At 56.2% G+C, this 227,917-nt stretch carries 207 protein-coding genes, 2 tRNA genes, 3 pseudogenes and 2 riboswitches (1 of these 214 cut by a window edge); of the genes and pseudogenes, 124 read left to right on the top strand and 88 right to left on the bottom strand.

Annotation, left to right across the window (positions count from 1 at the left end; genetic code table 11):
• Positions 1 to 650, bottom strand: the 5' portion of a protein-coding gene (gene artP / locus E3U32_RS14080) for an arginine ABC transporter ATP-binding protein ArtP (RefSeq protein ID WP_134349283.1). Its footprint begins 79 nt before the window's first position; the window shows 650 of its 729 coding nt (coding positions 1–650); it begins with the start codon at positions 648 to 650; its stop codon lies beyond the left edge, outside the window.
• A 226-nt stretch (positions 651 to 876) separates the two neighbouring features.
• Positions 877 to 1,395 carry a lipoprotein gene (locus E3U32_RS14075; protein ID WP_045908429.1) on the bottom strand — a complete coding sequence of 173 codons (519 nt, stop codon included), beginning with the start codon at positions 1,393 to 1,395 and terminating at the stop codon, positions 877 to 879.
• 97 nt (positions 1,396 to 1,492) lie between these two features.
• Here E3U32_RS14075 and E3U32_RS14070 point away from each other — a divergent pair, with 97 nt between their 5' ends.
• From E3U32_RS14070 to E3U32_RS14060, 3 genes are all read left to right on the top strand, one after another.
• Positions 1,493 to 1,816 (top strand): heavy metal-binding domain-containing protein, encoded by a 324-nt coding sequence (locus E3U32_RS14070; protein WP_023310944.1) that lies wholly within the window; start codon positions 1,493 to 1,495, stop codon positions 1,814 to 1,816.
• Entirely contained in the window at positions 1,813 to 2,643 is an 831-nt protein-coding gene (locus E3U32_RS14065) for an N-acetylmuramoyl-L-alanine amidase (RefSeq protein WP_134349282.1), read from the top strand. Before E3U32_RS14070 ends, E3U32_RS14065 begins: the two co-directional genes overlap by 4 nt.
• Positions 2,644 to 2,905: 262 nt before the next feature.
• A complete protein-coding gene (locus E3U32_RS14060) occupies positions 2,906 to 3,529 on the top strand; it encodes a helix-turn-helix domain-containing protein (RefSeq protein ID WP_134349281.1) in 624 nt (207 codons plus the stop codon).
• Here the strand turns inward: E3U32_RS14060 and E3U32_RS14055 are convergent.
• Positions 3,526 to 4,134, bottom strand: a complete 609-nt coding sequence (locus tag E3U32_RS14055) for a hypothetical protein (protein ID WP_134349280.1) — start codon at positions 4,132 to 4,134, stop codon at positions 3,526 to 3,528. The two genes, E3U32_RS14060 and E3U32_RS14055, sit on opposite strands and share 4 nt — an antisense overlap.
• Positions 4,134 to 5,687: an ExeA family protein gene (locus tag E3U32_RS14050; protein WP_134349279.1), complete on the bottom strand. Its 1,554-nt coding sequence runs from the start codon at positions 5,685 to 5,687 to the stop codon at positions 4,134 to 4,136. Before E3U32_RS14050 ends, E3U32_RS14055 begins: the two co-directional genes overlap by 1 nt.
• A gap of 299 nt (positions 5,688 to 5,986) precedes the next feature.
• Between E3U32_RS14050 and gspC the strand changes: the two genes are divergently transcribed.
• From gspC to E3U32_RS13975, 15 genes are all read left to right on the top strand, one after another.
• Positions 5,987 to 6,718, top strand: coding sequence for a type II secretion system protein GspC (gspC, locus tag E3U32_RS14045; RefSeq protein ID WP_134349278.1), 732 nt, complete (start codon positions 5,987 to 5,989; stop codon positions 6,716 to 6,718).
• A gap of 12 nt (positions 6,719 to 6,730) precedes the next feature.
• The gene (gene gspD, locus E3U32_RS14040) at positions 6,731 to 8,659 is read left to right on the top strand and encodes a type II secretion system secretin GspD (protein WP_134349277.1); all 1,929 of its coding nucleotides are present in this window, start codon (positions 6,731 to 6,733) and stop codon (positions 8,657 to 8,659) included.
• 13 nt (positions 8,660 to 8,672) lie between these two features.
• Positions 8,673 to 10,151, top strand: coding sequence for a type II secretion system ATPase GspE (gene gspE / locus E3U32_RS14035; protein WP_134349276.1), 1,479 nt, complete (start codon positions 8,673 to 8,675; stop codon positions 10,149 to 10,151).
• A complete protein-coding gene (gene gspF / locus E3U32_RS14030; RefSeq protein ID WP_134349275.1) occupies positions 10,151 to 11,359 on the top strand; it encodes a type II secretion system inner membrane protein GspF in 1,209 nt (402 codons plus the stop codon). Before gspE ends, gspF begins: the two co-directional genes overlap by 1 nt.
• A 2-nt stretch (positions 11,360 to 11,361) precedes the next feature.
• Positions 11,362 to 11,811, top strand: a complete 450-nt coding sequence (gspG, locus tag E3U32_RS14025) for a type II secretion system major pseudopilin GspG (RefSeq protein ID WP_042716894.1) — start codon at positions 11,362 to 11,364, stop codon at positions 11,809 to 11,811.
• Positions 11,811 to 12,296: a type II secretion system minor pseudopilin GspH gene (gene gspH, locus E3U32_RS14020; protein ID WP_134349274.1), complete on the top strand. Its 486-nt coding sequence runs from the start codon at positions 11,811 to 11,813 to the stop codon at positions 12,294 to 12,296. The genes gspG and gspH overlap by 1 nt, the downstream gene beginning before the upstream one ends.
• Entirely contained in the window at positions 12,289 to 12,663 is a 375-nt protein-coding gene (gene gspI / locus E3U32_RS14015) for a type II secretion system minor pseudopilin GspI (protein WP_134349273.1), read from the top strand. Before gspH ends, gspI begins: the two co-directional genes overlap by 8 nt.
• Entirely contained in the window at positions 12,660 to 13,280 is a 621-nt protein-coding gene (gene gspJ / locus E3U32_RS14010; protein ID WP_134349272.1) for a type II secretion system minor pseudopilin GspJ, read from the top strand. The genes gspI and gspJ overlap by 4 nt, the downstream gene beginning before the upstream one ends.
• Positions 13,277 to 14,293, top strand: a complete 1,017-nt coding sequence (gspK, locus tag E3U32_RS14005; protein ID WP_134349271.1) for a type II secretion system minor pseudopilin GspK — start codon at positions 13,277 to 13,279, stop codon at positions 14,291 to 14,293. The genes gspJ and gspK overlap by 4 nt, the downstream gene beginning before the upstream one ends.
• 15 nt (positions 14,294 to 14,308) lie before the next feature.
• Positions 14,309 to 15,439 carry a type II secretion system protein GspL gene (gspL, locus tag E3U32_RS14000; RefSeq protein ID WP_134349270.1) on the top strand — a complete coding sequence of 377 codons (1,131 nt, stop codon included), beginning with the start codon at positions 14,309 to 14,311 and terminating at the stop codon, positions 15,437 to 15,439.
• Positions 15,436 to 15,921, top strand: a complete 486-nt coding sequence (locus tag E3U32_RS13995) for a type II secretion system protein M (protein ID WP_134349269.1) — start codon at positions 15,436 to 15,438, stop codon at positions 15,919 to 15,921. The genes gspL and E3U32_RS13995 overlap by 4 nt, the downstream gene beginning before the upstream one ends.
• Positions 15,918 to 16,715 carry a prepilin peptidase gene (locus E3U32_RS13990; protein WP_134349268.1) on the top strand — a complete coding sequence of 266 codons (798 nt, stop codon included), beginning with the start codon at positions 15,918 to 15,920 and terminating at the stop codon, positions 16,713 to 16,715. Before E3U32_RS13995 ends, E3U32_RS13990 begins: the two co-directional genes overlap by 4 nt.
• A gap of 262 nt (positions 16,716 to 16,977) precedes the next feature.
• The gene (locus E3U32_RS13985; RefSeq protein ID WP_134349267.1) at positions 16,978 to 19,701 is read left to right on the top strand and encodes a glycosyl hydrolase family 18 protein; all 2,724 of its coding nucleotides are present in this window, start codon (positions 16,978 to 16,980) and stop codon (positions 19,699 to 19,701) included.
• 136 nt (positions 19,702 to 19,837) lie between these two features.
• Positions 19,838 to 20,290, top strand: coding sequence for a type III secretion system invasion protein IagB (gene iagB, locus E3U32_RS13980; RefSeq protein ID WP_134349395.1), 453 nt, complete (start codon positions 19,838 to 19,840; stop codon positions 20,288 to 20,290).
• 136 nt (positions 20,291 to 20,426) lie between these two features.
• Positions 20,427 to 22,259, top strand: coding sequence for a glycoside hydrolase family 19 protein (locus E3U32_RS13975; protein WP_134349266.1), 1,833 nt, complete (start codon positions 20,427 to 20,429; stop codon positions 22,257 to 22,259).
• A gap of 145 nt (positions 22,260 to 22,404) precedes the next feature.
• Here E3U32_RS13975 and E3U32_RS13970 read toward each other — a convergent pair whose 3' ends face one another.
• The 4 genes from E3U32_RS13970 to poxB form a co-directional block, all read right to left on the bottom strand.
• A complete protein-coding gene (locus E3U32_RS13970) occupies positions 22,405 to 23,418 on the bottom strand; it encodes an NAD-dependent epimerase/dehydratase family protein (RefSeq protein ID WP_134349265.1) in 1,014 nt (337 codons plus the stop codon).
• A 92-nt stretch (positions 23,419 to 23,510) separates the two neighbouring features.
• The gene (locus E3U32_RS13965) at positions 23,511 to 24,947 is read right to left on the bottom strand and encodes an SDR family oxidoreductase (RefSeq protein WP_134349264.1); all 1,437 of its coding nucleotides are present in this window, start codon (positions 24,945 to 24,947) and stop codon (positions 23,511 to 23,513) included.
• A gap of 10 nt (positions 24,948 to 24,957) precedes the next feature.
• Positions 24,958 to 25,959 carry a low-specificity L-threonine aldolase gene (ltaE, locus tag E3U32_RS13960; RefSeq protein WP_134349263.1) on the bottom strand — a complete coding sequence of 334 codons (1,002 nt, stop codon included), beginning with the start codon at positions 25,957 to 25,959 and terminating at the stop codon, positions 24,958 to 24,960.
• Positions 25,960 to 25,997: 38 nt separating this feature from the next.
• Entirely contained in the window at positions 25,998 to 27,716 is a 1,719-nt protein-coding gene (gene poxB / locus E3U32_RS13955; protein ID WP_134349262.1) for a ubiquinone-dependent pyruvate dehydrogenase, read from the bottom strand.
• Positions 27,717 to 27,867: 151 nt separating this feature from the next.
• On the opposite strand from poxB, the gene E3U32_RS13950 reads away from it, so the two are divergent.
• Entirely contained in the window at positions 27,868 to 28,302 is a 435-nt protein-coding gene (locus E3U32_RS13950; RefSeq protein WP_134349261.1) for a DoxX family protein, read from the top strand.
• 91 nt (positions 28,303 to 28,393) lie between these two features.
• On the opposite strand, the gene hcr is transcribed toward E3U32_RS13950, so the two are convergent.
• The 4 genes from hcr to aqpZ form a co-directional block, all read right to left on the bottom strand.
• Complete coding sequence (gene hcr / locus E3U32_RS13945) at positions 28,394 to 29,362, bottom strand: NADH oxidoreductase (RefSeq protein WP_134349260.1); 969 nt, start codon at positions 29,360 to 29,362, stop codon at positions 28,394 to 28,396.
• A 10-nt stretch (positions 29,363 to 29,372) separates the two neighbouring features.
• A complete protein-coding gene (hcp, locus tag E3U32_RS13940; RefSeq protein WP_134349259.1) occupies positions 29,373 to 31,025 on the bottom strand; it encodes a hydroxylamine reductase in 1,653 nt (550 codons plus the stop codon).
• 144 nt (positions 31,026 to 31,169) lie between these two features.
• Positions 31,170 to 32,069: a lysine exporter LysO family protein gene (locus E3U32_RS13935; RefSeq protein WP_134349258.1), complete on the bottom strand. Its 900-nt coding sequence runs from the start codon at positions 32,067 to 32,069 to the stop codon at positions 31,170 to 31,172.
• Between the two features lie 177 nt (positions 32,070 to 32,246).
• Complete coding sequence (aqpZ, locus tag E3U32_RS13930; RefSeq protein WP_134349257.1) at positions 32,247 to 32,942, bottom strand: aquaporin Z; 696 nt, start codon at positions 32,940 to 32,942, stop codon at positions 32,247 to 32,249.
• Between the two features lie 290 nt (positions 32,943 to 33,232).
• On the opposite strand from aqpZ, the gene E3U32_RS13925 reads away from it, so the two are divergent.
• Positions 33,233 to 34,891 (top strand): ATP-dependent endonuclease, encoded by a 1,659-nt coding sequence (locus E3U32_RS13925; protein WP_134349256.1) that lies wholly within the window; start codon positions 33,233 to 33,235, stop codon positions 34,889 to 34,891.
• Here E3U32_RS13925 and E3U32_RS13920 read toward each other — a convergent pair.
• Positions 34,888 to 35,844 carry a VirK/YbjX family protein gene (locus E3U32_RS13920; RefSeq protein ID WP_134349255.1) on the bottom strand — a complete coding sequence of 319 codons (957 nt, stop codon included), beginning with the start codon at positions 35,842 to 35,844 and terminating at the stop codon, positions 34,888 to 34,890. The genes E3U32_RS13925 and E3U32_RS13920 overlap by 4 nt on opposite strands.
• Before the next feature lie 159 nt (positions 35,845 to 36,003).
• Here E3U32_RS13920 and macA point away from each other — a divergent pair, with 159 nt between their 5' ends.
• Both macA and macB read left to right on the top strand, forming a co-directional pair.
• Positions 36,004 to 37,119, top strand: a complete 1,116-nt coding sequence (gene macA / locus E3U32_RS13915; protein WP_134349254.1) for a macrolide transporter subunit MacA — start codon at positions 36,004 to 36,006, stop codon at positions 37,117 to 37,119.
• Positions 37,116 to 39,056 carry a macrolide ABC transporter ATP-binding protein/permease MacB gene (macB, locus tag E3U32_RS13910; protein ID WP_134349253.1) on the top strand — a complete coding sequence of 647 codons (1,941 nt, stop codon included), beginning with the start codon at positions 37,116 to 37,118 and terminating at the stop codon, positions 39,054 to 39,056. The genes macA and macB overlap by 4 nt, the downstream gene beginning before the upstream one ends.
• 70 nt (positions 39,057 to 39,126) lie before the next feature.
• Here macB and cspD read toward each other — a convergent pair whose 3' ends face one another.
• Complete coding sequence (cspD, locus tag E3U32_RS13905) at positions 39,127 to 39,348, bottom strand: cold shock-like protein CspD (RefSeq protein ID WP_008499993.1); 222 nt, start codon at positions 39,346 to 39,348, stop codon at positions 39,127 to 39,129.
• Positions 39,349 to 39,615: 267 nt separating this feature from the next.
• Between cspD and clpS the strand changes: the two genes are divergently transcribed.
• Together clpS and clpA are read left to right on the top strand one after the other, a co-directional pair.
• Positions 39,616 to 39,936, top strand: coding sequence for an ATP-dependent Clp protease adapter ClpS (gene clpS / locus E3U32_RS13900; protein ID WP_006174393.1), 321 nt, complete (start codon positions 39,616 to 39,618; stop codon positions 39,934 to 39,936).
• Positions 39,937 to 39,963: 27 nt separating this feature from the next.
• Positions 39,964 to 42,243 carry an ATP-dependent Clp protease ATP-binding subunit ClpA gene (gene clpA, locus E3U32_RS13895; RefSeq protein ID WP_023335109.1) on the top strand — a complete coding sequence of 760 codons (2,280 nt, stop codon included), beginning with the start codon at positions 39,964 to 39,966 and terminating at the stop codon, positions 42,241 to 42,243.
• Between the two features lie 205 nt (positions 42,244 to 42,448).
• Here the strand turns inward: clpA and infA are convergent, their stop codons facing one another.
• From infA to trxB, 5 genes are all read right to left on the bottom strand, one after another.
• Positions 42,449 to 42,667, bottom strand: coding sequence for a translation initiation factor IF-1 (infA, locus tag E3U32_RS13890; RefSeq protein WP_002211347.1), 219 nt, complete (start codon positions 42,665 to 42,667; stop codon positions 42,449 to 42,451).
• Positions 42,668 to 42,951: 284 nt separating this feature from the next.
• Positions 42,952 to 43,656 (bottom strand): leucyl/phenylalanyl-tRNA--protein transferase, encoded by a 705-nt coding sequence (gene aat, locus E3U32_RS13885; RefSeq protein WP_134349252.1) that lies wholly within the window; start codon positions 43,654 to 43,656, stop codon positions 42,952 to 42,954.
• Between the two features lie 45 nt (positions 43,657 to 43,701).
• Positions 43,702 to 45,423, bottom strand: coding sequence for a heme ABC transporter ATP-binding protein/permease CydC (gene cydC, locus E3U32_RS13880; protein ID WP_134349251.1), 1,722 nt, complete (start codon positions 45,421 to 45,423; stop codon positions 43,702 to 43,704).
• Complete coding sequence (gene cydD, locus E3U32_RS13875; RefSeq protein ID WP_134349250.1) at positions 45,423 to 47,189, bottom strand: heme ABC transporter permease/ATP-binding protein CydD; 1,767 nt, start codon at positions 47,187 to 47,189, stop codon at positions 45,423 to 45,425. The genes cydC and cydD overlap by 1 nt, the downstream gene beginning before the upstream one ends.
• Positions 47,190 to 47,303: 114 nt before the next feature.
• Positions 47,304 to 48,272 carry a thioredoxin-disulfide reductase gene (gene trxB / locus E3U32_RS13870; protein WP_134349249.1) on the bottom strand — a complete coding sequence of 323 codons (969 nt, stop codon included), beginning with the start codon at positions 48,270 to 48,272 and terminating at the stop codon, positions 47,304 to 47,306.
• 544 nt (positions 48,273 to 48,816) lie between these two features.
• Here trxB and lrp point away from each other — a divergent pair.
• From lrp to E3U32_RS13810, 10 genes are all read left to right on the top strand, one after another.
• Positions 48,817 to 49,311, top strand: a complete 495-nt coding sequence (gene lrp / locus E3U32_RS13860) for a leucine-responsive transcriptional regulator Lrp (RefSeq protein ID WP_002439523.1) — start codon at positions 48,817 to 48,819, stop codon at positions 49,309 to 49,311.
• A 135-nt stretch (positions 49,312 to 49,446) separates the two neighbouring features.
• Complete coding sequence (locus E3U32_RS13855; RefSeq protein WP_134349247.1) at positions 49,447 to 53,145, top strand: DNA translocase FtsK 4TM domain-containing protein; 3,699 nt, start codon at positions 49,447 to 49,449, stop codon at positions 53,143 to 53,145.
• A gap of 128 nt (positions 53,146 to 53,273) precedes the next feature.
• Positions 53,274 to 53,885 (top strand): outer membrane lipoprotein chaperone LolA, encoded by a 612-nt coding sequence (gene lolA / locus E3U32_RS13850; protein WP_134349246.1) that lies wholly within the window; start codon positions 53,274 to 53,276, stop codon positions 53,883 to 53,885.
• 9 nt (positions 53,886 to 53,894) lie between these two features.
• A complete protein-coding gene (gene rarA, locus E3U32_RS13845; protein ID WP_134349245.1) occupies positions 53,895 to 55,238 on the top strand; it encodes a replication-associated recombination protein RarA in 1,344 nt (447 codons plus the stop codon).
• 92 nt (positions 55,239 to 55,330) lie between these two features.
• A complete protein-coding gene (gene serS, locus E3U32_RS13840) occupies positions 55,331 to 56,623 on the top strand; it encodes a serine--tRNA ligase (protein ID WP_134349244.1) in 1,293 nt (430 codons plus the stop codon).
• A gap of 211 nt (positions 56,624 to 56,834) precedes the next feature.
• Positions 56,835 to 59,279, top strand: a complete 2,445-nt coding sequence (gene dmsA, locus E3U32_RS13835; RefSeq protein ID WP_134349243.1) for a dimethylsulfoxide reductase subunit A — start codon at positions 56,835 to 56,837, stop codon at positions 59,277 to 59,279.
• A 10-nt stretch (positions 59,280 to 59,289) separates the two neighbouring features.
• On the top strand, positions 59,290 to 59,907 hold the full coding sequence (locus E3U32_RS13830; protein WP_021240882.1) for a DMSO/selenate family reductase complex B subunit: 618 nt from the start codon (positions 59,290 to 59,292) through the stop codon (positions 59,905 to 59,907).
• A 1-nt stretch (position 59,908) separates the two neighbouring features.
• The gene (locus E3U32_RS13825; RefSeq protein WP_134349242.1) at positions 59,909 to 60,772 is read left to right on the top strand and encodes a dimethyl sulfoxide reductase anchor subunit family protein; all 864 of its coding nucleotides are present in this window, start codon (positions 59,909 to 59,911) and stop codon (positions 60,770 to 60,772) included.
• Positions 60,773 to 61,048: 276 nt separating this feature from the next.
• Positions 61,049 to 62,197 carry an MFS transporter gene (locus E3U32_RS13815; RefSeq protein ID WP_134349240.1) on the top strand — a complete coding sequence of 383 codons (1,149 nt, stop codon included), beginning with the start codon at positions 61,049 to 61,051 and terminating at the stop codon, positions 62,195 to 62,197.
• Positions 62,198 to 62,319: 122 nt separating this feature from the next.
• Positions 62,320 to 62,844 (top strand): anti-virulence regulator CigR family protein, encoded by a 525-nt coding sequence (locus E3U32_RS13810; protein ID WP_134349239.1) that lies wholly within the window; start codon positions 62,320 to 62,322, stop codon positions 62,842 to 62,844.
• Positions 62,845 to 62,879: 35 nt separating this feature from the next.
• Here E3U32_RS13810 and pflA read toward each other — a convergent pair whose 3' ends face one another.
• From pflA to ycaO, 4 genes are all read right to left on the bottom strand, one after another.
• Positions 62,880 to 63,620: a pyruvate formate lyase 1-activating protein gene (pflA, locus tag E3U32_RS13805; protein ID WP_134349238.1), complete on the bottom strand. Its 741-nt coding sequence runs from the start codon at positions 63,618 to 63,620 to the stop codon at positions 62,880 to 62,882.
• 204 nt (positions 63,621 to 63,824) lie between these two features.
• Positions 63,825 to 66,107: a formate C-acetyltransferase gene (gene pflB, locus E3U32_RS13800; protein WP_134349237.1), complete on the bottom strand. Its 2,283-nt coding sequence runs from the start codon at positions 66,105 to 66,107 to the stop codon at positions 63,825 to 63,827.
• Between the two features lie 51 nt (positions 66,108 to 66,158).
• Positions 66,159 to 67,016, bottom strand: coding sequence for a formate transporter FocA (focA, locus tag E3U32_RS13795; RefSeq protein WP_134349236.1), 858 nt, complete (start codon positions 67,014 to 67,016; stop codon positions 66,159 to 66,161).
• A 406-nt stretch (positions 67,017 to 67,422) separates the two neighbouring features.
• On the bottom strand, positions 67,423 to 69,183 hold the full coding sequence (gene ycaO / locus E3U32_RS13790; protein WP_134349235.1) for a 30S ribosomal protein S12 methylthiotransferase accessory factor YcaO: 1,761 nt from the start codon (positions 69,181 to 69,183) through the stop codon (positions 67,423 to 67,425).
• Between the two features lie 127 nt (positions 69,184 to 69,310).
• Between ycaO and E3U32_RS13785 the strand changes: the two genes are divergently transcribed.
• The 13 genes from E3U32_RS13785 (at position 69,311) to E3U32_RS13725 (ending at position 84,238) form a co-directional block, all read left to right on the top strand.
• Complete coding sequence (locus E3U32_RS13785; RefSeq protein WP_134349234.1) at positions 69,311 to 70,003, top strand: DUF421 domain-containing protein; 693 nt, start codon at positions 69,311 to 69,313, stop codon at positions 70,001 to 70,003.
• A 162-nt stretch (positions 70,004 to 70,165) separates the two neighbouring features.
• Complete coding sequence (gene serC / locus E3U32_RS13780) at positions 70,166 to 71,254, top strand: 3-phosphoserine/phosphohydroxythreonine transaminase (protein WP_134349233.1); 1,089 nt, start codon at positions 70,166 to 70,168, stop codon at positions 71,252 to 71,254.
• A 68-nt stretch (positions 71,255 to 71,322) separates the two neighbouring features.
• The gene (gene aroA / locus E3U32_RS13775) at positions 71,323 to 72,606 is read left to right on the top strand and encodes a 3-phosphoshikimate 1-carboxyvinyltransferase (RefSeq protein WP_134349232.1); all 1,284 of its coding nucleotides are present in this window, start codon (positions 71,323 to 71,325) and stop codon (positions 72,604 to 72,606) included.
• 185 nt (positions 72,607 to 72,791) lie between these two features.
• Positions 72,792 to 73,475, top strand: coding sequence for a (d)CMP kinase (cmk, locus tag E3U32_RS13770; RefSeq protein ID WP_134349231.1), 684 nt, complete (start codon positions 72,792 to 72,794; stop codon positions 73,473 to 73,475).
• Positions 73,476 to 73,585: 110 nt separating this feature from the next.
• Positions 73,586 to 75,259, top strand: a complete 1,674-nt coding sequence (gene rpsA / locus E3U32_RS13765; protein ID WP_014169387.1) for a 30S ribosomal protein S1 — start codon at positions 73,586 to 73,588, stop codon at positions 75,257 to 75,259.
• Between the two features lie 170 nt (positions 75,260 to 75,429).
• Positions 75,430 to 75,717, top strand: a complete 288-nt coding sequence (gene ihfB, locus E3U32_RS13760) for an integration host factor subunit beta (RefSeq protein WP_008499965.1) — start codon at positions 75,430 to 75,432, stop codon at positions 75,715 to 75,717.
• A gap of 215 nt (positions 75,718 to 75,932) precedes the next feature.
• The gene (locus tag E3U32_RS13755) at positions 75,933 to 78,197 is read left to right on the top strand and encodes a ComEC family protein (protein WP_134349230.1); all 2,265 of its coding nucleotides are present in this window, start codon (positions 75,933 to 75,935) and stop codon (positions 78,195 to 78,197) included.
• 36 nt (positions 78,198 to 78,233) lie between these two features.
• Positions 78,234 to 79,985 carry a lipid A ABC transporter ATP-binding protein/permease MsbA gene (msbA, locus tag E3U32_RS13750; RefSeq protein ID WP_134349229.1) on the top strand — a complete coding sequence of 584 codons (1,752 nt, stop codon included), beginning with the start codon at positions 78,234 to 78,236 and terminating at the stop codon, positions 79,983 to 79,985.
• Positions 79,982 to 80,959 (top strand): tetraacyldisaccharide 4'-kinase, encoded by a 978-nt coding sequence (gene lpxK / locus E3U32_RS13745; RefSeq protein ID WP_134349228.1) that lies wholly within the window; start codon positions 79,982 to 79,984, stop codon positions 80,957 to 80,959. Before msbA ends, lpxK begins: the two co-directional genes overlap by 4 nt.
• A gap of 44 nt (positions 80,960 to 81,003) precedes the next feature.
• Positions 81,004 to 82,233 (top strand): winged helix-turn-helix domain-containing protein, encoded by a 1,230-nt coding sequence (locus tag E3U32_RS13740; protein ID WP_134349227.1) that lies wholly within the window; start codon positions 81,004 to 81,006, stop codon positions 82,231 to 82,233.
• A gap of 45 nt (positions 82,234 to 82,278) precedes the next feature.
• On the top strand, positions 82,279 to 82,461 hold the full coding sequence (gene ycaR, locus E3U32_RS13735) for a protein YcaR (RefSeq protein ID WP_006174474.1): 183 nt from the start codon (positions 82,279 to 82,281) through the stop codon (positions 82,459 to 82,461).
• Entirely contained in the window at positions 82,458 to 83,204 is a 747-nt protein-coding gene (kdsB, locus tag E3U32_RS13730) for a 3-deoxy-manno-octulosonate cytidylyltransferase (RefSeq protein ID WP_134349226.1), read from the top strand. The genes ycaR and kdsB overlap by 4 nt, the downstream gene beginning before the upstream one ends.
• Positions 83,205 to 83,344: 140 nt before the next feature.
• The gene (locus E3U32_RS13725; protein WP_134349225.1) at positions 83,345 to 84,238 is read left to right on the top strand and encodes a YcbJ family phosphotransferase; all 894 of its coding nucleotides are present in this window, start codon (positions 83,345 to 83,347) and stop codon (positions 84,236 to 84,238) included.
• On the opposite strand, the gene elyC is transcribed toward E3U32_RS13725, so the two are convergent.
• A complete protein-coding gene (elyC, locus tag E3U32_RS13720; protein ID WP_134349224.1) occupies positions 84,215 to 84,994 on the bottom strand; it encodes an envelope biogenesis factor ElyC in 780 nt (259 codons plus the stop codon). The genes E3U32_RS13725 and elyC overlap by 24 nt on opposite strands.
• A 124-nt stretch (positions 84,995 to 85,118) precedes the next feature.
• On the opposite strand from elyC, the gene cmoM reads away from it, so the two are divergent.
• The 7 genes from cmoM to E3U32_RS13685 all read left to right on the top strand — a co-directional run bounded on the left by cmoM (position 85,119) and on the right by E3U32_RS13685 (position 95,755).
• On the top strand, positions 85,119 to 85,898 hold the full coding sequence (gene cmoM, locus E3U32_RS13715; protein ID WP_134349223.1) for a tRNA uridine 5-oxyacetic acid(34) methyltransferase CmoM: 780 nt from the start codon (positions 85,119 to 85,121) through the stop codon (positions 85,896 to 85,898).
• A gap of 3 nt (positions 85,899 to 85,901) precedes the next feature.
• A complete protein-coding gene (mukF, locus tag E3U32_RS13710; protein ID WP_134349222.1) occupies positions 85,902 to 87,224 on the top strand; it encodes a chromosome partition protein MukF in 1,323 nt (440 codons plus the stop codon).
• The gene (gene mukE, locus E3U32_RS13705) at positions 87,205 to 87,909 is read left to right on the top strand and encodes a chromosome partition protein MukE (protein ID WP_134349221.1); all 705 of its coding nucleotides are present in this window, start codon (positions 87,205 to 87,207) and stop codon (positions 87,907 to 87,909) included. Before mukF ends, mukE begins: the two co-directional genes overlap by 20 nt.
• Positions 87,909 to 92,360: a chromosome partition protein MukB gene (mukB, locus tag E3U32_RS13700; RefSeq protein ID WP_134349220.1), complete on the top strand. Its 4,452-nt coding sequence runs from the start codon at positions 87,909 to 87,911 to the stop codon at positions 92,358 to 92,360. Before mukE ends, mukB begins: the two co-directional genes overlap by 1 nt.
• A 177-nt stretch (positions 92,361 to 92,537) precedes the next feature.
• Positions 92,538 to 94,361: a L,D-transpeptidase gene (gene ldtD, locus E3U32_RS13695; protein ID WP_134349219.1), complete on the top strand. Its 1,824-nt coding sequence runs from the start codon at positions 92,538 to 92,540 to the stop codon at positions 94,359 to 94,361.
• A gap of 174 nt (positions 94,362 to 94,535) precedes the next feature.
• On the top strand, positions 94,536 to 95,087 hold the full coding sequence (locus tag E3U32_RS13690; protein ID WP_023335137.1) for a YcbK family protein: 552 nt from the start codon (positions 94,536 to 94,538) through the stop codon (positions 95,085 to 95,087).
• 20 nt (positions 95,088 to 95,107) lie between these two features.
• The gene (locus E3U32_RS13685; protein ID WP_134349218.1) at positions 95,108 to 95,755 is read left to right on the top strand and encodes an MBL fold metallo-hydrolase; all 648 of its coding nucleotides are present in this window, start codon (positions 95,108 to 95,110) and stop codon (positions 95,753 to 95,755) included.
• 49 nt (positions 95,756 to 95,804) lie between these two features.
• On the opposite strand, the gene aspC is transcribed toward E3U32_RS13685, so the two are convergent.
• The 4 genes from aspC to pncB all read right to left on the bottom strand — a co-directional run bounded on the left by aspC (position 95,805) and on the right by pncB (position 101,643).
• A complete protein-coding gene (aspC, locus tag E3U32_RS13680) occupies positions 95,805 to 96,995 on the bottom strand; it encodes an aspartate transaminase (protein WP_134349217.1) in 1,191 nt (396 codons plus the stop codon).
• 184 nt (positions 96,996 to 97,179) lie between these two features.
• Positions 97,180 to 98,268: a porin gene (locus tag E3U32_RS13675; RefSeq protein ID WP_134349216.1), complete on the bottom strand. Its 1,089-nt coding sequence runs from the start codon at positions 98,266 to 98,268 to the stop codon at positions 97,180 to 97,182.
• A gap of 605 nt (positions 98,269 to 98,873) precedes the next feature.
• Positions 98,874 to 100,274 (bottom strand): asparagine--tRNA ligase, encoded by a 1,401-nt coding sequence (gene asnS / locus E3U32_RS13670; RefSeq protein ID WP_134349215.1) that lies wholly within the window; start codon positions 100,272 to 100,274, stop codon positions 98,874 to 98,876.
• A 166-nt stretch (positions 100,275 to 100,440) separates the two neighbouring features.
• Positions 100,441 to 101,643: a nicotinate phosphoribosyltransferase gene (pncB, locus tag E3U32_RS13665; RefSeq protein WP_134349214.1), complete on the bottom strand. Its 1,203-nt coding sequence runs from the start codon at positions 101,641 to 101,643 to the stop codon at positions 100,441 to 100,443.
• A gap of 254 nt (positions 101,644 to 101,897) precedes the next feature.
• On the opposite strand from pncB, the gene pepN reads away from it, so the two are divergent.
• Positions 101,898 to 104,510 (top strand): aminopeptidase N, encoded by a 2,613-nt coding sequence (gene pepN, locus E3U32_RS13660; RefSeq protein WP_134349213.1) that lies wholly within the window; start codon positions 101,898 to 101,900, stop codon positions 104,508 to 104,510.
• A 101-nt stretch (positions 104,511 to 104,611) separates the two neighbouring features.
• Here the strand turns inward: pepN and ssuB are convergent, their stop codons facing one another.
• The 5 genes from ssuB to ssuE are packed head-to-tail and all read right to left on the bottom strand — an operon-like array spanning position 104,612 to position 108,852.
• On the bottom strand, positions 104,612 to 105,382 hold the full coding sequence (gene ssuB / locus E3U32_RS13655) for an aliphatic sulfonates ABC transporter ATP-binding protein (protein ID WP_134349212.1): 771 nt from the start codon (positions 105,380 to 105,382) through the stop codon (positions 104,612 to 104,614).
• The gene (ssuC, locus tag E3U32_RS13650; RefSeq protein ID WP_134349211.1) at positions 105,379 to 106,170 is read right to left on the bottom strand and encodes an aliphatic sulfonate ABC transporter permease SsuC; all 792 of its coding nucleotides are present in this window, start codon (positions 106,168 to 106,170) and stop codon (positions 105,379 to 105,381) included. The genes ssuB and ssuC overlap by 4 nt, the downstream gene beginning before the upstream one ends.
• 9 nt (positions 106,171 to 106,179) lie before the next feature.
• Positions 106,180 to 107,325, bottom strand: coding sequence for an FMNH2-dependent alkanesulfonate monooxygenase (gene ssuD, locus E3U32_RS13645; RefSeq protein WP_063955689.1), 1,146 nt, complete (start codon positions 107,323 to 107,325; stop codon positions 106,180 to 106,182).
• A complete protein-coding gene (locus tag E3U32_RS13640) occupies positions 107,322 to 108,284 on the bottom strand; it encodes a sulfonate ABC transporter substrate-binding protein (RefSeq protein ID WP_134349210.1) in 963 nt (320 codons plus the stop codon). Before E3U32_RS13640 ends, ssuD begins: the two co-directional genes overlap by 4 nt.
• On the bottom strand, positions 108,277 to 108,852 hold the full coding sequence (gene ssuE, locus E3U32_RS13635; RefSeq protein WP_134349209.1) for an NADPH-dependent FMN reductase: 576 nt from the start codon (positions 108,850 to 108,852) through the stop codon (positions 108,277 to 108,279). Before ssuE ends, E3U32_RS13640 begins: the two co-directional genes overlap by 8 nt.
• Before the next feature lie 248 nt (positions 108,853 to 109,100).
• Here ssuE and pyrD point away from each other — a divergent pair, with 248 nt between their 5' ends.
• On the top strand, positions 109,101 to 110,111 hold the full coding sequence (pyrD, locus tag E3U32_RS13625; protein WP_134349208.1) for a quinone-dependent dihydroorotate dehydrogenase: 1,011 nt from the start codon (positions 109,101 to 109,103) through the stop codon (positions 110,109 to 110,111).
• Positions 110,112 to 110,276: 165 nt separating this feature from the next.
• Complete coding sequence (gene zapC / locus E3U32_RS13620; RefSeq protein WP_134349207.1) at positions 110,277 to 110,819, top strand: cell division protein ZapC; 543 nt, start codon at positions 110,277 to 110,279, stop codon at positions 110,817 to 110,819.
• Here the strand turns inward: zapC and E3U32_RS13615 are convergent.
• On the bottom strand, positions 110,816 to 111,925 hold the full coding sequence (locus E3U32_RS13615) for a YcbX family protein (RefSeq protein ID WP_134349206.1): 1,110 nt from the start codon (positions 111,923 to 111,925) through the stop codon (positions 110,816 to 110,818). The two genes, zapC and E3U32_RS13615, sit on opposite strands and share 4 nt — an antisense overlap.
• Before the next feature lie 98 nt (positions 111,926 to 112,023).
• On the opposite strand from E3U32_RS13615, the gene rlmKL reads away from it, so the two are divergent.
• The 6 genes from rlmKL (at position 112,024) to rmf (ending at position 119,951) form a co-directional block, all read left to right on the top strand.
• Positions 112,024 to 114,132 (top strand): bifunctional 23S rRNA (guanine(2069)-N(7))-methyltransferase RlmK/23S rRNA (guanine(2445)-N(2))-methyltransferase RlmL, encoded by a 2,109-nt coding sequence (gene rlmKL / locus E3U32_RS13610; RefSeq protein WP_134349205.1) that lies wholly within the window; start codon positions 112,024 to 112,026, stop codon positions 114,130 to 114,132.
• Positions 114,133 to 114,144: 12 nt separating this feature from the next.
• Positions 114,145 to 116,052 carry an ABC transporter ATP-binding protein gene (locus E3U32_RS13605; RefSeq protein ID WP_134349204.1) on the top strand — a complete coding sequence of 636 codons (1,908 nt, stop codon included), beginning with the start codon at positions 114,145 to 114,147 and terminating at the stop codon, positions 116,050 to 116,052.
• A 13-nt stretch (positions 116,053 to 116,065) separates the two neighbouring features.
• A complete protein-coding gene (pqiA, locus tag E3U32_RS13600) occupies positions 116,066 to 117,319 on the top strand; it encodes a membrane integrity-associated transporter subunit PqiA (RefSeq protein WP_134349203.1) in 1,254 nt (417 codons plus the stop codon).
• Positions 117,320 to 117,323: 4 nt separating this feature from the next.
• Positions 117,324 to 118,964, top strand: a complete 1,641-nt coding sequence (pqiB, locus tag E3U32_RS13595; RefSeq protein WP_134349202.1) for an intermembrane transport protein PqiB — start codon at positions 117,324 to 117,326, stop codon at positions 118,962 to 118,964.
• Positions 118,961 to 119,527: a membrane integrity-associated transporter subunit PqiC gene (gene pqiC / locus E3U32_RS13590; protein ID WP_134349201.1), complete on the top strand. Its 567-nt coding sequence runs from the start codon at positions 118,961 to 118,963 to the stop codon at positions 119,525 to 119,527. Before pqiB ends, pqiC begins: the two co-directional genes overlap by 4 nt.
• A 256-nt stretch (positions 119,528 to 119,783) precedes the next feature.
• Complete coding sequence (gene rmf, locus E3U32_RS13585) at positions 119,784 to 119,951, top strand: ribosome modulation factor (protein ID WP_010429337.1); 168 nt, start codon at positions 119,784 to 119,786, stop codon at positions 119,949 to 119,951.
• A gap of 70 nt (positions 119,952 to 120,021) precedes the next feature.
• Here the strand turns inward: rmf and fabA are convergent, their stop codons facing one another.
• Positions 120,022 to 120,540, bottom strand: a complete 519-nt coding sequence (fabA, locus tag E3U32_RS13580; protein ID WP_047347377.1) for a 3-hydroxyacyl-[acyl-carrier-protein] dehydratase FabA — start codon at positions 120,538 to 120,540, stop codon at positions 120,022 to 120,024.
• Positions 120,541 to 120,608: 68 nt separating this feature from the next.
• Positions 120,609 to 122,369 (bottom strand): AAA family ATPase, encoded by a 1,761-nt coding sequence (locus E3U32_RS13575; RefSeq protein WP_134349200.1) that lies wholly within the window; start codon positions 122,367 to 122,369, stop codon positions 120,609 to 120,611.
• Between the two features lie 186 nt (positions 122,370 to 122,555).
• Between E3U32_RS13575 and matP the strand changes: the two genes are divergently transcribed.
• Positions 122,556 to 123,008 (top strand): macrodomain Ter protein MatP, encoded by a 453-nt coding sequence (matP, locus tag E3U32_RS13570; RefSeq protein WP_008499929.1) that lies wholly within the window; start codon positions 122,556 to 122,558, stop codon positions 123,006 to 123,008.
• 63 nt (positions 123,009 to 123,071) lie between these two features.
• On the opposite strand, the gene ompA is transcribed toward matP, so the two are convergent.
• Positions 123,072 to 124,127: a porin OmpA gene (gene ompA / locus E3U32_RS13565; protein ID WP_134349199.1), complete on the bottom strand. Its 1,056-nt coding sequence runs from the start codon at positions 124,125 to 124,127 to the stop codon at positions 123,072 to 123,074.
• 354 nt (positions 124,128 to 124,481) lie between these two features.
• On the bottom strand, positions 124,482 to 124,991 hold the full coding sequence (gene sulA / locus E3U32_RS13560) for an SOS-induced cell division inhibitor SulA (protein ID WP_134349394.1): 510 nt from the start codon (positions 124,989 to 124,991) through the stop codon (positions 124,482 to 124,484).
• 217 nt (positions 124,992 to 125,208) lie between these two features.
• Between sulA and E3U32_RS13555 the strand changes: the two genes are divergently transcribed.
• Positions 125,209 to 125,835: a TfoX/Sxy family DNA transformation protein gene (locus E3U32_RS13555; RefSeq protein WP_134349198.1), complete on the top strand. Its 627-nt coding sequence runs from the start codon at positions 125,209 to 125,211 to the stop codon at positions 125,833 to 125,835.
• Here the strand turns inward: E3U32_RS13555 and yccS are convergent.
• Both yccS and E3U32_RS13545 read right to left on the bottom strand, forming a co-directional pair.
• The gene (gene yccS, locus E3U32_RS13550; protein WP_134349197.1) at positions 125,792 to 127,954 is read right to left on the bottom strand and encodes a YccS family putative transporter; all 2,163 of its coding nucleotides are present in this window, start codon (positions 127,952 to 127,954) and stop codon (positions 125,792 to 125,794) included. The two genes, E3U32_RS13555 and yccS, sit on opposite strands and share 44 nt — an antisense overlap.
• Before the next feature lie 19 nt (positions 127,955 to 127,973).
• Entirely contained in the window at positions 127,974 to 128,420 is a 447-nt protein-coding gene (locus E3U32_RS13545) for a YccF domain-containing protein (RefSeq protein WP_134349196.1), read from the bottom strand.
• 123 nt (positions 128,421 to 128,543) lie between these two features.
• Between E3U32_RS13545 and helD the strand changes: the two genes are divergently transcribed.
• Positions 128,544 to 130,598 carry a DNA helicase IV gene (helD, locus tag E3U32_RS13540; protein ID WP_134349195.1) on the top strand — a complete coding sequence of 685 codons (2,055 nt, stop codon included), beginning with the start codon at positions 128,544 to 128,546 and terminating at the stop codon, positions 130,596 to 130,598.
• 83 nt (positions 130,599 to 130,681) lie between these two features.
• On the opposite strand, the gene mgsA is transcribed toward helD, so the two are convergent.
• Entirely contained in the window at positions 130,682 to 131,140 is a 459-nt protein-coding gene (gene mgsA / locus E3U32_RS13535; protein ID WP_134349194.1) for a methylglyoxal synthase, read from the bottom strand.
• 80 nt (positions 131,141 to 131,220) lie between these two features.
• A complete protein-coding gene (gene csgI / locus E3U32_RS13530; protein WP_134349193.1) occupies positions 131,221 to 131,883 on the bottom strand; it encodes a curli synthesis inhibitor in 663 nt (220 codons plus the stop codon).
• 173 nt (positions 131,884 to 132,056) lie between these two features.
• On the opposite strand from csgI, the gene E3U32_RS13525 reads away from it, so the two are divergent.
• Entirely contained in the window at positions 132,057 to 132,470 is a 414-nt protein-coding gene (locus E3U32_RS13525) for a CoA-binding protein (protein ID WP_134349192.1), read from the top strand.
• A gap of 36 nt (positions 132,471 to 132,506) precedes the next feature.
• On the opposite strand, the gene hspQ is transcribed toward E3U32_RS13525, so the two are convergent.
• Together hspQ and rlmI are read right to left on the bottom strand one after the other, a co-directional pair.
• Positions 132,507 to 132,824: a heat shock protein HspQ gene (gene hspQ / locus E3U32_RS13520; RefSeq protein ID WP_008499919.1), complete on the bottom strand. Its 318-nt coding sequence runs from the start codon at positions 132,822 to 132,824 to the stop codon at positions 132,507 to 132,509.
• Positions 132,825 to 132,884: 60 nt separating this feature from the next.
• The gene (gene rlmI / locus E3U32_RS13515; protein ID WP_134349191.1) at positions 132,885 to 134,075 is read right to left on the bottom strand and encodes a 23S rRNA (cytosine(1962)-C(5))-methyltransferase RlmI; all 1,191 of its coding nucleotides are present in this window, start codon (positions 134,073 to 134,075) and stop codon (positions 132,885 to 132,887) included.
• A gap of 172 nt (positions 134,076 to 134,247) precedes the next feature.
• Between rlmI and E3U32_RS13510 the strand changes: the two genes are divergently transcribed.
• Genes E3U32_RS13510 through yccX form a run of 3 tightly spaced genes read left to right on the top strand, consistent with a single transcriptional unit; the run spans position 134,248 to position 135,897 of the window.
• Positions 134,248 to 134,805, top strand: a complete 558-nt coding sequence (locus E3U32_RS13510; protein WP_134349190.1) for a kinase inhibitor — start codon at positions 134,248 to 134,250, stop codon at positions 134,803 to 134,805.
• 10 nt (positions 134,806 to 134,815) lie between these two features.
• Complete coding sequence (locus tag E3U32_RS13505; RefSeq protein WP_134349189.1) at positions 134,816 to 135,604, top strand: AraC family transcriptional regulator; 789 nt, start codon at positions 134,816 to 134,818, stop codon at positions 135,602 to 135,604.
• An 11-nt stretch (positions 135,605 to 135,615) separates the two neighbouring features.
• Complete coding sequence (gene yccX, locus E3U32_RS13500; RefSeq protein WP_059310384.1) at positions 135,616 to 135,897, top strand: acylphosphatase; 282 nt, start codon at positions 135,616 to 135,618, stop codon at positions 135,895 to 135,897.
• On the opposite strand, the gene tusE is transcribed toward yccX, so the two are convergent.
• On the bottom strand, positions 135,894 to 136,223 hold the full coding sequence (gene tusE, locus E3U32_RS13495) for a sulfurtransferase TusE (protein ID WP_134349188.1): 330 nt from the start codon (positions 136,221 to 136,223) through the stop codon (positions 135,894 to 135,896). The genes yccX and tusE overlap by 4 nt on opposite strands.
• A gap of 87 nt (positions 136,224 to 136,310) precedes the next feature.
• Positions 136,311 to 136,970: an FtsH protease modulator YccA gene (yccA, locus tag E3U32_RS13490; protein ID WP_023335168.1), complete on the bottom strand. Its 660-nt coding sequence runs from the start codon at positions 136,968 to 136,970 to the stop codon at positions 136,311 to 136,313.
• A gap of 269 nt (positions 136,971 to 137,239) precedes the next feature.
• Between yccA and E3U32_RS13485 the strand changes: the two genes are divergently transcribed.
• The 3 genes from E3U32_RS13485 to E3U32_RS13475 all read left to right on the top strand — a co-directional run bounded on the left by E3U32_RS13485 (position 137,240) and on the right by E3U32_RS13475 (position 139,634).
• Positions 137,240 to 138,868 (top strand): ABC transporter substrate-binding protein, encoded by a 1,629-nt coding sequence (locus E3U32_RS13485; protein ID WP_134349187.1) that lies wholly within the window; start codon positions 137,240 to 137,242, stop codon positions 138,866 to 138,868.
• A gap of 130 nt (positions 138,869 to 138,998) precedes the next feature.
• Positions 138,999 to 139,086, top strand: a tRNA-Ser gene (locus tag E3U32_RS13480).
• A gap of 290 nt (positions 139,087 to 139,376) precedes the next feature.
• Entirely contained in the window at positions 139,377 to 139,634 is a 258-nt protein-coding gene (locus E3U32_RS13475) for a YjhX family toxin (RefSeq protein WP_032674491.1), read from the top strand.
• A gap of 44 nt (positions 139,635 to 139,678) precedes the next feature.
• On the opposite strand, the gene E3U32_RS13470 is transcribed toward E3U32_RS13475, so the two are convergent.
• The 5 genes from E3U32_RS13470 to E3U32_RS13450 all read right to left on the bottom strand — a co-directional run bounded on the left by E3U32_RS13470 (position 139,679) and on the right by E3U32_RS13450 (position 144,797).
• Positions 139,679 to 140,515, bottom strand: a complete 837-nt coding sequence (locus tag E3U32_RS13470; RefSeq protein WP_134349186.1) for an alpha/beta fold hydrolase — start codon at positions 140,513 to 140,515, stop codon at positions 139,679 to 139,681.
• 232 nt (positions 140,516 to 140,747) lie between these two features.
• On the bottom strand, positions 140,748 to 140,966 hold the full coding sequence (locus E3U32_RS13465) for an acyl carrier protein (RefSeq protein ID WP_008499867.1): 219 nt from the start codon (positions 140,964 to 140,966) through the stop codon (positions 140,748 to 140,750).
• Between the two features lie 17 nt (positions 140,967 to 140,983).
• Entirely contained in the window at positions 140,984 to 142,417 is a 1,434-nt protein-coding gene (locus E3U32_RS13460; RefSeq protein WP_134349185.1) for an AMP-binding protein, read from the bottom strand.
• Positions 142,414 to 143,532, bottom strand: a complete 1,119-nt coding sequence (locus E3U32_RS13455) for an MBOAT family O-acyltransferase (protein WP_134349393.1) — start codon at positions 143,530 to 143,532, stop codon at positions 142,414 to 142,416. Before E3U32_RS13455 ends, E3U32_RS13460 begins: the two co-directional genes overlap by 4 nt.
• A gap of 128 nt (positions 143,533 to 143,660) precedes the next feature.
• Positions 143,661 to 144,797, bottom strand: coding sequence for a D-alanyl-lipoteichoic acid biosynthesis protein DltD (locus E3U32_RS13450; RefSeq protein WP_134349392.1), 1,137 nt, complete (start codon positions 144,795 to 144,797; stop codon positions 143,661 to 143,663).
• A 278-nt stretch (positions 144,798 to 145,075) separates the two neighbouring features.
• On the opposite strand from E3U32_RS13450, the gene E3U32_RS13445 reads away from it, so the two are divergent.
• Together E3U32_RS13445 and E3U32_RS13440 are read left to right on the top strand one after the other, a co-directional pair.
• Positions 145,076 to 145,163 (top strand) — tRNA-Ser (locus tag E3U32_RS13445).
• Between the two features lie 459 nt (positions 145,164 to 145,622).
• Entirely contained in the window at positions 145,623 to 146,528 is a 906-nt protein-coding gene (locus tag E3U32_RS13440; RefSeq protein WP_134349391.1) for a LysR substrate-binding domain-containing protein, read from the top strand.
• A gap of 47 nt (positions 146,529 to 146,575) precedes the next feature.
• Here E3U32_RS13440 and cobO read toward each other — a convergent pair whose 3' ends face one another.
• From cobO to glmS, 10 genes are all read right to left on the bottom strand, one after another.
• Positions 146,576 to 147,178, bottom strand: a complete 603-nt coding sequence (gene cobO, locus E3U32_RS13435; protein WP_134349184.1) for a cob(I)yrinic acid a,c-diamide adenosyltransferase — start codon at positions 147,176 to 147,178, stop codon at positions 146,576 to 146,578.
• 9 nt (positions 147,179 to 147,187) lie between these two features.
• Positions 147,188 to 148,840: a class I fumarate hydratase gene (locus E3U32_RS13430; protein ID WP_134349183.1), complete on the bottom strand. Its 1,653-nt coding sequence runs from the start codon at positions 148,838 to 148,840 to the stop codon at positions 147,188 to 147,190.
• An 82-nt stretch (positions 148,841 to 148,922) separates the two neighbouring features.
• Positions 148,923 to 149,924, bottom strand: coding sequence for a glutaminase A (glsA, locus tag E3U32_RS13425; RefSeq protein ID WP_134349182.1), 1,002 nt, complete (start codon positions 149,922 to 149,924; stop codon positions 148,923 to 148,925).
• 54 nt (positions 149,925 to 149,978) lie between these two features.
• Positions 149,979 to 151,271, bottom strand: coding sequence for a dicarboxylate/amino acid:cation symporter (locus E3U32_RS13420; RefSeq protein WP_134349181.1), 1,293 nt, complete (start codon positions 151,269 to 151,271; stop codon positions 149,979 to 149,981).
• A 165-nt stretch (positions 151,272 to 151,436) separates the two neighbouring features.
• Positions 151,437 to 151,754, bottom strand: coding sequence for a DUF4387 domain-containing protein (locus tag E3U32_RS13415; RefSeq protein WP_134349180.1), 318 nt, complete (start codon positions 151,752 to 151,754; stop codon positions 151,437 to 151,439).
• Positions 151,751 to 153,121 (bottom strand): acyclic terpene utilization AtuA family protein, encoded by a 1,371-nt coding sequence (locus E3U32_RS13410; protein ID WP_134349179.1) that lies wholly within the window; start codon positions 153,119 to 153,121, stop codon positions 151,751 to 151,753. The genes E3U32_RS13415 and E3U32_RS13410 overlap by 4 nt, the downstream gene beginning before the upstream one ends.
• Positions 153,122 to 153,124: 3 nt before the next feature.
• Positions 153,125 to 154,366, bottom strand: a complete 1,242-nt coding sequence (locus E3U32_RS13405) for a methylaspartate ammonia-lyase (protein ID WP_024907735.1) — start codon at positions 154,364 to 154,366, stop codon at positions 153,125 to 153,127.
• Positions 154,366 to 155,811 (bottom strand): methylaspartate mutase subunit E, encoded by a 1,446-nt coding sequence (locus tag E3U32_RS13400; RefSeq protein WP_134349178.1) that lies wholly within the window; start codon positions 155,809 to 155,811, stop codon positions 154,366 to 154,368. The genes E3U32_RS13405 and E3U32_RS13400 overlap by 1 nt, the downstream gene beginning before the upstream one ends.
• Positions 155,812 to 155,829: 18 nt before the next feature.
• The gene (glmL, locus tag E3U32_RS13395; protein ID WP_134349177.1) at positions 155,830 to 157,218 is read right to left on the bottom strand and encodes a methylaspartate mutase accessory protein GlmL; all 1,389 of its coding nucleotides are present in this window, start codon (positions 157,216 to 157,218) and stop codon (positions 155,830 to 155,832) included.
• Positions 157,218 to 157,667 carry a methylaspartate mutase subunit S gene (gene glmS, locus E3U32_RS13390; protein ID WP_134349176.1) on the bottom strand — a complete coding sequence of 150 codons (450 nt, stop codon included), beginning with the start codon at positions 157,665 to 157,667 and terminating at the stop codon, positions 157,218 to 157,220. Before glmS ends, glmL begins: the two co-directional genes overlap by 1 nt.
• Positions 157,668 to 158,186: 519 nt before the next feature.
• Between glmS and cobA the strand changes: the two genes are divergently transcribed.
• The 3 genes from cobA to E3U32_RS13375 are packed head-to-tail and all read left to right on the top strand — an operon-like array spanning position 158,187 to position 160,718.
• Positions 158,187 to 158,957 carry a uroporphyrinogen-III C-methyltransferase gene (gene cobA / locus E3U32_RS13385; RefSeq protein ID WP_134349175.1) on the top strand — a complete coding sequence of 257 codons (771 nt, stop codon included), beginning with the start codon at positions 158,187 to 158,189 and terminating at the stop codon, positions 158,955 to 158,957.
• Between the two features lie 38 nt (positions 158,958 to 158,995).
• Complete coding sequence (gene cobD, locus E3U32_RS13380; protein WP_134349174.1) at positions 158,996 to 160,066, top strand: threonine-phosphate decarboxylase CobD; 1,071 nt, start codon at positions 158,996 to 158,998, stop codon at positions 160,064 to 160,066.
• A gap of 4 nt (positions 160,067 to 160,070) precedes the next feature.
• Entirely contained in the window at positions 160,071 to 160,718 is a 648-nt protein-coding gene (locus E3U32_RS13375) for a precorrin-2 dehydrogenase/sirohydrochlorin ferrochelatase family protein (protein WP_134349173.1), read from the top strand.
• On the opposite strand, the gene E3U32_RS13370 is transcribed toward E3U32_RS13375, so the two are convergent.
• Positions 160,710 to 161,576, bottom strand: a complete 867-nt coding sequence (locus tag E3U32_RS13370) for an L-threonine kinase (protein ID WP_134349172.1) — start codon at positions 161,574 to 161,576, stop codon at positions 160,710 to 160,712. The genes E3U32_RS13375 and E3U32_RS13370 overlap by 9 nt on opposite strands.
• A 453-nt stretch (positions 161,577 to 162,029) precedes the next feature.
• A riboswitch (cobalamin riboswitch) is annotated at positions 162,030 to 162,204 on the top strand.
• Positions 162,205 to 162,304: 100 nt separating this feature from the next.
• Between E3U32_RS13370 and E3U32_RS13365 the strand changes: the two genes are divergently transcribed.
• From E3U32_RS13365 to cobT, 21 genes are read left to right on the top strand one after another with little or no spacing between them, the layout of a single operon-like run.
• Positions 162,305 to 163,684, top strand: a complete 1,380-nt coding sequence (locus E3U32_RS13365; RefSeq protein ID WP_134349171.1) for a cobyrinate a,c-diamide synthase — start codon at positions 162,305 to 162,307, stop codon at positions 163,682 to 163,684.
• On the top strand, positions 163,681 to 164,640 hold the full coding sequence (gene cbiB / locus E3U32_RS13360) for an adenosylcobinamide-phosphate synthase CbiB (RefSeq protein ID WP_134349170.1): 960 nt from the start codon (positions 163,681 to 163,683) through the stop codon (positions 164,638 to 164,640). The genes E3U32_RS13365 and cbiB overlap by 4 nt, the downstream gene beginning before the upstream one ends.
• Positions 164,641 to 164,652: 12 nt before the next feature.
• Positions 164,653 to 165,285: a cobalt-precorrin-8 methylmutase gene (locus tag E3U32_RS13355; protein WP_049008368.1), complete on the top strand. Its 633-nt coding sequence runs from the start codon at positions 164,653 to 164,655 to the stop codon at positions 165,283 to 165,285.
• Positions 165,282 to 166,421 (top strand): cobalt-precorrin-5B (C(1))-methyltransferase CbiD, encoded by a 1,140-nt coding sequence (gene cbiD, locus E3U32_RS13350; RefSeq protein ID WP_134349169.1) that lies wholly within the window; start codon positions 165,282 to 165,284, stop codon positions 166,419 to 166,421. Before E3U32_RS13355 ends, cbiD begins: the two co-directional genes overlap by 4 nt.
• A complete protein-coding gene (locus E3U32_RS13345; RefSeq protein WP_134349168.1) occupies positions 166,415 to 167,020 on the top strand; it encodes a cobalt-precorrin-7 (C(5))-methyltransferase in 606 nt (201 codons plus the stop codon). Before cbiD ends, E3U32_RS13345 begins: the two co-directional genes overlap by 7 nt.
• Positions 167,010 to 167,579: a decarboxylating cobalt-precorrin-6B (C(15))-methyltransferase gene (locus tag E3U32_RS13340; RefSeq protein WP_134349167.1), complete on the top strand. Its 570-nt coding sequence runs from the start codon at positions 167,010 to 167,012 to the stop codon at positions 167,577 to 167,579. Before E3U32_RS13345 ends, E3U32_RS13340 begins: the two co-directional genes overlap by 11 nt.
• A complete protein-coding gene (locus tag E3U32_RS13335; RefSeq protein ID WP_134349166.1) occupies positions 167,572 to 168,345 on the top strand; it encodes a cobalt-precorrin-4 methyltransferase in 774 nt (257 codons plus the stop codon). The genes E3U32_RS13340 and E3U32_RS13335 overlap by 8 nt, the downstream gene beginning before the upstream one ends.
• Positions 168,326 to 169,381, top strand: coding sequence for a cobalt-precorrin 5A hydrolase (gene cbiG / locus E3U32_RS13330; protein ID WP_134349165.1), 1,056 nt, complete (start codon positions 168,326 to 168,328; stop codon positions 169,379 to 169,381). The genes E3U32_RS13335 and cbiG overlap by 20 nt, the downstream gene beginning before the upstream one ends.
• Positions 169,381 to 170,106: a precorrin-3B C(17)-methyltransferase gene (locus E3U32_RS13325; protein WP_134349164.1), complete on the top strand. Its 726-nt coding sequence runs from the start codon at positions 169,381 to 169,383 to the stop codon at positions 170,104 to 170,106. The genes cbiG and E3U32_RS13325 overlap by 1 nt, the downstream gene beginning before the upstream one ends.
• Positions 170,103 to 170,888 (top strand): cobalt-precorrin-6A reductase, encoded by a 786-nt coding sequence (locus E3U32_RS13320; RefSeq protein ID WP_134349163.1) that lies wholly within the window; start codon positions 170,103 to 170,105, stop codon positions 170,886 to 170,888. The genes E3U32_RS13325 and E3U32_RS13320 overlap by 4 nt, the downstream gene beginning before the upstream one ends.
• Before the next feature lie 10 nt (positions 170,889 to 170,898).
• Positions 170,899 to 171,693, top strand: a complete 795-nt coding sequence (gene cbiK, locus E3U32_RS13315; protein WP_134349162.1) for a sirohydrochlorin cobaltochelatase — start codon at positions 170,899 to 170,901, stop codon at positions 171,691 to 171,693.
• Positions 171,690 to 172,400 (top strand): cobalt-factor II C(20)-methyltransferase, encoded by a 711-nt coding sequence (locus E3U32_RS13310; protein WP_134349161.1) that lies wholly within the window; start codon positions 171,690 to 171,692, stop codon positions 172,398 to 172,400. The genes cbiK and E3U32_RS13310 overlap by 4 nt, the downstream gene beginning before the upstream one ends.
• Positions 172,400 to 173,137, top strand: a complete 738-nt coding sequence (cbiM, locus tag E3U32_RS13305) for a cobalt ECF transporter S component CbiM (protein ID WP_134349160.1) — start codon at positions 172,400 to 172,402, stop codon at positions 173,135 to 173,137. Before E3U32_RS13310 ends, cbiM begins: the two co-directional genes overlap by 1 nt.
• A 1-nt stretch (position 173,138) precedes the next feature.
• A complete protein-coding gene (locus E3U32_RS13300) occupies positions 173,139 to 173,420 on the top strand; it encodes an energy-coupling factor ABC transporter substrate-binding protein (RefSeq protein ID WP_024908226.1) in 282 nt (93 codons plus the stop codon).
• Positions 173,407 to 174,084 carry an energy-coupling factor ABC transporter transmembrane protein gene (locus E3U32_RS13295; protein ID WP_134349390.1) on the top strand — a complete coding sequence of 226 codons (678 nt, stop codon included), beginning with the start codon at positions 173,407 to 173,409 and terminating at the stop codon, positions 174,082 to 174,084. The genes E3U32_RS13300 and E3U32_RS13295 overlap by 14 nt, the downstream gene beginning before the upstream one ends.
• Before the next feature lie 11 nt (positions 174,085 to 174,095).
• Complete coding sequence (locus E3U32_RS13290; RefSeq protein WP_134349159.1) at positions 174,096 to 174,914, top strand: energy-coupling factor ABC transporter ATP-binding protein; 819 nt, start codon at positions 174,096 to 174,098, stop codon at positions 174,912 to 174,914.
• Entirely contained in the window at positions 174,911 to 176,434 is a 1,524-nt protein-coding gene (locus tag E3U32_RS13285; RefSeq protein ID WP_134349158.1) for a cobyric acid synthase, read from the top strand. The genes E3U32_RS13290 and E3U32_RS13285 overlap by 4 nt, the downstream gene beginning before the upstream one ends.
• Positions 176,431 to 176,982, top strand: coding sequence for a bifunctional adenosylcobinamide kinase/adenosylcobinamide-phosphate guanylyltransferase (gene cobU / locus E3U32_RS13280; protein ID WP_134349157.1), 552 nt, complete (start codon positions 176,431 to 176,433; stop codon positions 176,980 to 176,982). The genes E3U32_RS13285 and cobU overlap by 4 nt, the downstream gene beginning before the upstream one ends.
• Complete coding sequence (gene cobS / locus E3U32_RS13275) at positions 176,973 to 177,731, top strand: adenosylcobinamide-GDP ribazoletransferase (RefSeq protein ID WP_134349156.1); 759 nt, start codon at positions 176,973 to 176,975, stop codon at positions 177,729 to 177,731. Before cobU ends, cobS begins: the two co-directional genes overlap by 10 nt.
• 3 nt (positions 177,732 to 177,734) lie before the next feature.
• On the top strand, positions 177,735 to 178,343 hold the full coding sequence (locus E3U32_RS13270; protein WP_134349155.1) for an adenosylcobalamin/alpha-ribazole phosphatase: 609 nt from the start codon (positions 177,735 to 177,737) through the stop codon (positions 178,341 to 178,343).
• 11 nt (positions 178,344 to 178,354) lie between these two features.
• Entirely contained in the window at positions 178,355 to 179,410 is a 1,056-nt protein-coding gene (gene cobT / locus E3U32_RS13265; RefSeq protein WP_134349154.1) for a nicotinate-nucleotide--dimethylbenzimidazole phosphoribosyltransferase, read from the top strand.
• A gap of 111 nt (positions 179,411 to 179,521) precedes the next feature.
• Here the strand turns inward: cobT and E3U32_RS13260 are convergent.
• Positions 179,522 to 179,740: pseudogene (locus tag E3U32_RS13260) on the bottom strand (helix-turn-helix domain-containing protein); the annotation flags it as partial.
• Here E3U32_RS13260 and E3U32_RS13255 point away from each other — a divergent pair.
• Positions 179,738 to 179,911, top strand: a pseudogene (locus E3U32_RS13255) (glycoside hydrolase family 88 protein); the annotation flags it as partial. The pseudogenes E3U32_RS13260 and E3U32_RS13255 sit on opposite strands and share 3 nt — an antisense overlap.
• Positions 179,912 to 180,115: 204 nt before the next feature.
• Here E3U32_RS13255 and E3U32_RS13250 read toward each other — a convergent pair.
• From E3U32_RS13250 to hpxO, 3 genes are read right to left on the bottom strand one after another with little or no spacing between them, the layout of a single operon-like run.
• Positions 180,116 to 181,051, bottom strand: a complete 936-nt coding sequence (locus E3U32_RS13250; RefSeq protein ID WP_134349153.1) for a PDR/VanB family oxidoreductase — start codon at positions 181,049 to 181,051, stop codon at positions 180,116 to 180,118.
• Between the two features lie 11 nt (positions 181,052 to 181,062).
• Positions 181,063 to 182,097, bottom strand: a complete 1,035-nt coding sequence (hpxD, locus tag E3U32_RS13245; RefSeq protein ID WP_134349152.1) for a molybdenum cofactor-independent xanthine hydroxylase subunit HpxD — start codon at positions 182,095 to 182,097, stop codon at positions 181,063 to 181,065.
• 17 nt (positions 182,098 to 182,114) lie between these two features.
• Positions 182,115 to 183,269, bottom strand: a complete 1,155-nt coding sequence (gene hpxO, locus E3U32_RS13240; protein ID WP_134349151.1) for an FAD-dependent urate hydroxylase HpxO — start codon at positions 183,267 to 183,269, stop codon at positions 182,115 to 182,117.
• Positions 183,270 to 183,508: 239 nt separating this feature from the next.
• On the opposite strand from hpxO, the gene uraD reads away from it, so the two are divergent.
• Both uraD and uraH read left to right on the top strand, forming a co-directional pair.
• The gene (gene uraD / locus E3U32_RS13235) at positions 183,509 to 184,009 is read left to right on the top strand and encodes a 2-oxo-4-hydroxy-4-carboxy-5-ureidoimidazoline decarboxylase (protein ID WP_134349150.1); all 501 of its coding nucleotides are present in this window, start codon (positions 183,509 to 183,511) and stop codon (positions 184,007 to 184,009) included.
• Positions 184,006 to 184,329, top strand: coding sequence for a hydroxyisourate hydrolase (gene uraH / locus E3U32_RS13230; RefSeq protein ID WP_134349149.1), 324 nt, complete (start codon positions 184,006 to 184,008; stop codon positions 184,327 to 184,329). The genes uraD and uraH overlap by 4 nt, the downstream gene beginning before the upstream one ends.
• Here uraH and guaD read toward each other — a convergent pair.
• Positions 184,309 to 185,625 carry a guanine deaminase gene (guaD, locus tag E3U32_RS13225; protein ID WP_134349389.1) on the bottom strand — a complete coding sequence of 439 codons (1,317 nt, stop codon included), beginning with the start codon at positions 185,623 to 185,625 and terminating at the stop codon, positions 184,309 to 184,311. The two genes, uraH and guaD, sit on opposite strands and share 21 nt — an antisense overlap.
• A 104-nt stretch (positions 185,626 to 185,729) precedes the next feature.
• Positions 185,730 to 187,226: an NCS1 family nucleobase:cation symporter-1 gene (locus E3U32_RS13220; protein WP_029741848.1), complete on the bottom strand. Its 1,497-nt coding sequence runs from the start codon at positions 187,224 to 187,226 to the stop codon at positions 185,730 to 185,732.
• Between the two features lie 144 nt (positions 187,227 to 187,370).
• Between E3U32_RS13220 and E3U32_RS13215 the strand changes: the two genes are divergently transcribed.
• The 3 genes and pseudogenes from E3U32_RS13215 (at position 187,371) to puuE (ending at position 189,777) form a co-directional block, all read left to right on the top strand.
• Positions 187,371 to 188,087 (top strand): GntR family transcriptional regulator, encoded by a 717-nt coding sequence (locus E3U32_RS13215; protein WP_134349148.1) that lies wholly within the window; start codon positions 187,371 to 187,373, stop codon positions 188,085 to 188,087.
• A pseudogene (gene hpxA / locus E3U32_RS13210) lies at positions 188,087 to 188,960 on the top strand (allantoin racemase). The gene E3U32_RS13215 and the pseudogene hpxA overlap by 1 nt, the downstream one beginning before the upstream one ends.
• The gene (gene puuE, locus E3U32_RS13205) at positions 188,878 to 189,777 is read left to right on the top strand and encodes an allantoinase PuuE (RefSeq protein ID WP_286164361.1); all 900 of its coding nucleotides are present in this window, start codon (positions 188,878 to 188,880) and stop codon (positions 189,775 to 189,777) included. Before hpxA ends, puuE begins: the two are co-directional and overlap by 83 nt.
• A gap of 69 nt (positions 189,778 to 189,846) precedes the next feature.
• On the opposite strand, the gene hpxZ is transcribed toward puuE, so the two are convergent.
• The 4 genes from hpxZ to hpxW are packed head-to-tail and all read right to left on the bottom strand — an operon-like array spanning position 189,847 to position 193,405.
• A complete protein-coding gene (gene hpxZ, locus E3U32_RS13200; RefSeq protein ID WP_134349145.1) occupies positions 189,847 to 190,233 on the bottom strand; it encodes an oxalurate catabolism protein HpxZ in 387 nt (128 codons plus the stop codon).
• The gene (locus tag E3U32_RS13195; protein ID WP_134349144.1) at positions 190,230 to 191,627 is read right to left on the bottom strand and encodes an AtzE family amidohydrolase; all 1,398 of its coding nucleotides are present in this window, start codon (positions 191,625 to 191,627) and stop codon (positions 190,230 to 190,232) included. Before E3U32_RS13195 ends, hpxZ begins: the two co-directional genes overlap by 4 nt.
• On the bottom strand, positions 191,624 to 191,812 hold the full coding sequence (hpxX, locus tag E3U32_RS13190; protein ID WP_126816790.1) for an oxalurate catabolism protein HpxX: 189 nt from the start codon (positions 191,810 to 191,812) through the stop codon (positions 191,624 to 191,626). The genes E3U32_RS13195 and hpxX overlap by 4 nt, the downstream gene beginning before the upstream one ends.
• Before the next feature lie 9 nt (positions 191,813 to 191,821).
• Positions 191,822 to 193,405, bottom strand: coding sequence for an oxamate amidohydrolase (hpxW, locus tag E3U32_RS13185; protein WP_134349143.1), 1,584 nt, complete (start codon positions 193,403 to 193,405; stop codon positions 191,822 to 191,824).
• 130 nt (positions 193,406 to 193,535) lie between these two features.
• Here hpxW and hpxU point away from each other — a divergent pair, with 130 nt between their 5' ends.
• The 7 genes from hpxU to hpxK all read left to right on the top strand — a co-directional run bounded on the left by hpxU (position 193,536) and on the right by hpxK (position 199,874).
• Positions 193,536 to 194,375 carry a MurR/RpiR family transcriptional regulator HpxU gene (gene hpxU, locus E3U32_RS13180; RefSeq protein WP_134349142.1) on the top strand — a complete coding sequence of 280 codons (840 nt, stop codon included), beginning with the start codon at positions 193,536 to 193,538 and terminating at the stop codon, positions 194,373 to 194,375.
• Between the two features lie 191 nt (positions 194,376 to 194,566).
• Positions 194,567 to 195,349, top strand: coding sequence for a transporter substrate-binding domain-containing protein (locus tag E3U32_RS13175; RefSeq protein WP_134349141.1), 783 nt, complete (start codon positions 194,567 to 194,569; stop codon positions 195,347 to 195,349).
• Positions 195,350 to 195,353: 4 nt separating this feature from the next.
• Positions 195,354 to 196,019, top strand: a complete 666-nt coding sequence (locus E3U32_RS13170; protein ID WP_134349140.1) for an amino acid ABC transporter permease — start codon at positions 195,354 to 195,356, stop codon at positions 196,017 to 196,019.
• On the top strand, positions 196,019 to 196,675 hold the full coding sequence (locus tag E3U32_RS13165; RefSeq protein ID WP_166790946.1) for an amino acid ABC transporter permease: 657 nt from the start codon (positions 196,019 to 196,021) through the stop codon (positions 196,673 to 196,675). The genes E3U32_RS13170 and E3U32_RS13165 overlap by 1 nt, the downstream gene beginning before the upstream one ends.
• Positions 196,656 to 197,393 (top strand): amino acid ABC transporter ATP-binding protein, encoded by a 738-nt coding sequence (locus E3U32_RS13160; protein WP_134349139.1) that lies wholly within the window; start codon positions 196,656 to 196,658, stop codon positions 197,391 to 197,393. Before E3U32_RS13165 ends, E3U32_RS13160 begins: the two co-directional genes overlap by 20 nt.
• A 13-nt stretch (positions 197,394 to 197,406) precedes the next feature.
• A complete protein-coding gene (locus E3U32_RS13155) occupies positions 197,407 to 198,648 on the top strand; it encodes a pyridoxal-phosphate-dependent aminotransferase family protein (protein ID WP_039261669.1) in 1,242 nt (413 codons plus the stop codon).
• Positions 198,645 to 199,874, top strand: coding sequence for an allantoate amidohydrolase (hpxK, locus tag E3U32_RS13150; protein WP_134349138.1), 1,230 nt, complete (start codon positions 198,645 to 198,647; stop codon positions 199,872 to 199,874). Before E3U32_RS13155 ends, hpxK begins: the two co-directional genes overlap by 4 nt.
• An 84-nt stretch (positions 199,875 to 199,958) precedes the next feature.
• On the opposite strand, the gene E3U32_RS13145 is transcribed toward hpxK, so the two are convergent.
• A complete protein-coding gene (locus E3U32_RS13145) occupies positions 199,959 to 200,960 on the bottom strand; it encodes a magnesium transporter (protein ID WP_134349137.1) in 1,002 nt (333 codons plus the stop codon).
• Positions 200,961 to 201,020: 60 nt separating this feature from the next.
• Positions 201,021 to 201,190: riboswitch (M-box (ykoK) riboswitch) on the bottom strand.
• A 284-nt stretch (positions 201,191 to 201,474) separates the two neighbouring features.
• On the opposite strand from E3U32_RS13145, the gene E3U32_RS13140 reads away from it, so the two are divergent.
• Positions 201,475 to 201,978: a DedA family protein gene (locus E3U32_RS13140; protein ID WP_134349136.1), complete on the top strand. Its 504-nt coding sequence runs from the start codon at positions 201,475 to 201,477 to the stop codon at positions 201,976 to 201,978.
• A 1-nt stretch (position 201,979) separates the two neighbouring features.
• Here the strand turns inward: E3U32_RS13140 and E3U32_RS13135 are convergent, their stop codons facing one another.
• Positions 201,980 to 202,729: an SDR family oxidoreductase gene (locus E3U32_RS13135; RefSeq protein ID WP_134349135.1), complete on the bottom strand. Its 750-nt coding sequence runs from the start codon at positions 202,727 to 202,729 to the stop codon at positions 201,980 to 201,982.
• Between the two features lie 100 nt (positions 202,730 to 202,829).
• Between E3U32_RS13135 and E3U32_RS13130 the strand changes: the two genes are divergently transcribed.
• Positions 202,830 to 203,189, top strand: coding sequence for a winged helix-turn-helix transcriptional regulator (locus E3U32_RS13130; protein ID WP_134349134.1), 360 nt, complete (start codon positions 202,830 to 202,832; stop codon positions 203,187 to 203,189).
• Between the two features lies 1 nt (position 203,190).
• Here the strand turns inward: E3U32_RS13130 and E3U32_RS13125 are convergent, their stop codons facing one another.
• A complete protein-coding gene (locus tag E3U32_RS13125; protein WP_134349133.1) occupies positions 203,191 to 203,985 on the bottom strand; it encodes an SDR family NAD(P)-dependent oxidoreductase in 795 nt (264 codons plus the stop codon).
• Between the two features lie 126 nt (positions 203,986 to 204,111).
• Entirely contained in the window at positions 204,112 to 204,555 is a 444-nt protein-coding gene (locus E3U32_RS13120; protein WP_134349132.1) for a winged helix-turn-helix transcriptional regulator, read from the bottom strand.
• Between the two features lie 152 nt (positions 204,556 to 204,707).
• Here E3U32_RS13120 and agp point away from each other — a divergent pair, with 152 nt between their 5' ends.
• Positions 204,708 to 205,949, top strand: a complete 1,242-nt coding sequence (gene agp / locus E3U32_RS13115) for a bifunctional glucose-1-phosphatase/inositol phosphatase (RefSeq protein ID WP_134349131.1) — start codon at positions 204,708 to 204,710, stop codon at positions 205,947 to 205,949.
• A 34-nt stretch (positions 205,950 to 205,983) separates the two neighbouring features.
• Here the strand turns inward: agp and E3U32_RS13110 are convergent, their stop codons facing one another.
• Together E3U32_RS13110 and wrbA are read right to left on the bottom strand one after the other, a co-directional pair.
• Positions 205,984 to 206,211, bottom strand: coding sequence for a YccJ family protein (locus E3U32_RS13110; RefSeq protein ID WP_008499832.1), 228 nt, complete (start codon positions 206,209 to 206,211; stop codon positions 205,984 to 205,986).
• Between the two features lie 20 nt (positions 206,212 to 206,231).
• Positions 206,232 to 206,828, bottom strand: coding sequence for an NAD(P)H:quinone oxidoreductase (gene wrbA, locus E3U32_RS13105; RefSeq protein WP_134349130.1), 597 nt, complete (start codon positions 206,826 to 206,828; stop codon positions 206,232 to 206,234).
• Between the two features lie 391 nt (positions 206,829 to 207,219).
• On the opposite strand from wrbA, the gene E3U32_RS13100 reads away from it, so the two are divergent.
• Complete coding sequence (locus tag E3U32_RS13100; protein WP_023311077.1) at positions 207,220 to 207,390, top strand: general stress protein; 171 nt, start codon at positions 207,220 to 207,222, stop codon at positions 207,388 to 207,390.
• 117 nt (positions 207,391 to 207,507) lie between these two features.
• Complete coding sequence (locus E3U32_RS13095) at positions 207,508 to 208,431, top strand: DMT family transporter (RefSeq protein ID WP_134349129.1); 924 nt, start codon at positions 207,508 to 207,510, stop codon at positions 208,429 to 208,431.
• Here E3U32_RS13095 and rutG read toward each other — a convergent pair.
• Genes rutG through rutA form a run of 7 tightly spaced genes read right to left on the bottom strand, consistent with a single transcriptional unit; the run spans position 208,419 to position 213,852 of the window.
• Positions 208,419 to 209,741 carry a pyrimidine utilization transport protein G gene (rutG, locus tag E3U32_RS13090; RefSeq protein WP_134349128.1) on the bottom strand — a complete coding sequence of 441 codons (1,323 nt, stop codon included), beginning with the start codon at positions 209,739 to 209,741 and terminating at the stop codon, positions 208,419 to 208,421. The genes E3U32_RS13095 and rutG overlap by 13 nt on opposite strands.
• A 21-nt stretch (positions 209,742 to 209,762) precedes the next feature.
• The gene (gene rutF / locus E3U32_RS13085; protein WP_435659345.1) at positions 209,763 to 210,254 is read right to left on the bottom strand and encodes an NADH-dependent FMN reductase RutF; all 492 of its coding nucleotides are present in this window, start codon (positions 210,252 to 210,254) and stop codon (positions 209,763 to 209,765) included.
• An 11-nt stretch (positions 210,255 to 210,265) separates the two neighbouring features.
• A complete protein-coding gene (locus E3U32_RS13080) occupies positions 210,266 to 210,856 on the bottom strand; it encodes a malonic semialdehyde reductase (protein WP_134349126.1) in 591 nt (196 codons plus the stop codon).
• Positions 210,857 to 210,865: 9 nt separating this feature from the next.
• Positions 210,866 to 211,666, bottom strand: coding sequence for a pyrimidine utilization protein D (rutD, locus tag E3U32_RS13075; protein WP_134349125.1), 801 nt, complete (start codon positions 211,664 to 211,666; stop codon positions 210,866 to 210,868).
• Positions 211,667 to 211,673: 7 nt separating this feature from the next.
• Entirely contained in the window at positions 211,674 to 212,060 is a 387-nt protein-coding gene (rutC, locus tag E3U32_RS13070; RefSeq protein WP_010429508.1) for a pyrimidine utilization protein C, read from the bottom strand.
• Positions 212,061 to 212,071: 11 nt separating this feature from the next.
• Entirely contained in the window at positions 212,072 to 212,761 is a 690-nt protein-coding gene (rutB, locus tag E3U32_RS13065) for a pyrimidine utilization protein B (RefSeq protein ID WP_134349124.1), read from the bottom strand.
• On the bottom strand, positions 212,761 to 213,852 hold the full coding sequence (gene rutA / locus E3U32_RS13060) for a pyrimidine utilization protein A (RefSeq protein WP_134349123.1): 1,092 nt from the start codon (positions 213,850 to 213,852) through the stop codon (positions 212,761 to 212,763). The genes rutB and rutA overlap by 1 nt, the downstream gene beginning before the upstream one ends.
• 243 nt (positions 213,853 to 214,095) lie before the next feature.
• Between rutA and rutR the strand changes: the two genes are divergently transcribed.
• On the top strand, positions 214,096 to 214,734 hold the full coding sequence (rutR, locus tag E3U32_RS13055; RefSeq protein ID WP_134349122.1) for an HTH-type transcriptional regulator RutR: 639 nt from the start codon (positions 214,096 to 214,098) through the stop codon (positions 214,732 to 214,734).
• On the opposite strand, the gene E3U32_RS13050 is transcribed toward rutR, so the two are convergent.
• A complete protein-coding gene (locus E3U32_RS13050) occupies positions 214,731 to 215,126 on the bottom strand; it encodes a lysozyme inhibitor LprI family protein (protein ID WP_134349387.1) in 396 nt (131 codons plus the stop codon). The genes rutR and E3U32_RS13050 overlap by 4 nt on opposite strands.
• Positions 215,127 to 215,227: 101 nt before the next feature.
• Positions 215,228 to 219,190: a trifunctional transcriptional regulator/proline dehydrogenase/L-glutamate gamma-semialdehyde dehydrogenase gene (putA, locus tag E3U32_RS13045; protein ID WP_134349121.1), complete on the bottom strand. Its 3,963-nt coding sequence runs from the start codon at positions 219,188 to 219,190 to the stop codon at positions 215,228 to 215,230.
• A 423-nt stretch (positions 219,191 to 219,613) separates the two neighbouring features.
• Here putA and putP point away from each other — a divergent pair, with 423 nt between their 5' ends.
• Positions 219,614 to 221,122, top strand: coding sequence for a sodium/proline symporter PutP (putP, locus tag E3U32_RS13040; RefSeq protein ID WP_134349120.1), 1,509 nt, complete (start codon positions 219,614 to 219,616; stop codon positions 221,120 to 221,122).
• Positions 221,123 to 221,238: 116 nt separating this feature from the next.
• Complete coding sequence (locus tag E3U32_RS13035) at positions 221,239 to 221,658, top strand: DUF3574 domain-containing protein (RefSeq protein ID WP_032658073.1); 420 nt, start codon at positions 221,239 to 221,241, stop codon at positions 221,656 to 221,658.
• 81 nt (positions 221,659 to 221,739) lie between these two features.
• Here E3U32_RS13035 and E3U32_RS13030 read toward each other — a convergent pair whose 3' ends face one another.
• Positions 221,740 to 222,924 carry a NupC/NupG family nucleoside CNT transporter gene (locus E3U32_RS13030; RefSeq protein ID WP_134349119.1) on the bottom strand — a complete coding sequence of 395 codons (1,185 nt, stop codon included), beginning with the start codon at positions 222,922 to 222,924 and terminating at the stop codon, positions 221,740 to 221,742.
• A 251-nt stretch (positions 222,925 to 223,175) separates the two neighbouring features.
• Between E3U32_RS13030 and efeU the strand changes: the two genes are divergently transcribed.
• The 4 genes from efeU (at position 223,176) to phoH (ending at position 227,755) form a co-directional block, all read left to right on the top strand.
• On the top strand, positions 223,176 to 224,009 hold the full coding sequence (gene efeU, locus E3U32_RS13020; RefSeq protein WP_134349117.1) for an iron uptake transporter permease EfeU: 834 nt from the start codon (positions 223,176 to 223,178) through the stop codon (positions 224,007 to 224,009).
• 40 nt (positions 224,010 to 224,049) lie between these two features.
• Entirely contained in the window at positions 224,050 to 225,177 is a 1,128-nt protein-coding gene (gene efeO, locus E3U32_RS13015; RefSeq protein WP_134349116.1) for an iron uptake system protein EfeO, read from the top strand.
• 5 nt (positions 225,178 to 225,182) lie between these two features.
• A complete protein-coding gene (gene efeB / locus E3U32_RS13010; protein ID WP_134349115.1) occupies positions 225,183 to 226,466 on the top strand; it encodes an iron uptake transporter deferrochelatase/peroxidase subunit in 1,284 nt (427 codons plus the stop codon).
• Between the two features lie 500 nt (positions 226,467 to 226,966).
• Positions 226,967 to 227,755, top strand: a complete 789-nt coding sequence (gene phoH, locus E3U32_RS13005; RefSeq protein ID WP_008503509.1) for a phosphate starvation-inducible protein PhoH — start codon at positions 226,967 to 226,969, stop codon at positions 227,753 to 227,755.
• Positions 227,756 to 227,917 lie beyond the last annotated feature (162 nt).

The raw sequence follows: 227,917 nt of genomic DNA, 5'->3' as shown, positions 1-227,917 counted from the left end.
CCGTTTTCCATGTAAACCACTCGGCTGGCGGTTTTACGCGCCACTTCCACCTCGTGGGTGACGATAACCTGCGTAATATTGGTTTCCGCCAGCTCGCGAATGATGCTGACGATCTGGGCGGTGATTTCCGGATCCAGCGCAGCCGTCGGTTCATCAAACAGCAGTACTGCGGGCTCCATCATCAGCGCGCGGGCAATCGCCACGCGCTGCTGCTGACCACCGGAAAGATGCAGCGGATAACGGTCGCTGTAGGGCTTCAGGCGCAGACGCTCCAGCAGCTTTTCAGCACGCGCTATCGCCTGATCCTTGCTTAACCCCAGCACGCGGCACGGGGCTTCAATCAGGTTTTGCAGTACGGTCAGATGCGGCCAGAGATTGTATTGCTGGAAGACCATGCCGACGTTTTGACGCAGTTCGCGAATCGCTTTATCAGACGGCGTTTTCGCAAAATCAAAGTGGTTACCGGCGATAGCCAGCGTACCTGAACGGGGCATTTCAAGCAGATTAAGGACACGCAGAAGGGAGCTTTTGCCTGCACCGCTTGGGCCAAGCAAAACCAGCGTTTCGCCTTCCGGGCAGTTCAGCGTGATGTCAAACAGCGCCTGGTGTGCGCCGTAGAAGCAGTTAATGCCGTTTAGTTTAATACTCATCGGGGCAGTCTTTACTCATCCAGGCAATCTATAGCAATTGAGGCCGCAGATAGTACCGTTGACAGAATAGTTATGCAATATTTATGCGTTAAAAGTTAAATATAACCCGTGTTTCTACTTAAACATAGCACAAAATAGCGAACGGAAAGGTCGGCGAGTATAAATGTCGGCATTCCGCAAGAAATGCCGCACATTTTACGGGGGTAACCGCGTGGTATCGGCGGGTTTAGCGATTCTCAATCGACTGGCGAAGCGTGCCAGCCGGGGCGTGAACGCTGCCGCCAACGTAGCGCACGTCGTCTACCGCCCAGCATTGACCTTCGCGGATCATCAGCACTTCATCCTGCCAGGTTTGGGTACCCTGCGTCAGCTTCACGCGCAGCGGAATATTGCGGGCATCCGTGTTCGGTATGGTTGACGCGCTGGCTACTTCGGCGCTGTCTGGCAGCGTGGTACGGCTGGAGAACGGGTCGGATTTCAGCAGCGCGTTGTGCTGTGGATCGCGGGTGGCGTCGTTAAGCAGTTTTGCCAGGCCGTCGCTCAGATAGGGGCGCAGGCCGGTGAGATCGTTGCTGCGGTGCTGAATGCGATAATCATAGAACTGCTGCGCCACGGTGTCCGGGCCGCCCTCAATGCAGGGGCCGCTGCGGGTACCGATATCCTTAAAGGCTGGCGTGACCGTGGTGGTACAGGCGCTGAGCACCAGCGCGCAGGGCACGAAAAGTGTTAAAGCAGAATAGCGCATGTTGATTTCCTTATTTATTAACTATCCTTTCAATCATAGCGTAACGAACCGATAATGCTGTGCCTAAGGCATTGAACGCTAAAGAAGGAGAGAAACCATGCAGTTTTCAACAACGCCAACCCTGGAAGGGCAGACCATAACCGAGTATTGCGGCGTGGTCACCGGTGAAGCAATTCTCGGCGCCAATATTTTCCGCGACTTTTTTGCCGGTATCCGCGATATCGTTGGCGGCCGTTCTGGCGCATATGAAAAAGAGCTGCGCAAAGCGCGCGAGATCGCCTTTAAAGAGCTCGGCGAGCAGGCGGAAGCCCTCGGCGCTGATGCGGTCGTGGGGATCGATATCGACTACGAAACGGTCGGGAAAGATGCCAGCATGTTGATGGTGAGCGTAAGCGGTACGGCGGTGAAAACCCTCCGATGAGGCGTGCGTTTGCCACACTCCTGCTGGCGCTGTTGCTGGCAGGATGCGTCACGGAAAAAGGGATTATCGATAAAGGTACCTACGAGCTGGATACACGTCATCAGGCGCAGGCGGCATACCCGCGCATAAAGGTGCTGGTAATCCACTACACCGCGGATGATTTTGACAGCTCGCTGGCCACGCTGACGGATAAAAACGTCAGCTCTCACTATTTGATCCCTGCCAACCCCCCGGCACCGGACGGTAAGCCGCGTATCTGGCAGCTGGTGCCTGAAAGCGAACTGGCCTGGCATGCGGGGATCAGCTTCTGGCGCGGCACCAACCGGATTAATGATACGTCGGTGGGCATTGAGCTGGAGAACCGTGGCTGGCAGAAAACGGCCGGGGTGAAGCATTTTACGCCGTTCGCACCTGCGCAAATTGCGGCGCTGGTGCCGCTCGCCAAAGACATCATCTCCCGCTACAGCATCAAACCTGAGAACGTGGTGGCCCATGCGGACATTGCGCCGCAGCGCAAAGACGACCCTGGCCCGCTGTTCCCGTGGCGCGAGCTGGCGCAGCAGGGGATTGGCGCCTGGCCCGATCCCGATCGCGTCACGTTCTATATCAATAGCCGACCGCGCTATCAGGCGGTAGATACCGCCGCGTTACTCGATCTGCTGGCGCGTTACGGCTACGAGGTGCCCGAAAATAGCACCCCCGCGCAGCAGAAACGGGTCATCATGGTGTTCCAGATGCATTTCCGTCCTCAGCTGTGGAACGGCGTCGCTGACGTCGAAACGATGGCTATCGCAGAAGCCCTTTTAGAGAAGTACGGGCAGGGGTAATCCTTCAGGAATACCCTGAACAAATAGATTAGCTATGAATGCTCTTCAGATTAATCTTAAGTACATTCTCAATTCATTTTAAGTTAATTGATTTAAAATCGCCCTCAATTAAGATGGACCCATCGATTCACTACATGAATCAATTTAAAAAAACAGCGTTGATTTGGTTTTTTTAATTTTAAAAGAATGCAAAATTAACTTTTCGGCAACATTAATGTTTGCCGCACAATTTCTCATTTAAACATCTTAATTAGGTATAACAATGTTAACTATTTTTGGTAAAAGCACGCGTCCCCACAATGAAATGAAAGCCATTATTGAAGCAACCTCAGGGTATGAGGAAAAAACGTTAAAGAAATGGCAAAAAATTTCAACGGCTAATTCAGATGATATTCATATAATTGTTAGCGGTGAAGTTGAATTTCGACGTTCCTCCGATGATTTATGTATGTTTACCCTGCAGGGACAATGTATTTTTGGTCTCTCCGCCATTTTTTATAACTCTGCACATATGCACGGCGTGGTTCGCAGTAATACGGTTATCCGTACAATTAATAAAGAAGATTTCCAGCGTTTAATGACCCAGCATAGTCTGTGGCCTGAGTTAACCAAAGTGCTGGCATGGTATATCTGTTTGCTCAGCAAGCGTGACGATGTTTTAGTTGCCCGCAGTGCCTATTCCGTAGTGCGTGAATTCCTGATCGAAATTAACGATCTAATTGTTCAGCATCAGCGTGATATTAATATTTACGATTACATTCAGGAATACACCAACCTGGCACGCAGCACCATTATAAAAATCCTTTCTGACCTGAAAAAGGGTCAATATATTGTGGTGGAAAAAGGGCGACTGCTCAGCCTGACGACCTTACCTGAAAAATATTAATCCCCTCCGGCGTCTCCTTTTATTACAGAAGGCGACGCCTTCTGCGTTTCATCAACCGGTGGCGCGGGCATTTTTCCCTTCGACATATCATCCTGCTGCTGTTTTAGCGCCTGCATAAACAATTCTTTTAATGAGCTGTCGTCATCTGATTTCATCGCCTGTTCGTGTGCCTCGGTGCCGGGTAAGGTATCGCGCGAGGTGTCGTGCGCGACGGGGCTATCCGGTAATGCGCCATCGGGTGCCTGCTGCCAGTCATTTTCGTCGCTATTAATGGGCATATTGTCCATCGGTGGCAGATTTTCCTGCATTTTTACCGGCTGGGGTTTTGGATGCGGATGCGGGAACGGCTTCGTCACGTACACGTAATGCATATCAGAAAGCGTGGTTTCCGGTTTCGCCACGCTCACCTTTTTTATCACGGGCGTCGGGTAGCGCAAATTCCAGTAAACGTGTGCATAAAGACCGGCCACGATCAGTGCACACAGCCCAAGACACCACAGCGCAGTCACGCTGAGGATTTTACTGAACGACGGTAAACGCCATGAGAACCAGACCGGTTCTCCAGTGGTATAGCTGCGCTGGGCAGCGAGACAGATGGTAGACATTATGCGTGTTTCTCTTGCGTAGTCGGGTTGGCCTGGGTTGACTGGATCAACACGCTCGGCGTGGTATGTGTTTCGCGCATCAGCTGCATCAGCGTGTCTTCGCCCGGAATACCATCGACGTGAAGGTGCATTTTCTGCTGGAATTCACGGGTGCGTTTCATCAGCTCCGCCGTCCAGTTTTTATCGTGCGTTTCGCTTTCGCCCAGCGCCACGCTCAGCTGCTGATCCAGCCACTCGAGATCTTTGCTGTCGCTGGCGGCGGTGATTTCGTCTTTACCTTGCGGCGTCAGGCGATGCAGGACGGTGTAATTGCCCGTCGCATGCTGGTTATACCAGGTGCGACTCACCTGCCAGGTTCGGTTATTCATCAGCAGATCGAGGGATTCTTTTCCAGCTCGCGCCACCACGGCGTAGTTAATATGATCGCCCGTTTTCATTTCGCTGACCCACGGATACCCTTCATTCGCCAGCGAGTCCAGGGAGGCATTTCCCTGTTTACACATCAGGTTCACTTTACCGGCATTCTGACACAGCGCGTCGTCTGCTGAAGCGTCATACCCCCACATGGCGTAAAGCTGATGCATGGCATCAGGCTGGTTTACCACTTCATGTTCGATAACCGGCAATACCGGCGCGTCAGGCGTTTTAGCCGGCTGTTTCCAGCTGGCCGGTACCGGCAGCACGACCGGCAGTTTTGCCGTGATGGAAGGGGTCATCATCCAGCCGCAGGCGGCGAAAAGAACGGAGGCGAACAGCCCGATGGAGGCCAGCGCTTTACCGCGTTTCGGTGCCGGAAGCACTTCACCGGCGGCCAGACGCAAATGACGCGGTCCGACGTTTGGCGCGCGTTCGGTCCACGCGGCCAGCATGGAAAGGTGCGCCAACTCGTTCAGCTTGCTGACGTTGCCTTTGGTCAGGGCGTGGATCTTTTTCACGCGAGCGGGCGTCAGCGGGGAGACGTCAGCGCCGTGCTCCTGGCACTGGGCGTTAACATAGCTCAGGAATTCGCGGCAGGTCAGGTTGCGCAGGGTGTGGCTGGTCAGAACAAATTCCTGCAGCGTGGAGTCTGTCAGCATCGTCTCCCGATCTTCACTGCCCATCAGGATGACCGACAAACGCACGTCCAGCTCCTGGGCACGCGTCAGCAGCATGGCCAGCACATCATAGCTGTTGTTCTTCATCGCCTCAGCGTGAGTGATGACCAGCACCTTTTGCGTTGCGCGGGTATCGCGCCACTGGCGCAGCACGGCATCCACGGCCTGCAGTTTATTTTTGCTCTCTTTCGCCGACGGGTTGAGCTTATACAGCAGGCTGTTGGCGCTCAGCTTTGGAAACGCGTTAATTGAGACGACGGTGCTGCTGCTCTTCAGCGCATCGCTGAACTGCCCCAGCAGTTCACTGTCGTGGTAAAAGAGCCCGGTGATCCCTGCCTGCTGGCTTTTTTCTTTCAGAAGATTGAACACATCCTGATGATAAGGCACCAGAAAATCGCCCGATTTGCGGGTGACTGTTCTGAACGGAGGGGTACTGAATTTAAAATGACTCTGATACATAGCGACTGACCGTCTCTTCTCTTTAATAGCAATGGGCGAAAAGTACGGGATGCACCAGTCCTGGTCAATTTAACACCAGAGTAAAAATAACCTGCCGTCGGGCTCTAACATTCCTCTTTTTTCCGGTCAATCATTTTCTTTATTAAAGTTAATAGCGAAGCAGATAGTCGATATTAAAAGGGCTGATTATTATTAGCTCCCTGAGTGATGCAGCACATCGCTGCGAATGACTGCTTTGCTAAAAGGCCGGATAAATAATGAGGAATACACTCCTTTCCCGTGTAATGACACCCTGCATTATGCTTGTCATGCTGATATTTTGCAGCCAGCAGGGGTATGTCGTTTATAAAGATTATAAGAAAGTTACGAATAAGTTAGCGAATGCGGATAAGCCGGCGCTAAAAAAAACGAATGCGGAAAAATCCTTTGGGCTTTTCACTGCCGCAGTGCGTCAAAGCGATACGCCAGCGGCGGTAAAAGCACCGCTTTCAGCGGAAATCGAAGGCATTATTCGTAGCGATGAATCCTGGCTGTCGTTTGCCGTGATCAAGACTCCTGCGGGGCAGCAGAGCTACCGGGAAGGGGATCCTATTGCGGGCTTCAACGACGCTTATGTTGATGAAATTAATAAAGATAGTGTGGTTGTGCAGTACGAGGGGGCGAAACAGACGCTGGCCCTCAAGAAACCGGCTTATTTTAAGGGCGGCGTTGACAGCGGCCCGGCCACCAAATCGAAAAAAGATGCCGGCGCCGACAGTCTGCATCTCGATGATTATCTGGTGTTAAAACCGTTAATCGATAAGGGCCAACTGGAAGGCTTTAATATTAACCCACGGAATGCGTCTCCTTTTTACAGCGATACAGGGCTGGAAAAAGGAGACGTGGTGGTGAAAGTCAACGACGTCGATATGACGAAAGAAGCGCAGGCGAAAAATATCATCGCCAACTGGTCGAAAATGAAAGAGGCGGAGGTCGTCGTAAGGCGGCACGCTCACCTTGAAAATATTCGGGTTAATGTTTTAAACAATTAACAAGTGTACATCATGAAGAAATTTCCGTGGGCGTGCGTGGCGCTGACCGCACTGTCGTTATATTCCAGTTCGCTGCTTGCAGCCAACTTTAGCGCCAGCTTTAAAAATACTGATATTCGCGAATTTATCGATACGGTAAGTCGCAATCTGAATAAAACTATTCTCGTCGACCCGTCCGTTCAGGGCACCGTGTCGGTGAGAACCTATAACGTGCTGTCGGAAGATGAATATTATCAGTTCTTCCTGAGCGTGCTGGATCTCTACGGTCTGTCGGTCATCCCGATGGATAACGGCATGGTCAAAGTGGTGCGCTCCAGCGTGGCTCGTACCGCCGGCGTGCCGGTGGCCGACAGCAAAAACCCGGGCAAAGGGGATGAGATCATCACCCGCGTGGTGCGCATGGAAAACGTGCCGGTGCGCGAGCTGGCCCCGCTGCTGCGCCAGCTGAACGATGCCTCGGGCATTGGCAACGTGGTGCACTTTGAACCCTCCAACGTGCTGCTGTTAACCGGTAAAGCCTCGGTGGTGAACCGCCTGGTGGACCTGGTTGAGCGTGTGGATCGTTCCGGCATGCAGCGTCGTGAAATTGTGCCGCTGCGCTATGCCTCCGCCAAAGAGCTCTCCGACATGTTGAACAACCTCAACAACGAAGAGCAGAAAGGGCAGAACGCGCCGCAGCTGGCGACCAAAGTGGTGGCCGATGATGAAACCAACAGCCTGGTGATCAGCGGTACCGAAGATGCGCGGGCGCGTACCCGTTCGCTGATTGGCCAGCTCGATCGCGAGCAGAATAACGAGGGCAACACCCGCGTCTTCTACCTGAAATACGCCAACGCCTCGAAAGTGGTGCCGGTGCTCACCGGTATTGGCGAACAGCTGAAAGACAAAGCCGGGACGCCGAAGAGCAAAACAGCCCCAACGGCAAGCGACCTGAATATTACCGCCGACGAGTCGACCAACTCGCTGGTGATCACCGCCCAGCCAAACGTGATGAACTCGCTGGAGAAGGTGATCGACAAGCTGGATATTCGCCGTCCGCAGGTGCTGGTGGAAGCCATCATTGCTGAAGTGCAGGACGGTAATGGCATGGATTTAGGCGTTCAGTGGACCGGCAAGCACGGCGGCGTGCAGTTTGGTTCGACCGGTCTGCCGATCAGCCAGATCAAAAACGGCACGATCAAAGGTGCCTCCTTTACGGGCCTGGCGACCGGCTTCTTTAACGGCGACTTTGGTGCGCTGATGACCGCGCTGTCGACCACCGGCAAGAACGACATTCTTTCCACGCCAAGCGTGGTCACGCTGGATAACAAAGAAGCGTCGTTCAACGTCGGTCAGGATGTACCGGTGCTGTCCGGTTCCCAGACCACCAGCGGCGACAACGTGTTTAACTCGGTTGAGCGTAAAACCGTCGGTACCAAGCTGAAGATTGTTCCGCAGATCAACGACGGAGACATGATCCACCTGAAAATTGAGCAGGAAGTGTCCAGCGTTGACGCCAGCGCCACCGAAGACGCCAGCCTTGGCCCAACCTTCAACACCCGTACCATCAATAACGAAGTGATGGTCCACAGTGGACAAACGGTCGTGCTGGGTGGGTTGATGGAAAACGTCAACAAACAGAACGTCTCGAAGGTGCCGCTGCTGGGCGACCTGCCGCTGGTGGGCCAGCTGTTCCGCTACACCTCGCAGGACACGTCGAAACGCAACCTGATGGTATTTATCCACACTACCGTGCTGCGTGATGACGACAACTACAGCGCGGCGACGAAAGAGAAATACGATCAGATCCGCGCACGTCAGCAGCAGCGTATGGAAGAGCAAAAGCTCGGCATTCTCGAAAACTCGGATAACCCTGTTCTGCCGGCTTATCCGAAGCAGAGTCATGCGACGCCCGCTGGCGTAACCGCGACGTCCGCGTCCCGCAACCCCTTCAAAGAGTAAGCGGAGGTGATGCGTGGATGAACTGACGAAACAGCTTTGCACCAGCAGCTTCGCGAAAGACAACGGCATCCTGTACTGGAACGACGTGGTCTATATCCGTGAAGACGTGCCCGCGTTCGCCCTGCTGGAGATGCGCCGGGTGCTGGGGCGCGCCTTTGTGCCCGAGACGCTGAGCGCCGAAGCGTTCGATGAAATGCTGGCCAAAATCTGGCAGCAGAACAGCGGCGTTTCGCAGCAGCTGGTGGACGACATGGATGCGGATATCGATCTGATGGCGTTAACCGAGGAGATCCCGGACAACGAAGATCTGCTCGATAACGACGAAAACTCGCCGGTGATCCGCCTGATCAACGCCATTCTCGGCGAGGCGGTGAAAGACGGCGCATCGGATATCCATATCGAAACCTTTGAGCGCACGCTGAGCATCCGTTTTCGCGTTGACGGCGTGCTGCGCCCGGTGCTGCAGCCTGCTCGTAAACTGGCGCCGCTGCTGGTATCGCGCATTAAAGTCATGTCGAAGCTCGACATTGCCGAAAAGCGTCTGCCGCAGGATGGGCGTATTTCGCTGCGCATTGGCCGTAAAGCGATCGACGTGCGCGTGTCGACCATTCCTTCGCAGTACGGCGAGCGCGTGGTCATGCGTTTGCTCGATAAGAGCAACCTGAAGCCGGATATCAACAAGCTCGGACTGATTGATGAAGAGCTGGAAAAACTGAAAGGGCTGATTGGTCGCCCCCACGGCATTATCCTGGTCACCGGGCCGACAGGCTCCGGTAAAAGTACCACCCTGTACGCCATCCTTTCGGCGCTGAACGGGCATGAACGCAACATTCTGACCGTCGAAGACCCGATTGAGTACGAGCTGGAAGGGGTGGGACAGACGCAGGTCAACCCGCGCGTGGACATGACCTTTGCCCGCGGCCTGCGCGCCATTTTGCGTCAGGATCCGGACGTGGTGATGATCGGGGAAATCCGTGACGGCGAAACCGCGCAAATTGCGGTGCAGGCGTCGCTCACCGGTCACCTGGTCATGTCTACGCTGCACACCAACAGTGCGGCGGGGGCGATCACCCGCCTGCGGGATATGGGCCTCGAATCTTTTTTGATCGGTTCGTCGCTACTCGGCGTCATTGCCCAGCGTCTGGTGCGTCGGCTGTGTCCGCACTGCCGTACCACCAGTCCGCTGGATGACAATGAAAAAGCGCTGTTTAGCTTTATGGATACGCCGCCGAAGGCCATCTATCGCGCCGTCGGCTGCGAGCACTGCCGCCAGAGCGGGTATCAGGGACGCGCGGGCATTCACGAGTTTCTGGTGGTCGACAGCACCATGCGCCGCGCCATTCATGAAGACAAAGATGAAATGTCCATTGAGACCGAGCTTTTCAAACAGGCCTACAGCCTGCGCGAAAACGGCCTGATGAAAGTCATCAGCGGCATCACCTCGCTGGAAGAGGTGATGCGCGTGACCGCCGAGCGTGGAGGCGATGAATAATGGCTTTCTACGCGTGGACCGCCACCGATGCCGCCGGGAAAACCCAGCGCGGCACGCTGCAGGCGGAAGGGCCAAAGCAGGTGCGCCAGTCGCTGCGCGAGCAGAAGCTGATGCCGCTCACCATCACCGAAACCCATGAAAACGCGGCCAGCGCAAAAGCCAAAACCGGGGCCAAACTCTCGGTGCCGGTGCTGTCGATGTTTACCCGTCAGCTGTCGACGCTGGTCAATGCGTCGCTGCCGCTGGAAAGCGCCCTGAAGGCCATTTCGAAGCAGACGGAAGACAAAAAGCTGGCGGCGATGGTGGTCGAAATCCGCGAGAAAGTGGTGGAAGGCCATACCCTCTTTGACGCCTTCAGCCAGTTCCCGCGCACCTTCGACAAGCTCTACTGCACGCTGGTGATGGCCGGGGAGAAAACCGGCCACCTCGGCGACGTGCTGGAGAAGCTGGCGGAGTACAACGAGCAGCGTCAGAAGATGAAAAGCAAGCTGACGCAGGCGATGGTTTACCCGATTACCCTGACGGTGGTCGCCGTAGCGGTCATCAGCATCCTGCTGGTGGCGGTGGTGCCGCAGGTGATCGAGCAGTTTGTGCATATGAAGCAGCAGCTGCCGATCACCACCCGCACGCTGATCGCGGTGAGCGATTTCCTGCAGGCGTACGGGATCTACATTGCGGGTGGTTTCTTTGGCGCGGCTGTGGGCTTTAAGGCGTGGCTGAAGAAAAAAGCAAACCGTTTTCGCTGGAACAGCTGGCTGGTGAACGGCTCGCCGATCAAAAAGCTGGTCTGCGCCATCAACAGCGCGCGCTATATCCGCACGCTCAGCATTCTGCAGGCCAGTAGCGTGCCGCTGCTGGAAGGGATGTATATCGCGATGGACGGGATCGAAAATCTCTATGCCCGGCAGGTGCTGGAGCAGGCGGCGGATACCGTGCGTCAGGGGGCATCTCTGTATAACGCGCTGGACCAGGCGAAACTCTTTCCGCCAACCATGCTGTACATGATTGCCTCCGGCGAAGAGAGCGGGGAATTGGGTTCATTAATGGATCGCGCCGCGGAAAACCAGGAATCGGCATTACAGCATCGAATTACTTTAACACTGTCGGTATTTGAACCGGCACTGGTGGTGACAATGGCGACAGTCGTCTTATTTATCGTGCTGTCAATATTACAACCACTTCTTCAGCTCAATAATATGGTGGGTTAACTATGTCTTTAAAACGAAATAGCCTGAAGCGTCAGGCCGGGTTTACTTTGCTCGAATTAATGGTGGTCATCGTTATTCTTGGCGTCCTCGCCAGTATGGTGGTGCCAAATTTAATGGGTAACAAAGAGAAAGCGGACAGCCAGAAAGCGACCAGCGATATCGTGGCGCTGGAGGGTTCGCTGGATATGTACAAGCTGGATAACCACCGTTATCCCACCACCGAACAGGGTTTACAGGCGCTGGTCACCAAACCTGAAATCGCGCCGATCCCGAAAAACTACCGTGACGACGGCTATATTCGCCGCCTGCCGGAAGATCCGTGGGGCAATGATTATATTCTGGTCAGCCCGGGTGAACATGGCGCGGTGGATGTTTTCTCTGCGGGTCCGGATGCCGAAGCTAATACGGCTGATGATATTACCAACTGGTCTTTAGATAAAAAAGAGAAGTAATGAATAAGCAACGTGGGTTTACTTTGCTGGAAATTATTCTGGCGCTGGTGATATTTGCCAGCTGCGCCATGATGGTCGTTTCGACTATTCCCTCACGCAGCGGTGCGGATATTTTCGGTCAGCAGTTAAAAGCCCTCGTTGAATATGGTTCAGACCGCGCGGTGATGGACGGAAATATCGTCGGACTGGTGGTCACAACGTCTGAATATCAGCTGGTCGCCTGGGCCAAAAAAGACGGCGAGCGTCACTGGGAGCCGTTAACCGCCGGGCGCATTGTCACCCACGGCGCGTTCCCGGAAGAGATGCACGTCTCGCTGTCGCCGCAGCGCATTGCTGCCACAACGGACGCGACGCCGCAGATAGTCTTTTTACCGGACGGGGAGATCAGTCGTTTCAGGCTTGAGCTGCAGAGTTTCGACAAAAAGCAGAGCTTTAGCGTGGTGTCGCAGGGCGCATCACCGGTGTCGGTAGAGAACGATGACTAAACGCAAAGAACAGGGGATGACCCTGCTGGAAGTGATGGTCGCGCTGGTCATTTTCTCCACCGCTGCGCTGGCGCTGATGAACTCCGTCTCGCTGAACGTGCGCTTCACCCATGGCCTGGGCGACTCGCTGCAGGCGAGCTGGGTGGCGGAAAACCAGCTGGCGGAGGCAAAACTGAGCAACACGCCGTTCCCGGATGCCCTGCAAACGGGTACGGAAACGATGGGCGGCAGAAACTGGACCTGGCGCAAGCAGCGGGTAAAAACCGCGGAAAATCGCTTTGCCGATGAGGTGCAGGTGTACGCCGAGGGCGATGAAGATAAGCCAGTGATTACCCTGCAGGTGATGGAACCCGGAGAGGCGAAATGAGTAAGCACACTCAGCGTCAGCAGGGCTTTACGCTGCTGGAGATCATGATTGCGCTGACCATCTTTGCGGTCATCAGCTTGCTTGCCTGGCAAATCCTTGACGGGGCGATGCGCACGTCTAACGCCACCGACGTGGCGGCCACCCGGTTAAACCAGCTTCAGCGCGCCTATAACCTGCTGGAGCGGGATTTCTTCCAGCTTCAGGCGCGTGCCCCGCGCAATGAGCCTGACGTATTTGTCCTGGGGGATGACGGCCTGGAACTGACCACGCTGAACGGCGTGAGCGGTCAGGTTCAGCTGGAGCGCGTGCGCTGGCGGTTAAAAGATAAAACGCTGTGGCGGGACATCTGGCCAGTCATCGACGGCCCTGCGGATGCGAAGCCGGAAGAGGTGCCGATCCTCAGCGATATTAAAGAGATGTCGTGGCGTTTCTGGAAAGCAGGCTGGCAGAGCAAATGGACCGATACGGCACACCAGCCGGACGGCGTAGAGCTGCTGCTGACCATGGAGAACGGCGATACCTGGCGCTGGGTGTTTACTACCCCGGGGAATATCCCGGATGCGGCGACGCCTGCGCAACCGCAGCCGGTTCCCGCCCCGTCAGGAGAGAATAAATGAGCGGAAAATCGGTACGAAAACAGCGCGGTGTCGCGCTGCTGGTGGTGCTAATTTTGCTGGTCATGATGTCGGCCCTGGCCGCCAAAATCAGCCAGCAGTTCTGCCGCAATCTGCAGAAAACCCGCTATCAGGTGAGCCAGCAGCAGCTGCGCTGGTCCATTCAGAGCCAGCAAAAAACGATTGAGGATCGGCTCCAGACCTACGCCAGCGGCGAGAGCAAAGGGCTGTCGCCGAAGGGCGAATGGACGGAGCCGGTCGAAACCGAAGGTGAAAACTACACCGTGGTGAGCCAGGCTGAGGATGCCCAGACCTGTTTTAACGTCAATAACCTGCTGGCGGCAGATCAAACGCCAGCGGTACAGACCGCAGGTGCCCTGCCGGAAAAACCGGTGAAAGAACGCATCGTCGAGCAGCTCCTGGCCGACAGCGGCATTTCCGCGGGTGACGCTGAAGAGATTTACCAGCAGCTGCTGGACTATCTCGACGGCGATACCGCGACGGCAAAAGAGGGGCTGGAGACGGATGCCTGGGCTGGCGTGCAGCCAGCGCGCCAGCCCGCGAATCAGATGATGCGCACCCCGGGCGAACTCAAGCTGTTGCCCGCGTTTCCGGCGGCGGCCTACGGGAAGGTCAGCAAAGTGCTGTGTGCCTTACCCGACAGCGCCAGCAAGGTGGACGTGAATACGTTGACCAGGGAACAGGCGCCGCTGCTGGCCGCGCTGTTTATCGGCTCGCTGAGCGAAGACGAGGCCGCCCGGCTTATCGCCTCCCGCCCGGAAGAGGGCTGGGAGTCGATGGAGGCGTTCCTGAAGGAGCTTGAGACAAATTATCCGCAGACCAAAGACGCCCTCAAGCAGGTTCAGGCGTTGCTTGCGGTGAACAGTAGCTATTTCCGGGTCAACAGTACCGGCAATACCGACGATTTAACGCTGCGCGTCGTCAGCCAGCTTCATGTTGATAATGAAGCCGGGAAGGTTATTACCTGGCAACGCCGCTACCGAATGGCTGAATAACACAAGACGAACTCTATGAAACAGGTGCTTTTTATTCGTCCCGACACGCACGAGGACGGGAACATAATGTGGTGCGAGTCCGGTAGCGACCAGGTGGAACAACGCCAGGGACTGGCGTCACTGGCGGAACTCGCCGGTCACGCGTTAGCGGCCAGGGTATGTCTGCTGCTGCCCGCCAGCGAGATGATTTTCCGTCATTTCACGTTGCCAAAAAAAGGGAATGTTGAATTCTCGTGGCTGGCAGAAGAAACGCTGATTGGCGACGTGGACAACCTCCACTGGACGGTGCTCAACAAGAAAGGACGGGACGTCGACGCCGTCGCTATCGATGCTGACCGCCTCCATCACTGGCTCAACCGCTGTGCCGATGCCGGGCTGACGGTGGTGCAGGTGCTGCCGGATGCGATCCTGCTGCCGGTGGCCGAGGGCGGGAGCACGCTGGTTTCCACCGACAGCGGCTACTGGATGCGCTACTCACCGTTTGGCGCCTGTGAAACCGACGCCGCGCTGCTGCCGCTGCTGCTGAGCCAGCAGTGCACAGGTGACATCGTCTGCTACGGCGATGCGCCAGCGGGCGTTCAGGTGGATGAGCAGCTGGCCTGGCAGCATCCGCTGGTGCTGATCCAGCCGCAGTGGAAAAGCTGCAAAGCCAATCTGCTGCACGGTGATTTTTCTGCCAAAGGCGAGAGCGCCGGCTTCCGCTATGCGAAATCGGCCATCGCCGCCGTGGCGGTGCTGAGCCTGGGGCTGCTGATTGGCCCCCGCGTCGGCATGGCCTGGATGCTGACCAACCAGGAAAACCTGGCACAGCAGCAGATGGTTGAGCTGGCCCAGCACTACTTCCCGACGCTGCGCCAGACCACCAACCTGAAATACCACTTCGGGCAGAACATTAAGAAAGAGAAGAAAGGATTCTTTCTTCAACTGGACGCGTTGGATCAGATTAAGCAAACGCTCCCTTCTGTCGAGCTGAGCGAAGTCGGATACGACGACACGCAGAATCAGCTCACGCTGAACATCAGCTCAATGGATCCCACGGCGTTGCAGGCGTTCGTCAATAAGGCGAGTGACACCTTCGACTTTACGCTGCAGCCGGTCTCCAGTGAAGCGCCTTATACCGCTATCATCACAGGGAAATATAAATGAAAGAGAAAATGGGACAATTAAAGGCGCGTTATTTGCGTTACAGCCCGCGCGAGCGAAATCTGTTTAAACTGTGCGGCACGGCGCTCTGTTGCGCCTTTATCTGGTACGGGGTGATGACCCCGCTGGATGGCATTATAAAAAACGAACAAAGCACGCTGCAAAAACAAAAACAGACCCTGAACTGGATGCGCGAAGAAATTAATAAAAACCATCTTCAGGCCAAAGTATTAAAAACCAGTAACCCACGAAGCGTGGTGGAAGAGAGCGCCAAAGAGATCCATGTTGCGCTGAGTAATATTCAGCAGGATGGTCAATCCATGTCGTTTAATATCGACCGGATAAACGTGTATGAACTGAAGGGCTGGCTCAGGGAGGTGAATTTAACCTCCGGTGTGCGTCTGGAAAAAATGGATCTTACCCCGGTGGATCATCTCAGCGACGTTAAGGCGCAGATTAAACTCTCGTGGGCGAAAGCGGCATGAACTCATTGACGCTGCTTCAGGGCAGCCAGATGCCCGCCCTGTGTCTCCTGAGCGGTGCGCTTGGCGGCATTCTCGGCAGCTTTCTTGGCGTGGTGGTCGAACGCATACCTCCGCTCATCAAAGAAGAGGTGGGGGCCGGGAACCTGCTGTTTCCGGCATCCCACTGCCCGGGGTGTTCCCATACGCTCTCCTGGTGGGAAAATATTCCTGTTCTGAGCTGGTGCTGCCTGCGCGGGCGCTGCCGTTGCTGTCAGACCGCGATCCCGCTGCGCCTGCTGTTACTTGAGCTTTCCAGTGCCCTGTTTTTTGCCCTGACGGCGGCGTATGCCCCGTCTGCGGCCGCGCTGATTTCGCTGTGGGTTCTCTGGTGTGGGCTGTTGCCGCTGGCGGCGATAGACGCGAAACACCTGCTGCTGCCGGATTGTCTGACGCAGCCGCTGCTGTGGGCAGGGCTGTTAAATCATGCGCTTTTTCAGACCTTACCGCTGTCGGATGCGCTGTACGGCGCGGCGGCGGGTTACCTGTCGCTGTGGCTGATCTACTGGGCATTTCGCCTGACCACCGGTCGTGAGGGATTGGGCTACGGTGATTTCAAACTGCTGGCCGCGCTGGGGGCGTGGTGCGGCTGGCAGGCATTGCCTTCATTATTGCTGGCAGCTGCATTGAGCGGTATCGCATTGTATTTTCTTTTTTATAAAGCTGTTAAAGAAAATAGCGTTATTCCGTTTGGTCCGATGTTGTCACTGGCTGGATTGACTATTTTTATTCTCCAGACGCTGCAATTCACATTCTGATTTGCGCGGTCAAGTTTTTTTTAAAATTTTTTCGATAAGGGAATGGAAGGATTTAATTTAATTCCCGGCGTATTGTAAGAAACATAAGCTGTAAGGATTATCGCTCATGTCTTTTTATGGAGGATATTTTAGCGTACTACATGTTTTCCACAATTAAGTATTATCCGCAGTTTTATTGAACTGACTTATTCACGACTCGCCCATGTTATATGGAATACATGGTTATTTTAATTTTCACAAATAATGTTATCAGGAATTAATAATGAAATTTATGAAGCCTAAATATCTGGCCCTTTTTGTTGCGGCTGTCTCCGGCTCCGCATTCGCCGCTGCGCCAGGTACGCCTTCAATTAGCAGTGGTAATGATAAGTTTGCCCTCGTTGAAGTAGACCAGGCCGCACAGGATTACGGCACGCTCGTTAAAGTACACAACGACGGTGTGGACGTGAAGGTTGAGTGGAACGTCTGGAGCGGCGATGCGCCAACCTCCGGTAAAGTTCTGCTCGACGGTCAGACCGTGTGGTCAGGCGCTGCCGGTGCGTCCGGCTCCGCGACCTTCAAGGTAAAAAAAGGTGGCCGCTATCAGGAACAGGTTGAACTCTGTAACACCAGCGGTTGCTCCAAAAGTGCAAGCAAGCTGGTTATCGTTGCGGATACCGACGGTAGCCACCTGCTGCCGCTGAACGGTGCGATGCAGGAGAACAACAAAACCTTCGCGAAGCACACCGATAAAGTGGTCGGCGCATACTTCCCGGAGTGGGGCGTATATGGCCGTAACTTCCCGGTTGATAAAATCCCTGCCTCTAACCTGAACCATATCCTGTATGGCTTCATTCCAATCTGTGGCGGTGACGGCATTAACGACGGTCTGAAAACCGTTGAAAATGGCAACAGCTTCGCCGCGCTTCAGCGCGCGTGTGCTGGCCGCCAGGACTTCACCGTGGCGATCCACGACCCGTGGGCGGCGCTGCAGAAACCGCAGTCCGGCGTATCTAACTGGGACGACCCGTACAAAGGTAACTTCGGCCAGCTGATGGCGCTGAAAAAAGCGCATCCAGACCTGAAAGTGCTGCCATCTATCGGCGGCTGGACCATGTCCGATCCGTTCTTCAAAATGAACGATCCGGCTATCCGTGCGCGCTTTGTCTCCTCAGTGAAAGACTTCCTGACAACCTGGAAATTCTTCGACGGCGTGGATATCGACTGGGAATTCCCTGGCGGCGGCGGTGTGAACGAAGCGCTGGGCAACGCACAGCAGGATAAAGCGACCTATACCGTACTGATGCACGATCTGCGTGCCATGCTGAACGAACTGTCAGCACAAACCGGTCGTACCTATGAGCTGACTACCGCAATTGGTTCCGGTAAAGATAAGATTGAAGACGTGGATTACACCACGGCGCAGCAGTACCTCGACCATATCTTCCTGATGAGCTATGACTTCTACGGCTCATGGAGCAACACCGAACTGGGTCACCAGGCGGCGTTGCACGCACCAGCATGGCGTCCGGATACCAACTACACCACCTCTAACGGCGTTGACGCGCTGCTGGAGCAGGGCGTACAGCCAGGCAAAATCGTTGTCGGTGCGGGCATGTATGGCCGCGGCTGGACAGGCGTTCACGGCTACACCGGCAACAACCCGTTCACCGGCACCGCGACTGGCGCAGTGAAAGGGACCTGGGAACCAGGCGTGGTTGACTATCGTCAAATTGTGAACGAGTACAAAGGCAAGCCAGGCTGGGAATACGGTTATGACGCGGATGCGGAAGCACCTTACGTCTTTAACAAATCCACCGGCGACCTGATCTCCTATGAAGATGCTCGTTCAACGACCGCGAAAGGTAAGTACGTGCTGGCGAAAAACCTGGGAGGTCTGTTCTCCTGGTCTATCGATTCCGATAACGGCGATATCCTGAACGCGATGAACGAAAGCCTGCTGGGCAGCTCAACGCCAGAGCCTGTTGTGACCAACCATGCGCCAGTTGCGGCTGCCGCGGATCAGTCCGTGACCGGTCCGGCAAGCGTTACCCTGGACGGTTCAGCGTCTACCGATCCTGATGGCGATGCAATCACCTACAAATGGACCCAGATCTCTGGTCCATCCGTCACGCTGACCAACAGCACCAAAGCGAAAGCGACCTTCTCCGTTGGCGCGGTCACCAGCAATCAGACGCTGGCATTCCGCCTGACCGTGACCGATGCGAAAGGGCTGAGCAGCACCGCTGACGTGCAGGTTCTGAACAAAGCACCTAAGGCTAACCAGGCACCGGTTGTGAACCAGATGCAGGCCGTGACCCTGGAAGCTGGCCAGTCTTATGCGCTGAACGTGCAGGCTGCGGATCCAGACGGTGATGCGCTGACCTATACCTGGAGCATTCCATCCGATATGCACGCCACCGGTACCAATACCTCAAGCGTACAGATCACTGCACCAGAGGTTACCACTGACTCAAGCTATACCCTGAGCGTGGTGGTGAGCGACGGTAAAACCAGCGTACAGTCCAACGTACAGGTTACCGTGACGCCGAAAGCGACCCCGGTTGTGCCTGATGAAGAGACTCCTCCGGCTGACGAAGGTACCAACCCATCCGATGAAGGCACCAACCCATCTGACGAAGGCACCAATCCATCTGACGAAGGGACTGCCACAGGCAGCTGCGACAACCCGGTTGATGCCAACGCCAGCAAATATGCTGCGTGGGAATCCAGCAAAGTCTATAACAATGGCGATCTGGTAAGCGCTGATAACCTGGTCTGGAAAGCGAAGTACTGGACTCAGGGCAACAAGCCAGGCTTTGGTGCAGATGCATGGGAACTGGTCAGCCAGGTGAAAATGAACTGGCGCGCTGACACGGTCTACAACGGCGGCGACAAGACGACCTACCAGGGCTTCGAGTACCGTGCGAAGTGGTGGACCCAGGGTGATAAACCAGGTAACAGCGATGTATGGGTGAAAGAAGGCGCGTCAGCTGACTGCAAATAATCTTCTGAGCCTGAAATTGTGGGTGTGATATCCGCCCACAATCACAGACCACACCCCGCTTCGGGTGTGGTCTGTAACTAAAATATTTAACAGGATGTGTTTGAGGAGAAATAAAACGTACCACCGCAGGTGAATGATGAAGCGATTACTGTTGCTGTTATTGATATTAAGCCAAAGCGCATTGGCGAATTGCTGGGATAAGGCGGCGCATTATTATCATGTTGACCCTTATTTACTTTATGCCATTGCGAATGTGGAATCAGGAATGAATCCCTACGCTGTCGGGAAAAATCATGATGGCACAATTGACGTAGGATTAATGCAAATTAACAGCTCGCACTTTTCGGAGCTTGAACGACGCGGTATCAGCGAACGTAGACTTATAACAGAACCTTGTACTTCTATTATGGTAGGCGCATCGATTCTGTCAGGCATGATTAAAGTCTACGGATATAACTGGGAAGCCGTCGGTGCTTATAACGCCGGGATTAAAAAAGAAAATTATCCAAAGCGCATGGTGTATGCCCATAAAGTCTGGGCGAAGTATCAGCAATTAAAATCTGTTGCACGCGAAAGAAATGACTGGTGAGTTTTTTCTTTTTTGAAGCGTACCGTTAAGTATGCTTCAGAAAGTGAAAAACAGCTGTCTGGAGTTTATTTATTAACGGATTAATAAATAAGCTGGGATTTTATTTTAAACCATCGAATTAACAGGAATAACCGAAATGAATAAAAGGACATTACTGAGCGTGTTGATTGCGGGTGCTTGCATTGCACCTGTTATGGCTCAGGCCACCATGTTGAAGGCAGAGAGCAGCGAGCCTTACACCATGAAAGCCAGCGATCTGGCGAAAAAGGAGAAAGAACTCACTGACTTCCCTCTGATGCAGTCCGTGAAGGATACCATCCGTACGCTGGACAACGCTTCAGTTGAGCAGATTGAGCCAGGCCGTGCGTCAAACCCGGTTAACGTAAAACGCGTTGAAGGGATCCTGAAAGAGAGCGACTGGGAATACCTGTTCCCACTGCGTGCAAAGGATTACAGCTACAGCAACTTCCTGAAAGCGGTGGGTAAATTCCCTGCGCTGTGCGACACCTACAAAGACGGCCGCGACAGCGACGCCATCTGCCGTAAAGAGCTGGCAACCATGTTTGCCCACTTTGCGCAGGAAACCGGCGGTCACGAAAGCTGGCGTCCGGAAGCCGAATGGCGTCAGGCGCTGGTCTACGTGCGCGAAATGGGCTGGAGCGAAGGCCAGAAGGGCGGCTATAACGGCGAATGTAATACCGACGTCTGGCAGGGTCAGACCTGGCCGTGCGGTAAAGACAAAGACGGTGACTTCCTGAGCTACTTCGGCCGCGGCGCGAAGCAGTTGTCCTACAACTATAACTATGGTCCGTTCTCCGAAGCGATGTACGGCGACGTGAAAGTTCTGCTGGAAAAACCCGAGCTGGTGGCGGACACCTGGCTGAACCTGGCAAGTGCGATCTTCTTCTTCGCCTATCCACAGCCGCCAAAACCAAGCATGCTGCAGGTTATCGACGGCACCTGGCAGCCGAACGATCGCGACAAGGCTAACGGCCTGGTCCCTGGCTTCGGCGTAACCACCCAGATCATCAACGGCGGCGTAGAGTGCGGTGGCCCGACTGAAATTGCGCAGTCTCAGAACCGTATCAAGTACTACAAAGAGTTTGCTAACTACCTGAAAGTTCCTGTTCCGGCTAACGAAGTGCTTGGCTGTGCCAACATGAAGCAGTTCGACGAAGGTGGTGCGGGCGCCCTGAAGATCTACTGGGAACAGGACTGGGGATGGAGTGCGGATACGCCTGACGGCAAAACCTACTCTTGCCAGCTGGTGGGCTACCAGACACCATTCAGCGCGTTTAAAGACGGCGACTACACCAAGTGTGTACAGAAATTCTATAACGTGAACATCGTGAATGATGACGGTTCAGCGACCAAACCGGATGAAACACCGGTAAACCCAACGCCAACGCCATCTGAAGATGAAACACCGGTCACTCCAACGCCAACACCGGACGAAACGCCGGCAGAACCGACAGCCGTTAACCATGCGCCAGTGGCGCAGATTGCCGGTCCAATCGGTGCAGTTGAAGCGGGTGCGCAGGTTTCTCTGAGTGCTGAAGGCTCTACCGACGAAGACGGTAACAAACTGACCTATACCTGGCGTTCCCAGGATGGCCAGACCGTCACCGGCGACGACAAAGCGGTTGTCACCTTCACGGCACCTGAAGCGGCAACAGCGCAGCAGTACGAAGTGAGCCTGACCGTCAGCGATGGCGAGCTGAGCAGCACCACGTCCTACCTGCTGAACGTGAAGGCGAAAGAAGCGGCTCCATCTAAGGATGAGGGCACTTCCGGCGATTACGCAGCATGGAGCGCGAACAGCAAGTACAAGGCAGGCGATATCGTGAACAATCACGGTAAACTGTTCCAGTGCAAACCGTTCCCGTACAGCGGCTGGTGTAATAACGCCCCGGCATACTATGAACCAGGCGCAGGTCTGGCATGGTCTGATGCCTGGACGGCATTATAAACAGCAAACGGCAACCGAAAGGTTGCCGTTTTAGTCTTTCCTCCCTCTCCCTGTGGGAGAGGGCCGGGGTGAGGGCATCAGGCCGCAGAGTTCTGTTTTTTGCCGGGTGGCGCTGCGCTTACCCGGCCTACATGGGGCAGGGCGCTTACCTGTGCAACTTCCCATGATCCCGCAGCCACGCCGCCGTGCGCACAATCCCTTCATCCAGCGATACAATCGGCTTATACCCCAGCTCGTTCTCAGCGCGCGAAATATCCAGCGTGAAATCAAAATTAAGCTTTGATACCCCATAGTGGGTTAGCGCAGGCTCTTTAGCTGATTTACTGCCAAAACGCTCCATGCTGCGGGCGATCATATCCAGCATCGGATAAGGCACCGAACGGATGCGGCAGTTGATCTGCAGCTCGTCGATCAGGCGCTGCACAATGCTGCGCAGCGTGCAGGGTTCGCCGTTGGTGATGTTATAGGCGCGACCGGAAATCAGCTTATCGCAGTCCGTCTGGCTTGCCAGCCACATGGCGTGGACCGCATTTTCGTAATAGGTCATATCCACCAGGGCATCGCCGCCGCGTGGCAGCAGCACGCTGCCGTAGTGGTGCATCATCTGCGCCAGACGGGGAATGAACACTTTGTCGTGCGGCCCGAACAGGCTCTGCGGACGCAGTACCGTAAAACGGGTATGCGGGTTCGACTGCGCCAGCAGGTCAATCACCTCTTCGCTGGCTGCCTTGCTGCGGGCAAACTCACACGCAAAGCGGGCCGGACGGAAATCTTCCTGCACGTCACGATGGTGGTGGTAATCGAAATAGAGTGACGGGGACGAGATATGGATAAAGTTACGCACGCCCCAGGCGACGGCCCATTCGCCCAGACGGCGGGTTGCCCGCACGTTGGCGAGATCAAAGGCTTCCTGGGTACCCCACGGGGAGGTGAAACTGGAGCAGTGCCACAGCGTATCGATACCGGCGAGCATCACTTTGGCCTGAGAGGAGACCAGCTCCGTCAGGTCAGCATGGACGAACTCGGCGCCCATTTTTTGCAGCAGTTTCCCCATCGCTTCGTTGCGACCGGTAGCCCTGACGCTGATGCCCTTGTTGCGCAGAAATTCGACCGCATTTCGGCCTAAGCCGCTGGTCGCCCCGGTAACCAGTACCTTCATATCAATCCACTGTGTTGAAAAGAATTTCGTGCGCATTCTTTCGTGAATTACGGCGCTATGCAATGGGAAAGGTGAAAGAAAGAGAGTTTTATTTAGATCTTTTCCGTCTTTTGTTCTGCCCGTTGCGCAATCCGCTTTGCCATCCCGCGGAAGATAAACAGGTGCGCAGGGATCATGAACAACCAGTAGAACAGACCGGGCATTCCGTGCGGATGCCACCAGGCGCGGACGTCCAGTTCACGATGGTCGCCCTTGTCTTTCAGGGTAAAGCAAAGCCGGCCCAGACCGGGGGCCTTCATGCCGAACAGCAGCGCCAGCTGTTTCTCCGGTTCGACGATGATCACCTTCCAGCTGTCGACCGCATCGCCCACTTCAAGATACGGGCGAGCAGGGCGGCCTTTTGCCAGCCGGTGGCCCACCAGCAGATCCATCGCACCGCGCGTTTTCCAGAGTACATTGCCGAAGAAATAGCCCTCTTTGCCGCCGATCTGGTTTACCACCTCCCACAGCGCGGCCAGGCTGGCCGTGGTTTTCACCGTGCAGCCCGCCTGTTTCGGGAAATAGCCGTACTCCGGCCGCCAGCGGGCGAACGCCTGGGCGTCGTAGCCCCAGTCGCTGGAGTTCACCAGCTTCTCTTCTTCTTTCAGGGTATTGCGCACCGCGTCGTCAAAGCGGATCAAATCCTGCGGGATCAGCACACGCAGCGCGCGGTCGTCTGCGAGCAGATCGTGTTTCAGCCCCTGGATCAGCGCTTTGGCGGTCGTCGGGGGCACTGATGTGATCACATTCAAAAACCACACCGAGATCCAGCGGGTTGGGAAGGGAATCGGCAGCAGCCAGCGTCGGCGGCCGCTCACGCGCATGAAATGCTCAAACTGCTCCTGGTAGCTCAGCACTTCAGGACCGGCGGCCTCCAGCACGCGGTGTTGCTCCGCCGGATGATCCAGCAATGCCATCAGATAATGCAGGAGATTATCCAGCGCAATCGGCGTGGTCCGCGAGCGGACCCAGCGCGGCGGCGTGAGCACCGGCAGGTTGTAGACCATATCGCGCATCACTTCGAAGGCGGCGGAACCGGCGCCGACGATAATGCCGGCGCGCAGTTCGGTGACGGGAATATTCGCACCGCGCAGGGTGTCAGCCGTCAGCTGGCGCGCGCGCAGATGATCGGACTGCTCGTTTTCGGGTGCCTGTAGCGAGCTTAAGAAAATCACCTGCTTAACCGGCGTTTGCAGCAGAGCATCGCGGACGTTCATTGCCACCTGACGCTCGTGGGCGATAAAATCGCCGCCTTCACCCATGCTGTGGACAAGGTAGTAAAGCGTATCGACCCCGCCCAGCAGCGCAGGCAGCGCGACAGGCCAGTTGAGATCGACGTTGTGACAGGTCACGCCGGGCAGGTTTTGCTTTTGCAGGCGCTCGGTGTTGCGTGCCGCTGCCAGCACCTGGTGTCCCTGCTGACTTAACGCCGTGGTCAGGTGCTGACCGATATATCCGCTGGCGCCAAGCACCAGAATACGCTGCGGCACGTGATGCTCCTTAACGCTGTAAAAAGGCCTGCCAGTGTTTCACCACGTCCGCCAGCTGTTCGCGGCTCACGTCGAGATGCATCACCAGACGCACGACAGGTGACGCGTTGATCAGCACGCCACGCGCTTTCATAAATTCGCCAAGCGCAGCGGCGTGGTCATCGCCCACGCGAACGAAAAGCATGTTGGTGTCGTGGCGCATCACGTCGGCACCCACTTCGCGCAGCTGCGCCGCCATCCACGCGGCGTTGTCGTGATCGTCTTTCAGACGCGTGACGTTGTTTTTCAGGGCATACAGCCCGGCAGCCGCCAGAATGCCCGCCTGACGCATGCCGCCGCCGGTCATTTTGCGCCAGCGGTTAGCGCGCTTGATGTAGTCCGCATTGCCCACCAGCAGGGAACCTACAGGCGTGCCCAGCCCTTTCGAGAGGCAGATGGTGAACGAGTCGCAGTATTGCGCGATCTCTTTCAGCTCGCAGCCGTATTCCACCACGGCGTTGAAGATGCGCGCGCCGTCCACGTGCAACCCGAGCCTGCGCTCGCGGGTGAATTCCCACGCTGCTTTCAGATACTCGCGCGGCAGGACTTTGCCGTTATGGGTGTTTTCGAGGCTGAGCAGTCTGGTGCGGGCGAAATGGATATCGTCGGCTTTGATTTTTGCGGCAACCTTGTCGAGCGGGAGCGAGCCGTCCGGCGCGGCGTCGATTGGCTGCGGCTGAATGCTGCCGAGCACTGCGGCACCGCCCGCTTCGTACAGGTAGTTATGTGCGCCCTGGCCGACGATATACTCTTCGCCGCGCTCGCAGTGGCTGAGCAGCGCGACCAGGTTGGCCTGTGTTCCGGTGGGCAGGAACAGGGCGGCCTCTTTACCGCTGAGCTCTGCGGCATAGCGCTGCAGTTCGTTTACCGTCGGATCGTCACCGTAGACGTCGTCCCCGACCGGGGCGGCCATCATCTCTTCGAGCATGGCGCGACTCGGGCGGGTTACGGTATCACTGCGTAAATCAATCATGGCATGTCCTTATATTTAAAAAGGCGATGCCAGATGTTTTACCTGAGCCAGTTGGTTTTTGCCAGTTCGATCACCTCATCGCCGCGGCCGCTGATGATTGCGCGCAGCATATAGAGGCTAAAGCCTTTGGCCTGCTCCAGCTTGATCTGCGGCGGGATCGCCAGCTCCTCTTTGGCGACGACGACATCCACCAGCACCGGACCGTCGATGGAAAAAGCGCGCTGCAGGGCTTCATCCACCTCGGACGCTTTTTCAACGCGGATACCGGTGATGCCACAGGCCTCTGCAATGCGCGCGAAGTTGGTGTCGTGCAGCTCGGTGCCGTCCGTCAGATAACCCCCGGCCTTCATCTCCATCGCCACAAAGCCCAGAACGCTGTTGTTAAAGACCACGATTTTGAGCGGCAACTTCATTTGTACGACCGACAGGAAATCCCCCATCAGCATGCTGAACCCGCCGTCGCCGCACATCGCCACCACCTGGCGCTCCGGTGACGTCGCTTTTGCCCCCAGCGCCTGCGGCATGGCGTTCGCCATCGAGCCGTGGTTAAACGAGCCGAGCAGTCGGCGTTTGCCGTTCATCTTCAGATAGCGCGCCGCCCAGACGGTTGGCGTGCCCACGTCGCAGGTAAAGATGGCATCGTCGTCAGCGAAATGGCTGATCTGCTGGGCCAGGTACTGCGGGTGGATCGCTTTGTCGCTCGGTTTGGCAAGGTCGTCCAGCCCCTTGCGGGCATCGCGGTAATCGCTCAACGCTTTATCGAGGAACTTGCGGTCCGTTTTTTCTTCCAGCAGCGGCAGCAGTGCGGTAAGGGTGGATTTGATGTCGCCCACCAGCGCCATATCGACCTTGCTGTGCGCGCCGATGCTGGCCGGGTTGATATCAATCTGAATGATTTTCGCATCCGCCGGGTAGAACGGACGGTACGGGAACTGGGTACCGAGCAGGACCAGCGTGTCGGCGTTCATCATGGTGTGGAAACCGCTGGAGAAACCGATCAGCCCGGTCATGCCCACGTCGTAAGGGTTGTCGTACTCGACGTGCTCTTTGCCGCGCAGGGCGTGGACAATCGGCGCTTTCAGCTTGCCGGCAAATTCAAGTAGCTCCTTGTGCGCGCCAGCACAGCCGCTGCCGCACATCAGGGCGATATTGCTGGAGTAACGCAGCAGCTGAGCCAGCTTTTTCAGTTCCTCTTCGGCAGGCGTAACGACCGGCTGCGGCGCGTGGTACCAGTGCGTGCTGGCCCCTTCAGGCGCTGCCTTGAGGGCCACATCGCCCGGGATGACGACCACGGAAACGCCGCGGTTCAGCACCGCCTTGCGCATGGCTATCGCCAGGACCTGCGGGATCTGCTCCGGGGATGAAACCAGCTCGCAATAGTGGCTGCATTCACGGAACAGCTCCTGCGGATGCGTCTCCTGAAAATAGCCGCTGCCGATTTCGGATGAGGGAATGTGGGCGGCAATCGCCAGCACCGGCACATGATTGCGGTGGCAGTCGAACAGACCGTTGATCAGATGCAGGTTACCCGGCCCGCAGGATCCGGCGCAGACGGCCAGTTCACCTGTGAGCTGTGCTTCGGCACCGGCGGCAAAGGCGGCGACCTCTTCATGACGGGTCGGCATCCATTCAATGGTTTTCATCTTGTTGAGGCTATCGCTCAGTCCGTTAAGGGAATCGCCGGTCACGCCCCAGATACGTTTCACGCCTGCCTGTTCAAGGGTCTTCGCTATATATGCAGCCACGGTTTGTTTCATGGGTGTCCATCTCCTTTTTGTGATATCGCTAACAAGCTTAGAAGAAAGTCTCTGTCTTGCCCGCTTTACCCCCTTATTAAAAGGTGCTTTTCAAATCTAACTATTCGGCATAATCTGGCTGTACATTGGGTAAAAATAGGAATAATTTCAAATGGTTAAATCATTGTTAACTGCTGTTAATGAAAAGCTATCGTGCGACGATCTCGGCAAACTCTTGTTACGACTTGCCGTCGGCGGGCTGATGCTGTTTCACGGTTTGCACAAGTTATTCGGCGGCGTGGGGTTTATTAGCGGCATGCTGGTGGAAAAAGGGTTACCGGGGTTTATCGCCTACGGCGTGTTGGTTGGCGAAGTGGTAGCACCGATCCTGATTATTGTCGGGCTCTTTACGCGCCCGGCCGCGCTGGTGCTGGCCTTTACCATGATCGTGGCGTGGCTGATGGTGGGAATGGGGGAAACGCTTGCCCTCGACAAGGTAGGCGCATGGGCGATTGAAAGCCTGGTGTATTTCTTTATCGGCTCGCTGGCGGTCGCGTTTTTAGGAGCAGGGCGGTTTGCGGTAGGGAAAGGTCCTGCGTGGCGGTAATGTCGTTGTAGGTCGGGTAAACGCAGTGCCACCCGACAAAAAAGCCCGGTGGCGCTGACGCTTACCGGGCCTACAAGTGAACGTTTATCGTTTATGCGAGTACCAAATCCCCCTGCGGGTGGCACGAACACGCCAGCACGTAGCCTTCAGCAATTTCCGTATCCGTCAGCGTCATGGTGCTGCTGACGGTATACTCCCCGGAGACCACTTTCGTCTTACAGCAACCGCACACGCCTGCACGGCAGGCCGCTACCACCTGCACCTTGTTACTTTCCAGCGCTTCCAGCAGCGTGGTCCCCACGCGGCCAAAGAAAGTCTGCGCCGGCTGTAGCTTAGTAAACTGAATCCCGCTGGTTGCCGCTTCCGCTACCGGCGTGAAGAACTGCTCTTTGAAGAAGCGGGTTACGCCGAGCGCTTTCACTTCCTCTTCCACGAAAGCCATATACGGCGCCGGGCCGCAGGTCATCACGGTACGATGAGCAATATCCGGCACGCTTTGCAGTAGCTCGCGGCTCAGGCGACCGGGCACAAAACCGTGGGTCGCGTTGTGCTCAGCCACCAGCGTCACCGGATAGTTGCGCCATTCATCAGCAAAAATCACGTCATCCGGCGAACGCACGCTGAAGATCGCCTGTACGTCAGCCTGCGGACGATTTTTCGCCAACCAGCGGCGCATCGACATAATTGGCGTTACGCCACAGCCCGCCGCCAGCAGCAGGAATTTATCGTCTGCTTTGTCGTCACAGGTGAAATCGCCCTGGGCGTCGGACATCCAGATATAATCCCCGCGCTTCACGTCCCGGGTCAGCCACTCGGATCCTGCGCCGTCGTCAATGCGGCGGACGGTGAGCGTGATGTACTCGCTCACGCCCGGCGTTGAAGAGATAGTGTAGGCGCGCAGGGTGTCCGCCGCGTTACGGACGCTGACCAGCGCATACTGGCCCGCGCGGTACGGATAATAGTCATGGCACAGCAGCGACAGCGTCCACACATCCGGCGTCTCCTGCTGGATGTGGTGAACCTGCATCCGCCACGGACATTGTGAGGTTGGCATGGTCATGAGTTCCTCCTTACGCGCTCAGCAGCTGCTTCATGTCATCTTCAACGTTGGTCACGGAACGCAGGCCGAATTTCTCGTTCAACACCGCCAGCAGGTCCGGCGTCAGGAAGCCTGGCGCAGTCGGGCCGGTTACGATGTTGGTCACGCCGAGAGAGAGCAGGGTCAGCAGGATGACAATCGCTTTCTGCTCAAACCATGAAAGCACCAGCGACAGCGGCAGATCGTTTACGCCGCAGCCCAGTTTTTCTGCCAGAGTAACGGCAAGAATGATGGCCGAGTAAGCATCGTTACACTGACCGGCATCTACCAGGCGCGGCAGGCCTTCGATGTTGCCGAAATCCAGCTTGTTGAAACGGTATTTACCGCATGCCAGCGTCAGGATCAGACAATCCTGTGGGACGCGGGTGGCGAAGTCGGTGAAGTAGTTACGTTCACCGCGCGCGCCGTCGCAGCCGCCGATCAGGAAGATATGGCGCAGTTTTTCACGGCTGACGAGATCAATCAGGGAATCTGCTGCGCCGAGCAGGGTTTCACGGCCAAAGCCCACGGTGATGAGATGCGGGATCTCGCTGTACGGGAAGCCTGCCATCTGCTGCGCCTGGGCAATCACCGGCCCGAAATCGTCACCTTCGAGGTGGCTCACGCCCGGCCAGCCGACGATGCTGCGGGTCCAGATGCGGTCATCGTACGCCCCGACGGTAGGGTCGATGATGCAGTTAGAGGTCATCACGATAGGGCCCGGGAAGCGGGCGAACTCGACCTGCTGGTTCTGCCAGCCGCTGCCGTAGTTACCGATCAGGTGTTTGAATTTACGCAGCTCCGGGTAGCCGTGTGCGGGCAGCATTTCGCCGTGGGTATAGACATTAACGCCGGTGCCTTCGGTTTGCTTCAGCAGGTTGTAGAGATCTTTCAGGTCATGACCGGAAATCAGGATGCATTTACCTTCGGTCGCTTTGACGTTGACCTGGGTTGGCGTTGGGTGGCCGTAGGTGCTGGTTTCACCCGTATCCAGGATGCTCATCACGCGGAAGTTCATCTGGCCGATTTCCATTGAGCATTCGAGCAACGCGTTCATATCGGCAGGCCAGGTTCCCAGCCACGCCATGATGTTGTGGTACTGCGCGTAAATCTCATTGTCGTACTGACCCAGAACGTGCGCGTGCTCCATATATGCCGCGGCGCCTTTCAGACCATACAGGCACAGCAGGCGCAGGCCGAGAATGTTCTCGCCAATTGCCGCTTTGTCTTTGTTAGGGGTGAATTCTGCCGCCTGACGCTGCAGGTCGCCCAGATCGTCGCTCACCAGCTGGAGTTCTGACATCGGGTTGTCCACGCGGGCGGCGGCATCTACCTTCAGGCACTGTGCTTTCATCGCTTCACGCAGGGCGATAGCCTCGCGGGCATAGCCGACAATGCGCGGAGAGTCGAAGTTAACGTTGGTCAGCGTGGAGAAAAACGCGCGCGGGGCGAAGCTGTCGACGTAGTGGTCGACAATGCCGTATTCGCGGGCTTTGAACGCCCATGCGGAAAGGCCTTGCAGGGCGGCAATCAGCAGGTCCTGCAGGTCAGATGTTTCTGCGGTTTTGCCGCACATACCCTGTGCGTAAGAGCAGCCATTGCCTGCCGGGGTACGGATGGTTTGTTCACATTGCACACAAAACATAATCACACCTGTTAAAGTTATATTTAATATACATGTTTAAGGTTATGCTCGTGCCGGAACGGTGAAAAGGGCTTTCTGCGACAAAATAGAGGGAGATTGATTTAGCGCAATTTTGGCGGCAGGTTCGCTACCGCCAAAGAAGTATCAGGCAGAGAAGAATGCCATCAGAACGGGAACCAGCAGGCTCAAAATAAAGCCGTGAACGATAGCGGCAGGCACCATCTCCAGTCCCCCGGAGCGTTGCAATACCGGCAGAGTAAAGTCCATCGACGTCGCGCCGCACAGACCCAGCGCGGTGGAACGGCTGCGGCGAACCAGCCCCGGGATCAGCATGATGGCGATCAGCTCACGCGCCAGATCGTTAAAGAAGGCGGCGCTGCCAATCACCGGGCCGAAAGATTCGGTCAGAAGAATACCGGAGAGGGAGTACCAGCCAAAACCTGATGCCATGGCCAGCCCGGTTTTCAGGGGCAGGTCGAGCACAAAGGCATTAATAACGCCTGCCACCATTGAACTGGCGACAACGATGACGGCAACAATCATTCCCCGACGGTTCAGGACAATTTGTTTCAGCGTCATGCCATTATTTCGCAGCTGGATACCAATCAGGAACAGCAGGAAGATCAGGGTATATTCGCTGGCCTCCGTAGCGTGCTGTAAAAACGCCCAGCCGGTCAGTCCAAGAAGAAAACCGAGCAGCACGACGCCGCACAGTTTTAATGATTCCAGCGCCATTGCGATTCGTGAAGGCAGTTTTTCCTGATGATGGTGATTTTTCCACGGAATTGTGCGCTCAAGCCAGAATAGTGCAGCAATATTACACAACAAAATAACCACAACGGTGACGACAGAATAATGCAGGATTGCCAGCAGATTGGTTGCCAGATTATCCAGGAAGGCCAGGCTTATCCCCATAAAGAAAAGAATGACGTAAACAATCCAGCTGAGAAAACGGTTGATAAGCCGTAATGCCGATTCCTGATGCAGCGGGATGAGATAGCCCACAATCAGGGGCAGCAGAATAATGAGGAGTCCTGAAAACATGAACAGCCGGTCCTTTTGAGTATCTGTTGAGCGCCAGAGACACTACCCAATAAAGGTTGTTCAGTAAAGCGACAAAAGAAAGCCGGGTGGCGGCTGCGCCTTACCCGGCCTGGAAAGTGCACACTCAGCTAGGTCGGGTAAGCGTTAGCGCCACCCGACATTACAGGCCGCACGTAATTAGTCGCGTTTTTCCAGCAGGGTGCGATACAGCACGCCGCCCAGAATACCGCCGACGATTGGCATCACCCAGAACAGCCACAGCTGCTCAAGCGCCCAGCCGCCCTGGAAAATGGCGACTGCGGTACTGCGCGCCGGGTTAACGGACGTGTTGGTGACCGGAATAGAAATCAGGTGGATAAGCGTCAGTGCCAGACCAATGGCAATCGGGGCAAAACCGGCTGGTGCATGTTTGTCGGTTGCGCCGTGAATCACCAGCAGGAAGCCTGCGGTCAGCACAATTTCAATCACGATGGCAGACAGCATGGAATAACCACCCGGAGAGTGTTCGCCGAAGCCGTTAGAGGCGAAACCACTGGCTGTCGCATCGAAGCCAGCTTTACCGCTGGCAATCACGTACAGAACAGCAGCGGCAATAATACCGCCAACCACCTGGGCGACGATATAACCAATGACTTCTTTCGCCGGAAAACGACCGCCCGCCCATAAACCTAACGTCACGGCCGGGTTAAAATGACCGCCGGAAATATGCCCCACGGCAAAGGCCATGGTTAATACGGTTAAACCAAATGCCAGCGCGACGCCGACAAAACCAATGCCTAATTCCGGGAATGCTGCTGCCAGAACGGCGCTACCGCAACCACCAAATACCAGCCAGAATGTACCAAAGCATTCTGCTGCTAATTTTCTAAACATAACCACCTCAAAATAATTTTCCGCACGCTTTCCTGCGTGTGGGTTATATCGTCAAAAAGGGATGACGACTCAAAGAGTCTCTATTTTAAAAATAACGACACCCCTTCGCCACTTAAATAAATTCGAATGGTTTGATTTCAGGCAATATGTAGTCATTCCTTGTTCGAGCCGGCGGTAAATAGAGCATAGACCAATTCTCGCAAGGGTGAATGTTGTGCTGTCGCGACAGGATGCCTGCCGCTATACTGCTGATAACTTGAAGGAAAAAGTGGTCATTTGTCGGGGGAATTATGCTTCTCGAACGTGTGGAAATTGTCGGATTTCGCGGTATTAACCGTCTGTCGCTGCAGCTGGAGCAGAACAACGTCCTGATCGGCGAGAACGCGTGGGGTAAGTCCAGCCTGCTGGATGCGCTGACGTTACTGCTTTCGCCCGAAGACGATTTGTATCATTTCGTTCGCGACGATTTCTGGTTCCCGCCCGGCGACGTGACTGGCCGCGAGAAGCATCTGCATATCATCCTGACGTTCCGGGAGTCCGAGCCCGGTCGTCACCGCGTGCGTCGCTTCCGTCCGCTGTCCCCCTGCTGGGTGCCGTGCGATGACGGCTTCCACCGGATTTTCTATCGGCTGGAAGGTGAGATGGCGGAGAACGAAGGGGTACTGACCCTGCGTGATTTTCTTGATGAGAAAGCCAACCCGATCCCGCTGGACAATATCGACGATTTGGCTCGCCACCTGATCCGCCTGACGCCGGTATTACGCTTGCGCGATGCGCGTTTTATGCGGCGTATTCGTAACGGTACCGTACCGAATATGCCAGACGTAGAAGTTACCGCCCGCGAGCTGGATTTCCTGGCGCGAGAGCTGGTGTCGCGTCCGCAGAATCTTACCGATGGCCAAATCCGTCAGGGGTTGTCCGCAATGGTACAACTCCTGGAGCACTATTTTTCCGAGCAAGGGACATCGGAGTCACGTCATCGTCTGATGCGCCGTCGCTCTCATGATGAGCAGCGAAGCTGGCGTTATCTGGACATCATTAACCGGATGATCGACCGGCCCGGCGGACGTACGCACCGGGTGATTTTGCTGGGGCTGTTTTCAACGCTTCTGCAGGCCAAAGGCACCGTTCGTCTTGACCGGGACGCCCGACCGCTGCTTCTGGTGGAAGATCCTGAAACGCGCCTGCACCCCATCATGCTCTCCGTGGCATGGCATCTGCTGAATTTACTGCCGCTCCAGCGTATTACCACCACCAATTCCGGTGAGTTACTTTCGCTAACGCCGGTAGAGCACGTCTGTCGTCTGGTACGAGAATCTTCCCGTGTTTCCGCTTTCCGGCTGGGGCCGGGTGGTTTGAACGCGGAAGACGGGCGGCGCATTGCGTTTCATATTCGCTTTAACCGGGCGTCGTCCCTATTTGCCCGCTGCTGGCTGCTGGTGGAGGGGGAAACGGAAACCTGGGTCATCAATGAACTTGCGCGCCAGTGCGGCCACCATTTTGATGCGGAAGGCATTAAGGTGATCGAGTTCGCCCAGTCGGGATTAAAGCCGCTGATAAAATTTGCTCGCCGGATGGGGATCGAGTGGCACGTGCTGGTCGACGGCGATGAGGCGGGCAAAAAATATGCCTCGACCGTGCGTGGCCTGCTGAATAACGAGCGAGAAGAAGAGCGCGACCATTTAACCATGCTGCCCGCGATGGACATGGAGCATTTTATGTACCGTCAGGGGTTCGACGACGTTTTCCACCGAATTGCGATGGTGCCGGTTGATGTCCCGATGAACATGCGGCGCGTGATCGCCAAAGCGATTCATCGTTCTTCAAAACCGGATTTGGCCATCGAAGTGGCGACGGAAGCGGGGCGGCGGGGCGTGGAGGCGGTACCGACTCTGCTGCGCAAGATGTTCTCCCGCGTGCTGTGGCTGGCACGCGGGAAAGCGGATTAACGTTGAGTAGCCTGATTCACCTGCTGAATCAGGCTATCCAGCAGCTCGTAGCGGCGGCGATATTCGGAGCGTTTTTTACTGGCGATCTCTTCCATCGGTTTACGCGGCATGACAAGCGGCAGCATAAAGTTACCGTTATCCTGTTTTTCACCCCCGATCGAGACCCAGAAACTGTCGTAGTCGGCCAACAGTTTTCCCTCTTTTTTCTTGCGATAACGCCAGCTGCGATAGATATGGGTGGCGTTACTGACGGCAACAATCTGCTCTACCGGGAAAGCGGTGCCGAGCGTCATCGCGGCTTCCACCAGCAGGCGTTTCGGGAACAGGCCATGACAGGCCTTCGTTGCGCCCTGGATCAGCTCATGCGGAACATGCGCTTTTGCGCCCTGCAAACCGCCAATGAACAGCGTCGCTTTTCCTTCAAACTGGCATAGCGTAAAGGTCATCTCCGCCAGCACCGTGTTTTGACTGTCGCAGAACGCGAGGGTGGCTTCCCCTTCTTTATCCAGGAATGCATCAGCGCACAGACGAACGGTAAATTGCTGTTCATCTTTGCCGGTTAAGGTCAGCAGGGTAAAGCCCTGCTTAGATAGATAGCCCATAAGCAGCGTCGCGGGAAGCTGGCGGCTCATCGTCTGATAGTGCCAGTTGAGCGATTCCAGCGCATGCTGACGATCCATATTCACCGTCAACCAGGGGCGATGCAGCCGGCACGGCAGTCCTGGCTGTACCTGCAACATCTGCATCAGACGCGGTTGTTTAGCAAGACTCGTTAACAGGCGCGCGGTGCTAAGGGGGGTCGCCAGCGAACGTAACATGAATTTACGTCGATAGGAGGGATTTTGCCACGCCAGCCCTGGTGTGAGCTTTCCGAAAGCCAGATTTTTGAAAAGCTGCCAGCCTGATTTAGGCTGCGGCAGGTCTGAAAAAGGTGTATCGACGATGGAAGACATGATAGATCCTGCTTCTTGATGAAGATCTCCATTTCAGCAGGCAAACTCTCAACGCCTCGTAAACAAATTATGACGATTTCGGGAAGTGGGGGTTTCGTTGAGGAGTCGTTTAGATAGAATCAACTGTTATCATTGCCAGAACATTTATTTGGAATATTTATGAACCTCAAGGGAAAACGCAGAACGCTGTTTCTGCTGCTGGCGGTCGTGGTTTTAGCCGGTGGGTATTGGCTATGGCAAGTGCTTAATGCACCTGTGCCACAGTACCAGACATTGATTGTTCGCCCGGGCGAACTGCAGCAAAACGTGCTCGCGACGGGCAAACTTGATGCCCTGCGCAAGGTTGACGTGGGCGCCCAGGTGAGCGGCCAGTTGAAAACGCTGTCGGTAGAGATTGGCGACAAGGTGAAAAAAGGCCAACTGCTGGGGGTTATCGATCCTGAACAGGCTGAGAACCAGATTCGGGAAGTGGAAGCCACGCTGATGGAGCTGCGCGCGCAGCGTGCACAGGCGCAGGCGGAGCGTAACCTTGCCCAGGTCACGCTGACCCGCCAGCAGGCGCTGGCTAAAACCCAGGCCATTTCGAAACAAGATTTGGATACCGCCACCACGGAACTGGCGGTAAAACAGGCGCAGATTGGCACTATCGACGCGCAAATCAAACGCAATCAGGCCTCTCTGGATACGGCGAAAACCAACCTCGACTACACCAAAATCGTCGCGCCGATGGCCGGTGAAGTCACTCAGATCACTACGCTGCAGGGCCAGACGGTGATTGCCGCGCAGCAGGCGCCAAATATCCTGACGCTGGCGGACATGAGCGCCATGCTGGTCAAAGCCCAGGTTTCCGAGGCGGACGTTATCCATCTGAAGCCGGGGCAGAACGCCTGGTTTACAGTGCTGGGAGACCCGCAGACGCGCTACGAAGGCGTGCTGAAAGACATTCTGCCAACGCCGGAAAAAGTTAACGACGCTATCTTCTACTATGCCCGCTTTGAGGTGCCGAACCCGCAGGGCGTGCTGCGTCTGGACATGACCGCCCAGGTGCATATCCAGCTGACCGGCGTGAAGAACGTATTGACCATCCCGCTCTCAGCGCTGGGAGAATCCGCCGGGGAGAGCCGTTATAAAGTGAAAGTGCTGCGCAACGGGGAAACGCGCGAGCGAGAAGTGGTAATTGGCGCGCGCAACGATACCGATGTGGTGGTGGTGAAAGGGCTGGAAGAGGGTGAGGAGGTTGTCACCAGCGAAAGCCTGCCCGGAGCCGCTAAATGACGGCGCTGCTTGAGCTGAACGACATCCGTCGCAGCTATCCCTCCGGCGATGGCCCGGTGGAAGTGCTAAAAGGCATCTCCCTGCGCGTGGAAGCGGGCGAGATGGTGGCGATTGTCGGGGCGTCAGGTTCCGGTAAATCGACGCTGATGAACATTCTCGGGTGTCTGGATAAACCGACCAGCGGCACCTACCGCGTGGCCGGGACGGATGTCTCCACCCTGGACGGCGACGCGCTGGCGAAACTGCGACGCGAACACTTTGGCTTTATCTTCCAGCGTTACCATCTGCTTTCTCACCTCAATGCGGCGCAGAATGTGGAAGTGCCCGCGGTGTATGCAGGCGTCGAGCGGAAAAAACGTCTTGAGCGTGCGCAGATGCTGCTGACGCGTCTGGGTCTGGCGGAGCGGGTGGAATACCAGCCCTCGCAGCTTTCCGGCGGTCAGCAGCAGCGCGTGAGTATTGCGCGTGCCTTGATGAACGGCGGCCAGGTGATCCTCGCGGATGAGCCGACCGGTGCGCTCGACAGCCATTCGGGTGAAGAAGTGATGGCGATCCTCCATCAGCTGCGCGATCAGGGGCATACGGTCATCATCGTGACCCACGACCCGCAGGTCGCGGCGCAGGCGGAGCGGATCATTGAGATCCACGACGGTGAGCTGGTCAGCAACCCGCCGCCACGCCACGCCAGGGCAGCCGCGCCGAAAGAAGTGCTACCAGCATCAACCGGCTGGGGGCAGTTCTCCAGCGGCTTTCGTGAAGCGCTGACCATGGCCTGGCTGGCAATGGCGGCCAACAAGATGCGCACCCTGCTGACCATGCTCGGCATCATTATTGGTATCGCCTCGGTGGTGTCGATTGTGGTGGTGGGCGACGCGGCAAAGCAGCTGGTGCTGGCAGATATCCGCGCCATCGGCACCAATACCATTGACGTCTATCCCGGCAAAGACTTTGGCGACGACGAGCCGCAGTATCAGCAGGCGCTGAAATATGACGATCTGGCGGCAATTCAGAAGCAGCCGTGGGTCAACTCCGCCACGCCCGCGGTTTCGCAGAACCTGCGTCTGCGCGTGGGCAATGTTGACGTTGCCGCCAGCGCTAATGGCGTAAGCGGGGACTACTTCAACGTCTACGGCATGACTTTCAGCGAAGGGGCGACCTTTAACGCCGAACAGCTGGCGGGCAGGGCGCAGGTAGTGGTACTGGACGCTAACTCGCGCAGGCAGCTCTTCCCCAATAAAGCGAACGTGGTGGGCGAAGTGATCTTGGTCGGTAACATGCCTGCTACGGTGATTGGTGTGGCGGAAGAGAAACAGTCGATGTTTGGCAGCAGCAAGATCCTGCGCGTCTGGCTGCCGTATACCACCATCTCCGGGCGGATCATGGGGCAGTCCTGGCTGAACTCCATTACCGTGCGCGTGAAGGAGGGCTACGACAGCGCGATGGCCGAACAGCAGCTTGAGCGGCTGTTATCCCTGCGCCACGGGAAGAAAGATTTCTTCACCTGGAATATGGATGGCCTCTTGAAAACGGCGGAAAAGACCACACGTACTCTTCAGTTGTTCCTCACGCTTGTGGCGGTCATTTCACTGGTCGTTGGCGGTATCGGGGTGATGAATATCATGCTGGTGTCGGTGACCGAACGCACCCGTGAGATTGGCATCCGCATGGCGGTGGGTGCCAGAGCCAGCGATGTCCTGCAACAGTTTTTGATTGAGGCGGTGCTGGTGTGTCTGGTGGGAGGCGCGATGGGTATTGCGCTCTCGATGATGATCGCGTTCGCGCTCCAGCTCTTTTTACCCGGCTGGGAGATCGGTTTCTCGCCGGTTGCCATCATGACCGCTTTTTTGTGTTCGACCTTTACCGGCATTTTGTTTGGCTGGCTGCCCGCCCGCAATGCGGCGCGGCTGGATCCGGTGGATGCGCTGGCTCGCGAATAGGCTGAAAATAAAAATGCCAGCCGATCGGGCTGGCATTTTGACTGCGGGATGTACACAATAAAACAGAGAGCTATGCAACCGTCTCTGCTTCAATGGGTACGATGAGGCTTGCATGATTGCCTTTTGGTCCCTGGTGTACATCGAACCGGACGGACTGCCCGGCTTTGAGCGTTCTGTAACCATCCATCTGAATGGTGGAATAGTGAGCGAAGATATCCTCGCCGCCGCCTTCGGGGCAGATGAAGCCAAACCCTTTGGCGTTGTTGAACCACTTAACAGTACCCATTTCCATGCTTCGACATCCTTCGTAAATCTTATAAGTTAAGATGGAATGAACCGGTGGTGGAGTGGGGGCTGTTCAAAACCTCGCCATCTCACGCTTGTACAATTTAGAGAAACGAAAGAAGTCGTCAAGCGTTAGGCGCTGGAGATGGGACAATAATCAACCAAAGTTTGAAGCAGTTAACGCTATTGCAACAGTTTGTGACAGACATCGCGGATGACAGTAATAGATGATTGTTATCTAACATCTGAGGTAGATTCAAAGTGGTTATGCAAAATGGGTAAGACCAACGACTGGCTGGATTTTGACCAGCTGGCGGAAGACAAAGTGCGTGACGCGCTAAAACCGCCATCTATGTATAAAGTTATGTTAATGAACGATGATTACACGCCGATGGAATTTGTTATTGACGTGCTACAAAAGTTCTTTTCTTATGATGTAGAACGTGCAACGCAACTGATGCTTACCGTTCATTATCGTGGCAAAGCTATCTGCGGCATCTTCACAGCCGAAGTGGCAGAAACCAAAGTAGCGATGGTGAACGACTATGCGAGGGAGAATGAGCATCCGTTGCTGTGTACGCTGGAAAAGGCCTGATAAGGCATAAAATTGGGGGAGGTGCCTATGCTCAATCAAGAACTGGAACTCAGTTTAAACATGGCTTTCGCCAGAGCGCGTGAGCACCGACATGAGTTTATGACCGTCGAGCACCTGCTGCTCGCACTGCTTAGCAACCCATCTGCCCGCGAAGCGCTGGAAGCCTGCTCCGTGGATCTGGTGGCGCTACGTCAGGAACTCGAAGCCTTCATCGAACAAACCACACCGGTGCTGCCAGCCAGTGAAGAGGAGCGCGACACGCAGCCGACGCTCAGCTTCCAGCGCGTGCTGCAGCGCGCGGTTTTCCACGTCCAGTCTTCAGGACGTAGCGAAGTCACTGGCGCAAACGTCTTAGTCGCCATCTTCAGCGAGCAGGAGTCACAGGCTGCCTACCTGCTGCGTAAACACGAAGTCAGCCGACTCGATGTGGTTAACTTTATTTCTCACGGAACGCGTAAAGACGAGCCTAACCAGGCATCGGATTCCAGCAATCAGGTCAATAACAATGAAGAGCAAGCAGGCGGGGAGGATCGTATGGAAAACTTCACCACCAACCTTAACCAGCTTGCTCGCGTTGGCGGTATCGACCCGCTGATTGGTCGCGATAAAGAGCTGGAGCGCGCGATCCAGGTGCTGTGCCGTCGCCGCAAGAACAACCCACTGCTGGTGGGGGAATCAGGCGTGGGTAAAACCGCGATTGCCGAAGGTCTTGCCTGGCGCATTGTGCAGGGTGACGTGCCGGAAGTGATTGCTGATTGCACCATCTACTCGCTGGATATCGGCTCGCTGCTGGCGGGCACCAAATACCGCGGTGATTTTGAAAAACGCTTCAAGGCGCTGTTAAAACAGCTGGAGCAGGATACCAACAGCATCCTGTTTATAGATGAAATCCACACCATCATCGGCGCAGGTGCGGCCTCCGGTGGCCAGGTGGATGCCGCGAACCTGATCAAACCGTTGCTCTCCAGCGGCAAGATCCGCGTGATTGGCTCCACGACCTACCAGGAGTTCAGCAACATCTTTGAGAAAGACCGTGCGCTGGCGCGTCGCTTCCAGAAAATCGACGTGACCGAACCGTCCGTCGAGGAAACGGTGCAAATCATCAACGGCCTGAAACCGAAGTACGAAGCGCACCACGATGTGCGTTATACCGCGAAAGCGGTGCGTGCGGCGGTGGAGCTGGCGGTGAAATACATCAACGACCGTCATCTGCCGGATAAGGCGATTGACGTCATTGATGAAGCGGGTGCGCGTGCGCGCCTGATGCCGGCCAGCAAGCGTAAGAAAACCGTTAACGTGGCGGATATTGAGTCCGTGGTGGCCCGCATCGCGCGCATCCCTGAGAAGAGTGTTTCTCAGAGTGACCGCGATACGCTGCGCACCCTTGGCAATCGCCTGAAAATGCTGGTCTTTGGTCAGGATAAAGCCATTGAGGCCTTAACCGAAGCGATCAAGATGGCCCGTGCCGGACTGGGGCATGACCACAAGCCTGTCGGTTCCTTCCTGTTCGCCGGCCCGACCGGTGTGGGTAAAACCGAGGTAACGGTTCAGCTCTCCAAAGCGCTGGGCATTGAGCTGCTGCGCTTTGATATGTCCGAGTATATGGAGCGTCACACCGTCAGCCGTTTGATTGGTGCACCTCCGGGATACGTGGGCTTTGACCAGGGCGGCCTGCTCACCGACGCGGTGATCAAGCATCCGCACGCGGTATTGCTGCTCGATGAAATCGAGAAAGCGCACCCCGATGTGTTCAACATCCTGCTGCAGGTGATGGACAACGGGACGCTGACCGACAACAACGGGCGCAAGGCGGACTTCCGCAACGTGGTGCTGGTGATGACCACCAACGCCGGGGTACGTGAAACTGAGCGTAAATCCATCGGCCTGATCCACCAGGATAACAGCACCGATGCGATGGAGGAGATCAAGAAGATCTTCACGCCGGAGTTCCGTAACCGTCTGGACAACATTATCTGGTTCGATCACCTGTCTACCGACGTGATCCATCAGGTAGTGGACAAGTTCATCGTCGAGCTGCAGGTTCAGCTTGATCAGAAAGGCGTGTCGCTGGAAGTGAGCCAGGAGGCCCGTAACTGGCTGGCCGAGAAAGGCTACGACCGTGCGATGGGAGCTCGTCCGATGGCGCGCGTGATTCAGGACAACCTGAAGAAACCGCTGGCGAACGAACTGCTGTTTGGCTCGCTGGTGGACGGCGGCCAGGTGACGGTGGCGCTGGATCAGGCGAAGAACGAACTGACGTACGATTTCCAGAGTGCGGCGAAGCACAAACCGGAAGCGGCTCACTGACGCAACTTAAATAAAAAGCCGGGTTTTTTAACCCGGCTTTTTTGTGCCTGTTTTTCTCCCTCTCCCGGTGGAAGAGGGTCAGGGTGAGGGCATCGTGCCGCACTGAAATACATCTTCCCGCACAGCCACATTAATGCCGCAAATAAAAAAGGCCGGGATTAACCCGACCTTTTAAATATTCATCTGCCATTACAGGCGAAAACAATTAGCGACTACGGAAGACAATGCGGCCTTTGCTCAGGTCGTACGGGGTCAGTTCAACAGTCACTTTGTCGCCCGTTAAAATGCGGATGTAGTTTTTGCGCATTTTACCGGAGATGTGCGCAGTTACCACGTGACCGTTTTCCAGCTCTACGCGAAACATGGTATTAGGCAACGTATCAAGTACGGTACCCTGCATTTCAATATTGTCTTCTTTGGCCATCTAATCCTCTGGGGTATCACTACCAAGTTTTGAACCGGCAAGATAATGCCGAAATTCATCAATTAAGTAAAGAATTGCGCGATTAAAACGCAGCAAAACAGTTTCGGCGCATTGCCCAAGCGTCACGGTACAACCGAACAGGAAGCGCATTCGTAAAGGGGAGACGACAGGATAAACGTCAGGACGTTATCTGAAGCGAGGGTCCCAAACGGCGGCGGGGCAACAGGCAGAAGCTACTCTGCGGCATAATTATAACACCCTCAAAAAAAATATGCGGAAAACATTTAGGCATTGGGCATAAAGAGCGTTCTTGGTATCCAGAAGTCGCGCGGGAGCTTCTCCTGACGGCTGGTATCCAGATGTTCGATGTACTGGCGTCGCGGGATTTCAACAGCACCCAGGGAGGCCGTGTGCTCGTTGAGCACCTGACAATCGAGCAGGCGTCCGCCGCGTTGGGCAAACGCCTGGCAGAAGACCAGCAGCGCGGTTTTCGATGCGTTAACCGCACGGGAGAACATCGACTCGCCACAAAACAGCGTCCCTTGCGCCACGCCGTACATGCCGCCGACGAGTGCTCCACCTTCCCATACCTCGATGGAGTGGGCGTAGCCAAGCTCATGGAGCTGATGGTAGGCGGTAATGATATCGTGGGTTATCCATGTCCCTTCATAGCGGTCTTCGGCACAGCCTTCAATGACCTGACCAAAGGCGTGGTTGAGGGTGACGCGGTACGGTGATTTCGCATGGAAACGCTTCATGCTGCGGCTCAGATGAAACTGCTCCGGCCACAGCACGGCACGTGGATCGGGAGACCACCATAAAATCGGGTCGCCGGGGGAAAACCAGGGGAAGATACCGCGCTGGTAAGCCATCAATAGCCGCGCAGGACTGAGGTCACCGCCAAGTGCCAGCAGCCCATTGGGCTCACGCAGCGCCCCCTCTGGAGAAGGGAACGCGATATTATGACGAGAAAGCTGGACCAGGCGCATGACAGCAGAACTCCAGTACGCGAGTGAGGACGCTACAAATATAGTCTACAGACGCTGTTTAAACTGGTAGTAGCGACCCTGTTTCGCCAACAGTTCTGTGTGACTACCTTGCTCAATAATGTGTCCGTTGTCCATCACAATTATCCGATCAAAACTCGCCAGCCCGCGCAGGCGGTGTGTGACCATCAGCACGGTTTTTCCGCTCATCACATTCGCCAGCAAATCAAGGATTTGGCTCTCAGTGGTAGCGTCCAGCCCTTCAGTAGGTTCGTCGAGCAGCATCAGCGGGGCATCGTGCAGCAGCGCGCGCGCAATCGCCAGACGACGCAGTTCGCCGCCGGAGAGTTGACGGCCCCCTTCACCCAGCCAGCTGTTTAACCCATCGTCCTCAAGCAGCTTATGCAGACCGACCTGTTCCAGCATGGCGCGAAGCGCATCATCAGAGGCGTCCGGTGCGGCCAGCAGCAGGTTATCGCGCAGGGTGGCGCTAAACAGATGCACGCGCTGGGGAACGACGCTGACGGTTTGGCGCAGAGCCTGCTCGCTGAAATCTGTCAGCGACGTATTATTGAAACGAATCTGGCCGCGCTGCGGATCCCAGGCGCGCGTCAGCAGCTGTAGCAGCGTTGATTTACCGCAGCCGGTACGGCCGAGGATCGCAATTCTCTGACCGGCATTAACAGACAGGGTGATGCCGTCCAGTGCATTCTGCGCCTGTTTGTCGTAGGCAAAGGTGACATCATCAAGCGCGAGTGCAACCTGCTCTGGCACAGCGGTCTGCCCGGCACTGAACGTGACTTCAGGCTCCTGCTCGGCAATCTGCGTGATGCGCAGGGCAGAGGCGATGACCTGCCCCAGGTGCTGGAAGGCGCCCGTTACCGGTGCCAGCGCTTCAAACGCGGCCAGAGCACAAAAAACGAAGAGGGCAATCAGGGGACCTGGCTGTGCATTACCCCCGACATTGCCGGAAGCCAGCCACAGCATGGCAATCACGGCCACGCCTCCGATCAGCATCATCAGTGCCTGGGAAAAGGCCGTCAGTTCCGACTGGCGGCGCTGGGCTTCATGCCAGTTCAGCTCGGTACTTTCCATACGCGCGCGGTAGCGCTTGCTGGCACCAAAAATGGTCAGCTCGGCCTGCCCCTGAAGCCAGGAGGTCAACTGCTGACGGTAGTCTCCGCGCAGACGCGTCAGGTTTTCCCCGGTGGATTTGCCGGCGCGGTAAAACAGCGGCGGCAGAATGATGAGCGTCAACAGCATGATCCCGCCCAGCGTGAGCGCAACGGAAACATCCAGCACAGACAGCCCCAGAGTGACCACCACAATCACTACAAACGCGCCCACTATCGGGGAGATCACGCGCAGGTAAAGGTGATCCAGCGTGTCGACATCCGCAACGACACGGTTAAGTAACTCACCCTGACGAAAACGCGCCAACCCGGCAGGGGAGAGGGGCAGCAGTTTGCTGAAGGTGTAGATGCGCAGATGCTGTAGCACGCGGAAAGTGGCGTCGTGGCTGACGAGCCGCTCGAAATAGCGTCCTGCAGTACGGGTGATGGCGGTACCGCGAACACCGGCAGCCGGGAGCATGTAGTTGAAGCTGTACAACCCGGCAACGCCCGCGACGGCCGAGGCCGACAAGAACCAGCCGGAAAGCGTGAGCAGGCCAATGCTGGCGAGCAGGGTCACAATTGCCAGCACAATTCCCAGCGTCAGCATCCACTTGTGGCGTTTATAGAGCGCAAGATAGGGCAGCAGAGCGCGCATCAGATGTCCTCCTGACGGTTCGCCAGCAGAGTGGCAAACGGCCCCTGCGCGGCAACAAGAGAGGCGTAATCGCCTTGCTCAACGATACGGCCATTTTCCATGACCCAGATCTGGTCCCAGTCGGCAATACCTTCAAGCTGATGGGTGACCATCAGGGTGGTTTGCTGCAGAGAGGCGGCGTTCAGGGCCTCCATTACGCGCTGCTCGCTGTGTGCATCCAGGCTGGCAGCGGGCTCATCCAGCAGCATCAGCTGGCATGGGTTCAGCAGCGCGCGGGCAACAGCCACACGCTGCGCCTGTCCAACCGACAGCCCGGCGGACTGGTCGCCGACAACGGTATCCACCCCGTGCGGGAGCAGCGGCAGAAACTCGCTGACCCAGGCGCGGTCGAGAACCGATTGCAGCTCGTCTTCACGCGCATCCGGGCGTGCCAGAAGAACGTTTTCCCGCAGCGTGGAGGCCGGAAGCTGCGGGTTTTGGCCTACCCAGCTGAGTTGTTTACGCCAGGCGTCAGGATCGAGTTTGCGCAGTTCGGTTTTGTTTATCCGCAGTGAACCGGTGTAGGCCATAAAACCGGACAGTGCATTCAGCAGCGAACTTTTCCCTGAACCGCTGATGCCGACGAGCACCACGCGCTTTCCGGCCGGTAGGGTAAAGTTCAGCGGGCCTGCCAGCACCTTACCTTCAGGCGAGAGGATGCAAAAATCACTCGCTTCGAGAGTCACCGGCTCTTTAGCGTTCAGCGTCACGTCACCCCGCTCCGGGTGCGCCAGCGGTGTTTCCAGGAACGTTTTCAGACTGTCGGCTGCGCCAACCGCCTGCGCTTTAGCGTGATAGAAGGTCCCCAGATCGCGAAGCGGCTGGAAAAACTCCGGGGCCAGGATCAGCGCCAGGAAACCGGCGGAAAGGGTTACCGCGGTACCGTAATGGCCGAAATCGAGCGCGCCGAGATAGGAGAAGCCGAAGTAGACCGCCACAAGGGCAATCGACAACGAGGTAAAGAATTCCAGTACGCCTGAAGACAAGAAAGCGAGGCGTAACACTTCCATGGTGCGCTGGCGGAAGTCCTGTGATGCCTGGCGAATGTTTTCGGTTTCCGCTTCACCGCGGCCAAAAATGCGTAACGTCTCCATGCCGCGCAGACGGTCAAGGAAATGGCCGCTTAAACGACCCAATGCCAGGAAGTTACGGCGGTTGGCATCCGCTGCACCCATTCCGACCAGCGCCATAAACAGCGGGATCAGCGGGGCGGTGCCCATCAGAATCAGCGCTGCCATCCAGTTAACCGGGAAGATGGCGATCACAATCAGCAGCGGAACAAAGACGGCAAGGGCCATTTGCGGCAGATAGCGCGCGTAGTAGTCGTGCATATCGTCAATCTGCTCGAGGATCAGCGTCGCCCAGCTTCCGGCCGGTTTACCCTGGATCCACGCGGGCCCGGCTTCCTGAAGACGATCGAGCACCTGACGGCGGATCTCGTAGCGGATATGCTGTCCGGCGTGGAAACCGACACGCTCACGCAGCCACACCACCCAGGCGCGCAGGACAAAAATCAGGATCAGGACAATAAAGGGCAGCAGGAGCGCTTCGCGCGGAATGTTCTCCATGATCATGTGATTAAGAATGCGGGCCAGCAGCCATGCCTGGGCAACAATCAACAGACCGCTGACGAATCCCAGGAGACGGGAAATCGTAAGCCAGCGGCGGGAAATAACGCTTTGCTGTTTCAGCCAGCGTGTTAACTCTTGTTGACGGGTTTTTTCCATTGCGTACTTTGCAGGTGACGTTATTAGAAATTGGGCAGCGCAATGTTACAACGGGGAGACAATAAAGGCGACTTATCGCCGCCTTTATTTACGTTTGTTACTGACTTGTAAAGATTATTTACTTTGTTCAGCCAGTCCATCGAGGTAGCGTTCAGCGTCCAGCGCGGCCATACAACCTGTGCCAGCAGAGGTAATCGCCTGGCGGTAAATGTGGTCCATCACGTCGCCGGCCGCGAACACGCCCGGGATGCTGGTCTGGGTCGCGTTACCGTGAATGCCGGATTGCACTTTGATGTAGCCGTTTTCCAGCTCCAGCTGACCGTCGAAGATAGCGGTGTTCGGGCTGTGGCCGATCGCCACAAACAGGCCCGCCACGTCCAGCGTTTCGACGTTATCGGTGTTCTGCGTATCACGGATACGCAGACCGGCAACGCCCATCTGGTCGCCCGTTACTTCTTCGAGGGTGCGGTTGGTGTGCAGCACGATGTTGCCGCTTGCCACTTTATCCATCAGACGTTTGATCAGGATCTTCTCCGCGCGGAAGGTATCGCGACGGTGGATCAGGTGCACTTCTGAGGCAATGTTCGCCAGATACAGCGCTTCTTCGACTGCTGTGTTGCCGCCGCCGATGACCGCGACCTTCTGATTACGGTAGAAGAAACCGTCACAGGTTGCGCAGGCTGAGACGCCGCGACCTTTGAACGCTTCTTCAGATGGCAGACCGAGGTAACGGGCAGAGGCACCGGTGGCGATGATCAGCGCGTCACAGGTGTATTCGCCGCTGTCACCCGTCAGGCGGAATGGACGGTTCTGCAGATCGACCTTGTTAATGTGATCGAACAGAATTTCGGTTTCGAATTTAGCGGCATGCTCGTGCATGCGTTCCATCAGTAGCGGCCCGGTGAGGTCGTTCGGGTCGCCTGGCCAGTTTTCCACTTCGGTGGTGGTGGTCAGCTGACCGCCTTTTTCCATGCCGGTGATTAATACCGGTTGCAGGTTAGCGCGTGCAGCATAGACCGCTGCGGTATATCCCGCAGGTCCAGAACCAAGGATTAGCAGCTTACTGTGTTTGGCCGTGCCCATGAGATCCCCATTGTTGTTGGCAGACATTTGGCTGGATTGTAGGGAATTTGTTGTCGTAAAAAAAGAGCGCAGCAATTTTGTTATCAATCCGTGTAATAGCTACGGACGATGAATGACGCGCGATAGCATCAGGCTTTCTCCTGAAAATCGGTCGTTTGTAAGGCAATAAAATGAGGATTAATACCCTGCCGTAATGAATATCCGGCATGTTGTACTAAAAAACGATGTTTTGCTTTGACAATCCCCTGCGCTTTTGCGAAAACATTCAAGGAAGAAAAAAAACCGCGTTAACCGTATGCCGCATAGGCATGCACGTAAATGCCATTTTTACCGGGTCAGTGAAATCTACGCATGGCGTGGACAGACGCCATACGTGATGTCGGTGACTGCCTTCGGGCAACGGTCTTCTTACCAACAGAACCCGAATCCGCATCGCGTCTAATACAAAACCAGGCGATGTGATGACTAACGGGTACAGGCTCTGAACAGTGATGTGCACAGGGTCCAGGCAGGAGTAGGGAAGGAATACAGAGAGACAATAATAATGGTAGATAGCAAGAAGCGCCCTGGCAAAGATCTCGACCGTATCGATCGTAACATTCTTAATGAATTGCAAAAGGATGGGCGTATTTCCAACGTCGAGCTTTCAAAACGTGTGGGACTTTCCCCGACGCCGTGCCTTGAGCGTGTGCGCCGACTGGAAAGACAGGGTTTTATTCAGGGCTATACAGCTCTGCTGAACCCGCATTATCTGGATGCCTCACTTCTGGTATTTGTTGAGATTACTCTGAATCGTGGTGCGCCGGATGTGTTTGAGCAATTTAACTCCGCTGTACAAAAACTTGAAGAAATTCAAGAGTGTCACCTGGTTTCCGGTGATTTCGACTACCTGTTGAAAACCCGTGTACCTGATATGTCCGCCTACCGTAAGCTGCTGGGGGAAACCCTGCTGCGTCTGCCAGGCGTGAACGACACCCGTACGTATGTGGTGATGGAAGAGGTCAAACAAAGCAATCGTCTGGTTATTAAGACGCGCTAACACGGAACAGGTGCAAAATCAGCGTAGTTTGATTACACTCCTGTTAATCCATACAGCAACAGTGCCGGGGACTCCCGGCGCTGTTGTCCGTTTTAGCAAACAGGCAGGACATGCCTGATACCTGGAGAGCCTTTTTTGAGCCAGGAATACACTGAAGACAAAGAAGTCACACTATCGAAGCTAAGCAGCGGACGTCGTCTCCTCGAGGCTTTGCTGATTGTTATTGCCCTTTTTGCCGTCTGGCTGATGGCAGCCTTACTCAGTTTCAACCCCTCAGACCCCAGCTGGTCACAAACTGCATGGCATGAGCCTATCCATAATTTAGGCGGCGTACCCGGTGCCTGGCTTGCGGACACGCTGTTTTTCATTTTCGGTGTGATGGCTTACACCCTTCCGGTCATTATCATTGGCGGATGCTGGTTTGCGTGGCGTCATCGTCAGAACGATGATTACATCGACTATTTCGCGGTTTCGCTACGCCTGATTGGTGCACTGGCGCTGATCCTTACCTCATGTGGGCTGGCGGCGATCAATGCGGATGATATCTGGTACTTCGCTTCAGGCGGGGTGATCGGTAGCCTGTTGAGTTCTGCGCTGCAGCCGATGCTTCACAGCAGTGGCGGCACGCTGACGCTGCTGTGCATCTGGGCGGCTGGGCTGACGTTATTCACCGGCTGGTCATGGGTGAGTATTGCCGAAAAAATTGGCAGTTTTATCCTCACCATCCTGACCTTCGCCAGCAACCGCACCCGTCGTGACGATACGTGGGTTGATGAAGATGAGTACGAAGATGAAGAAGACGATGCTCCTGTGCAGCGTCGCGAGTCTCGTCGTGCGCGTATTCTGCGCGGCGCGCTGGCGCGTCGTCAGCGTGTTGCCGAGAAATTTGCTAACCCGCTAGGCCGTAAAACCGATGCAGCGCTCTTCTCCGGTAAACGCATGGATGAAGACGAGCAGGTGGTGTACCGCGCTGCGGGCGCTGCAGTCGATCCTGACGATGTACTCTTCTCCGGTAGTCGGGCCACGCCTGGTGACTTTGACGAATACGATCCGCTGTTAAACGGCCACTCGGTCACCGAGCCGGTTGCAGCAGCCGCAGCCGCGACGACCGCAGCCCAGGCCTATGCCGCGCCTGTTGAAGCCGTGATGCCATCAGCACCAGTTTCACCGCCGGAATCCGTTATTCAGCAGCCTCAGGTAGACTGGCAGACTGCACCCGGTGTTCACACCCCGGAACCGGTTATTGCGCCTGAACCTGAAAGCTACATCCCTGTGCAGCAGGAGCAGTGGCAGCAGCCTTATCAGCCGCAGCAGCCTGCGTATGAACCGCAAGATTACCCGCACTATGAACAACCTGTGGCCCAACCTTATCAGGAGTATGTGCCTGAACCGGTTGAACCTGTTCAGCCTTATGTTGAGCCGCAGTCTGAACCTGAAATCGTGGAAGAGGTAAAACCTTCTCGTCCACCTATGTACTATTTTGAAGAAGTTGAAGAGCGTCGTGCGCGTGAACGCGAGCAACTGGCGGCCTGGTATCAGCCTGTGCCAGAACCGGTACAGGAGCCGGTTATGAAAGCGCCTTCTGTTTCCGTTCCACCAGTCGACCCGACGCCTGCAGTTGCTCCCGTAGCGGAAAGCGTGAAGCAGGCTACCGCGGCCGCTGCCGTGGCTGCACCTGTCTTTAGCCTGGCAACAGGGGGGGCGCCACGTCCTCAGGTGAAGGAGGGGATTGGTCCGCAACTGCCTCGCCCTAACCGAGTTCGCGTTCCAACCCGCCGCGAGCTTGCCTCTTATGGTATCAAGCTGCCTTCCCAGCGTATGGCCGAAGAGAAAGCGCGCGAGCCTGAGTACGAAGATGACGCCGATGAAATGCAGCAAGACGAACTGGCCCGCCAGTTTGCTGCGCAGCAGAATCAACGCTACGGTGAGGAATATCAGCATGATGAGCCTGTGCCGGAAGACGAAGATGACGCGGCAGAAGCCGAATTAGCGCGTCAGTTTGCCGCTACCCAGCAGCAGCGCTATTCCGGTGAACAACCTGCTGGCGCAAATGCGTTCTCGCTGTCGGATTTTGAATTCTCGCCGATGAAAGATCTGGTGGATGATGGCCCGAGCGAGCCTTTATTTACGCCGAGCGTGATGCCGGAAGCTGAGCCTGTGCGCCAGCAACCTGCTCCTGCGCAACAGTCATATGCACCGCAGCCTCAGCAGCCGGCTCCGCAGGCTTACGCACAGCCGCAGCCGCCACAACAACAGCCGCCGCAGTTCCAGCAGCCTGCGCCACAGCCGCAGGAGAGTCTGATTCACCCGCTGCTGATGCGTAACGGTGACAGCCGTCCGCTGCAGCGTCCAAGCACGCCGTTGCCGTCTCTGGATCTGTTAACACCGCCGCCGTCAGAGGTGGAACCGGTCGACACCTTCGCGCTTGAGCAGATGGCGCGTTTGGTGGAAGCCCGCCTGGCTGACTTCCGTATCAAGGCGGATGTGGTGAATTATTCTCCGGGTCCTGTGATCACCCGTTTTGAACTGAACCTGGCGCCTGGCGTAAAAGCCGCGCGTATTTCCAACCTGTCCCGCGACCTGGCACGTTCTCTGTCGACAGTTGCGGTGCGTGTGGTGGAAGTGATACCGGGCAAACCGTATGTTGGACTGGAGTTGCCGAACAAGAAACGTCAGACCGTCTACCTGCGTGAAGTGCTGGATAACACCAAATTCCGCGACAACCCATCTCCGTTGACCGTGGTACTGGGTAAAGATATTGCCGGCGATCCGGTCGTGGCAGACCTCGCGAAAATGCCTCACCTGCTGGTAGCCGGTACCACCGGTTCTGGTAAGTCCGTCGGTGTGAACGCCATGATCCTCAGCATGCTCTATAAAGCGCAGCCGGAAGATGTGCGTTTCATCATGATCGACCCGAAAATGCTCGAACTGTCGGTCTACGAAGGCATCCCACATCTGCTGACCGAAGTGGTAACCGACATGAAAGACGCTGCCAACGCCCTGCGCTGGAGCGTCAATGAGATGGAACGCCGCTACAAGCTGATGTCTGCGTTAGGCGTGCGTAACCTGGCCGGTTATAACGAGAAAATCGCCCAGGCAGTGCGCATGGGACGTCCGATTCCGGATCCTTACTGGAAGCCGGGAGACAGCATGGATGCCCAGCATCCGGTGCTGGAAAAACTGCCTTATATCGTCGTGCTGGTGGATGAGTTTGCTGACCTGATGATGACCGTCGGTAAGAAAGTGGAAGAGTTGATTGCCCGTCTGGCGCAGAAAGCGCGTGCGGCCGGTATTCACCTTGTGCTGGCGACCCAGCGTCCTTCCGTGGACGTTATTACTGGTCTTATCAAAGCGAACATTCCGACGCGTATCGCCTTTACCGTATCGAGTAAAATTGACTCCCGTACCATTCTTGACCAGGGCGGCGCAGAGTCGCTGCTGGGTATGGGTGACATGCTCTATTCCGGCCCGAACTCCACCTCTCCGGTGCGTGTCCATGGTGCGTTCGTCCGTGATGAGGAAGTTCACGCCGTGGTGCAGGACTGGAAAGCGCGCGGTCGTCCACAATACGTTGACGGTATTACCAGCGATACGGAAAGTGAAGGCGGCGGCGGTGGTTTCGACGGCGGTGAAGAGCTGGATCCATTATTCGATCAGGCGGTTAACTTCGTTACCGAAAAACGTAAAGCGTCCATCTCTGGCGTACAGCGTCAATTCCGCATCGGCTATAACCGCGCGGCGCGTATCATCGAACAGATGGAAGCGCAGGGCATTGTGAGTGAGCAGGGGCATAACGGTAACCGCGAGGTGCTGGCACCGCCGCCGTTTGATTAACCTTCCGCGATTGCAAAGAAGGGTAAATCAGCCAAAATTAAGCATTTTCTTCTGTCGCCTGCCCTCGGGCAGGTCCAGAATAGAAGACGGAAACCCCATATCGGGAAGACGTATTTTAAGGAATAACAATGAAAAAAATCGCCATCGCCTGTGCATTACTCACCAGTTTTGTCGCCAGCAGCGTCTGGGCTGATGCAGCCAGCGACCTTAAAAGCCGACTGGATAAAGTAAGCAGCTTCCACGCCACCTTCACGCAAAAAGTGACTGACGGCAGCGGCAATGCGGTGCAGGAAGGCCAGGGAGATTTGTGGGTGAAACGCCCAAATCTGTTTAACTGGCACATGACCCAGCCGGATGAAAGCATCCTGGTGTCTGACGGTAAAACGCTGTGGTTCTTCAACCCGTTCGTTGAGCAGGCAACCGCGACCTGGCTGAAAGATGCCACCAGCAATACACCCTTTATGCTGATTGCCCGCAACCAGTCCAGCGACTGGCAGCAGTACAATATTAAACAGACCGGTGACGAGTTTGTCCTGACGCCGAAAGGCAGCAACGGCAACCTGAAGCAGTTCACCATTAACGTAAGCACCAACGGTACCATTAATCAGTTCGGCGCGGTTGAGCAGGACGATCAGCGCAGCAGCTACCAGCTCAAATCTCAGCAGAACGGCGCCGTTGATGCATCGAAATTCACCTTTACCCCGCCGAAGGGCGTAACGGTGGACGACCAACGTAAGTAAGAGGCGTGAGTGAGCAATCTGTCGCTCGATTTTTCAGATAACGCGTTTCAACCTCTGGCCGCTCGTATGCGGCCAGAAAATTTAGCGCAGTATATCGGCCAGCAGCACCTGCTGGCTGCTGGTAAGCCATTGCCGCGCGCCATTGAGGCCGGACATCTTCACTCCATGATCCTCTGGGGACCGCCCGGCACTGGCAAAACCACGCTTGCGGAAGTGATCGCCCGCTATGCAAACGCGGACGTTGAACGCATCTCGGCGGTCACGTCCGGCGTGAAAGAGATCCGCGAAGCGATCGAGCGTGCGCGGCAGAACCGCAATGCCGGGCGTCGGACCATCCTCTTCGTGGACGAAGTCCACCGATTCAACAAAAGCCAGCAGGATGCCTTCCTGCCGCACATTGAAGACGGCACGATCTTCTTCATCGGCGCGACCACCGAAAACCCGTCGTTTGAACTCAACTCAGCGCTGCTTTCCCGCGCGCGCGTTTACCTCCTTAAATCGCTGACCACAGAGGATATCGAAAAGGTCCTTACTCAGGCGATGGAAGATAAAGCGCGCGGTTACGGTGGGCAGGATATTGTTCTGCCTGACGACACGCGTCGTGCGATTGCGGAGCTGGTCAACGGCGATGCACGTCGGGCGTTGAACACGCTGGAGATGATGGCCGATATGGCCGAAGTCGACGATGCCGGCAAGCGGGTGCTGAAGCCTGAACTGCTTGCCGAAATTGCTGGTGAACGCAGCGCGCGCTTCGATAATAAAGGCGATCGTTTTTACGATTTAATTTCGGCGCTGCATAAGTCCGTGCGCGGCAGCGCACCTGATGCGGCGCTGTACTGGTACGCGCGCATTATCACTGCCGGTGGCGATCCGCTGTATGTTGCGCGCCGCTGCCTGGCGATTGCTTCAGAAGATGTCGGCAATGCTGACCCTCGCGCCATGCAGGTCGCTCTGTCGGCCTGGGACTGTTTCACCCGCGTAGGTCCGGCGGAAGGTGAACGCGCGATTGCGCAGGCGATTGTCTATCTGGCCTGTGCGCCGAAAAGCAATGCCGTCTATACCGCGTTCAAAGCGGCGATGTCTGACGCGCGTGAACGTCCGGACTACGATGTGCCGGTTCACCTGCGTAACGCGCCGACCAAACTGATGAAAGAGATGGGGTATGGGCAGGAGTACCGTTACGCTCATGATGAACCCAATGCCTACGCTGCTGGCGAGGAATATTTCCCGCAGGAGATGGCACAAACGCGCTATTATCACCCCACAAACAGAGGTCTTGAAGGCAAGATTGGTGAAAAGCTCACCTGGCTCGCCGGACAGGATCAAAATAGCCCTATAAAACGCTACCGTTAGTTCAATCGTTGCGGTAATGTTGGCAATGTATCCTTGTGGCCGCAGGCTGTGGTCACATTTTCCTATTTTAATTCGATAAGCACAGGATAAGCATGCTCGATCCCAATCTGCTGCGTAATGAGCCAGACGCAGTCGCTGAAAAACTGGCACGCCGGGGCTTTAAGCTGGATGTAGATAAGCTGCGCGCTCTTGAAGAGCGTCGTAAAGTTCTGCAGGTACAAACTGAAAATCTGCAGGCAGAGCGTAATTCTCGATCGAAATCCATTGGCCAGGCGAAAGCGCGCGGGGAAGATATTGAGCCATTACGCCTGGAAGTGAACAAGCTGGGTGAAGAACTGGATCAGGCGAAAGCTGAGCTGGATGTTCTTCAGACCGAAATTCGTGATATTGCCCTGGCTATTCCGAATATTCCTGACGACAGCGTCCCTGTCGGCAAAGATGAAAACGACAACGTTGAAGTGAAACGCTGGGGTACGCCTCGTGAGTTTGACTTTGACGTGCGCGATCACGTGACGCTGGGCGAAATGCACGCGGGTCTGGACTTTGCGGCAGCGGTTAAGCTGACCGGCTCTCGCTTCGTGGTGATGAAAGGCCAGATTGCTCATCTGCACCGCGCGCTGGCGCAGTTCATGCTGGATCTGCACACCGAGCAGCATGGCTACAGCGAAACCTATGTCCCGTATCTGGTCAACCACGATACGCTGTACGGTACCGGTCAGTTGCCGAAATTTGCCGGCGATCTGTTCCACACCCGTCCGCTGGACGAGGAAGCGGACAGCAGCAACTACGCGCTGATCCCAACGGCGGAAGTGCCGCTGACTAACCTCGTTCGTGATGAGATCATCGACGAAGACGACCTGCCAATTAAACTGACAGCACATTCACCGTGCTTCCGTTCTGAAGCGGGTTCTTACGGTCGCGATACCCGCGGTCTGATCCGTATGCACCAGTTCGATAAAGTTGAAATGGTGCAGATCGTCCGTCCTGAAGAATCCATGGACGCGCTGGAAGAGATGACCGGCCACGCTGAAAAAGTGCTGGAGCTGCTGGGTCTGCCGTACCGTCGTATGGCCCTGTGTACGGGTGATATGGGCTTTGGCGCCTGCAAAACCTTCGATCTGGAAGTGTGGGTCCCTGCGCAGAACACCTACCGTGAAATCTCCTCCTGCTCAAACGTCTGGGATTTCCAGGCGCGTCGTATGCAGGCACGCTGCCGCAGCAAATCTGACAAGAAAACCCGTCTGGTGCATACCCTGAACGGTTCTGGTCTGGCTGTTGGCCGTACGCTGGTTGCCGTGCTGGAAAACTACCAGCAGGCAGATGGCCGCATCGAGATCCCTGAAGTGCTGCGTCCATACATGAAAGGCCAGCAGTACATCGGGTAATTATTTGCTTCAAAACAAAAAAGCGCCTGCGGGCGCTTTTTTTATGCCTCTCAATTGATACGACGCAATACCCCCTCCCTCTAAAGTAGTAATACTGCTGCGAATGAAAGTCAGCATAAAAAGCTGATAACGAAGAAATTCGATATATATAAAACTATATAGCGGTTCGCGCCGCCTCTCTTTTCTTTGTGAGCAACCAAAGTGAGTCTCTATGAAAATCAACGCGCCTGAAGCATTAATGGCTGCCGAGGTCACTCGCCGTGGGTTGATGAAAACCACGGCAATAGGCGGCCTGGCCGTCGCCAGCAGCGCCTTCACGCTTCCTTTCACCCGACTGGCGTCGGCGGCAGATGCACTGTCCCCGGCCACTTCGCCGGAAAAAGTGGTGTGGAGTGCCTGTACCGTAAACTGCGGTAGCCGTTGTCCACTGCGTATGCATGTGGTGGATGGCGAAATTAAATATGTCGAAACCGATAATACCGGCGACGATAATTATGAAGGGTTACATCAGGTTCGTGCTTGTCTGCGCGGCCGTTCCATGCGTCGTCGCGTGTATAACCCGGATCGCCTGAAATACCCCATGAAGCGTGTCGGTAAGCGTGGGGAAGGTAAGTTCGAGCGGATTAGCTGGGATGAAGCCTACGATATTATCGCCACCAATATGCAGCGTCTGATTAAAGAGTACGGCAACGAATCCATCTACCTGAACTACGGTACCGGAACGCTCGGCGGCACGCTGACCCGTTCCTGGCCACCGGGAAAAACGCTGGTCGCGCGCCTGATGAACTGCTGCGGTGGTTATCTTAATCACTACGGTGACTACTCTTCTGCGCAGATCGCTGCTGGCCTGAACTACACCTACGGTGGCTGGGCGGACGGCAACAGCCCGTCCGATATCGAAAACAGTAAGCTGGTCGTCCTGTTCGGTAACAACCCGGGTGAAACGCGTATGAGCGGCGGCGGGGTGACTTACTACCTGGAACAGGCCCGCGCCAAATCCAATGCCCGGATGATCATCATCGATCCGCGCTATACCGATACCGGTGCAGGGCGTGAAGATGAGTGGATCCCTATTCGTCCTGGTACCGATGCGGCACTGGTCTCTGCGCTGGCGTGGGTAATGATCACCGAAAACCTCGTCGATCAGCCGTTCCTGGATAAATACTGTGTCGGTTATGACGAGAAAACGTTGCCAGCCGGTGCGCCTGCCAATGGTCACTACAAGGCGTATATTCTCGGTCAGGGCAGCGACGGCGTGGCGAAAACGCCTGAGTGGGCGTCCACCATTACCGGTATTCCGGTCGAGCGCATTGTTCAGCTGGCGCGTGAGATTGGCTCAGCCAAACCGGCTTACATCAGCCAGGGCTGGGGTCCGCAGCGCCACGCAAACGGTGAAATCGCGACCCGTGCCATCTCCATGCTCTCCATTTTGACCGGCAACGTGGGCATCCATGGTGGGAATACCGGCGCCCGTGAAGGCTCGTATTCGCTGCCGTTTGAACGCATGCCGACCCTGGACAACCCCGTGCAGACCAGCATCTCCATGTTTATGTGGACGGATGCAATCGAACGTGGTCCTGAGATGACCGCGCTGCGCGACGGGGTACGCGGCAAAGACAAGCTGGATGTGCCGATCAAGATGATCTGGAACTATGCCGGTAACTGTCTCATTAACCAGCATTCCGAAATCAACCGTACCCATGAAATCCTGCAGGACGACAAGAAGTGCGAAATGATTGTGGTGATCGACTGCCACATGACCTCCTCGGCAAAATATGCCGATATTTTGCTGCCAGACTGCACCGCCTCTGAGCAAATGGATTTCGCGCTGGATGCTTCCTGCGGCAACATGTCCTACGTGATTTTCACCGATCGGGCCATCAAGCCACGCTTCGAATGTAAAACCATCTATGAGATGACCTCCGAGCTGGCGAAACGTCTTGGCGTTGAGCAGCAGTTTACCGAGGGAAGAACGCAGGAAGGATGGATGCGCCATCTGCACGAACTTTCCCGTAAAGCGATTCCGGACCTGCCGGACTTCGATACCTTCCGCCAGCAGGGAATGTACAAACAGCGTGACCCGGAAGGGCACCACGTGGCGTACAAAGCCTTCCGTGTAGATCCGCAGGCGAATCCGCTGACCACGCCGTCGGGAAAAATCGAAATCTACTCTGAAGAACTGGCAAAAATTGCCTCTACCTGGGAGCTGCCGGAAGGAGATGTTATCGATCCGCTGCCGATCTACACGCCAGGCTTTGAAAACTACAACGATCCGCTGACGGCGAAATTCCCCCTGCAGTTGACCGGTTTCCACTACAAAGCGCGTGTCCACTCCACCTACGGTAACGTCGACGTACTGAAAGCTGCCTGCCGACAGGAGATGTGGATAAACCCGATGGATGCCAAAGCGCGCGGCATCAGCAATGGCGATCGCGTGCGAATCTTTAACGGCCGCGGCGAGGTCCATATTGAAGCCAAAGTGACACCGCGTATGATGCCCGGCGTTGTGGCGCTGGGGGAAGGTGCCTGGTATAGCCCGGATGCAAACCGCATCGATCAGGCTGGCAGTATCAACGTACTGACCACGCAGCGTCCGTCGCCGCTGGCGAAAGGCAACCCATCCCACACAAACCTTGTCCAGGTTGAAAAGGTTTAAGGAGTAACCGATGACAACCCAGTATGGATTTTTTATTGATTCCAGCCGTTGCACCGGGTGCAAAACCTGCGAGCTGGCCTGTAAAGATTACAAAGACCTGACCCCGGACGTGAGCTTCCGCCGCATCTACGAATACGCCGGAGGCGACTGGCAGGAAGATAACGGCGTCTGGCATCAGAACGTCTTTGCGTATTATCTGTCGATTGCCTGCAACCACTGCGAAGATCCTGCCTGCACGAAGGTCTGCCCGAGCGGAGCGATGCACAAGCGCGAAGACGGTTTTGTGGTGGTCGATGAAGATGTCTGCATCGGCTGTCGCTACTGCCATATGGCCTGTCCGTACGGCGCGCCCCAGTACAACGCCGCGAAGGGCCATATGACAAAATGCGACGGCTGCCACACCCGCGTAGCGGATGGCAAAAAGCCGATTTGCGTCGAGTCCTGTCCACTACGCGCGCTGGACTTCGGTCCCATTGAAGAACTGCGTCAAAAACACGGTCAACTTGCTGCAGTGGCACCGCTGCCGTCTGCGCACTTCACGAAGCCGAGTATTGTGATTAAACCTAACGCCAACAGCCGTCCTACAGGTGATACCACCGGCTATCTGGCAAATCCGAAGGAGGTGTGAGATGGGAAGTGGATGGCATGAATGGCCGCTGATGATCTTCACGGTCTTTGGTCAGTGCGTGGCGGGCGGTTTCATTGTGCTCGCACTGGCGTTGTTGAAAGGCAATCTGAATGCCGAGCAGCAACAGCGTCTGGTGCTGAGCATGTTTGGCCTGTGGGTGCTCATGGGGATTGGCTTCATTGCTTCTACGCTGCACCTGGGCTCACCGATGCGCGCGTTTAACTCCCTGAACCGCGTAGGCGCCTCGTCTCTCAGTAACGAGATTGCCAGCGGGGCAATTTTCTTTGCCGTCGGTGGGCTGGGCTGGCTGCTGGCTGCAATGAAGAAGTTGCCGGCGGGTCTGCGCAGCCTGTGGCTGATAGTGACCATGGTGCTGGGCGTGGTGTTCGTGTGGATGATGGTGCGTGTTTATAACACCATCGATACTGTCCCCACCTGGTACAGTGTCTGGACGCCAATGAGCTTCTTCCTGACGATGTTTATCGGCGGGCCGTTGCTGGGTTATCTGCTGCTGCGCGTAGCGGGTGTCGATGGCTGGGCAATGCGTTTGCTGCCTGCCGTTTCGCTGCTGGCGCTGGTGGTGAGTGCTGTTGTTGCCCTGATGCAGGGGGCCGAACTGGCAACCATTCACAGTTCGATTCAGCAGGCCTCTGCCCTGGTGCCGGATTACGGTTCTCTGATGGCCTGGCGTATCGTTCTGCTGGTCGCGGCGTTGGTATTCTGGATTACCCCTCAGCTTAAAGGTTACCAGCCCGCGCTGCCGCTGTTGTCACTGGCCTTCGTGCTGGTACTTGCGGGGGAACTGATTGGTCGTGGGGTATTCTACGGGTTACATATGACCGTGGGTATGGCTATCGCCAGTTAACGTTGTATTTGATTATACAAAGCCGGGCCTGAGCGCCCGGCTTTTTCTTTTTTTCGATCATGAAATTTTTCGACTGTCGTTTTGTTTTAATTTTGGCCATTAATAAATAAAAACAGATACATAATTAATATCTATAGCAGGCGTGGCATTAGCAGGATAAGTTTTTTGAATCGACAGGGAACATATTGTGCGAGCCCGCTAAATCAGTGGATTGACTTTGTTTTTGCCAGTGGCATGATGCGCACGAAATCTGAACTTCCTCACGGCTTTTAATCCATGACCACCTATACCCGGCCAGTGCTTCTGCTGCTCTGTGGCCTGCTGCTGTTGACCCTGGCGATCGCAGTGTTAAATACACTCGTCCCGCTGTGGCTCGCCCATGAAAACTTACCAACCTGGCAGGTGGGTATGGTCAGCTCGTCCTTTTTTACCGGGAACCTGCTGGGCACGCTATTGACCGGAAGCCTGATTAAGCGCTTTGGCTTTAATCGCAGCTATTATCTGGCCTCGCTGATTTTCGCCGCCGGTTGCGCGGGACTCGGCCTGATGGTCGGCTTCTGGAGTTGGATGGTATGGCGCTTTATCGCTGGCGTAGGCTGCGCGATGATTTGGGTGGTCGTTGAAAGTGCGCTGATGTGCAGCGGCACGTCGCGTAACCGCGGACGTCTGCTGGCGGCCTATATGATGGTTTACTATGTGGGTACCGTGCTGGGACAACTGATGGTCAGCAAGCTGCCAACCGACCTGATGAGCGTTCTGCCGTGGGTAACGGGCATGGTGCTGGCCGCTATCCTGCCTCTGCTCTTTACACGTATTGTTAACCAGAACAGCGAACATCAGGAAGCGAGCCACATTTGGCCGATGCTGAGACTTCGTCAGGCGCGTCTGGGCGTTAACGGCTGCATTATCTCCGGGATTGTACTGGGCTCGCTCTATGGCCTGATGCCGCTCTATCTGAATCATCAGGGCGTCAGCGATTCCGGTATAGGCTTTTGGATGGCGGTCATGGTCAGCGCGGGTATTGTCGGACAGTGGCCGATTGGCCGTCTTGCCGATCGCTTCGGTCGCCTGCTGGTGCTGCGCGTTCAGGTCTTCGTGGTGATCATGGGATGCCTCGCCATGCTCAGCAACGCCGCGATGGCACCTGCGCTGTTTATTCTGGGGGCTGCCGGTTTTACGCTCTATCCGGTCGCGATGGCCTGGGCCTGTGAGAAAGTTGAACATCACCAGCTGGTGGCAATGAACCAGGCGCTGCTACTGAGCTATACCATCGGCAGTTTATTAGGGCCGACGTTTACCGCGATGCTGATGCAGAATTATTCTGATAATTTATTATTTATCATGATCGCCAGCGTCTCCTTTATTTATCTCCTGATGCTGCTGCGCAAAGCGGGCGAACACCCAACGCCTGTGGCACATGCCTGATCAATTAAAAGCCAGTCATCGACTGGCTTTTTTGTCCCCATCACATATAAGAGTTTTACGCATTGTTTGTTTATTGCGCCAGGCGATAATTCAGGTGAGTCTATCACTTAAAGGCAGCAATCATGTTTACACGTCGTTTTTCCACTACCGCACTGGCAGTAGTGTTGTCTTTGACGTTTGCTACAGCGCCGGTCATGGCTAACCCTGGAAACGGGAATGGCGGAGGTGGTCACGGTAACAGTGGCGGGCAAGGTAATGGCGGCAATCATGGCAATTCCGGGAATCATGGTAACGGAAATTCCGGTACCCATGGCAATAAACAAAATAATGGACAAGACAATCCGGGTAAATCGAATAAAAGCGTCAGTGATGATGTTAATGCTCGCGTGAGCTTCGATCACGCACGTCATCTGGCACTGAACTATGGGTTAACGGGGTATGAATCACTGCCTCCTGGCATTGCGAAAAACCTCGCACGCGGTAAACCGCTGCCTCCGGGCATTGCGAAGAAAACCGTGCCGGCTTCTATGTTGGGCCAGCTTCCTTCCTATCCTGGCTATGAATGGCGGGTAGTGGGTGACGATCTGGTCTTAATTGCGCTGAGTACTGCAATTGTGACTACCGTTATTAACGGCGTCTTTAAATAGAATATAAAAAGGCCCGGTTTTCACCGGGCCTTTCTTTAATACATCACCTTGTGGCCGTACTGTTCAAGAATACCTTTGACGCGTTCCATCGTCTCTTTCTTCGGCGGCTTCACGCCATCGAGTTTGTACTCTTCGCCCATTGCTACCCATTTATGTTTACCCAGCTCGTGATAGGGCAGAAGTTCGATTTTCTCGACGTTGCCCATGTCGCGGGTAAATTCTCCCAGACGGTGTGCGGAGTCGTCGTCATCTGACCAGCCAGGAACCACCACATAGCGGATCCAGGTTTTGATGCCTTTATCGGCAATGTATTTGGCGAATTCCAGCGTGCGGTGGTTAGAGACGCCAACCAGGTTCTGGTGGATCTCATCGTTCATTTGCTTGAGATCGAGCATGACCAGATCGGTTACTTCGAGCAATTCGTCAATAACCGGGTCGTAGCGGCGCACAAAGCCATTAGTATCCAGGCAGGTATGAATACCTTCTTTGCGGCAGGCGCGGAACCAGTCGCGAACAAACTCGGCCTGAAGAATAGCCTCGCCGCCGGATGCGGTTACACCGCCGCCGGACGCGTTCATAAAGTGGCGATAGGTCACCACCTCTTTCATCAATTCTTCAACGGTCACTTCTTTCCCGCCATGCGTATCCCAGGTGTCACGGTTATGGCAGTACAGGCAGCGCATCAGGCAGCCCTGGAAAAAGGTAATAAAGCGGATACCCGGGCCATCGACGGTGCCACAGGATTCAAAGGAGTGAATGCGACCAATAGTTGACATTGCGGTGATATCTCCAGCATCGGCCCGTCCGGGGCCTGAGTATGCACAGCTCAAAACCGGCTGTGTTGAAGTCTGTTTTGGCTGATATCCATTGAGTATAGATAGCGGACAAAAGAGACTGAGGTGGAGAGGGTGCTAAAAAGGCCCCACTGACGTGGAGCCTTTATTGTACGCTTTTTAACGCGTGATTTCAGTCAATTCCAGTTAAATGGACTGAGTGAAAGTACGGGTGATAACGTCCTGCTGCTGTTCTTTAGTCAGGGAGTTAAAACGTACTGCGTAGCCAGATACGCGGATGGTCAGCTGAGGATATTTCTCAGGATGTTCCATCGCGTCGAGCAGCATTTCACGGTTCATCACGTTCACGTTCAGGTGCTGACCACCTTCGATGGACGCTTCGTGGTGGAAGTAACCATCCATCAGACCCGCGAGGTTAGTTTTACGCACTTCGTCGTCTTTACCCAGCGCATTTGGCACGATAGAGAAGGTGTAAGAGATACCATCTTTCGCGTAAGCAAACGGCAGTTTAGCAACGGAAGTCAGAGAGGCTACAGCACCTTTCTGGTCACGACCGTGCATTGGGTTAGCACCTGGGCCGAATGGCGCGCCAGCACGACGACCGTCTGGAGTGTTACCGGTTTTCTTACCATACACTACGTTAGAGGTGATGGTCAGAACAGACTGAGTCGGGATAGCGTTACGGTAAGTAGTCAGTTTCTGAATTTTCTTCATGAAACGTTCTACCAGGTCAACCGCCATGTCATCAACGCGAGAATCGTTGTTACCAAACTGCGGGTATTCGCCTTCGATTTCGAAGTCTACAGCCAGGCCGTCTTCGTCACGAACTGGTTTAACTTTCGCATATTTGATAGCAGACAGGGAGTCAGCAGCAACGGACAGACCTGCGATACCACACGCCATGGTGCGAACGACGTCACGGTCGTGCAGCGCCATCAGAGAGGCCTCGTAGCTGTACTTGTCGTGCATGTAGTGGATAACGTTCAGTGCAGTGACGTACTGTTTAGCCAGCCAGTCCATGAAGTGATCCATACGCTCCATCACTTCGTCGAACTTCAGAACGTCGCCTTTGATTGGTTCAGACTTAGGACCAACCTGCATTTTCAGTTTTTCATCAACGCCGCCGTTGATTGCATACAGCATGGTTTTCGCCAGGTTTGCACGCGCACCGAAGAACTGCATTTGTTTACCAACGACCATTGGGCTTACGCAGCAAGCGATAGCGTAGTCATCGTTGTTGAAGTCCGGACGCATCAGGTCATCGTTCTCGTACTGCAGAGAAGAGGTGTCGATAGACACTTTAGCGGCGAATTTCTTGAAGTTCAGAGGCAGTTTTTCAGACCACAGAACGGTGATGTTTGGCTCCGGAGAAGGCCCCATGGTGTACAGGGTATTCAGGAAGCGGAAGCTGTTTTTGGTAACCAGCGTACGGCCATCAACGCCCATACCACCGATTGATTCAGTTGCCCAGATTGGGTCACCGGAGAACAGCTCATCGTATTCAGGAGTACGCAGGAAGCGAACCATACGCAGTTTCATGACCAGGTGGTCAATCATTTCCTGAGCGTCTTGCTCGGTGATTTTGCCTGCTTTGATGTCGCGTTCGATGTAGGCATCCAGGAAGGTGGATACGCGACCGAAGGACATTGCTGCGCCGTTCTGAGACTTAACCGCGGCCAGGTAGCCGAAGTAGGTCCACTGGATAGCTTCCTGAGCGTTGGTAGCAGGACCAGAGATGTCGCAGCCATACTTCGCAGCCATCTCTTTGATCTGACCCAGCGCGCGGTGCTGTTCGGCGATTTCTTCACGCAGACGGATAGTCGCTTCCAGGTTTACGCCGTTTTCCAGGTCAGACTGCAGGGAAACGAATTGGGCGTATTTGTCTTTCAGCAGGAAGTCGATACCGTACAGTGCAACACGACGGTAGTCACCAATGATACGGCCACGGCCATATGCATCTGGCAGACCAGTCAGAACACCAGATTTACGGCAGTTCAGAATGTCTTTGGTGTAAACATCAAATACACCCTGGTTGTGGGTTTTGCGGTATTCGGTGAAGATTTTTTTCAGCATTGGGTCCAGCTCGCGGTTATACGCTTTGCAGGAACCTTCAACCATTTTGATACCACCGAACGGAATAATTGCGCGTTTCAGTGGTGCTTCAGTCTGCAGACCAACGATTTTCTCAAGGGCTTTGTTGATGTAGCCAGCATCGTGAGAAGTGATGGTGGAAGCAACGGAGGTGTCAAAATCAACTGGCGCGTGAGTGCGGTTTTCCAGTTTAACGCCTTCCATTACGCTGTCCCACAGCTTGGTGGTCGCATCAGTTGCGCCAGCCAGGAAGGATTCGTCACCTTCATACGGGGTATAGTTTTTCTGAATGAAGTCACGTACGTTTACTTCATTCTGCCAGTCACCTTTCGCAAAACCTTCCCAGGCTGTGGCTAACTTTTCATTAAGCTCGGACATGTAACACCTACCTTCTTAAGTGGATTTTTTATTTACTGCCTGAGAAAACCATCAATGATGATCGTCGCCACGCAGGTAAATGACCCAGTATGTCAACCCAACTAACAGACCCCCACCGATAATGTTCCCGATAGTGACAGGGATCAGGTTATCAGTAATGAAATTCATAATAGTCAGGTGAGAGAAACTTTCCGGGGATGAACCAACTGCGGTCCAGAACTCCGGGCTCGCAAAGTCGCGGATGACAATGCCCATTGGGATCATGAACATATTCGCGATACTGTGCTCAAAGCCGCTGGCAACAAACATCGCAACCGGCAGAACCATAATTAAGGCTTTGTCCATCAGGCTACGACCGGAGTAGCTCATCCATACAGCCAGGCAGACCATGAGGTTAGCGAGGATGCCGAGAGCAACGGCTTCGATAAATGTGTGGTGCATTTTGTGGTCGGCGGTTTGCAGGACGTTAAGCCCCCAGCCACCGTTGGCGGTCATGTACTCGCCAGAAAGCCACATCAACAAAACAAAGAGCAGACAGCCAACCAGGTTACCCACGTAGACGTTAAGCCAGTTACGTGCCAGCTGACCCCAGGTGATTCTTCCGCTGGCCTTTGCCACGACAATCAACACCGTTGAGGTGAAGAGGTCGGCACCGCAGATAACGCAAAGAATCAGACCCAGTGAGAAGCATATGCCGCCAATCAGTTTGGCCATGCCGAAAGACATACCAGCAGTACCGGTAGTGGCGGTGATGTAGAAGACGAAAGCGATAGAGATGAACACACCAGCCGTGATCGCCAGATAGAACGTCTTCATCGGGTGTTTCGTTGCTTTATAGACACCCGCTTCTTCGGCAACTTTGGCCATCGCAGCGGGGAGTAAAAGATCAAAAGGGTTGTCAGCTTTCACACTAACTCTCTCTTTATTAAGTCGGCGACGAGATACTAACAAAGCATTATAGAAGAGAAATTGATATAGATCATATCTCGCCTGGCTTATAGGCCCGCAGTATGTATGGTTTTACAACAAATGCGGAGTAAGTATTTGATTATCCGTATAAAAATAAATTTTAAAAGTTATGAAAAGAGTTGAATTTTTTCGTTCAGCCACCTCTGAAACAGTTAATTAATATGGAGTATTTACCATAAATAGTAACAGTAAAGCTCAGGTAAATATTATTATATTTACCCATGTTTAACTTTATTATTACAATCAACAGTCATTGCCGAAGAAAATAAAAAACGGGGCAATGAAATTGCCCCGTAATATAGCCCAGACGATTGAATACGCCTACTGCTGGTAATGTTATGTGCGCTTATTTTGACCAGTAAGCGGTTTTCGCTTTCTGCAGCTTTTCGTAGGCCTTCAACAGTGACTGATGGGCAGGGAAGGCTTTCAGATCGCTATCAACAGCCTGCAGACCATAGAATGGCTCTTCGCCACTCAGGGCCGCGCTGGCTGCTTCCACGGCCTCTGCACCGTACATACGTACGAAAGCATTCAGATATTGCAGCGGCTCGCGATCGTCTTCCTGTGCCAGCAGCAACAGCGTTTGCAGGCAGCGGTAATAATTGGTGCGCTCGGCAGAGAAAACTGACTGATTGAACTCCATGGTCCACTCGGTCCAGGCCAGGGCCTGATCCAGGTCGCCACCCGCCAGAGCCAGCATCGCTTTCAGCTCACCGATACGCAGGGTATACCAGCCGTTGTCTTTACCGGTCGCCAGACCCAGCAGTTCACGTACGCGTGTGAAGTCATCGTGGCCTTCCTCGTCCAGCTGGGCGACCAGGTTCAGATAATCTTCTTTCTCCCATTCACTGCCTGGGAGAGCCAGCAGCGTTTCACGCAGATGCGCGCCCATGCTGTTATTCGCCAGCCACAGATCTTCAGCCGGGTAGATGTCGGACATGCCAGGAACAATAATGCGGCACGCGTAGACGCCAAGGTGCTCGTAGTCGGCGATATAGACGTCCTGGTCTTCGGCTTTGAAAATAGCCATCAGCGTAGCGAATTCTTCTTCCGTGGTACCGGCAAAGCTCCAGTCCACGAACGGATAGTCGGCGTCCTGTTTGAACATATCCCAGGAGATCAAACCGCTGGAGTCAATGAAGTGGGTTTCGAGGTTGGTATGCTCGGCAACTTCTTCATCGTCAAACGTTGGCGGGGTGAACACGTCGAGATCTTTCAGGCTACGGCCCTGCAGCAGCTCGGTAACGGTACGCTCCAGCGCCACGCCGAAGTCCGGGTGCGCGCCGAAGGAGGCGAAACAGGTGCCGTTGGCCGGGTTAAACAGTACAACGCAGATAACCGGGTACTTACCGCCCAGCGAGCCGTCGTAGGCAAAGATTGGGAAACCTTCTGCTTCCAGTTTGGCGATGGACTCCACTACGCCCGGGTAGCGCGCCAGCACGTCTGCCGGAATTTCAGGCAGGCTGATGGATTCGGCAATAATGCGGTTTTTAATGTGGCGTTCGAAGACTTCAGACAGACCCTGCACGCGGGCTTCATTGCGGGTGTTACCGGCGGACATGCCGTTGGACACATACAGGTTGCCTACGATGTTCATCGGAATATAGACGGTCTGCTCATCAGACTGACGGGTAAACGGCAGGGCGCAAATACCGCGATCTTCGTTACCGGACTGCAGATCGATCAGCATGCTGGCCGTCAGTTCGTTGTCGGGATCGTAGAAGGCACGCAGGCGAGTGTCGAGAATACCTTCCGGCAGTTCGTCGTCTTCGGTCAGCGGGAACCATTTTTCATTTGGATAGTGAACGAACGGGCCGTTAGCGATGGTCTCACCCAGCCAGAAGTCAGCGAAGAAATAGTTGGTGGACAGACGCTCAAAGTACTCACCCAGCGCAGAGGCCAGTGCCGCTTTTTTTGTCGCGCCTTTACCGTTGGTAAAGCACAGGGCACAGTCTTTATCGCGAATATGCACGGACCAGACATGAGGCACCGGATTGAGCCAGGAGGCTTCTTCGATGTTAAAACCCAGGTCGGTCAGTTTCTGCTGGAAGCGAGCGATGGAATCTTCCAGAGCGGCGTCTTTGCCGGGGATAAACGTTTGAGTCATGGCGTTCACTTTTATCGTACGTAAAGCGCGCAATGATACGGGTTTTGCGTGACAGGTGCTATCTTCGGCGAAAATAAAAGCCTGAGCTATGCTTACATTCAGTAACCTACTGTTAAGGCATAGAAAAATGAAAGCGTTTGATCTCCAGCGGATGGCATTTGATAAAGTCCCACCTGAGTTTTTAGGCGAAGTCGCTCTGCGCAGTCTGTATACCTTCGTCCTGGTCTTTCTGTTTCTCAAGATAACGGGGCGTCGTGGCGTACGACAGATGTCGCTCTTTGAGGTGTTGATCATCCTGACGCTGGGTTCAGCGGCGGGGGACGTCGCCTTTTATGATGATGTGCCGATGGTGCCGGTCTTTATCGTCTTTGTCTCACTTGCGCTACTTTACCGCCTTGTGATGTGGCTGATGTCGAAAAGCGAAAAGCTGGAAGATCTGCTTGAAGGGAAGCCGGTCGTTATCGTCGAGGACGGACAGCTGGCCTGGGAAAATGTTCAGAGCGCCAATATGACCGAGTTTGAGTTCTTTATGGAGCTACGCCTGAATAGCGTTGAACAGCTCGGGCAGGTGCGTCTGGCGATAATGGAAACCAACGGGCAGATCAGCGTCTATTACTATTCTGACGACGAGGTGAAGCCTGGGCTTTGTATCCTGCCAGATATGTTGGTCGAGCGTTTCAGAACCGTACCCGAAGCGGGCGAGTATGCCTGCGTGAGATGCAGCCACGTAGTTGCGATGCTGCCAGGGGATCGTCAATTATGCCCTCGCTGTGCAAATCCAGAATGGACGAAGGTTAGCCGGGCTAAACGCATCACCTGACAGCCATTTTGTCGGTTTTGTCTTAGCGAGGCGGCAGATTGTTTTGTGTGACGCAGGACACATTTCAAGGGTCATAAGTTTTAGACATTGCGGCGCGTGTCACTGAATGATAAAACCGATATCCACAGTTATAACTTATGGCTTTTAGCGTGGTGAGGGGAAATGGCTCAAGTCTTTAATTTCAGTTCAGGTCCGGCGATGTTACCGGCAGACGTGCTTAAACAGGCTCAACAGGAACTTTGTGACTGGAATGGTCTCGGTACGTCGGTGATGGAAATCAGCCACCGGGGTAAAGAGTTTATTCAGGTGGCGGAAGAGGCAGAAAAGGATTTTCGCGATCTGCTGAATATCCCCTCGAACTACAAAGTATTGTTCTGTCACGGCGGTGGACGCGGTCAGTTTGCTGGCATCCCACTCAATCTGCTGGGTGACAAAACCACCGCTGATTACGTTGATGCGGGCTACTGGGCGGCCAGTGCGGTAAAAGAAGCGCACAAATACTGCACGCCGAATGTTATCGATGCCAAAGTGACCGTTGACGGTCTGCGTGCCGTAACGCCGATGAGTGAGTGGAAACTTTCCCGTGATGCGGCTTATCTGCACTACTGCCCGAACGAAACCATCGACGGCATCGCTATCCACGAAGAGCCAAACTTTGGTGATAACGTGGTGGTTACCGCGGATCTCTCTTCGACCATCCTTTCCACACCGCTGGATGTCAGCCGTTATGGTGTGATTTACGCTGGCGCACAGAAAAATATCGGTCCTGCTGGCCTGACGATTGTTATCGTACGTGAAGACCTGCTGGGTAAAGCGCATAAATCCTGCCCGTCGATTCTCGATTACACCGTCCTGAACGATAACGATTCCATGTTCAACACCCCACCAACGTTTGCCTGGTATCTTTCCGGCCTGGTCTTCAAATGGCTGAAGCAAAACGGCGGCGTGGCGCAGATGGACAAAATTAATCAGCAGAAAGCCGAACTGCTGTATGGCGTGATCGACAAGAGCGATTTCTACCGCAACGATGTGGCGAAAGCTAACCGTTCTCGCATGAACGTGCCGTTCCAGCTGGCGGACAGCAACCTGGACAAAGTGTTCCTGGAAGAGTCTTTCGCGGCAGGCCTGCATGCGCTGAAAGGCCACCGTGTCGTTGGTGGCATGCGTGCTTCTATCTATAACGCGATGCCGCTGGAAGGCGTTAAAGCCCTGACGGATTTCATGATCGATTTCGAACGTCGCCACGGTTAATTGCGCTGTTTTCACCCCCGCAGCGCTGCTGCGGGGTTTTTATTATGTTGAGTTGAGAGTTAAGTTTCATGGAATCCCTGACGTTACAACCTATCGCGCGGGTAGATGGCACCATCAATCTGCCTGGTTCAAAAAGTGTCTCGAACCGCGCTCTGCTGCTGGCAGCGCTGGCAAACGGCACCACCGTCCTTACAAACCTGCTGGACAGCGATGACGTGCGCCATATGCTCAATGCGCTGAAAGCGTTGGGTGTTCATTACACTCTCTCCGACGATCGTACCCGCTGCGAAGTGACCGGCAATGGCGGCGCGCTGCACGCGGGTGAAGAGCTTGAGCTATTTCTGGGTAACGCCGGTACGGCGATGCGCCCGCTGGCGGCGGCCCTGTGTCTGGGTAGCAACAACATTGTGCTGACCGGTGAGCCTCGCATGAAAGAGCGCCCGATTGGCCATCTGGTGGATGCCCTTCGCCAGGGTGGCGCACAGATTGATTATCTGGAGCAGGAAAATTATCCGCCACTGCGTCTGCGCGGGGGCTTTACCGGCGGTAACGTTGAGGTGGATGGCAGTGTGTCCAGCCAGTTCCTGACGGCGCTGCTGATGACTGCACCGCTGGCACCGCAGGATACGGTGATCGCTATTAAAGGTGACCTGGTCTCCAAACCGTACATTGATATCACGCTGCACCTGATGAAAACCTTCGGTGTCGAGGTTGAAAACCACTCTTATCAGCGCTTCGTTGTTCGCGGTGCCCAGCAGTACCAGTCTCCGGGCAACTATCTTGTTGAAGGTGATGCTTCATCCGCGTCCTATTTTCTCGCCGCTGGTGCAATTAAAGGTGGCACGGTAAAAGTGACCGGCATTGGCCGTAACAGCGTGCAGGGCGACATCCGTTTTGCGGACGTGCTGGAAAAAATGGGCGCTATTGTTACCTGGGGCGATGACTTCATCTCCTGCACCCACGGCGAGCTGAATGCCATCGATATGGACATGAACCATATCCCGGACGCGGCGATGACCATTGCCACGGCGGCGCTGTTTGCCAAAGGCACCACCACGCTGCGTAATATCTACAACTGGCGCGTAAAAGAGACTGACCGTCTGTTCGCGATGGCGACAGAGCTGCGTAAAGTCGGTGCTGAGGTGGAAGAGGGCGAAGACTACATTCGCGTGACCCCTCCGGCAAAACTACAGTTTGCGGAAATCGGAACCTACAACGATCACCGTATGGCGATGTGCTTCTCGTTGGTGGCGCTGTCAGACACCCCTGTCACTATTCTTGATCCGAAATGTACGGCGAAAACGTTCCCGGACTACTTCGAACAGCTGGCACGCATTAGTACTCTGGCCTGATCTCGTGTTGCCGCATCACCCGATGCGGCATTTGCTTACGCTTCATTACGAACACCTCCGCTCATTTCTTCTACACTCTGCTTCAATCATTCCGTAATTTGCACGCAAAGGTAACAGTTGCGCACGTTGGCGCGTATAATGCGCGGCGTTCATGTAAACGGTATGCCTTATTTAAGGAGAAAAAGATGACGGCAGTTGCCCCGGTAATCACCATTGATGGGCCTAGTGGCGCAGGGAAAGGTACTCTGTGCAAAGCGATGGCGGAAGCATTGCAATGGCATCTTTTAGATTCGGGAGCAATCTATCGCGTGCTGGCTCTGGCTGCGCTGCATCATCATGTGGATGTGGCCTCTGAAGAAGCGCTGGTTCCGCTGGCTGCGCATCTGGATGTGCGTTTCGTTTCGACCGATGGCAACCTGGAAGTCATCCTTGAAGGGGAAGACGTGAGCGGCGAAATCCGTACTCAGGAAGTGGCTAATGCAGCCTCCCAGGTGGCGGCCTTCCCGCGCGTTCGCGAGGCGCTGTTACGTCGTCAGCGTGCTTTCCGTGACGCCCCGGGTCTGATTGCTGACGGACGTGATATGGGAACCGTTGTATTCCCTGATGCGCCTGTGAAAATTTTCCTTGACGCCTCTTCGGAAGAACGTGCTCAACGCCGCATGCTTCAGTTGCAGGAAAAGGGGTTTAGTGTTAACTTTGATCGCCTTTTATCCGAGATAAAAGAGCGCGATGACCGCGATCGTAACCGCGCCGTCGCCCCACTTGTTCCTGCAGAAGATGCATTAGTTCTGGATTCAACCAGTTTAACTATTGAGCAAGTGATTGAAAAAGCGCTACAATATGCGCGCCAGAAACTGGCACTCGCGTAATCGCGACCGATTTAGTAGTACCCCCGCTGCAATGGATTGACGGCGGGTATGTGAAACAACCCCATCCGGCACGGAGCCAGGTGGACGTTATATTAACCTGAAGATTAAACATGACTGAATCTTTTGCTCAACTATTTGAAGAATCCTTAAAAACAATCGAAACCCGTCCGGGTTCCATCGTTCGTGGTGTTGTTGTTGCTATCGACAAAGACGTAGTACTGGTTGACGCCGGTCTGAAATCTGAGTCCGCCATTCCGGCAGAGCAGTTCAAAAACGCCCAGGGCGAGCTGGAAATCCAGGTTGGTGACGAAGTTGACGTTGCTCTGGATGCAGTGGAAGACGGCTTCGGTGAAACCCTGCTGTCCCGTGAGAAAGCTAAGCGTCACGAAGCTTGGATCACGCTGGAAAAAGCTTACGAAGAAGCTGAAACTGTAGTCGGTGTTATCAACGGCAAAGTTAAAGGCGGCTTCACTGTTGAGCTGAATGGTATTCGTGCGTTCCTGCCAGGTTCACTGGTAGACGTTCGTCCAGTCCGTGACACCCTGCACCTCGAAGGCAAAGAGCTTGAGTTCAAAGTAATCAAGCTGGACCAGAAGCGTAACAACGTTGTTGTATCCCGTCGTGCCGTTATCGAATCCGAAAACAGCGCAGAACGCGATCAGCTGCTGGAAAACCTGCAGGAAGGCATGGAAGTCAAAGGTATCGTTAAGAACCTCACTGACTACGGCGCATTCGTTGACCTGGGCGGCGTTGATGGCCTGCTGCACATCACCGACATGGCGTGGAAACGCGTTAAGCACCCAAGCGAAATCGTGAACGTGGGCGACGAAATCACTGTTAAAGTGCTGAAGTTCGACCGCGAGCGTACTCGTGTATCCCTCGGCCTGAAACAGCTGGGCGAAGATCCATGGGTAGCTATCGCTAAGCGTTACCCAGAAGGTACTAAACTGACTGGTCGCGTAACTAACCTGACTGACTACGGCTGCTTCGTTGAAATCGAAGAAGGCGTTGAAGGCCTGGTGCACGTTTCCGAAATGGACTGGACCAACAAAAACATCCACCCATCCAAAGTTGTTAACGTTGGTGATGTAGTGGAAGTGATGGTTCTGGATATCGACGAAGAACGTCGTCGTATCTCCCTGGGCCTGAAGCAGTGCAAAAACAACCCATGGCAGCAGTTCGCGGAAACCCACAACAAGGGTGACCGTGTTGAAGGTAAAATCAAGTCTATCACTGACTTCGGTATCTTCATCGGCCTGGACGGCGGCATCGATGGCCTGGTTCACCTGTCTGACATCTCCTGGAACGTTGCAGGCGAAGAAGCAGTTCGTGAATACAAAAAAGGCGACGAAATCGCTGCAGTTGTTCTGCAGGTTGACGCAGAGCGTGAGCGTATCTCCCTGGGCGTTAAACAGCTCGCAGAAGATCCGTTCAACAACTGGGTTGCACTGAACAAGAAAGGCGCAATCGTAAACGGTAAAGTGACTGCAGTTGACGCTAAAGGCGCAACCGTAGAACTGGCTGACGGCGTTGAAGGTTACCTGCGCGCTTCTGAAGCTTCCCGTGACCGCGTTGAAGATGCCACTCTGGTTCTGAACGTAGGCGACGACGTTGAAGCTAAGTTCACCGGTGTTGACCGTAAGAACCGTGCAATCAGCCTGTCTGTTCGTGCTAAAGACGAAGCTGATGAGAAAGATGCAATCGCAACTGTTAACAAACAGGAAGATGCAAACTTCTCTAACAACGCAATGGCTGAAGCTTTCAAAGCAGCTAAAGGCGAGTAATATCAGGTTCTCAGCATCATTTGACCTGTAACATATTTACAGTGCGAAGGATGAGGAGCAAACTTGACAGATTGCAGGATTCGTCCTGTAATCAATAACAAAGGGCGGCTACGGCCGCCCTTGTTTAATGAGCTGTTCAGCTAATTGGTTTGAAAGGAACCGGAGGAATCATGACCAAGTCAGAATTGATTGAAAGACTTGCCAGTCAGCAACCGCATATCCCTGCCAAGGCAGTGGAAGATGCCGTAAAAGAGATGCTGGAGCATATGGCCTCCACTCTTGCCCAGGGCGAGCGCATTGAAATCCGCGGTTTCGGTAGTTTTTCTCTGCACTATCGTGCTCCACGCACCGGGCGTAACCCGAAAACGGGCGATAAAGTCGAACTGGAAGGTAAGTACGTTCCACACTTTAAGCCGGGCAAAGAACTGCGCGATCGCGCCAATATTTACGGCAACTGAGTTTAACCATCGGGTTAAACTGGGTTCGAAAGAAAGCACCTGCGGGTGCTTTTTTTATACTTAACGTTATCGCATCTGAAGATGTCCCGCATTTTTCGTTTCAGTTTCTGCAAACCGATAAAAATAGTACAGCGCTTCCCGTATAACGCATTCTTCTCACCTGACAACACGATCTGCTGGCTTACATACTGCCACCCTGAAACAGGGAGGTAGCAATGGGCATACCCGCGCTGAGTATCTGCGCCATTCTGGCGATAACCCCTTTACTTTGGTTACCTGAACTGCCGTCACGTCATACCGTGTGGATAATGATTGTGGCTGGGATAGGGCTGGCCGCACTGCGAAACGTACGACTGAAATATGTGGGGATCGGGTTGTTATTTTGTGTATGGGGTATTCTTGCCGCGCAAGAGAGCGTCTGGCCGATGGCGCATTTAACCTCAGGTGCGGTGCAGGCTGAGGTCGAGATCACCGCGACCGATGGCGCAACCCTGCATAAGGGAAACATTCTCAGTGTTGATGGTCAACGCTGGTGGGCGTCCACTGGTGTAACGTTGTATGGCAATTATCTGCCACAGAAAGTGTGTGCTGGTCAGCGCTGGGACATGACGCTCAGGCTCAGGCCTGCTCACGGCGAACTGAATGACGGAGGCTATGATGCCCAGCGAAGCGCTTTTGCTCAACACCAAACGCTGAGCGGGCGCTTCACCCATGCGGAACTCGTCGATGGACGCTGCAGTTTGCGAGCACAATACCTGATGTCACTGCAAAACCGACTTTCTGCTTATCACTGGAGAGCGGTTATCCTTGGGTTGGGGATGGGAGAACGTCTGGATATACCCCAGGAAATAAAAGACCTGATGCGGGAAACCGGCACACTGCATCTCATGGCGATTTCGGGTCTGCATATCGCACTGGCGGCATCCATTGTCTGGTTACTGGCACGTGGATTCCAGTTTTTATTACCTGGCCACCGGGTCCACTGGCAAATGCCTCTCCTGGCCGGGTTGTTCTTTGCTGCTTTCTACGCCTGGCTTACCGGTTTGCAGCCTCCAGCGTTGCGAACCGTCATCGCGCTTGCTGTGCTCGCGACGTTGCGGATTGCTGCCCGTCAATGGTCTCCCTGGCAGGTATGGTTTTGCTGTATCGCGGCAATCCTGATAAGCGATCCATTAGCCATACTCTCGCAGAGTCTGGCCCTGTCAGCATTTGCCGTAGCCGCGCTGATTTTCTGGTTTCAGTGGTTGCCGCTTCCTCACTGGCACAAGGTACGCTGGATAAGGCCGCTACTGAACCTCATTTATCTGCAGGTTGGCATGTTGCTGTTGCTCTTGCCATTGCAGGTTCTGATTTTCCATGGCTTCAGCATATCCTCTCTGGTCGCTAATCTTTTTGCCGTTCCACTGGTAACGTTTATCTCCGTGCCGCTGATTCTGCTCGGTATGCTGCTCCATCTGCTGCCGCTTGCCGCAGTAGAAAATGCCATCTGGTTTGCAGCCGATAGGTCACTTGCGGGACTTTTCTGGCTGCTGATGCGCCTGCCTGATGGCTGGCAAAATGTGGATCAACGCTGGCAGTACACGACATTGCTGCCCTGGCTTAGCATCATTGGCTGGCGCTTCCGTGCCTGGAAAACCGTTCCTGCCGTTTGTCTGGCAGGAAGTGTCCTGATGGCATTTCCTCTCTGGCGAACGGCAAAAAGCGATAGCTGGACCCTGCATATGCTGGATGTGGGGCAGGGGCTGGCAATGGTCATTGAACGACAGGGAAAAGCCATTCTCTATGATACCGGGCTCGCCTGGCCGGGCGGAGATAGCGCACAGCGGTTAATTATTCCGTGGCTTCGCTGGCATCACCTGCGGCCAGAAGGCGTTATTCTCAGTCATGACCATCTGGACCATGCGGGAGGACTGGCCTCGCTCAAAAAAGCATGGCCAGACGTGTGGATAAGAAGCGCATTACGTCAGGCAGGGCACCGTCCTTGTTTCCGGGGGCAAAGCTGGAGATGGCAAGGACTCACCTTCACCGTCCACTGGCCGCCTGAGCGTTACTCCACACAGGGGAATAACGCATCCTGCGTGGTAAAAGTTGACGACGGTGAGCAGAGTGTACTGCTCACAGGCGACATTGAAGCGCAGGCGGAACAGGCTATGCTTAGCCATTACTGGCGTCATCTGACCTCCACGCTCATACAGGTCCCCCATCATGGCAGCAATACGTCTTCGTCGTTGCCGCTGGTACAACGGGTGGCAGGACAGATCGCCCTTGATTCAGCGGCCCGCTATAACGCATGGCATTTCCCGTCGGCGAAAGTTGTCCGACGTTATCGAAAAGAGGGGTATATCTGGCATGATACGCCTCATTCTGGACAAATATCGGTGACATTCTCGCAACATTACTGGCAAATCCGGCGCTTGCGAGAGCAATATTTACCCTTTTGGTATCATCAGTGGTTTGGCGCGCCCGTAGATAACGGGTAGAATATGCGGCTATTTCAACGAATGCTGGTTTTTTGAATGCATAACGACAAAGATCTCTCCACGTGGCAAACGTTCCGCCGACTCTGGCCGATGATTGCGCCCTTTAAACCAGGCTTGATCGTGGCGGGTGTAGCGTTAATCCTCAACGCAGCCAGCGATACTTTTATGCTATCGCTTCTCAAACCGTTACTGGACGACGGTTTTGGTAAAACGGATCGCTCAGTGTTGCTATGGATGCCTCTGGTGGTTATCGGACTGATGATCTTACGCGGTATCACCAGCTATATCTCCAGCTACTGTATCTCCTGGGTATCAGGGAAAGTGGTAATGACCATGCGCCGTCGTCTGTTCAGTCACATGATGGGCATGCCGGTCTCATTCTTTGACAAACAGTCTACCGGTACGCTGCTGTCTCGCATTACCTACGACTCAGAGCAGGTCGCCTCCTCGTCCTCAAGCGCGCTGATTACCGTTGTGCGTGAGGGCGCATCAATCATCGGCCTGTTCGCGATGATGTTCTATTACAGCTGGCAGCTGTCGATCATCCTTATTGTGCTGGCTCCGATTGTTTCCATTGCTATTCGTGTCGTATCAAAACGCTTCCGCAATATCAGTAAGAATATGCAGAACACGATGGGGCAGGTGACGACCAGCGCGGAGCAGATGCTGAAAGGACATAAAGAAGTTCTGATTTTCGGTGGTCAGGAAGTCGAAACCAAACGCTTTGATAAAGTCAGCAACAAAATGCGTCTGCAGGGGATGAAAATGGTTTCGGCCTCTTCAATTTCTGACCCTGTCATTCAGCTTATTGCCTCTCTGGCGCTGGCGTTCGTTCTGTATGCGGCAAGCTTCCCGAGCGTGATGGAGACGCTGACGGCGGGTACCATCACGGTGGTCTTCTCTTCCATGATTGCCCTGATGCGTCCGCTAAAATCGCTGACGAACGTTAACGCCCAGTTCCAGCGCGGGATGGCCGCCTGCCAGACCCTGTTCAGCATTCTGGATTCCGAGCAGGAAAAAGATGAAGGTAAACGCGTCATTGAGCGTGCGAACGGCGACCTTGAATTCCGCAACGTGACCTTTACCTATCCAGGCCGCGAAGTGCCTGCACTGCGTAATATCAACCTGTCTATTCCGGCAGGTAAAACCGTTGCGCTGGTAGGCCGTTCTGGTTCGGGTAAATCGACCATTGCCAGTCTGATCACCCGTTTCTACGATATTAACGAAGGCGAGATCCTGTTAGATGGTCACGACCTGCGGGAGTATACCCTGCAGTCGCTGCGTAACCAGGTTGCGCTGGTCTCTCAGAACGTCCACCTGTTCAACGATACGGTTGCCAACAATATTGCTTACGCACGCACTGATGAGTACAGCCGCGAGCAGATCGAGAATGCCGCACGCATGGCGTATGCGATGGACTTTATCAACAAGATGGATAACGGTCTGGATACCATCATTGGTGAAAACGGCGTGCTCCTCTCCGGAGGCCAGCGTCAGCGTATTGCGATTGCGCGTGCGCTGCTGCGTGACAGCCCAATCCTGATACTGGACGAAGCGACCTCCGCGCTGGATACCGAATCTGAACGCGCTATCCAGTCCGCGCTGGATGAACTGCAAAAGAACCGCACATCGCTGGTGATTGCGCACCGTCTGTCGACTATCGAGCAGGCTGATGAAATCGTCGTGGTTGAGGATGGGATCATTGTTGAACGCGGAAGCCATGCTGATTTGCTGGAACACCGCGGCGTTTATGCCCAGTTGCATAAGATGCAGTTCGGTCAACAATGATTGCACGCATCTGGTCCGGTGAATCCCCGCTGTGGCTGCTGCTTTTGCCGCTCTCCTGGCTGTATGGCCTGGTGAGCGGTGCGATTCGTCTGTTGTACCGTCTGGGGCTGAAGCGAGCCTGGCGTGCGCCGGTTCCGGTTGTAGTTGTGGGCAACCTTACTGCGGGTGGCAATGGTAAAACACCTGTGGTTATCTGGCTGGTTGAACAACTGCAAAAACGCGGTATTCGCCCTGGGGTTGTATCTCGCGGTTATGGTGGTAAAGCAGCGCAGTATCCTCTTCTTCTGACGGCGGAAACCGCGACTGCCGAAGCGGGAGATGAACCCGTACTGATTTTCCAGCGTACCGGCGCACCTGTCGCGGTCTCTCCGGTGCGCAGCGACGCCGTGCAGGCTCTGGTTGCTAAACATGCGGTGCAAATCATCATTACGGATGATGGGCTGCAACATTACGCCCTGGCGCGTGATAAAGAGATTGTGGTGATCGACGGGGTTCGCCGTTTCGGTAACGGCTGGTGGCTGCCGGCGGGGCCAATGCGGGAACGCGCTTCGCGTCTGAAGTCCGTAGATGCGGTGATTGTGAACGGTGGTGAGGCAAAAGCGGGTGAAATTCCCATGCGTCTCCTGCCGGGAATGGCGGTCAACCTGGTGACGGGTGAACGCCGGTCGGTTTCTCAATTACCTGCGCTGGTGGCGATGGCGGGTATTGGCCATCCTCCGCGTTTCTTCGCTACGCTTGAACAGTGCGGTGCTCGCCTTGAAAAGCGTGTTCCGTTGGCTGACCATCAGGCGCTGGTAGAAGGGCAGGTAGATTTGCTCACCGTACCCGGACAGACCCTGATCATGACCGAAAAAGATGCGGTGAAATGCCGTGCCTTTGCGAAAGAAAACTGGTGGTATCTGCCGGTTGACGCTGAGCTCAGCGGCGAGCAGCCGGAACAATTGCTCAAGGAACTGATTGCGTTGGTGCAATAAACGCTTACGCGGTTCTGGTGGCGCTTTGACTGACAGGAAAACGCATGTCTTTACCGCAACTCTCGCTTTCAGCCGCACGTCATTTACACCTTGCCGCGCAGGGGCTGCTCAAAAAGCCCCGCCGCCGAGCGCAGCCTGCCGATATTCTCTCTACCGTCCAGCGCATGTCGCTACTTCAAATCGATACCATTAACATTGTGGCCCGCAGCCCTTACCTGGTGCTGTTTAGCCGTCTGGGGAGTTATCCATCACAGTGGCTGGATGAGGCGCTCAGCAAGGGGGAGTTAATGGAGTATTGGGCGCACGAAGCCTGTTTCCTGCCCCGCAGCGATTTCGCACTGGTCCGTCACCGCATGCTCTCACCGGATAAGATGGGCTGGAAGTACCGCCAGGCGTGGATGCTGGAACATGCGGCTGAAATCGAGCAGCTCATCGCGCACATTCAGGAAAACGGTCCCGTACGTTCCGCCGATTTTGAACACCCGCGCAAAGGCACAAGTGGCTGGTGGGAGTGGAAGCCGCACAAACGTCATCTCGAAGGGCTGTTCACGTCAGGCAAAGTGATGGTGATTGAACGGCGTAATTTTCAGCGCGTATACGACCTGACGCATCGCGTGATGCCGCACTGGAACGACGAGCAGGACCTGCTCTCCCAGGAAGCGGCTGAGGCCATCATGCTGGAAAATAGCGCCCGCAGCCTGGGCATTTTCCGTTCACAATGGCTGGCTGATTATTATCGTCTGCGCCAGCCCGCCCTAAAACCGCTGCTGGAAATGTGGCAGCAAGAACAGCGAATCATTCCCGTCATGGTGGAAACACTGGGCGAAATGTGGCTGCATGAGGATCTTCTCCCGCTCTTGCCTCTGGCCCTGGAAGGAAAATTGCAGGCAACCCACAGCACGGTGTTGTCGCCTTTCGATCCGGTGGTCTGGGACAGAAAACGCGCCGAGCAGCTGTTCGATTTCAGCTACCGGCTGGAATGTTATACCCCGGCGCCAAAGCGTCAGTATGGCTACTTCGTTTTACCTCTGCTGCATAAGGGACAGCTGGTCGGACGTATGGATGCCAAAATGCACCGCAAGACTGGCACGCTTGAAATCATTGCCCTTTATCTGGAAGAGGGCGTCAGGGTGACGGCGACGCTGGAAAAAGGGCTGACGTTTGCCATTAGCGAATTCGCGCGCTGGCAGGGGGCCCGTGACGTGACGCTGGGTCGGGTACCCGACGGGCTGTTTGCATCCTGTCGAAGTGGCTGGGAAACAGGCACGCCCTGAAAAAGGAATGTGTTAAGCTTTAGCGATTACCCATACGGAGGAACTATGGATCACCGTTTACTTGAAATTATTGCCTGCCCGGTATGCAACGGCAAACTCTACTACAGCCAGGACAAACAAGAGCTGATTTGTAAGCTGGACAGTCTGGCCTTCCCGCTGCGCGACGGTATTCCGGTATTGCTGGAAAATGAAGCCCGTTCCCTGGTGGCAGAAGAGAGCAAACCATGAGTTTTGTTGTCATTATCCCTGCGCGCTACGCGTCTACGCGTCTGCCCGGTAAGCCGCTGGTGGATATCAACGGCAAGCCAATGATTGTGCATGTCCTTGAGCGGGCGCGTGAATCCGGTGCCGAGCGCGTCATTGTCGCCACCGATCATCCGGATGTCGCCCGTGCGGTTGAGGCAGCAGGCGGTGAGGTGTGCATGACTCGCGCCGATCACCAGTCCGGCACTGAACGCCTGGCGGAAGTGGTTGAGAAATGCGGTTTCAGTGATGATACGGTCATCGTGAACGTGCAGGGTGACGAGCCGATGATCCCGGCGGTCATTATCCGTCAGGTGGCAGAAAACCTGGCTCAGCGTCAGGTTGGTATGGCGACGCTCGCGGTACCTATTCACCATGCTGAAGAGGCATTCAATCCGAATGCGGTGAAGGTGGTTATGGATGCCGAAGGCTATGCGCTCTATTTCTCCCGCGCCACGATCCCATGGGATCGCGATCGCTTTGCGCTCTCAAAAGAGACCATTGGTGATTCTTTCCTGCGCCATATTGGGATCTACGGCTATCGCGCTGGCTTTATTCGCCGTTATGTCACCTGGGCACCCAGTCCGCTGGAGCATATCGAAATGCTGGAGCAGCTTCGCGTGCTTTGGTATGGCGATAAAATCCATGTTGCCGTGGCCCGAGAAGTGCCTGGAACGGGCGTAGATACGCCGGAAGATCTTGAGCGCGTCCGCGCCGAATTGCGTTAATACCGCCTGCATCCCTCCTTTCGGGGGGATGTCTTTCCTCACGCCTTTCCCTTTCTTTTCCATAATTGATCTCTTCCGGGTGACATCTTCATCCAGGACGCTCATTATAAAAGCAGTAGTCTTAATGGGGGTAATCTCATATGGAACAGCTGCGTGCCGAACTTAGCCATCTGCTTGGTGAGAAGTTAAGCCGGGTCGAATGCGTGAGTGAAAAGGCCGATACCGCGCTCTGGTCGTTGTACGACAGTCAGGGCAACCCAATGCCGCTGATGGCCAGAAGTTTTACCTCGCCGGGTGTCGCCAGGCAGCTCGCATGGAAAATGTCGATGCTGGCACGGGAGGGAACGGTCCGTATGCCGACGGTGTACGGTGTGATGACGCATGAGGAACACCCCGGGCCGGACGTGCTGCTGATTGAGCGTTTACGCGGCGTGTCTGTTGAAGCCCCGGCGCGTACGCCGGAGCGTTGGGAACAGCTGAAAGACCAGATTGTTGAGGCGCTGCTGGCCTGGCATCGTCAGGATAGCCGTGGACTCGTGGGGCCGGTCGACAGTACCCAGGAAAACCTGTGGCCGCTGTGGTATCGCCAGCGGGTTGAAGTGCTGTGGGGAACGCTTAATCAGTTCAGTAACACCGGTTTAACCATGCAGGACAAACGTATTCTGTTTCGCACCCGCGAGTGCTTACCGGCGTTGTTCGAAGGCTTTAATGACAACTGCGTGCTGATCCACGGTAATTTCACCCTGCGCAGCATGCTCAAAGACTCCCGCAGCGATCAGCTCCTTGCGATGGTCGGACCGGGGATCATGCTCTGGGCGCCGCGCGAATATGAGCTGTTCAGGCTCAGCGACAGCGGGGCGGCGGAAGGTTTACTGTGGCACTACCTTCAGCGCGCGCCGGTTGCAGAAGCGTTTCTCTGGCGGCGCTGGCTCTACCTGCTCTGGGACGAAGTCGCGCAACTGGTCAATACCGGACGTTTCAATCGCGCAAACTTCGATCTGGCGACAAAATCACTCTTGCCCTGGCTCGCCTGAGGAGCCTTTCAGCCACTGCCAGAGGCGTCCGAGCGTCTCATAGCCGACGCGGTCGCTATGCATCAGCCACGCGGGGGACGGGATTGCCCGTTCCCACGGGTTGAGCGGTGCGGCGATGGCCATCTGGTTTGCCGGTGCGGGAAGTGGGTGCAGGCCTTGTTTTTCAAAGAAAATCATCGCTCTTGGCAGGTGTGAGGCGGATGTCACCAGCAAGAACGGCACATCGCCAATCGCCTGCTTCACCGCTGCAGCCTCTTCTTCGGTATCTTTTGGACTGTCCAGCGTAATGATTGAGGAACGCGGCACGCCGAGTGATTCCGCGACTCTGGCGCCTGCCTCAGCCGTACTCACCGGGTTCGTTTTTGCCGCCGCGCCGGTGAAGATCATTTTTGATCCCGGGTTCGCCAGCCACAGGCGAATACCCTCGTTTAGCCGTGGCAGGCTGTTGTTGATCAGGTTCGAGCTGGGTGCCCAGTCCGGATCCCAGGTATACCCGCCGCCCAGCACCACGATGTACGCCACTTTCTGATTTCCCTGCCATGTCGGGTATTTGTTTTCGATAGGGCGTAACAGACCATCCGCGACCGGTTGCAGGCTTAACAGCAGCAAGACAAACCAGCCGAGCGTGATAAGCGTTTTGCCACTTTTCTGAAAGCGACTGAACCAGACCAGCGCCAGCCCCAGCGCGATCGTGATGAGCAGCAGCGGAAGGGGAAGCATCATCCCTCCAATGTATTTCTTAAGGGTAAAAAGCATCCTTTTTGGTTCCTTTTTTGACCATATAGCAGGTGATTACCCGTGATATTACACCAGAGAGGTTCATTCTCCGCGCGGGTGTGACAAAATAGCGGTTTTGCAGTTAGCGAGTGGAACTCTCCCAATGCGGGATCGCAATTTTGATGACATCGCGGAAAAGTTTTCGCGCAACATTTATGGCACCACGAAAGGACAGCTCCGTCAGACGATCCTCTGGCAGGATCTGGACAAGCTGCTTGCTGATTTCGGTGACCGCAAGTTGCGCGTGCTGGATGCCGGTGGCGGGGAAGGCCAGACAGCCATTCTTATGGCGCAACGCGGTCATCACGTCACGCTTTGCGATCTTTCTGCAGAGATGGTTGCGCGCGCCCAACGCGCGGCAGAAGAGAAAGGTGTGAGCGACAACATGCATTTTATACATTGCGCCGCTCAGGACATCCCGCAGCATTTGGAAACTCAGGTTGATCTGATATTGTTTCATGCTGTGCTGGAATGGGTAGCTGAACCGCAAGCCATGTTAAAAACGCTGTGGTCGATGTTGTGTCCGGGCGGTGCGTTATCGCTGATGTTCTACAATGCTAACGGCCTGCTGATGCGTAACGTGCTGGTAGGCAATTTCGGCTACGTGCAGCAGGGTATGTATAAAAAGAAACGGCGCACGCTATCGCCGGATTTCCCGCGAGAACCGCAGCAGGTCTATGGCTGGCTGGAGGAGATTGGCTGGGAGATCACCGGTAAAACAGGCGTGAGGGTGTTTCATGATTATCTGCGTGATAAACAAAAACAGCATGACTGTTTAGACGCCTTAACAGAAATAGAAACGCGGTATTGCCGTCAGGAGCCTTACCTGAGCCTTGGCCGCTATATACACGTCACCGCGCGCAAGCCGCAGATGCAAGGATAATCTATGAGTGAATTTTCCCAGACAGTCCCCGAACTGGTTGCCTGGGCCAGGAAAAACGATTTCTCCATCTCGCTGCCGGTAGACAGACTCTCTTTTCTGCTGGCGGTTGCCACGCTGAATGGCGAACGGCTGGATGGCGAAATGAGCGAGGGTGAACTGGTGGATGCGTTCCGCCATGTCAGTGATGCGTTTGAGCAAACCAGCGAAACCATTAGCGTGCGTGCCAACAACGCAATCAACGATATGGTGCGTCAACGTCTGCTGAACCGCTTTACTAGCGAGCAGGCGGAAGGAAACGCCATCTATCGCCTGACGCCACTGGGCATCGGTATCACCGATTACTATATTCGCCAGCGTGAATTTTCCACGCTGCGTCTTTCTATGCAGCTCTCGATCGTGGCGGGTGAGCTTAAGCGTGCCGCCGATGCTGCGGATGAAAACGGTGACGAATTCCACTGGCACCGTAACGTCTACGCGCCGCTGAAATATTCGGTGGCGGAAATCTTCGACAGTATCGATCTGACCCAGCGTCTGATGGACGAACAGCAGCAGCAGGTGAAAGACGATATCGCGCAGCTGCTGAATAAAGACTGGCGTGCCGCCATCTCCAGCTGTGAACTTCTGCTGTCAGAAACCTCCGGCACGCTGCGTGAGCTGCAGGATACGCTGGAAGCGGCAGGGGATAAGCTTCAGGCGAACCTGCTGCGCATTCAGGATGCGACCCTGGCGCATGACGATCTGCATTTTGTCGATCGTCTGGTCTTCGATCTGCAAAGCAAACTCGACCGCATTATCAGCTGGGGCCAGCAGTCGATCGACCTGTGGATCGGCTATGACCGTCACGTGCATAAATTTATCCGTACCGCGATTGATATGGATAAAAACCGCGTCTTTGCTCAGCGTCTGCGTCAGTCGGTGCAGACCTATTTCGATGCGCCGTGGGCGCTGACCTACGCCAGTGCCGATCGTCTGCTGGATATGCGCGACGAAGAGATGGCCCTGCGCGATGAAGAGGTGACCGGTGAACTGCCGCCGGATCTTGAGTATGAAGAATTTAACGAAATTCGCGAGCAGCTTGCGGCGATGATCGAAGAACAGCTTGCCATCTACAAAACCAGACAAGTGCCGCTGGATCTGGGGCTCGTGGTGCGCGACTATCTGGCGCAATATCCTCGCGCGCGCCACTTCGACATTGCCCGCATTGTGGTAGACCAGGCGGTGCGCCTGGGCGTCGCGCAAGCAGATTTCACCGGACTGCCGCCGAAGTGGCAGTCAATTAACGATTACGGAGCCAAGGTACAGGCGCATGTCATTGACAAATATTGAACAAGTGATGCCAGTTAAGCTGGCACAGGCGCTGGCGAATCCGTTATTTCCGGCGCTGGACAGCCAGCTGCGTGCCGGTCGTCACATTGGCTTAGACGAGCTGGATAATCACGCCTTTTTGATGGATTTCCAGGAGTACCTGGAAGAGTTTTACGCGCGCTATAACGTTGAACTTATCCGCGCACCGGAAGGGTTTTTCTACCTGCGCCCACGCTCCACGACGCTCATCCCGCGTTCCGTGCTCTCCGAGCTGGATATGATGGTCGGCAAAATTCTTTGCTACCTCTATCTCAGCCCCGAGCGTCTGGCGAATGAAGGTATCTTCACCCAGCAGGAACTTTACGATGAGCTGTTGACGCTGGCAGATGAGAGCAAGCTGCTCAAGCTGGTGAACAACCGTTCCACGGGGTCGGATCTTGACCGTCAGAAATTACAGGAAAAAGTACGCTCTTCCCTGAACCGTCTGCGTCGTCTGGGTATGGTCTGGTTTATGGGCCACGACAGCAGCAAATTCCGCATTACGGAATCGGTCTTCCGCTTCGGCGCCGATGTGCGTGCGGGCGATGACGCGCGAGAAGCTCAACTTCGCATGATCCGCGACGGTGAAGCGATGCCGGTCGAAAACCATTTGCAGCTCAATGACGAGCATGAAGAGAATCAGCCGGATAGCGGGGAGGAAGAGTAATGATTGAACGCGGTAAATTTCGCTCACTAACGCTGATTAACTGGAACGGCTTCTTTGCCCGAACCTTCGATCTGGACGAGCTGGTTACGACGCTCTCCGGCGGCAACGGTGCGGGTAAATCCACCACCATGGCGGCATTTGTCACAGCGCTTATCCCCGATCTGACGCTGCTGCACTTCCGTAACACCACCGAAGCGGGGGCGACAAGCGGCTCTCGTGATAAAGGTCTGCACGGTAAGTTAAAAGCCGGCGTCTGTTATTCGGTGCTGGACGTTATCAACTCCCGTCACCAGCGTGTGGTGGTGGGCGTGCGCCTGCAGCAGATTGCGGGCCGTGACCGTAAAGTGGATATCAAACCCTTTGCGATCCAGGGCTTGCCAACCTCCATGCAGCCAACGGCATTGCTGACAGAAACCCTGAACGAGCGTCAGGCTCGCGTGCTAACGCTGCAGGAGCTGAAAGACAAGCTCGAAACCATCGAAGGCGTACAGTTCAAGCAGTTCAACTCGATTACCGATTACCACTCCCTGATGTTCGATCTGGGTGTGGTTGCCCGTCGTCTGCGTACCGCGTCCGACCGTAGTAAATACTACCGTCTGATTGAAGCGTCCCTGTACGGCGGTATCTCAAGCGCCATTACCCGCTCTCTGCGCGACTACCTGTTGCCGGAAAACAGCGGCGTGCGTAAGGCTTTCCAGGATATGGAAGCTGCGCTGCGTGAAAACCGCATGACGCTCGAAGCCATTCGCGTTACCCAGTCCGACCGTGACCTGTTTAAACATCTGATCAGCGAAGCCACCAACTATGTGGCGGCAGATTATATGCGTCACGCCAACGAGCGCCGCATTCACCTCGATCAGGCGTTAGAGTATCGCCGGGAGCTCTTTACCTCACGTAAACAGCTGGTGGCTGAGCAGTATAAGCACGTTGAAATGGCGCGTGAGCTGGGCGAACAGAATGGTGCCGAAGGTGACCTGGAAGCTGATTATCAGGCCGCCAGCGATCACCTGAATCTGGTGCAAACCGCGCTGCGTCAGCAGGAGAAAATCGAGCGCTACGAAGCGGATCTCGATGAGCTGCAAATTCGTCTTGAAGAGCAAAACGAAGTGGTGGCAGAAGCCGCTGACAAGCAGGAAGAGAACGAAGCCCGTGCCGAAGCCGCCGAGCTGGAAGTGGATGAGCTGAAAAGCCAGCTTGCTGATTACCAGCAGGCGCTGGACGTGCAGCAGACGCGCGCGATTCAGTACAACCAGGCTTTGCAGGCATTACAGCGTGCAAAAGAGCTGTGCCATCTCCCTGACTTAACGGCAGAGAGCGCTGAAGAATGGCTGGATACGTTCCAGGCCAAAGAGCAGGAAGCTACTGAGAAACTGCTGTCTCTCGAACAGAAGATGAGCGTCGTGCAAACGGCGCACAGCCAGTTTGAGCAGGCCTATCAGCTGGTGGTGGCGATTAACGGCCCGCTGGCGCGTAACGAAGCGTGGAATGTTGCCCGTGAACTGCTGCGCGACGGTGTGAACCAGCGCCATCTGGCCGAGCAGGTTCAGCCGCTGCGCATGCGCCTGAACGAGCTTGAGCAGCGCCTGCGCGAGCAGCAGGAAGCCGAGCGTCTGCTGACCGAATTCTGCAAGCGTCAGGGCAAAAATTACGATTTCGACGAGCTCGAGGCCCTGCATCAGGAACTCGAAGCCCGTATTGCAGCACTTTCTGACTCCGTATCGAACGCAAGCGAACAGCGTATGACGCTGCGACAGGAAATGGAGCAGCTCCAGTCTCGTTCACAGACGCTGTTGCAGCGTGCGCCGATATGGCTTGCGGCGCAAACCAGTTTGAGCCAGCTCAGCGAACAGTGCGGTGAAGAGTTTGCATCCAGTCAGGACGTCACCGAATACCTGCAGCAGTTGCTGGAGCGAGAGCGTGAAGCGATTGTAGAGCGTGACGAAGTGGGCGCACGTAAGCGTGACGTCGACGAAGAAATTGAGCGCTTAAGCCAGCCGGGTGGTTCGGAAGATGCGCGCCTCAACACGTTGGCGGAGCGTTTCGGTGGCGTACTGCTGTCAGAAATCTATGACGATGTAGGTCTCGATGACGCGCCGTACTTCTCCGCGCTGTATGGCCCATCGCGTAACGCGATTGTGGTGCCGGATTTGTCGCTGATTTCTGAACAGCTTGCTGGCCTGGAAGATTGTCCGGAAGATCTCTACCTGATCGAAGGTGATCCGCAGTCATTCGATGACAGCGTGTTCAGCGTAGATGAGCTGGAAAAAGCGGTTGTGGTGAAAATCGCTGACCGTCAGTGGCGTTATTCACGCTTCCCGGAACTGCCTCTCTTTGGCCGTGCCGCGCGTGAAAATCGTATTGAAACCCTGCATGCAGAGCGTGAAACGCTCTCTGAACGTTTTGCGACGCTGTCGTTTGACGTGCAGAAAACCCAGCGTCTGCACCAGGCCTTTAGCCGCTTTATTGGCAGCCATCTGGCCGTAGCCTTTGACGCTGACCCGGAAGCCGAAATTCGTAAGCTCAACACCCGTCGGGGTGAACTGGAACGTGCGCTGGCCAATCATGAAAATGACAACCAGCAGAGTCGCGTTCAGTTCGAGCAGGCGAAAGAGGGCGTTGCAGCCCTTAACCGCATTCTGCCTCGCCTGAATCTGCTGGCAGATGACACGCTGGCTGACCGTGTGGATGAGATCCAGGAACGTCTGGATGAAGCTCAGGAAGCCGCACGCTTTGTGCAGCAGCACGGCAATCAGTTAGCGAAGCTGGAGCCGGTTGTTTCGGTTCTGCAGAGCGATCCGGAGCAGTACGAGCAGTTAAAAGAAGATTATGCCTGGTCGCAGCAGGTTCAGCGTGAAGCGCGTCAGCAGGCGTTTGCCCTGACGGAAGTGGTGCAGCGTCGGGCCCACTTCGGCTACTCCGATTCGGCTGAAATGCTAAGCGGGAATAGCGACCTTAACGAGAAGCTGCGCCAGCGTCTTGAGCAGGCTGAAGCAGAACGTACCCGCGCCCGTGAAGCGATGCGCAGTCATGCGGCTCAGCTGAGCCAGTACAGCCAGGTGATGGCCTCGCTGAAAAGCTCCTACGACACCAAAAAAGAGCTGCTAAACGATCTGCACAAAGAACTGCAGGACATTGGCGTGCGTGCAGACAGCGGTGCCGAAGAGCGCGCGCGAATTCGTCGTGATGAGCTGCATAGCCAGCTCAGCAACAACCGCGCCCGTCGCAATCAGCTGGAAAAAGCGCTGACCTTCTGTGAAGCGGAGATGGACAACCTGACCCGTCGGCTGCGTAAGCTTGAGCGCGACTATCACGAGATGCGTGAGCAGGTTGTCACCGCGAAGGCGGGCTGGTGTGCGGTCATGCGCATGGTGAAAGACAACAACGTTGAACGTCGTCTGCACCGTCGCGAGCTGGCCTATCTCTCCGGCGACGAGCTGCGCTCCATGTCGGATAAGGCATTGGGTGCGTTGCGTCTGGCGGTGGCGGATAACGAACATCTGCGCGACGTGCTGCGTATGTCAGAAGATCCAAAACGTCCTGAACGTAAAATTCAGTTCTTCGTTGCCGTGTATCAGCACCTGCGTGAGCGAATTCGTCAGGACATCATCCGCACCGACGATCCGGTTGAAGCTATCGAACAGATGGAAATCGAACTGGGCCGTCTGACGGAAGAGCTGACCTCGCGCGAGCAAAAGCTGGCGATCAGCTCCCGCAGCGTGTCGAACATTATCCGCAAAACCATTCAGCGCGAGCAGAACCGTATTCGCCAGCTGAACCAGGGGCTGCAGAATGTTTCGTTTGGTCAGGTAAACAGCGTACGTCTGAACGTGAACGTGCGTGAAGCCCACTCCACGCTGCTGGATGTGTTGTCTGAACAACATGAACAGCATCAGGATCTGTTCAACAGCAATCGGCTGACCTTCTCGGAAGCGCTGGCGAAGCTGTACCAGCGCCTGAACCCGCAGATTGATATGGGGCAGCGTACGCCGCAAAACATCGGTGAAGAGCTGCTGGATTACCGCAACTACCTGGAAATGGAAGTTGAAGTAAACCGTGGGTCCGACGGCTGGCTGCGTGCGGAGTCAGGCGCACTGTCTACCGGTGAAGCTATCGGTACAGGTATGTCGATTCTGGTGATGGTGGTTCAAAGCTGGGAAGATGAAGCGCGTCGCCTGCGCGGCAAAGACATCTCTCCATGTCGCCTGCTGTTCCTGGATGAAGCCGCACGTCTTGATGCCCGCTCCATCGCCACACTGTTTGAGCTGTGCGATCGTCTTGATATGCAGCTCATCATTGCGGCACCGGAAAACATCAGCCCGGAAAAAGGCACAACCTATAAACTGGTGCGTAAAGTGTTCCAGAACAGCGAACACGTACACGTCGTTGGGCTGCGTGGCTTTGCCCCGCAGCCACCAGAGTCCTTGCAGGAAACCACGGTGGACGCGTCCTGACGCGTCTCCTGAACGGGAGCGGCGCTATGGCGCCGCTTTTTTTTTAAACTTAACTTGTGCTTAGGGCTGCGTTATCTTTAAACTTCTTTACATAAGGTAAGGCAACAGGTTTGCCGGCTACCTATAATAAAGAAAGCCCCACCGTGATGGGCATGTCGTGAAAACAGGGGGCAAGGGATGTTGCTAAAGAAAAAATGTGGTCGTCAGCTGTCTGCGCTCAGTTTATGCCTGGCAGTGATATTTGCTCCACTGTTAACCGCCCAGGCCGACGAGCCTGAAATTGTGCCGACTGACAGCTCTGCAACGACAGGCGCGCAGCCAACGTCGCTGTCTGAGCCGCTGGAGCAGTCTCCAGCGACGGCTGTCATGGCCGGTATTAAGCCGCTGCCGGAAGGCATCGACGCCGAATCTCTCAGTCAGCAGCTGAAGTTGGGGCTACCGTCAGGCTACACGCCTGTCTATCTCAATCAGCTCACGCTGCTTTATGCTGCCCGTGATATGAAACCGATGTGGGAAAACCGCGATGCCGTGCGCGCCTTCCAGCAGCAGCTGGCGGAAGTGGCCATTGCCGGGTTTCAGCCGCAGTTTACAACATGGGTTGAGCTGTTAACCGATCCCGCCGTCACCGGACAGGCGCGGGACGTGGTGCTTTCCGATGCCATGATGGGCTATCTGCAGTTTGTTGCGGGTATTCCGGTCAACGGCAACCGCTGGTTGTACAGCGATAAGCCGTATAAGCTGGCGACGCCGGCGCTGTCGGTCATAAACCAGTGGCAGTTAGCCCAGGATAATGGCGAACTGCCGCGCTTTATTGCCAGCCTGGCACCGGCACATCCACAATATGCCACTCTGCACCAGTCGCTTCTGGCGCTGGTGGGGGACTCGCGTCCTTGGCCGCAAATGCGCGGTACCGCGACGCTGCGTCCGGGGCAGTGGAGCAGCGATGTTCCTGCCCTGCGCGAGATCCTGATGCGTTCCGGTCTTCTGGACGGCGGGCCACATATAGCCTTGCCTGGCGACGATCCGCAAAACGCGGTGGTCAGCCCGTCAGCTCCCGTGAAAGAGAAGAAAGCCGTTATCCTGAGCGACAAACCCGCAGCTTACGATCGCGAACTGGTTGCGGCAGTTAAACAGTTCCAGGCCGCTCAGGGGCTGGGGGCCGATGGTGTCATTGGCCAAACTACGCGTGACTGGCTGAACGTGTCCCCTGCGCAGCGGGCAGGGGTGTTGGCGCTGAATATCCAGCGTTTGCGCTTGCTGCCGGGCACGCTCTCTACCGGGATTATGGTGAACATTCCGGCGTATTCTCTGGTCTATTATCAGGATGGTAGCGAAAAACTGGCGTCGCGCGTGATTGTCGGGCGTCCGGATCGTAAAACACCGATGATGAGCAGTGCGCTGAATAACGTGGTGGTTAACCCGCCGTGGAACGTACCGCCGACCCTGGCGCGAAAAGACATTCTGCCGAAGGTCTGGAACGATCCGGGTTATCTGGAACGTCATGGCTATACGGTGATGCGTGGATGGAACAGTAAAGAGGCTATCGATCCTTATATGGTCGACTGGTCGACGATCACGGCATCTAATCTGCCGTTCCGCTTCCAGCAGGCTCCGGGCGCGCATAACTCGCTGGGGCGCTACAAATTCAATATGCCGAGTTCAGAAGCTATCTATCTGCACGATACGCCGAACCACAACCTGTTCCAGAAAGATACTCGCGCGCTGAGTTCTGGCTGCGTGCGCGTGAACAAAGCCTCGGAGCTGGCTAATATGCTGTTGCAGGATGCGGGCTGGAACGATACGCGCATCTCGGATGCCCTGAAGCAGGGGGATACGCGTTACGTGAATATTCGGCACAATATTCCGGTCAATCTTTACTATCTGACCGCGTTTGTTGGCGAAGACGGGCGTACTCAGTATCGTACAGATATTTACAATTATGATCTCACCGCGCGATCCGGCGCACAAATTTTGCCAAAAGCGGAACAATTAATCAGGTAAATGAAGTAGTTCGGGAAAAATGATTGTCGTAAGTTATGGTGAATGCGGGGCAATATGGCTGTAAGCCGCGTATTTGCTGGGGTTGGGCGCCTTGACGTACCCGGTTTTGCCAGTTAAGGTGCCCTTCGTGCGCTAAGCATATTACGATTTCTTTTACCTGTAGACCTGATTATCATGGACAAATTTGACGCTAATCGCCGCAAACTGCTGGCGTTAGGTGGTGTTGCGCTTGGCGCAGCGGCCATCTTGCCGACGCCAGCATTTGCCACCCTCTCGACACCTCGTCCGCGAGTTTTAACGCTCAACAATCTTCATACCGGTGAGTCGCTAAAAGCGGAGTTTTTCGATGGCAGAGGCTATATTCAGGATGAATTAGCAAGACTTAACCATTTTTTCCGTGATTTCCGCGCGAATAAAATAAAAGCCATCGATCCAGGACTGTTTGATCAGATTTTCCGCCTTCAGGGCCTGCTGGGCACCAGCAAGCCGGTGCAGCTCATCTCTGGCTATCGTTCGATTGATACCAATAATGAACTGCGCGCCCACAGTCGCGGGGTAGCCAAAAAAAGCTATCACACCAAGGGACAGGCAATGGATTTCCATATTGAAGGCGTTTCGTTAGCCAATATTCGCAAAGCTGCGTTATCTATGCGTGCAGGTGGTGTAGGATATTACCCCAGCAGCAACTTTGTGCATATTGATACCGGTCCGGTTCGGCACTGGTAATAACGAAACACAGGAGCAGTATGAACTATCGTATTATTCCGGTTACCGCGTTCTCCCAGAATTGTTCACTCATCTGGTGCGAACAAACTAAACTGGCCGCGCTTGTCGATCCCGGTGGCGACGCTGAGAAAATCAAGCAGGACGTCGCTGACAGCGGCGTCACGCTGATGCAAATTTTGCTGACGCATGGTCACCTTGACCATGTTGGCGCAGCGGCGGAACTGGCGCAACATTATGGTGTGCCGGTGATTGGTCCGGAAAAAGAAGATGAGTTCTGGCTGCAGGGGTTACCCGCCCAAAGCCGCATGTTTGGCCTTGATGAATGTCAGCCTCTGACACCCGATCGCTGGCTGAACGAAGGAGAGCGCGTTAACGTAGGGAATGTGACTTTACAGGTGTTGCATTGTCCTGGGCATACGCCAGGCCATATAGTCTTCTTTGATGACCAGTCACGTCTGCTGATTTCCGGCGATGTGATTTTCAAAGGTGGCGTAGGACGCAGCGATTTTCCGCGCGGCGATCACGGGCAGCTGATTCAGTCGATTAAACAGAAGTTATTGCCGCTGGGTGATGACGTGACGTTTATCCCTGGACACGGTCCGATGTCGACGCTGGGCTATGAACGGCTCCATAACCCGTTCCTTCAGGATGAAATGCCTGTCTGGTGACCCGAATAAAAAAAGCCTGCTTAACGCAGGCTTTTTTTATGGGCGCAAATTACAGTACGGCGACAATCGCTTCGCACAGTGGCGCCATGTTGTCAGGCGTCATGCCTGCAACGTTCACGCGGCCAGACGCCACGGCGTACACGCCAAACTCTTCACGCAGACGCAGAACCTGCTCTTTGGTCAGGCCGCTGAACGAGAACATGCCGTTCTGTTTGATGATAAAGCTGAAGTCGCGGTCCGCGCCTTTCTCAGCCAGGGTGTTCACAAACAGCAGACGCATGCGCTGAATACGCTGACGCATATCGTTCAGCTCTTGTTCCCAGATTGCGCGCAGCGCATCGTTGCTCAGGATAGTGGCAACGACAGACGCACCGTGTGCCGGTGGGTTAGAGTAGTTCGCGCGGATAACCGATTTCATCTGGCTGAAAGCACGGTCAACGGTCTCTTCGTTTGCCGCAACCAGCGTACAGGCACCCACACGCTCATTGTACAGACCGAAGTTCTTGGAATAGGAGCTTGCGACAATCAGCTCCTGATGCACGGCTGCGAACGCGCGCAGGCCTTCTGCATCTTCTTCCAGTCCACGGGCGAAGCCCTGATAGGCAAAGTCAAACAGCGGCAGCCAGCCTTTTTCTACGGACAGCTTCGCCAGATGTTCCCACTGCTCAAGCGTTGGATCGATACCGGTTGGGTTGTGGCAGCAGCCGTGGAACAGCACTACGTCGCCCGCCTGCGCTTCGTTCAGGCTTGCCAGCAGACCGTCAAAGTCGAGAGAGTGGTTTGCCGCGTCGTAGTAAGTGTATTCGCGCACTTCGAGGCCCGCAGAGTTAAAGACGCTCTTGTGGTTCGGCCAGCTTGGGTTGCTCACCCAGACGCGCTTCACAGAGGTGTTTTTCGCAAGGAAATCCGCCGCCACGCGCAGCGCACCGGTACCGCCAGGGGTCTGTGCTGTACGGGCACGTTTGTCACTCACAATTGCGCTGCCTTTACCGAACAGCAGCTCCTGGGTGCAGCGACCAAATTCAGGGATACCATCAATACCGAGGTAGTTTTTGGTGGTTTCGTTTTCCAGCAGATACTGCTCAGCTTTTTTAACGCTGGTCAGTACCGGAGTTTTGCCGGTTTCATCTTTATATACACCAATACCCAGGTTGATTTTGCCAGGGCGGTCGTCGGCACGAAACAGATCGGCCAGGCCCAGAATAGGGTCGGCAGGAGCGGCGGTAATGTTCTCAAACATGACGAAGTTCCATTGTGATTACAGAAGTGAAATCCGCTATCAGGTTAACGGTAGATTTACAAAATGCCAACCGTTTGCGACGAAAAGCGTGCGGCTTTTCAAAAGTCGCCATTATTTTCTGTCGGGCATAAAAAAACAGGGCCGAAGCCCTGTTCATTAAGCATATAACAAAGTGGTGTTCTGATTAGAACTGGTAGGTAACAGCCATTGCAACCTGGTCGTCTTTACCGTTCACGATACCCACGCTACGAGAGTAGTCGGTGTCGTCGATCAGGTTCAGCTGGTAGTCAACATAGACGTTGAAGTTTTTGTTGAAGTAGTAAGTTGCACCCAGTTCAACAAATTTCTGCAGATCAGCATCGCCGCCAGAGAAGGTGCCACGCTGTGCCAGGTTTTTACCTTTAGACTGAACGTAGGACACGGACGGACGCAGGCCGAAGTCGAACTGGTACTGAGCGATCACTTCGAAGTTCTGAGTTTTGTTCGCGAATGAACCGTCATCTTCACGGGTCATGTTGCGGGTTTCTGCGTAGGTGGTAGCCAGGTAGATGTTGTTCGCGTCGTATTTCGCGCCAACTGCCCATGCTTCAGCTTTGTCGCCTTTACCGTCAGCGGTCTGCAAGTTAGTACGGTCAGAGTTGCTGTATGCGCCGATCAGGCCGAAACCTTCGCCGAATTCATAGCCTACAGAAGTACCGAAGCCGTCACCGTTAGCGGTTTTAACGTCGGTACGCTCGTTTTTACCCTGGTACTGCAGACCCAGACTCAGACCGTCAACCAGACCGAAGAAGTCAGAGTTACGATAGGTCAGAACGCCAGTGGTACGGCCGGTCATGAAGTTATCAGAGTAGTTAGCCCAGGTCATACCGGAGTAGGATGGGGCCATATCGGTGTAGGATTCCACATCGTATACGATACCGTAGTTACGGCCGTAGTCGATTGAACCTGCGTCACCGGCTTTCAGACCAGCGAACGCCAGACGGGTACGCTGAGTCTGGTTGCTTTCTGGCTGGCTTGCCAGAGCACGGTATTCCCACTGACCGTAACCAGTCAGTTGGTCATTGATTTGAGTTTCGCCTTTGAAACCGATCTGAGCATAGGTTGCATCGCTGCTGTCAGTGTTGTCACCTGAAGTCACGAAGTCGTGTTCACCAACCACTTTCCCGTACAGATCCAGTTTGTTGCCGTTTTTGTTATAGATTTCTGCAGCGTTAGCTGCACCGGCTACCAGCAGAGCAGGGATAACCACTGCCAGAATATTGCGCTTCATCATTATTTATTACCCTCATTGGTTTTTTTATGACACTCGCCACTGCCGTCAATAAATTCTGTCAATAAATATTTCCGGAACTATTGATGAGAGTTTGGTGTCTTTATGTATCTGTCAGGCATCTTTCCATTCGCCGAAGCGTTTCGCTAGCCTCAAAGTGCTACAATTCTCAAGATTAAGTAACAACAAGAAAATATGTGTAACTAAATATGTATTTTCGGGAACTTTGTGAACCATCTCAAACTTCGGACCTCACTGGCGAATTAAGCGACAATGTGATTCCTATATATATGAATTCCTTATGATTAATTTGGATAAAGGCAATTCATATAAACAGACGTTAAACGACTCGTTTTTTCTTATACCCCCAAAAAGACTTCTGGATGTCTGAAAAGGTGGTTGAAATTTGTGCTATTGCTTGAGGGCGTGATAATCGCAATAAGAATGGGGTTTATTTTTTGTGGCTGGATATTTCACGGAAACAAAACGTAACAGCTAGTGGTTGTGACGGGGTGAAGGTTTAAAGATGCTGACTTTACGCTGACGAAAACTGACAATGCAGAATAAAATAATGGCCAGCATAAGCTGGCCATTTACTGTTTTACTGATTAGAAGCTGGCGTTACGCGGGGTGCGTGGGAACGGAATCACATCGCGTACGTTCTGAACGCCTGTAACGTAGGCGATCAGACGCTCGAAGCCGAGACCAAAACCGGCGTGCGGCACGGTGCCGTAGCGGCGCAGATCGCGGTACCAGCTATAGTCTGCAGGGTTGAGTCCCATCTCTTCCATGCGCGCGTCCAGTACGTCCAGACGCTCTTCACGCTGAGAGCCACCAATGATTTCACCAATGCCCGGTGCCAGGACGTCCATCGCTGCCACTGTTTTACCGTCTTCGTTAAGGCGCATATAGAAGGCCTTAATGTCTTTCGGGTAGTTTTTAACGACAACCGGCGCTTTGAAGTGTTTCTCGGCCAGATAGCGTTCGTGCTCAGACGCAAGGTCAACGCCCCAGTAAACTGGGTTCTCGAACTTCTCACCGCATTTCTCGAGGATCGCCACCGCGTCGGTATAGTCTACCTGGGCAAAGTCAGCAGAGACGAAACGCTCCAGACGGGCCACTGCATCGCTGTCTACGCGCTCAGCGAAGAATTTCATGTCGTCAGGACGCTCTTCCAGCACCGCTTTGAAGACATACTTCAGCATCGCTTCCGCCAGGCCGGCAACATCGTCCAGGTCGGCGAAGGCCACTTCAGGCTCCAGCATCCAGAATTCCGCCAGGTGACGACTGGTGTTGGAGTTTTCGGCGCGGAAGGTTGGACCAAAGGTGTAGATTTTGGACAATGCGCAGGCATAGGTTTCGCCGTTGAGCTGGCCAGATACCGTCAGGAAGGCTTCTTTACCAAAGAAGTCTTTGTCATAGTCCACTTTACCTTCTGGCGTACGCGGCAGGTTTTCCATGTCCAGCGTTGAGACGCGGAACATTTCACCTGCACCTTCCGTATCAGAAGCGGTGATCAGCGGGGTAGACACCCAGAAATAACCCTGCTCATCAAAGAAGCGATGCAGCGCCTGAGCCAGCGTATGGCGCACGCGTGCAACCGCACCAATCAGGTTGGTACGCGGGCGCAGGTGTGCAACTTCACGCAGGTATTCGATGCTGTGACGTTTTGCCGCCATCGGATAGGTGTCCGGATCGTCAACCCAGCCGGTGACTTCAATCGCAGAAGCCTGAATTTCGAAGCTCTGGCCCTGACCCGGTGATGCCACAACCACGCCGGTCACAATGACGGAACAACCCGTCGTCAGGCGCAGAACGTCATCATTGTAATTGGGCAGAGAATTATTAATGACGGCCTGTACAGGATCAAAGCAGGAACCGTCATAGACGGCAAGGAAGGAGATGCCAGCTTTAGAATCTCGGCGGGTACGCACCCATCCGCGCACGGTGACTTCTGAGTCAACGGCGACACGGCCCTGGAGTACGTCGGCTACAGGCACAACGCTCATAATATTCTCTCTGTTAATAGTCGGAAAAAATAAACACTTGTCCACCCTTATGGGGGGATATCTATGTTACCTGCCATCCGCTATCAGACAAGTAAATTTCGCAGTCAAAAGAGAAGAATTAAGAAATAAATAAGAAGAGGGGAGCCATGAGGGCTCCCTTAAGCGCTTAACTGGCTTTTTTAATCTGCGGGAGATCGAAGGCTTCGCGCAACGCGCGGACAAACGCTTTGTCATGGCAGATGGTTTTACCTGGGCTATCGGAGAGTTTTGCCACCGGCTTACCGTTACATTCCACCAGCTTGATAACGATATTCAGAGGTTTTACCTGAGGAATGTCGCAGGTCAAACGGGTACCGATCCCGAAGCTCAGGTTCACTCTGGTGCTGAAATGGCGATAGAGTTCGACCGCTTTCGCCAGGTCGAGGTTATCGGAGAAGACCAGCACCTTGTTCATCGGGTCAATGCCGAGTTTTTGGTAATGGGCAATCGCCTTTTCGCCCCATTCAACCGGATCTCCGGAATCATGGCGTAACCCCTGGTAACGCTCAGCGAACTCGGGACCAAAGTCGCGCAGGAAGGCATCCATCGTAATACAGTCGGTGAGGGCGATCCCGAGTTGATTTGGGTACTCCTCAAGCCATGCGGCCAGTGCCGCGCGCTGGCTGTTAGCCAGATCGGGGCTTATCTGCTGATGCGCCTGGAACCACTCGTGCGCCTGGGTGCCCATTGGCGTCAGGTTGAGGCGACGCGCCAGATCGTAGTTACTGGTGCCCACGAACCACGGCTCCTGCTGCAGACGTTTAACGATGGCCTCCTGAACGTCGCGAGAGAAACGGCGACGGGTGCCAAAGTCCATCAGGCGGAAGCGGGACATGTCCAGCCCTTCGGTCAGCGTGGAGAAGGCAGACAGTTTGTTTTCCAGCGAAGCGACCGCCTGCTCTACGCCCGTTTCCGGTGAACGGTAGCGGTGAGCCAGTTCACTGATCACCGCCAGAAGCGGCACTTCCCACATGATCACTTCCCGCCACGGGCCTTCAAGGCGAATATCCAGCTTGCCATTATCGTTAACCACGGTGACCTGCTCCGGCTTGTAGCGGAAATCGCGCAGCCAGTTCAGGTAGTCGGGTTTGAAGAAAGGCAGGCCAGAAAGCCATTGATATTCGTCGTCCTGCAGCGTCAGATGCTGCATAGCATCGACCTGTTCACGAATGGAATCTGCGTAGATACCGAGCAAGTCGTCGCCACGGCAGCGGAATTCCGCTGCGACATGCACGTCATAGTAGTGGTGGAAAACGGCTTGCTGCATATGCAGTTTATACGCGTCGGTATCCAGCAACGTATGCAGAACAGGGGAAGCGAATTGAGTCATAGGTGCGCAGTAGCATCCTCTCACAGGAGCGTTTAGTACAATAAACAACTCCGGAGTATACCTTGTTTAGTGATTTATTGAACCCCGATCACAACATAAGCGCGTTTTATGGTCGAGGGCATTTTGTGCCCCGTGTTATATAAATGTAGCAAAAAAGGGTTTTGTACCTGAAAAGATGAACATTCTGCATAGCGCGTTTTACACAACAGGAATATATTGAAACGTTACTCGACAAACGATGCATAAGGTTTTCTATGACACAACAGCCACAAGCCAAATACCGCCACGACTACCGTGCGCCGGATTACCTGATTAGCGATATCGATCTGACTTTTGACCTGGATGCCACTAAAACCGTTGTGACGGCGGTGAGCCAGGTAACGCGCCATAGCGCGACTGCCGTACCGCTGCGTCTGGATGGCGAAGACCTGACGCTGGTCTCCCTGCATATTAATGATGAAGCGTGGTCTGACTATAAAGAAGAAAACAACCAGCTGGTCATCGACAACCTGCCGGAACATTTTACGCTGCGCATCGTGAATGAAATCAGCCCTGCCGCCAACACGGCGCTGGAAGGGCTTTACCAGTCTGGCGTGGCGCTGTGCACCCAGTGTGAAGCGGAAGGGTTCCGTCACATTACCTGGTATCTGGACCGCCCGGACGTTCTGGCGCGCTTCACCACCAAGATCATCGCCGATAAAACGCTCTACCCATTCCTGCTCTCCAATGGTAACCGCGTGGGTGAAGGGGAGCTGGAAAATGGCCGTCACTGGGTTCAGTGGCAGGATCCGTTCCCGAAACCGTGCTACTTGTTTGCGCTGGTGGCGGGTGATTTCGACGTGCTTCGTGATACTTTCAAAACGCGCTCAGGTCGCGAGGTGGCGCTGGAGCTGTTTGTTGACCGCGGCAACCTGGACCGCGCACCGTGGGCGATGACCTCGCTCATCAACTCCATGAAGTGGGACGAAGAGCGCTTCGGCCTCGAATATGACCTCGACATTTATATGATTGTCGCCGTCGATTTCTTCAACATGGGTGCAATGGAGAACAAAGGCCTTAACGTCTTTAACTCCAAATACGTGCTGGCGCGTACCGATACTGCCACCGATAAAGATTATCTCGATATCGAACGCGTCATCGGGCACGAGTATTTCCATAACTGGACCGGTAACCGCGTCACCTGCCGCGACTGGTTCCAGCTGAGCCTGAAAGAGGGCCTGACCGTCTTCCGTGACCAGGAGTTCAGCTCCGATCTGGGTTCACGCGCGGTGAACCGCATCAACAACGTGCGCACCATGCGCGGCCTGCAGTTTGCGGAAGATGCCAGCCCAATGGCGCACCCGATCCGCCCGGATAAAGTCATTGAGATGAACAACTTCTACACCCTGACGGTGTATGAGAAAGGCGCTGAAATTATCCGCATGATCCACACCCTGCTGGGGGAAGAGAACTTCCAGAAAGGGATGCAGCTTTACTTTGAGCGTCATGACGGCAGTGCGGCCACCTGCGACGATTTTGTTCAGGCGATGGAAGATGCCTCTAATGTCGATCTCTCTCATTTCCGCCGCTGGTACAGCCAGGCCGGTACGCCAGTTGTCACCGTCAAAGACGATTACAATCCGGAAACCGAGCAGTACACCCTGACGATCAGCCAGCGCACGCCGCCGACGGCCGAGCAGGAAGAGAAATATCCGCTGCACATTCCGTTCAGTATTGAGCTGTATGACAACGAAGGCAAAGTGATCCCACTGCAGAAAGGGGGCCACCCGGTACATCACGTACTCAACGTGACCCAGGCCGAGCAGACCTTTATCTTCGATAACGTCTACTTCCAGCCGGTGCCGGCGCTGCTGTGCGAATTCTCAGCGCCAGTCAAACTGGAGTACAAGTGGAGCGATCAGCAGCTAACGTTCCTGATGCGTCACGCGCGCAACGACTTCTCCCGCTGGGATGCGGCGCAAAGCCTGCTCGCGACCTACATCAAGCTGAACGTGAACCGTCATCAGCAGGGCCAGCCGCTGTCGCTGCCTGTTCATGTGGCTGACGCGTTCCGCGCGATCCTGCTGGATGAGAAGATTGACCCGGCACTGGCGGCTGAAATCCTGACGCTGCCGTCTGCCAGCGAAATCGCCGAGCTGTTTGATATTATCGACCCGATCGCTATCGTGGCGGTGCGTGAAGCACTGACCCGTACGCTGGCGACCGAGCTTGCCGATGAGTTTCTGGCAATCTATAACGTCAACAAGCTGGATGAGTATCGCGTAGAACATGCGGACATCGGTAAACGTTCTCTGCGTAACACCTGCCTGCGCTATCTGGCGTTTGGTGAAACTGAGCTGGCGAACACCCTGGTGAGCAAGCAGTATCACGAAGCGGATAACATGACCGACGCGCTGGCTGCGCTGGGCGCAAGCGTCGCCGCCGAACTGCCTTGCCGTGATGCGCTGATGCAGGAGTACGACGATAAGTGGCATCAGGATGGTCTGGTGATGGATAAGTGGTTCATTCTGCAGGCAACCAGTCCGGCGGAAGATGCACTCAGCACCGTTCGTAGCCTGCTGAAGCATCGCTCCTTTACCATGAGCAACCCAAACCGCGTGCGCTCCCTGATTGGTGCGTTTGCCAGCAGCAACCCGGCCGCGTTCCACGCCGAAGATGGCAGCGGTTATCAGTTTATGGTGGAAATGCTGACCGAGCTGAACAGCCGTAACCCGCAGGTGGCGTCGCGCCTGATTGAGCCGCTGATCCGTCTGAAACGCTACGACGCGAAGCGTCAGGCGAAGATGCGTGCCGCGCTTGAGCAGCTGAAAGGGCTGGAAAATCTGTCTGGTGATTTGTACGAGAAGATTGCTAAAGCCTTAGCGTGATAAAAAATTGCCCGGTGGGCAGGTAAAAGCAAAACGGCAACCTCGGTTGCCGTTTTTAGTGTTTTCGCCCTCTCCCTGTAGGAGAGGGCGGGGTGAGGGCATCAGGCATTAGCTTTAATCAACGCGCGCTCATTCACCCCACGTTTCATCACCCGATCCAGCACTTCTGCCTCCAGCTCCGCCAGTCTTGCCGAACCGACACGACGAGGGCGAGGAAGATCTACCGTCACATCCAGCCCAATTTTTCCTTCTTCTATTAACAGCACCCGGTCAGCCATCGCGACGGCTTCGCTCACGTCATGGGTGACCAGCAACACCGTAAAACCATGCTCCTGCCACAGCGATCCAATCAAATCCTGCATTTCGATCCGCGTCAGGGCATCGAGTGCGCCGAGCGGCTCATCAAGCAACAGCAGGCCGGGGCGATGGATTAACGCCCGGGCAAGTGCCACACGCTGCTTTTGTCCTCCCGACAGCGCCGCAGGCCATTCACCTGCACGATGTTCCAGCCCTACGGCGGCCAGCGCCCGACGGGCTTCGTCCCGCCAGTTGCCCTTCAGTCCCAGTCCGACGTTATCCATCACGGTCTTCCAGGGCAGCAGACGCGCATCCTGAAACATCATGCGGGTATCGTCCTGAATATTGGCCAGCGGCGTCGTGCCAGCCAGAATTTCGCCGCCGTTGGGGGACTCCAGCCCCGCTAAAAGACGTAACAGCGTACTCTTGCCGCCGCCGCTGCGCCCGACAACGGCCACAAATTGCCCGGCTGGAATATGCAGATCCAGCCCGTTAAGAACGGTGTTTTCACCGTAGCGTTTGATCACGCCGCTGAGCAACAGCGGTGTACCCTGAGTCAGTCGGGCAGTGTTCATGCTTTCGCCTCCTGAGTGGTGTAGGCCGGATTCCAGCGCAGCCAGCTGCGCTCCAGCCACTGGGCGCTGACGTCGGCAAGCTTGCCGAGCAGGGCGTAAAGGATAATGGCGACCACGACCACGTCCGTTTGCAGGAATTCGCGGGCGTTCATTGCCAGATAACCAATGCCAGAGTTGGCTGAAATGGTTTCCGCGACAATCAGCGTCAGCCACATCAGGCCGAGCGCAAAACGCACCCCGACCATAATGGAGGGCAGGGCACCGGGGAGAATGACGTGGGTAAAAAGCGCGAAGCCTGATAAACCGTAGCTGCGCGCCATCTCGACCAGGCCGCGATCGATATTGCGGATGCCGTGCCAGGTATTGATGTAAATCGGGAACAGCGTGCCCAGCGCCACGAGGAAGATCTTGGCGCTCTCATCAATACCAAACCACAAAATCACCAGCGGGATCAGCGCCAGATGCGGAACATTACGCAGCATCTGAATGGACGTATCCAGCAGCCGCTCGCCCCAGCGGGAAAGACCGCTAATCAAGCCCAGAACCAGACCGATGCTGCCGCCGATGGAAAATCCAATCACCGCGCGCCAGGAGCTGATCGCCAGATGCTGCCACAGCTCCCCGCTGACGCTCAGCGACCAGAAGGCTTCGACGACGCCCTCCGGAGAGGGCAGAATGCGGCTCGACAGCCAGCCGGTGGACGACGCGAGCTGCCAGAGAGCCACAATGCCGACGGGTAAAAACCACGGGGCGGCGCGCAGCAGCCATTTTTGTGAGGTGGCAGACATGGTCACTCCTTAGCTCTGTGCGGCTTTGCGTGGAATAAACTCGTTCGCCACGGCTTCGCCCTGAAGCTGGAGCGGCTGTGGCTGCGGAATTTCCGGAATGGCAACATCCAGATGCGGGAATAACAGCTCGCCCACTTTGTAAGCCTCTTCCAGGTGTGGATAACCAGAGAGAATAAAGCTGTCGATCCCAAGGTCTGCGTATTCATTAATACGTGCTGCCACGGTCGGACCGTCGCCGACCAGCGCTGTGCCCGCGCCGCCGCGCACCAGACCGACGCCCGCCCACAGGTTCGGACTGATCTCCAGATTCTCGCGCTTGCCGTTGTGCAGGGACGCCATCCGGTGCTGTCCAACGGAGTCGGTTTTGGCAAACGCGGCCTGGGCTTTCGCGATGGTCTCATCATCCAGATGGGAAATCAGACGGTCGGCCGCCTGCCAGGCTTCTTCATTAGTTTCACGCACAATCACATGCAGGCGAATGCCGAAGCGCACCTTGCGGCCATGGGCGGCCGCTTTAGCGCGTACCTGGGCAATTTTTTCTTTCACCAGCTCGGGCGGTTCGCCCCAGGTCAGATAAAGGTCGACTTGCTCTGCCGCCAGGTCCTGCGCCACATCCGACGATCCGCCAAAGTAGAGGGGCGGGCGCGGTTGCTGCACCGGTGGGAAGTAGAGTTTCGCGTCACGAACGTGAATATGCTTGCCTTCAAAGGTGACGGTTTCACCTTCCAGCAGACGCCGCCAGACGCGGGTGAACTCGGCGGAGGCTTCATAGCGCTCGGTATGGTCGAGGAACACGCCATCACCCGCCAGCTCCTGCGGATCGCTGCCCGTCACCAGGTTAAACAGGGCTCGTCCGTTGGAAAGCCTGTCCAGAGTTGCCGCCTGACGCGCCGCCACGGTGGGGGAGACGACGCTCGGGCGTAACGCGACCAGGAACTTCAGACGCTGGGTGACCGGGATCATCGACGCGGCGACCAGCCAGGCATCTTCACATGACCGTCCGGTCGGGATCAGCACGCCGGTAAAACCGATTCGGTCTGCCGCCTGCGCAATCTGCTGCAAATAGCCATGGTCAACCGGGCGTGAACCCTCTTCTGTACCAAGATAGTGTCCATCACCGTGGGTGGGTAAAAACCAGAAAAGATTCAGACTCATGATTTTGTTCCTTCTTTGCCTGCGGGTTGCCAGATACGTTCACGAATATCCACCTGCTTAGGAACCAGGTGATTTTGATAGAAGAGGTCAGCGGTTTGTTGCTGAAGTGCGGCGACGTGCGCGTCCACAGGCGTAATGGTGGTCGGCGGACGATGGCTGAGATAGCTCGCAATCACCGGTTCAGGCAAGCCCATGGTTTTCGCCAGCAGGGCAATACTCGCCTGACGCTGGCTCTGGGTCAGCGCATCGGCCTGGGTAAAGGTATCAAGGACACCCTGAATAAATGCGCCGTTCTTTTCCGCATACGGCCTTGCGGCAAGGTAGAACGAACCGGTCTGTTTCAGCGTGGCGCCATCTTTAAGTACCCGCACGCCGCCCTGTAGCAGTGCGGCGGAGTAGTACGGATCCCAGATGGCCCAGGCATCAACGTTCTTCTGCTGGAACGCGGCGCGGGCGTCGGCAGGCGTCAAGTAAACAGGCTGAATATCAGTGAACTTGAGCCCGGCTTCCTGCAGGGCGCGCAGCAGCAGGTTATGCGAGCTGGAACCTTTCTGGAACGCGACTTTATGACCTTTAAGATCGGCGACGCTTTTAATGTCGCTATTTTCAGGGACCAGAATCACCTCAGCCTTCGGCTTGGGAGGCTCAACGCCGACATAGACGAGGTCCGCCCCCGCGGCCTGGGCGAATATTGGCGGGATATCGCCCGTACTGCCGAGATCGATACTGCCAACGTTCAGGGCCTCCAGCATCTGGGGACCTGCAGGGAACTCAACCCAGGAGAATTTGGTGTCCGGGAAGCGTTTTTCCAGAAGCTGGTGGCTTTTTGCCAGCACCATGCTCACGCTGCCTTTTTGATAACCAATGCGTAAACTTTCAGGTGACGTTTCTGCAGCATGGGCCAGCGACGTAAGCGCCATAAGACCTGCCAGCCCGATACGGGTTAACGTTTTAAACATGGGCGACTCCTTGAGGCTGACCAAACGCCGGGGCCTGGATATCCCTGCGGTGCAGGGCATGCCAGAAGGTTTCCAGAGCGTTATCGAGGCGGGTTTGCAGATTTGGCGTAAAGTGAGGTTTGTGCTGATAGTCAATGACCTGGGAGTCATCCGCGAAGACGCCGTGGAGGATCTCCTGCGCTTTCAACGCGTTCAGGACCGGCTTCAGGGCATAATCCACCGCCAGTAAATGGGCCACCGTGCCGCCTGTGGCCAGGGGCAACACCACTTTGCCATCCAGCGCGCGTTCGGGAAGCAGGTCAAGCAGGGTTTTCAGTGCACCGGAAAAAGAGGCTTTATAAATAGGCGTTGCCACGATTAAACCGTCAGCGCCTTTAAGCTGTTCCGTCAGGGTTTTGAGCGCGGGGCTGTCAAAACGAGCGTAGAGTAGATCCTCAGGTTCGAAGTTATGCAGGTTCCAGTGGCACACTTCCACATCCAGGGCATGGAGCTTTTCACGGGCATATTCCAGCAGGGCGCTGGAACGCGAAGGGAATCGTGGACTTCCGGCCAGAGTAATGACGCGCATACTTCCTCCTTATAACTAATTGTTTGCTTTTATCTAACATTCATAACAATTTTCAGGAGTGTGACACCGCGCGGTTATTCCACTAAATGATTTATCTGCAATTAAAATGCGAAAAAGAGCATAAGAAATGCCTCACCAGGTAAACGATTGCGTTTTACGCGGATTTTTTGCCGCAGGTCAATTCCCTTTCGCGCTGCGATCGCCCATAATCCCCTCCCGGTTTGCACACCGGGAATCCAGGAGAGTTCATGTACTACCCCTTCGTTCGTAAAGCCCTTTTCCAGCTCGACCCTGAGCGCGCTCATGAATTTACATTCCAGCAATTACGTCGTATTACCGGAACGCCGCTGGCCGCTCTGGTGCGTCAGAATGTGCCGGAAAAACCTGTGCAGTGCATGGGTCTGACCTTTAAAAACCCGCTGGGTCTGGCGGCCGGTCTGGACAAAAATGGCGAGTGCATTGACGCCCTGGGCGCAATGGGCTTTGGCTCCCTCGAAATCGGTACCGTCACCCCGCGCCCGCAGCCGGGAAATGACAAGCCGCGCCTGTTCCGTCTGGTTGAAGCCGAAGGGCTGATCAACCGCATGGGTTTCAACAACCACGGTGTTGATTACCTTGTTGAGAACGTAAAAAAAGCCCATTTTGATGGGATATTAGGTATCAATATCGGCAAAAATAAAGATACGCCGGTTGAACAGGGTAAAGATGACTATCTGATTTGTATGGAAAAAGTCTACGCCTACGCCGGTTATATTGCGGTGAATATTTCCTCACCCAATACCCCGGGTCTGCGTTCCTTACAATATGGCGAAGCGCTGGACGATCTTCTGAGTGCCATTAAAAATAAACAAAATGAGCTCCAGACGATCCACCATAAATATGTTCCGGTGGCGGTTAAGATCGCCCCGGATCTTTCTGCTGAAGAATTGATCCAGGTTGCCGACAGTTTAGTTCGTCATAATATTGATGGCGTGATTGCAACCAATACCACGCTCGATCGTTCCCTCGTTCAGGGAATGAAAAACTGTGACGAAGCGGGTGGGTTAAGTGGCCGCCCGGTACAATTAAAAAGCACCGAAATTATTCGCGCCCTGTCTGCGGAATTAAAAGGGCGCCTGCCGATTATTGGTGTTGGCGGCATTGACTCAGTGATTGCTGCACGCGAGAAGATGGCGGCGGGAGCATCGCTGGTGCAAATTTATTCCGGCTTTATTTTTAAAGGGCCGCAGTTGATTAAAGAAATCGTTACGCATATCTAATCTTTTTTCCTAATCAGACAACCAGGGCTTTATTTCCAGCCCTGGTTGTTTTATATTCCGTCATTGTTGCTTATTTAGACATTATGGTCTTTTATTAATGTTGTTATAAACGAGGCGGCAAACAGGACATTTTTAGAACAGGACGTTTGGGGACGGGAGAGAGACATGCGTATTAAACCTGACGATAACTGGCGCTGGTATTTTTGCGACGAGCATGACCGAATGATGCTTGATTTAGCCAATGGCATGTTGTTTCGTTCTCGTTTTGCCCGTCGAATGTTAACCCCGGACGCGTTTTCCCCGTCAGGCTTTTGCGTTGATGACGCTGCGCTTTATTTCTCCTTTGAGGAAAAATGCCGCGATCTGGTTCTTTCTAAAGAGCAGCGTGCCGAACTGGTATTAAATGCCCTGGTGGCTATCCGTTTTCTGAAACCGCAAATGCCAAAAAGCTGGCATTTCCTTGCGCACGGTATGAACTGGACCCCGGCAACGGGTGATGCAGCCAGCGTAAATCTGAGTGATACCGCAGAAGAGGTGAGCCTGCTGGTGGTAGAGCCAGGAGACAATGCTGCGCTCTGTTTGCTGGCGCAGCCCGGCGTGACGATTGCCGGGCGGACGATGCAGCTTGGAGATGCCATTAAGGTGATGAACGACAGGCTGAAGCCCCAGCTTCGCGTGGATGCCTTCAGCCTGGAACAGGCTGTTTAAGCCTCCAGCTGTACCGATGTTTTTGGGATACAGCTGCAGCACAGAATGGTCCCGTCTTCAGCAATCGCAGATTTTTTCAGCGCACTGACCTCGCCCTCTACCAGCTTGATTCGACAGCAGCCACAGATCCCTGCGCGACAGGAATACGGTATGCGGATCCCCGCTTGTTCCAGTTGCTCAAGCAAAACCTGCTGGTTATTACCCCGAATGATGTTGCCCTGCCAGTGAATATCAACCGCTGAGCTGATCGGCGTCTCAACGTCGACGAATTCCTCCTCCTGACCTGAGCCGTACACTCTTGCTGGCCCTCGGGCAAGAATCTCTACCTCATCACCAACGCGAATAGCGCCGCTGGAGCGCGGGATCAGGTTCTGACCGAAATCAACATCGCCGTTGTCCTGCGCGGTACGGAATGACTGTAATGTTTTCAGCGGCTCGCCGGAAGGGTGCTTCAGGCCTTTCTCCGGGCTCACGGTGGTAAAGATACAGCGGCTGCATGGCTTCACCACGTCGAAAATGACGCTGCCGATGCGGATCACTTTCCAGGTGTCTTCTTCCCAGGCGTCGGCACCCGTCACCACCAGGTTCGGACGGAACTGTTCCATCTGAACGCTGGCTTTGCAGCGGTGCTGCAGGTCGCGCAATGAAGCTTCATTGGTGAGCAGGAAAGGGAAACCATCTGCAAAGGAGAGCGGAACCGCATCGTGACGCTTAACGCGGCGCGTGAGCGACGGACCGACCCAGCGCAGCTGCACGTCGCGGGAGAAGAAGCCGCTGAGCCAGCGGTTAGTCTCTTCCGGGGCGATGCGCGCGGTAAAATGATTGCCCCACACTTCCGTTGGCGCATCGACAGGCGCAAAATCAGCAAAGCGAATCACCCGGCTTTCGCCGTCCGGCGCGGTAAGATGCAAACCGTCATGAAGCGGGGAAGGGGTAAAGCGAACCATCTGCGGGAACTGGCGTGCGGTAATAAACGTACCGTCCGGCTCGGTGACCATGAAGATACGATCGAAGGCGAATCCGCTCATGTCGGCCAGCGCGTGAGAGACGCCGATACCGCGCATGGATTTCACCGGATGAATAAAAAGCCTGGATAACGTCGCCACTGCACAGTCCCTCGAATGAAAATAAGCCTTCAACTTTATGACATACACGCCATATTAGCTATAATGCGCGACAATTTTCTAAGAGTAAAAGTGACGATATGAATTCTCTGTTTGCCAGTACGGCCCGTGGGCTGGAAGAGCTGTTAAAAACTGAACTGGAAAGCCTGGGCGCGAAAGAGTGCCAGGTGGTTCAGGGTGGTGTCCATTTTGAGGGCGACACGCGGCTTATTTACCAGAGCCTGATGTGGAGCCGTCTGGCGTCGCGCATCATGCTGCCGATGAAGGAGTGCAAGGTCTATAGCGACCTTGATCTCTATACCGGCGTACAGATGATCGACTGGACAGAGATCTTCACGCCAAATGCCACCTTTGCGGTGCATTTCAACGGCGTGAACGACGAGATCCGCAACAGCCAGTACGGTGCCCTGCGCGTCAAAGACGCCATTGTGGACTGCTTCACCCGTAAAAATAAGGAACGACCTAACGTCGATCGTGAAAATCCCGATCTGCGTATTAACGTCTGGCTGAACGGTGATACCGCAAGTATTTCCCTCGATCTGAGCGGGGCGGGTCTGCATCTTCGCGGCTACCGCGATCGCACCGGTATGGCGCCAATCAAAGAAACCCTGGCCGCTGCCATTGTGATGCGCTCCGGCTGGCAGCCGGGCACGCCGCTGCTCGACCCGATGTGTGGTTCCGGTACATTGCTGATTGAAGCGGCAATGCTGGCCACCGACCGCGCGCCGGGCCTGCACCGCGGGCACTGGGGCTTCAAAGGCTGGGCACAGCACGATGAAGCACTCTGGAAAGAAGTCAAAGACGACGCACAGACACGCGCGCGTAAAGGCCTGGCGGAGTACACCTCTCACTTCTACGGCTCTGATAGCGACCCTCGCGTTATTGAACGCGCGCGCAGCAACGCCCGTCGGGCCGGTATCGGCGAGCTGGTCACCCTCGAAGTAAAAGACGTGGCTAACCTGACCAACCCGCTGCCAAAAGGCCCATACGGTACCGTGATCAGCAACCCGCCATATGGCGAGCGTCTGGACAGCGAGCCTGCACTGATTGCCCTGCACAGCCTGCTGGGCCGCAATATGAAAGACTATTTCGGCGGGTGGAATCTTTCTTTGTTTAGCGCCTCACCGGAACTGTTGAGCTGCCTGCAGCTGCGTGCCGATCGCCAGTTTAAGGCGAAAAACGGCCCGCTGGACTGCGTGCAGAAAAACTATCATCTGGCGGAGAAAGCTGCGGACAGTAAGCCGTCGGGCGTGGCGGAAGATTACGCTAACCGTCTGCGTAAGAACCTGAAGAAATATGAAAAATGGGCGAAGCAGGAAGGGATTGAATGCTACCGCCTGTACGATGCCGACCTACCGGAGTACAACGTGGCGGTTGACCGCTACGCGGACTGGGTGGTGATTCAGGAGTATGCTCCACCGAAAACCATTGATGCGCAAAAAGCGCGTCAGCGCATGCTGGATGTTATTGCGGCGACCATCGCCGTGCTGGGCATTGCGCCAAACAAACTGGTACTGAAAACCCGCGAGCGTCAGAAAGGGAAAAATCAGTACCAGAAGATGGGCGAGAAGGGCGACTTTATCGAAGTGGGCGAGTACAACGCACGCCTGTGGGTAAACCTGACCGACTATCTGGATACCGGCCTGTTCCTCGATCACCGTATCGCCCGCCGCATGCTTGGCCAGATGAGCAAGGGTAAAGACTTCCTCAACCTGTTCTCCTACACCGGCAGCGCCAGCGTGCATGCAGGTCTGGGCGGGGCGCGCAGCACCACCACGGTGGATATGTCTCGCACCTATCTGGAGTGGGCGGAACGTAACCTGCGTCTGAACGGCCTGACCGGACGCCAGCATCGCCTGATGCAGGCCGACGTGCTGGGCTGGCTGCGTGATACCGACGAGCAGTTCGATCTGATCTTTATCGATCCGCCGACCTTCTCCAACTCCAAGCGTATGGAAGACAGCTTTGATGTTCAGCGCGATCACCTGCGCCTGATGACCGACCTGAAACGCCTGCTGCGTAAAGGCGGCACCATTATGTTCTCGAACAACAAACGCGGCTTCCGCATGGATCATGAAGGCTTAGCCACGCTGGGACTGAAAGCGCAAGAAATCAGCCAGAAAACGCTGTCTCAGGACTTTGCCCGTAACCGTCAGATCCATAACTGCTGGTTAATCTCAGCGGTCTGAAAGGAAATATAAATGTCATTAATTAGCATGCACGGCGCGTGGCTCTCTTTTAGCGATGCGCCACTTCTCGATGATACTGAACTGCATATTGAAGACAACGAACGCGTCTGTCTTGTAGGCCGTAACGGCGCGGGTAAATCCACGCTGATGAAAATCCTCAACCGTGAGCAGGGGCTGGATGATGGCCGTATCGTTTACGAGCAGGATCTGATTGTCTCCCGTCTGCAGCAGGATCCTCCTCGTAACGTGGCGGGTACCGTTTATGATTTCGTTGCAGAAGGGATTTCTGAGCAAGCTGAATACCTGAAGGGCTATCACGAAATTTCACATCTTGTGATGACCGACCCAAGTGAAAAAAATCTCAATGAGATGGCACGTCTGCAGGAGCTTCTGGATCATCACGGTCTGTGGCAGCTTGAAAGCCGTATCACCGAAGTGCTGGATCAGTTAGGCCTGGATGCGGATATGGAACTGTCGGCGCTCTCCGGCGGCTGGTTGCGTAAAGCGGCGCTTGGGCGTGCTCTGGTCAGCGGCCCGAAGGTGCTGTTGCTGGATGAACCGACCAACCACCTGGATATCGAAGCGATTGACTGGCTGGAAGGGTTCCTGAAAACCTTTAACGGCACCATCATCTTTATCTCGCACGACCGTTCGTTTATCCGCAATATGGCGACGCGTATTGTCGATCTCGATCGCGGCAAACTGGTGACTTATCCTGGCGATTACGATACCTATCTGCTGGAAAAAGAAGAAAACCTGCGCGTGGAAGAGCTGCAAAATGCTGAGTTTGACCGCAAGCTGGCACAGGAAGAGGTCTGGATCCGTCAGGGCATCAAAGCCCGCCGTACCCGTAACGAAGGCCGCGTGCGTGCCCTGAAAGCGATGCGTAACGAGCGCAGTGCTCGCCGTGAAGTGATGGGAAGTGCGAAGATGCAGGTCGAAGAGGCATCCCGTTCCGGTAAAATTGTCTTTGAAATGGAAAATGTGGATTACCAGGTCGATGGAAAAGTTCTGGTGAAAGACTTCTCCGCTCAGGTGCAGCGTGGCGATAAAATTGCCCTCATTGGCCCGAACGGCTGTGGTAAAACCACGTTGCTCAAGCTGATGCTCGGTCAGCTGCAGGCTGACAGCGGCCGTGTTCACTGCGGCACAAAGCTGGAAGTAGCCTACTTCGACCAGCACCGTGCAGAGTTGGACCCAGACAGAACGGTGATGGATAACCTCGCCGAAGGTAAGCAGGAGGTCATGGTAAACGGTAAGCCGCGCCATGTGCTGGGCTACCTGCAGGACTTCCTGTTCCATCCTAAACGTGCGATGACGCCGGTGCGTGCGTTGTCAGGCGGTGAGCGAAATCGTCTTCTTCTGGCGCGTTTGTTCCTGAAGCCAAGCAACCTTTTGATCCTCGATGAACCGACGAACGACCTGGATGTCGAAACGCTGGAACTGCTGGAAGAACTGATTGACGGTTATCAGGGTACCGTGATGCTGGTCAGCCACGATCGTCAGTTCGTTGATAACACCGTGACCGAGTGCTGGATCTTCGAAGGTGAAGGCCGAATTGGCCAATACGTAGGCGGTTATCACGATGCAAAAGGGCAGCAGTCACAGTCTCTGGCGCAGAAACAGTCAAAGTCCAAAATAAGTTCTGAACCTGCTGTAACAAAAGCAGAAACTGTCAAGAAAACATCGGCTAAACTAAGCTATAACCAGCAGCGCGAACTGGAGGGGCTACCGCAGCGTCTTGAAGAGCTGGAGGCCGCGCTTGAGGATCTGCAAAAACAGGTTGCTGATGCGTCATTCTTTACCCAATCGCATGACTATACTCAAAAAGTACTGGCTGATATGTCCGCGGCTGAAAAAGCCCTGGAGGAAGCCTTTGAGCGCTGGGAGTACCTTGAGTCTCTGAAAAACGGCGCGTAAACAGGGATAAAATATGTGTGACCAGCACCATGCCGACAGGCATATATTATGCTCGCAATGCGATATGCTCGTGGCGTTGCCAGAGCTTGGTCACGGACATAAAGCCCTGTGTCCACGTTGCGGCGCGACGTTGACAACCGAGTGGGACGCGCCGCGGCAGCGTCCCACTGCTTACGCTCTGGCAGCATTGTTTATGCTGCTGCTCTCCAATCTCTTCCCCTTTATCTATATGAAGGTGGGCGGGATGACCAGCCAGGTGGATTTACTCGAAATTCCGGGCGTGATGTTCTCAGAAGATTACGCCAGCCTCGGTACCTTTTTTCTCCTGTTTGTCCAGATAGTCCCGGCTTTTTGCCTGGTCGTTATCCTGATGCTGGTGAACCGCGTCAGGTTGCCGACATCACTAAAAGTCAGGCTCGCGCGTATCCTCTTTCAGCTAAAAAGCTGGGGGATGGCCGAGATCTTTCTGGCGGGCATTCTGGTCAGCTTCGTGAAGCTGATGGCGTACGGCGACGTGGGGATTGGCAGCAGCTTTATTCCCTGGTGTTTGTATTGCGTCCTGCAGTTGCGCGCATTCCAGTGCGTAGACAGGCGTTGGGTGTGGGACGATATCGCCCCGGCACCGACCCTTTCGCAAACGGTGAAAGTCGGCGTTCCGGGTATTCATCAGGGGCTGCGTTCTTGCCCATGCTGCACCGCCGTGCTTCCCGCCGATCTCGACGTTTGTCCGCGCTGCGAAACGAAAGGTCACGTACGCCGTAAAAATAGTCTTCAGTGGACGATGGCGCTGTTAGTCACGTCCATCATGCTGTATTTACCGGCCAATATTCTGCCGATCATGATCACCGATTTGCTCGGCGACAAAATGCCCTCGACGATCCTGGCCGGGGTGGTATTGCTGTGGGGGGAAGGTTCTTATCCGGTTGCCGGCGTCATTTTTATCGCCAGTATTATGGTGCCAACCTTAAAAATGATCGCGATCGCCTGGCTTTGTTGGGATGCGAAAGGCCACGGTAAACGCGACAGCGAACGTATGCACCTGATCTATGAAGTTGTCGAGTTTGTCGGACGCTGGTCAATGATTGACGTGTTTGTCATCGCCGTTCTTTCTGCACTGGTGCGGATGGGCGGTTTGATGAGTATTTATCCCGCGATGGGGGCTTTAATGTTTGCGCTGGTCGTGATTATGACCATGTTTGCGGCCATGACCTTCGACCCTCGTTTATCGTGGGATCGTGAGCCTGAATCAAGCCATGAGGAAGAGTAAGAGCATGGAAAATAAGAGTGGAGAGGCGAAAGTGCAGAAGGTCAAAAACTGGTCACCGGTGTGGATTTTTCCCATCGTGACGGCGCTGATTGGTGCATGGATCCTGTTTTATCATTACAGCCATCAGGGACCGGAAGTTACGCTTATTACCACCAATGCCGAGGGGATTGAGGGCGGTAAAACGACCATCAAAAGCCGTAGCGTGGATGTGGGCGTGGTCGAAAGCGCAACCCTGACCGACGATTTAACCCATGTGGAGATTAAGGCGCGCCTTAATGCCGGCATGGAAAAACTGCTGCATGGCGATTCCGTTTTCTGGGTCGTTAAACCGCAGGTGGGACGTGAAGGGATCAGCGGCTTAGGAACGCTGCTCTCGGGGGCCTATATTGAGCTGCAGCCCGGCACGAAGGGTAACCAGCCAGGCCAATACCAGCTTCTGGATTCGCCACCGCTTGCGCCGCCTGATGCCAAGGGTATCCGCGTGATCCTCGACAGCAAAAAAGCGGGCCAGCTCACGGCAGGCGATCCGGTACTGTTCCGCGGCTACCGCGTCGGGTCGGTAGAGAAAAGCACGTTTGATCCACAGAAAAGAGCGATCAGCTATCAGCTCTTCATCAATGCGCCAAACGATCGACTGGTCACCAGCAACGTCCGTTTCTGGAAAGACAGCGGTATTGCGGTGGATCTCACCTCGGCGGGTATGCGCGTTGAAATGGGCTCGCTGACCACGCTGTTTGGTGGTGGCGTGAGTTTTGACGTCCCGGAAGGCCTGGATTTGGGGCAGCCGGTTGCAGAGAATACCGCTTTCCGCCTGTTTGACGATCAGCGAAGCATTCAGGATGCGCTCTATACCGACCACGTTGACTTCCTTATGTTCTTTAAAGACTCCGTGCGTGGCCTGCAGCCGGGGGCGCCTGTTGAGTTCCGCGGTATTCGTCTTGGTACGGTTGGACAAGTTCCGTTCTTTGTACCTGGCCTGAGCCAGATGCTGGACGATGATTATCGCATTCCGGTGCTGATTCGCATCGAGCCGGAACGTCTGCTTAACCAGATTGGCGAGAATCAGGATATTGCCACCCATATCTCCCAACTGATGGAGCGCGGTCTGCGCGGGTCGCTGAAGACGGGCAACCTGGTGACCGGTGCGCTGTATGTGGATATGGACTTCTATCCAAAAGCGCCGCCGATTACCGGTATCCGTGAATTTGGTGGTTACAAAATCATTCCAACGGTGAGTAGCGGTCTGGCCCAAATCCAGCAGCGTCTGATGGAAACACTGGATAAGATTAATAATCTGCCACTGAATCCGATGATTGAAGCGGCAACGAACTCGCTCAGCGAAAGCCAGGCAACGATGCGCCGCCTGCAAACGACGCTGGATAACATCAACAAGATCACGGCAAGCCAGAGTATGCAGCAGCTGCCGCAGGACATGCAGAAAACGCTGCGTGAACTGAACCGCAGCATGCAGGGCTTCCAGCCAGGCTCAGCGGCATACAACAAGATGGTGGCGGATATGCAGCGTCTTGATCAGGTCTTGCGTGAACTGCAGCCAGTTCTGAAAACGCTAAACGAGAAGAGCAACGCGCTGGTATTCGAAGCGAAAGATAAAAAGGATCCTGAGCCGAAGAGGGCAAAAGAATGAATAAGTGGCTATTGATGGTTGGCGCTCTGCTGTTAACGGCGTGCAGTTCAGGTGTAGAAAACAAAAGCTACTATCAGCTGCCTGTTGCTACCCAAAGTGGTGGACAAAGCACGGCCAGTCAGGGAAACCGTCAGCTGTGGGTTGAGCAGGTTGCCGTGCCGGATTATCTGGCAGGAAACGGCGTGGTCTACCAGACCAGTGACGTAAAATACGCGATTGCAACAAACAACCTGTGGGCCAGCCCGCTGGATCAGCAGCTGCGCAACACGCTGGTGGCCAATCTGGGCAGCCAGCTTCCGGGTTGGGTTGTCGCTTCGCAGCCGCTGGGCAACGATCAGGATACGCTGAACGTTACGGTAACGGGCTTCCACGGGCGTTATGACGGTGCGGTAGTGATCAGCGGGGAGTGGTTGCTGAATCATCAGGGCCAGCTCATCAAGCGTCCTTTCCATCTGGAACTCAAGCAGCAGAAAGATGGCTATGACGAAATGGTGAAAGTGCTGGCTCAGGGTTGGGCGCAGGAGTCAGCCAGCATCGCAAGGGAAATTTCCCGGATGCCATAAGTAAAATTCATCATCAAAAACCGCAATTGGCCTGTCGCTGATTGCGGTTTTTTTTTCGTTTTCACTTCAGATTGTTACTTGTGCCGCGTCACAATTTTTGTACAAATGATCTTCCAGCTAGCTCACAAATATGACACCCGTATGAATTTTGAACATTGACGCTGCGACTAATTCGGGGTATTCGTTATCTGTGCCTGTGCATTTAGTGCAGACACTGTTTTCTTTCCACCAGACAAAAGAATGAGGGAAACGAGGCATGAAGAGACAGAAACGAGATCGCCTGGAACGGGCTCATCAACGTGGTTATCAGGCTGGCATCGCCGGACGTTCTAAAGAAATGTGTCCCTATCAGACTTTGAACCAAAGGTCTCAATGGTTGGGGGGCTGGCGAGAAGCCATCGGAGACAGGGCAGTACTTGCTTGATAGCGTCTCTTTAAAAAAGAAACCTCCGCAATGCGGAGGTTTCGCCTTTCCGGGGTCGCGATAAGCAATATCAGAACGCGGAAGTGTCCTGGAACAGGCCCACTTTCAGGTCGCTCGCGCTGTAGATCAGACGACCATCTACCAGCACTTCGCCATCCGCCAGGCCCATAATCAGGCGACGGTTAACGATGCGCTTGAAGTGAATACGATAAGTCACTTTCTTCGCTGTAGGCAGAACCTGGCCGGTGAATTTCACTTCGCCCACGCCCAGTGCGCGACCTTTACCTTCACCACCCAGCCAGCCCAGATAGAAGCCAACCAGCTGCCACATTGCATCCAGGCCCAGACAGCCAGGCATTACCGGATCGCCAATAAAGTGGCAACCGAAGAACCACAGGTCCGGGTTAATATCGAGTTCTGCTTCTACGTAACCCTTATCGAAGTTGCCGCCGGTTTCGGTCATTTTCACGACACGGTCCATCATCAGCATGTTCGGGGCCGGTAACTGCGGGCCATTAGCGCCAAACAGTTCACCGCGACCAGAGGCAAGAAGATCTTCTTTTGTATAGGATTCGCGTTTATCTACCATGTTCTCAATAAGCCTTATTTTAGTGAAGGACGCAGGATAGCTAACACGTGTACGCTGAACAAGTCCGATCAGTTCGAACTGAACCAGCCCAACCAGCGTAACGGCCATGGATAACGATGACGAGCATCCTGCTGTGTCGCCTGAGCAATTCGCTCCTGGATAGTCTGCATCAGGGTGGTCTGCCCTTCGCCATCCCATACCAGGTTTGTCAGTAAGGGTAGTGCATCCTCAATCCCTTCGATGGCCCAGATGGTGAATTGCGCTTGTTCAACCGCCTCCAGAATTTCCTGGCTGAGGCTTAAATGGCGTGCGTTGGGAGCAGGAATGATCACACCCTGTTTGCCGTTTAAACCGCGCTGCTGGCAGATGGAGAAGAAACCTTCAATTTTTTCATTGAGGCCTCCTACTGGCTGAGCACGACCGAATTGATCCACCGAGCCGGTGATGGCGATGTTCTGATTGATCGGCACTTCCGCCAGGGCGCTGATTAAGGCGCACAGCTCTGCCATAGAGGCGCTATCGCCATCCACTTCGCTGTAGGACTGCTCAAACGTCAGCGAGGCAGAGAAGGGGATTTGTTGCTCGAGCTGCAGCTCTGACATCAAAAACGCCTGCATGATCATCATGCCTTTCGCGTGGATGTTTCCGCCCAGTTCGGCTTTGCGTTCGATATCGGTGAATTCACCATCGCCAATATGCACAACGCAGCTGATGCGGGACGGCTCCCCGAATGCGCGCGGATGGCCAGGGAACTCAATCACCGACAGGGCGTTGATCTGCCCAACGCGTTCGCCTTCGGTCTCCACCAGAATTTGTTCCAGCAGAATTTCATCCTGCATACGATCTGCAAGATAGCCTTCTCGCCACTCTCGCTGAGCCAGCATCTGTACAAGCTGTTCTCCGCTGAAAGCACCGTTACCGCTGATAACACCCACTTCACGCAGCTGTTTGCCGATCCAGAGCGGGCAGAGTGGCAGCGTTTCCTGGTCACCGGTATAGCGCACCGCTTCGCGAATCAAGCCTGGCCACGCGTCAGCCGCTGGCGTTGGCAACGCAAAACGTTCAGCAACGGCCATCACCCACTGGCACCACTGCGCCATATCGTCGGCATCGGCAATCTGGATGTTGTCTTCGTATTCGCTATAAACCGCCTGCTCAGCCAGTTCCGGCTCCATTTCCTGGAAGTCCGCCAGAGATTCACGGTCGCCCGTCAGCACGACGGTCAGAGACAGCGGCATAGACGGAACAGAGACGGGCAGAGGACGAGACTCATCGTAGCCGACCCAGTCGAAACGTTGCTGGTGCACGATGGTTTTCAGACGCATCCACAGCAGCGGCTGCGAGAGCAGGGTGCGCAGTGAGATGATGAGAACACCGCCATTTGCGCGATGTACCAGCCCCGGCTGCAGCGACAGTTCACCGTTAAACTGGCGCAGACAACCAAAGAGTTGTTCAGCCTCGGCCCAGTTAGCGGTAACCACCTCGCCCTTAACGGCAAAACGGCCATCAGCCTGAGCGGTGGGTTCGAAAGTGACATCATGTCCCGCGATACGATATTGGCCGCCAAAGACTGCGTTCGATTCCGGCTGCAGCTGACGCACGGCATCCCCAAGCAGCGTCAGGTATTCCGCTTCTTCCGGGGCTTTGAGCAGCATGAAGGGGGCTGTTGCCCACGGGCTTAACACCTGCTCCAGCGCATAATGCAAACGTGGCTGCGTATCGCTAAGGATGAATTCGTGTTCTTTTGCGAGATCTGGCTGTGCAAACAGTTCCTGATAACTTTCGGTATCCGGAACAAGGTCACGCCATGCAAGTTTCGTAATGGTCAAAGTTGATGTTTTTTAGTCAGATGTAAAAGCGTGGAGTATACCGTAAGCGGGGGGCACTACCCAAGCAGGATTGGGGATTTCGAGAGGGGGATTAGCTGCATTCACTCACAGGATATGATTTCTTTTCAGCAGATTGCTAAAAAACTGATATTCTGAACAGAGTTACGTGGTAACACTGAGATCGCAATGAAATATCAACAACTGGAAAATCTCGAAAGCGGCTGGAAATGGAAGTACCTGGTCAAAAAGCACCGTGAAGGGGAGCTGATCACCTGCTACATCGAAGCCAGCGCTGCGCAAGAAGCCGTGGATATTTTGCTGACCCTCGAAAATGAACCGGTACAGGTCAACGGCTGGATTGAGAAACACATCAATCCTGCGCTGTTAAACCGGATGAAGCAAACTATCCGCGCGCGGCGCAAACGGCATTTTAACGCTGAGCATCAGCACACTCGAAAAAAATCAATCGATCTGGAGTTTGTTGTCTGGCAGCGCCTGGCAGGGCTGGCGCAACGCCGTGGCAAAACGCTGTCGGAAACTATCGTGCAGTTGATTGAGGATGCCGAACATAAAGAGAAGTACGCCAACCAGATGTCGACACTGAAGAACGATCTTCAGGCTCTGTTGGGTAAAAAGTAGATTTTTGTTTTCTTCAGATAATAAAAAACCCCGCATTGCGGGGTTTTTTTATAAGACGATAACTTATGCCGCTGGCTGAGTTACAACGTCTTTGATGCCTTTAACTTCGATCTCTACGCGACGATCTGGAGCCAGGCAGTCGATCAGTGCAGCGCGAGCTTTCACGTTGTCACAGGTGTTGCCAGTAACTGGGTTAGATTCGCCCATACCACGTGGGGAGATCTTGTTAGCTGGGATACCTTTAGAGATCAGGTAATCAACAACAGACTGAGCACGTTTCTCAGACAGTTTCTGGTTGTAAGCGTCAGAACCGATACGGTCGGTGAAGCCCAGAACCACTACAGAACCATCTTTAGGATCCAGGTTGCTCAGCTGGGAGTACAGCTGATCCAGTGCCTGCTGACCTTCTGGTTTCAGGGTAGCTTTGTTGAAGTTGAACAGAACGTCAGACTTCAGAGTGAAGTGCTTGGTCTGTACTTCTGGAGCTGGAGCCGGCGCTGGAGCAACAACTGGTGCTGCTTCTTCCTGCTGGCCGAAACGGTAGGAAACACCTACGCTCAGCATGCCGTTGTCTGGACGAACACCAACGGTGTTGCCGTCGCCGATGTTGTTAACCCACTGGTATTCCAGACGGGTAGCGATGTCACGGGTCATAGCCCACTCAACGCCACCAGCGAATACTGGGGAAACACCGGTGTCATGGTCGTCGCCAGCGATGCTGTTGCTGGAGTCAGCGCGCCATACCATGCCGCCCAGACGGGTGTACACGTCCAGATCGTCAGTAACTGGGTAACCCAGTTTAGCGGTCAGCTGAACGCCCTGTGCTTTGAAAGCGCCGTTTACGGTGTCGCCTTTGTATGGCATACGACCTAACCAGTCGTAACCCATTTCAAAACCAACATACGGGTTAACCTGATAGCCACCGAACGCACCTGCACCAAGCTGGCTCTCGTGAGTAGGGCCATCATTGTTCAGTTTGCTGTTGTACCAGCCGGTGTCGTGGAACTGAGACCAGCCCAGTTTACCACCTGCATACCAGGTATTATCTTTCGGAGCGGCCTGCGCTACGGTAGCGAAGCCAGCCAGTGCCACTGCAATCGCGATAGCTGTCTTTTTCATTTTTTGCGCCTCGTTATCATCCAAAATTCGCCATGAAAGTCTCAAGAGAGAATCACGGTTAAATCCTTCACCGGGGGGCGTGGTCAAATATAAATCTACCGATATCTTCGGCTTAGGCCGAGCACCCCTGGCGATGTAAAGTCTACAACGTAGCTGAAAACTTACAAGTGTGAAGTCCGTCAGGCATATGAAAAAAAAAGTTCCGTATACATATTATTTAACATTTCTTGAACGAATTTTGTGCAATAAAATTAAGGAGAACCGCACCAGACAAGCCTTGCCGCAATTTTGAGGCCGGGAACTAAAACCGCATCTTGAGGTCAAAAAAAATTCCAGGAAAAATCTTAATTTCACTCAATGATACAAATTCGAGTGAATTTTTAGCCCAGAAAGTTGTCCTCTGCGGTAAGAATCCGATCGAACCGGACGCATAATAAACCCGATCGCACTCCCTTCTTCAGCAGCTTCAGTCAGACGGAAATGTTCCTCTTCCGTCAACTCTTCCGATAACCATCCAATCACCACACTGTAATTTCCGGTGCGTAAAGCACGGATCATCGAGTCAACAGTATCGCAGGGCGAGAGTTGATTAATTTGCATGACCTTCGTCAGCGGCAGGCCGGCGGACTGAACCCACTCACGGCTCAGCTTTTGCTGAGGCGTTAGCCAAAGCTGCCAGCGCGATTGCTGACCGAGCTGTTGTAATAACGGCAACAACAGAAGTTGCGTTAACAGGGGCTGGTCTTCACGATAAACCACTTCACTGATAAGCCCTGTGGAAACACGCTCGACGGAATTCTGCGAGACATTGCCTGCGGCAGAAGAAAGAGAGATTGCGCGATTTGCATAGCCTGAAGTGTGCATATTCATTCCAGCCCTGTGGTTACTGTATGGATATACAGTAACCCCTGTATGCATAAAGATCAACCTCATTTTCGGAAAGCGACTCGCAAAATTCATTCAATCTTGATGCCCCTCGAAAAATCATCTTGCTCAACGGCGATAAGTTGCCTATTTTCCTGCTAACGGATCCGCTAGTAAGAAATTTCGTTGTTACTTTATGATTTTGAAGGGAAATATCATGAAAAAGATATCTTATGAACGGATTTATAAATCCCAGGAATACCTCTCCCCGTTGGGGGAGATCCATCATCGCGCGCTGTTTGGCGGTTACACCCTTGCGGTGGATGATGCGGTCTTTGCCATGGTGTCAGACGGCGAGCTTTATCTTCGTGCCTGTGAGGAGAGTGCAAAATACTGTGTAAAAAATGCCGCCTCTTTTTTAACGCTGATGAAGCGAGGCCGCCCGGTGCTACTCAACTATTATCGTGTGGATGACGGATTGTGGCAGGACAGGGAGCGGCTGCTTCAGCTCTCCTCGTTTGCGCTCAGTGCGGCAAGAAAAGAGCGCTACCAGCGTCATCAACGAAATCGGCTTAAGGACCTGCCGAACCTGACGTTTCAGCTTGAAGTCTTGCTTTTTGAAGCGGGTATTACCAATGAAGAAACACTCCGGGCGTTGGGCGCCAGAGCAAGCTGGCTGAAGATGCGGGCGAAAAATAAAGCGCTCAGTATTAAAGTGCTTTTCGCGCTTGAAGGGGCTATCGAGGGTCTGCATGAGGCGGCGCTCCCGGCAGGCATTCGCCGGGAGCTGACGGAGTGGTTTAATGCGCTGTCTGAGCCACAGGAGAATCATTCCTCCAGGTAGCGATTTGCTGTTGCAGCCGGCAAATTTCAGGCAGCAAAGCGATAAGCAGGCCTATTTGCTGCAGAACCAGCGGCGCTTTGCTGTCGTTTCCCGGGTCCAGATGCGCAATGCGTTGAGCCAGTTCATCCAGAGCCTGCTGAACGCGTGGCTCATCGGCTGGTCGGTGATGAAGTGCGTCATCGACATAACAGACGGCGTCATCGAGCAGGTTGAGAATACCCGGGTTGGTGAGTTTCTCACGGTGGGCACCCAGCGTCGAAATGTAGCTGGTGAACGTATGGTTCAGGCAGAGCAGGCGGAAAGCTGTCTCACGAATCTCTGCCGTGGCGCGGGGCTCCGTTGACATGTTAGAGACAACAGAGGCCAGTTCTGCATCACTGTTGTGCGCATCGCGACGTGCTATCCGGTAAGCCAGGCGGTTATCGCGGCCCTGGTGATACTGCTCCAGGATCGCGTCAAGGTATCGACAGTTGGCGTTCATCGCCCTGTCTACCACACGCGGCAAATTGCGGAAACGCCAGTCCGGCCAAATAAAGCTAACCGCGGCCCAGGCAATCGCGCAGCCAATCAGGGTATCGATCACGCGGGGCAGGGCGACTTCAAACCCTTCACCCAGCAGGTTGAAGCAGAGCAATACCAGCAACGTGATGAACATGGTGGCATGGGCATACTGAACGTTGCGAAACGCGAAAAACAACACGCCGGTGATCACGATCAGGATCAATTGACCTTCAACGGAGGGCACAAAATAGAGCACCGGCAGGCCAATCGCGACGCCGACCAGCGTACCGATAATACGCAGCGCAAGTCGGTGACGGGTGGCGTTATAGTTCGGCTGGCAGACGAACAGGCTGGTCAACAGGATCCAGTAGCCGTGGTGCAACCCGGTTATCTGAATAAAGGCATAACCTACGCACAGCACCAGCGACATTCTCACCGCGTGGCGAAAGAGAGCCGATTCCGGCGTAAAGTTTCGGCTCAGCCGTAGCCACATATCGCTAGCGCTGTGCACGCTGTCATCAGCAAGCTGATTGTCCACCTCGCTGCCCGGAAGCGCCATTGCTTGTTCGGACTCAATGGTCGCCAGTTGAGCATCAATCGCCCGCAGGTTGTTCAGCAGAAACCCAAGTGCTTTGATGTGTTCAGGTGACGTTCCGCTGGCCTGAACGCGGTCGAGGGCCGCATCAAGATGGCTGAATACGCGTTCAAAGCGCGGGTCATGCTGATAGGGCGTGCGCAGCAGAATGGAGCGCGAGAGCTGCTGGCACGCCTGGGACTGCATGGACAGCAGACGCTGGAAGCGAAACATCACGTCGCTGTAGCGGAACTTTTCGCGCAGAGCGGCATACTGAACATGTGATGAGCTGGCGCGTTCATGAATGTCCTGCGCGGCAAAATAATAGTGTAGGGTCCGTCGCGTTCCGCGCTGACCACGATCGCCGCGTAGACGGGTAAGCAGAGAAGCTTTCGTCTGGTTTAGGGTGGCGACCAGTTGACCGTTTGCCAGTGCCAGATCGTAGAGCGGTGCCTGGCTTTCTTCTTCGATATCCGGGTCGAACAGCCGGGATTTCAGTTCCAGATAGTGGGCTAACTGCTCAAAGCTGCGGGCAAGGTTATCCTGCAGAGGGCGAACCGGGAAGATCAGATGACCGGTTAACGTCAGCAGGTTATACCAGATGGCTCCCAGCAACAGCAGAACCGGCTGCTGGTACCACTGGTCGTAAAGGGACACGCCCAGCATGGTGTAGATGGCGATCAGCAATGCCCCAAACGCGATGGTGGCATAGCGCTGCCCAAGGCCGCCCAGCAAAATGAACCCGCTGGTTGAGAGCGTAAGACCCAGGGCAAACAGCCAGGGCCACGGAAAAAGCAGCTCAACGGAAGCTGACGCAATAAAAAAGCAGATGAGCGTAATAACCAGGTTACGTAAACGCCCGGCCAGACGATCGTCGAGGTCCGCAAGCGCCCCGGCTACCACTCCCAGCGTGAGCGGAATGGTGAGTTTGACATCATTCAGCCACCAGGGCAGGGCAACCGTGCCGCAAAGCGCGATAAAAATCCTGACGTTATAAAGCCAGGTGCTGTTCCAGGTATAACGGCGAAGCAGTGGGCTTAGCATAAACGCGGCCAGTCCTTATTTACTGAAAACGACGACGCGCGTTTGCTTCACGCGCCGCCTGGGCCACTTCTACCGGAACAACCCTGCGCCCGACGGGCCAAAGAGCGATAGCGGCGATCTTAAAGTTCGCGATCCCCACCGGAATACCAATAATCGTGATGCACTGCGCAATACCGGCAAAAATATGCATGATGCACAGCCACCAGCCGAAGAAAATCAACCAAAGAATGTTCAGCAGGGTCCCACCCGTATTCATCAGGGGGCTTTTGTTCTCCGGGTTCAGCTCGTCAACGTGGATGGCTTCATTCCCGTAGGGAATTAAGGAGAGTTTAGTGATTTCCCAGCAGGAACGAGTCAGGGGGAGCGTGAAAATCAGGACGATACTCACCAGCGTGGCAAAAAGCCAGGAAAGGGTGGTGGCAAAACCGCCCAGCACAAAATTCAACACATTCAGAACGGTACGCATAAACCCTCACTTCCTTTCGATAAAATTAACGCCCAATGATTGTAACGTTTTTTTAGGCTGGAGCACCTTAAAACTGGCAGTTAAACTGTCAGGTAAATTATCTCTTCGTGGATTTGGCGGGACATGGAACTGAAAGCAACTTCGTTAGGCAAACGCCTGGCGCAACACCCTTACGACAGGGTTGTTCTCCTTAATGCCGGGGTGAAAGTCTCCGGAGAACGCCACGAATACCTTATTCCGTTTAATCAGCTTCTGGCTATCCACTGCAAACGTGGGCTGGTGTGGGGCGAACTGGAGTTCGTTCTGCCTGACGATAAAGTCGTGCGTCTTCATGGCACCGAGTGGGCGGAAACCCAGCGCTTCCATCATCACCTGAACGCGCTCTGGCAACAGTGGAGCCAGGATATGAGCGTGATTGCCGCCCGGGTGCTGCAGCAGGTGCTGGACGACATCGCGCAAAGCAACGCACAGCACGCGTGGCTGACCCGTCAGCAGACCGCCGGGTTACAGCAAAAAATCAGGCAGGCGCTCGCGGCGCTGCCGTTATCGGTGACGCGTCTCGATGAATTTGACAATTGTCGCGACGCCTGGCGCCAGTGTCAGGCGTGGCTGAATGACAAGGATAAAAGTCGGCTTGCCCATAACCAGGCCTGGACGGACGCGATGCTCACCCGATACGCCGATTTCTTCAGTTCGGTGGAATCTTCACCGCTTAATCCGGCCCAGGCGCGTGCGGTGGTGAACGGCGAGCAATCCCTGCTGGTGCTTGCGGGTGCCGGTAGCGGTAAAACGTCGGTGCTGGTGGCGCGTGCAGGTTGGCTGCTGACGACCGGAGAAGCGATCGCCGATCAAATCCTGCTTCTGGCCTTTGGCCGTAAGGCTGCCCAGGAGATGGACGAACGTATCCAGGAACGCCTGCACACCCGGGATATCACCGCCAGAACCTTCCATGCGCTTGCGCTGCACATTATTCAGCAGGGCAGTAAAAAAGTGCCTTCCATCAGTAAACTGGAAAACGACACGCAGGCGCGTCAGGCTCTGTTTATCAAAACGTGGCGCCAGCAGTGCAGTGAGAAAAAGGCGCAGGCGAAAGGATGGCGTCAGTGGCTGGAGGAGGAGCTCAACTGGGAGATACCTGAGGGCAGCTTCTGGCAGGATGACAAACTGGCGCGTCGGCTGGGTTCGCGTCTTGACCGCTGGGTGAGTCTGATGCGAATGCACGGCGGATCGCAGGCGGAGATGATTGAGAGCGCGCCGGAGGATGTCCGCGATCTGTTTTCGAAACGGGTCAAGCTTATGGCTCCGCTGCTGAAGGCCTGGAAAACCGCGCTCAAAGCGGAAAATGCCGTCGATTTCTCCGGTTTGATCCATCAGGCCATCATCATTCTTGAGAAGGGGCGTTTTGTCAGCCCCTGGAAACATATTCTGGTGGATGAGTTCCAGGATATCTCTCCGCAGCGTGCCGCATTGCTCTCGGCGCTGCGGGCGCAAAATAAACATACGTCGCTGTTTGCGGTGGGGGACGACTGGCAGGCCATCTATCGCTTTAGCGGGGCGCAGCTCTCCCTTACGACTGCGTTTCACCACTATTTTGGCGAAGGGGATCGCAGCGATCTGGACACCACCTATCGCTTCAACTCACGGATTGGTGAAATCGCCAACCGCTTTATCCAGCAGAACCCGCATCAGCTGGCAAAACCGCTCAATAGCCTGCGGCCAGGGGATAAAAAAGCCGTCACCCTGCTGGCGGACGATCAGCTGGAGCCGCTGCTGGACAAGCTCAGCGGCTATGCGAAGCCTGATGAACGTATCCTGGTGCTGGCGCGTTACCACCACCTCAAGCCTGCTGCGCTGGAAAAAGCCGCCACCCGCTGGCCGAAGCTGCAGCTTGAATTTATGACCATTCACGCCAGCAAAGGGCAGCAGGCCGACTATGTGATTGTGGTGGGGCTGAAAGAGGGGAGCGATGGTTTCCCGGCTCCGGCCCGTGAGTCGGTCATAGAACAGGCTTTGCTGCCGGTGCCGGAAGACTTCCCGGATGCCGAAGAGCGGCGTTTGCTGTATGTGGCAATAACGCGCGCGCGGCATCGCGTGTGGCTGCTGTTCAGCAAAGAGGAGCCATCCGCGTTTGTCGATATTCTAAAGAGTATTGATGTGCCGGTGGCGAGGAAACCGTAGCGGAATTGCCGGGTGGCGGCTTCGCCTGACCCGGCCTATAAAATCTGTAGGCCCGTGCAAGCGTAGCGCCGCCGGGCAAACAGCTACTTCAGTCTCTCGGAAAGATAGCGCTGATAGTCCGGAATAAGGATATCAACTGGTGCGTTAAACTGCGGAGATTCGATGATGAAATCCGCAGTAGACAGGTTCGTCGCCACCGGGATATTCCACACCGTCGCCAGGCGCAGCAGCGCTTTGACATCTGGATCGTGCGGAACCGCGTTCAGCGGGTCCCAGAAGAAGATCAGCACATCAATCTTTCCTTCGGAAATCTGTGCGCCGACCTGCTGATCGCCGCCCATCGGGCCGCTCAGCATGGCATTCACCTGCAGACCCGTTTCGCGCTGGATCAGGTTACCGGTTGTGCCGGTCGCCGACAGAGCGTGCTTTTCCAGCGAGGGCTGATGGCGGCGAACCCAGTTAAGCAGCATTTGTTTACAGTGATCGTGCGCCACCAGAGCAATGTGTTTGCGTTCAGGCAGCGTGCGTGTTGTCAGTTCCATAATCATATCCATCAGGTTAACTGACTACACGATGACGGGAACCGCCTGAGGCTGCAAGAGAAAGGCGTAAAAAATGTGGCTTATGATGAGGGTTGTTGTTTTGCCCACTGTAAAAACCGGGCTCGCGTGTCGGGATCGGCCTGCTGGAACCAGAATTTGAGGCGTTGTTCCGTCAGGGTCTGGGATTGAGGTGGGATAACGTCCAGCTCAGACACACCGGACAACAGCGTACTGTCGTCAGCCATCATGGTGGCAAACTGCGGAAGCGAGGCGCGTTTACCCGCTTTGTTATAGGTCTGGGTCGCAGCCTCGTAATCCGGGCCTTTCGGTGAGGTCGTCAACGCCAGAATATCAAGCTTCACCGGAATCGGCATTGCATCGCCATCCAGTAGTTCAACGCGCGGCGCAGCGTCAAAGACCGCAGACTCTTTCTCCGTTTCAAGACGAGGCAGGGTAATGTTCACCTGACTGATTTGCCGGGTATTAAAGCTGACGATCAGCGGCGGGGAGATGTACATCCGTTGCTCATGATTAGCCAGGCCGATCGATTTCTCTACCCTGAATACCAGCTGATGTGGCCCGTTATCTAACTCGATGCTGTCCGCACCGCGCAGTAACGAGCTGGAAACCTTTTTTCCGTCCAGGACCAGGAGGTCAATGTCGGTAGAGAGCCGAAGCGTGGTCGCAAAAACGCAGACCGGCATCACTAACGCAATCAGAGCAGTGGCAATACCGGTTCTCATAGAAGGCTCCCGTCAGAAATCCTGTCGCCGCATTAATGTATCTAAATTTTTCGATAATCACGTTTACTAACATATAGACATATTTCGCCGTTTTGCCCTCATGCATCTGTATGGGATGGATGGTTGAGATGTGCGGTTTGGCGTACACTTTTAAAAAAGCCAGGAGAAAAACCATGAAAGAGAATGATATTGCCGAGATTCTGACATCCACGCGTACCATTGCGCTGGTGGGCGCGAGCGACAAACCCGATCGTCCAAGCTATCGGGTGATGAAATACCTTCTCGATCAGGGCTATCACGTCATCCCGGTGTCGCCAAAAGTGGCGGGGAAAACCTTACTGGGTCAGCAGGGTTATGCCACGCTCGCCGACGTGCCGGAAAAAATTGATATGGTCGATGTCTTCCGAAATTCCGAGGCGGCATGGGGAGTGGCGCAGGAGGCCATCGCGATCGGTGCAAAAACCCTGTGGATGCAGCTAGGCGTCATCAACGAGCAGGCAGCCGTGCTGGCGCGGGATGCGGGGTTGAAGGTCGTCATGGACCGCTGTCCGGCGATTGACATCCCCCGTCTGGGGCTGGCGAAGTAATAAAAAAAAGCCCGTTATCGGGCTTTTTTTACACGCTTAGTTCCGCAGGCGCGGAGCCTGTAACTGTTTGCGGATAGTCTGGGCAAGTTCATCCATTGTGGGTTGCTCCGGATGCTCTTCCTGCAGTTCACTGCTCAGCTGCGCTTCAGCCAGATAGGTGTGAACGGGTTGTCCATCATCACCTTCCATCACCACATGGTACCAGGGCGCGGCGCGAAGCTCTGCGTTCACCGCCAGCTCGTCTGCTGACGGTTCATCAAGGGAATACTCCGGGTCGATATCCACGACCACACCCAAATATCCGAGCAAAGTGTGGCGGACCTGCTGGCCGATACCGAATTTGCTGGCAATCATAGTCACCTCCCGGGAAATACGACTTACACGTTATGTGCGGGCAATATTTCTCTTTTCAAGTTACATGACGCGACAGGCAAACCCTTTCAGATACAGTCCTTCCGGGTAGGTAGCAATCACGGGGTGATCGGCTGCCTGACGGAACTGCTCTATAAATTGTACATCACGGCCAGCATCTATTGCGGCATCGGCGATGATTTTCTGAAATAAATCTGTGGTCATCAGGCCTGAGCAGGAGAACGTGAGCAGAACCCCGCCCGGGTTCAGCAGCTGGATGGCCAGCATGTTGATATCTTTATACCCACGGCACGCGCCCATCAGCTGGCTTTTGTTTTCCACAAACTTTGGTGGATCCATCACGATGACGTCGAACTTCTCGCCCTGATCGCGATATTTACGCAGCAGCTTGAAGACGTCATCGCGTACAAACTCGGCTTTGCTCAAATCCAGCTTGTTGAGCTCGACGTTCTGTTTTGCCACGTCCAGCGCTTCCTGTGAGGTGTCCACGCTAACAACCTGGGCACAGCCGCCCATCAGCGCTGAAACGGCAAAACCACCGGTATAGGAGAAGCAGTTCAGCACGCGTTTGTCGGCAACGTACTGACGCGTAGCCAGACGGCTGTCGCGCTGGTCGAGGTAGTAACCCGTTTTGTGTCCGCCCTGAATATCCACCAGCAGCTTCATGCCGTGCTCTTCAATCGGCAGCAGGGCAGGAGGAAGTTCGCCCGTTACGGGACCCTGAGTCAGCTCCATGCCTTCTTTTTTGCGCACCGCCACATCGCTGCGATCGTAAATGGCACACTGCGGGAACTGCGTTTGCAGTGCGCTAATCAGCGCGGCACGCTGATATTCCGCCCCGGCGCTCAGGAGCTGCAGCACCAGGAAGTGACCGAAGCGGTCAATGGTGACGCCCGGCAGACCGTCGGACTCACCGGCAATCAGGCGGTAGCTGTCCAGCCCATCGCGTTTTGCCAGCCACTCGCGCCACTGCTGCGCCTGCTGCAGGCGGCGAACGAAGAAGTCGATATCAATGGTTTCATCTTTATCGAAGGTCCAGACGCGGGCGCGGATCTGGGACGCTGGCGAGTAAGCGCCTCGCGCTAACCATTTCCCCTGATGGTCAACGATATCAATGGTTTCACCGAGGCTGGCTTTGCCTTCCATACGGGCAACTGCGCCGGAAAAGACCCAGGGATGACGGCGCAGTAATGACTTCTCGCGCCCTTTGGCTAACACTAAACGTACACTCATAATTTGCTGTTCTGTCGATTTCAGGAAATGGCGCGTAGATTACCACATTCAGCAAGGCGCAATCATCTGCGGATGCCGTTGAGCGTTTCGGCACAAAATCAAATCGCTTAGGCACATTACGGCACTGCGGCGGGATATACAGTGGGCTTTCGGTTCAGCAAAGGAAACCCCCATGAAAAAACGCAGTGTAATCACAGTAGCCGCTCTGACAGCAATGAGTTTTCAGGTTTTAGCCGCAACGCCTTTCAGCATGACCAGCCAGGATATTTCCGGCGAACGCCGGTTGGCGCAACAGCAGGTGTTTGAGGGATTTGGCTGCCACGGTGGGAATACCTCACCGCAGCTGGCATGGACAAATCCGCCCGCCGGTACGAAAAGTTTTGCCGTCACGGTCTATGACCCGGATGCGCCTACCGGCAGCGGCTGGTGGCACTGGACCGTAGCCAATATTTCCGCGAAGACGCAGACGCTGCCTGCCGATGCGGGTAACCCGAACGGCGAAAAATTACCCGCGGGCGTTGTGCAGGGGCGTAATGATTTCGGTTATTCTGGCTTCGGCGGCGCTTGTCCCCCCGCAGGGGACAAGCCTCACCGCTATCAGATTACCGTCTGGGCGCTGGACGTGGATAACCTGCCCGTCGATAAAAATGCCAGCGGCGCGCTGGTCGGCTTTATGCTCAATAGTCACGTTCTGGCAAAGGCTCAGTTGACAGCAACCTACAGCAGATAAGGATGGCGTGGTGCAGGAGTTTCATTTTCGACATAAACATCTCACGGCGGGTGAAGTGAGTGCCAGCAAAATGCATCGCCTGCACCAGGTTAAACTCTTTTTTCCGGCGATTTGTCATATCACTCACGGCAGTAAGGTGATTGTGCAGGATGACAACCGCCTGGTGGCAACCCGGGATGAGCTCATCATTATCCCTGCCAATACGGCGATGGAGATTATCAACCAGCCTGCAAACGGTCTGTTTCACTCGGATTTGCTGATGTTATCGCCGGAAATTGTTGCCGAGTTTAAAGCGCATTACCTGAAATCCTGGCCGCGCACGACGCTGCATTCGCTTTGCGCCCCGCTGAGCGAGGGGCTGGCGTTTATGTGGGATAACCTGCTTCATGCCGTGCGTCAGGATTTACCGGAGGCGCTGCAAAAACATCAGGCCTTTGGTCTGTTGCTGGCATTGCTGCATGACGGCGCGGCAGGTCCTCTGCTTATTGAGCGAAACAATAACCTGACCGAGCAGGTGCGACAGTTCATTATGCTGTCGCCCGCCAGAGCCTGGACCGCGCAGGATATCGCCAGCCGTCTGGCCCTGAGCGTGCCGACGCTGCGCAGACGGCTACGTGAAGAGTCGCAGAGTTTTCGCCAGATTGTGGAGGAGGTGAGAATGGCCGTTGCGTTGTCACAGCTACAGTCAACCCGATTACCGATTGGCGAAATCGCATTACAATGTGGGTATCTTTCCAGTTCTCGTTTCACCGCCCGTTTCCGGCAACACTATGGCTGTTTGCCGAAAACGCTACGTTAAGGAGAAGAAATATGTCAAAAGTCTGCACCATCGCCTGGGTTCACGGCGTCGTTCAGGGGGTCGGATTCCGCTACAGTACCCAGCGCGAAGCGATTGAGCTTGGGCTAACGGGATACGCGCGAAACATGGATGACGGCAGCGTTGAGGTTGTCGCCTGTGGCGAAGCAGAGCAGGTCGACAAGCTGGTGGCGTGGCTAAAAGCGGGCGGGCCGCGCAGCGCGCGGGTTGATAAGGTCTTAACGGAACCGCATCAACCCGGTCGGGAATATATGAACTTCGGTATTCGCTATTAAATACACTTCACCGGTTTAGGCAGGCCTGCAATTTTGGTGGCCTGTTTGGCCGGGCCTTTCGGAAACAGACGATAGAGATAGCGGCTGTTACCTTTCTCTTCACCGAACTTATTGGCCATCGCTTTGACCAGCATGCGGATGGCCGGAGAGGTGTTGAATTCAAGATAGAAGTCGCGGACAAAACGCACCACTTCCCAGTGTTCGGGGGAGAGGGCTATCCCTTCTTTCTCAGCAATCACTTCTGCCAGCGCTTCGCTCCACTGGCTACTCTCTTTCAGATAACCGTCGTTATCGGTCTCGATCTCTTTGCCTTCAAAACTCAACATAATCATTCACGCGTCAGTCAAAAACCGCAGCAGTGTACCAAAAAACAAAGCCCCGCATAAGCGGGGCCAGGTTCACAGCGCTGCGGCTTAATCGCGGCTGGCGAAGCCCAGGATGCTCAACAGGCTGACGAAGATGTTGTACAGCGACACATACAGGCTCACGGTGGCGCGGATATAGTTTGTCTCACCGCCGCGAATGATGTTGCTGGTTTCGAACAGGATCGCGCCTGAAGAAATCAGAATAAACACGGCGCTGATCGCCAGATGCAGGGCCGGCAGCTGCAGGAAGATGTTTGCCACCATACCCACCAGCACCACCACGACACCCGCCATCAGCATACCGCCGAGGAAGGACATGTCCTTACGCGTGGTCAGCACGTAGGCCGAGCAGCAGAAGAACACCAGCGCGGTACCGCCCAGCGCCATACCGATAAGGTCGCCCATTCCGGCAGACAGATACGCGTTCAGCATTGGCCCCAGGATGTAGCCCAGGAAGCCGGTGAAGGCGAACGCGGACAGAATACCGACCGGTTTGTCAGCGGTTTTGTAGGTCAGGAACATCAGACCATACATGCCCACCAGCGTCAGGATCAGCCCCGGCGACGGCAGCATCAGCACGGTGCTGGCGGTTGCGGTGATCGCTGAAAACGCCAGCGTCAGGCTGAGCATGAAATAGGTATTGCGCAGTACCTTGTGGGTACTGAGTAGCGATGTGCGGTCGCGTGAAGAAGTAATTATACGATCCATGAGTCACTCTCTTATGACAGATGTAATTAGCGGAAAGAATAGGAAACGGCACGCCAGTCTCAAAGTGGTTTTACCCATCTTTACTCAGCACGTTAGCGCTGGAGGTGGTTGTTTCTTCTGCAGAAGCGCGTTTCACTAGTATGAACAGCGGTTTGCGACAATTTACCAGATCAAGCTCTTATAGGTTACTGAAAAATATTGCGTTATTACCATTCGAGCGCTAAGAGTTATTTCCGGATCGTCATAAAACAGACAATAAGGCGAAGGAAATGAAACCACAAGCACGCACTCACTTTACGCTCTCTTTACTAACCGCAGGGATCCTGTGCGCCAGCACGGCAACCTGGGCGGCTAACGTGCCGGCAGGAACCGCGCTGGCCGATAAACAGGAGCTGGTCAGGAATAATGGCAGTGAACCGGCTTCGCTCGACCCTCACAAAGTCGAAAGCGATGTCGAATTCAATATTATCAGTGATTTATTCGAAGGGCTGGTGAGCGTTTCACCGGCAGGAGAAGTCCAGCCCCGACTGGCGGAAAAATGGGAGAACAAGGACAACACCGTCTGGACGTTCCATTTGCGTCCGGGCATCACCTGGAGTGACGGCACGGCGATTACCGCAGAGGATGTGGTCTGGAGCTGGCAGCGTCTGATCGACCCGAAAACCGCTTCGCCGTATGCCAGCTATCCAGGCAACATGCACATCGCCAACGCGGCTGATATCGCCCAGGGAAAAAAAGCGCCCGATACGCTGGGTGTAAAAGCGGTTAACGACACCACGCTGGAAGTGACGCTCACGCAGCCAAACGCGGCTTTCCTCGCGATGCTGGCGCACCCGTCGCTGGTGCCGGTAGATAAAGTGCTGATTGGTCGTTTCGGCGAGAAGTGGACCAAACCGGAACATTTTGTCAGCAGTGGGGCGTACAAGCTGTCGCATTGGGTGGTCAATGAACGCATCGTGGCGGAGCGCAACCCGCGTTACTGGGATAACGCGCACACCGTGATTAACAAGGTCACCTACCTGCCCATCACGTCCGAGGCCTCGGATGTGAACCGCTACAAAGCGGGCGAAATTGATATTGTGTACACGGTGCCGATTAACCAGTTTGCCCAGCTCAAGAAAACCCTGGGCAGCCAGCTGGATGTCTCCCCGCAGCTTGCGACCTATTACTACGAATTCAATACCACCCGACCGCCGTTCAACGACGCACGCGTGCGTAAGGCGCTGAACATGGCGCTGGATAAAGACATCATTGCCGGGAAAGTATTAGGACAGGGGCAGCGCCCGGCGTGGCTCATCAGCCAGCCGGATATCGGCGGCGTTAAGCTACAGAACCCGGATTACGCCAGCTGGCCGCTGGACAAGCGTATCGCTGAGGCGAAAAAGCTGCTTAAAGAGGCCGGGTATGACGCCAGCCATCCTCTGAGCTTCAACCTGCTCTATAACACCTCTGAATCGCACCAGCGTATCGCGATCGCGACCAGCTCCATGTGGAAGAAAAACCTTGGCGTGGATGCAAAACTGCAAAATCAGGAGTGGAAAACCATGCTGGATACCATGCATACCCACAATTTTGACGCGGTGCGCTACGCCTGGATTGCCGATTACGACGATGCGGCGACCTTCCTGAATAACTTCCGCACGGGCGACAGCGAAAACACCAGCCAGTACAGCAATCCAGAATACGATGGGGCGCTGGTGAATGCTGCGAAAGCAAAAACAGCGGAAGAGCGGGGTAAGTTCTACCAGCAGGCGGAAGATCTCCTGGGACGCGATGTGCCGGCCATTCCGGTTTATCACTACGTCCGCACGCACCTGGTGAAACCGTGGGTGGGCGGATTTACGCCGGATAAGCTGGGGTACTATTTCACGAAGGACATGTACATCAAAAAACACTAAGCCGGTGCTGATAAAATCGTCGATGTGTCGTCAGTTCAACCGATTAAACACGTTTTGACTATTTTTACAGCGAACGAGTGCAGCCACTCTTTACAGCACGCGGTGAGGTGTTTATAGTTCGCCTCACTTAGGAAGCGTGGCCGAGCGGTTGAAGGCACCGGTCTTGAAAACCGGCGACCCGAAAGGGTTCTAGAGTTCGAATCTCTACGCTTCCGCCAAACATAAACCCCAGGTTACTCGTTAACCTGGGGTTTTTCTTTTGGATTGAACGATCCGATTCACACTTTTAAACCCCCGCTATTCCCCTGTAAAAACCAGGCGTTATCATTCAGCCCGTAAATATCTTTTCATCTCTCACCGAGGCTTTGATGCTGGAGAATGTTTTCATCAGATAATCAGTTTCCCGCCCTTTTCAGGACGGACTGGTTATCGCTGCGCTTAAACCTTACGCACGCACCTGCGGGTGTGGGCTCGTTTTTACGCATGATGATTACACAGGTTTTCCAGTATGAATTTATCCCGTCAGGAACAACGTACCTTACACGTTCTCGCCAAAGGTGGACGTATTGTGCACGTCCGCGACAGTTCTGGCCGCGTCACGTCCGTTGAGTGCTACACCCGAGAAGGGCTGGTGCTGAGCGACTGCACGCTTAACGTCTTCAAAAAACTCCGCACCAAAAAGCTGATCCGATCCGTGAATGGGCAGCCTTACCGCATCAACACCACCGGGCTGAACAACGTTCGCGCCCAGTTGGATAATCGCTAAGCGGAATAAACAACGCCACCCTCGGGTGGCGTTGAACGTGACGTCTAAGAGCGGATAAAGGCCAGAATGTCCGCGTTGATGGTATCCGCATGGGTGGTATGCATCCCGTGCGGGAAGCCCGGATAAATTTTCAGTACGCTGTTCGCCAGCAGCTTGTCCTGCAGAAGGGCGGCGTTTTTATACGGCACGACCTGATCGTCGTCGCCCTGCAACACCAGAACGGGAACCGTGATGGTTTTCAAATCTTCCGTCTGGTCGGTTTCTGAAAACGCCTTAATCCCCTCATAGTGAGCTTTGGCGCTCCCGATCATCCCCTGACGCCACCAGTTCTGGATCGTACCCTGCGAAATGTCGGCTCCGTCCCGATTAAAACCGTAGAAAGGACCGCTGGCGACGTCGAGGTAAAACTGGGCGCGGTTAGCCGCCAGCGCTTTGCGGAAGCCGTCGAAAACCTCGATAGGCGTTCCGCCGGGGTTAGCATCCGTTTTTACCATCAAAGGCGGTACGGCACTGACGAGCACCGCTTTGGCGACGCGCCCCTGCGGTTGGCCGTACTGCGCAACATAGCGGGCGACCTGGCCGCCGCCGGTGGAGTGACCGATGTGCACGGCATTACGTAAGTCCAGGCTTTCAACCACGGCCGACGCATCGGACGCATAATGATCCATATCGTGGCCTTCACTCACCTGGTCTGAACGTCCATGACCACGGCGATCGATAGCGATAACACGATAACCTTCCGCAAGGAAGAAGAGCATCTGGTTATCCCAGTCATCGGCACTCAACGGCCAGCCATGGTGGAAAACAATGGGTTGAGCCTCTTTTGGACCCCAGTCTTTGTAGTAAATATTGACGCCATCTTTCGTTGTTACGAATGCCATACAGCAGACTCCTCTGTTAAAGGCAAAGCGATCGCCAGCTGAACGCACAGCAAATCATAATGCCTTAATTAAGTTGGCTTTTTTCTGTTTCCCGTACCGACAGTACCCCTAAAGTGTAGGAGAAACAGGAAAAGCAGTCGGTTTCATTTCGGTTAAAGGCATTCATATTGTGTTCAGGCTGAAGGGGAGACGGGATGACGGGCTCTGGAGCATGCCTCCAGAGCCTTACGGTTTAGCGGTTTTCTTCAATATAGCGGGCCAGGTCCGCCGGGGTTTTCAGCACCGTTGCCACGTCTGTTGGCGGGATCATACAGCCATAAACGTCCTGCACTTCCAGAACCATATCGACTGCCAGGATGGAGTCGAGAATGTCGGATTCAATCAGTTCATCGTGAAAGCCCACCTTACGGGATAACACTTTTTCGAACAGGGCGAGAATTTCTTGTTCCATAATTTTTCCTGGGGTCATTAATTTGTGCGGGCGTAAGCGTCCAGCAGCTTGCGGTCAATTTTGCCGTTAGGATTCAGCGGCAAAGCGTCTTTTACGATAATTTGTGAAGGCACCATATAGTGTGGAACCACCTTCGACAGCGAGGTTTTGATCGTATCCGGTGCCATATCCGTCACGCAGAACGCGGCAATGCGCAGCACGCTGCCGCAGGATTTCATCAGCGGCAGAACCACCGCTTCATTGATGCCGGATATGGCCAGCAGGCGGTTTTCAATCTCATTGATTTCAATACGGTAGCCATTAAGTTTGACCTGGCTATCGTTGCGGCCCTGGCAATAGATGAGCCCCGCTTCATAACCCAGATCGCCGGTCCGGTAGCCGCGAAACGCTTCATTTTCCCGATGGAGTAATTTTGCTGCGTTCTCCTGGGGCAGGCCAAGGTAGCCGCGCATGACGTTTTTACCCCAGATAATCAGCTCGCCCTCGGCGGAAATTTCCATTTTGCTCTCAGGCATCATGACCCCCACTGGCAGCACGGCGCTGTCGCCGTTGAGGATCTCATCCGTTATCTCAACCACGGTTGTCGCGATGGTCGCTTCCGTTGGGCCATAGGAGTTAATGATTTTGGCCTGCGGGAAACGGCGGCGTAGCTGTTTAACCAGCGCTTTATTGAGTACTTCACCAATGAAGATAAAGACATTGAGCGCAGGTAAATACTCGCTGTTGAACTGCGGGGAAAGCAGCTGCTGGTAAGCAAAAGAGGGGGTAGAAACCCAGGCGGAGACCGCGTTGATTTTCAGTCTATCCAGCCAGTTCGCTTTCTGGATATCGTCTTTGGCGTTCAGCACGATGTGTCCACCCATCGCCAGATTCGCCAGCAAAGGGATCAGGGAGAGGTCAAAACTGAACACCGCGTGGTTCATCAGCACCGGTTTTTCCGGCAGAGAAAAGTCCTGGCTGACCCATTTCATGAAGTGCCATACGCTCTCACGCCCAATCTGCACGCCTTTAGGTTTGCCAGTGCTGCCTGAGGTAAACATGATATAAGCGAGATCCTGCTCCTCCAGCACCTTGCCTGCCTCACCGGTGGCGATGAACTGCCTGGTGTCGACGTCGTAATAATAAGGGGCACTGGCCAGATGGCAGATCTCCCGCAGGCGCTCCTGTGGGTAAATGCAGTCGACCGGGATGTACGGAATGTTGTGCAGCAGACAGCTATAAATCGCCACGGCGAACTCGGCCTGCTGATGACCATACAACACAACGGGGGTGCCCTCGGTGGGCTGGCAGCGACGATAGCGCTGCGCCCACTCCGTCACGGCAGAGGAAAGCTGTAGCCAGCTTAAGGCTTCGTCGCTACCGCTGATGGCCAGTTGCTGCGGACAGGCGGGGTCGCATAATGCCGCACGTAAGAAATCCTGCAGTTCCTGAAGATCGGAGTGATTTTTCATAGAGGTGACATTCCACTAAAGATGTAAAGGGATCCCGCAGCGCTTCCCAGCGTCAGAATTCGCCCTAAAAACGCAACAGCCGGATACTGCAATCCCCGGTGTAACGCCGGGCTGCGTTTGGCTGACCACAGCAGCATGTTATGTGCGACAGAAATCGCGCCGAACAGCGCGCCGCTGATGACATAATGGCGTTCCAGGCCATTCCATGCGCCCATGCAGAACAGGGTGCAAAAAATACCGATATTTTGCGCCAGCGTTTTGTTCTGGCGGAAAAAATTGAACTTCATCAGGTTCATATAAACGGGCATAAAGACCACATCGCGCAGCCATTCAGACAGGCTGATGTGGAAGCGTCGCCAGAAATCCTGCGGATTCTTAGCCAGAAGCGGCATATTGAAGTTTGCCGGAATGTTCAGCCCAAATAAGCGGCCTGCGCCGATGGCCATATTGCTGTAACCCGCAAAATCAAAGTAGAGGTAGGCGCTATAGGCGATCGACATCACCACGCCCACGGTCAGCGTAAACGGTTTATGGCTCCACGGCTGCACAACGAACGTGTCGACAAGCATGGCAAACAGGAACTTCTGGATAATGCCGGTAATAATTTGCTCTAACGCCACTAAAAACTGCTCGCGGTTAAGGGCAAATACGGGCTTGCTGACGTCGCTCATCCATGTCCGCCAGCGGTACATTGGGCCGGCCAGGATAATAAAGGGCATAAACAGATAACAGAAATAGTGCAGGAAATTATGATCTTCTTTTTTACTGCGATAGAGCAATACATCGACCGCACGAAACGTCATAAAAGAGAGGCCGATCATTCCCCAGTGGTTATTTAAATGCAGCTTCACTAAAAATAAGGGCAGCAGCGTTAAAATGATCGCCTGCCAGGTTTTTAACCAGCCTTTCTCTTTTAAAGTTGCGAGCACATAAAAGCTGACAAATACGGCCGCCGGTACAATATAATCACCCTGAAATATATAGCCCCAGCCGACGGCCGTCAGTACCGACAGCGCCGATAACCCGGTCAGGCGATGGCGTAATACGCGATTGACCAGCGCAAACACCAGGGCGGATGAAAACAAATAGACAAAAAACATTCCTGAGCTGTACATCATTCGGCCTCAGAACTTTTGATATTCAAAATGCAGCTGCATACTCATGCTGTCATCGACAGAGGTCCACGCGACGATGGTGATCGCCAGCAGGAGATAAAGGAAAAAAAGACGGATCGCAATTTTCATTATTTAAAACTCTGTGCAATAAAGCGAATCATAGGAACCCAGGCCAGTTCGGAAGGGTGTAAACGATCCCAGTTCCAGCCATTCTGATAAGGCATTGCGTACATATCTAAATAAGGGATCTGGTTGTCTTCCAGAATGGTTTTAATTTGCTTATCCACCGGGCGGAAAGTATCGGTATTGTAAAGCGCCCACGGGTTAACCGGGTCGACGATAGCAATGACCTGCACGTGACGGTCTTTCAGCAGCTGGACGGTTTTCCTGAACGCGGCGATTTGCGCAGGCACTACCGGCGTGTCATCCCACTGTTGCGGCTTACCGTCCTCTTCGTAAATCGTTTTGTCCATCCACAGGGTGGCCGCGCTCTGCTGGCGTTTTTTATTTAACTCGCGCGCATTCGCCAGCTCTTTATCCCAGTCAGGGACAATGTGGGTGGTTGGCTGTTGCGGCCAGGGTTGGACCGTCTGAGGCGTGACGTGAAGCAGCGCCAGCCAGTCGTTTTTGATCATGGTGCAGACGTTCGCAAACTGGAAACTCAGCTCGTCCCACATCAGATCGGGGTGCCAGCCAAAGACACGCATTTGGCCAAAGGTTAAATGGCTTATCTCTTTAGCATCAATATGCTTCAAGTAATTAACCAGTATCGGGCGCGCCTGCGGATCCTTCATCAGAGGATTAAAAATGGAGCCAGGGAAATTATCTGCATAGATAGCCGGTGGCAGACCTTTTGAGTAAAAGCTGTCAGGTGCCAGAAGCAAAACAACTTTACTGTTTGCGTTAAGGCTATTTTTAAAACGTGAGAACAGTAAAAATTGCGTTTCGTCATCGACAAACGCATCGCCATACGCCACGACGGGTTTGTGCAATTGCTTATTAAAGTAATTATATACAGCGTAATGTTCATCTTCTGAGGTGGCAACCTCAGACGCGCCAATGAAGAAAATAGCATTCCCGTCCAGAGCATGAGAAATGGTGGCAATTTTTTCCGCTTGTTCTTTCGGCGTGCCCGCCATTGATTTAATCAGCGGCTGGAAAGTGAGGGGCGGATCGAAGCTCGTCACCAGCGGGTGAACACACAGGAACAAAATGGCCAGGGTCGCCATCAGGATATGTAAGCAAAGCGTATTTTTGATTTTCATCATCAACCAGTAACACTGCATGGCAGTAATTTCTAAAATCTGTAGGCACTCAGATTTATAACAATTACACAACAAATGGCCGTCTATTTTTGTGGCATTCTATACCAGAGCGATTTAAAAGGATGAGCGTTGCTGTGTTACGGTATGTACAAGGGCGCAGAGAGGGATGTGAGGTAAGCGTGCGGGTGACTTTTTGCGCAGTCAAACGGCTGTGGGTAAAAATAGAAAAATTCCTGCTTTACAAGGCGCTAATAGATGTTTATAGTGCGCCTCACTTTGGAAGCGTGGCCGAGCGGTTGAAGGCACCGGTCTTGAAAACCGGCGACCCGAAAGGGTTCTAGAGTTCGAATCTCTACGCTTCCGCCAAATTCGAAACCCAGGTCGTTATGCGACCTGGGTTTTTTGTTTTGAGCCGGTTTCAGCATGTGTGCTGAAGAGACGCTGGAGCGGCGTTCTGGCATCCGTCCCGCTGGCGCGCCTGTTATCAAAAGGACACGCAAAGTCCTGCTCTATTTTTAGCACAACGTTTTTTATATTTTCTAACGTCCAGCACTATGCTATTCCTGTTTTTAATGGCCATACGGTTTTTCGTATAATAAGATGCTGTCTCCACTACGTAAGACACAAAAGAGAACAGGTTCTTAATAATCTTTCATGTTTTATTTCATTTTCTGCAAATAGTTTGGCCTGACGCGCAAAACTGATTAAATCATGGTGTGGATCACTGCCGACAGAGTTTAACTAAAATATAATGGCGGTATCGTTCTGAAGCAGGGTTTATTCGCTTCAAAAAATTAGTGTTACCCACCATGAATGGAAGACATGATGAGAGGAAAAATCCCAAAGAGCGAGTTGCTGGTGACGTTCGAAGTTGTAGCGCGTCACGAAAGCTATACCCGCGCGGCAGAAGAGCTGGCGTTAACGCAGAGTGCAGTGTTCAGACAGGTGACGGCCCTGGAAGAATTTTTACACACCTCATTATTCAATCATGCCAAAAAGCGGATTTTTCTGAATGCAGCAGGAAAGCATTATCTAAATATCGTCAAAGAGACGCTTAATAAGCTGGAACGCGATACGAATATGATAATGACCTGGCAACCTGCCGTTCAGGTTGTGGAGCTGGCGGTAAATCCCACCTTCAGCACACATTGGCTGATCCCCAATTTATGGGAGTTTAATAAATTAAATCCTGATATTATTGTCAATATTCACTCGTTGGCTAATATCGGTGATTTTTTAAATCGTGAATACGATGCGGCTATTATGCGCGCAGATTTTTGTCCTCCGTGGTCGGAAGTCGATTATTTATTTGAAGAGGAGATCCTGCCGGTCTGCAGCCGAAGCTTGCTCCCCAGTGCGGAGCAGAAACTAGGGGTTGAGGAGCTGCTAAGGGAGTTTCCGCTGTTACACCAAAGCACTCGCATCAATGGCTGGCAGGAGTGGTTTGCGCTGTCCGGTATCACCAGTCCGGACGTGAATCTTGGCCCGCGTTTTGACCTCCTCTCGATGCTGATTGCCGCAGTACGATCGAATCTTGGTGTCGCGCTGCTTCCCCGCTTCGCTATCCAGCATGACCTGGACTGCGGCGAGATGGTTATCCCCTGTGATGTTCCTATCCGCACCGGCAACCGTTTTATCATGACGTGGCGGGAGGAAAAGGCTCAGTCCCTGCCGTTACAGACTTTCCGCGAATGGTTATTACAAAAATCAGTCGTATCTCCGGTGGAGTAATAATACCGGATGGCGGCTGTGCAGCATGCCATCCGGTACAGACACGCTTACCAGTCAATGCCCTCCTGCGCCTGAATACCGCTGTCAAAAGCGTGTTTTACCGGGCGCATTTCGCTGACCGTATCGGCAAGTGCCAGTAACTGCGAGTGACAGCCGCGTCCGGTGACGATCACAGTCTGCTGCACCGGACGGTTCTCAACCGCCGCGATCACCTCCTGAGTATCCAGATAGTGATAAGCCAGCATATAGGTGAGCTCATCCAGAACCACCAGGTCGTAACTCGGATCGGCCAGCATGCGTTTGCTCTCTTGCCACACCGCCGTTGCGGCCTGAATATCCGTCTCCCGGTTTTGTGTTTCCCAGGTAAAGCCAGTGCCCATAATGTGAAACTCGACGCCGAGCGGATGCAGGGTGTTGTATTCGCCATTATCCCACTGGCCTTTAATAAACTGCGCGACGCCCACGGTTTTACCGTGTCCGACGGCACGCGTTGCCGTGCCGAAGGCGGCGGTGGACTTTCCTTTTCCGTTGCCGGTGAAGACGATCAGAATGCCTTTCTTCTCTGTTGCCGCCGCCACGCGGAGATCAACCTGCTCTTTGCGCTTTTGCTGTCGTTGGCGGTGTTTGTCTGCGTTAGCTCGCGCTTCCATAAAGGCTCCTTAATGTCCGGTAGGGCAGGATGCGCAGCGATGCTGCTGCTCAAACTGGCTGAAGAAATTATTCCCTTTGTCATCCACCAGCACAAAGGCGGGCAGATTTTCGACCTCCATCATCCATACCGCTTCCATGCCCAGTTCGGGATACTCGAGGCAGCGCAGGCTTTTCACATACTGCTGCGCCAGCAGTGCCGCCGCACCGCCGATACTGCCGAGGTTGAAGCCGCCGTGCTTATGGCAGGCATCGGTGACCTGCTGGCTACGGTTACCTTTGGAAAGCATGATCAGGCTCCCACCCGCGGCCTGGAAAGTATCGACGTAGCCGTCCATCCGCCCACCGGTAGTCGGACCGAGGGAACCGCAGGCCTGATTCTCCGGAGTTTTCGCCGGACCGGCGTAATAGACGATATGGTTTTTCATGTACTCCGGCATCGGTTCGCCGTTATCCAGCCGCGCTTTGATTTTTGCGTGGGCGATATCGCGGGCGACCACGATCGGGCCGCTTAGCGACAGCCGGGTGCCTATCGGCAGGGCGGACATATCGCGCAGGATCTCGCGCAGCGGGCGGTTCAGGTTGATCTGTACGGCTCGGGCGTCGTTTTCATCACGGCTTGCCTCCGGGATATATTTCCCTGGGTTATGTTCCAGTTTCTCCAGCCAGATACCGTGCTTATTGATTTTCGCTTTGATATTGCGGTCGGCGGAGCAGGAGAGCGCCATGGCGACAGGGCAGGAACCGCCGTGGCGCGGCAGACGGATGACGCGAATATCGTGCGCGAAGTACTTGCCGCCAAACTGGGCGCCGATGCCGAATTCGCGGCTGGCGTTGAGCAGCGTGGTTTCCAGCGCCGTATCGCGGAACGCCTGGCCCAGCTCGTTCCCGCTGGTGGGCAGGTTGTCATAATATTTTGTTGAGGCCAGCTTCGCCACCTTCAGCGCCTGGTCTGCAGAGAGGCCGCCGACCACAAAGGCAATGTGATACGGTGGGCAGGCCGCGGTACCGAGCGACTTCATCTTCTCAATCAGGAACGCGGTGAGCTTCTCCGGCTGCAGAATGGATTTCGTTTCCTGGAACAGCGCGGCTTTGTTAGCCGAGCCGCCGCCTTTATTGACAAACAGGAAGCGATATTCGCTCCCCGGCGTGGCGCTGATGTCTATCTGTGCCGGCAGGTTGGTTTGGGTGTTGACCTCGGTATACATGTCCAGCGGTGCGTTTTGCGAGTAGCGCAGGTTACACTCGTTAAACGTGGCGTAAATCCCTTTGCTCAGCGCTTCGGCGTCATCCCCACCTGTCCAGACGTGCTGGCCTTTGCTCGCCACAACGGTGGCCGTGCCGGTGTCCTGACAGTTTGGCAGGACGCCTTTTGCCGATACTTCGGCGTTGCGCAGCAGCTGGAGGGCGACATACTTATCGTTACTGCTGGCCTGCGGGTCGTGCAGGATGCTGGCTATCTGCTTTAAATGTCCTGCGCGCAGGAAAAATGAGGCTTCATAAAAAGCCTGCTGGGCCAGCAGGGTCAATGCCTCAGGCGCCACCTTAATGACCTCCTCGCCCTCTAACTCCGTCACCGTAACGTGTTGCGTGCTGAGGAGTTCATATTCCGTCGTATCTTGACTCTGAACAAACAGTTCCTGCCAGACAAATGGTTTAGACATAATACTTCTCACTTTGTGGTTGTTTTTGCCGGGCATTGGCGCAGCTGCCGCGCCCGGCTTACAAAATCACAGTCGGTTGGGATCAATGTGCTAAAAAGAGATTGGCCTGCGTTGCCTCGGCGACATACGCAATTGTTTGCTGGGCGCGGACGCTATTCCCGGCGGCATCCAGCGGTGGCGAATAGACCGCGATGGCGTATTGTCCAGGCACGATGGCAACCATGCCGCCGCCGACGCCGCTCTTCGCTGGGATCCCAACGGTGTAAAGCCATTTGCCGCTGCCGTCGTACAGACCGGCAATTGCCATTTCCGCCAGAACCTGCGGCACGTAGCGTTCATTCAGCAGTTGCTTACCGTTGAAAGGCGATTTGCCCTTGTTCGCCAGCACCGCGCCCATTTTGGCGAGCTGCTCAACGGTGATGTCTACGGAACACTGGCGGGTATAGATCTCGACGGCTTCCTGGGTATCGCCATAAAAGCTGTTGTAGGATGCCATCAGCATCGCCAGGGCCTGGTTATGCTGATTGGTCTCCATTTCTGATTTGAACACCGGTTCGTTGACGGTCAGCGAGGCATCGGCCCACGCGTTCAGGTTATTGAGAATTTTGTTCCAGCGGTCAGTCTTATCTTTCGCCTCAACCAGGCTCACCGTACTCATCGCGCCCGCATTAACCAGCGGGTTTTCCGGCGCACCTTTGGTCAGTTCAACCGCTAAGCCGGAGTTGAAGGGCAGACCGGTCGCGCTGGCGCCAAGTTTATCCAGCACATCCTGCGGACCGCGCTGCTCCATCGCCAGCGCCAGGGTGAAAACTTTGCTCAGCGACTCCATTGGAAACGCTTTTTTCACATCGCCAACCTGATAAATGTTGCCGTCAACCGTGGCGAGGGTGATGGCGAAATTGTCGGGGCTATAGCTTGCCAGGGCAGGGATGTAGTCGGCGACTTTCCCCTCGTGATTACCTTTAAATTTTTGGTGAGCCTGCTCAAGCAGCTGAGCGTAGTCCGGCGCGGGTTGCGCCAGCGTGGTGGCGCTAAACACCAGGCTGACGGATAAGAGGCTGACGCCGAAAATGTTCATCTTCATGGGGCTATCCTGTACATGGGAAGGCGAAAGGCCAACGAGGGTTGGCCTTTGTGATCAATACATGGCGATTTCAGTTTCTGAAGCGGTGCTTTCTTTGGCCGGAACCTTGCCGCGGCAGCCGGCGCCGAAGTGCTCGCCTTCCCAGCGACCGACGATAGCGGCACCCATCGCGTTACTCATCACGTTGGTGGCGGAACGGCCCATGTCGAGGAACGGATCGACGCCCATCAGCAGAATCAGGCCCGCTTCCGGAATATTGAACTGGTTGAGCGTGGCGGCAATAACCACCATCGATGCACGCGGCACGCCCGCCATTCCTTTCGAGGTCAGCATCAGGATCAGCAGCATGGTGATCTGCTCGCCAATGCTCAGTTCGATGTTGCACGCCTGGGCGATAAACACGGTAGCAAACGAACAGTAGGCCATTGAGCCGACCAGATTAAAGGAGTAGCCGATGGGCAGCACAAAGCTGGCAATCCTGGAGGAGACGCCGAATTTTTCCAGTTTGTTCAGCGTGCCCGGGAAAGCCGCTTCTGAACTTGAGGTCGTAAAGGCCAGCAGCGCAGGTTCGAGGATAGCTTTAGTCAGACGACTGATGCACGGACCGACAATCATCGTGGAGAGGCCAATCAGAATCGCCCACAGCAGGCCGAGCGTCATGTAGAACTCGCCCATGAAAATACCTGCGCTGACCATCACCCCCAGACCGCGTTCGGCAATCAGTCCGGAAATCGCGGCAAATACGGTCAGCGGTGCAAACAGCATGACGTAGCCCGTCAGCTTCAGCATCACATGCACCAGAGAGTCGAGCACCTTAATGATGGGCTCGGCTTTCTCGCCAATGGCCGCCAGGCTGCACCCGAGGAAAATCGAGAACACCACGATTTGCAGAATCTCGTTGCGGGCCATGGCATCAACGATGCTGGTCGGTACCGCGTGAGAGATAAACACTTTCAGCGTGAACGGCTCGGACTGAACGGCCGCAACGGCCCCGGCGTCATGGGGAACAAAGTTAATGCCTGTGCCAGGCTGGAAGATGTTGACGATAACCAGTCCCAGCGCGATCGACAGCAGCGAGGCACAAATAAAGAGGAAAAAGGTTTTGGAGAATATACGGCCGAGCGTTTTAGCATCACCCATTTTGGCTATGCCGACCACCAGGGTTGAAATGACCAGTGGGGCGATAATCATTTTCACCATGCGTAAGAATATGGTGGTGAAAATAGAAATATCCTGTGAGTACGATTTTGCTGTATCTGCTGATGCCATATTATTAATGACCACCCCGGCTATCATGCCGAGTATCAAACCTAATATGATCATTTTCGTTAAGCTTATTTTTTTCATGTTTACTCCATCGGATAAAGGTTGGTTAATGTGTAGGGTAGCGTGCGCCTGAGTCCTGACGAACCGCTCAGACGCACGTTTGTTGTGACCAACCGCATGAATTATCTGGAATACAGTGATACAGCAAATATCTATATCCCAATGGACGTTGTTGTATTTGTAGTGTTACAGATCGAACTCGAGACTTAATAATGGTGCATGTTGCTGGGCGCCATAAACATCATTGTCACCGACGTTGCCGGAGATAATATCGCGAGGCATGACGATTTTGACCGCATTCGCCGGGTCGAACCAGATAATACGATGTATAAAGTCAGGCTTAACGTTATATAAACGGGCAATAAGCTGCGGCGTTAATTGCTCCGAGGCTTTGACCCGCTGATAGTCTTCATGCGTTTTAAATAAAATATCCAGAACCAGTTCATACGGCCCGGCGTTTTTAGAACGAATGACCTGCGCCAGTGAGCAAATACCGTGTTTCATAACCGAACTCCTTCTGGCGTGACCTGCTCGATGTGGAAATCAAAACGCAGCGCGTCGCTCGCTTCGATCAGGTGATAGATTGAGAACTCATACACCGGACCGCTCTGAATGTCGGAAGGGGAGAACGGGAACGCGAGGTTGCCCGCCGTTGCGATCCGGTTTTCATAGCCGTAGTGCAGTAGGGTAGAGCGCACCAGCGAACAGACGCTGTTGGCGATATCCTGCGTGGGTGCGACTACATCCAGCAAAATACCCAGCTCGTGCCCGGCAGACTGCATCGGCTCATGGTTGCCCATCACGCCATTTTTACCGTACAGGTGGAACGTCATGCGGATGCTGTCGTCATTCAGCGAGAGATTGCGCTTCACGCTGACCTGGACTTCTTCGAGGATGTTATCGATCCCGGCAATCATGATCGGGTCGCGTGTACCGGCAATGGTCAGGCAGCGGAAGCCGACCCGGCGGGCGCCTTCCAGCTTCAGCGCATACGGCGTTTCTTCGTGGCGGGAACCGCTGACGTACACTTCGCCCTCGTTTACCGCTTTGAAGCTGCACCCTTTCAGGTTCAGAACGCCGCCCGGCCCCGGCAGGAAGTACGGGTCGGATTTCTCATACAGGGTGTGCGCCGCGGCCGACGTCTCGGTGAATTTACGCTTCGGATTAAACGTTTTCAGCGTAAAGCCATTATCGTCAATGATGCCCATTGCGCAGTCGGAGCCGGAGCCTGGCGTAGCGGCAATCGCCGCGCACTCAAGGATCTTACCGCAGTGCAGCGCCAGACCCTCATCGAAGCCCTGCATGATGGGCAGCGCGGCAAAGCAGGCCGGATCGTACGCCCGTCCGCCCAGTACCACCTGCGCCCCGGCCGCCAGCGCCCGCTGGAAAGGCTCGATACCCATCTGCGCGACAATATAGGTGCTCTCTTCGATGGCCTCGTGGGTCAGCGCCGGGACGAAATCCAGGGCTGTGATTTTCCCGTTATCCAGCGCCTGATGCACGGTGGCTTTATCGACATCCGACGGGATCAGCGCCATAGAGAATGACAGCTTCTCTTCCTGCGCAATCTCAAGGATTATCTGGCGGCACCACTCCAGATGCGGCGCGGCACCGGACCCACCGGCGGTACCGATCACCACCGGAATGTTGTGCTTAACGCCAGCCACGATCATATAGCGCAGATCGCGTTTTACCCCCGCCCGGTCGGTGAAAGGCTTACCTGCCCCCAGATAGTGGGGGCCCGGGTCGGAAGAGCCTGCGTCAACCGCAATAAGATCCGGCGACGCTTCCATGGCCTTACGAAAACTCTCTTCCGGGAAGCCATAACCCAGGATAGCCGTTGGCGATAAGATCTTAAATGTACGTGCCATCTTTTAATCCTTAGTTTGCAACAGTGCGATGGTGCGGTTCATTTCGTTAAACACGATGTTAAGACCTTCATCGAAGCCCATGCCCGGTTTGATCAGCATGCGCATCGGGCGAGCGGCGAGGGCCACGTGCACGCAGGTGCGGGCGCTGATTTCCGTCTCGTTACAGGTACCGCCCTGATAGGCTTCCATGCCGTGTTTGTTGCAATACAGCACCGCATCAACGATGTTGTGAATACCGCCCAGATCCGGGGTTTTTATCTGCACCATGTGGCAGCTGCCTGCATCGGTGAAGTCCACAATGTCCTGATAGGTGTTACACCACTCATCGGCAACGATTTTCACGCCGGAACCCAGGCGCATCAGCTCGTGGGTGATGGCGGTCAGCAGGCGGATCTGATCCGGCTTGTTACCCGCATCCACCGGCCCCTCGATGTACAGCGGCAGGCCCTGGGCCTCTTTTTCGAGGCTGGCGATATACGCGGCGCAACGTACCGGATCCATATCGAAAATCAGACCGATAGTGCCGTACACGTCGATGTGCAGCGTCGGGCGATAGCGCGGGCTGGTGCGCAGGCTTAAGATGCGGTCGGATAACCAGCGCACATACTCACGCAGTTTTTCCCCCTTCAGGCCCAGCTTCTCTTCCACGTTGTTGATAAGCGCATGCGGCAGTACGTCAACGCCTTTGAGGATCATCTTGTCGACGGCGATATAGCGGTCGTCGCCGCTCTGACCAAATAACGGAATGGCTTCCGGGACGCATGGCAGTTGCCATTCATCACAAACAACTTCCGTTTTCAGACGGCCGGTCGCCAGTGCCGCCGCGTCGAGCAACGCCTGCGACAGGCCATAACGGACGGCGGTATGCAGCAGATGGCCGTCTATACGCAGTTCGTCAAAGAAGCGGGCGTTCGTCAGGAACCGGTCAACGTCACGGCCTTCCAGCAGCGGCTTGATGTGATCGTTGAGGAACGGAATGAAGTGTTCAGCCAGGAACAGCGGATCGCGACCGCCTGCGCCTGAGTATTGCACCGCTGCGCAATCGCCCACCGCCACCGCACCGTTTTCCAGAATCAGCTGTACGGATACGCATTCACCCGCCTGACGAACGGACGTAAATCCAGGCGTTACCGGATTGCCGGTATAGATAAAACCGTCATGCCCGGCGCCGTTTTTGATGGCCTGCTGATCGTCGAAATAGAACGAGGAGTAGCCTGCGGTGAAAAGGGCCTGTTTAATTTTCATTATGGTCTTCCTATTAATTTACTGTGGGATACCGCGTTGATGTCATCAACAACCATCTGGAATGAGGGCTTACGGCCTTCAAAACGCGCGCGCTCGGCGACGTAATCGTGATGCAGGGCGAGGATATCTTTCGGCAGCGGAACCGCGCCGGCTTCCAGCACGCGAATGGCACCGGCGTTATCACGAACCGGCAGAATTTTGCCCGCGTTGCAGGAGGCGGGCGCGAACGGTACGTCCAGCACGCCAGCTTCAAACGCCAGCACCGTTCCGCGCGCGACATCGCCGTTGCCCAACTCGAAGACTTTCTTCAGCACGGCGCGGACTTCGCTCTTAATGAGCTCGACTTCCTGCTCGACGGCGGCACACGGCGGGAATTTCTGATCGCTGACCATGTTGAGCATCTGGCGCGAGGCCTTCAGCCCCTGGGCGTTTGCGGCGGCGGTCGGAATACCGAAGGCTTCGTGCGGGCTCTTGGTGATCACTTTGGTCGCCCCGGACATACCGGCAACCGCTGCGCCCCAGGAGATAATGGCAAACGCTTTCGACTCATCTTCCGGGAAGCCGCCCATCCACTGGTGGAAGACGGTACTCAGCTCGTAATCGTCAAATCCGTGGTTATGGAAATATTCGTGGGACAATTCACGCAGAGCCTGAATAGCGGCGATATCCTGCGTCAGGCTACCGACCTGGCCGTAGCCAACGGTAATTGACTTCACGCCCTGTTCCAGCGCCAGCAGACCTTCGATAATCGCCACCGAGTGGGACACAAACGGCGGGATCAGGGTGCCGGTCAGCGGGCCAAACGGTTCACGGTTAATGCGAATACCTTGTTCTTCATACAGGCCCATCAGGCGGTCGCAGTACTGCCAGTCGCGGATGGATTTTTCCAGGGTGACGCGCTTAGCGTACGGAATGTTGTAGGAGATACCGCCGCCTTCATAGCTGGTAAAGCCGCTGGCCATAGCGATCTCCGCCAGCAGGCGCGCATCTGGCGTGCCGTGACGTACCTGAATCGGTTTCTCCAGCGCTTCAGTCATGCGACGGCAGGCGGCGACGCCGTGGTTGACGACCGGTAAGCCGTTAAGTTTGGAGGTGCCCGCTTCGATGGATTTTTGGATCCCTACCGCCGCCTCTTCATAACGATTCAGACGGGTGTAGGCATCGATGGTGCTGGGCAGCAAATCGCACTCTTCCTGCAGCGTTTTGAGCAGGGCGATGTGTTCATCCATTAGCGCTACGCCTGCGCGCGGCTGGCTCAGGGTTTTACCTTCCTGGTCGGCCTTCAGTAGTGCGTGAGAAAAGCGTTTTTGCTCAGGAATGGTTTGCTGGTACTTCACGCCATCTTCGAAGTTCTCAACGTCCTTGCCGGTATGCCAGGTTTGCAAGACCTGTTGCCGCTCAGTCATGAATTCGTCATGGGTTAGCTTTTTATTTCGAAGTTCCATTCGTTGCTGCCTTAGGTTTTATAGGGTTAAACAATGAATACTGGTGCGAGCCGCCGCCTGCGGGTCCAGCCTGGCGACATTCGCCAGCAGAGGAAGCAGACCTTTTGCATCGCGGTAATAGTCAAACTGCCCAGGTAAAAGAACGCGTCTGCTGCTGTCGTCCAGCTCGCGGTACTTCAGCCAGCGATGAACATCGAACTGGCTGGCGCGGGAGAGCCATCCTCCGGAGCCCACCACTTTGCGCACGGTGGTCAGATCGCGCCCCGTCTGCAAATCGACGTTGCCTACGCAGGTACAAACCTGTTTTTTGGTGCCCGCATGGCGCTCGCTGGCGTACCCAACGCACAGCCCGGCCAGCAGCGTGTCGAAATGCTTTTCTTCTTCGGTGACAGGCAGATAGTCCGGATGTGCGACCAGATGGCGCAGATAGCCATAAAAAGCTTCCTGGCGCTGAGGCTGATGGGCGAACACCACGTTCACCAGTTCCTGTGTACTTTCGCCGACCACCATCGCCGAGACGCGCATGCCGAGGTCTCCCTCTACGGTGCGTTTCACAAACGGCTCAGGCACGCCGTGCAGAACGGTATCCGGGGAGAGCATGTTGGCGCTGGCGGAATAGACGTCGGTGGTGGCACCGCCCATGTCGATCAGCATGAATTCTTTCCACGCGCTGTCGACATCGCTGATCGCTTTCACCAGCTCGTAGACGGTCCACGGCGTGGGCATCGGCTCTTCGCCGGTTTCCCCGACGATAACGTCCAGTCCTTTCCCCTTCACGATGCGGGACAGAAAGACATCGCAGATGGCCTTGCGGGCGGCATACGGATTCGGGTGATCGAGGTCAGGCAAAACGTTGTCGACCACGATCAGATCCTTGTGGCCAAGAATGGTCTGCACGTCGTCCTGAATATCGCGATTTCCGGCGTAGATAATGGCGCAATCCAGCTTTGACGCTGCCAGCGTGCGGGCATTGGCAAGACCGTAGCTCTCTTCTCCTCCGTCCGTACCGCCCGTGAACAGCAGGATGTCCGGCGGGGAGTCCTCCAGCGTCTGGATATCGTGGCGGTTCAGTTTGTAGGCGTAATACTGGGCGATTTTGGCGCCCGCTGAATGGGCAGTGACTTTGGCTGACTCCAGGGTTATCGATGGCACCAGACCCATTGCGGCAACGGCGAGCCCGCCTTTTGCTGACGAAGAGTATTTCAGCGTAACGTCCCCGCTGTTCAGCAAAGGTCGCGCATCGGCAACGTTTAGCACCTGGTTCAGGCTGGTGAAGAAACCTTCTGCCAGATGGTGGGTCGTCGTCGGGGTCAGAACGTGGTTGACCAACGTTAGCCCATCACCCTCCGGCGTGAAGAGTGCGGCTTTGGTCCACGTCGAGCCTATGTCGACAGAGACGATTTGCATCAGAAGCCCTCTTCAAGACAGAGCTCTTCAACGCGCTGACGCTGCTGTATATCGTTCGCCATCAGCTGGCAGACGTCTTCCAGGTCGTGGCTTGGGGCGAAAACGCGGTTGAAGCCCATCTCTTTGAATTTGGCTTCGATGTCGGCGAAATCGTGCTTACCCACGACCAGATTACCGCCCACAAAAAGCAGAATGTCGCCGATACCGCGTTCGATGCAGCGCTCGCGCAGCCCCAGGCAGTCGATGTCGCCATGGCCGTAGATGGATGACACGACAATAGCATCAGCACCCGTTTCGATGGCCGCATCAATATATTCATCCTGGCTCACCATCACACCAAGATTGATGACGTGAAAATCATGGGAAGTAAAAACGCGGTCCAGAACTTTATTGCCTACCGCATGGCAGTCAGCACCAATGACGCCAATAACAAGTGTTGATTTCTTCATGGGTAATCCTCTGTAGGGCTGATAGTGAAAATAAAGTGGGTATTAAGAACGGTTAATGTACATTGGGTCTGTTAATGGTGTTGGAGTGTGTTTTGAAGACGAAAGGGAAGCAATTGATCTATTTTCAAAAAATCCTTCCAAAAATGATGATGGTAATGGCTCTGCATTTAAAGCTCTTTTGTATCAATCATTTGTGAGTCATTCTTTTTAGGTTTGATATTTATCTGTAAACGTCATTGACAAAACCATTGTAATATTTGTGATCGCGCGCCTGTTTTATTGTCGAAGGTGGTTAATATGTTTTTTTAAGCATAATGGCCAAAGCAATAATGTCGTAATGGCAGAGGGAAGGCGGTATTCACTGTTTTATTGATATTGGTCATAAACACCATTCGTAAAATTAAGAAAGAGTGATGAATACATCAAATTTTTGACGTGCAGAGGGGATGTATAATTCAGCGCTAATTTTAATTATCCGCTTTCTTGCGTCTTTAAATATTTAAATCTGAGGATATAACGATGAGTAAAGGGAAAGTTTGGCTTGTAGGGGCCGGGCCTGGCGATGCGTCTTTGATTACGGTAAAAGGTCTGCACTGTATCCGCCATGCGGAGGTGATTGTTCACGATCGCCTGGTTAACCCCGAACTCCTGGCTCAGGCTCCGGCAGGCTGTCTGATTATTGATGTCGGTAAAACCCCAAGCCATCATCCGGTGCCTCAGGAACAAATTAATGCCTTGCTGGTCAAGCATGCCGGGGAGGGGCGGCAGGTGGTGCGCCTGAAAGGTGGTGATCCCTACGTTTTCGGTCGCGGGGGCGAAGAGGCCGAGCAACTGGCGAAAGACGGCCTGGCGTTCGAAATTGTGCCGGGGATCAGTTCTGCGATTGGCGGGCTGGCCTATGCCGGGATCCCGGTCACGCACCGTCATTACGCCTCCAGTTTTCATATTGTGACCGGTCATATGTGCCAGGGGAACGATCCGCAAAACTGGCATGCCCTGGCGCAAATCAACGGAACGCTGGTCATTCTGATGGGAATGACCCGGCTGACGGAAATCTGCCAGCAGCTCATCGAGGGAGGCATGTCCGCCGGGACGCCGGTGGCGGTGGTGATGTATGCCAGCCAGTCTCGTCAGCAGATGGCCAAAGGTACGCTGATCGATATCCACCTCGAAGTTGAACGTCAAAAACTGCATGCTCCTGCGCTTATCGTCGTCGGTGAAGTGGTCAACCTGCAGGAGATACTGGCGTTTTCCGCATCACATATCGCCCTGAATCAGGTTGTTGTCTGATGTTATCCTGACATTTTCGAAATGACCGAGTGAAACGAATGAGTGAGCATGGTGGTAACGTCCTGGAAACGGGGCTGCAGTTGGGGATCGATCCCGAGTTGCTGTTGGACTTTAGTGCGAATATCAATCCGTTAGGGCTACCCGAGCGCGTCAGGTCGCTCATTGTGTCCCATCTGGATATCATCATGCAGTACCCGGACGTTGAATACCGTCATCTTCATCAGGCGTTGGCCAGAGCCAGTCAGTGTGACTATGACCAGACGATTGCCGGCAATGGCGAAACGGAGCTGATCTATGGCCTGGTGCGAACGCTTGCCCCTCGCCGGGCGATGCTGTTGGTGCCGGGCTTTGCCGAATATCGCCGGGCATTACAGCAGCAGGGTTGCGAGATAATCGACTATGCGCTGAGTGAGCAGAACGGCTTCCAGGTCGATGCCTCCCTACTGGACGCCGTTCGCGCACACAGGCCCGATTGCCTGTTCATCGCGACGCCAAATAACCCTACCGGACTCATGCCTGATGCCGCTCTTCTCGACAGGCTGGCCTCGCTGTGCGAAGCGCAGCAGATTTCGCTGATTGTTGATGAAGCTTTTATCGATTTTCTGCCGCAGGGCTCCACGCTGGCGCCACGGCTGGCTGAGTCACGCTATCTTTACCTGCTGCGTTCCCTGACAAAATTCTTTGCCATTCCCGGACTGCGTCTTGGGTATCTGCTGAGCGGAAATACGCAAACCATTCGTCAGCTGAAACGCACCCGTGAGCCCTGGTCCGTGAATGCCTTCTCGGCGCTTGTGGGGCAACATTTGCTGCTGGATGAGGACTATATTGCTCGCAGCCACGCCTTTATCGCCCGGGAGCGGGATTTCCTGTGGCAGGCGATGACGCGCTTTTCATCGCTGGCGGTCTGGGAGCCGCAGGCCAATTTTATTTTCTTCCGCTGCCTGCGTCAGGGGTTCGACCTGAAGGCGGCGCTGCTCGGCCATCATATCCTTATCCGCCACTGCGAAAACTACCCAGGGCTCGATCGCGACTACTACCGGATTGCCGTGCGTACCGAAGCGGAGAACCGCCGGTTTATTGACGCGTTGACTCACGTTTTACAAGGCTAAGGCAATGGACTATTTCCCGATTTTTTGCAACCTGAAGGGGAAACGCTGTCTGATCGTCGGTGGCGGGCAGGTGGCGACGCATAAGGCAAAGGGGCTGCTGGCCGCCGGGGCGGTGCTGCATCTGGTTGCGCCCACCCTGACGCCGGAACTTGCCAGTCTGCACGCGTGCGGTGACATCGAGTGGTTCCCGGCGACGTTTTCGCCACAGTATCTGCAATCATGCTGGCTGGTCATTGCCGCGACCAGCGATCCGCAGGTGAACCTTCAGGTCGCCGGGGCCGCCAGCGCGGAGCGTATCTTTTGCAATGTCGTGGACGACCCTTCTGCTGCCACCTTTATCTCACCGGCCATTATCGACCATTCGCCGGTCATTATTGCGCTGAGCTGCGGAGGCAACGCGCCAGTGTACAGCAAGATCCTCAAAGCGCATGTTGCCGCCCATCTTCCTCCGGGCATGCGGGAAAGCGTGCGGCTGGCGGGGGCGCTTCGTGAAAGGGTAAATGGCGCATGCGGTGACCGGGAGCGCAAGCGTGCATTTTGGGGCGCGTTCTTCCGGCATGTTCCGCTGCAGCAGGCTTTAGCTCAGAAACAAGAGCAAGAGATTAAGCAGCAGGTCGAGTGGCTCATTGAGCACAGGCTGCTGTCAGAGTAGCGTCACGCCACCTTTTACCATCCGCAGCAGGTGTTGTTCAGGCCAGTGGCGGGTGAGCTGTTTTTTCGCCAGCAGCCATTTCACATAATCGACATCGTCTTTATTTCTGTCCAGCATCAGTCCCACGACGCTGCCGCTGTGCGCCACGTTCACACCGTAGATGCCGCACTCCTCAACCAGTGAGAGCAGGGCGTCAAAATCCGGTTTAGGCAACAGCGTCTGGCTGGCGATGGCGCTGAGAGTTGCCGCTTCGCCCAGCCGGTAAGGGTTTTGCGTTATACAGGATTCCTGTACTTTTTCCCATGCGCGTTGCAGCGCCGGCGCACCGGCATGTAACCCCGCCTGACGCGGGATGCGGTGGTAATCTGCCGTGCGCAGCGTTTGCGGACTTTCAAGAACAAGCAGGTCGAGATCGGGCTGGGCGTCGCAGGCAATCTGCGTGGAAGCGTCGTTATGATCGAAAAGGGTCAACTGGCGAAACACGGTACTGTCGGTGGGTTCGAGCGAAACGCAGAGCGTTGCCAGCGTGCTTTCGTCGAGCTGGTGCCCCAGATGGTGGGCGGTGGCGACGGCGGTGGCGGCAATATCTGCGGTGCTGCTGGCCATCCCTTTGGCAATCGGGATGGTCGAGTGCACGTCAATGCGGATATCCTGGCTCAACTGCGCCGGGTAGTGCCAGTGCTGCAATAACCGCTCGACCATCGCGCGCGACAGCGGGCGTTCATCCGCCAGGGACGCACCCTGACTCACCTCAACAGTGCTGTACCATTCGACAGGGCAGGAGACCAGCTTTTCACTGCCCAAAATCCAGCCCTGGATAAGCTCACCGCACGACGCGGGGCATTGCGCAACAGCCACCTTTCCACCTTTCTGGTCAGCAATTTCTGAAGCATAGTGTCATGAGGATCTCGCGCTTGCCATGATATACCGCAAATTCCCCCCTGGATTATCTACATATTATTCGGCGATCCTGCTGAACGCGTAACGCCTCAATAAAATCACACGGACCTGTGTTGAATAGCAATATTATGTTATTGCCGGGTTTTAATATCCTGATGAATTTTGATCACGATAAAATGAAAAAATATCAAGTGGTGCAATAACTTGTCATAGCGCAATAAATGTCGAGATTTTAAGCGTAATTATCTTTGCTTTTTATTTTTTGTGATAAAACGTTGAGTTATTGAGAAAGACGTCAATTATTCTGACGCCACGTTTTACTCAGCATGTATTTCATTTGCGGTTAAGTATTTGCCTAAGATGAATTGAAGCGCCGTAAATAGCGTTGCTGTTTTGATAATGTGCTGTTTCTCATAATGTAAGCCGACAGGTTTGCCACATTTGTGGTAGGGAAGGGGGTGACAATCCCCCGCAGCCCCCGCTGCTGTGATGCTGACGACCCCGTAATGACCACTGATCGTGAGATTGGGAAGGACGGGCGAGGAGGACGCTAAGCCAGAAGACCTGCCTGTCGGGAACGTTCAACAACTTCGGTGGGAAGTGGGTTGTACTGATGCATCATACAGTCGAAAGACTGGGACTACGTGTATCTATACCTCCCTACCACCCTGGACAGGATCAGGGCCATGGCGGCAAAGCAGTACGCGTTTGTTCTGGCAGGTACCGGAAGCGGCTGTGGTAAAACCACGGTAACGCTTGGCCTGTTGAGTCTGTTAATGCAGCGTGGGTTACGCGTCCAGCCATACAAAGTGGGCCCTGACTATCTTGATACCGGCTGGCATACCAAAGTCAGCGGTACGTCCTCCCGCAACCTCGACAGCTTCATGCTTCCTGAACCGATACTTAATGCGCTGTTTTGCGAGCATATGCAGCAGGCGGATATCGCGGTCATTGAAGGCGTGATGGGGCTGTATGACGGCTACGGCACCGATCCGAATTATTGCAGCACCGCCGCGATGGCAAAACAGCTGGGTTGTCCGGTGATTCTTCTGGTGGACGGCAAGGCGGTTTCTACTTCTATTGCCGCTACCGTAATGGGCTTTCAGCGATTTGATCCCTCCCTCAATATTGCGGGGGTGATTGTCAATCGCGTCAATAGCGAATCGCATTATCAGTTGCTCAAAACGGCAATTGAGCACTACTGCACGGTGCCCGTCCTGGGCTATGTGCCGCGCGTTGAGGGCGTCGGTTTGCCCGAGCGCCATCTCGGATTGGTCACCGCCCGGGAGTCGGTCGCGGACCCGCAGACCTGGCAGAATTTTGCCGCCGTTCTCGAACGTACGCTGGATATCGGGCAACTTCTCGCGCTCAGCCAGATGGCGTCGCTGCCGCAGGGCACATGGCCCGCGCTTCCTGACGGGGACGCCGGGCGCGGTTTAACGCTCGCGATGGCCGATGACGACGCCTTCAACTTCTATTACCCGGATAACATCACGCTACTCGAACGTACCGGGGTCGACATTATCCGCTTTAGCCCCCTGCGCGATAGCCATTTACCTGACTGCCAGATGGTCTGGCTCGGGGGCGGTTACCCGGAACTGTACGCGGCACGGCTTACGGAAAACACCAGCATGCTCGCCAGCCTGCGGGAGGCGCATCGTCGCGGCGTGGCGATCTACGCCGAGTGTGGTGGGCTGATGTATCTCGGCAGCACGCTGGAAGATAGCGAGGGTGTCACTCACCGGATGGCTAACATTATCCCCGGCCACAGCAGGATGGGTAAACGGCTGACCCGTTTTGGCTATTGTGAGGCGCAGGCGCGCCAGCCCACGCTGCTGGCCGATAGCGGCGAGGTGCTGCGTGGGCATGAATTTCACTATTCCGACTTCTCTCCCCAAACCCCTGCGGTACTGGCGTGCCGCAAAGTGCGCGATGGTGTAACGATGCAGGAATGGGCGGGCGGCTGGCAGGTTGGTAACACGTTCGCAAGCTACCTGCACCTCCACTTTGCCCAACGCCCCCTGATGCTCAGCCGCTGGCTGACCGCGGCGAGGGGAGCGTTATGACCCTGATTGCCTGGTGCGTCGCGTGGCTGCTCGATGTCATCATCGGCGACCCGCAAAACTGGCCGCATCCGGTGCGCTGGATAGGTAACCTGATCAACGCGGTGCAGCGGGGTATTCGCCGCTGCTGCCATAGCGACGCGGCGTTACGCGTTGGCGGCGGCGTCATGTGGCTGGTGGTCGTGGGACTGACCTGGGGCATGGCCTGGGGCGTGCTGGCGCTTGGACGGATGGTTCATCCCTGGCTGGGTTGGGCAATTGAGGTGTGGATGACGTTTACCGTGCTGGCCGGGCGCTGTCTGGCAAACGCCGCACGGGACGTTGAACGCCCTCTGCGAGCGGGCGACCTTAATGAAAGCCGCGAAAAACTCTCATGGATAGTGGGGCGCGATACGTCTCAGCTTCAGCCGGAACAGATCAACCGGGCGGTGGTGGAGACCGTCGCGGAGAACACGGTTGACGGCGTTATCGCCCCGCTGTTCTTCCTCCTGCTGGGCGGTGCGCCGCTGGCGATGGCCTATAAAGCGGTGAATACCCTCGATTCAATGGTGGGCTACAAGCACGAAAAATACCGCGCGATCGGCATGGTCAGCGCCCGTATGGATGACGTGGCGAACGCCATCCCCGCGCGCCTGAGCTGGCTCTTGCTGAGCATTGCGGCGTGGCTATGCCGTGACAATCCCTCCCGCGCGCTGCGCGTCGGCTGGCGCGACCGCTACAACCACAGCAGCCCCAACTGCGCGTGGGCTGAAGCGACGGTTGCCGGTGCGCTGGGCATCCGGCTTGGTGGACCCAACACCTATTTTGGCCAGCGCGTGGAAAAGCCGTGGATTGGCGACGCGCTGCGCCCGATTGCGGTAGACGACATTTCCCGAACGATTCGACTGATGTGGGTTTCCTCCATCCTGGCGCTGGCGCTGTTTATCGCAGCACGCTGGCTGATGGCTGGCGTGGCCTGAGGACAAGAGACTATGCAATACATCCAGCAACCCCAGGCGATTGAAGCCAAAAGTTTCGACATCATTGGCGAGATAATTCGCGAAACGCGGCCGGAATACCGGTTCGCCAGCCCGCTGCATGAGGCGATCGTCAAGCGGGTGATCCATACCACCGCAGATTTTGACTGGCTGGATATTCTCTGGTTTTCAGATGACGCGCTGGAGCAGCTTTGCGCGGCGCTCCGTCGCCCGTCCGTTATCTATACCGATACCACGATGGCGCTCTCCGGGATCAACAAAACGCTGCTCGCCACATTCGGGGGTGAATGTCGCTGCTATATCAGCGACCCGCGGGTGGTGGCGCAGGCAAAAGCACAGGGAATCACCCGCTCGATGGCGGCAGTGGATATCGCGGTGACGGAAGAGAGCGAGAAGGTCTTCGTCTTTGGCAATGCGCCAACGGCGCTGTTTCGCCTGCTTGAGCATGATGTTGCCGTCAGCGGCGTGGTGGGGGTACCGGTGGGGTTTGTGGGGGCGGCGGAATCGAAAGAGGCGCTGACGCACAGCAATTTGCCCGCTATTGCGGCGCTTGGGCGCAAAGGCGGCAGCAATGTGGCGGCGGCGATCGTGAACGCCATGCTTTATTACCTGCAGGGGGCGCGATGAGTGATTCAACCTTCGATGCCCCGGTATGGCATAACGGGAAGGCATTACGTAAAGGCTACACCACCGGTTCCTGTGCGACCGCGGCAGCGAAAGTCGCCGCACTGATGGTGCTGCGCCAGCACCTCATTCATCAGGTCTCCATTGTGACGCCCTCCGGCGTCACGCTGTGCCTGAACGTGGAGTCGCCGCACATTGAAGGGCAGCAGGCGATTGCGGCCATCCGCAAAGACGGCGGAGATGACGTTGACGCCACGCACGGCATGCTGATTTTCGCCCGCGTGACGCTCAACGACAGCGGCGAGATTACGCTGGCGGGCGGCGAAGGCGTGGGGACCGTGACGCGCAAAGGCATTGGCCTGCCCATCGGCAGCGCGGCGATCAACCGCACGCCGCGTCACACCATTGAATCCGCAGTGCGTGAGGCGATTGGCCCGACGCGCGGGGCCAACATTGAAATCTTTGCGCCTGAAGGCGAAGAACGGGCGCAGAAAACCTACAACTCACGCCTCGGCATCCTCGGCGGTATTTCGATCATCGGCACCACCGGCATTGTCACACCGATGTCAGAGGAGAGCTGGAAACGCTCGCTTTCTCTGGAGCTGGAGATTAAACGCGCGGCCGGGCTGGAGCGGGTTGTGCTGGTGCCGGGTAATCATGGCGAGCGCTTTGTGCGCGAGCAGATGGGCATCGATGAAGATGTCGTGGTCACCATGAGCAACTTTGTCGGCTACATGATCGAAGAGGCGGTGCGGTTGGGGTTTCGCCAGATAGTGCTGGTCGGCCATCCTGGCAAACTCATCAAAATTGCCGCCGGGATTTTCCACACCCACAGCCATATCGCCGATGCGCGCATGGAAACGCTGGTGGCACATCTGGCGCTGCTCGGCGCGCCGCTGGAATTACTCACCGTTGTCAGCGAGTGCGATACCACCGAAGCGGCGATGGAGCATATCGAAACCTACGGTTTTCAGCCTATTTACAGCCACCTCGCCGAACGGATCTGCCTGCGCGTAATGCAGATGCTGCGCTTTACCAAAAATCCGCCGACCTGTGACGCCATTATGTTTTCTTTTGATAACCAGGTGCTGGGCAGCAACCGCCCGGTCGAGGCGATAGCCCGGGAGCTGCAATGTTAACGGTCGTGGGAATGGGGCCTGCGGGATTGCACCTGATGACGCCCGCTGCGCGTGAAGCCATCGATCGCGCCGATGCGCTGGTCGGCGGAAAACGCCATCTGCTGCAGTTTCCGGCGTTTTGCGGCGAGACGTTTGTCCTGGGAGCCAACATTCCGGAGCTGCTGGCCTGGGTTGAGGCGCGTCAGGAGAAAAAGGTGGTGATTGTCGCCTCCGGCGATCCGCTCTTTTACGGCATTGGGTCGCGGATGGTGGCGCATTTCGGCATTGCGCGCGTACGCATTATTCCCGGTATCAGCGCGGTGCAGTACCTGTGCGCGCAGGCGGGCATTGATATGAATGAGATGTGGCTCACCAGCAGCCACGGCCGCAGCGTAAACGTTGATGAGCTGGCACGGCATCGCAAAGTGGCGATGGTCACCGACAGCCAGTGCGGGCCGAAAGAGATTGCCGCGCAGCTGGTGGCACGCGGTAAGGGCCATCGCTGGATGGTGATTGGTGAAAACCTGGCAATGGAAAACGAACGGATCCACTGGCTGCCCGTCAGTGCGGTCAGTGCCGACTATGAAATGAATGCGGTGGTGATCCTCGATGAAAGATGAACTGTTTCTGCGCGGCGAAACGGTGCCGATGACCAAAGAGGCGGTACGCGCGCTGGCCCTCACTAAGCTCGAGCTGCACCGCGCCAGCCACCTGATTGATGTAGGCGCGGGAACAGGGAGCGTGTCGATAGAGGCGGCGCTACTGTTTCCCTCGCTGCGCGTGACGGCCATTGAGCGTAACCCTGCGGCCCTGCAGCTGCTTGCGGAAAATCGACAGCATTTTGCCTGTCGCAATATCGCTATTTTGCCCGGCGTTGCGCCGCTACCGGTGGCGGATAAGGCCGATGCGGTATTTATGGGCGGCAGCGGCGGCCATCTGACATCGCTTATTGACTGGTCCCTGCGCCAGTTACATCCAGGCGGACGTCTGGTCATGACGTTTATCCTGATGGAAAACCTCCATACCGCGCTGGCCCATTTGCAGCAGATCGGCGTTCAGGACATTGATTGCCTGCAAATGCAGGTCTCCGCGCTGGCCCCGCTCGGCAGCGGGCACTATTTCAAACCAAATAATCCCGTTTTTGTTATCGCCTGTCAGAAGGAAGAACACCATGTCTGAGACGTTTGATTCCCGTTGCGTGTGGTTTGTCGGTGCAGGTCCCGGTGACCGTGAACTCATCACGCTCAAGGGCTACCGGCTGCTGCAGCAGGCGCAGGTGGTTATCTATGCCGGTTCGCTTATCAATACCGAACTGTTGGCCTATTGCCCGCAAGGAGCCGAATGCCACGACAGCGCGGAACTCCATTTAGAACAGATAATCGACCTGATGGCGGCGGGCGTGAAGGCCGGAAAAACGGTGGTGCGTTTACAGACCGGTGATGTCTCCCTCTACGGCTCCGTCCGGGAGCAGGGTGAAGAGCTGACCAAACGCGGCATCGCCTGGAAGGTGGTGCCTGGCGTCAGCGCCTTCCTCGGCGCCGCGGCGGAGCTTGGGGTGGAATACACCGTGCCTGAAGTCTCACAGAGCCTGATTATTACCCGCCTCGAAGGCCGTACGCCGGTGCCGGCGCGTGAACAGCTGGAGTCATTTGCCAGCCATCAGACCTCAATGGCGATTTATCTCTCGGTCCAGCGTATTCACCGGGTGGCGGAACGTCTGATTGAGGGCGGTTATCCGGCCACCACGCCCGTTGCCGTCATTTATAAAGCGACCTGGCCGGAAAGCCAGACCGTACGCGGCACGCTGGCGGACATCGCCGACAAAGTACGCGAGGCGGGGATCCGCAAAACGGCGCTCATTCTGGTCGGGAAATTCCTGGGCGAGGAGTATCACTACTCAAAACTCTATGCCGCGGATTTTAGCCATGAATACCGTAAAGCCTGAGTCCATCGCACTGTTTTGCCTGACGCCGGGCGGCGTGCGGCTGGCGAAACGCCTGGCGGCGATGCTGCCGGTAACATGCTTCACCAGCGAGCGCTTGCAGGAAGAGGGCTTTGTCTCCTTCGACGGCGGTTTTGCCCCGGCGGTTCGCGAGGCGTTCACGCACTACCCGGCGCTGGTTTTTATCGGCGCAACCGGCATTGCGGTACGCGTCCTGGCGCCTCTCATCCACGACAAACTGAGCGACCCGGCGGTGGTGGTGATCGATGAGCGCGGGCAGCACGTGATTAGCCTGCTTTCCGGCCATGCTGGCGGGGCGAATGCGCTGACCCGCTACCTGGCGGAAATGCTGGGGGCGGACCCGGTGATTACCACCGCCACGGACGTCAACGAGATGGCTGCGCTGGATACCCTTGCCTTCCAGCTGAACGCCCGAATGAGCGATTTCCGAACGACGGTAAAAATCGTCAACCAGATGCTGGTGAGCCATCAGCGGGTAGGGCTGTGGTGGGATGCGGAACTCGATGACGACGTCAGTCAGTGCGACAGGCGCGGGTTTATCACCGTGAACGACCTGCAGCACCTCCCGGAACTGGATGCGCTGGTGTGTATCACGCTGCGCAACACGCTGCCGGAACTGCCGTTGCCGCACTGGAAGCTGGTCCCTCAGCGGGTCGTGGCGGGCATCGGCTGTCGACGCGACACGCCGTTTCCGCTGCTGGCGACGCTGCTGACGCGTCAGCTTGAGGCGCAGCAGTTCGACCCGCTGGCCCTAAAAGCGATTGGCAGCGTCTCCCTTAAAAAAGACGAAGCGGGCCTGCTTCAGCTTGCCGCCTGCTGGCGTGTACCGTTTGAAACCTTTACCGCTGACGCGCTGCGTGAGCACGAACATCGCTTTCCGGCTTCACCGTTTGTACGCCAGACGGTTGGGGTGGGGAGCGTCTCGGGTCCGGCAGCGTGGCTGCTGAGCCATGGGCAACTACGAGGAGAAACCCTGCGCGAACAGGGCGTCACTATCACTTTGGGAGTTTCACACTGATGTTAACCGTAATTGGAATCGGCCCGGGCTCGCAGGCCATGATGACCATGGAAGCCGTAGACGCGCTGCAGGCGGCAGAAATCATCGTTGGCTATAAAACCTATACCCATCTGGTGAAGGCCTTCACCGGCGACAAACAGGTGATCAAAACCGGTATGTGCAAAGAGATTGAGCGCTGTCAGGCGGCGATCGAACTGGCGCAGGCCGGGCATAACGTCGCGCTTATCAGCAGCGGCGACGCCGGTATTTATGGGATGGCGGGGCTGGTGCTGGAGTTGGTCAGCAAACAGAAGCTGGACGTTGAGGTTCGCCTTATCCCCGGGATGACGGCCAGTATCGCCGCCGCGTCTCTGCTTGGCGCGCCGCTGATGCACGATTTTTGCCACATCAGCCTGAGCGATCTGCTGACGCCGTGGCCGGTCATCGAAAAACGCATTGTTGCTGCGGGAGAAGCGGACTTTGTCATCTGTTTCTATAACCCGCGCAGCCGGGGTCGCGAGGGCCATCTGGCGCGCGCGTTCGAGCTGCTGTCCGCCAGCAAAAGTCCGCAAACGCCGGTAGGGGTAGTGAAGTCTGCCGGGCGTAAAAAGCAGGAGAAGTGGCTGACCACGCTGGGCGACATGGACTTTGAACCGGTCGATATGACAAGCCTGGTGATTGTCGGAAATAAAGCCACCTATGTTCAGGAGGAGCTGATGATCACTCCGCGGGGCTATGTGCTGTGAACTATGGCGACGTGCTGGTCATGGGCGGCACCAGCGATGCCCGCGCGATCTGCCAACAGCTTGATGCGGCCGGCGTGGCCTATACCCTGTCGGTGGCGACGCCCACCGGGGAGCGGCTGGCGGGCGACATTAACGGCCGGGTGCGCTGTGGCCGCCTGGAGCCGCAGCAGATGGTTGACTGGCTTGCAAAAAACAGGACCCGCTGGGTGATTGACGCTTCGCATCCCTACGCTGAGGTGGTCAGCCGCAACATCCTGACGGCCTGTGAAACGGTGGGCGTGCTGCTTAGCCGCTATCAGCGCCCCGAACAGCTCAGCGAGCTGACGCATCCGCTGCTTTACAGCGTGCCGGGAATTGACGAGGCCTGCGACATCGCGCGGCGGCTGGGTGAACGCGTGCTGCTGACCACCGGCAGTAAAGATCTGGCGCGCTGGCGCGCCGGGCTGCCGGAGAAAACGCTGCTGGCTCGGGTGCTGCCGGTGCCGGAGGTCCTTGAGCAATGCGCCGGGCTTGGCTTTGGCGTTACCGAGATCTTCGCTATGTGCGGGCCATTCAGCGCTGAGTTTAACGCGGCGTTTTATCGCCAGTGCAGGGCTGACGTGATGATAACCAAAGCGTCCGGTGCGGAAGGCGGTTATCGGGAAAAGGTTCAACCCTGTCTGGATGCGGGCATCCCCTGCATTGTGATTACACGCCCGGCGCCGCTGGTGACGGGAGAGGAGTTACTGGAAAGTCAGGCCGCATTCGCCGGGCGTTTAGCCCGCTGGCTGGCCGCTGCTTAAGGAGTTAGAGATGAAGAAGGCACTTCTGGTGGTCAGCTTTGGTACCAGCTACCACGATACCTGCGAGAAGAACATTGTGGCCTGCGAGCGTGCGCTGGCGGAAAGCTGCCCTGACCGCGAGCTGTTTCGGGCATTCACCTCCGGGATGATTATTCGCAAGCTCAAACAGCGTGACGGCATTGAGATCGATACGCCGCTGCAGGCGCTGAAAAAGCTTGCGGCTCAGGGATATCAGGACGTGGCGATTCAGTCTCTGCACATCATCAACGGCGATGAGTACGAGAAAATCGTCCGTGAAGTGCAGAGCCTGCGCCCGCTGTTTACCCGCCTGACTCTGGGGGTACCGCTGCTGAGCAGCCACGACGATTACGCGCAGCTGATGCGCGCGTTGCAACAGCAGATGCCGACGCTTGGGGCAACGGAAAAAGTGGTGTTTATGGGCCACGGCGCCAGCCATCACGCCTTTGCGGCCTATGCCTGCCTCGACCACATGATGATGGCGCAGGGCTTTCCGGCCCGCGTCGGCGCGGTGGAGAGCTACCCGGAAGTCGACATCCTGATTGAGAGCCTCGGTAAAGAAGGCGTTACCGCCGTGCATCTGATGCCGCTGATGCTGGTGGCCGGCGATCACGCCATCAATGATATGGCCTCTGACGACGAGGACTCCTGGAAGACATTGTTTAACGCAGCCGGGATCCCGGCAACGCCGTGGCTGAGCGGACTGGGGGAAAACCCGGCGGTGCGCGCGATGTTCGTCGCCCATTTACAGCAGGCGTTGGACATGGCGATGGAGGAGGCAGCATGAGCGGCAAACTGTACGCCCTGAGTACCGGGCCGGGCGCGCCGGACCTTATCACCGTGCGCGCCTCACGGATCCTCGGTTCGCTGGATATTCTCTACGCCCCGGCGGGCCGCAAAGGCGGTGATAGCCTGGCGCTTTCTATCGTCCGGACGTTTATCGGCGAACAGACCGAAATCCGCTGCTGCCACTTTCCCATGAGCGCCGACAGCGCTGAAAAGGAGGCGGTGTGGGATGCGGTGGCCGATGCGTTAGTAAGGGAGGTGAACGACGGAAAACAGGTTGGTTTTATCACCCTGGGCGACGCCATGCTGTTCAGCACCTGGGTGTTCTTACTTCAGCGCATCGGCAGCCCGGACTGGCTGGAAATTGTGCCCGGCGTGACGTCGTTTGCCGCGATTGCCGCGCGGTCAAAAACGCCGCTGGCGATGGAACAGCAGTCGCTGGCGGTGATCGCCTGTACCGCGCCGGAAGCGGAGATTGCGCAGGCGCTGCAGCAACATGACAGCCTGGTGCTGATGAAGGTCTATGGCCGGTTTGCGCGCATCAAAGCGCTGCTGACGCAGGCCGGGCTGCTGAACTGCGCGCTGATGATGTCAGAGGCCACGCTCCCCGGCGAGCAGTGCTGGCGGCATCTGGACGAGGTTGCTGATGACCAGCCGTTACCCTATTTCTCGACCATTCTGGTCAACAGAGAGTGGGAGTATGCGTAATGAAACTCGAACAACAGCTTAAACAGCTGTCATTAAGTGGCCTGGCTGCGGCGCTATTGCTGATGGTGGTGCCGGAGCAGGCGTTCGCGATGCACATCATGGAAGGGTTTTTACCGCCGATGTGGGCGCTGGCGTGGTGGCTGATCTTCTTACCGTGTCTGTGGTATGGACTGGTGCGCCTGCGTCGTATCGTGCAGGAGGATAGCCACCAGAAAGTCCTGCTGGCGCTGTGCGGGGCGTTTATTTTCGTGCTGTCGGCGCTGAAGATCCCCTCGGTGACCGGCAGTTGCTCTCACCCGACCGGCGTGGGGCTCGCCGTGATTCTGTTCGGGCCAGGAGTCGTCGCCATTCTCGGCGCCATCGTGCTGCTGTTTCAGGCGCTGCTGCTGGCGCACGGTGGGTTAACCACGCTTGGCGCGAACGGCATGTCGATGGCGGTGATTGGGCCGGTTGTCGGGTACATGGTGTGGAAAATGGCCTGCCGTGCCGGGATCCGTCGTGATATCGGGGTATTTTTGTGCGCGATGCTGGCAGATCTGGTGACCTATTTTGTCACCTCGGTCCAGCTTGGCGCGGCGTTCCCGGACCCGGCGACGGGTGCCGCGGGATCGATTGTGAAATTCATGGGCATTTTCTGCCTGACGCAGATCCCCATCGCCATCGCGGAGGGGCTGTTAACCGTCATGATTTATGACCAGTTGACCAAACGTCAGCTGATTACCGCACAAGGACACTGAGATGAAAAAGACGCTGATGCTGTTGGCGATGGTGCTCGCCCTGATCGTACTGCCATTTTTTATCGATCACGGTGGGGAATTTGGCGGCTCGGATGGTGAAGCCGAAAATCAAATTCAGGTTGTGGCGCCCCATTACACGCCGTGGTTCACGCCGCTCTATGAGCCCGCCAGCGGCGAAATTGAAAGCCTGCTGTTTACGTTACAGGGGTCGATTGGTGCAGCGGTGATTTTCTATATTTTGGGCTACACCAAAGGCAGACAGCGCCGTGATGACCGGGCTTGACAGGCTTAGCTACCAAAGCCGCTGGGCTCACGTTGCGCCGGAGCGCAAGTTTCTGCTCTGGCTGGTGCTGATGATGCTGGCGTTTGCGCTGCCGCCGCTGGGGCAGGGGATCGTCCTGGCGTTGACGGCGGGACTGACCTGCTGGCTGCTGCGGATGACCTTCTGGCGCTGGTGCCGCTGGATGGCGCTGCCGTTTGGTTTTCTGCTGGTCGGCGTGCTGACGATCCTCTTTAGCGTCACCCGCGACCCGCACACGCTGGCGGCAGGCGTCCCGGTGGGGCACTACTGGCTGGGGATAACCGCTTCCGGGCTGACCGTCGCCAATGAAACCTTCTGGCGCAGCCTTGCCGCGCTGGCAGCGACCTTCTGGCTGGTGCTGAACCTGCCGTTTCCGCAGCTGATTGTGCTGCTTAAGCGGGCGCGCGTGCCGCGCCTGCTTACCGAGCAGATCCTGCTGACCTGGCGCTTTATTTTTATTCTGTTAGACGAAGCGCTGGCGATTCACCGCGCGCAGACGCTGCGTTTTGGCTATCGTAGCCTGCCAAAAAGTTATCGCTCGCTGGCGATGCTGGTCGGTTTGCTGTTTACCCGGGTGCTGATTCGCTATCAGCAGATGGCGACCACGCTGGATATTAAACTCTACCAGGGTGATTTTCCCCTGTAAGGAATCGCACCATGCTGACCACCGCCGATCTCTGGTTTCGCTATCAGGAGGCGCAGGTACTGAAAGGGCTGACGCTGGATTTTTCGACCCATCCGGTCACCGGGCTGGTCGGGGCTAATGGCTGCGGAAAGTCGACGTTATTTATGAACCTGAGCGGCCTGCTGAAGCCGCAGCAGGGTGCGGTGCTGTGGCAGGGGAAGCCGCTGGACTACAGCAAGCGCGGACTGCTGGCGCTCCGTCAACAGGTCGCAACGGTGTTTCAGGATCCCGATCAGCAGATCTTTTATACCGATATTGATAGCGACATCGCCTTCAGCCTGCGCAACCTGGGCGTGGCGGAAGCGGAGATTGCGCGGCGTGTCGACGATGCGCTGACGCTGGTCGACGCGCAGCATTTTCGCCAGCAGCCGATCCAGTGCCTGAGCCACGGGCAAAAGAAGCGGGTTGCCATTGCCGGGGCGCTGGTGCTGGGGGCCCGTTATCTTCTGCTGGACGAGCCCACGGCCGGGCTTGATCCTTCAGGACGCACGCAGATGATCGAGATTATCAGGCGTATTGTGGCGCAGGGGAACCATGTGGTGATCTCCAGTCATGATATTGACCTGATTTACGAAGTCAGCGATGCCGTCTACGTGCTGCGCCGGGGAGAAGTGCTGGCGCACGGCGCGCCGGGTGAGGTCTTTGCCCGCGGCGAACTGATTGAACGGGCCGGATTAACGCAGCCCTGGCTCGTCAAACTGCACGCGCAGCTTGGCCTGCCGTTATGTAAAACCGAAGATGAATTTTTCAGCCGTATGCGACAAAAAAACGTAATGAAGGAGGCCTCATGACGCAGGCAATTATGTTGCAGGGAACTGCTTCCGACGTCGGTAAAAGCGTCCTGGTGGCGGGGCTGTGCCGGATTTTTTATCAGGATGGCCTGCGTACCGCGCCGTTTAAGTCGCAGAATATGGCGCTCAATTCCGGTATCACCCCGGAGGGAAAAGAGATGGGCCGCGCGCAGATTTTTCAGGCCCAGGCGGCGGGGATAACGCCGGACGTACGGATGAATCCGGTGCTGTTAAAACCGACCAGCGACCGTAAAGCGCAGGTGGTGCTGATGGGGCAGGTGGCAACCGATATGGACGCGGTCAGCTACCACGAGTACAAACCGCGTCTGCGGGAGCAGATCCGCGAAGTCTATAACAGCCTGGCCGGGGAGTTTGACGTGCTGGTGCTGGAAGGCGCGGGCAGCCCGGCGGAGATTAACCTGCGCGATCGCGATATCGTCAACATGGGGATGGCCGAAATGGCGAAGTGCCCGGTAATCCTCGTGGCGGACATTGACAGAGGCGGCGTATTTGCCGCCATCTACGGCACGCTGGCGCTGCTGCACGACCACGAGCGGGCGCGCGTGAAAGGGGTCATCATCAATAAATTTCGTGGCGATGTTGCGCTGCTTTACTCGGGCATTGAGCAGATAGAAAACCTGACCGGCGTGCCGGTACTGGGCGTTATGCCGTGGCTGGATGTGGATCTGGAAGATGAAGACGGCGTGGCGCTGCAAAAGGGAAAATACCTGAGAACCGCAGAGCGCGATATCGACATCGCCGTGGTGCAGGTGCCGCATATCTCCAACTTCACCGATTTTAACGCGCTGGCGGCGCAGCCCGACGTTCGCGTGCGCTATGTCCGTTATCCCCATGAGCTGGCGGGGGCTGACCTCGTGATTCTACCCGGCAGTAAAAATACGCTGGGCGATCTGGCCTGGCTGCGGGAAAGCGGCATGGCGCACGCGGTGCTGCGGTCCCACCAGCAGAACGTGCCCGTCATGGGCATTTGCGGCGGCTACCAGATGCTTGGCGACACCATCATTGATGAGGTGGAATCGGGGATGGGAACCCAGCCAGGGCTGGGTCTGCTCCATACCGTGACCCGCTTCGCGCAGCAAAAAACCACGACGCAGGTCTCGGCGCAGATGGCGTCGGCGCTGCCGGCGTGGCTGACGTCGGCATCGGGCATTAAGGTGCAGGGCTATGAGATTCATATGGGAGAGACCCGGCTGACATCCGACGATGCCCCGGCGCTGTTTCTGGAAAAAGAGGGCGAGCGCATAGCGGACGGTGCAATCAGCGCTGACGGCCAGGTGATAGGGACGTATCTCCATGGGCTATTCGATAACGATGCCTTCACGCGCGCGATGGTGGATGGCTTACGCCAGCGCAAAGGACTGGCGCCCTTAGACGTTGTGTTGGATTACGCCGCCTGGAAAGCGCAACAGTTTGATATCCTGGCGAGCGCGATGAGAGAGCATATTGATATTAAAAAGATCTATCAAATAATGCGGGAGCATCAGGAGGAAGGCGCATGATTTTGGTCACCGGAGGCGCGCGCAGCGGGAAAAGCGCGCACGTCGAAAAACTGGCGGCGCAGCAGTGCGAGCGCGTGCTGTATATCGCGACGTCAGTGATTACCGATGAAGAGATGGCGCTGCGCGTTGACAAGCACCGCGCCCAGCGTCCTGCGCACTGGCGAACCTGGGAAGGGTATCGCGATCTGGGCGATGTGATTCGCCACCAGGTGCAGCCGGGCGAAGGCGTGGTTCTGGAATGCGTCACCACCCTGCTGTCGAACCTGCTCTATGACGCCAGCGGCGGCGCTTCGCCGGAGACCCTCGATTTTTCCGCGCTTGAGGCGGTGCTGCAACAGCAGGTGGACGACCTGATTGCGGCCTGTCAGCAGTCGGCGGCACCGGTCTATATTGTGACCAATGAGCTGGGCATGAGCATCACGCCAGAGAATCGGCTGGCGCGTCATTTTGTTGATATTGCCGGGCGCGCGAACCAAAGGCTGGCGCAGGCGGCGCAGGAAGTGTGGCTGGTTGTCTCGGGAATTGGAGTAAAGATTAAATGCCGTTAAAAATGTTGTGGGCGACGCTGGGATTTATTACCCGCATACCGGTGCCGCAAAAGTGGAGCGACGGCGTTGAATTTTCACAGTATGGCCGTGGCGTCCCCTGGTTCCCCGTGGTGGGCCTGATCGTGGGCGTCCTGGCCGCCTTAGGCTATCTGGCGGTGAGCCAGACCGGCGGGGGGATCTATATCGGCGCGGTCGCCTGGGTCCTGGCGCTGGTGCTGCTGACCGGCGGGTTTCATCTGGACGGTCTGGCGGACACCTGCGATGGCGTGTTTTCTGCCCGTACCCGCGAACGGATGCTGGAGATTATGCGCGATAGCCGGTTGGGGACCTACGGCGGTCTGGCTATCGTATTCTGCATCCTTATCAAAGTCGCAGCGGTGATTTCCCTGGCTTATCTTCCGGTTAATACCCTGTTTGCGCTGCTGGTGTGTGCGCCGATCGTCGGGCGAACGGGAATGGTGTTGGCCATGTACCGGCAGCACTATGCGCGCGAAGGTGCAGGAATGGCAAACGCGTATCTCGGCCATATCAGCGGCAAAGAGACGGTCATCACCCTCTGCATCGGCGTGGCGCTCGTGGGGCTGCTGGCCGGGATGCATGGGCTTGTCGCCAGCGTCATCACCTGGATTGTCGTCAATGCGGTAAAAACCTTTTTAAGCCGCCGACTGAACGGGCTGACGGGGGATACTCTGGGCGCGATGGAGGAGATCGGCGAAATGGTCTTCCTGCTGGCGCTACTGTGGGTCTGATGTATGCGTATTTTTCTGGTCCGACACGGTCAAACAACCGCTAACATCAGCGGCGTATTTTACGGGAGCACCGATTTGTCACTCTCGCCGCAGGGCATTGCGCAAAGCCAGCGTGTTGCCGGTTACCTGTCCGGGGTCGCGTTCGGGCAAACGCGCGTCAGCGCGCTGCAGCGTTCGCAGCAAACGGCGCGGCTTATCGTGCCGACAGCCCATGATGTCCATGTTGATGCGCGACTTAACGAGCTGGATTTTGGTGAATGGGAAATGCGGCACTTCAGCGACATCGAAAAAGAGAGTCCCGCGTCGTGGCAGCGCTGGATGGATGACTGGCAAAACGCAACGCCCGACGGCGGCGAGGCATTCCCGCATTTCGCCGCGCGCGTCAGGGCGGCGGCGGATGAGCTGAGTCAGCTACAGCAGCGTGAAGACACGCTCATTGTGGCGCATCAGGGCGTGCTGAGCCTGCTGCTGGCAACCTGGTTAGGGATGCCCGTGGCGGCGATGTGGCATTTCCCGTTCAGTCACGATGCTTACACGGTCGTTGAAAATCGGTCCGGGTATTGGGTATTACGCGTATTTAATGGCAGAAGCGTTTGGCAAACTGAAGAGTGAGGGTGATGAGGATGGGGACAGTGAAGGCGCTGGCGGCGGCTATCAGACCGCTTGATAAACAGAAGATTCAGGCGGCCTCGCGGCATGTTGATGGCTTAATAAAGCCGACAAACAGCCTCGGTCGGCTGGAGAGTCTGGCAATACAGCTTTCGGGAATGTGGGGAATCGACAGGCTCGATAATCTGCAAAAAGAGATTATCGTCATGTGCGCCGACCATGGCGTGTTTGATGAAGGTGTGGCCGTGACGCCGAAAGTGGTGACTTGGCTTCAGGCCGTCAATATGCAAAAGGGGTTGACCGGTGTGTGCGTGCTGGCCCGCAATAGCCAGACGTCGGTACTGCCCGTTGACATCGGTATTGACGGTGAGCCTATCGACAATATGCTCAGCCTTAAACTCTCTCGTGGCTGCGGTAATATCGCTCAAGGACCGGCGATGAGCCGTCAGGATGCCGAGCACCTGCTGCTGGCGAGCGCCAGCCTCGTTAAAAAACGCGCTCAGGAGGGGATCTCCGTCTTTGGCGTTGGCGAGCTTGGTATTGCCAATACGACACCGGCCTCGGCAATCATCAGCGTGCTGACCGACAGCGATCCGCATGATGTGGTGGGGATTGGGGCCAATTTGCCGCAGGACCGGGTGCAGCATAAGGAAACCATTGTCCGGCAGGCGATACGCATTAACCAGCCGGATGCGCACGATGCGGTTGATGTTCTGGCCAAAGTCGGCGGCTACGACCTGGTGGGCATGACCGGGGTGATTTTAGGCGCTGGCGCATGCGGCCTGCCCGTGGTGTTAGACGGTTTTCTCTCGTATGCCGCAGCCATCGCCGCCTGCCAGATTGCGCCAGAAGTTAAGAACTACTGTATTCCCTCTCATTTTTCCGCCGAAAAGGGGGCCAGGCGTGCGCTGGAATACCTTGGACTGGCGCCGTTTATCCATCTTGACATGCGTCTTGGCGAAGGGAGCGGTGCCGCGCTGGCAATGTCTATCGTCAGTGCGGCATGCGCGATGTATTGTGAGATGGGGCAACTGGCGCAAAGCGGCATTGAGTTGCCCGTTCCTGCGTGACGGAAAGGCAAAAACCTGCGATAGCAATACCGCAGGTTTTTTTATGTACAGGAACCCCAGCCAGGCTGGTAGCCGGAAAGCGTTCAGCGTTGGGCCAGTAATCAAAACCCGTTAACAGGGCATTCTGGTGCAGAGGAGACTACGTCTATACTGCAGTGGCGTCTGGCGCATCATCTTTTTAAAGCAGGTAATGAAATAGGTCACCTCGCTAAACCCGACCGCCAGCGCAATGGCGTCAATACTCTCATCGCTGTACCGTAACAGGTCGCAGCTGCTCTTTATCCGCCGGGTCAGTAAATATTCGTGGATGCTACCGCCGGTCTGCTGGCGCTGACCGATAACTACCTTGCTCACGAAGACGATCCGACTGAAGGGCTGCTGCTGCACTCGGTTTACCATATGGGCAGCGGTAAGGGCGTCGATCGGTGCTGTAGCTGGGGGGACTATTTCTATCTTGAGCTGCTGGCGCGGCTGCGACAAATTTGGCACCCGTACTGGTAACCCTTAGGCTCTTGTGTGTTTCACCCGGCGGCGCTACGCTTGCACGGGCCTACAATAAAACGTGCAGCTAATTGAAAAGTATGCGCAATGTAGGCCGGGTAAGCGCAGCGCCACCCGGCAAGAAAGACGGCTCAATTGTTTATGAAAGAGCCTGTTATCTATCTTAGAATTCACCCGCTATGCAGGTGGATTCTTTGCTTTGTTTTACAGCCCGATCACCAGCTCCCCGGAATGGCTCCGCGAACAGCACAGCGCCACCTGCTGGTCCGTCGCGCTTTTTTCCGCCTCTGACTGAACGCTATCCCGGTGATCCACCACGCCGTCAATGACTGGCGTCAGACAGGCACCGCAGATCCCCATCTCGCAGGAGAGGGGGACCGCCACGCCATTTTCCTGCAGCACCTGGGCGATGGTTTTATCCGCAGGAACAGGCCAGCGCTCCCCGGTGGAGGCCAGTTTGACCGTAAAGATCTCGCCGGTTTCACCGCCTGCGGCAGGGGCGGCGGGCTGAAACGCCTCGCTGTGAAGATGGGCGTCATCCCATCCCTTCGCCGTTGCCACCTCACGCGCTTTTTCCATAAATCCTGCGGGGCCGCAGACCCAGGCGTGAAGCCCCGCCTCTGCCATCGGAAGATGCTCTGTCAGCGTTGTGCGCGGGCTGTTGGTATGAATGGTGCACTCACCGCACTGTGAGAGTTCGCGCATAAACGCCGCGCTTTCCCGGCGTCTGACGTAATAGTGCAGCGTAAACGGCGTTCCGGCGGCCTTCAGGTGCAGGGCCATCGCATACAGCGGTGTAATACCGATCCCCGCCGCCAGCAGCAAAACCCGCTCTGCCTGACGAAGCGGAAACAGATTGCGCGGAGTTGAGATCATCAGCTTCTGTCCGGGACGCAGCGTCTCGTGAACATAGCGCGACCCGCCGCGCGAGACGGTTTCCCGCCCCACGCAGATAAGGTAGCTCTCGCCATCAGTTGCCCCGGTCAGGGAATACTGGCGCACCACGCCGCAGGGCAGGTGCACATCAATGTGCGCGCCGGGCTTCCACGGCGGCAGCGCTTCGCCGTCTTTAGCCACCAGCCTGACGGCGAGGCTTTTATCGCCCTCACGCCACAGCCCGTCAACAATTACGCTCAGCATATCGGCCTCCGTCATACCAGGAAAAATTCGCCAAAGCCCATTTTTTTCAGTCCCCGACGGTAGGCAATCGAACTTTTATCCGCGGGGATATGGGCTTCCAGGGTGAGATCCAGCGGCAGGTTTTCCGGGCGCTGGGTTTCGACCATCAAACGATCTTCTTCAAAGATGCGCAGGTTAAAGGCATGCACATCCTCCACCGGAATATGCAGGTCAAAATTGCGGGCGATAGGGGCGAACATGCGGGTCACGCGTGAAGAAACGGGTGACGCAGCGTTCATGATCGCCAGTCGGGATTCACCCGGAAAATGAATCGTCAGGGTGGCGGTAAACGGCAGGTGCATTTCAAAATGGCGTAACCACTGGAACCCTTCTGGCGCCTGCACGTCCGAGCTGGCGGGATAGTTGCTCACCGAACTCCAGTAATCCGCCACGAAGCCGAACGGCGTCTCCTGCGGCTGGTAGGCCGGCACGAGCGGGTTATTCGGATCCGCAAAGGTGTCGGTGTGGATCCACGCAAAGTGCGCCACGTCCAGAAACCCTTCCACCTGGCGCCCGGCAAAGCCATTCACCTCAAACGCCGGGCAGTTAATCTGCTGAAATCCGTCATCATCCCAGTGCGGCATGGTGGGTAGCGGCGCGGGGTTTTCCGGATCAAACGCCAGGCAGGTCCAGATCAGGCCAAAGCGTTCCTCAACGGCGTAGTTAATCAGGTTCAGCTTCGCCGGAACGGGCTGGTCGGGGCTGGACGGAATACGGTTGCAGCGCCCGTCCTCCCCAAAGCGTAAACCATGATAGGGGCAGATAATCCCGTGCTCATCGTGAAAGCCTAGCGTCAGCGGCACGCCGCGGTGCGGACAGACGTCCCGGGCGACCACGACCTGGTCGTTGATCCGGTAAATCACCAGCTGTTCATCCAGCAGGGTCGCTTTGACCGGTGCCGGGCCGATGTCGCAGGCGCGCGCGACCGGATGCCAGCATTTCGCCAGACGCAACCAGTCCTCGGGCTCAAACGTGCAGTGGGCGGGTGGAGTCGGTTCTCTTTTCATCGTTGTCCCTCTTACGTTCAGCCTAGCGGGCCGCCCTGAATGGTGTCGCACAGACCGTTGATGATGCGCTCTCCGGTCTCCTCTTTGAGTTCCTGATACCAGGCTTCCGTTAATGCCATGTCTTTGCCGTGGGTGACGTCGCAGCGTTTACGCGCCTTCAGCACCAGGTCGCGCACCCGGTCGCAGCGCAACGCTTCGTACTGTCGCAGCGCCAGCGTCATGTTGTGGTTTTCACGCAGGCATTGACCCAGCACCACGGCATCTTCCATGGCCGCACAGCCGCCCTGGCCGATATCCGGCGTGGTGCTGTGCGCGGCATCGCCGAGCAGGGCGACGTTGCCGCGCACCAGGATGTCGAATGGCTCAATGTCGTGGATTTCAATGCGGTTGGTGGTCTCGGGGTCAAGTGCCGCGATAAGCTTTTGCACCGGCGGCGCCCACCCGCGGAAGTAGCCCGTGAGGTCGGCGCGCAGGGTGGTGCGATCCTCCGCGAGGCCAGCAGGGAGCGGCACGTCAAAAAAGAAATAAAACCGTCCACTGGAGACGGGCATCAGCGACACGCGTTTGCCTTCGCCAACGAAGGTGGTCCACTGGTGAGCCGGGGCGATCTCTTCGTCAATCTTCACCAGTCCGTTCCAGTTGACGTAACCGGCGTAGCGGCGCTCCGGGGTGTAGCCCAGCACGTAAGGGCGAACCGCCGAGTGGCTGCCGTCAGCGGCAATCAGAAAATCCCCGGTTGCCGTGGTGCCATCGCTGAAGGTTACGCTCACGCCCGCGTCGTCTTCACTTACGCGTTCGACGCGCTTGCCAAACTGCACCTTGTCGCGCCCCCAGAAGTCCAGCATTTCGCGCTGGAGCTCAGCGCGCGAGACGGGGCAGGGACGCCCTCCGGTACGCTCAACCAGTGGGGCAAGGCTAAAGCGGGTCAGGGTCTCGCCGCGCCGGAAGTCTTTGTAGGCCATAAAACGCATCGGACCACCGTAAGTCTCGATGATGTCGCCCATGCCGAGATGCTGCATGCATTTCACGCCGTTAGGCCAGATGGAGATGGCCGCCCCGACGGGCCGGATCTCTTTTACGGCTTCAAATACGGTACAGTCGATTCCAGCTTTCTTCAGTGCGACGGCGGCGCTCAGGCCGCCAATACCCGCGCCAATGACGATTGCTCTCATGCTTCTCTCCTTTTGCAGGGTGTAAAGACATTCAGCAATTTGCGTACCAGGCTGCAGAGCGGCGAAAACGGCGTTGTAAGAGAGATGTTTGCACTGCTAAGGTGCGCAAACGCGGTGAGTGTGCCTTTTTTTGAATCAAAAATTTCCGTCTGGCGCGTGCAGAATCAACTGTTTCACGCCTGCGACAAGAGTGGCGTGCTTTGTGCAACGACCCGGAAGAGGACAACTCAGGAGACGCTATGATTGCACTGCACGACTTTAATCATCTTCCGGACAGCGACGCGATGGCGCTGCTCCACCCCTGCGTGGCGATCCCCGGCTGGGCCGACGCGCTGGTTCGCGGGCGGCCTTACCCGAGCCGGGACGCCTTGTTCCTCACGGCGCAGGCCCTGACGCAGCGCTGGGATGATGCGGCATTAGCGCAAGCCCTGAGCGCGCATCCGCGTATCGGAGAAAAGCCCGCGGGCTCACAGGCGGAGGCGGCGCTGTCGCGTCAGGAACAGGGCGCGGTGAATGACCGCGATACCGCCCTTGTGCAGGCGTTGCGCGAGGGCAATGCCCGCTATGAAGCCCGCTTTGGACGGGTCTTTCTGATCCGCGCGAAAGGCCGCAGCGGTGAGGACATTTTACAGGCGCTGCACGCGCGGCTGGAGAACAGCGATGCGCAGGAAGTCCGTGCCGCGCTGGAACAGCTGCGGGAAATAACGCTGCTACGGCTGGAAGGAGTCATTAGCGAATGAGTACGTTAAGCACGCATATTCTGGATATCTCGACGGGCAAACCGGCGCAGGGCGTGACGGTCCATCTTCAACAGGAGGGGAAGACGCTCGCCACGGGCGTGACCAACGCGCAGGGGCGCATCGCCGCGTTCGTTCCCTCTCTGCCCGCAGGCCGTTACCGGCTGGTGGCGGAGATCGGCGAGTGGTTTAGCGAAACGGGTCGCGACACGCTCTACCCCTGCGCGCAAATTGATTTTGTGACGGGGGAAACGGCAGACGAGCACTTCCATCTGCCGTTTGTGATTGCGCCCGGTGGGTGGTCAACCTACCGGGGCAGTTGACCACACCTGCTCGCCGTTGACCCAGGTCTCGCTGATGTTGCGCTCGTCGCCCAGGGTCATCAGCACAAACAGCTGCTCGTAAATATCCTTGCAGCGGCGATTGCGCAGGCGCTGCAGCGGGGTCACGTCGGGGTCGATAACGACGAAATCCGCCTCTTTGCCGGGCGCGAAGTTGCCAATCTTATCGTCGAGCCTGAGCGCGTGCGCGCCGCCCAGCGTGGCATGGTAAAACGCCTCGCTGGCGCGCAGGCGGTAGCTCTGGAGCTGGCCCACCTTGTAGGCTTCCCCCAGGGTGCGCAGCATGCTGAAGGTGGTGCCCGCGCCGACGTCGGTGCCGATGCCCATCCGTACCCTGTGCTGCCAGCAGGCGGGCAGGCGAAACAGCCCGCTGCCGAGAAACAGGTTAGAGGTGGGGCAAAACGCCACCGCCGAACCGGTGTCATGCAGGCACTGCCACTCGCTGTGGTGAAGATGGATCGCGTGGGCAAACACGCTGCGCTCGCCGGTCAGGCCGTAGTGGTGATACACGTCCAGATAGCGCTCGTGCTCCGGCCAGAGATCGCTCACCCAGGCCACTTCGTTGGGGTTTTCGCTCAGATGAGTCTGCATCCAGGTATCCGGGAACTCCTCTCTGAGCAGGCTGACCGCGGCGAGCAGTTCGGGGGATGAGGTCGGGGCAAAACGCGGCGTAATGGCATAGCCCAGCCGCCCCCGGTGGTGCCAGCGCTGGATCAGCGCCCGCGTCTGCCGGTAGCTCTGCTTTGCGTCTTCGCTCAGGTAGTCCGGCGCGTGTCTGTCCATCATCACCTTGCCGGCGATAAGGCGCATGTTCAGGCGCAGGGCTTCGGTAAACAGCGCCTCGACCGATTCCGGATGCAACGTACAAAACACCAGCGCGGTGGTGGTGCCATTGCTTACCAGCTGGTTAATGAAAAATTCGGCGATCTCTTTCGCGTAGGCTTCATCGGCAAACTGGCTCTCCACCGGAAAGGTGTAGGTGGTCAGCCACTCCAGCAGCTGCTCGCCAAAGGCGCCGATCATCTCCGTTTGCGGGTAATGGACGTGAGTGTCGACAAAACCGGGCAGCAGCAGCTTGCCGCGCAGGTCGGTATAGCCTTTGTGAGGGTCAAGATACTGCTCGCCCTCCTGCCACGCCATGTGCGCCAGAATTTTTCCGTTCTGTATAAACAGCACCCCGTCCTCAAGATAGCGCGCGTGCCGGGCAATCGCGTCTGCGCTGTCGCTGACCTGGGCTATATCAAAAAATGCGCCGCGGATCGCTGTCTGGTAATCCATCATGGTTCCTGCCTTAGTGGTTGCATAGCGGGGTGATAAGGCTCAGCAAGAACGGTGCCAGAATGAACAAGCCGCAGATAAACTGCGGCCGGTAAGGGAGGGGGTTACTCTTTTTGCGTCGCCACGCGGGAGCTAAACGACGTCGCACCTGCCGTCTCGCGATCTTCCCGCGCCAGCCAGCGGTAGGTGACGCCGCCGAGGAAGACGCCGATGAACCAGCTGAAGTTCGCCACTTCATGCAGGGCCGGGATAAAGCTAATCACCAGACCTACGGCAACGGACGGGATCAGCGCGCCAATGGCTTTCGGGTTAAAGCCGTTGCGGTACCAGTATTTGCCCTTTGGCGTGTCGTCGAACAGATCGTCAACCGACACCTTGCCGCGTTTAATCAGGTAGAAATCGGCAATCAGAATGCCGAACAGCGGGCCGATAAACGCCCCGAGCACGTCCAGGGTGTAGTGAATAAGCTCCGGCGAGTTGAACAGGTTCCACGGGGTTAACAGAATTGAACCGACGGCGGCAATCATGCCCCCGGTACGGAAACTGATTTTCTGCGGCGAGCAGTTAGAGAAATCAAACGCTGGCGAGACGAAGTTCGCCACAATGTTGATCCCGATGGTGGCGGTGATCATCGTCAGCAGGCCAATCGCCACCGCCAGATCGTTACCCACGCGGCTGACGGTTTCAATCGGGTCGGTGATCATGCGGCCAAACAGCGACTGGGTACCGGAAACAATCACCACGGTGACAATCGAGAACAGCAGGAAGTTAAACGGCAGTCCCCAGCGGTTACCGCGGCGGATCTCCCCCATGCTTTTCCCGTAGCGGGAGAAGTCACCAAAGTTGAGCAGCGGGCCGGAGAAATAGGAAACCACCAGCGCGGTCGCGGTGATCATCTGCCAGGTCTGCTCTCCCGCGCTCAGGGATTTGCTGGCGAGGGTAAAGGAGATGCCGTCAAAACCGGTCTTGTATACAATCCAGCCTGCGAGGGCCAGCATCACCACATAGACCGCCGGACCGGCGATATCAATAAAGCGCTTGATGGCGCTCATGCCGTGCCAGAAGACCATCGCCTGCAGGACCCACATAATGGCAAAGCAGATCCAGCCCAGATGCGACAGGCCCAGGAACGCGCCGGTGGTGAGCGAAGAGAGCGACGGCCAGAACTTCAGCGCCACCAGCATCAGCGCGTTGGCAGCGAGATAGGTCTGAATGCCGTACCACGCAAAGGCGATAAGTCCGCGGATCACCGCCGGAATATTGGCCCCGAAGACGCCAAACGCCTGACGGCTGATCACCGCATAGGGCACGCCCGCCATCTGGCTCGGTTTTGCCACCAGGTTGGCGCACAGTTGCACAATGCAAATTCCCACCAGCAGGCAAAGCAGCACCTGCCAGCTTGCCAGCCCGAGCGTAAAGAAGCTCGCGGCGACAACATAACCCCCCATGCTGTGGACGTCCGACATCCAGAACGAAAAGATGTTGTACCAGCTCCAGTTCTGGTCACGCGTCGGTGCCAGATCCTCATTGCAAAGACGTGGGCTGTAAACCGCACCGGAATCAGCGGCCGTACCCTGTTGCGCGTTTTGACTGTTTGGCATGAAACCTGCTCCTGTGAATGAAAACCCGTTGAGTGGGAGTGCAAACGGTGTTGCAGGATCCAGGCCAAAATAATAAATCTTGTATGCAATATTTTATTTTTATGTATACGATTCGATAACGAAGAGTAAAAGACGGAGTGGTGAATGAACAACATAAACGCCCTGCAGACCGCGCCAGACCTGCATGACAAGGATGAATCCATCTTTCAGGCGCTGATGACCGCGATTGTCGAACATCAGCTGCTGCCGGGGAGCAAGCTGCCGGAAGAGGCGCTGGCCGAGGTCTTTGGCGTGAGCCGCACGGGCATCCGCAAGGTGCTGCAGCGACTCGCCGCTGTGCAAATGGTCACCCTAACGCCCAAGCGTGGTGCACACGTCGCCAGCCCGACGGTTGAAGAGGCGCAGCATATCTTCCGCACCCGCGCGCTGCTGGAGGTCGCCAACCTGCCGGACGTGCTGGCGCACTGTCAACCGCCGCATCTTGCCGCGCTGGAGGCCATTATTCGCCAGGAGCAGCAGGCGCACGAGGCGTACGACGGCCCGGCGGCGATTCGCCACTCCGCCAATTTTCACATTCAGCTGCAGGCCATCTCCGGCAACCAGGTGCTGACGGAGATGGTGACCGGCCTGAGCCAGCGCTCCTCGCTGGTGATTGCTACCTGGGGCGCGCCGTGGCGTCAGGGCTGCCGCTGCAACGATCACGAACAGCTTGTGGATTTGCTGCGTCAGAAAGCGCTCCAGCCGCTAAGCGAAGCCTTAATGCACCATTTTGAACATATCGTCGCCAGCCTCTGCTTCGAGCGGGCAGGTGAGTGTCTGCCTGATTTCGCCCGGCTGTTTGCCGGTCACAAGGAGTCGTAATGCCCTCTGTTTGTATACAAGTGATCAACCCCAACACCAGCCTCGCGATGACCGAAACCATCGGCGCGGCGGCCCGCGCGGTAGCGGCGCCGGGGACGGAAATCCTCGCGGTCTGCCCGAGCGCGGGCGTGCCGTCTATCGAAGGCCATTTTGATGAGGCCATCGCTGCCGTGGGGGTTCTTGAACAAATCAAACTCGGCAGGCAGCAGGGCGTGGACGGTCACGTCATCGCCTGCTTTGGCGATCCGGGTCTGCTGGCGGCGCGCGAGCTGGCGCAGGGGCCGGTTGTGGGCATTGCGGAAGCCGCCATGCATATGGCGACGCTGGTGGCGACGCGCTTTTCAGTGGTCACCACGCTGCCGCGCACGCTGATTATTGCCCGTCATCTGCTGCATCAGTATGGCTTTCAGGATCGCTGCGCGGCGCTGCACGCTATCGATCTCCCGGTGCTGGCACTGGAAGACGGTAGCGGTCTGGCGCAGGAAAAAGTGCGCGCGCGCTGTATACAGGCGCTGAAAGAGGACGGATGCGGTGCCATTGTGCTGGGCTGCGGCGGTATGGCGACGCTGGCGCAGGAGCTGACGCGCGAGCTGCGCGTACCGGTGATCGACGGCGTCAGTGCCGCGGTGAAGATGGTGGAATCGCTGGTGGCGCTGGGGCTGTCGACCAGCAAGCATGGCGATTTGGCCTTCCCGGAGAAAAAAGTATTAAGCGGACCATTTCAGGCATTAAATCCATTTTAAATTAAGGGGTGGCTATGGCGCATTTTGAACAGGATTATCCGCGGGATCTGCGCGGTTACGCGGGCAACCCGCCGCACGCGCAGTGGCCAAATCAGGCGCGCATCGCGGTGCAGTTTGTCCTCAATTATGAAGAGGGGGCGGAAAACCACGTTCTGCACGGCGATGCCGGGTCTGAGCAGTTCCTGTCGGACATCATCGGTGCGGCCAGCTACCCGGATAAACACATGTCGATGGACTCCCTCTACGAATACGGCAGCCGCGCCGGGTTCTGGCGGATCCACAGTGAATTTCAAAAGCGCGGCCTGCCGCTGACGGTCTTTGGCGTGGCGATGGCGCTTGCACGTCATCCTGATATCGTCGCGGCGATCAAAGCGGCAGACTACGACGTGGTCAGCCACGGCTGGCGTTGGATCCACTATCAGAGCATGGACATCAACCAGGAGCGCGAGCATCTGCATAAAGCGGTGCATGTTCTGACGGATCTGTTCGGCAAGCCGCCAGCGGGCTGGTACACCGGGCGCGACAGCCCCAATACGCGTCAGCTGGTGGTGGAGCACGGCGGCTTCGACTACGACAGCGACTACTACGGCGACGACTTACCGTTCTGGACGGAAGTAGCCTGCAGCGACGGCACCCGCAAACCGCACCTGATTGTGCCCTACACGCTGGATGCAAACGACATGCGCTTTGCCACCGCGCAGGGGTTTAATACCGCCGAGCAGTTTTATACCTATCTGAAGGACAGCTTTGACGTGCTGTACGAAGAGGGGGAAAGCGCGCCGAAGATGATGTCCATCGGCATGCACTGCCGTCTGCTGGGGCGGCCGGGGCGTTTTCGCGCGCTGCAGCGGTTTCTTGATTACGTGCAGCAGCATGAGCGGGTGTGGGTCTGTACCCGCCAGCAGATTGCTGAGCACTGGCGGGAAGTGCATCCGTTTCAGAAATAATTGTGCCGTGTTTTGCCGGGTGGCGGCTGCGCCTTACCCGGCCTACAGGACGTCGCATGCCCGTTGGTGTTACACCATCAAACTCACCTGCGCCGCCACGATCCGCCACCCGTAGGCAAACCGCACCCACGTCTGCTGCTGGCGGCCAATGCGTTCCGTGCCCTCGCGGGTAAATTCGGTGCTGCACACCGCGTAGTCTTCCCCGAAGGTGGTAATCACGGTGTGACGCAACGTCCTCTGTAACCCAGTGGACGGGCGCGCCGCGCGAAAGGCGCGGATTTCATCAATACCGTACAGGTTCTCACCCGCCCCCAGACGCACCGTGTTTTTGTCGTGCCAGAACAGCTCGTCCAGTACCGCAACGTTGTTGCTCACCAGCGCGTCTTCATAGCGGTAAAACGCGGCCGTCACTTCCGCCACGACCCACGGGAGGTTAATGTCATCGTGATTCATCATGCTGCAATCTCCGCCGGACGGGCATCGGTGATTCCACTCTCCTCCAGCACGCGCGCGACGCGCAGGCAGGCCTGCTCGTTAAACGGCGCGGCAATCAGCTGCAGGCCAATTGGCATTCCCTGCGTGGTGCGCAGCGGAACGGTGGTAACGGGTAAGCCTAAAAACGAAATCGGCTGGGTCAGCATGCCCATGCTGGCGCGAATGGGGAGCGGCTGGCCGTTAATTTCCATGGATTGCTCGCCAGCCAGCGTGGCGCTGCGCGGGGTGGCCGGGGCGATCAGCACGTCGGCCTGGGCGAATAAGGTTTTAAACGCCTGCCGGGCGTGCGCGCGAAACCGCTGGGCCTGAATGTACCAGGCGGAGGGGATCATCGCGCCTGCCAGCAGTCTTTCCCTGGAGTGCGGCTCAAAACGCTCAGGCTCGCGGCGAAGCGCGGGCAGGTACTGGTTTCCCCCTTCGGAGGCGCTGATGATAAACGCCGCGGCGCGCGCCAGTTCGGCGTCCGGGAACTGCAGCTCATCCTGCACGTCGAGCGCCTTCGCCACCCGCGCCACGGCGTCTCTGGCCTCTGCATCGCACCAGGTGGTGAAGTAGCCGCCGAGCACCGCGCAGCGCAGGCCCTCCAGGCCGCGGTCGAGCAGGGGACGCGTCAGTTCGCGCGGATGTTCAGCCTGAAAACCGTCGCTGCCGTCACGTCCCTGCAGCGCGTCGTACACGGATGCCAGATCGCATACGCGGCGGGCAAAGGGGCCGATGTGATCCAGACTCGCGACAAACGGATGGCTGCCGGAGCGCGACAGGCGACCAAAGGTTGGCTTCAGGCCATATATTCCGCACAGGGACGCCGGGACGCGAATCGAGCCGTTGGTGTCGGTGCCGAGCGAAAAGTGCACCAGCCCGGCGGCCACGGCGGCGGCCGAACCGCCGGATGAACCGCCCGCAATACGCGCCAGGTCGTGCGGGTTACGCGTCGTGCCGTAGTGGCTGTTTTCAGTGGTAAAGCCGTAGGCGTAGGCGTCCATATTCACCATGCCGGTCAGCAGCCCGCCCGCGCTGCGCAGCTGGCGCACCGCGAAGCTGTCAGCGGTCGCGGCAGTGTGCTGGCTGAACAGCTCAGCACCGGCCAGGGTGGTATGGCCGGCAACGTCAAACAGGTTTTTCACCGCATAGGGCACGCCCGCCAGCGGCGGCAGCGGGCGCTTTTCGCGTCGCAGGGTGTCGATATTCCCGGCCTCGGCGAGCATGCGTTTTTCCGTCACGGCGGTCCAGGCGTTGATCTGCGGATTAACGCGCGCAATCGCCTCCAGCGTCTGGCGGGCAATCTCGCGAGCGCTCAGCTCGCCTGCGCCAAGCGCCTGCTGAATATCGCCGATACTCATCTCGTGTAGCCTCATGCTTTATACACTCCTGCGATCTCCAGACGGTCATCGAGCGGCAGCGCCATCAGCGGCGCGGCCAGGGTGGCAATGCGGCTGAACTGCAATTGCAGCTCGGCGCGGCGGGTATCGTCCAGCGTCACGCCGAGCACGGACTCCATCTGCGCCAGATAGGCTTGCCAGTCGGGTTGTGGTGTCGTCATTGTTTCTCCTCAGAATCCGGCGGCCGCGCCGTTGCTGCGCGGGTCAAATGCTCCTTCGAACAGGCCGTTGGGGTGGCGAACAATCGCCCCCGCGTGGCCCATGGCTTCGCTAAAGTCAGGGAAGATTTCCACCTCATGTCCGAGTTCCTGAAGCCGTGAGACCGTCTCAGCGGTAAAGCGTCCTTCCAGTTTTAACGTGTCCGAGGTTTGTCCCCAGGTCCGTCCCAGCAGCCAGCGCGGGCGGGAGATGCTCTCCTGCAGGGGCACGCCCTGAATCGCGTAGCGGGTAAAGAGCGTGGCCTGGGTTTGCGGCTGCCCGTCGCCGCCCATCGAGCCGTAAACCATCACGCGTCCGTCACGAAGGCGTGCCGCCGCCGGGTTCAGGGTGTGGAAAGGCTGTTTGCCCGGCGCGAGAGCCAGAAGATGGTCGGGATCGAGGCTGAAAGACGCGCCGCGGTTCTGCCAGACGATGCCGGTATCGGGCAGCACCACGCCGCTGCCGAACTCGTGATAAATGCTCTGGATAAACGACACGGCAAGGCCGCTGCTATCCATCACGCCCATCCACACCGTATCGCCGGGGCCTTTTCCGCTGCCCCACGGCGCGGCGCGGCCGTCGTCAACCTTGTCGGCAAGCGCCTGAAGGGCAGCGGGGTCCAGCAGGCTCTGGATATCGGTTTTCAGCTCGCGCGGGTCGGTGATATGGGCATCGCGCAGGCCAAAGGCCAGCTTGGTGGCTTCAACGATGCGGTGAATAGTGTCGGCGTCGTCGGCCTCCGCCATGTTCAGCCGGTCGGTGATGCCGAGGATCGCCAGCGAGACCAGCCCCTGCGTCGGCGGGGCGAGGTTAAACACCTCACCTTGCTGGTGCTGCAGCGTCAGCGGCGCGGTGCGCCGGGCGAAATGCGCGTGTAAATCGTCCAGCGTCACGGGCAGGCCCAGCGCCTCCATGCCGTGCGCCAGCACTTTCGCCAGCGGGCCGCGATAAAAGCTGTCCAGACCGTCTTCCACCAGGCGCGTAAGGGTAGACGCCATGGCCGGTTGATAAAAGCGGCTGCCGACCTCTGGCGGTTTACCGTCTACCAGCCAGGTTTCCGCAAAACCGGGGATATCTTTCAGCTCGTCAAATTTGCTCGCCGTGGCATGGGCCTGAGACGGCGTGACCGGCGTGCCGTTTTGCGCATACTCAATGGCGTCGGCCAGCAGGCGGGCCAGCGGCAGCGCCTTGCCGGTCATCTCGCGCGAGACCTTAAGCGCCTCGTCCCAGCCGCTCACCGTGCCGGCGACGGTCAGCGCCGCGCGGGGACCCCGATGGGGGATTTGCGCCACATCACCATAGGCGGCAAGGGTTGCCAGAGAGCCCGCCGCCCCGCTGGCATCAATGGCGATCGGGTCACCCTGCGGGGGCACAATAAGCCAGAAGCCATCGCCACCCAGCCCGTTCATGTGCGGATAAACTACGGCGATGGTGGCCGCAGCCGCCACCATCGCTTCGATGGCGCTGCCACCTTCGCGCAGCACCGCCAGCGCGCTCTGGCTGGCAAGGTGGTGAGGCGCAACGGCCATCCCGCGTGTGGAAACATTACTGTGCATGAAGAATCCTCATAACCCTGAAAGTCACAAGATGCTGCAAAAGCTGTTCCAGTTCTGAAAGAAAAGTTTCAGTAAACTGGCACGTATAATGAAAGGCAAAATATGATGAAACAAAAGTTACAGAGGCGCTATGGAACAACTGGATGAACGTCTGAAGGCACAATACCCGTCGCTGTCGCCGCAGGAGCAGCGGGTGGCGGATTTTATTTTCGATCATTTTGACGACCTGATTAGCTACAACAGCGCCGAGCTGGCGCAGCTGAGCGGAGTATCGAAAGCCACGGTCAGCCGTCTGTTTAAGCGGCTGGGCTATGAGAAATATAAGGACATGCGCGACGAGCTGCGCACCCTGCGCCAGAGCGGGATGCCGCTCACCGATAACCGCGATGCGGTGCAGGGCAACACGCTGCTGGCGCGCCACTATAAGCAGGAGATGGCGAACCTGACCCAGTGGGTCAATGCCCTCGACGCGCAGCAGTTTGCCGAGGCGATGGCCTGCATGGTGAAGGCGCGGCGCATTGTCATCATCGGCATGCGTAACGCCTATCCGGCGGCGCTGCACCTGCGCCAGCAGCTGCTGCAGGCGCGCGGTCAGGTGCTGGTGCTGCCGCAGCCGGGGCAGAGCCTGAGCGAGGAGCTGGTGGATTTAACGCCCGACGATCTGGTGGTGATGATGGCCTTTCGCCGCCGCCCGCGCATCATCCGCCCGCTGATGCAGCAGCTTCAGAGCAGCGGTATTCCGGTGCTGCTGATGTGCGAGCCGCAGGCGCACAGCCTGTTTCCGCTGGCGAGCTGGCAGCTCTGCGCCCCGCTGGACAGCGTCTCGGCCTATGACAGCTATTCGTCGGTCAACAGCCTGATCAACCTGCTGGCGAACGCTTTTCTGCATGAAATTCTTGATAAAGGCCGTCCGCGCATTCACGACATTGCTTCCCTCTACCAGCAGCTGGACGAACTGGAACAACGATAATGGGGCATCAGGCTGGTGCTTTGCGTTAAAATGGTGCAGCTGTCGGGGCGGGAAAACGCACGTTTTTTCGACCCGTCCGCGTTTTATCAGGCTTTACAAGAATATTCCCCGCTTCGCTTTATCTGGCACATTAGTTGCTAAATCACATTCAAAGAATCTTTTGTTTCATGTTAACGTTACGGGGAAGCACCATGAAAAAATTGTTGATTGCACTGGCCGGGGCCGCATGCCTCTTCACACAGCTGCCGGCAAAGGCTGACCAGCTTCAGGATATTGAGAAGCGCGGCACTATCCGCATTGCCGTTCCGCAGGATTTCCCTCCGTTTGGCTCGGTCGGGACCGATCTCCAGCCGCAGGGCTATGACATCGACATGGCGCGTTACCTGGCCAAACAGATGAAGCTCAAGCTGCAGCTGGTGCCGGTGACCAGCGCTAACCGCGTGCCGTACCTGCAAACCGATAAGGTCGACCTGGTCATTTCAAGCCTCGGTAAAAACCCGGAGCGCGAGAAGGTGATCGACTTCAGCCGCGCCTACGCGCCGTTCTTCCTCGGCGTATTTGGCCCGAAAGGAGCCGAGCTGAAAGACGCCGCCGCGCTGAGCGGAAAAACCATCGGCGTGACGCGCGGAGCCGTGGAGGACATGGTGCTGACCAGCCTCGCGCCGAAAGACGCGGACGTGAAGCGCTACGAAGACAATAACACCACGCTCTCCGCCTACCTCTCCGGCCAGGTGCAGTACGTGGCAACCGGCAACCTTGTGGTGGCGGCTATTTCGCGTCAGAACGCGGCTAAAGCCCCGGTGCCGAGCTTTATGCTGAAAGACTCGCCGTGCTTTATTGGCCTGAAGAAGAACGAACCGGCCCTGAAGGCAAAAGTGGATGCGCTGATTGAACAGGGCATTAAGGACGGCACGCTGAACGGCCTGTCTGAGCAATGGCTGAAGGCTCCGCTGCCGGCAAATCTTGGCGCCTGAGCCGATGACGGAGCAACTTGATTTCTCCGCGCTCTGGCCGCACTGGCCGGAGCTGCTGGCGGGGCTGTGGGTCACCATTCAACTGACGGTGATGGCGACCGTTGGCGGCCTGGCGATAGGCATTTTCGGGGCGGCGATCCGCAGCGGACACACAACGTGGTACAGCCGGATCTGGGGCGGCTACGTGGAAATCATCCGCAACACGCCGTTTGTGGTACAGCTGTTTTTCATCGTCTTCGGCCTGCCGAATCTGGGGCTGAAGATGACGGCGGGGGAAGCGGCGCTGCTGGCCATGGTCGTGAACCTCGGCGCGTACAGCACCGAGATTATCCGTGCGGGCATTCAGGTCACGCCGAAAGGGCAGTGGGAAGCCGGACGCGTGCTGGGCCTGACCCGCCTGCAGACCTTTATCCGCGTGGTGCTGCCGCCCGCGCTGCAGCGCATTTATCCGGCGCTGGTAAGCCAGTGCATTATCGTGATGCTCGGCTCGTCGGTGGTGTCGCAGGTCTCGTATGAAGAGCTGACCTTTGCCGCCAACCTGATCCAGTCGAGAACGTTTCTGAGCTTTGAGGTCTATCTGGTGACCACCGGGATCTACTTAGCGCTGTCGATTACCCTGCGCCAGCTGATGATGGCGGCAGGACGCAAATGGCTGGGGGTGCAGGCATGATGACCACCTTTACCGACTGGGACATTATTCGCAACCTGCTGCTGGCCGGACGCTGGACGGTACTGCTGTCGCTCGTGGCCTTCGTCGGCGGCGCGGTGGTGACGCTGCCGCTGTTGCTGCTGCGCTTGACCGGCGGTCGCACCATAAACCGCCTGATTCGCGCCTATATTGAGCTGTTTCAGGGCACGCCGCTGCTGATGCAGCTTTTCCTGGCCTTCTTCGGCGTGGCGCTTTTCGGCATCGACGTTTCGCCGTGGACCGCCGCGTCGCTGGCGCTCACGTTCTACACCAGCGCGTTTCTGCTCGACATCTGGTTTGGCAGTATTCGCGCCTTGCCAAAAGGGCAGTGGGAAGCCTCGCGCTGCCTTGGGCTGACCTTTGGCCAGACCCTGTTTCGCGTGGTCGCCCCGCAGGCGCTGCGCATCGGCATCGCCCCGACGGTCGGCTTTGCCGTGCAGGTGATCAAGGGCACCGCCCTGGCGTCGATTATCGGCTTTATCGAGCTGACCAAGGCGGGCACAATGCTGACCAACGTGACCTATCAGCCGTTTAAGGTCTTTGCGCTGGTGGCGCTGGGCTACTTTATTCTGTGTTATCCGCTGTCCCGCTACAGCCGCTATCTGGAGACGAAATTCAATGCCTCTCATCACCATTAATCAGGTGCAGAAGTATTACGGCGATAACCACGTGCTCAAGGGCGTCGATCTGGATATCGACATGGGCCAGGTGATTTCCATTATCGGGCGCAGCGGGTCGGGCAAAAGCACGCTGCTGCGCTGCATCAACGGCCTGGAAGGCTATCAGGACGGCAGCATCAAGCTTGGCGGCATGACCATTACCGACCGGGACTCCCAGGCGCGCGAAATCAGCCGCTCGGTTGGGATGGTGTTCCAGAGCTTCAACCTGTTCCCGCACATGACGGCGCTGGAGAACGTGATGCTCGCCCCGCGCCGGGTGCTGAAGAAAAGCGCCGCCGAATGCCGGGCGCTGGCGCAGCAGATGCTGGAGAAAGTGGGCTTAGGCGATCGTCTGGACTACTACCCGTCGAGCCTCTCCGGCGGCCAGCAGCAGCGCGTGGCGATTGCCCGGGCGCTGGCGATGTCGCCTAAAGTGTTACTGTGTGACGAGATCACCTCCGCGCTCGACCCGGAGCTGGTGGGCGAAGTGCTCAGGGTGCTTGAGCAGCTGGCGGCCGAAGGGATGACCCTGATCCTCGTGACCCATGAAATGAATTTTGCCCGCGAAGTGGGCGACCGCGTGGTGTTTATGCACCAGGGGAAAGTCTGGGAGCAGGGCGACAGCAAAACGCTGTTCGCCAATCCGCAGACCACGGAACTGAAGCAGTTCATCTCCTCCGTGCGCGGCCTCAACTGATAAGGACTTAACAATGGATATCGCACGCTTTCCGCAAATCAATCCGCCGCAGCGCCTGCTGATGGGGCCGGGCCCGATCAACGCCGACCCGCGCGTGCTGCGCGCCATGTCGAGCCAGCTGATCGGCCAGTACGATCCGGCCATGACCCACTACATGAACGAAGTAATGGCGCTCTATCGCGGCGTGTTTCGCACCGAAAACCGCTGGACGATGCTGGTGGACGGCACCTCCCGCGCGGGGATTGAAGCGATACTGGTCTCCGCCATCCGCCCGGGCGATAAAGTGCTGGTGCCGGTCTTTGGCCGCTTCGGTCACCTGCTGTGCGAAATTGCCCGCCGCTGTCGGGCAGAAGTGCATACCATCGAGGTGCCGTGGGGCGAGGTGTTTACCCCGGACCAGGTGGAGGATGCCATCAAACGTATTCGCCCGCGCCTGCTGCTGACCGTGCAGGGCGACACCTCCACCACCATGCTGCAGCCGCTCGCGGAGCTCGGGGCCATCTGCCGCCGCTACGACGTGCTGTTTTATACTGACGCCACCGCGTCGCTCGGCGGCAACGCGCTGGAGACCGACGCCTGGGGGCTGGACGCCGTTTCCGCCGGGATGCAGAAGTGCCTCGGCGGCCCGTCGGGCACGTCGCCGATCACCCTGAGCGCGCGCATGGAGGAGGCGATCCGCCGCCGTAAATGCGTCGAGGAAGGCATTCGCACCGACGCCCACCGCGACGGCGACGAGGAGATGATCTACTCCAACTACTTCGATCTCGGCATGGTGATGGACTACTGGGGGCCGGAACGCCTGAACCACCACACGGAAGCCACTACCGCGCTGTTTGGCGCCCGGGAATGCGCGCGGCTGATCCTGCAGGAAGGGCTGGATAACGGTATCGCGCGCCACAAGCTCCACGGCGATGCGCTGCTGAAGGGGATTCAGGCGATGGGGCTGGAGACCTTCGGCGACCTAAAGCACAAGATGAACAACGTGCTGGGCGTGGTCATCCCGCAGGGCGTTAACGGTGACCAGGTACGCAAGCTGATGCTGGAGGATTTCGGGATTGAAATCGGCACCTCGTTTGGCCCGCTGCACGGCAAAGTGTGGCGCATTGGCACCATGGGCTATAACGCACGCAAAGACTGCGTGATGACCACCCTGAGCGCGCTGGAGTCGGTGCTTAACTACCTGAAATTCACGACCACGCAGGGGGCGGCGATGCAGGCCGCGTGGGACCACTATCGCCGCGAGACGCCGCAATGAGCCCGGCGGCAGAACGGGTGATGGCGCGCGCCGACGCGCTGGCCGCCATCAGCGAAACCCCGGATGCGCTGACGAGGGTCTACCTCTCCACCCAGCATCTGCAGGCCAACCAGCTGGTCGGAGAGTGGATGCGCCAGGCGGGAATGACCGTCTGGCAGGACAGCGTGGGCAATATCTGCGGACGCTATGAAGGCGCGCAGGAAGGGGCGCAGGCGGTGCTGCTCGGCTCGCATCTGGATACCGTGCGCAACGCCGGGCGCTACGACGGCATGCTCGGGGTGCTCACGGCCATCGAAGTGGTGGACAGCCTGCATCAGCAGGGGCTGCATCTGGCCCAGGCGATTGAGATTGTCGGCTTTGGCGACGAAGAGGGAACCCGTTTTGGGATCACCCTGTTAGGCAGCCGCGGCATCACTGGCACCTGGCCGCAGGGCTGGCTGGAGACCTGTGATGCTCACGGAATCAGCGTGGCGCAGGCGATGGTGCAGGCCGGGCTCGACCCCGCCCGCGTGGCGCTGGCGGCACGGCATCAGGACGATTTCAGCGCCTGTCTGGAGCTGCACATCGAACAGGGACCGTGTCTGGAGCAGGAAGGGCTGGCGCTGGGGGTGGTGGAAGCCATTAACGGCGCGCGCCGCCTTAACTGCCGCTTTACCGGCGAGGCCGGGCATGCGGGCACCGTGCCGATGAATCACCGCAAAGATGCGCTGGCCGCCGCTGCCGAATGGATGGTACTGATTGAAAACACCACCCGACAACGCGGCGGCAATCTGGTGGCGACGGTCGGTGAGCTGCGCTGCCTGCCGGGTGCGGTCAACGTGATCCCCGGCGAGGTTACGCTCTCGCTGGATATTCGCGGCCCGCAGGATGCACCGCTTGACGCGCTGCTCACTGAACTGCTGGCGCTGGCGCAGACGATAGCTGCCCGGCGAGGGATGCGTTTTACATCCGAAGAGTTTTACCGGATCGCCGCCACGCCGTGCGATGCGCGTTTGCAGCATCTGCTGGGGCAAGCCGTTGAATCGGTGCAGGGGCGCTCATTATCGCTGCCCAGCGGCGCCGGGCATGACACCATTGCTCTGGCGGAACGCTGGCCGGTCGGAATGCTGTTTGTGCGCTGCAGAGGGGGCGTCAGCCACCATCCGGCGGAATCGGTGATGGCTGAGGATGTTGCCCTGGCGATTGAGGCGTTTGGGCGGGCGGTAAGAACGCTTGGTGCGATCTGAGTGTTGCCCGGCGGCGCTGCGCTTGCACGGGCCTACGGGATGGGTAGGCCGGGTAAGCGGCAGCGCCACCTGCAAGGAATCACATCACTCCAGCCCCAGCGTATATTGCGCGATTTTAAAGTAGATAATCAGCCCGGTACCGTCGATAAGCGTCGCGATAAACGGCGCGGAGACGACCGCCGGGTCAATGCCGCAGCGCTTAAGCACCATGGGGATCACGGACGAGACGATGGCGCTCCACAGCGTAATGCACACCAGCGTCAGGCTGACGATAAGCGTGATTTCCAGCCCAATCCCCATCATCCAGGCGCGAATACACCCGGCAATCCCCAGCGTGGCGGCAATCATCAGCGACGTGGTCATCTCTTTTCGCAGCACGCGGGCAACGTCGCGCAGGTGTACTTCCCCCAGCGCCATGGCGCGCACCAGCGTGGAGGTGATCTGTGTCCCGCTGTTGCCACCCGTACCTATCAGCAGCGGAATAAAGAACGCCAGCGCAATGGCGGACTCCAGCGCCTCTTCAAAATGCTGAATGACCGAGCTGGTATAGGCTTCGGCGACAAACAGCAACAGCAGCCAGACGGAGCGTTTCTTCCACAGGCTGTACGGGCTGGTTTCCAGATAGGGCTTCTCCAGCGGCAGCGTCGCCCCCTGAAGCTGGGCATCTTCGGTGACGTCATCTTCCAGCAGATGCGCAATTTCACGTTCGGTGAGGCAGCCGACGAGCTTGCCGTGGGTGACCACCGGCACGACATCTGCGCCGCCGTGCGCCAGCAGTCCGGCAACATCGGCACGTTCATCCTCCGGTTTGACCTGCAAAAACTGCGCAATCATTAGCGATTTCACCGGCTGTACCGTGTCGGCGGTTTGCAGCAATTTGCGCACGGCAATCATGCCCGCCAGGCGGCCATTATCTTCTATGAAAATATGCGACGGGATATCATCGTCTTTTAATTTTTCGAAGAATTGCTCGCGCGCCAGCGCCACGCATAATGAAATATCGAGGACGATAAAATCGGTATTCATATATTGCGCGATGGCGCTGTCATTGAATGCCAGATTTTGGTTATGAATAGCGTAAGACATAGTGAATTCCCTTTGAATAATAAAATCTCTCAGGGGCGAGCAAGACAGGGCATGTCGAAAAGGAGATCCCCACGTCCTGGGTTCAGCACTGTACACCGTATCCCGCGAGGGAAGTTATACTGACAAAGCCTTGATTCGACAGTGCCTGTTTTACCCTGTGCCGGTTCTCTCGAACCCACCAGAGCGATAACGTGTATTTGTACAGGAGCCTCGCCATAACGAGATCGTTGTATACCCGTCATACTTCAAGTTGCAGGTGCGTTGGCTGCACTCACTCACCCCAGTCACGTACTTATGTACGCTCCCGGGGATTCGTTCCCTTGCCGCCTTCCTGCAACTCGAATTATTTAGGGTATAAAACGAGAGGGATAATACGCTTATTTGATATTGCCGCTCAGGAAATTAAATAATGTTTAAGAACGGTTTAGGAGAATCTTATTAATAAAGCGTTGACGGTTTATTTAAGATAATTCATTTCTAATGGAGGATTAAATAATCAACGGAGGAGAGGGAAATGGCGTGGTTTGATAATCTGCTGAATCATTTTGCGCTGTATCCGGCACATCTGTTCGCGCTGTTATTCGTGATGGCGCTGAGTAAATCGACGGTGCTGATCTCCTCCGTGCTGCCTCCCGCCTCGGTGATGCTGCTGACGGGCATTACCGTTAGCCAGGCGAGTATGCATCCGGCGCTGGCGTGGCTGGCCGTGGTGATGGGGGCAACGGTGGGGTCGGTGCTGAACTACCACATCGGCCAGCTGATGGGGCACACCCGGCTGGTCACGCGTTTCACCTCAAAGCATGCCGATAAGTTCTTACGGGTACAGCATCAGCTGCAAAAGAACGGTGTCATCGTGCTTTTTACGTCGCGTTTTCTGGCGGTATTGCGTTACATCGTCCCGCTGGCGGCGGGGATGCTCAGGCTGAATGCAGTCAAGGTCTACGCCGTCAGCCTGCTTTCCGCCTGCGTATGGGCGGCGCTGTATGTCGGCATTGTCACCGGCATCAGCGCCTTTTGAGTTACAAACTTCCCATCCCGCCGTCGACCAGCAGTTCCGTGCCCACCGTGTAGCTGGACTCGTCGGAGGCCAGATACAGCGCGGCTTTTGCCAGCTCCGTCGTCGAGCCCATTCTGCCGAGCGGCACAAGCTTGATGATCTCCGCCATCATCGCGTTAAGCGTTTCTTCGCTTAAGCCCGTTTTCGTAAAGGCCGGGGTTTCCACCGGGCCGGGGCTCAGGCCGTTGACGCGGATCCCGCGCGGCAGCAGCTCCGCCGACAGCGTACGCGCCAGCGACAGCAGGGCGGCCTTGCTCGCGGCATACACGCTGCTGGTGGGCAGGCCGATGCGCGCGCTTACGGAGCCGCACAGGATCACCGAGGACGGATTATTCAGCAGCGGCAGCAGCGCCTGAATTAAAAAGAACGGTCCCTTCAGGTTGATGCCCAGCAGACGATCCCAGGCATCCTCCTGCCACGCTTCCAGCGGCGCGTGCGTCACGTCGCCGGCGTTGAGAAACACCGCGTCCAGGCGTGGCCAGCGGGCGGCAAGCGTCTCCGCCAGCGCTTTTTGCGCAGTAATATCTCCCGCATCGGTCGGGATCACCCAGGCCTTATCGCCCAGAATGCGCTCTGCTTCGGCGAGGGTGTCCGGGTTACGTCCGGTGACGGCAACGCGTGCGCCTTCGGCGATAAACGCCTGCGCGGTGGCAAGACCAATGCCGCTGGTGCCGCCGGTAATCAGCGTATATTTATCTGTTAAACGACCCATGTTCTTCTCCTGAAATGTCTCTGGAGAAAGCACTATAGAAACGTTAGTATCGAAAGGAAACCAGGTACCAAATGGATACTAACGAGGCAAGAGGTGTGCTATGGCAGAAATGCTGGATGTGGCCTGCGAAAAAAAATCTGAGGCCTATACCTGCCCGATGACGCAGTTTGTAAACCTGATCTCCGGTAAATGGGCGATCCCGATTCTCTATCGTCTGATTGTGTTCAATACGCCCGTTCGCTTTGGCGATCTGCTGCGGGCGGCAGCGCCGATTACGCAAAAAGAGCTGACGAAGCAGCTTAGGCTTTTTGAGCAGCGCGGGCTGGTGACGCGTACGGTCTACCCGGAAATCCCGCCGCGCGTGGAATATCAAATCACCGCGCTCGGGTTAACCCTGCAAAATGCGCTCTCACCGCTGGCCGCCTGGATGAGCGAGTACGGCGACCAGCTGGAGCGTTAGGCTACTGTTTCACGTAGCGCGGTGCCGGAATACCGGTACGCGCGCTGTTAAACAGCTCAAGACGTGCCGTTTCGTAGCGATCCCACAGGCCAGCGTCATGCATCGGTGGGATGGTGATCGGTTCGCCCTGATCCAGACCCGCCAGCGACGCATCCACCATATCGTCGGTGGTCATTACCGAGCCTTCCGGCAGATCGTTAACCGTGACGCCCGAATGGCTCCAGATCTCCGTCGCCGTGGCGGCAGGCAGCACGGCCTGAATGCGCACGTTGCTGTCGGCAAACTCTTCCTGCAGCCCGCGGGTAAAGCTGAGCACCCACGCCTTGGTGGCGCTGTAGAGCGCGCTGCCCGCCCGCACGTGCAGGGCCAGCACGGACGCGATATTGATCAGCGTGCCGCGGTTATTCTGCGCCAGGCGCGGCAGGATAGCGTAGGTTAAACGCATCAGCGCCGTGGTGTTCAGCGTGTTAATTGCCTGATGCTGCGCCACATCACCTGCGAGGAACGGTACCATCTGCGCGGTGCCCGCGTTGTTAACCAGCGTATCGATGGCGGTATTGCTGCGCAGTTCCTCTTCCACGGCGCGGATCCCGGCTTCATCCGTCAGATCGGCCACCAGAACATCGACCGCGACGCCATAGCGCTCGCGCAGGTCGGTGGCCAGCGCCTGCAGCCGTTCCTCACGACGGGCGACCAGCACCAGGTTGACCCCGCGCGCGGCAAGACGATCGGCATAAACGGCACCAATTCCGGAAGACGCACCCGTGATCAGGGCGGTAGTGATTTGCGTAGTCATCGTGTGTTACCTCAAAGCAGAGTGGGTTATTTGGTTTCAATATGAAACTTAATTAACTCTCTGTGATTTGGTTTTATAATGCAACCATTTCTTGCGATCATTTTGTGCTTTTGCCGTCGGGCGCGATCAGGAGGGGAGTTTTGCCACGATTTGCTCAGGCGTCAGTTCGCGCCCGTCGTCGGCGATAAGCGCCAGTTTACGCAGGGGTTTACGCTTTTCGGTATCGACCAGTACGGTGCCGCATTCGTTTTCAGCAAACAAAAATTCATTGCCCCACTGCGACAGGGCAACCAGCACCGTCTGCAGGGCGCGTCCCTTGTCGGTCAGGACATACTCCTGCCAGGCGCTACCGTCGGAGGCGGGACGCAGCGTGAGGATGCCTTCGTCAACCAGCAGCTTTAGCCGCGTGGTCAGCATGTTTTTCGCAATACCGAGGCTTTTCTGAAACTCGCCGAAGCGCGTCACCCCGCGGAGCGCGTCGCGAACAATCAGCAGCGACCACCAGTCGCCGATGATATCCAGCGAACGGGCGACGGGGCAGGTGCTCTCTTCAAGGCGGGTACGTTTCACAGCTAATTCTCCGGTGGGGTATGGTTTTATTATAAAACTAATCGGCACACACCGTAAGCAGGTTAATCATCAGTTTGAGAAATGCTTCCCGGAAAATTGTCACGAATCTGTCACACTGAACGCGACATTTTAAAACGAGTGAGGAATTAGGGATGAGAAAAGCACTACTCGCGCTGGCAGTCGCCGGTTCCATTTCAGCAACGTTTGGCGTGCAGGCGCAAGAGACGCCGGAAGGGTATCAGCTGGAGCAAGTTTTAATCATGAGTCGTCACAACCTGCGCGCGCCGCTTGCCAACAACGGCAGCGTGCTGGAGCAATCGACGCCGAAGCAGTGGCCTGAGTGGGAGGTGCCGGGCGGGCAGCTCACCACCAAAGGCGGTGTGCTGGAGGTCTATATGGGCCATTACATGCGCGAGTGGCTGGCACAGCAGGGAATGATCAAGACCGGCGAATGCCCGCCAGCGGATAGCGTTTATGCCTATGCCAACAGCCTGCAGCGTACCGTCGCGACCGCGCAATTCTTCATTACCGGCGCGTTCCCGGGGTGCGATGTGCCCGTACATCATCAGGAAAAAATGGGCACCATGGATCCGACGTTCAACCCGGTGATTACCGATAGCTCGCCTGAGTTCCGCGAAAAAGCGCTGAAGGCGATGGAGGCCGAGCGGCAGAAAATGCAGCTTACAGAAAGCTATAAGCTGCTGGAGCAGATGACGAACTACGCCGATTCCCCGTCGTGCAAAGAGAAAAAGGTCTGTTCGCTGGCGGACGCGAAAGATACCTTCAGCGCCGACTATGAAAAAGAGCCAGGTGTATCCGGGCCGCTGAAAGTGGGTAACTCGCTGGTCGATGCGTTCACGCTGCAGTATTACGAAGGTTTCCCGGCCGACCAGGTGGCCTGGGGTGAAATCAAAACTGACCAGCAGTGGCGCGTACTCTCGAAGCTGAAAAACGGTTACCAGGACTCGCTCTTTACCTCCACCGAGGTGGCGCAAAACGTGGCGAAACCGCTGGTGAAGTACATTGATAAAACCCTGGTCACCGAGCAGGCGAAAGCGCCTAAGATCACACTGCTGGTGGGGCATGATTCGAACATTGCTTCCCTGCTCACCGCGCTGGATTTCAAACCGTACCAGCTGCACGACCAGCAGGAGCGCACCCCGATTGGCGGCAAAATTGTCTTCCAGCGCTGGCATGACAAAAATGCCAACCAGGAGCTGATGAAAATTGAGTATGTTTATCAGAGCTCGGAGCAGCTGCGTAACGCTAGCGTGCTGTCGCTGCAGTCGCCTGCGCAGCGCGTGACGCTGGAGCTGAAAGGTTGCCCGGTGGATGCGAACGGTTTCTGCCCTGTCGATAAATTCAATGCGGTGATGAACAACGCGGCGAAGTAAAAAGAGAACCCCCCGCTGCGGCGGGGGGAAACGATTAGACGTTTTTACGTTCGATGGTTTGCTCGCCCCAGAAGAGCGAGTCTTTGTCCGTCTTTTCGAAGGCGCGGACCAGCACCTCATCGTTACCTTCCTCCCAAATCTGCTCGGCCAGCTTCTCATCGTACTTCGCGACTTCAAAGATAGCTTCGGCAATCTCCGGAGAGGTGTTGCGTAAACTTGCCCATTCGCCCACGTGGTGAGCTTTGGATTCTTGAGTTGGCATGCTTGTCCTCCTGTTGGGTGTTAGCCGTTCAGTTTTTTGGCCAGACCCGCGACGTGTTCACCCTGATAGCGGGCGATAGACAGTTCTTCATTGCTGGGCTGGCGTGAGCCATCCCCACCGGCAATGGTGGTTGCACCGTACGGTGTGCCGCCACGTACCTGAGAAACATCAAATAACTCCTGTGCACCGTAGCCAATCGGCACGATCACCATTCCGTGGTGAGCAAGGGTAGTCCAGGTTGAGGTAATCGTCTGTTCCTGGCCGCCGCCGGTTCCGGTGGAGCTGAAGACGCTGGCGAGTTTGCCGTATAGCGCGCCTGAAGCCCACAGGCCGCCCGTCTGGTCGAGGAAGGTACGCATCTGGCCGGACATATTGCCGAAGCGGGTTGGGGTGCCAAAGATAATGGCATCGTAGTCAGCCAGTTCCTGCGGGGTGGCAACCGGGGCATTTTGCGTTTTCCCCCCGGCCTTCAGGAAGGCTTCTGCCTGCATGGTTTCCGGTACGCGCTTCACCACAACCTCAACGCCGTCCACCCTGTTTGCACCCTCTGCTACCGCGTGAGCCATGGTTTCAATGTGTCCATACATGGAATAATAGAGCACCAGAACTTTTGCCATTTTGCATCACTCCTCGTTTGTTTTTTCTGACAGCGGATCGCTGCGCTCATTTAAAGATATGCCATCACGGCCAGACTGCAAAAATGAACGCCATTTCTTTGATTTATAACAATATGGTTACAAAAAGCCTTTGTAGCAAAATGAAACAACTTTTTGGCGGCGCATTTTTAAAATGATAAGAAAGGTTTATGAATTACCGCCGCGTCATCTCACCCGAAAGAGTGAGATCATGTTGCAGAATATTACCTGTGGCTTGCCGGATAACCTCAGTCCACTAAGCTTAGTTTCACGCGGCAGAGATAAAGGGTTTGTCCCTGGGCCGCGAGGTGAAAGGATCCTCTTTTACTGAATGCAATATGATGTCTAATGTTTCACACACTGGAGGTTAGAGATGGCAAACCATCGTGGTGGTTCAGGTAATTTCGCTGAAGATCGTGAAAGAGCATCAGAAGCAGGCCGTAAAGGTGGCCAGCATAGCGGGGGTAATTTTAAAAATGATCCTCAACGCGCATCTGAGGCTGGCAAAAAAGGGGGTAAAAACAGCCACGGCAGCAGTAAGTAACACGCCGGGTTGAACCCCAGCCGCCGGGTTTTCCCGGCGGTTTTTTTATTTCTGCAACATTGAACTGTAACCAAAGGCAACGCACACTAGAGAATTGATGTTAACTGCGAGTGCCGCATGTCTGTTTCACGCTTCAAATTTTCCGTTAAACCGCAGGAAGCCATCCTGATTCTCATCACCATGTTCTGGGGTGGGACGTTTTTGGCCGTCCAGTACGCGGTGACCCTCAGCGATCCGTTCTTTTTTGTTGGCCTGCGCTTTGCGACGGCGGCGATTGTCGTGGGGCTTTTCTCACTTAACACGCTGCGGGGTCTGACGCTCAAAGAGCTGAAGGCCGGCGTGGCGATTGGGGTGGCGATAGCGATGGGCTACAGCCTGCAGACCTGGGGATTGCAGACTATTTCCAGCAGCAAATCTGCGTTTATCACCGCCATGTATGTGCCTCTGGTGCCGCTGCTGCAATGGCTGTGTCTGGGGCGGCTCCCGGGGCTGATGTCCTGCATCGGTATTGTGCTGGCGTTTATCGGCCTGATCCTGCTGGCCGGGCCGGAAAACAACCTGCTGGCGCTGGGGCCGGGCGAGATCATTACCCTGATCGGGGCGATTGCCATTGCGGCGGAAATTATTCTGATTAGCGCCTGGGCGGGCAAGGTGGACGTCAAGCGTGTGACGGTGGTGCAGCTCGCCACGGCGTCGCTGGTGGCGTTTGCGACGATGGTGCCGGCAGGGGAGTCCGTGCCGCCGATGTCCACCGGCCTGATCGTGGTCGCGCTGGGGCTGGGCATCTTTAGCGCCATTATTCAGGTCACCATGAACTGGGCGCAGCGCAGCGTGTCGCCGACGCGGGCGACGGTGATCTACACCGGTGAGCCGGTCTGGGCAGGGATTTTTGGACGACTCGCCGGCGAGCGTTTGCCGCTGCTGGCCCTGGTGGGCGCGGCATTTATTGTCGCCGGGGTGCTGGTGAGCGAGCTGAAGCTCAAGCGGAAGAAAAACGCGCTGCCAGAAGATGACAGCGCGACGTTAAATCACGAATCCTGATGCACCACCTCGCCCTGCTGCGCGGTCGCTTCCCGGCGGCTCAGCAGGGCGTTAAGCAGGATTGCTCCAAAGGTTGCCGTACCAATCCCGCCAATCGTAAATCCGCCCAGCGTCAGGGCGAAATCGCCTGCGCCGAGCACCAGCGTGACCGCCACCATAATCAGGTTGCTGTTCTGGCTGAGATCGACGCGGTGCTGCACCCAGATGCGCGCCCCGGCCACGGCGATCAGACCAAACACCACAATCGATGCCCCGCCGATAACCGGCGACGGAATGGTGTGGATCAGCGCGCCGAATTTCGGTGAGAAACCGAGCAGCATCGCCATCACGGCCGCCGCCACGAACACCAACGTCGAGTAGACCTTGGTCACCGCCATCACGCCGATATTTTCGGCATAGGTGGTGACGCCGCTGCCGCCCACGGAGCCCGAGAGCATGGTCGCCAGACCGTCACCGACAAACGCGCGGCCCATGTACGGGTCCATACTGCGCCCGGTCATCCCCGCCACGGCCTTCAGGTGGCCCAGGTTCTCCGCCACCAGGATTACCGCGACAGGCGCGATAAGCATCATCGCCTGGGTGTTGAAGGTGGGGGAGGTGATCTTCGGCAGGCCGAACCAGGCAGCCTGATGAAGCAGCGTAAAATCAACCGGCTTGCCGAGGCCAAAAACGTTCGCCAGTAGGGCATAAACCAGACAGGCAACAATCAGCCCGACCAGAATCAGCAGCCGCTGGATCATCCCCCGCGTAAACACCGCCACCAGGCCGATGCACAGCACGGTGATCACCGCCATCCAGCTTTCAAACGGCGAGGCGGAGACGCTCCTGACCGCAATCGGCGCGAGGTTCAGGCCTATCGCCATCACCACGGCGCCGGTCACGACCGGGGGCATCATGCGCTCTATCCAGCGCGTGCCAATTTTCATCACCACCAGACCAATCAGGGTATACACCAGACCACAGGCGATGATGCCGCCGAGGGCCACGCTCAGGTTGGGGTTGATCCCCTGTCCGTTAAAACCGGTGGTGGCGATGACCACCCCCACGAAGGCGGCGCTGGATCCGAGATAGCTCGGCACGCGCCCGCCGGTGACAAAAAAGAACAGCAGCGTGCCGATACCCGACATCAGAATCGAGAGGTTGGGATCCAGGCCCATCAGCATCGGCATCAGCACCGTGGCGCCAAACATGGCGACCGCGTGCTGGACGCCCATGACCAGGGTTTGCCCGAGCGGGAGCCGTTCATCCGGCGCGACCACGCCTGTTTCTGTGGAGGTCGATTTCAACTGCCAGTGGGGAAATCCGAACATGGTCTGTCTCCTTAAGGCGGGTTAACAGGCGGGTCGCATAAGTGCGTGGTAGCCACGGTCAAACCACACCAGCCCTTGCGGCGCCGGGTGGCGAATAATCGAAACGATGTCGCAAAACAGAATGTCATGGGTACCGACGCTGACCACCTGGCTGATGCGGCAGTCAAACGAGGCCAGCGCATCCTCCAGGCGCGGGCAGCCCGTGTCGCCCGTCTGCCAGCGGGCGGCGGCGAAGCGTTCTTCCATCGGCGTTTTGCCGCCAAACAGGTTAGAGAGCGGCTCCTGCCCGGCGCTGAGGGTATTCACGCACAGCGTGCGGTTTTCGCTAAACGTCGGCCAGACGGACGCGCCGCGGTTCAGGCACACCAGCAGGGTGGGCGGTGAATCGGTGACGCTGCAAACCGCGCTGGCGGTGAAGCCTGCCAGCCCCGCCGGGCCGTCGGTGGTGATGATGTTGACCGCCGCGCCAACGCAGGCCATGGCATCGCGAAAGGTTTGTTTATCCGGTGTCATCACTAACCTCCTTACGCCAGCCCGCAGGCATCGTCGAAGTCCAGACGCGGCAGGCGCCCGTACAGTTTGTTGGTATCGCCGTAGCCAATGTTGATCAGCAAATTGCTTTTAAGCGTTGTGCCGGTGAAAAAGGCGTCGTCAACTTTTTGTCGGTCAAAGCCCGACATCGGGCCGGTGTCCAGCCCCAGGGCGCGACAGGCGAAAATCAGGTAGGCGGCCTGCATTGAGCTGTTGCGAAAGGCGGTCTCTTCGGCATGCGCGGGGCTGGTGGTAAACCAGCTTCTGGCATCGCCGTGCGGGAACAGCGCGGGCAGGCGCTCGTAGAACTCGCTATCCCAGGCCACGATGGCCGTGACCGGGGCCGTGAGCGTTTTCTCCAGATTGCCGCTGGAGAGCGCAGGGCGCAGCTTCTCTTTTCCCTCCGCGCTTCGCACAAACACAATCCGCGCCGGGGAACAGTTGGCGGAGGTTGGCCCCCATTTCATCAGGTCGTAGATCTCGCGCAGCGTGTCGTCGCTGACCGGCAGATCCTGCCAGCCGTTATGGGTGCGTGCGCCGGTAAACAGCGTCTCCAGCGCGGTGGGATTAATGGCTTCGCTCATTACAGCTCCTTATAAAGCGGGTTCATGGCTGTGCAGCAGGCTGGCAAGCCCGTTCAGCAGCAGGGTGTTAAAGGTGTCCGGCTCGGTGACGTTGCAGGCATGCCCGCCCTGGCGCATCACCGCGCTGCGGCTGTGCGGGATCGCGTCCTGCAGCTCAGTCGAGCAGACAGAGGGCACCAGCATGTCGTCGGCGGAACAGATAATCTGTACCGGGCAGCGGATGCGCGCGGCATGGCGGCTGAAGTCGGCCTTTTTCAGGGCGCTGAGCCTGTGCAGCAGGTTGGTTTTTCCCTGGAAATGGGCCAGCGCCAGCGCCTCTTCTGCCTCCAGGCGGGGGGCGCGGGCGGCCATCCAGTCTGCCGGGTAGAGAAACAGCGGCTGCGCCTCAACCCACGCCTGCGGGCCACCGGAATGCAGCAGGCGCTCGCGGATCTGAAAGCAGCGGCGGGTGTGGGCGTTAAGGGTCAGCCAGCCGTTGACGCACACCAGCGCGGTGAGGGCATCAGGCCTGTCGAGGGCCAGCTGCAGGCCAACCAGCGCCCCCAGCGCATGGCCCACGACGCTGTAGCGGGTAATCCCGGCATCCGCCAGCGCCCGGGCCAGTTCGTCCGCCATCTGGGCAAGGCTGTAACCCTCCGGCAGGGTGTCGGGGTTATTCCCCGTCCCCCGCTGGTCATAACAGACCACCTGATACTCCTGCTCCAGCGCGGCCAGCTGGGGCAGCCAGTAGCTGCCGCTGCCGCCGAGACCGGCAATGAGGACTACCGCGGGCGCACCCTCATACGGGGGCGGTGAGACGGAGAGTTTCATGGCCGCCTCACTTCGCGATGTGCGCAACGGTGGCGATCTCAACCAGCGCCTCCGGCTTCACCAGCCCGCACTGAATGCAGAACCGCGCCGGTTTATCGCCGGGGAAAAACTCCGCGTAGATTTCGTTAATCGCGGCGTAGTTTTTCCAGTCGGTGATAAAGATGCTGTTGAAGGTCACATCCTCCATGGTGCCACCCGCTGTTTCGATCACGGTTTTGATCGTCTCCAGCACGTGGCGGGTTTGCGCCTTTGGGTCGTTGATAAACACCACGTTGTTGTCTTTGTCGAACGGCAGCGTGCCGGAGACATACACCACGCCGTCGGCGAGCGTGCCGGGGACAAACGGGGCGATGGGGGTGCTGGTGCCCGGCGGAATAATCACGGATTTCGGCATCGTATGTCTCCTCAGGCGATACGGGCGAGCGGGGGAGTCAGGGCGTCGCAGAAATCGGCAACGCTGCTGACCCAGCCAAAAAAGGTTTCGATATTGAACAGGGCCGCTTTCTGGGCGAATTCCGGCCCGGCCTGATGGGTGGCGTCTTCCAGCACCACGCCGAAATACTCCAGGAAGAAGCCGTCGCGCAGGGTCGACTCCACGCAGACGTTGGTGGCGATGCCGGTGAATACCAGATGGCGAATGCCCCGGCTGCGCAGCAGGCTGTCGAGCGGGGTGTTGAAAAAGCCGCTGTAGCGCGGTTTGGGCAGGACAATATCGCCCGCCTGCGGGACCAGCTCATCCACCAGCTGATAGTCCCAGCCGCCTTTCGCCAGCAGCTTGCCCTGCAGTTCGGGCCGCTTGCGCATGGTTTTCAGGGCGTTCGACTTGTGGAAGTTGGGCGAGCCGGGGCCGCCTGCCTCGACGTACTGGTCATCCCAGCCGTTCTGGAACCATATAATGAGCATGCCGGCGGCGCGTGCGGCGGCCACGGCGGTTTTGATGTTCTCAATCACCGGCCGGGTGGCGGAGACGTCGAACCCAGCCAGATCCAGATAACCGCCCTGGCTGGCGTAGGCGTTTTGCATGTCCACCACGATCAGCGCGCTTTGCTCTGGCGCAAAGGTAATGGCTTCCGGGCGAGCGTTAAGAGTCGTCATTACGCCACCTCCTTCGTAACGGCAGGGATGTGGGTGCGGCACTGCATCAGCGGCTGGATGCGCTCGCCGAAGGTTTCCACGCCGGTGAGGAAATCATCGAAGGTCAGCAGGACGCCTTCCGCGCCGGGAACGGCCGCCACTTCGTCGAGCATTCTGGCGACGCTGGCGTACGAGCCGACCAGCGTGCCCATATTGATATTGACGGCGGAGGTCGGGTCGGCCATCTGGCGGACGTTAGTGTCCGCGCCGGAGCGGGTATCCTTCTGGCTCTGCTCGGTAAGCCAGCTCAGTGCCTCCTCGTCGGCGCCGTCCTTATAGCGTTCCCATTTGGCGCGTGCGGCGTCGTCGGTCTCGTCGGCGATCACCATAAACAGCACGTAGGAGCCCACGTCGCGCCCGGTTTTGTCGGCGGCCTCTTTCATCCGCGCGGCGGTGGGAGCGAAGGCGGCAGGCGTGTTAACGCCTTTACCGAAGCAGAAGTTGAAGTCGGCGTATTTTGCCGAGAATTCCATACCCGCGTCGCTCTGCCCGGCGCAAATCACCTTCATGGGGACCGAAGGCTGCGGGCTGACGCGGCAGTCGTTCATGGTGAAGAAGTCACCTTTGAAATCGCTCTGGCCGGTACCCCACAGGTCGCGCAGGACCTGCACGTATTCGGTCAGGTAGTCGTAGCGGCGAGAGAAGTAATCGTCCCCTGGCCAGAGCCCCATCTGCTCGTACTCCGGCTTTTGCCAGCCGGTGACCAGGTTGACGCCAAAGCGCCCGCCGGAGATGGAGTCGATGGTCGAGGCCATGCGCGCCACGATGGCCGGGGGCAGGGTGAGCGTGGCGGCGGTGGCGTAAATCTGTATACGCGAGGTAACCGCGGCCAGCCCGGCCATCAGGGTGAAGGACTCCAGGTTATGATCCCAGAATTCGGTTTTGCCACCAAAGCCGCGCAGCTTGATCATCGAGAGCGCAAAGTCGAAATGGTAGTGCTCCGCTTTTTGCACAATGGCTTTATTCAGCTCAAAGGTGGGCATGTATTGTGGGGCGGTGGTCGAGATAAGCCAGCCGTTGTTGCCGATGGGTACAAATACGCCAATTTTCATCACGAACCTCTCTTCACTACATTGCAGGTGAATACGTTTTTGCAAAGGCAGTGCCACTTTTGAAAATGGTAGTGTTATTAATGTGTTAATCAGAAGTTGGTGAGTTGATGCGCGTGAAAGTGGACTAAATGGTCAAAAACATTGCACAGAAAACAGGCACTCATGCGCGATAGGAGTGCAGGATGTCGTGGCGAGACGGGGGTTTTGCTATGCTGAGGACAACGCAGAATAAGGAGAGCGGGAATGACACAAGGCGCAGTGAAAACACCAGGTAAACGTTCGCAGGCGGTGAGTGCCAAGAAGCAGGCGATCCTCAGCGCGGCGCTGGAGACCTTTTCGCAGTTTGGGATTCACGGCACGCGCCTGGAGCAGGTAGCGGAGCAGTCCGGGGTATCCAAAACCAATCTGCTCTACTATTACCCGTCAAAAGAGGCGCTCTATATCGCGGTGATGCAGCAGATCCTCGATATCTGGCTGGCGCCCCTCAAAGCGTTTCGCGAAGAGCTGGCCCCGCTGGTGGCGATCAAAGAGTACATTCGCCTGAAGCTTGAGGTATCGCGCGATTACCCGCAGGCATCAAGGCTCTTCTGTCTGGAGATGCTGCAGGGCGCACCGCTGTTGCAGGCGGAACTGACGGGGGATTTGAAACAGCTGGTGGACGATAAGTCGGCCATTATTGCCGGATGGGTTGCCAGCGGAAAACTGGCCCCGGTCGACCCGCATCATCTGATCTTTATGATTTGGGCCTCCACCCAGCATTACGCTGACTTTGCGGCCCAGGTTGAGGCGGTGACCGGTAAAACGCTCCAGGACGAGGCGTTTTTCCACAGCACTCTGGAAAACGTGCAGCGGATGATTATCGAAGGGATCCGCCTGCGTTAGTTTCCCGGCGGGAGAGGGCAGCTTAAGTCGCCCTCTTCACACTGCATCAGCGAGGCCAGAAACGCTTCACGCTCTGCGGTTTTCTCCGTCAGGCACTGGTTAACAATCATTGGCTGAACGCTGCCACCTTCCGTACCCGAACCGATAAACGCGCAGTCCGCATCGCGCAGGGTAATCCACGCCTGCTGCGCCTTTTTCAGCAGTTCGCGCTGAGGAGTTGCCGCACGCTTGATGGCGGCCTGATACGTCTGGTTGAGCTTTTTATCGGTAGTCTGGTACTGCTGCGCGCTACAGGTATTCAGTTCAAGCTGGGTGGTCGCTTTGTCGCACTCGTCGGCCAGCGCGCTGGCGCTGAGCAGCAGTGCGGCACCTGCGAGAAATACTCTTTTCATCATTCCCTCCGTGTAAAAAAGCCGGATGCGCTGCGCTTATCCGGCCTGTGGTTCTTTTGTAGCCCCGGTAAGCGTAGCGTCACCGGGGAAAGTTTACACGATTAACCGATGGTCATCAGGCTGGCGTTACCACCTGCCGCCGCGGTATTGACGCTGAGGGAGCGCTCAACGTACAGGCGCTCCAGCAGCAGGTTGGTTTCACCGCGGGCGAAGCCCTGCACGGAAACGATGGCACCGCTGCGGGCCGCCACCTGCTCGCACAGTTCGCGCAGCTGGTCGGAATCACCGTGGTAGATCACCGCATCAAACGGCTGCGTCAGCAGCGCATCGGCTTTCGCGAAGTGAATGCGGGACGAGACCGCTTTCGGCAGCTGTTTGGCGAGATCGCGATGCAGCGCATCTTCCGGCCACAGCACTTCACAACCGGTTGCCATAGCTGCGGCCAGCTGTACCAGCGCATCCTGCTCGTTATCCGCCACGCACAGCACGCGCTCGCGCGGCATCAGCGTCCAGGTGTTGCGCTCGCCGGTTGGACCCGGCAGCAGACGCTGCGTACCGGCCTGCGCCAGCTCGCCGTACTGCTGTGCAACGGCACGCAGTTCAGGACGTTTTTCCGCCCATGTGATGAGGGCTTCCAGCGGCTGCGTCAGCACGGTTTTCAGCTGCGTATCCACCGGATACTCCGCGTCCTGGCGCGCCAGGGTGACGCCCAGGGCGTTCTCCGGACGGTTCGCCAGCAGACGGTACAGGTAGAGCGGACCGCCCGCTTTCGGACCGGTGCCGGAGAGCCCTTCGCCGCCGAACGGCTGCACGCCCACGACCGCGCCGACCATGTTGCGGTTAACGTACAGGTTGCCGACTTTGGCGCTGCCGGTCACCTGCGCGATAGTCTCGTCGATACGGGTGTGCACGCCGAGCGTCAGGCCATAGCCGGAGGCGTTAATCTGCTCAACCAACTCGTTCAGGTTGTTACGGTTGTAGCGCACCACGTGGAGCACCGGGCCGAAGACCTCTTTTTTCAGCTCGTCGAAGCTTGCCAGCTCAATCAGCGTTGGCGGCACAAAGGTACCTGTCCGCCATTCGCGGGTATCTTCGCTGTTTTCACGCACCGCCTGGAATACCGGACGGCCTTTCGCGCGCATGGCCTGAATGTGGTTTTCGATGTTGGCTTTGGCTTCCGCGTCGATCACCGGTCCGATGTCGGTGGTGAGACGGCCCGGGTTGCCCATGCGGCATTCGGCCATCGCGCCGCGCAGCATCTTCAGCGTGTGGTCCGCCACGTCGTCCTGCAGGCACAGCACGCGCAGGGCGGAGCAGCGCTGGCCGGCGCTGTCAAAGGCGGAGGCCAGCACGTCGACCACCACCTGCTCGGTGAGCGCGGAGGAGTCAACGATCATGGCGTTCATGCCGCCGGTTTCCGCGATGAGCGGCGTAGGACGACCCTGTGCATCCAGGCGGGTGGCAATGTTGCGCTGCAGCAGAGACGCCACTTCGGTCGAGCCGGTAAACATCACGCCGCGCACGCGGTTATCGGAAGTCAGCTTAGCGCCGACGGTTTCACCGCGGCCCGGCAGCAGCTGAACCACGCCCGCCGGCACGCCGGCTTCCAGAAGAATGTTGATGCCCTGCGCGGCAATCAGCGGGGTCTGCTCTGCCGGTTTTGCCAGCACGCTGTTGCCTGCGGCAAGGGCGGCGGCAATCTGGCCGGTGAAGATCGCCAGCGGGAAGTTCCACGGGCTGATACAGACGACCGGACCCAGCGGACGGTGGGTCTCGTTATCGAAATCATCGCGTACCTGGCCCGCGTAGTAATGCAGGAAGTCGACGGCCTCGCGCACTTCGGCGATGGCGTTGCTGAAGGTTTTGCCCGCTTCGCGTACAAGAATGCCGATGAACGACTGCATCTGATCTTCCATCAGCACTGCGGCGCGTTCAAGAATGGCGGCACGCTCCTGCGGCGGCGTGGCGAACCAGATTGGCGCGTTGTTCACCGCGCTGTCCAGCGCCCGATCCACTTCTGCTTCGGTGGCTTCACGCACGTAGCCGACGATGTCTTTTGGCTCTGCCGGGTTAATGACCGGCTGCATTTCGCCGTCAGCAACGGACTGTTCCAGGATCGGTTTGGCCTGCCATTTCTGCAATGCGCTGTTGAGCAGGGCAGAGGAGAGCGACGCCAGACGGTGTTCGTTGGCGAGGTCCAGACCCGCCGAGTTGACGCGGCCTGCGCCATACAGCTCGCGCGGCAGGGCAATTTTCGGATGCGGCAGGCCAATCTGGCCTTCCTGCGCCGCCATCTTCTCAACGGCCAGCACCGGGTCGGCCACCAGCTCGTCGAGCGGCAGGGTGGTGTCGGCGATGCGGTTAACGAAGGAGGTGTTCGCGCCGTTCTCCAGCAGACGACGCACCAGGTACGCCAGCAGGGTTTCGTGGGTGCCCACCGGGGCGTAAATACGACATGGGCGGTTCAGCTTGCCGTCCGCCACTTTACCGGTCACCTGCTCGTACAGTGGTTCGCCCATGCCGTGCAGGCACTGGAACTCGTACTGGCCCGGATAGTAGTTCTGCCCGGCCAGGCTGTAGATCGCCGCCAGGGTGTGGGCGTTGTGGGTAGCGAACTGCGGATAGATCAGGTTCGGCACGCCAAGCAGCTTTTTCGCACAGGCGAGGTAAGAGACGTCGGTGTAAACCTTGCGGGTATACACCGGATAGCCTTCCAGCCCTTCCATCTGGGCGCGTTTGATTTCGCTGTCCCAGTAGGCGCCTTTCACCAGACGGATCATCAGGCGGCGACGGCTGCGGCTGGCCAGGTCAATCAGGTAATCAATGACGAACGGGCAGCGCTTCTGGTAGGCCTGGATAACGAAGCCAATGCCGTTCCAGCCCGCCAGCTCCGGCTCGAAGCACAGTTTTTCCAGCAGATCGAGGGAGATCTCCAGGCGGTCGGCCTCTTCGGCGTCGATGTTGATGCCAATGTCATACTGGCGCGCCAGCAGGGTCAGGGACTTCAGGCGCGGGTAGAGCTCTTCCATCACCCGGTCGTACTGCGCGCGGCTGTAGCGCGGGTGCAGGGCGGAGAGCTTAATGGAGATGCCTGGGCCTTCATAAATACCGCGACCGTTAGACGCTTTACCGATGGCGTGGATCGCCTGCTGGTAAGAGACCATGTAGGCCTGCGCGTCGGCGGCGGTCAGCGCCGCTTCGCCCAGCATGTCGTACGAGTAGCGGAAACCTTTATCTTCCAGCTTGCGGGCGTTCGCCAGCGCTTCGGCAATGGTTTCCCCGGTCACAAACTGCTCGCCCATCAGGCGCATCGCCATGTCCACGCCTTTGCGGATCAGCGGCTCGCCGCTTTTACCGATAATGCGGTTCAGGGAGCGGGAGAGGTTGGCTTCGTTATGGGTCGAGACCAGCCTGCCGGTAAACAGCAGACCCCAGGTCGCGGCGTTAACGAACAGCGACGGGCTGCGGCCAATGTGTGAATGCCAGTTGCCGTTGCTGATCTTGTCGCGGATCAGCGCATCGCGGGTGGCTTTATCCGGAATACGCAGCAGCGCTTCCGCCAGACACATCAGCGCTACGCCTTCCTGTGAAGAGAGGGAAAACTCCTGCAGCAACCCCTGAACCATGCCGGCACGGCCGGTCGCGGTTTTCTGGTTACGCAGTTTGTCAGCAAGCTGGTACGCCAGGCTGTGCGCCTGGGCGGCAATCGCCTCGGGCAGGCGGGCCTGCTCCAGCAGCATCGGCACGGCGTCGGTTTCGGCGCGGCGGTATGCGCCGGTAATGGCGGCACGGCTGACGGACTGCGGCAGGATCTGCTCGGCGAATTCGAGGAACGGCTGATGGTTCTCGTCGCCTGCGGCAGGTGCTTCCTCGCTTTCATTGGCCGCGCCGGCCAGCAGGGCAGGCAGCTCTGGCAGGTCCTCATCGCTCTCAAGTCTTTCGAGATAGTTAAAAATCGCCTGCTTAATTAACCAGTGCGGCGTGCGGTCAATGCGGGTTGCTGCGGTCTTAATCCGTTCGCGGGTTGCGTCATCCAGCTTAACCCCCATGGTGGTCATACCCATGCCAAAGCTCCTGTTGTGCTTTCATCTTGTTTGGTCGTTAGCGTGAAATATCCACCATGTTGCAACTTTGTGCAACCGTGTTAAATGTGACCTGGTTTGCAACCCCGAAAATGAATGGGTTGTTAACGAATGGTTAGCTGGAAAAACGCGCTGGCTTTTGTGCGGGAAGCCTGTTTTTATGCGGGAGTTAACACTTTTAAAAGGTGCAACCCGCAAAAGCGTGAGCGAGTGCAACCTATAGGAAACTCGTATCAAACCAGGGATGAAATTGATGTAAATGCAGTGTTAAATCGTTTGTCAGCGGAAGGCGCATACGGCAGGATAGCGCGCCCAACCGAAACACAAGATACATTCACCTCGTTCCGGTGATCATATAACAAGGCAACCCGGACGGTTGTCGCTCGACATTTTTGGAGAATTTGAATGGCAATTAGCACACCGATGCTGGTGACATTTCTCGTTTATATTTTTGGCATGATCCTGATAGGGTTTTTGGCGTGGCGGTCAACGAAAAACTTTGACGACTACATTCTGGGCGGACGCAGCTTAGGCCCGATGGTCACCGCACTCTCTGCGGGTGCATCGGACATGAGCGGCTGGCTGCTGATGGGTCTGCCGGGCGCGATTTTCATCTCCGGTATCTCGGAAAGCTGGATCGCCATCGGCCTGACCGTGGGTGCGTGGATCAACTGGAAGCTGGTGGCGGGCCGCCTGCGCGTGCATACCGAGGCCAACAATAACGCCCTGACGCTGCCGGATTACTTCACCGGACGCTTTGAAGATAACAGCCGCATCCTGCGCATTATCTCTGCGGTGGTTATCCTGCTGTTCTTTACCATCTACTGTGCCTCCGGCATTGTGGCCGGCGCGCGCCTGTTCGAAAGCACCTTCGGCATGAGCTACGAAACCGCCCTGTGGGCCGGTGCGGCGGCGACCATCCTGTATACCTTCGTGGGTGGTTTCCTGGCCGTCAGCTGGACCGACACCGTGCAGGCGAGCCTGATGATCTTCGCCCTGATCCTGACCCCGGTGATTGTGATTTTCACCGTTGGCGGCTTTGCCGATTCTCTGGAAGTGATTAAGCAGAAGAGCATTGAAAACGTCGACATGCTGAAAGGGCTGAACTTTGTCGCCATCGTATCGCTGATGGGTTGGGGTCTGGGCTACTTCGGTCAGCCGCATATCCTGGCACGCTTTATGGCCGCGGATTCTCACCACACCATCGTTCATGCCCGTCGCATCAGCATGACGTGGATGATCCTCTGTCTGGCAGGGGCGTGTGCGGTAGGCTTCTTCGGTATTGCTTACTTCAATAACAACCCGGCGCAGGCCGGTGCGGTCAACCAGAACGCCGAACGCGTGTTTATCGAGCTGGCGCAGATTCTGTTTAACCCGTGGATCGCCGGTATTCTGCTCTCCGCAATCCTGGCAGCGGTAATGTCCACTCTGAGCTGCCAGCTGCTGGTCTGCTCCAGTGCGATCACCGAAGACCTCTACAAAGCCTTCCTGCGCAAGAATGCGAGCCAGAAAGAGCTGGTGTGGGTAGGGCGCTTTATGGTGCTGGTGGTGGCGCTGATTGCCATCGCGCTGGCGGCCAACCCGGAAAACCGCGTGCTGGGCCTCGTGAGCTACGCGTGGGCGGGCTTCGGCGCGGCATTTGGTCCGGTGGTCCTGTTCTCCGTCATGTGGTCACGTATGACCCGTAACGGCGCGCTGGCGGGGATGATTATCGGTGCAGTGACCGTTATCGTCTGGAAACAGTTCGCCTGGCTGGGCCTGTACGAAATCATTCCTGGCTTCATCTTCGGCAGTATCGGCATCGTGGTCTTCAGCCTGCTGGGTAAAGCGCCGTCTGCCTCCATGCAGAAACGCTTTGCTGAAGCAGATGCGCATTACCATTCTGCACCGCCGTCTAAGCTGCAGCCTGAGTAATTTTCCTCACGGAACACCGTAGGCCGGGTAAGCGCAAGCGCACCCGGCTTTTTTCTTGCCAAAATCCGTATTTTCCTGTGATATCCATGTGCTTATAACAATGAGGATAGCGAAGCATGACAATCAAAACAGGGTTAATGGCGGCGGCATTATTGATGCTGGCTGGCTGTAATGCGCCATCGCAACACGCGGCGGTGGAGACTTGCAAAGCGGATAACCAGATGCAGCAGACCACGCTCTATTTCGGACTGAATCGTCCGGCCGGGGCGCAGATTACCGGCAACGAATGGCAGCAGTTTGTTGACCAGGACGTGACGCCACGTTTTCGCGATGGCTTAACGGTATTTGATGCCCGCGGCCAGTGGCTGGGGAACGACGGAAAAGTGGCGCGTGAGCCCAGCAAGGCGCTGATGCTGATCCACGGTAAAGATGCGCAGAGCGAGAAGAATATCGAAGCGTTGCGTGGGATTTATAAATCACGCTTCGCCCAGGAGTCGGTAATGCGTGTCGACCAGCCGGTGTGCGTGCAGTTTTAATAAAAACGGCGGGATAACCCGCCGTTTTTGTATCGTAGGCCCGCGCAAGCGAAGCGCCGCCGGGCACAAACGGCACAAAACTTACAGCACCAATCCCGCAAAGCTCGCCGACAGCAGGCTCACCAGCGTCGCGCCGTACACCAGACGCAGACCAAACCGCGATACCACGTTCCCCTGCTGTTCGTTCAGGCCCTTAATCGCCCCGGCCACAATGCCGATTGACGCGAAGTTCGCGAATGACACCAGGAAGACAGATAAAATGCCCATCCCGCGCGGGGACATCTGATGCGCTATTTTTTGCAGCTCAATCATCGCCACAAATTCATTCGCCACCAGTTTGGTTGCCATAATGCTGCCCGCGTTTAAGGCATCGCTCAGCGGAATCCCCACCAGCCACGCCAGAGGATAAAATACATAGCCCAGGATCTGCTGGAAGCTCATGCCAAATACGCTGGAGAACAGGGCGTTAACGGCGCTAATAAGGGCAATAAAGCCAATCAGCATCGCCAGAATAATCATCGCCACTTTAAAACCGGCCAGAATATACTCGCCGAGCATCTCGAAGAAGCTCTGCGATTCATGCAGTTTTTCAAGCCGGATATCCGGCTCCGCTTCCGGGCGCGCCGGGTTGATGACGGAGAGAATAATAAAGGTGCTGAACATGTTCAGAATCAGCGCCGCGACGACAAATTTGGCGTCGAGCATGGTCATATACGCGCCGACAATCGACAGGGAGACCGTCGACATCGCCGTGGCTGCCATGGTGAACAGACGGCGAGAGGAGAGATCGCCCAGCACGCCTTTGTAGGCAATGAAGTTTTCTGACTGGCCGAGGATCAGCGAACTCACCGCGTTAAAGGATTCCAGCTTGCCCATACCGTTCAGTTTTGACAGCAGCGTGCCAATCACCCGAATAAAAATCGGCAGGATCCGCCAGTGCTGAAGAATACCAATCAGCGCGGAAATAAAAATAATCGGGCAAAGCACGCCGAGGAAAATGAACGCCAGCCCTTTTTCTCCCATTCCGCCAAAGACGAAATTGGTGCCTTCACCGGCAAATTTAAGCAGTGATTCAAAAAATCCCGAGACGTATTTAATCACGAATAACCCGCTTTCGGCGTGCAGGAAAAAGAACGCCAGAGCAATTTCTATGACAATCAGCTGTAAAACAAAACGAATGCGAATTTTTCGGCGGTCGAAACTCACTAGCCAGGCAAGCGCAAGAATAATGACCAGCGCCAGCAGGAAATGGACAATTTTAAACATAATTAATTTTCACCAGGTGTTTGAGGCGGATATTTAGCCACAGCCCTGAATCAGCGTAAATGGGCATTTTCGTTATAACTTATAAACTTGAACGTTACGCACGTAACTATTATCAGGCTGGGCGTTTACAACTCGTCATCAAAACACCACACATTTCGCTTGTGTTTCTTTCCGCCGTAATGATAATCACTATCACAAGAATTTACCTTTCTTTGCATCAGTTGACCGCGATAAACATTTAAGGTGTCGGCATGTTTGTTCCATTTCTCATTATGTTACGTGAAGGGCTCGAAGCCGCCCTCATCGTTAGCCTCATCGCCAGTTACCTGAAGCGAACCCAGCGCGGACGCTGGATTGGCGTCATGTGGGTCGGTGTATTCCTTGCCGCGGCGCTCTGTCTGGGCCTGGGGGTTCTCATCAACGAAACCACCGGGGAGTTCCCGCAGAAAGAGCAGGAGCTGTTTGAGGGGATCGTCGCCGTGATTGCGGTAGTGATCCTCACCTGGATGGTGTTCTGGATGCGTAAAGTCTCGCGTAACGTGAAGGTGCAGCTGGAGCAGGCGGTGGATAACGCGCTGCAAAAGGGCAATAACCACGGCTGGGCGCTCATTATGATGGTCTTTTTCGCCGTGGCGCGTGAAGGGCTGGAGTCGGTTTTCTTCCTGCTGGCGGCGTTTCAGCAGGATGTGGGGATCTGGCCTCCGCTGGGTGCGGTGCTGGGTCTTGCCACCGCGGTGGTGCTTGGTTTCCTGCTCTACTGGGGCGGTATTCGCCTGAACCTGGGTGCCTTCTTCAAGTGGACCAGCCTGTTTATTCTGCTGGTGGCGGCGGGTCTGGCGGCGGGGGCGATTCGCGCCTTCCATGAAGCGGGCCTGTGGAACCATTTCCAGGACGTGGCGTTCGACCTCAGCAACGTCCTCTCCACGCACTCACTGACCGGCACCCTGCTCGAAGGTATCTTCGGCTATCAGGAAACGCCGAGCGTCAGCGAAGTGGCAATGTACTTTATTTATCTGGTTCCGGCGCTGGTGCTGTTCGCCATGCCGCCGCGTACTGGCTCGCAGGCGTCGCGCGTTACGCCATAATTTTTGTTTTAGTTACAACATACTTTTAAAGGGAAGAGTCATGGCAATTCAGTTCCGTCGTAGTGCGTTATGCGCAGGCATTGCCGCGCTGTTCGCTTCCGCATTCTCCGCCTGGGGCGCGGATGTTCCTCAGGTTAAAGTGACCGTCAATGATAAGCAGTGTGAGCCGATGACCCTCACGGTGAACAGCGGCAAAACCCAGTTCATTATTCAGAACCACAGCCAGAAAGCGCTGGAATGGGAGATCCTGAAAGGGGTTCTGGTGGTGGAGGAGCGCGAAAACATCGCCCCTGGATTCAGCCAGAAGATGACCGCCAACCTGCAGCCGGGCGAGTATGAGATGACCTGCGGCCTGCTGACCAACCCCAAAGGGAAGCTGATCGTCAAAGGTGAAGCAACAGCCGATGCGGCGAAAGGCGCTGCGGTGCTGAGCCTGGGTGATGCCATTACCGCGTATAAAGCGTATGTCACGAAAGAGACGGCGGACCTGGCGGCAGCAACAAAAGCCTATACCGATGCGGTGAAAGCCGGTGACATCGAAAAAGCGAAATCCCTCTATGCGCCAACCCGCCAGCACTACGAGCGTATCGAGCCGATTGCCGAGCTGTTCTCTGACCTTGATGGCAGCATTGATGCCCGCGAAGATGATTTCGAGCAGAAAGCCGCCGATCCGAAATTCACCGGTTTCCACCGTCTGGAGAAAGCCCTGTTTGGCGATAATTCTGCCAAAGGGATGGAGAAATATGCCGATCGGCTGAACAGCGACGTGCTGGAGCTGCAAAAGCGCATCAGCGAGCTGGCCTTCCCGCCGTCAAAAGTGGTGGGCGGCGCGGCCGGTCTGATTGAAGAAGTGGCCGCGAGCAAAATCAGCGGCGAAGAGGATCGCTACAGCCATACCGACCTGTGGGACTTCCAGGCTAACGTCGATGGAGCGCAGAAAATTGTTAACCTGCTGCGTCCTCAACTGCAGAAAGAGAACGGTGAACTGCTGGCCAAGGTGGATGCGAACTTCAAAAAAGTCGACACCATTCTGGCGAAGTACCGTACCAAAGACGGGTTTGAAACCTACGACAAGCTGACCGAGGCCGACCGTAACGCGCTGAAAGGCCCGATTACCGCCCTGGCGGAAGATCTCTCTCTGCTGCGCGGCGTACTGGGTCTGGACTAAGCACGATGAATAAGCATAGCGAGAACGACGTGGTTGAGCCTTCACGTCGTCGATTGTTAAAAGGGGTGGGGGCGCTGGGAGGTGCCCTTGCGCTGGCTGGCGGGTGTCCGGTAGCCCATGCGGCGAAACCGCAAAGCGCGCCCGGCACGCTGTCACCCAATGCCCGCATGGAGACGCAGCCGTTTTATGGCGAACATCAGTCGGGCATTCTGACGCCGCAGCAGGCGTCGATGATGCTGGTGGCCTTCGATTCACTGGCCAGTGATAAAGCCGATCTGGAGCGCCTGTTCCGCCTGCTGACGACGCGCATCGCGTTTCTCACGGCCGGCGGACCGGCGCCCGATACGCCGAACCCGCGTCTGCCGCCTATGGACTCCGGCATTCTGGGGCCGTTTATCGCCCCGGATAACCTGACCATTACCGTTTCGCTGGGTGAATCGCTGTTTGATGCACGCTATGGGCTGGCAAAACAGAAGCCGAAAGCGCTGCAGAAAATGACGCGTTTCCCGAACGATTCACTGGACGCGGCGCTGTGCCACGGCGACCTGCTCCTGCAGATTTGCGCCAATACCCAGGACACGGTGATCCACGCCCTGCGCGATATCATCAAGCACACGCCGGATCTGCTGAGCGTGCGCTGGAAGCGGGAAGGGTTTATCTCGGACCATGCCGCCCGCAGTAAAGGGAAAGAGACGCCGGTGAACCTGCTGGGCTTTAAGGACGGTACCGCCAACCCGGACAGCCACAACGGTGAGCTCATGAAGGAGGTGGTGTGGGTCACTGCCGAACAGGGCGAACCGGCATGGGCGGTGGGGGGAAGCTATCAGGCGGTGCGGATTATTCAGTTCCACGTCGAGTTCTGGGACCGCACGCCGCTCAAAGAGCAGCAGACGATCTTCGGGCGTGATAAGCAAAGCGGCGCGCCGCTCGGCATGAAGAATGAGCATGATGTGCCCGATTACGCCCGCGATCCAAATGGCGACGTGATTGCGCTGGACAGCCATATTCGTCTGGCCAATCCGCGTACCAAAGAGACGCAGTCCAGCCTGATGATGCGCCGCGGATACAGCTACTCCCTCGGCGTGACCAACGCCGGCCAGCTCGATATGGGGCTGCTGTTTGTCTGCTACCAGCACGATCTGGAAAAGGGCTTCCTGACCGTGCAGAAGCGCTTAAACGGCGAAGCGCTGGAAGAGTATATTAAACCTATCGGCGGCGGCTATTTCTTTGCCCTGCCAGGCGCGCGCGACAGCAACGCGTATCTCGCTCAGGGTCTTATTGAAGCCTGATAATCGTCCCCGCAACCGTTCGCGGGGACATTATTTTTTCATATGACTATCCTGCTGTTATATTTCTGTAATATTTCTATATGAGACTGATTTCAACTGTAGGGACAGTCTTAAAAGTTGCACTCAGGTAAAATAAATGTTGCATTTATGATAACTCCTGATGTACTTAAGATAAGACAGCGGTAGTTCCCGGCAGTGATGCTGAATCACTATGGAGATCGCGAATGGTTGCGTCCTGTACTGGACAAGGTAAACATAACAACCGCAGCACCCGGCGCGGAGGCTCAGACTCCGGCAGCGATTTCCTCACCACTAAATTCTCCCCCCTCCCTCAAGAATCTGATTCGACCGACGTGCAGAACAGTGCGCGTAGCTGTTCCGTATCGTCATCCGATAAAGCAAGCAATGGCTTACAAGGAAGCCAACCCTCTGATGTTCGTGCGCATAATCGTGCCGAAGCTGGCGCGTGTGATGAATACCAACAACTCAAGGTGCTATCCATGGGAAGACAAAAAGCAGTGATCAAAGCTCGTCGCGAAGCAAAACGTGTGCTGAGACGGGATTCACGTAGCCATAAACAGCGTGAAGAAGAATCGGTCACCTCGCTTGTGCAGATGAGTGGCGTAGAAGCAATTGGCATGGCCCGAGACAGCCGTGATAATTCTCCAATTGTGGCGCGCAATGAGGCTCAGGCGCACTACCTGAATGCTATCGAGAGTAAACAGCTCATCTTTGCAACCGGTGAAGCCGGATGCGGGAAAACCTGGATTAGTGCGGCTAAAGCGGCGGAAGCGCTGATCCATAAGGACGTGGAGAGAATCATTGTTACCCGTCCGGTACTGCAGGCTGATGAAGATCTCGGTTTCTTGCCCGGCGATATTTCGGAGAAGTTTGCCCCGTACTTCAGGCCCGTCTATGACGTCCTGGTAAAACGTCTGGGCGCATCCTTTATGCAGTACTGCCTGCGACCAGAGATTGGCAAGGTGGAAATCGCGCCGTTCGCCTATATGCGCGGACGTACATTTGAAAATGCGGTCGTCATTCTTGACGAGGCTCAGAACGTGACCGCTGCGCAAATGAAGATGTTTTTAACGCGCCTCGGGGAGAACGTGACGGTTATCGTTAACGGCGATATCACCCAGTGCGACCTGCCGTCCGGCGTGAAATCCGGGCTGAGCGACGCGATGTCACGTTTTGAGGAAGATGAGATGATTGGGGTGGTACGCTTCACAAAAGATGACTGCGTGCGTTCGGCGCTCTGCCAGCGGACGTTGCAAGCGTATTATTGAGATTGCGGTTGTGTTCAAGGCCCGGGAAACCGGGCTTTGTTTTTTGTGCGGGCTTTTTGTCGGGTGGGGGGGGGGGGGGGGGCCCCCCCCAAAAAAAAACCCGCGGGGGGGGACCGCCCCCCCCCCCCCCAAAAAAGCCGGGGGGGGGGGGGGTGGTGACGC

Origin of the sequence: Lelliottia nimipressuralis, assembly GCF_004402045.1 — a bacterium.
In the GTDB taxonomy this organism is placed as follows: domain Bacteria; phylum Pseudomonadota; class Gammaproteobacteria; order Enterobacterales; family Enterobacteriaceae; genus Enterobacter; species Enterobacter chinensis.
This window is presented reverse-complemented; position numbering and strand designations above follow the sequence as displayed.

Excerpts from the sequence above, each read along its gene's own strand:
- E3U32_RS14075 (WP_045908429.1), bottom strand. The coding sequence starts at position 1,395 with ATGCGCTATTCTGCTTTAACACTTTTCGTGCCCTGCGCGCTGGTGCTC.
- E3U32_RS14070 (WP_023310944.1), top strand. The coding sequence starts at position 1,493 with ATGCAGTTTTCAACAACGCCAACCCTGGAAGGGCAGACCATAACCGAG.
- E3U32_RS14065 (WP_134349282.1), top strand. The coding sequence starts at position 1,813 with ATGAGGCGTGCGTTTGCCACACTCCTGCTGGCGCTGTTGCTGGCAGGA.
- E3U32_RS14060 (WP_134349281.1), top strand. The coding sequence starts at position 2,906 with ATGTTAACTATTTTTGGTAAAAGCACGCGTCCCCACAATGAAATGAAA.
- E3U32_RS14055 (WP_134349280.1), bottom strand. The coding sequence starts at position 4,134 with ATGTCTACCATCTGTCTCGCTGCCCAGCGCAGCTATACCACTGGAGAA.
- E3U32_RS14050 (WP_134349279.1), bottom strand. The coding sequence starts at position 5,687 with ATGTATCAGAGTCATTTTAAATTCAGTACCCCTCCGTTCAGAACAGTC.
- gspC (WP_134349278.1), top strand. The coding sequence starts at position 5,987 with ATGCTTGTCATGCTGATATTTTGCAGCCAGCAGGGGTATGTCGTTTAT.
- gspD (WP_134349277.1), top strand. The coding sequence starts at position 6,731 with ATGAAGAAATTTCCGTGGGCGTGCGTGGCGCTGACCGCACTGTCGTTA.
- gspF (WP_134349275.1), top strand. The coding sequence starts at position 10,151 with ATGGCTTTCTACGCGTGGACCGCCACCGATGCCGCCGGGAAAACCCAG.
- gspG (WP_042716894.1), top strand. The coding sequence starts at position 11,362 with ATGTCTTTAAAACGAAATAGCCTGAAGCGTCAGGCCGGGTTTACTTTG.
- gspH (WP_134349274.1), top strand. The coding sequence starts at position 11,811 with ATGAATAAGCAACGTGGGTTTACTTTGCTGGAAATTATTCTGGCGCTG.
- gspI (WP_134349273.1), top strand. The coding sequence starts at position 12,289 with ATGACTAAACGCAAAGAACAGGGGATGACCCTGCTGGAAGTGATGGTC.
- gspJ (WP_134349272.1), top strand. The coding sequence starts at position 12,660 with ATGAGTAAGCACACTCAGCGTCAGCAGGGCTTTACGCTGCTGGAGATC.
- gspK (WP_134349271.1), top strand. The coding sequence starts at position 13,277 with ATGAGCGGAAAATCGGTACGAAAACAGCGCGGTGTCGCGCTGCTGGTG.
- gspL (WP_134349270.1), top strand. The coding sequence starts at position 14,309 with ATGAAACAGGTGCTTTTTATTCGTCCCGACACGCACGAGGACGGGAAC.
- E3U32_RS13995 (WP_134349269.1), top strand. The coding sequence starts at position 15,436 with ATGAAAGAGAAAATGGGACAATTAAAGGCGCGTTATTTGCGTTACAGC.
- E3U32_RS13990 (WP_134349268.1), top strand. The coding sequence starts at position 15,918 with ATGAACTCATTGACGCTGCTTCAGGGCAGCCAGATGCCCGCCCTGTGT.
- E3U32_RS13985 (WP_134349267.1), top strand. The coding sequence starts at position 16,978 with ATGAAATTTATGAAGCCTAAATATCTGGCCCTTTTTGTTGCGGCTGTC.
- iagB (WP_134349395.1), top strand. The coding sequence starts at position 19,838 with ATGAAGCGATTACTGTTGCTGTTATTGATATTAAGCCAAAGCGCATTG.
- E3U32_RS13975 (WP_134349266.1), top strand. The coding sequence starts at position 20,427 with ATGAATAAAAGGACATTACTGAGCGTGTTGATTGCGGGTGCTTGCATT.
- E3U32_RS13970 (WP_134349265.1), bottom strand. The coding sequence starts at position 23,418 with ATGAAGGTACTGGTTACCGGGGCGACCAGCGGCTTAGGCCGAAATGCG.
- ltaE (WP_134349263.1), bottom strand. The coding sequence starts at position 25,959 with ATGATTGATTTACGCAGTGATACCGTAACCCGCCCGAGTCGCGCCATG.
- poxB (WP_134349262.1), bottom strand. The coding sequence starts at position 27,716 with ATGAAACAAACCGTGGCTGCATATATAGCGAAGACCCTTGAACAGGCA.
- E3U32_RS13950 (WP_134349261.1), top strand. The coding sequence starts at position 27,868 with ATGGTTAAATCATTGTTAACTGCTGTTAATGAAAAGCTATCGTGCGAC.
- hcr (WP_134349260.1), bottom strand. The coding sequence starts at position 29,362 with ATGACCATGCCAACCTCACAATGTCCGTGGCGGATGCAGGTTCACCAC.
- hcp (WP_134349259.1), bottom strand. The coding sequence starts at position 31,025 with ATGTTTTGTGTGCAATGTGAACAAACCATCCGTACCCCGGCAGGCAAT.
- E3U32_RS13935 (WP_134349258.1), bottom strand. The coding sequence starts at position 32,069 with ATGTTTTCAGGACTCCTCATTATTCTGCTGCCCCTGATTGTGGGCTAT.
- aqpZ (WP_134349257.1), bottom strand. The coding sequence starts at position 32,942 with ATGTTTAGAAAATTAGCAGCAGAATGCTTTGGTACATTCTGGCTGGTA.
- E3U32_RS13925 (WP_134349256.1), top strand. The coding sequence starts at position 33,233 with ATGCTTCTCGAACGTGTGGAAATTGTCGGATTTCGCGGTATTAACCGT.
- E3U32_RS13920 (WP_134349255.1), bottom strand. The coding sequence starts at position 35,844 with ATGTCTTCCATCGTCGATACACCTTTTTCAGACCTGCCGCAGCCTAAA.
- macA (WP_134349254.1), top strand. The coding sequence starts at position 36,004 with ATGAACCTCAAGGGAAAACGCAGAACGCTGTTTCTGCTGCTGGCGGTC.
- macB (WP_134349253.1), top strand. The coding sequence starts at position 37,116 with ATGACGGCGCTGCTTGAGCTGAACGACATCCGTCGCAGCTATCCCTCC.
- cspD (WP_008499993.1), bottom strand. The coding sequence starts at position 39,348 with ATGGAAATGGGTACTGTTAAGTGGTTCAACAACGCCAAAGGGTTTGGC.
- clpS (WP_006174393.1), top strand. The coding sequence starts at position 39,616 with ATGGGTAAGACCAACGACTGGCTGGATTTTGACCAGCTGGCGGAAGAC.
- clpA (WP_023335109.1), top strand. The coding sequence starts at position 39,964 with ATGCTCAATCAAGAACTGGAACTCAGTTTAAACATGGCTTTCGCCAGA.
- infA (WP_002211347.1), bottom strand. The coding sequence starts at position 42,667 with ATGGCCAAAGAAGACAATATTGAAATGCAGGGTACCGTACTTGATACG.
- aat (WP_134349252.1), bottom strand. The coding sequence starts at position 43,656 with ATGCGCCTGGTCCAGCTTTCTCGTCATAATATCGCGTTCCCTTCTCCA.
- cydC (WP_134349251.1), bottom strand. The coding sequence starts at position 45,423 with ATGCGCGCTCTGCTGCCCTATCTTGCGCTCTATAAACGCCACAAGTGG.
- cydD (WP_134349250.1), bottom strand. The coding sequence starts at position 47,189 with ATGGAAAAAACCCGTCAACAAGAGTTAACACGCTGGCTGAAACAGCAA.
- trxB (WP_134349249.1), bottom strand. The coding sequence starts at position 48,272 with ATGGGCACGGCCAAACACAGTAAGCTGCTAATCCTTGGTTCTGGACCT.
- lrp (WP_002439523.1), top strand. The coding sequence starts at position 48,817 with ATGGTAGATAGCAAGAAGCGCCCTGGCAAAGATCTCGACCGTATCGAT.
- lolA (WP_134349246.1), top strand. The coding sequence starts at position 53,274 with ATGAAAAAAATCGCCATCGCCTGTGCATTACTCACCAGTTTTGTCGCC.
- serS (WP_134349244.1), top strand. The coding sequence starts at position 55,331 with ATGCTCGATCCCAATCTGCTGCGTAATGAGCCAGACGCAGTCGCTGAA.
- dmsA (WP_134349243.1), top strand. The coding sequence starts at position 56,835 with ATGAAAATCAACGCGCCTGAAGCATTAATGGCTGCCGAGGTCACTCGC.
- E3U32_RS13830 (WP_021240882.1), top strand. The coding sequence starts at position 59,290 with ATGACAACCCAGTATGGATTTTTTATTGATTCCAGCCGTTGCACCGGG.
- E3U32_RS13825 (WP_134349242.1), top strand. The coding sequence starts at position 59,909 with ATGGGAAGTGGATGGCATGAATGGCCGCTGATGATCTTCACGGTCTTT.
- E3U32_RS13815 (WP_134349240.1), top strand. The coding sequence starts at position 61,049 with ATGACCACCTATACCCGGCCAGTGCTTCTGCTGCTCTGTGGCCTGCTG.
- E3U32_RS13810 (WP_134349239.1), top strand. The coding sequence starts at position 62,320 with ATGTTTACACGTCGTTTTTCCACTACCGCACTGGCAGTAGTGTTGTCT.
- pflA (WP_134349238.1), bottom strand. The coding sequence starts at position 63,620 with ATGTCAACTATTGGTCGCATTCACTCCTTTGAATCCTGTGGCACCGTC.
- pflB (WP_134349237.1), bottom strand. The coding sequence starts at position 66,107 with ATGTCCGAGCTTAATGAAAAGTTAGCCACAGCCTGGGAAGGTTTTGCG.
- ycaO (WP_134349235.1), bottom strand. The coding sequence starts at position 69,183 with ATGACTCAAACGTTTATCCCCGGCAAAGACGCCGCTCTGGAAGATTCC.
- E3U32_RS13785 (WP_134349234.1), top strand. The coding sequence starts at position 69,311 with ATGAAAGCGTTTGATCTCCAGCGGATGGCATTTGATAAAGTCCCACCT.
- serC (WP_134349233.1), top strand. The coding sequence starts at position 70,166 with ATGGCTCAAGTCTTTAATTTCAGTTCAGGTCCGGCGATGTTACCGGCA.
- aroA (WP_134349232.1), top strand. The coding sequence starts at position 71,323 with ATGGAATCCCTGACGTTACAACCTATCGCGCGGGTAGATGGCACCATC.
- cmk (WP_134349231.1), top strand. The coding sequence starts at position 72,792 with ATGACGGCAGTTGCCCCGGTAATCACCATTGATGGGCCTAGTGGCGCA.
- rpsA (WP_014169387.1), top strand. The coding sequence starts at position 73,586 with ATGACTGAATCTTTTGCTCAACTATTTGAAGAATCCTTAAAAACAATC.
- ihfB (WP_008499965.1), top strand. The coding sequence starts at position 75,430 with ATGACCAAGTCAGAATTGATTGAAAGACTTGCCAGTCAGCAACCGCAT.
- E3U32_RS13755 (WP_134349230.1), top strand. The coding sequence starts at position 75,933 with ATGGGCATACCCGCGCTGAGTATCTGCGCCATTCTGGCGATAACCCCT.
- msbA (WP_134349229.1), top strand. The coding sequence starts at position 78,234 with ATGCATAACGACAAAGATCTCTCCACGTGGCAAACGTTCCGCCGACTC.
- lpxK (WP_134349228.1), top strand. The coding sequence starts at position 79,982 with ATGATTGCACGCATCTGGTCCGGTGAATCCCCGCTGTGGCTGCTGCTT.
- E3U32_RS13740 (WP_134349227.1), top strand. The coding sequence starts at position 81,004 with ATGTCTTTACCGCAACTCTCGCTTTCAGCCGCACGTCATTTACACCTT.
- ycaR (WP_006174474.1), top strand. The coding sequence starts at position 82,279 with ATGGATCACCGTTTACTTGAAATTATTGCCTGCCCGGTATGCAACGGC.
- kdsB (WP_134349226.1), top strand. The coding sequence starts at position 82,458 with ATGAGTTTTGTTGTCATTATCCCTGCGCGCTACGCGTCTACGCGTCTG.
- E3U32_RS13725 (WP_134349225.1), top strand. The coding sequence starts at position 83,345 with ATGGAACAGCTGCGTGCCGAACTTAGCCATCTGCTTGGTGAGAAGTTA.
- elyC (WP_134349224.1), bottom strand. The coding sequence starts at position 84,994 with ATGCTTTTTACCCTTAAGAAATACATTGGAGGGATGATGCTTCCCCTT.
- cmoM (WP_134349223.1), top strand. The coding sequence starts at position 85,119 with ATGCGGGATCGCAATTTTGATGACATCGCGGAAAAGTTTTCGCGCAAC.
- mukF (WP_134349222.1), top strand. The coding sequence starts at position 85,902 with ATGAGTGAATTTTCCCAGACAGTCCCCGAACTGGTTGCCTGGGCCAGG.
- mukE (WP_134349221.1), top strand. The coding sequence starts at position 87,205 with ATGTCATTGACAAATATTGAACAAGTGATGCCAGTTAAGCTGGCACAG.
- mukB (WP_134349220.1), top strand. The coding sequence starts at position 87,909 with ATGATTGAACGCGGTAAATTTCGCTCACTAACGCTGATTAACTGGAAC.
- ldtD (WP_134349219.1), top strand. The coding sequence starts at position 92,538 with ATGTTGCTAAAGAAAAAATGTGGTCGTCAGCTGTCTGCGCTCAGTTTA.
- E3U32_RS13690 (WP_023335137.1), top strand. The coding sequence starts at position 94,536 with ATGGACAAATTTGACGCTAATCGCCGCAAACTGCTGGCGTTAGGTGGT.
- E3U32_RS13685 (WP_134349218.1), top strand. The coding sequence starts at position 95,108 with ATGAACTATCGTATTATTCCGGTTACCGCGTTCTCCCAGAATTGTTCA.
- aspC (WP_134349217.1), bottom strand. The coding sequence starts at position 96,995 with ATGTTTGAGAACATTACCGCCGCTCCTGCCGACCCTATTCTGGGCCTG.
- E3U32_RS13675 (WP_134349216.1), bottom strand. The coding sequence starts at position 98,268 with ATGATGAAGCGCAATATTCTGGCAGTGGTTATCCCTGCTCTGCTGGTA.
- asnS (WP_134349215.1), bottom strand. The coding sequence starts at position 100,274 with ATGAGCGTTGTGCCTGTAGCCGACGTACTCCAGGGCCGTGTCGCCGTT.
- pncB (WP_134349214.1), bottom strand. The coding sequence starts at position 101,643 with ATGACTCAATTCGCTTCCCCTGTTCTGCATACGTTGCTGGATACCGAC.
- pepN (WP_134349213.1), top strand. The coding sequence starts at position 101,898 with ATGACACAACAGCCACAAGCCAAATACCGCCACGACTACCGTGCGCCG.
- ssuB (WP_134349212.1), bottom strand. The coding sequence starts at position 105,382 with ATGAACACTGCCCGACTGACTCAGGGTACACCGCTGTTGCTCAGCGGC.
- ssuC (WP_134349211.1), bottom strand. The coding sequence starts at position 106,170 with ATGTCTGCCACCTCACAAAAATGGCTGCTGCGCGCCGCCCCGTGGTTT.
- ssuD (WP_063955689.1), bottom strand. The coding sequence starts at position 107,325 with ATGAGTCTGAATCTTTTCTGGTTTTTACCCACCCACGGTGATGGACAC.
- E3U32_RS13640 (WP_134349210.1), bottom strand. The coding sequence starts at position 108,284 with ATGTTTAAAACGTTAACCCGTATCGGGCTGGCAGGTCTTATGGCGCTT.
- ssuE (WP_134349209.1), bottom strand. The coding sequence starts at position 108,852 with ATGCGCGTCATTACTCTGGCCGGAAGTCCACGATTCCCTTCGCGTTCC.
- pyrD (WP_134349208.1), top strand. The coding sequence starts at position 109,101 with ATGTACTACCCCTTCGTTCGTAAAGCCCTTTTCCAGCTCGACCCTGAG.
- zapC (WP_134349207.1), top strand. The coding sequence starts at position 110,277 with ATGCGTATTAAACCTGACGATAACTGGCGCTGGTATTTTTGCGACGAG.
- rlmKL (WP_134349205.1), top strand. The coding sequence starts at position 112,024 with ATGAATTCTCTGTTTGCCAGTACGGCCCGTGGGCTGGAAGAGCTGTTA.
- E3U32_RS13605 (WP_134349204.1), top strand. The coding sequence starts at position 114,145 with ATGTCATTAATTAGCATGCACGGCGCGTGGCTCTCTTTTAGCGATGCG.
- pqiA (WP_134349203.1), top strand. The coding sequence starts at position 116,066 with ATGTGTGACCAGCACCATGCCGACAGGCATATATTATGCTCGCAATGC.
- pqiB (WP_134349202.1), top strand. The coding sequence starts at position 117,324 with ATGGAAAATAAGAGTGGAGAGGCGAAAGTGCAGAAGGTCAAAAACTGG.
- pqiC (WP_134349201.1), top strand. The coding sequence starts at position 118,961 with ATGAATAAGTGGCTATTGATGGTTGGCGCTCTGCTGTTAACGGCGTGC.
- rmf (WP_010429337.1), top strand. The coding sequence starts at position 119,784 with ATGAAGAGACAGAAACGAGATCGCCTGGAACGGGCTCATCAACGTGGT.
- fabA (WP_047347377.1), bottom strand. The coding sequence starts at position 120,540 with ATGGTAGATAAACGCGAATCCTATACAAAAGAAGATCTTCTTGCCTCT.
- matP (WP_008499929.1), top strand. The coding sequence starts at position 122,556 with ATGAAATATCAACAACTGGAAAATCTCGAAAGCGGCTGGAAATGGAAG.
- ompA (WP_134349199.1), bottom strand. The coding sequence starts at position 124,127 with ATGAAAAAGACAGCTATCGCGATTGCAGTGGCACTGGCTGGCTTCGCT.
- sulA (WP_134349394.1), bottom strand. The coding sequence starts at position 124,991 with ATGCACACTTCAGGCTATGCAAATCGCGCAATCTCTCTTTCTTCTGCC.
- E3U32_RS13555 (WP_134349198.1), top strand. The coding sequence starts at position 125,209 with ATGAAAAAGATATCTTATGAACGGATTTATAAATCCCAGGAATACCTC.
- yccS (WP_134349197.1), bottom strand. The coding sequence starts at position 127,954 with ATGCTAAGCCCACTGCTTCGCCGTTATACCTGGAACAGCACCTGGCTT.
- E3U32_RS13545 (WP_134349196.1), bottom strand. The coding sequence starts at position 128,420 with ATGCGTACCGTTCTGAATGTGTTGAATTTTGTGCTGGGCGGTTTTGCC.
- helD (WP_134349195.1), top strand. The coding sequence starts at position 128,544 with ATGGAACTGAAAGCAACTTCGTTAGGCAAACGCCTGGCGCAACACCCT.
- mgsA (WP_134349194.1), bottom strand. The coding sequence starts at position 131,140 with ATGGAACTGACAACACGCACGCTGCCTGAACGCAAACACATTGCTCTG.
- csgI (WP_134349193.1), bottom strand. The coding sequence starts at position 131,883 with ATGAGAACCGGTATTGCCACTGCTCTGATTGCGTTAGTGATGCCGGTC.
- E3U32_RS13525 (WP_134349192.1), top strand. The coding sequence starts at position 132,057 with ATGAAAGAGAATGATATTGCCGAGATTCTGACATCCACGCGTACCATT.
- hspQ (WP_008499919.1), bottom strand. The coding sequence starts at position 132,824 with ATGATTGCCAGCAAATTCGGTATCGGCCAGCAGGTCCGCCACACTTTG.
- rlmI (WP_134349191.1), bottom strand. The coding sequence starts at position 134,075 with ATGAGTGTACGTTTAGTGTTAGCCAAAGGGCGCGAGAAGTCATTACTG.
- E3U32_RS13510 (WP_134349190.1), top strand. The coding sequence starts at position 134,248 with ATGAAAAAACGCAGTGTAATCACAGTAGCCGCTCTGACAGCAATGAGT.
- yccX (WP_059310384.1), top strand. The coding sequence starts at position 135,616 with ATGTCAAAAGTCTGCACCATCGCCTGGGTTCACGGCGTCGTTCAGGGG.
- tusE (WP_134349188.1), bottom strand. The coding sequence starts at position 136,223 with ATGTTGAGTTTTGAAGGCAAAGAGATCGAGACCGATAACGACGGTTAT.
- yccA (WP_023335168.1), bottom strand. The coding sequence starts at position 136,970 with ATGGATCGTATAATTACTTCTTCACGCGACCGCACATCGCTACTCAGT.
- E3U32_RS13485 (WP_134349187.1), top strand. The coding sequence starts at position 137,240 with ATGAAACCACAAGCACGCACTCACTTTACGCTCTCTTTACTAACCGCA.
- E3U32_RS13475 (WP_032674491.1), top strand. The coding sequence starts at position 139,377 with ATGAATTTATCCCGTCAGGAACAACGTACCTTACACGTTCTCGCCAAA.
- E3U32_RS13470 (WP_134349186.1), bottom strand. The coding sequence starts at position 140,515 with ATGGCATTCGTAACAACGAAAGATGGCGTCAATATTTACTACAAAGAC.
- E3U32_RS13465 (WP_008499867.1), bottom strand. The coding sequence starts at position 140,966 with ATGGAACAAGAAATTCTCGCCCTGTTCGAAAAAGTGTTATCCCGTAAG.
- E3U32_RS13460 (WP_134349185.1), bottom strand. The coding sequence starts at position 142,417 with ATGAAAAATCACTCCGATCTTCAGGAACTGCAGGATTTCTTACGTGCG.
- E3U32_RS13455 (WP_134349393.1), bottom strand. The coding sequence starts at position 143,532 with ATGTACAGCTCAGGAATGTTTTTTGTCTATTTGTTTTCATCCGCCCTG.
- E3U32_RS13450 (WP_134349392.1), bottom strand. The coding sequence starts at position 144,797 with ATGAAAATCAAAAATACGCTTTGCTTACATATCCTGATGGCGACCCTG.
- E3U32_RS13440 (WP_134349391.1), top strand. The coding sequence starts at position 145,623 with ATGAGAGGAAAAATCCCAAAGAGCGAGTTGCTGGTGACGTTCGAAGTT.
- cobO (WP_134349184.1), bottom strand. The coding sequence starts at position 147,178 with ATGGAAGCGCGAGCTAACGCAGACAAACACCGCCAACGACAGCAAAAG.
- E3U32_RS13430 (WP_134349183.1), bottom strand. The coding sequence starts at position 148,840 with ATGTCTAAACCATTTGTCTGGCAGGAACTGTTTGTTCAGAGTCAAGAT.
- glsA (WP_134349182.1), bottom strand. The coding sequence starts at position 149,924 with ATGAAGATGAACATTTTCGGCGTCAGCCTCTTATCCGTCAGCCTGGTG.
- E3U32_RS13420 (WP_134349181.1), bottom strand. The coding sequence starts at position 151,271 with ATGAAAAAAATAAGCTTAACGAAAATGATCATATTAGGTTTGATACTC.
- E3U32_RS13415 (WP_134349180.1), bottom strand. The coding sequence starts at position 151,754 with ATGAAACACGGTATTTGCTCACTGGCGCAGGTCATTCGTTCTAAAAAC.
- E3U32_RS13410 (WP_134349179.1), bottom strand. The coding sequence starts at position 153,121 with ATGGCACGTACATTTAAGATCTTATCGCCAACGGCTATCCTGGGTTAT.
- E3U32_RS13405 (WP_024907735.1), bottom strand. The coding sequence starts at position 154,366 with ATGAAAATTAAACAGGCCCTTTTCACCGCAGGCTACTCCTCGTTCTAT.
- E3U32_RS13400 (WP_134349178.1), bottom strand. The coding sequence starts at position 155,811 with ATGGAACTTCGAAATAAAAAGCTAACCCATGACGAATTCATGACTGAG.
- glmL (WP_134349177.1), bottom strand. The coding sequence starts at position 157,218 with ATGCAAATCGTCTCTGTCGACATAGGCTCGACGTGGACCAAAGCCGCA.
- glmS (WP_134349176.1), bottom strand. The coding sequence starts at position 157,667 with ATGAAGAAATCAACACTTGTTATTGGCGTCATTGGTGCTGACTGCCAT.
- cobA (WP_134349175.1), top strand. The coding sequence starts at position 158,187 with ATGAGTAAAGGGAAAGTTTGGCTTGTAGGGGCCGGGCCTGGCGATGCG.
- cobD (WP_134349174.1), top strand. The coding sequence starts at position 158,996 with ATGAGTGAGCATGGTGGTAACGTCCTGGAAACGGGGCTGCAGTTGGGG.
- E3U32_RS13375 (WP_134349173.1), top strand. The coding sequence starts at position 160,071 with ATGGACTATTTCCCGATTTTTTGCAACCTGAAGGGGAAACGCTGTCTG.
- E3U32_RS13365 (WP_134349171.1), top strand. The coding sequence starts at position 162,305 with ATGGCGGCAAAGCAGTACGCGTTTGTTCTGGCAGGTACCGGAAGCGGC.
- cbiB (WP_134349170.1), top strand. The coding sequence starts at position 163,681 with ATGACCCTGATTGCCTGGTGCGTCGCGTGGCTGCTCGATGTCATCATC.
- E3U32_RS13355 (WP_049008368.1), top strand. The coding sequence starts at position 164,653 with ATGCAATACATCCAGCAACCCCAGGCGATTGAAGCCAAAAGTTTCGAC.
- cbiD (WP_134349169.1), top strand. The coding sequence starts at position 165,282 with ATGAGTGATTCAACCTTCGATGCCCCGGTATGGCATAACGGGAAGGCA.
- E3U32_RS13345 (WP_134349168.1), top strand. The coding sequence starts at position 166,415 with ATGTTAACGGTCGTGGGAATGGGGCCTGCGGGATTGCACCTGATGACG.
- E3U32_RS13340 (WP_134349167.1), top strand. The coding sequence starts at position 167,010 with ATGAAAGATGAACTGTTTCTGCGCGGCGAAACGGTGCCGATGACCAAA.
- E3U32_RS13335 (WP_134349166.1), top strand. The coding sequence starts at position 167,572 with ATGTCTGAGACGTTTGATTCCCGTTGCGTGTGGTTTGTCGGTGCAGGT.
- cbiG (WP_134349165.1), top strand. The coding sequence starts at position 168,326 with ATGAATACCGTAAAGCCTGAGTCCATCGCACTGTTTTGCCTGACGCCG.
- E3U32_RS13325 (WP_134349164.1), top strand. The coding sequence starts at position 169,381 with ATGTTAACCGTAATTGGAATCGGCCCGGGCTCGCAGGCCATGATGACC.
- cbiK (WP_134349162.1), top strand. The coding sequence starts at position 170,899 with ATGAAGAAGGCACTTCTGGTGGTCAGCTTTGGTACCAGCTACCACGAT.
- E3U32_RS13310 (WP_134349161.1), top strand. The coding sequence starts at position 171,690 with ATGAGCGGCAAACTGTACGCCCTGAGTACCGGGCCGGGCGCGCCGGAC.
- cbiM (WP_134349160.1), top strand. The coding sequence starts at position 172,400 with ATGAAACTCGAACAACAGCTTAAACAGCTGTCATTAAGTGGCCTGGCT.
- E3U32_RS13300 (WP_024908226.1), top strand. The coding sequence starts at position 173,139 with ATGAAAAAGACGCTGATGCTGTTGGCGATGGTGCTCGCCCTGATCGTA.
- E3U32_RS13295 (WP_134349390.1), top strand. The coding sequence starts at position 173,407 with ATGACCGGGCTTGACAGGCTTAGCTACCAAAGCCGCTGGGCTCACGTT.
- E3U32_RS13290 (WP_134349159.1), top strand. The coding sequence starts at position 174,096 with ATGCTGACCACCGCCGATCTCTGGTTTCGCTATCAGGAGGCGCAGGTA.
- E3U32_RS13285 (WP_134349158.1), top strand. The coding sequence starts at position 174,911 with ATGACGCAGGCAATTATGTTGCAGGGAACTGCTTCCGACGTCGGTAAA.
- cobU (WP_134349157.1), top strand. The coding sequence starts at position 176,431 with ATGATTTTGGTCACCGGAGGCGCGCGCAGCGGGAAAAGCGCGCACGTC.
- cobS (WP_134349156.1), top strand. The coding sequence starts at position 176,973 with ATGCCGTTAAAAATGTTGTGGGCGACGCTGGGATTTATTACCCGCATA.
- E3U32_RS13270 (WP_134349155.1), top strand. The coding sequence starts at position 177,735 with ATGCGTATTTTTCTGGTCCGACACGGTCAAACAACCGCTAACATCAGC.
- cobT (WP_134349154.1), top strand. The coding sequence starts at position 178,355 with ATGGGGACAGTGAAGGCGCTGGCGGCGGCTATCAGACCGCTTGATAAA.
- E3U32_RS13250 (WP_134349153.1), bottom strand. The coding sequence starts at position 181,051 with ATGCTGAGCGTAATTGTTGACGGGCTGTGGCGTGAGGGCGATAAAAGC.
- hpxD (WP_134349152.1), bottom strand. The coding sequence starts at position 182,097 with ATGAAAAGAGAACCGACTCCACCCGCCCACTGCACGTTTGAGCCCGAG.
- hpxO (WP_134349151.1), bottom strand. The coding sequence starts at position 183,269 with ATGAGAGCAATCGTCATTGGCGCGGGTATTGGCGGCCTGAGCGCCGCC.
- uraD (WP_134349150.1), top strand. The coding sequence starts at position 183,509 with ATGATTGCACTGCACGACTTTAATCATCTTCCGGACAGCGACGCGATG.
- uraH (WP_134349149.1), top strand. The coding sequence starts at position 184,006 with ATGAGTACGTTAAGCACGCATATTCTGGATATCTCGACGGGCAAACCG.
- guaD (WP_134349389.1), bottom strand. The coding sequence starts at position 185,625 with ATGGATTACCAGACAGCGATCCGCGGCGCATTTTTTGATATAGCCCAG.
- E3U32_RS13220 (WP_029741848.1), bottom strand. The coding sequence starts at position 187,226 with ATGCCAAACAGTCAAAACGCGCAACAGGGTACGGCCGCTGATTCCGGT.
- E3U32_RS13215 (WP_134349148.1), top strand. The coding sequence starts at position 187,371 with ATGAACAACATAAACGCCCTGCAGACCGCGCCAGACCTGCATGACAAG.
- hpxZ (WP_134349145.1), bottom strand. The coding sequence starts at position 190,233 with ATGATGAATCACGATGACATTAACCTCCCGTGGGTCGTGGCGGAAGTG.
- E3U32_RS13195 (WP_134349144.1), bottom strand. The coding sequence starts at position 191,627 with ATGAGGCTACACGAGATGAGTATCGGCGATATTCAGCAGGCGCTTGGC.
- hpxX (WP_126816790.1), bottom strand. The coding sequence starts at position 191,812 with ATGACGACACCACAACCCGACTGGCAAGCCTATCTGGCGCAGATGGAG.
- hpxW (WP_134349143.1), bottom strand. The coding sequence starts at position 193,405 with ATGCACAGTAATGTTTCCACACGCGGGATGGCCGTTGCGCCTCACCAC.
- hpxU (WP_134349142.1), top strand. The coding sequence starts at position 193,536 with ATGGAACAACTGGATGAACGTCTGAAGGCACAATACCCGTCGCTGTCG.
- E3U32_RS13175 (WP_134349141.1), top strand. The coding sequence starts at position 194,567 with ATGAAAAAATTGTTGATTGCACTGGCCGGGGCCGCATGCCTCTTCACA.
- E3U32_RS13170 (WP_134349140.1), top strand. The coding sequence starts at position 195,354 with ATGACGGAGCAACTTGATTTCTCCGCGCTCTGGCCGCACTGGCCGGAG.
- E3U32_RS13165 (WP_166790946.1), top strand. The coding sequence starts at position 196,019 with ATGACCACCTTTACCGACTGGGACATTATTCGCAACCTGCTGCTGGCC.
- E3U32_RS13160 (WP_134349139.1), top strand. The coding sequence starts at position 196,656 with ATGCCTCTCATCACCATTAATCAGGTGCAGAAGTATTACGGCGATAAC.
- E3U32_RS13155 (WP_039261669.1), top strand. The coding sequence starts at position 197,407 with ATGGATATCGCACGCTTTCCGCAAATCAATCCGCCGCAGCGCCTGCTG.
- hpxK (WP_134349138.1), top strand. The coding sequence starts at position 198,645 with ATGAGCCCGGCGGCAGAACGGGTGATGGCGCGCGCCGACGCGCTGGCC.
- E3U32_RS13145 (WP_134349137.1), bottom strand. The coding sequence starts at position 200,960 with ATGTCTTACGCTATTCATAACCAAAATCTGGCATTCAATGACAGCGCC.
- E3U32_RS13140 (WP_134349136.1), top strand. The coding sequence starts at position 201,475 with ATGGCGTGGTTTGATAATCTGCTGAATCATTTTGCGCTGTATCCGGCA.
- E3U32_RS13135 (WP_134349135.1), bottom strand. The coding sequence starts at position 202,729 with ATGGGTCGTTTAACAGATAAATATACGCTGATTACCGGCGGCACCAGC.
- E3U32_RS13130 (WP_134349134.1), top strand. The coding sequence starts at position 202,830 with ATGGCAGAAATGCTGGATGTGGCCTGCGAAAAAAAATCTGAGGCCTAT.
- E3U32_RS13125 (WP_134349133.1), bottom strand. The coding sequence starts at position 203,985 with ATGACTACGCAAATCACTACCGCCCTGATCACGGGTGCGTCTTCCGGA.
- agp (WP_134349131.1), top strand. The coding sequence starts at position 204,708 with ATGAGAAAAGCACTACTCGCGCTGGCAGTCGCCGGTTCCATTTCAGCA.
- E3U32_RS13110 (WP_008499832.1), bottom strand. The coding sequence starts at position 206,211 with ATGCCAACTCAAGAATCCAAAGCTCACCACGTGGGCGAATGGGCAAGT.
- wrbA (WP_134349130.1), bottom strand. The coding sequence starts at position 206,828 with ATGGCAAAAGTTCTGGTGCTCTATTATTCCATGTATGGACACATTGAA.
- E3U32_RS13100 (WP_023311077.1), top strand. The coding sequence starts at position 207,220 with ATGGCAAACCATCGTGGTGGTTCAGGTAATTTCGCTGAAGATCGTGAA.
- E3U32_RS13095 (WP_134349129.1), top strand. The coding sequence starts at position 207,508 with ATGTCTGTTTCACGCTTCAAATTTTCCGTTAAACCGCAGGAAGCCATC.
- rutG (WP_134349128.1), bottom strand. The coding sequence starts at position 209,741 with ATGTTCGGATTTCCCCACTGGCAGTTGAAATCGACCTCCACAGAAACA.
- rutF (WP_435659345.1), bottom strand. The coding sequence starts at position 210,254 with ATGACACCGGATAAACAAACCTTTCGCGATGCCATGGCCTGCGTTGGC.
- E3U32_RS13080 (WP_134349126.1), bottom strand. The coding sequence starts at position 210,856 with ATGAGCGAAGCCATTAATCCCACCGCGCTGGAGACGCTGTTTACCGGC.
- rutD (WP_134349125.1), bottom strand. The coding sequence starts at position 211,666 with ATGAAACTCTCCGTCTCACCGCCCCCGTATGAGGGTGCGCCCGCGGTA.
- rutC (WP_010429508.1), bottom strand. The coding sequence starts at position 212,060 with ATGCCGAAATCCGTGATTATTCCGCCGGGCACCAGCACCCCCATCGCC.
- rutB (WP_134349124.1), bottom strand. The coding sequence starts at position 212,761 with ATGACGACTCTTAACGCTCGCCCGGAAGCCATTACCTTTGCGCCAGAG.
- rutA (WP_134349123.1), bottom strand. The coding sequence starts at position 213,852 with ATGAAAATTGGCGTATTTGTACCCATCGGCAACAACGGCTGGCTTATC.
- rutR (WP_134349122.1), top strand. The coding sequence starts at position 214,096 with ATGACACAAGGCGCAGTGAAAACACCAGGTAAACGTTCGCAGGCGGTG.
- E3U32_RS13050 (WP_134349387.1), bottom strand. The coding sequence starts at position 215,126 with ATGAAAAGAGTATTTCTCGCAGGTGCCGCACTGCTGCTCAGCGCCAGC.
- putA (WP_134349121.1), bottom strand. The coding sequence starts at position 219,190 with ATGGGTATGACCACCATGGGGGTTAAGCTGGATGACGCAACCCGCGAA.
- putP (WP_134349120.1), top strand. The coding sequence starts at position 219,614 with ATGGCAATTAGCACACCGATGCTGGTGACATTTCTCGTTTATATTTTT.
- E3U32_RS13035 (WP_032658073.1), top strand. The coding sequence starts at position 221,239 with ATGACAATCAAAACAGGGTTAATGGCGGCGGCATTATTGATGCTGGCT.
- E3U32_RS13030 (WP_134349119.1), bottom strand. The coding sequence starts at position 222,924 with ATGTTTAAAATTGTCCATTTCCTGCTGGCGCTGGTCATTATTCTTGCG.
- efeU (WP_134349117.1), top strand. The coding sequence starts at position 223,176 with ATGTTTGTTCCATTTCTCATTATGTTACGTGAAGGGCTCGAAGCCGCC.
- efeO (WP_134349116.1), top strand. The coding sequence starts at position 224,050 with ATGGCAATTCAGTTCCGTCGTAGTGCGTTATGCGCAGGCATTGCCGCG.
- efeB (WP_134349115.1), top strand. The coding sequence starts at position 225,183 with ATGAATAAGCATAGCGAGAACGACGTGGTTGAGCCTTCACGTCGTCGA.
- phoH (WP_008503509.1), top strand. The coding sequence starts at position 226,967 with ATGGGAAGACAAAAAGCAGTGATCAAAGCTCGTCGCGAAGCAAAACGT.